We start from the raw sequence: 230686 nt of genomic DNA on the forward strand, positions 1-230686 counted from the left end.
TCCGGTTGGTCGATTAGGCTTGGAGGATGATAACTACTTAGAAGCAAACTTGATCCACAACCGTTATATGGATGATGGTTCGAGTGCTCGATTCCATATCATGTTGGCGGACAGTGTTGAAAGCAGCAATGATTGGACGGCTGACGACAGTAAGTTGAATGTTCGTCAGGTGTATGCAGAGCTGAAAAACTTACCTTCTTTCAGCGGCGCATTTGATAATGCGACAGTTTGGGCGGGTAAGCGATTCGACCGTGATAACTTTGATATTCACTTTTTCGATTCAGATATCGTATTCCTAGCCGGTACTGGTGCAGGTGTTTACGATGTTCAGATCACGGATGAGTGGAAATCGAACTTCTCTATTTATGGTCGTGACTTCGGCGAAATCGACAGCTCAAGTACTGATATCGAGAACTACATTGCGACTACCAATAACCGCATTGGCAATATCCAGGTGATGTTGAGTGGTATGGTGTCGTCTGACAACGAAGATAGAACATCTAGCAACACGTCACCAACTAAACGTGCAGAAAGTGGTGTTCATGCTCTGTTTGCTTACCATGCCGACAGTTTTTACGGTGTGAATGATGGCTTTTCTAAAACAGGCTTTTCGATTGGTCAGGGGTTAGGAGCTGAGCTAAAAGGTATTGGTTCAAATGGTGACTTGAATGACGATGCACAAGCGGTTCGAGCGTTTTCATATGGCGTGACTCGCTTTGCTGATAACTGGAGAATTGCGCCAGCGCTGATGGCGGAGTACAGCCAGGATCGTGTGAAAACTAATGATGAGTTTATGTGGGCTTCGTTGAACGTTCGTTTGGCTCAAGAGTTAACAGAAAACTTTGAAATGGTTTACGAGGGAACCTACCAGTACATGGACCTAGACAACAGTGTTGAACAAGCGAGTGGCGGATTCTACAAAGCGACAGTAGCACCAACGTTGAAGCTGGCAACAGCAGCCGGTTTCTTCGACCGTCCAGAGTTACGCTTTGCGGTGAGCTATGTTGACTGGAGTGATGATCTTAATAATTACTCAGTGAGCGTGGATGACAGTGCAAGCACTATGGGACGTGGTGGTGAAACCGTATTTGCTTTGCAGATGGAAACTTGGTTCTAAGGTTTTGCTAGTTTAAGCGTTAACAACAAAAAGGATGACAGTGTTGGCTGTCATCCTTTTTTATTTTCCAACCTTAGTGCGGCTCATTTCATTACCGTTTGGAGGGCTAACTCGTTGTTGTTACCAATATTCTTTTGCAGTGCCCACATCGCTCCCACTGCCACCATCATTACTATAGCGGCGAAGATAAAGCCGTAGCGTGTCATGTCATAGTGACTCAGCATGGCAATGACGACATAGCTGAGTGATTGCACCGTAGTACTGAACATGCTGATTCCTCCATCTACTCGGCCACGCTGATGAATGGATACCGTGTGATGCATCCAGTTAATTCTCGCAATTCGGTTTAATGCGTTAAATACACCAAATAGGGCTATCAGCATCAATATACCCATTGGATGTAATGAGAAACTCAAGCCAATCAGGGTAAGAGAAAGAATCGTCATTGATGCGAAGATAATATGGGCGTGTGGAAGGCGGTTAAGTACCTTCGCAACAATCAACCCGGTAAACAGGGATCCCAAGCCAAAGCTGATGTTAAAGCCTGCAAACCAATCACCAGTAATGTCCTGCTCTGAGAACCAAATCGGGACTAATTTGCTTAAGTACGTCAACACCGGGTAAGAGAGGCAAGAAAGTAAAATGAACCCGAAAAAGTAAGGCTCACGGCTAAAGATGTGCTTACTCTCTTTTAGTTGGTTCATGAAAGAAACTGAGTGTGATTCACGTAATCGGCGAGTGTAAGGCGTTAGTATATAGAAAATGGCAGCCAACGATGACGCCGTTGCCGCAAACAGTGCGAACTCCATCATTCCCCACTTTTCTAGTAACACCACGCCAAGTGCACCTGCGCCGAGAGTCGTGGACTGCATAACGATTTCCTGCTGACCAGAAATCTTGGCGTATTCATGTTGCTGGTAGTTTTCTTGAGTAAATGCGTTGTTGGTTGCCCAGGCAACATTACTGGAAACCCAGTACACCAACTGCGCAAAAGCTAATAGCCAGTAGGACTCTAGCTCAAGCCCGTATGCGGCGAATACCACCAGAGCCATTCCCGCTTGTACCCATTGATTCACAATCAGCAGTGTTTTACGTGAATGGCGGTCAGTCAAAGTGGAAAAGAACGGTGTGACCAAGAAAGAGACTGCGGTACAGCTAAGCGATACTAACGCGACAAATGTTCCCATTCCTGGCGAAGCCAGCATTACCCAGGGAAGTGCCATCATAAATAAGCCTGACGATATGCTGTCGAAGAACCTTCCGATTAAATAAGGCTGAGTTTTGTTTTTCATATTTGTGCCTCGATAATTGATTTGGTCTCACTCTAAAACCTCAAGTAAACTTGAGGTAAAGTGTTTTTTGAAAAATCATTGGAATGGGAGTCAGGGATGGAAATCAGCGTAGGTGAAGTAGCGAAACGTTCTGGAGTGAAAGTGTCGGCACTGCATTTTTATGAACAAAAAGGATTAATTTCGAGCTGGCGAAATCAGGGAAATCAACGCCGCTATCATCGAAGTGTGTTACGCCGTGTTGCCGTGATTAAGGCTGCGCAGCAGGTGGGCTTGTCTTTAGAAGAAATCAAACAAGCGCTGGATAACCTGCCAAAGCATCAAGCGCCGAACAAAGCGCAATGGGAGAGAATGGCGAGCCAATGGCATGAGCAGTTAGAGCAAAAAATTCAGCAGTTGAAAGCACTACAGAATGATTTGGGTGGTTGTATTGGATGTGGTTGTCTATCGCTTGAAACGTGCGCCTTACGTAACCCAGAAGATGTGTTAGGAAAAGATCATTCAGGCTCTAACCTAACGTTGGATGAGTGAAGTTAGGCTTACTCTTTATCGAAGCTGTCGACGACAATCGCGCCCATAGATGCCGGCATCGTGATGACGATAATACGTTTTATCGCCACCAAAGGCTCTGTCAGGAGCGGAAGTTTATCGAGACAAAGTAATACCAGTGCAACCACAACTGCCGCAATGGTGTAAGCGATGATAACGCGGAAAATAAAGATGGATACGCGATGGCGGATTCGGCTTTGGAATACACTCTGATAGGCGAAAAAACTCAGAAAAATAACTGAGAGGCTTAACAACATGAGCAGGTTTGCCATCGGCAAGCTTTCACCCAAGCGCCATGCTTCTTCGGAAAAAGAAATCGGTACTGCAAGAGCAAAAGCGCCAACCAATACCTGGCTGGCATCTTCTAAGTTAAAGTGACGGCTCATGTCGTTTATTCCGTTACTCGTGATGGAGCTGCAACAGCTTCTCAAATCGTTCGTTGCCGTGTAGCAATTCAAGATCACGCTCTTCAGCTAACAGGTCACGAATCGAAGGGCTGTACTCAATGGCACGCTCTAAATCTTCAATCGCTTGTTCTTCAACACCTAATCGAGAATAGGCACAAGCGCGTTGATAAAGTGCCGGGCCATTCGTGTAGTCCACTTCTAAAACGCGATTACAAATGCTCAGTGCCCAATGGTATTCATTAATTTCCATTGCGGCGTCTGCTTTGTAAGTGAGTGCTTCCAAATCACCAGGGCGAATAACCAGAATTTCATCATAAATTTCAATTCGCTGCTCAGGTGTTTGAGAGCTTTGTGCGCGCAGCCATAAGTTATGGATTTCGTTGATTTTCTCGATTTCTTTGTTGTTCTCACTGATGATGCGAGTCTTGCGTTTTAAGTCTCTTTCCAGTGCAACAAACTTTTTCTCATATTCGCTTGCGATCTTATCCAATCGCTTATCGGCCATCTCTTTGGTGTTGTGTTTAAATTCACGCAGCGACTGCCAACCGACGAAAGCGATCAGCGATGCAACACCTGCGATGATGTAAAAGAAGTACGTCACAGTGACATTGGCGTAGTTTAACGATTTATCAGCGACGCTAAGTTCACGGTCGGTGATTTCAGTAATCGTGCGTTTTTCCAAGTTTTGGAAGTCCTGACGTAGCGATTTAAGCTCGTCTAAAATATAGCGCTCCATAAGCGGTCTATCTAACAAGTCAGATTCTGAATATTTTTCTTCAGATGCCAAGGTTGGCAGTGACAGAATCAGTGTGAAAAAAATACCGATAAATAAGCGCATAAAACGTCCTTTTGCGTTAGGGATACAGATAGACCATGCAACAATAGCAAATAGCACAAACGTTTAGCAAAATTCTCACAAAAGAAATATTTACCTTACTTTCCGTTGCCTTTGCAGTTCAACTGTACTCTTTGACAGCAGAGCACCGCTCATCTTTTAGATTCTAGAATATTGTTCTTTGCTCTATGAGCCATTAAGCTTCTTCCACCTCATTGATTGTTAGGGCATTTGTTATGGACGTCAAAGCTAAAAGTTACCTCGATCAGTACTTAGTATTACTTAATTCTCGGCAACGAGAAGCCATTCCGTCAATGAGTGCGGATTATTACTGTGCTGATGAATACAACGCGAACCTATGCGCGGAGCTGGTTCGAACGGGGCAAAAAACAGCGTCTTGCAGCATGGAACTTTGGTATAGCGAACACGGAGAAGCCATGCCTCAAGTTGGGCACCTTCAGGTTGTGACGAATTGGGATGGTGAACCCGTTTGTGTGATTGAACTTACCGAAGTTTCTATCAGCCCATACAGCGAGGTAGGAGAGGACTTTGCGAGAGCAGAAGGTGAAGGGGATAGAACACTACAATGGTGGCGCGAGGCTCATGCCCGCTTCTTCCAAGCCGAATGTGATGAGTTAGGCATTGAATGGCATGAGCAACGGCTGTTGGTTTTAGAGCGGTTTAAAGTCGTCTATCCTTTGGATTAAATAATAAAACAGCGCCGACTAGGGCGCTGTTTTAAAATCGAAGCAGGTTAAAGTTGATCTTCGATAGGTAAAATACCGGAGAACCAAGAGCCCATTCTTCGCCACATACTTGCTTCAGGTTCTGAGTTATATTCCTGTCCTGTTTTATTGTCAGTCCAGACAATATCACCGTCGCGGAGCGTCACGCGATAAGCGTTGTTATTGAGTATTTCAGGCAAGGTTGCCAGAAAGTCTTGAACATAGTCTGGTTGTTTAATCACAGCGGCCATTTCGGTGTTGAGTTTTGCCGAGCGTGGATCCCAGTTCATTGAGCCGACAAAAAGCGTCTCTTTATCTATTAGCATCGCTTTGGCATGCAAACTCGCGCGGCTACTACCCGTTAAGCTCCATTTGCTCTTAAGTTTGGCACTGGATTTGACTTCCCACAGTTTGATACCTGAAGCGAGCAGATCTTCGCGGTACTTTGAATACCAGCCATGCACTGCAAAGACATCGTTAGAAGCGAGGCTGTTGGTGACGATCGTAATATCCACACCTCGTTTCGCGGCGTTGGTCAGCGCTTTTGTTCCTGTTTCGGTTGGCACAAAATATGGGGAGATGAGCACGAACGAGTGGTCCACACTTTTGAGTAGCTCGGACAAGTTACCAACCAGCTGGCTTTCATGCGTCGCCACTTTATCTGGTAAGTCAAACCAGATGTCTCCTTCACCCCAATAAAGCGTTAGTTGGCCTTTCTTCAACTCTTGATACATGTCGAGCATATTGAAGTTATAACGACCTTTTGTAAATTTATCAGTCAGTTGCAGCTTTTCGACTTGTGTTTGGATAGCAGCCTCGGTGATTTGTTCAGACCCAGGGAAAACCCACTCCATCGGCATGGAATAAACACTGTTCCAGTAGAGATCAAATTGGTCTGCCGTTTGTTGAACTGCTTCTCCGTAAAGCAGCAAGTCGAAGTCACCGAATGAGACTTCAGATTCGAACGAGAAATATTCATTGCCGATATTTCGACCACCTACTACCGCCGCAACACTGTCAGCGACAAGCGATTTATTGTGCATTCGGCGGTTCAGGCGATCGAAGTCTGTCGCAAACCCGAATAGCCTTGCCGAGCGATATTGGTGAGGATTAAACAATCGGATTTCGATGTTTGGATGGGCGTTCATAGCGGCCATCATTTTATCGTTCCGCTTTTGCATGTCATCAAGCAGCAAGCGAATTCGAACCCCTCGTTTTGCTGCTTCGTACAGTCGCCAGGTAATGAAATTACTGGTCTCATCTCCTCGATAGATATAGTACTGAAGATCCAGGCTTTTCTGAGCTGATTCAATCAGCGAGATACGTGCAAGAAGTGCATCGTGACCCTGGTTAAGAGGATAAAAACCAGTCTCCGTTTTCGGATCCTTTTCGTAAGCCTCAAAGTAGTGCGCCAACGCTGAATCCGATTGGTAACCGTACTGAAACGTAGTGGACTTTTCACTAGGGTCTCTGTACTCAATTGCAGAACAGGCCGACAGAAAAGTAAACATGCAGGTGAAAATGAGCTTAGTAAACATATGAGACAATGAACATATCCTTGTAATACAAAACGTTACTTAAGCTGAGTATATACGCAAATGGTTTCAACGTGCAGGGCTGAATACACAATCACGCACATTAGACAGGAGAATTTTAGCTGCTGGCGCTAAATGTCTCGCTTAGGTTGTGACTTGAGTTGATTTTTTCTCTCAGAAGTTTGTGTTGGCTCGCTTTTTTAGACGCACAAAATCATTTATTTAATTAATGTTTTTACTCTAATTGGTTGGATTCACTAATATCTGGTATTTCTCACCTATACATGACTAGGGCTATTGCACGAATATTAGTAACTGATTGATTTTTAATGGTTATATATCTGGCATGCAGCTTGCGTATGGGATGTGTGAGTAAGGGTACACAACTTGCGAAGTGAGTTAAAATTTTGTTAGTTTTATGAGCTTTTAAAGGATAATTTGCCGTGGATTACGGTCTCAAGCCTTTGTGAGTGTTGTTCTCTTATGAAGTCCAGGTTTCGGTGGTTCTTCAGTGCTTACCTTTACTTGGAGATGAACAGAATAGTCTATTTCAGATGCAAAACTAATCCGGATAGCGAGATGATCAAATCGTTATTTAGATTGGTACAACTACCTCACCGTTTACTCATAGGAACTTGAGTTGGCTGGCAGTATGTGACACCTGTAGGTCGTATCAAGCGCTAAACGGTGACAAAAACAATAAAAAAGGATTTTTTGGATGTTATCAAAACCCATGTTGCGTTGGCTTTTACCCTTCGTTGTTGCTGGTGGCTCGTACGCAGGTTATGCCGCAATAGCCGCGACGGCTCCAGAAAAAGAGTCGACGAAAGAAACCATTGCTGAGCCGACGGTTCAGGCATCTTCACTTTTTCCTACCGACCACAAAGTGGTGATTACCAGCCATGGCGAATTGGTGCCGTTTGAGAAAACTCACCTCTCTGCTCAAGTGAGCGGTGAAGTCATCAGTTGGCACCCTAACTTTGTCACTGGCGGTATCGTAAAGCGCGGTGAAATCTTGTTCACGATTGAAAGCGATAACTACGAGGCGGCAGTGCTTCAAGCTGAGGCGGCTCTGGCCAGTGCTCGTGCAACATTGATCGAGGAGAAGGCGAAAGCAGAAGTCGCCAAGCGTCAGGCTAAGCAACTGAGTGATAAACAAGTAACGGACTTATATTTACGTAAACCGCATGTACTAAGCGCAGAGGCGCAGGTGAAATCGGCACAAGCGTCTTTGAAACGTGCTAAGCGTGATCTGGAAAACTGCAAAGTCATTGCACCCTACGATGCGCTAGTGGTTGAGCGAGATATCGGCGTCGGCCAGTTCGTTACATCTGGATCTCGTATTGCTACGCTCAACAATATTGAAGTAGCAGAAATACATGTGCCGATTGCTGGATTTGACAGTGCATTCTTGCCGGAGTCCATCAATGAACTCCGTGCCACTGTCACTCAGCAAGGTATTTTGTCGACGACGCGTGAAGGCAAAGTGGTTCGTGACTTAGGTATGATCGACAGCGCAACCCGAATGATCAATATGGTGATTCAGGTTGAGGACCCATACGGGATTGATAATAAGCAACCACCAATCAAATTTGGTTCTTATGTTGAAGTCAGCTTTACCGGTAAAGAACTCAAACACATTTATCGCTTACCTCAAGAATTGGTTAAAAACCGCACCGTCTGGGTTGTCAATGATGACAGCCAACTCCAGCCTCGAACTGTTACCGTACTGAGAGCGGAAGGCGAGTTTATGTTGGTCGGTGACGGTCTGGAACAGAGCGATAAGCTGGTGTTAACTCTGCCTGAGTACCCGCAAAAAGGCATGGCGGTGCAAATCGCAAAAAAGAATGACGACTCCGAAACCGTCGTACAATAAGTAGGAGTTTGTCATGGAAGAGACCAATCAAAAGGGCATAATTGCCTATTTTGCCAATAACCCTGTGGCCGCGAACCTGCTGATGGTGTTTATCATTATCATGGGCATCGTGAGCTATCTATTCATTCAGAGACAGATGTTCCCTAACATCGAAGTTAACTACATTGACGTGCGAGCAACCTATCCTGGCGCCTCTCCTCAGGAAATAGAGGAGAGCATTCTCGTCAAAGTAGAAGAGTCGATAAAAGACGTTACGGGCATTAAGAAAGTCGTATCCCGAGCGAGTCGAGGCAGTGCTTATGTCTCTATTGAAGTGGATGTAAATGCTGACATCAAACGCGTGCTTGATGATGTGAATCAACGGATTGATACCTTGTCTAATTTACCTGCGGGTATGGAGCCAATTAATGTCTATCAAGTTGAGTGGCGTCAGGACGTGATTGAGATGGGGCTCGTTGGTGATAGGCCACTCGAAGAGTTAAAGCCCATCGCTAAGCAAATTGAAGATGAGCTTCTGCAACTGAAAAACGTCATGTTGGTGTATGTGAGTGCGCCTGAAGAAGAGATCGCGATTGAAGTCGATCCGCTTGTGCTGCGTAAGTACGACCTCACGTTGAGTGATGTGAGTGACGCGATTCGACGTTACTCTGCCAACTTTTCAGCGGGTGAAGTCAAAACCAACTCTGGGATGATCGCAGTACGTATTGAAAACCAGTATTACCACGGTGATGAATTCAGAAATATTCCGGTAAAGTTAGGCGCTAACGGGGCGAAAGTTCTGCTGCAGGATATTGCGACAATCAAAGATGGCTTTACTGAAGAAGAGCGTTACTTTGAATATTCGGGACAAAACGCGATTTACATGTCCGTAGAAGCAACGCGCGACCAGAATATTATTCCCGTCGCTGAGTCGGTTCATAAATACATCGAGGCGAAAAACAAAACACTGCCAAGTGACGTTCAGCTTAAGGTACTGGTCGACATGACTTATTACCTCAATGGGCGTCTCGACATGATGCTGAAAAACTTGCTGCAGGGTGCCGCTTTGGTCGCCATTATGCTGAGTATTTTCTTGCGCTTCCGCTTAGCTATGTGGGTGATGATCGGTTTACCAGTCTGTTTCCTGGGCGCGGTGATGTTAATGCCTGCCTTGGGTATTACAGTGAATATTGTCTCTCTGTTTGCCTTCATCATGGTGTTGGGGATCGTCGTCGATGATGCGATTGTGATGGGGGAAAGCGCCTACAGTGAAATTGAGGAAAAGGGCGGAGGTGTCGAAAACGTAGTCCGTGGTGTTAAACGTGTTGCGACGCCAGCGACATTTGGCGTTCTGACGACCATCGCTGTATTTGCTCCTTTCTTGCTTTCTAGCGGAATCGATAGTGCATTTTTCTACGGCATCGCGGGTGTGGTTATCTTATGTTTAGTCTTCAGCCTGATTGAATCTAAGTTGATCTTACCTGCCCACCTTGCGCACACCAATTTCAAACCTATAAAGGTTGGCGGATGGCGAGATCGCTTTAATACGCGCTTCTTTGGTTTTGTTAATGGCACTTATCGCCGTTTTGTCACCCTTTGTACCCACTGGCGTTGGAGTGTTTTCGCCATATTTTGTGGCTTACTGGCAATCAGTGCAGCGCTAGTAAACTCAAATTACGTACGCGTCATTCCTAACCCTAAAGTACCGACCGATTATCCGGCGATCACGATTGAAATGAATGATACCGTATCAAGTGAGCAAACCATTGATGCACTTAAAACCATTGAGCGTGTTATGCAGCAGGTCGAAACTCAGACCATTGAAGAGCACGGTCAGGGAATGATTCGAGATGTACTTTCTTATAACAGAAGCCGTACCGAAGGCCGAGTTTTGGTTCCGCTTGTTGACGAGGATTTACGACCTTTCAATACGTTCGAACTTGCGCGTCGTTGGCGTGAAGCGATGCCAACCATTCCGGGAATGAAGAGTATCAAGATTCGTGAACAGAGCGCAGGTGGTGGTGATCGAGACGAATTCGGCTATCTGCTGTTTGGCTCGAATATCAATGAGCTAAATGAAGCGGGGCGTTACTTAATTGACCGCTTGCAGCAGCAAGAAGGTCTGTACGATATTTCATCTTCGATTGATTCAGGCAGTAAAGAAGTGCTGCTTTCGCTAGCACCTGTTGCCTACGATCTCGGTTTGGATCTCACCATGATTGCTCAGCAAGTGGGTGGCAGTTTCTATGGTGGTGAAGCACAGCGATTAATCCGTGACGGCGAAGAAATCAAAGTGATGGTTCGTTATCCGCAATTAACGCGTGAAGCTTTCTCATCGCTACGCTATGCCGTGATAACAACGCCCGCAGGCAAAAAGGTCATGCTGGGTGATGTGGTGCAGATTAATGAGCAACCGGGCGTGAGTACTATTCGTCGTGAGGGTGGTTATCAGACGGTTTACGTCTATGGCTCCATTGATGAAGAGTTGATTGAGCCAGAAGAAGTGGTGAAAATCATCGATGAAAGCATCATGCCCGATATGAAAAACCAGTACCCAAGCGTTAAAACTGAGCTAGGTGGGGACATCGAGGAGCAAGCTGCACAGCGTAATGAGCAGATTCTCTTCTTCATTGCCGGGATGATCATCGTCTACATCCTACTAGCGGTGCCACTGAAGAGTTACACGCAGCCGCTGATTGTGATGTCGGTGATCCCTTTCAGTTTGACGGGCGCGATTTGGGGGCATTTCTGGCTCGGGTTAGACATCAGTATGATGTCCACCTTTGGTCTTATTGCCGCAGCAGGTGTGGTCATCAATGACTCTCTCGTCATGACGGACTACGTAAACCAGGTTCGAGAAAAAGGGATGAACATCAAACAAGCCGTTGTTGAGGCTGGGTGTGCACGTTTTCGCGCGATTACTCTAACTTCAATCACGACGTTTGCTGGTGTTCTGCCAATCATGTTCGAGACGAGTTTACAGGCGCGCTTCGTCATTCCTATGGCGGTCGCGTTAGGCTTTGCAGTCCTTTATGCGACGATATTGACGTTAGTATTGGTGCCTTGTTTGTATCTGATGCTTGAAGATATCAAGAATATATTCAGAGCGATTAAGCGTTTTTTCTCGCGTCTGTTCGCTCGTTTCAAAAAGCAGGATGATACGTCAGAAGCTCAGGTTAAAGCTTCTAACTAAAGTACTTATCTCTTCATAATTCAAGGGCAGCTTTCGGGCTGCTCTTTTTATTTGTCTCAAATGCAATCGTGATGAAAGTACGAGATAGCGCCATTTGTGCTATAGCTTTAATGAATAGAATAAAAAGAAAATATAGTCGTGGTTAATTTAACACTCAGTGTGCGAAATTTACCATGAGGGTTTCGGTGATGAAATATGATTTAAAATAAGTTGCTGAAATTTAAGGATTTAAAAGTTGGCATCGTACGTGCAATGTATAGAGCGTACCTAAAATAAACTGCTAATCCTCAAGGAGCTCGCTATGAAAAGCGTATTTTTTTCTACTCTTGGTCTTATTGCTGTAATGTCATCACCAATCGCTGCTGCTAACACTTTAGACAAGGAGGAGTGGAGCTCTGATTTGCGTCAAGACTTCTCTGCAATGAAGTACGAAGCGATAGCGGATGTTCAGCAAATGAATATGGACGATATTGATGCTCGAGATGCACGAATCGTTAAACGTATTAAAGAAGAGCAAGCACAATTGGTAAAGGTTGCGTGCCAAAAATCAGAAGCGAGTAAGTCATAGTTTCTGAATGGCCCTTGTCAAAATAAAGAATGGCTCCTAATACACGTTCAGCGCTAGATAGCAGTAGGCGCTGATCTTGTTGCTCTCTTGCCAGCTTATAAAAGCTGGCTTTTTTATGTCTATTGATAAATCGCAGACAGAAAAAAGCCCGCAAAGAACCGTCTTTGCGGGCGAAAAAGGGCACCAAATTCGGTGTCTATTCATTATGGAGATGGTCGAACATCCTTATCAAACTGACAATAGCTTGGTGAGAGGCTTACCACCAGTGCGACCAACTGCGCTAAAGTTAACATTGTTGTAATGATTGTTAAAATGTTAATTCCTCAATCAATGATTTCATTATCGTTACTTATAATTGCGAATATGTTGTTGTTCTGTGTTTGGTGTGTGCCAAAACTAAGTTTCTGATAACATTTCGATTTATAAACGGTATGTTGTTTGTGTTTTTCATCTATGTGAGCGCAGTTGTGTATGATGATGAGTGGTAATTCTATTGCGCAAAGCCGCATAAATCGCTTGCTTTTGTTAACGACATGTTTTAATTCATGACGCATTCATCCAGTGGATGCTTAGGCTATTTTGCGTGAACAAAAAGAGCAGCTTTTCCTGCTGCTCTTTTTGATTGGGTCAGAAGTGATAGATCGTTCAAATATGCTCACTAATCCCAGCTTAATACCGTCCAGTTTGGCTGATTCGCATGCTCTCGTAGGCGAGGGCATGGGTTGACTAAATAGGCGTAGTCAGCGTGCTGACAAAGCGGTAAATCGTTGATTGAATCCGTATAAAAATGAATTTCTGAGTACAATTCTGGCTGTGCTTCTAGCCATTGTTGCAATCTGGTGACTTTGCCTTCTCGATAGCTAGGTATGCCCGAAATTTCAGCGCTGTAAGTGCCTTTTTGTTCAATCAAGTCTATTCCCAATGATGTTGGGATTCCAAGACGTTGGCCTACCGCTTCGACTAAGAAAGTCACGCTCGCGGAAATAATCACCATATCAATGCCATCTCGGGAGAGTTGTTCGATCAAGGTTTTGGACTGCTTAAACTGCTTGGGCAGAATCTGTTTGTCTACGCACTCTGCAACTAACATTTTTACTTGCTCAATAGGCATGTCGGAAAGTGGTGCCATGCAAAACTCAAGGTAGTCTTCCATGTCCATTTTTCCCTCTGCGTAGAGCTTCATGAGGCGTTGATCTTCTTCGATAAAGTTGGGCTCAGTCGCGATGCCCTTCTCGACCAAAAACGCGTTCCAAATCATTGCACAGTCTGCGTTGATTAAGGTTTCGTCCATATCAAAAACATACAAAGGTTTGGACATCTTAAGCTCTCACTGGTTGAATTTCGTTTAGATTAAAGAGTAGTTCTAACTGGCTGCCATTTGCTAATAGTCGCTCAGATGAACGGTTGAGTAAATCAACGGTGAGTTCGCACTCGTTAACCTCCACCTGATAGCGAATTACATTACCCAGCAACTGGTGATTTTTGATAATACCGCTTTGTGGTGCGGAAATGTGGTTACCATACTGACGACCTTGTTCTCTGACATATATAGATTCAGGGCGAATAGCCACTTTGCTTTGCGTATCGATATTAAAAAGCTGTTTGGCGTGGTCGGCTTCCACCAGGTTGTAGTGTCCCATAAAACCGGCAACAAACTCGTTGGCTGGTTGCGTGTAAATCTCTTCGGGTGTACCAGCCTGAACGATTTCTCCTTTATTCATCAAGAAGATACGATCAGACATGATCATGGCTTCTTCCTGATCATGAGTAACGAAGATCGTGGTCAGGTTCATTTCTTTCTGGATGTCGCGAATTTGCTGACGAAGGTGCTTACGGATTTTGGCATCCAGCGCTGACAAAGGTTCGTCGAGGAGTAAAATTCGCGGCTTCACCACCAAGGCACGTGCTAGTGCGACACGCTGACGTTGCCCGCCGGAAAGTTGATGCGGGTACTGTTTTTCTTTGCCTTTCAGGTCAACCAGCTCAATCACTTTCGCCACTTCACGCTGAATGATGTCAGCGTCTAGTCTTTTCATTTTCAGGCCAAACGCAATGTTACCTTCCACCGTCATATTGGGAAACAGAGCATAAGACTGAAACACCATGCCAATGCCACGCTCCTGCGGTACTTGGTGGGTGATGTCCTCTCCGTTAACCGAAATGGTGCCACCATCAACAGGGTTAAGCCCTGCCAGGCTGCGAAGAAGAGTGGATTTGCCACAACCACTAGGGCCAAGCAGAGTAATAAACTCGCCCTGTTCAATGCTGAATTGGATGTCTTCAAAGACCGTATTGTCACCAAAACGTTTAGTCAGGTTTTTTGCGGTTACGTAGCTCATGATTTAGCGCCTCGACTGAAACGACTTGCCAGCCAAGTCAGTAAGAAAATAAATAGGAAATAGGTCATGACCAGTGCAGATGTAAAGTGTCCGCTTGTCTGACGCATGTTGTACAAATAGATTTGCAGGGTTTCATAGCGTGTGCCAACAAGAATATTGGCAAATACAAACTCACCGAGCAGAAAGGAGAAAGAGAGAAACAGCGACGCCATTAAGCCTTTCTTCAAGTTTGGCAAAATGATCAGCAAAAACGCTTTGGTTGTGCTTGCGCCAAGTAAATGCGCTGCGTCCATCAAGTCATGCAAATTGATGGCCTCAAAGCTGTTTGAAATCGCTCGATACATAAAGGGCAAAGCGATCGTGAAATAAGTGCCAATCAAAATCCACGGAGTGCCAATTAAGGAAATATCGCTGTTGGCATAAAGTTGCAGAAGGCCAACCGACGACACCACCGGCGGTACAGCAAACGGAAGCAAGATTAGAATGTTCATCAGCTTGTCGAGTTTTGGGAAGTAGTAAAACACCACAAAAATCGCAGGCAGAATCAGAACAACGCTCAATACCAGAGCAGAAATACAAATAAACAGAGAACGACCAAAAGCTTGCAGGAAGCGCGGGTCAGTCAACAGTTTGATGTACCAATCCAGCGTAAATCCATCCGGTAGAATGGTCGCTCCCCAGCGGGACGAGAGCGAATAAACGAAGGTCGCAATGATTGGGACCAACATAATACCAACAATGGAGTACACCACCGTTTTGTGGAAGCGAGTATTAATGTTTTGCATTAGCTTCTACCTGCGTAGCTCTTAGTAATCAGCCATTGGTTAATCACAGTGATAAAGGCCAGCATCGCCATCAAAATAACCGAGATTGCGGCGGCGAGATTGGGCTCTAGGAACAAATCGCCCGAGACTAAGCTCGCAATGCGAATAGTAATGAGGTTGTAGTTACCGGAAGTTAACGCATACACACTGGCATAAGCACCAATGGCATTTGCGATCAGGATGATAAACGTGCCCAACAGAGCAGGAGAAAGCACGGGTAAGGCGATGCGTATCCAGTATTGTGATGTCTTTGCCCCAAGTAGTGCGGCGGCCGCTTGCCAATCGTCACTTAAGGCATCGAATGCAGGGTAGAGCAGCAGTACTGCCAACGGGATCTGGAAGTAGATGTAAATTGCCATCAATCCCCATTTACCATAAAGGTCAAAATCGCCGAGCAGGCCGTATTGCTTAAGCAATAAAGTGACCGCACCGTTAGTGCCTAAAATGATGATGAACGCAAACGCCAGAGGGACGCCTGCAAAGTTGCTGCTCATGTTGGTGAAGGCAATCACACCGTCGCGGATTTTTGAATCGACACGACGTAACGAAGAAACCAATACGGTTGCAACCAGTAAACCAGCAATACTCGACCAAAATGAGAGCCAGAGGCTGTTGCCGAAGGCTTGCATCATGAAGGTTGAATCAAACACTTCCAGATAGTTGTCGAACGCGAACTCTTCGTCGTAAATAAAGCTGTTAATCAGCACCCAAACAATTGGTGCAAGCTGAAAAAGGTAGAAAAACAGAGCAAAAGGGGCAAGCCACAATGCAGGCTTACTCCTTTTTAACCAACAACTTATTCGACGCTGTTTCGCGCTGACGTTGTTTGATGTTGATGAGATGGCAGAACTGCTCATAGTGCTAACAATTCCTGAGTGTAATGTTTTGAGTGATCAAGGTTGAGAAGCTGGCAAACCGAGCCACAAATCTCAGTTTGTTTCACGTGGCATTCTTGGTGGGTGAACATATCGCCAATCACAAACAGTGGAACTTCTCTTTCTTCTGGCAGGATGCCGCCATGAGATAAATCGTTGTTCATGCCATGATCACTGGTCACAATGATCTGGTAGCCATCAGCAAGCCACTGATCGATGTAGTTGGAAAGAATGATGTCTGCGCCACGCGCACAATTGCGGTATTGACGAGAATCTAAGCCGAATTTATGGCCTAAATCATCAATGTTCATTGGGTGAATCAGCAAGAAATCCGGCTGATGCGCTCGGCGTAAATGCTCGGCATCCAGAAACAGTGCTTCATCAGGGTACTGGTCCCAGTGATAAAAACAGCCATGTTGGATATTCAGTGTTTCATCATTGGTGAAGCGGTCACGCACAGCGTTATACGGAGCGCGATTATAAAGTTCGCTTACCCAGTGATATGCCGCTGCTGCGGTCACTTTTCCCTGAGACTTTGCCAAACTGAAGATTGAATCCTGATTCGACAAACGAACGATATTATTGTTAACGATGCCGCTATCAACCGGACGGACACCGGTTAGGATGCACTCATAAAGTGGGCGGGACATCGAAGGCAGTTCACATTGAATCGGGTATAGTGTTGCACGTTGTTGCTCTAACAGACCGTTTAGGTAGCCCATACAATCACGGGCTACCTGATAGTTCAGTCCATCTAGAACAACAAGGATAACCTTATTGCTCATGATATTTTCTCGTTACTTCTTAGGAGAGGGTGTTGCTTAGTACTATTGCTGATGAATCAGTACGTTCTCTTGCCATTGACGTGGCAGCTTACGTGCCGATTTTTCCCAAGCAGAGAAGTCCGTAACCGGTTTAGCATTCGAGTACTGGTCGTTCGAGATCAACTTGTCCTGAATGGACTTTGGTAGAGTGATGTTGCTGCGAATCGGACGTGCATAACCTTCTGCAAGGTTGATCTGGCCTTGGTCACTGAAGATGTATTCACGTGCTAGCTTCGCTGCATTTGGGTTTTTCGCGTATTTGTTGATGATGGTTGTGTAGCCCGAAATCACAGAGCCGTCTTGAGGAATGTTGACACTAAACTGGTCGCGGTCAATCTGATCACGGTAGTTCAGTGCGTTGAAATCCCACAGGATAGCCACTTCGACTTCACCTTTTTCAAGGTTTGCGATGCTTGGATCCGTAAACGACAAACGGCCTTGTTTAGCTAATTTTGCAAAATACTCGATAGCTGGTGTTAAGTTTGACTCGTCACCACCATGCGCAAAGGCTGCCGCAAGTATCGCATTGTTAGCTTGCGCTGCCACACCGACATCGCCAACCGTTACTTTGTAGTCGCCTTTTAGCAGATCATCCCAAGTTTTTGGCGCGTTTTTCACCAGATTATTGTTTGAGATGAAAGAGATTGTGCCTGTGTAAGCCAGTGCCCAGTGACCATCTTTATCTTTTGCCCAATCAGGGATGTCGTTCCAAGTGGTTGGCTTATATGGCTGCGTTACCCCTTTTTTCACTGCTACTCGCGCGAAGGCAAAACCCACATCACCAATGTCTGCGGTCGCATTTTTCTTCTCAGCTTCGAATTTAGCGATCTCCTGAGCTGAGCTCATGTCCGTATCCTGGTGCTTCAAACCGTAGTTTGATTGCAAGTCCGTCCATGTGTCTTTCCAGTTTGCCCAACTACCAGGCATACCCACACTGTAAACTGCGCCTTCTTTTTGAGCAGCTTTTACCAATGTGTCTAGGTTGGCGTCTTTTTCTTGTGTTGCGGAAAACGCAGAGGTAGATAGTGTAGCTGCAATCAGAGTGGCTGATGCTACAGCGGAACGGCTAAGCAAAGTTTTCATTGTCTCCATCCTTCTGGACTAGGTCAGTAAGTTCGATTGTTATCCTATGGATGGAATGTGACGTTTTCGCGCAGATAATTTGACAGTTATGCTGAATTTCTGTGGCAGTTATATTTCATCTGAACACAAGTTAACCAGTTGTTAGTTGTCATATTTCTGTTATCCAACTGACCTATCTTGTTCATCAAACAATCTATGGACTAGATCAGAGAATGAACATTTTGGGCTCCGCTTACTCGGGGAAACAGTCAGGTACGCAACTGGGAAAAATCAAAGCGACGCTTCGTGAACAAATTCATTCAGGCGTTATCGTACAAGGGCAAAAGTTACCGTCGGAACGTGAGTTGAGTGAGCTTTTTTCGACGACCAGAATCACCATTAAGGACGCTTTAGTTTCGTTAGAAACGGAGGGCATCATCTATCGGGAGGAGCGACGAGGCTGGTATGTTTCTCCACCGAGAGTCTGTTACAACCCCTTATCTCGTTCTCACTTTCATCAAATGGTACGTGAACAGAATCGGATTGCTGAAACTAAATTAATCAACGTCCGCAGTGAAATGGCGTCTGGTGAATATGCCAAGGTATTAGAAGTCGAGCAGATCACGCCAACTTATATTATCGAGCGACTACGCCATATTGATGGCCGCGCGGTACTGTTTGTAGAAAATGTCCTGAAAGCGGAATTGTTTGAGGGAATCTTATCGGAAAACCTGACCATGTCACTGACGGGCATCTATCGAGAAAAGTATGGATTCGAAACGAAACGCTCCCGATTTGATGTGATTCCGACGTCAGCGCCTGCTCATGTTGCAAAACCACTGAATCTGACGGAAGGGCAGCCTGTTCTTAAGATCTGCCGGGTGAACTACAACCAGAATGGGGAGTTGATGGACTGCGAACTGGAGTACTGGCGACCGGATGCGGTGAGAATCCGCATTGACAGTGTGGAGTGAGTAATAGATTCCCGATAATGTGTAAAGCGTTACCGGGAATCATCACTTAAGCGATTACGTTAAACCTTGCTCTTTCGCCATCTGCTTCGCAATACCTGGTGCTTTCCAAATGCTTGGCAATATGATCAAAGACACTGGCACTGCGGTAATCACGATGAAGGACTGCAACGCCGAGATACCACCGGAGCCCATCGAGATCAGAGCAATGGCGACTAAGCCCATGATCAAGCCCCAGAACGCACGAATGACCGCGTTAGGTTCAGTGGAGCCTGTCATTACAACGCTGATGGTGTACGTCATTGAGTCACCAGTGGTGACAATGAAGGTCGTGGTTAAAATTAGGAACAGCACCGAAATGAGCATCGGGAATGGCAGTTCTGATGTAATTGCCAGCAATACAGCAGGAAGATTGAAACCTTCGAAAGCAGATGAAATTACACCTGGATTATCTAGCTCAAATGCCAGACCACTACCACCAACAATGCTGAACCAGAAGCAGGTAATGAGCGGTGCAGCAATGCTAATTGCCATGATCAACTGACGGATTGTGCGACCGCGAGAGATACGCGCAATAAAGATCGCCATCATTGGGCCATAACCAATAAACCAGCCCCAGAAGAAAACGGTCCACCAGCTTAACCAGTCAGCGTCACCACGGTAGAGTGCCATTGGAAAGAAGTTGTCTACCAAACGGCCCATACCTTGAACATAGCCGTCGACAATAAACGTTGTTGGACCAACGAACAAAATATACCCAATCAAAACAACGGATAAGATGATGTTGTAACGACTAACAATTTGAATGCCTTTACTGACGCCACTTAGCGCGGAAAGGGTGTACATCAGAATGGCAGCAATGATCACCATGCTTTGCGTAAAGAAAGTATCTGGCAATCCAAACAGAGAATTCAGTGCGTAACTGATTTGCAGGCCAAGAAAACCAATAGGACCAATCGTGCCAGCGGCTACCGCGATAATACTGCACGCATCCGCGAGGTTACCAATCCAGCCGTTGATGGCTTTATCACCTAAAACCGGGTACAGCAGAGTACGAGGTTTTAGTGGTAGAACCTTGTCGTAGTGGAGATGCATCAAAACAATAGAGGAAAGGCCACCAAGGATTGCCCACGCTAAGAAACCCCAATGCATAAAGGACTGAGATAACGCATTGATTGCGGCACTTTTGGGAGAGGCATCACCATAGAGTGGTGGAGCAGTAACGAAATGGGCGATAGGCTCAGCCGCTGCCCAAAAAACACCGCCACCAGCGAGTAGGGTGCAGAGTACAATCGATAGCCATTTGAAATTATCGATTTCTGGTTCCGCTAAACTTCCTAAACGTACATCACCAGTACGTCCAAAAGCGAGAGCCAAACCAATTAAGAAATTGAGAAGAAGCAATACTTGCCAGTAAGCTCCGAAATATTTTGTGGCAAAGCCAAAACCACTGTTAACCATTGCGGTTAGATAATCAGTATTCGTCAGAGCGAGCAGAACGAACAGAGTAAGAAAGCTACCACTTAACCAAAATACAGGGTTAGTGAGTTCGAGTCGCTTAACTAGGGAAGGAGGGTGGATCGCGGCATAGTCTGCTTCCTGAACAGGAGCGTGGGAGGCGGTATTCGTCATATTTGACATAAGTACTTCGCTTTTTTGGGCTTGGAAGCCGTGTATTTCCCCTCACATCCAGTCGATGAAAAGTGTGAGGGACTTCAAAAAGCCGCAAATACTAGCACGTCAAGATTATGAATTTAACCGTAGATTTAAGTTCATTGTTGGAGCATCAGCCAAGACACTGATTTTTGGGATGGGAAGAAGCTGAAGTTAACAGGATTCTCTTAGTTTTTGATGAACGCGATAGCCTACGACATAACCGATGTAGAACAGGGCCGCGAGTGTAATTAACGCTGCGCTATAGGCGAGAGCTCGGTTAAGTCCGATGCCAAAAGCAAAGGTAAACGCTATGCCGTTGACCGCTTCCGCAGGAAAGTTATACCAAGCACCATGGACCGAAGACCCAAAAAGCAGCATTGTGCTGATTAAAAAGAGCACGCCGCCCAATAAGCCGAACCATCTGCTGTTGTTCATGTTTATTCTCAAGTGTTACCTAAGTAACGTAACAAAATATTTCAGGGAAAGTATTATATACCCAAATGACCTCAAGATGCGTGGTTATTTGGCTAGTTATCTGAGAGAACATAAATTTGTAGGGATAGATAGAGAGGCCACCGAAGCAGCCTCTTTATGAACGAATGGAGTATGATTCCAGTTAATACCGAGAATCAAGGTTGGCAGATAATCAACCTCCTGAGTTGTTTGGCGGATTGAGTGTCCAGTCCCCGCCAAGTGATTTGTAAAGTGCAATCGTTGCTTGCGCTGTTTGCAGTTTTGCCGCGACACGTTGGTCTTGCATCATTCGTTGCTGACGCTGAGCATCTAACACCGATAGATGGTCAATCAGACCAGCGCGGTAAAGTGACTTCGCCTTGCTCACTGCGTTATCCGTCGCTTTTAGGGCATCATTAACTCGACGCTGGTTCTCCTGGCTTCTGCCATAAGCAAATAGAGTCGATTCCGTTTCTACCAATGCTGCATCCACCGTATGCTGATAAGACAACGTCGCCGAATCAAATCGTGCTTGGTTCATGGCTTCAATTGCCTCCCCACGCCCACCATCAAACAAGTTCCAACTTACGCCTGCAGCACCCATCCAGCCGAAAGAGTCACTACTGAACAGATCATCAAAGCTCGATGCGGATAAGCCCGGAGCGCCCGTTAAGAAAAACTTAGGGTATTGATCGGCAATACTAGCCGCGAGTTCTTCATTCAATGCTGCCATTTCACGCTCAGCCAGACGAATATCGGTGCGGCGCTTCAATAAATCCGAGGGTAAACCGACGGGCACCATATTCTGCATGCTCGGCACACCGTGGCTTTGTGCCAAACGGGTTTCAACCTTTGTCAGAGGTTCTCCAAGGAGCACCGCAATCCGATGTTTATGCGTTTGTTGAGCAATTTCTAGCTGAGGAACAATCGCTTCCATAGCCGCGAGCGTTGCTTTCGCTTGTGCTAAATCAAGGTCAGAGCCATAGCCGCTTTGCACCACTTTCTCGACCAGGTTCATGGTGCGTTTCTGATCGTCCAAGTTTGACTTCGCCAGGTCAAGGCGTTCGCTCGCACCTTGGTACTGAAGGTAGTTATGAATTAAATCTGCCGTAATCACCGTGGTTAAGCCGCTTTGATAAATTTCAGCTTGCTCCAGACGAATTTGCGCCGCATTCGCTTGACGGTCAATTCGTCCAAATAAATCCATCTCCCACGAGATATTCGCTCCGGCAAAGACACCATCGTGTTGATTATCCATCAAGGTGACATTGCCAACTTGTGGCGGTAAGCCGGATACCGAATCACTTAACGGGTTTAAAATCGGGCCCAGTGACGAGTCATTCTTACTGAACTGATAATTCATATAGCCCGCGCTGAGACTGATGGTCGGCACCTTAAACGATTCCACCATCGTCTTATAGCTGTTGGCCATTTTTACACGCTCTGCGGCAACTTTAAGCGGAATACTTTGACTCTGCATATCTTGAACCAGTTGATTTAAGATTGGGTCATTAAACTCCGTCCACCAAAACTCATTAGTTTGTGACTCGGTGCTTAGCCCCGAGTCTTGGCTGTTAAGGTAAGTCTCTGCAATGCTGGTGGTTGGCCCCTGATAATCGGGACCCACCGCACAACCGGTCAAACTCAGTGCCAGAACAATTGGCGCAAGGATGAATTTTTTCATGATGACGCCTCCTGTGGCTTAGTTTTGGTTTGGGTTATTGGCTCTTTGTCCTTGTACGCAAGGCGATAAAGAGCAGGCATTACGAACAAAGACAAGACCGTTGCCGCTGCTAAACCCCCGATGATGGTTGCTGCCATTTGGTCAAACAGCAGATCCGAAAGTAGCGGAATCATGCCTAGCGCCGTTGTTAGTGCGCCCATCGAGATCGCCATGGTTCGGTTCACGGTCGCTTCTTTAATCGCGTCTGACAGGTTCATACCGTTTGCTCGTTCCAGTTCAATTTGATCCATTAATACAATGCCGTTTTTAATGATCATCCCCGTCAGCGTAATCGCGCCGATGATCGCCATAAAACCAAATGGTTTATCAAACCCGAGCAGAGCAAAAGCCGCCCCTGACGCTGCCAATGGCAGAGTCGCCAAGATGATGATTGGCTGCTTGAAGCCGTTAAACATTGCCACCAGAATGATCACCATGATCAGCATGGCTTTCGGTTGCTGTTTCATGATGTCCGTGACGGATTTGTTTTCATCATAATATTCGCCGCCCCATTCCATGCTGTAGCCAGAAGGCAGTTCAATCGCTTCAATTTGATCTTTAATCGCGTTTCTAACGTTGGCTGGTGTTGACTCTCGGCTAACACCGGCCTGAACCGTTATGGTTTTCACGCGATCACGACGCCAAATCATGCTCTCTTCGGTAACGAGCTCAAAACCATCGACGATCTGACCAAGTGGAACGCTGTTGAACCCAATTAGAGAACGTACTGGTAACGTTTCTAGTGAAGCCATCGTCTGCGAAGTACCACGCAATTGGATTGGGATAAGCTCGTCGTTAAGGTTCATCTGACCCAACGGCATACCGTCCGAAGCGCGTTTCAATGCGAATGCTACGTCTGTGCGATTGATGCCAGCATGACGCATCTTGTCCTGATTTAGGATTGGTTTGAGCACTTTGCTCTCTTGGCGCCAATCGTCGCGGATGTATTTTGCATCTGGGTGAGAGGCAAAAATGGTCTTCGCTTTTGCGGCTAATTGATGCAATACGTTCTCATCAGGTCCATAAAAGCGGGCTTCTACAGCAAACTTGTCTTTTGTTGCGAGTTTAAGGGCGCGGAAACGAGGTTCTGCATCCGGAAATTCATTTTTAAGCCATTCATCACCGCGAGCAACTAAGCGGCTGATGCTTGGGTAGTCTTTGGTATTAATCAGTACCTGACCGTATGCCGGGTCAAGTGGCTCTGGCTCTACCGTTACAGAGAAACGTGGAGCACTTGTTCCGATATAGCTTGAGATACTTTCGACTTCTGGCTGTTCGACCAGCCACTTCTCGACCTTGCGCATATCTGCTGAGGTTTGTTCGATCTTCGCACCATTTGGCAACCAGTAATCTAAGAACACAATTGAGCGATCGGATTGCGGAATGAAGTTCACTGCTATATAAGGGACCGCTAATGCCGTCGCAATGATCAGTGGAACTAACGCTGATAACGCTTTTACTGGGTTGTCGACTGTCCAAAAGACCAGTTGCTTGTAACGGCTTGGTTTCGATTCTTCTTTTGCTGCTTTTGGTTTCACGAACATCCAAACCATCAGCACGGTGAAGGTCATCGCCACAATCCATGAAAGCAGCAGTGAAGACGCCATGATGTAAAATACCGAGCTGGCGAATTCCGCAGAATCTGTCTTTGAGAATAGAACCGGACTGGCGCCCATTATCGCAATTACCGTTGCGCCTAATAGTGGTATTGCGGTTTCTTTGACTGAATCAATCGCAGCGCGAGTGCGCTCAATGCCTTTGTTGAGTTTCACGATCATCATATCGGTGATAACAATGGCGTTATCAACCAGCATACCCAGAGCCAGGATAAACGTACCCAGTGAAACTCGGTGTAAGTCAATGCCTGCAATGTTCATGTAGCTTAACGTCAGCAAGATAGTCAGTAGTAAGCTCGCGCCAACAATGGTTGCACTTTTAAAGCCCATAAAGACGAGCAGTACCACAAAAACAATCAGCACACTTTCAAGCAAGTTACCCACGAAGTCATCAATCGATTTTTGTACTTCTTCTGGCTGATAGGCGACCGTTGAAATATCGACTCCCAGTGGAAGTGACGCTTGGTAATTCGCAATGATGTTTTGAATCGCATCGCCAAGAGAGACCACGTTGATGCCCTCAACGGGACTAACTGCCAGTGTCACTGCTGGTTCACCGTTGTAGCGATTCTCTGACAAGGCAGGAGTTTGGTAGCCCATGGTAACATCGGCGATATCGCCTAATCGGATTAAGCCAGAGCCAAGGTCACCGGTGCCGCCATTGATCACCAAATTGCGAATGTCTTCCAGAGACTGAAACTCGCTGGTTTGCGCGATGCGAATACGTTCAGTGCCCGCATCAAATTTGCCCGCTTCAAAGGTGGTGTTTTGCGAGTTAAGCTGATTCCAAACCTGAGCAATAGACAGGCCGTACTGCGCCAGACGTTCGTCAGGCATATCAATGTTAACCACACGTGGCTGTACGCCATGCAGTTCGATTTTTTTGATCCCGTCAACGGCTTTGATTTGACGTTGTAACTCTTCCGCGTAACGACGTATCTCTTCTGGAGCAGCATCTTTACTGTGGATAGAGAAAAGCATGCCATACACTTCCGAGAACTCATCTTGCACGATGCTAATTTGCGCTGAAGATGGCAGTTGGAGTTTCACGTCCTCGACTTTTCGTCTCAGTAAATCCCACTGCTGAGGGAGTGCTTTGGAATTGAGGCTCTCGTTGAGGTCGACAAACACCATCGAAAGCCCCGGACGTGAGAGAGAACGTAACTTATCGAGCTCAGCCATTTCCTGCAATTTGGTTTCGATGGTATCAGTGACTTGTTGCTCAACTTCTTCTGCTGAAGCGCCCGGATAGAGCGTGACAACAACGGCTGTTTTTACGGTAAAGCTCGGATCTTCCAACTTGCCTAAGTCAAAATAGGAATAGATGCCCGCAATCACACTTAATACGATGAAAAAGAGTACGAATTTGCGCTGACGAATAGCGAATTCAGCTAAATTGATCATGGATTCGTACCTATAGAGTCTTGATGGTTAGGGTTGGGGTGATGTCACCCTCGCTCAGGTAGTGGCTGCCGCTAATGACGACGTAGTCACCTTGGGCAAAATTGCCAGTGACACATGCCTGATAGGCATCGATTGATTCCAGGTTTACGGGTTCTTCGTGTACAACTTGGTCGCGCACGACATTAACGTGCAGGCTGGCTTTTTCTCCCAATACGGCAGAGTAAGGGAAACAGTGGCTGGATGCCTGTTGGGTGAAGTGAGTATTTACCGTCACCGCTTTGCCGTTAAACAAGTCGTTAGATGCCGAGTCGACATCTAAAGTTACAGTATAAGTTTGTTTCAGCATGTGCTTCTTAGGGGCAATTTCACTGACAACGGCGCGATAGGATTGCTCTGTGTCATACCAGGTTAACTCTGCATCCTGACCCAAGGAGAAATCCTGAATCATGTTCTCTGGCACATCGATATCGACTTCCCAGTTTCCATCTTGTTGTAGCGTCACAACGGATAATCCCGGGCTGGTTTGCTCAAATTGCTCCACGTTGACTTCGCCAATGATGCCAGAGAACGGAGCGCGCAATTCGGTGTAACCTAGCGCGTCTTTGGCACGTTGAATGTTCTTCTCAACCACTTTCACCGATGACACACTGCGTTCATAACTGCTTACCGCACGGTCAAGGTTCACGCTTGCAATGGCATCTTCTGATGTAGCTTGTCTAACACGCTTTAACTCTGCTTTCGCTAACTTATGAGCCGATTTTGCTTCTAACATACGAGCTTCAAGTTCATCCAGCGACACTTGGTAATCATGAGGGTCAAGGCGAGCGATCACTTGTCCTTTCTCGACATGATCGCCTTTTTTTACCAATACGCTGGATAGCGTGCCCGGAACACGGAAAGAGAGCGCCGCTATTTCTTTGGCTTCGACAATCCCACTGAATGATTTTTCCAGCGTTGCATTGTCGCCAGATACCTCAATCACCTGGATTGGTCGTGATGAAAAGGATTCTTGAAGAGGTTGTTGAGTTTGGTTACAGCCAAACAAAGCAAGAGCAACACTACTCAGTGCTGCTGTTTTGATTACGTGATTCATAAGATAGCTCCATAAGTTCGGCGCCATCTTATCGGTGAAAGGTGGTGAGATAATCACGCGTGAGCATGAATCAATGTCACGAAAATCGTGACAATGAAAACGTGCTACAGATGTTTTGGTATTTTATTGCACAAATGCTCGATAAGTAATCGGCTCGCCTGATTCAATGTCTTAGGTTGAGGGTAAAGAAGCCAGCCGGTCTCTTTAGTGACAGAGTAGTGAGACAATACTTGTACTAAATCCCCTGATTCGAGCTCTTTTTCGACCAATACCTTGGCGATGTAGCTGATGCCTCGATCAAGAAGTGTGGAGCTTTTAATGAAGCCAATATTGTTGGAGATAAGCTTGGGACTAACCATAATATTCTGTTCTTGGAAGTGCCAATTATTATCTACAGCGCCGCTTGGCCAACGAAAACAAATAGATTGGTGTTCACTTAACTCTTCCAGAGTTGTTGGCGTGCCATGTTTCTCGAGGTATTTCGGCGACGCAACCACACAGCGATCTAAGGTCAAAATTTTACGCGCGACGATATCAGAATCAAACAATGCGCCACCATGAACAGCAATGTCCAGCCCCTGTTGGAACATATCGATAAAGCCATTAGTAATGTTGCGCACATCCAACTCGACTTGCGGATATTGATCCTGAAAATCAAACAATATCGGTTGAATCAACTCGTAGGTTTCTGGCAACAGACCTAGTTTCACCTTACCTCGTACTTCTACGCTTTCACTAGTGGCTTGTTCATTGGCGGAGTCGAGTAATGTCAGTGCTTTTTGCAGATCCTGATAATACACATCTCCTTTGTTAGTGAGTGACAAGCTTCGCGTGGTGCGGTGAAACAGTTGAGTACCAAGATGGCGTTCAAGTTCGCCAATGCGTCGACTGACATTGGCGCGTGGAAGATCGAGAGCATGTGCAGCAGCTGTAAAGCTACCGAGTTCAACCACTTTCGTGAACAGTTTTAAATCATCAACTCTCATCAGAGTACTCCAGTTTTTTAAACGTCAATTTAAACATTTATATCCAAACGACTTCAAGATGCCCGTCGTTTGGGCGTTTCCAAAGTGAGGATAATCAATAAATATTTTTGCTTTTAAAGATTAATTTATTTTTCTTTTAATTGGTTAATTATTAACTAATTATGCACCCGAATCCCAGCGCGTCGCTGGACTGGTTGGATTGCATACCATGAAACTTATTATCAAAGGATTGGGGCTGAGCGCACTTGTTCTCAGTATGTTTGCTCATGCAGAAACGAAAACTCTGAACGTTTATGCGTGGGGCGGCTATTTGCCGGAAGCGTCACTAAAAGCATTTGAAAAACAAGAAGGTGTGACGGTTAACTATTCGACCTTTGAGAATAATGAGTCAATGTATACCAAGCTGAAATTACTCAAAGGCACTGGTTATGACGTTGTGTTTGCTTCTGCGTATTTCATTGAAAAAATGGGAAGAGAAGGGCTGTTAGCCAAGATCGACCATGAGCAAGTGCCAAACATGCAAGACACAATGCAAGGTTTGCTAGGACAAGCGCACGATCCTAACAATGATTACTCGCTGCCGTATATTTGGGGCGTCACTGGGATCAGTTACAACGAATCGATGGTAGAGCAACCTGTGACAAAATGGGCAGACTTATGGGATGCGCATTATGAGCAACAAGTGATGCTGATTGATGATATTCGCGACGTGTTCGGTATGGCTTTAAAAATGAACGGCCACAGTGTGAACAGCAAAAATGAAGCGGAAATCAAACAAGCTTATGAATCGCTGGTGGCGTTGAAAAACAATGTGCTGCTTTATAACTCAGATGCACCACAGGTTCCGTATGTGTCGGGAGAAACCTCGATTGGTATGCAATGGAATGGTAACGCTTACCAGGGGCAGGTAGAAATGCCAGAGCTGAAGTTCGTGATGCCAGCAGAAGGCGCGGTGTTGTGGATGGATAATTTCACCATCCCATCAGGTAGCGAAAATAAAGTGTTGGCTCATAAATTCATTAATTTTATGTACCAGCCGCAAAACCAAGCAGAAATCGTTAATAGCTTAGGCTACGCCTCTGCAACGAATGCTGGACGTAATCTGTTGCCGGATGAACTGAAAAATAATGCGACCATTTTCCCTGCGGAAGACGACTTGGAAAAAGGCGAGTTCATTAACGATGTTGGCGCTGAAACTTTAGCGATTTATGAGAAATATTGGCAGAACTTAAGAACTCAATAACGATAACAGGCGCGATAGCGCTATCTTGAAATAACTTAGTTCAATACTCTGAACACCCCTCATCATTGATGTGATGAGGGGTCTTTTTTTATCGGCTAAACCGCTCGCGTCACCAAACAGAAATGCCTCTTGCCGCGCTGAAGTAGCCAGTATTGGTCGAAAAGTGGGAAGCTCAGACTCGGTTTCTCGCTGGAGACTTTTTCGCCATTAACACTAATGGCATTGTTATCTATCAGTTCTCTGGCAATGCGTTTTGAACTTGCTAATCCAGATTCAATAAGCAGCGTCACTAAGTCTTGTTGAGTACTGTTAATGCAAGGCAGACCGTCCAGTTCGAGCTGCTTTAATTCACTCAAACTCAATTGTTGAACATCACCACTGAACAGCGCCTGAGTGATGAGCTCGGCACTCGCTAAGCCCGCTTCACCGTGAACGAAGCGTGTCATTTCTTCAGCAAGAATACGCTGCGCCTGTGGCTTTCCTTTGCTTGAAATATCTTGTGTTTCGATCGCTGTAATCTCTTCACAACTCAAGAACGTGTAGTACCGCAAGAAGTGGTATACATCGGCGTCTTCTGCTGCTAGCCAAAACTGGTAAAACGCGTAAGGTGAGGTTTTGGTTGGATCTAGCCAAACTGCACCGCCTTCCGTTTTACCAAATTTGGTGCCATCGGACTTGGTAATAAGCGGCAATGTTAAGCCAAACACTTGCTCACTATTTTGACGGCGTGTTAAGTCTATCCCACTGACAATGTTACCCCATTGATCATTCCCGCCGATCTGCAATCTACAGCCGTACTGACGGTTGAGTTCGGCAAAATCGTAGGACTGTAAAAGCGCGTAGCTAAATTCGGTAAACGAGATCCCTTGATCAGGTCGTTGCAAGCGCTGTTTCACCGATTCGCGGTTGATCATAGTGTTGATCGAAAAGTGCTTACCGACATCGCGGAAAAAATCGATCACATTGATTTTCTGCATCCAGTCGGCATTGTTAACCAGCTGCATTGGCGTCGCCAGTTGAGGGTTCATCAGTTGCTGGATTTGTTTGGAGAGATCATTCACCCAGCCAGTCACCGTTTCTTGCGAGTTAAGGTTGCGCTCGGTAGCTTTAAAACTTGGGTCGCCAATCATACCTGTTGCTCCGCCAATCAGAGCGATGGCTTGATGACCTGCATCCTGAAAGCGCTTAAGCATAATTAAAGGCACGAGGTGTCCGATATGCAGGCTGCCAGCGGTGGGATCGAAACCGCAGTAGACGGTTTGTGGCTCTGATAAAAGCGTTTGAATCAGCTCTAAATCACTGGCTTGCGCGATGAGTCCTCTTGCTTGTAAATCTTCAATCAATGTCATTGTCTTATCTGCCTGAGTTATTGTTTCATTCAGACTAAAGCGCGACAGTGCTGATCGACATATCCCTAAAGGGACAGTTTGTTATCTCACGCGGGTAATCAGATGATTTAAAAACAGCTGAAATAGCTCGCCAAGTGAAGAGACTTTCAACTGTGAGTATATCCGTTTGCGATGATTTTTGACCGTGCCTTGCACCAGTTCCAGTCGAGTCGCAATTTCTTTGGTATCAAACCCTTGTACTAGCAGTTGGGCGACTTCTTGCTCTCGTCGGGTTAACGTATCGGTGCCAAATGTTGTCAAAGCGTGTTCGATTACTTCTCTCAGATTGCCAGAATATGTCTCGGGATTAAAAACGGGCTCAGACATTGAAAACTCAGCTTGTTTCCAGTGTTGCTGGCACAGCGATTGAAGTATCGAAAAGTAAGGTTGTAATCGGTTTATTTGCTGCTTTGAGAAGCGTTTACCTTCTTCCAGGTAGCCGAAATAGAACATTACCCAGGAATGAGCTTCGACTTGGATCAGCATACTGAGTTCATCTTTCCAGCCAGTCTGGCGATAAAATTGGTCGCAATAGGCTTGGTAATCTACTCCCTTACGAACCACATCTTTTAGCGTAAAAATTCCTTGTTGTTTGCAGTCGTTTAACTTCTGGAAAAAGGGATCATTTTGAAACGAATTGGTGAGATAGCGTTGAAAGAGCAAATCACGCTCATTTTGAATCGAATCATAAAGATAAATAGGGTGTTTGTTTTCACGATATCCCAGTATCACCGCGCAATCAAAATCGAATAAAGCGCTGATCACCCGCATCAATTTCGGCGTGAAATTGGGCGTATTTAAGGCAGAGATGGCCTCTGCGAGAAGCGTATTAAAATGAGTGTCAGACATGCGAAGTTGAATTGAAGTGGTTTCATGTAAGCATAACCAAAACCGACTCAACGAGAAAGGGGAGCGTCACCTTTTGCTTCGGCGGTTCTCCCCTTGGCTTCTATTTGTTCTTGAGTCCTTCACTTACTGAGAGTTGGTGAGCTCCTCGTTGACCCAGTATTTAGAACCAGACACATTGACATCGACTAACAGACCTTTTGAGTTCAACTGGTACACCGCGACACCACTGCTAAAGTGTGTGCTGAGTTCCTCACCTTCATCGCCTGCAAGAGCCGTTGCTTCGCTGGACGCTTCCCAGCCTTCATTAACGAAAGTGTCGAAATCTTTTTGGTTTTCAAACAGCACCACTTGTTGATAAAACTTGCCGCCAGCGCCGAGTGCCAAGCCCATTCCGAACATGTTCATGTAAGTGCGTTTTTCTGTCTCTTTATTTACCGCAACGCCAGAGCCAGAGTTGGTGTGGAACAGTAAAGATAACTTGCGAGAGTCAAACACCGCGTAGCCATATGCTTGGTCGTAGAGTGCCTTCGCTTCCGGTTTTTCATTGAAGAGTTTGAACATGGTGCTGTCAGCCATCAAATCGACCGCTTGTCGTGCTTCTTCTGGCGTATCGCCTTCCATCAGCTCATCAATCTTTTTATCCGCGATATCAATCCACTCTTTGCTTTTTTCAATGCTCGCATCTGTCCATTCACCAGCCGTGTTCATCGCTTCTTCTGACCAGTTCATAAAATCTTGCCAAGCTTGTTTGGAATACGTTTTCGTACTGTCCCATGCCTCTTGTGCACCTTCCGCAACCGCATCACCCAGCTCAGACATCTTTTCGGAAATTTTATCCCAGTCTGCATGGGCCGGAGAGGCAAGTAACATTAGCGTTGTTAAGATAACGATCGGTTTTTTCATCGACTTCAATCTCTTGCGAAATGGGTTTCTTTCATTCTAGGTGAAAATCTGCAGAGGGAAAATTACGCATGACGCTAGGCTGCGAATATTGTCACGAACTCACGCAATATTGACATAAGGTCTTGCTACAGAATGCAAAAAGCCCCCAAACCGAAGTTTGAGGGCTTTAGATTAGAGAATTCTAACGCGAATTACTTGCTAACTTTACCTAGCTGCAACCAAGTATCGATAACCGTATCTGGGTTAAGTGATACAGAGCTGATGCCTTGCTCCATCAACCATTCCGCTAAATCTTCATGGTCAGAAGGACCTTGGCCACAAATACCTACGTACTTACCAGCTTTCGTTGCTGCGTCGATTGCCATTTTCAGCATGACTTTAACCGCAGCGTTACGCTCATCAAATAGGTGAGCGACGTCGCCAGAGTCACGGTCCAGACCAAGTGTTAGCTGAGTCATGTCGTTTGAACCGATAGAGAAGCCGTCGAAGTACTTCAAGAACTCATCTGCCAGTACTGCGTTTGAAGGCAGTTCACACATCATGATAACTTTCAGACCCTGGTCACCACGGCGTAGGTCGAACTTAGCCAACAGGTCGATAACCGACGCTGCTTCGCTTGGAGTACGAACGAACGGGATCATGATCTCGATGTTCTTCAAGCCCATTTCGTTGCGAACGCGTTTGATTGCTTGAGTTTCTAGTTCGAAACAGTCTTCAAACACTGGTGAAATGTAACGAGATGCACCACGGAAGCCCAGCATTGGGTTTTCTTCATGCGGCTCGTAAGATTTACCACCAACCAAGTTGCTGTATTCGTTAGACTTAAAGTCAGACATACGAACGATTACGCGTTTTGGCCAGAATGCAGAAGCGATAGTCGCGATGCCTTCTGTCAGCTTACTTACGTAGAAGTCGATAGGATCTTTGTAACCACGGATACGCTGCGTGATTTCTGCTTTTAGCTCATCGCTTTGAGCATCAAAGTTCAGTAGCGCTTTCGGGTGAATACCGATCATCTTGTTGATGATGAATTCAAGACGCGCAAGACCAACACCTTCGTTTGGAATTTGAGCGAAGTCGAATGCACGATCCGGGTTACCCACGTTCATCATTACTTTAGTCGGTAGCAATGGTAGCTCATCGACAGAAGAACGCTTCACTTCAAAATCAAGATCGCCTTGGTAAACGTAACCTGTTTCGCCTTCTGCACAAGATACTGTCACTTCGATACCGTCAGACAGTTTGCTGGTTGCATCACCACAACCAACGATAGCTGGGATACCAAGCTCACGAGCGATGATCGCTGCGTGACAAGTACGGCCGCCACGGTTGGTTACGATAGCTGACGCTTTCTTCATTACTGGTTCCCAATCTGGGTCAGTCATGTCAGTTACCAGTACGTCGCCGTCTTGAACCAGTGACATTTGGTCTAGTGAATCGACCAAACGTACCGCACCTTTACCGATACGTTGACCGATTGCACGACCTTCAACTAAAACGTCTGCTTTGTTGTTTAGCTCGTAACGCTCGATAACGTTCTTTTCGCTTTGAGAACATACGGTCTCTGGGCGAGCCTGAACGATGTAAAGCTTACCGTCGATGCCGTCTTTCGCCCACTCAATGTCCATTGGACGCTGGTAGTGCTTCTCGATGATCATCGCTTGTTTTGCAAGCTCTTTAATTTCTTCGTCGTTTAGAGAGAAAGTGTTGCGCTCTTCATCCGACGTATCAATGATGTCTACTTGTTTGCCGATTTCTTGGCTGTTTGAGTAGATCATTTTGATCTGTTTAGAACCGAATGTTTTCTTCACGATTGGGTGAGCACCCGCTTCCAACATTGGCTTGTGAACGTAAAACTCATCCGGGTTTACTGCGCCCTGAACCACCATTTCACCCAGACCCCAAGACGAAGTGATGAATACCACTTGGTCGAAGCCTGATTCTGTGTCCAGAGTAAACATTACGCCTGAAGAAGCTTTGTCAGAACGCACCATGCGCTGGATACCTGCTGACAGTGAGATACCACGGTGGTCAAAACCTTGGTGTACACGGTAAGAGATAGCGCGGTCGTTAAATAGAGAAGCGTAAACGTGCTTCGTCGCTTCCATAACAGCGTCAATACCTTTGACGTTTAGGAAGGTCTCTTGCTGACCAGCAAAAGATGCATCAGGTAAGTCTTCCGCTGTTGCAGAAGAGCGAACTGCAACTGAAAGTTCAGGGTTACCTTCAACCAGTTCTTGATAGTTTTCACGGATATCTTGTTCAAGATCTGCTGGGAAAGGGGCGTCTAAAACCCATTGACGGATGGTCGCGCCTGTCTTACGCAGAGCGTCTACATCCTCAACATCCAGTTCATCGAGTAGTTGGTGAATACGATCATCCAAACCTTCATGGTCAAGGAATTTATTGAACGCATATGAGGTTGTCGCAAAACCATTTGGAACAGAAACGCCAACGTTAGCGAGGTTAGAAACCATTTCACCAAGCGAAGCGTTCTTACCGCCGACTTTGTCGACATCATTCATGGATAGGCCATTGAACCAGAGGGTGTTCTTTTGCATGTCTTTCTCCAGAAACATTGCAGCTTTTGTAGGGGGACTTAAGTCAATCTAAACAAATGCTTACTCGTTATTGTCAGTTAAAATCACAGAGGGTGTTTTTATAAATTGTGTAACCAGAGTAATAAGCTACTGAAATTTATAATTCACTATGAGCGACTTTTTCTGAACAATTTTCGACCATTCACTTGTTCAGGTTGATATCAAAGGCAATCGATTACGTTCTAGCTAAAAAAAACTCAACGAATTTTCAAAGCTGTGGGGAACCTAACTGAAAGCCAAACTGATTTATTAATATTATGTTGACCATCCTACTCAAAAGATTTTGAAATATTAAACAAAAATGCAAACAAATACCCAAAGTCGTGATGTATTCTATGTTTCTGACGGTACGGCGATAACATGTGAGACATTAGCCCATGTTGTTCTAGGTCAATTTTCATTCATTCCTAATGAAAAAACCTTTCCTTTTGTGGAAACTCCAGACAAAGGATTGGATGTCGTCAAAGAAATAGAAGCTTCCTACCGCCGAAATGGTGTTAAGCCTCTGGTGTTTTTCTCTATAGTTGTGCCAGAAGTGCGGGAAATGCTGCTTGCGGCTCCCGCTTTCAGCTACGATGTGCTTGAAAGCATCGTGCAAAAAGTTCAGGACGACATTCAGATGGCACCCACGCCAAAGTTGCAGCGCTCCCGAAGTGTGGGTAAAGACTCCGATACTTACTTTGACCGCATTGCTGCAATCGAATATACGCTCGCCCATGATGATGGCATTACGCTAAAAGGCTTGGAGCAGGCAGATATCATTCTTCTGGGTGTATCGCGCAGTGGCAAAACCCCAACCAGCTTATATATGGCAATGCAGTTTGGTCTGCGCGTGGTGAACTACCCGTTTATTGCGGAAGACGTAAAGATGCTGCGCTTGTTGCCTGAGTTTGAGATACATCGTCATAAGTTGTTTGGATTGACCATTACCCCTGAACGATTGAATGAAATTCGCGAGAATCGTTTATCGGGCAGTGATTACGCCAGTGAAGAACAATGTAAATTGGAGTTGAATACGGTTGAAGCTCTGTTCCGAAGAGAAGCGATTCCTTATATCAATACCTCGTCGCTTTCTGTTGAGGAAATTTCGACTCGAATTTTGGAAAAGGCGGGAATGAAGCGCAGATTGTTTTAACGGGAAACCGTTCTAGACCGAAACGGCGTTCAGTCAGGTTTCAAAAATAAAAAAAAGCGGCTTCACCCCGGAACAGATGGAAGCCGCTGCCAAAAGATGTGGTTTACCAACGTTGGTTGGTATCCATCACACCTTAACGCATAATCATTTGTTCACGACCAGGACCCACAGAAACCATTTTTACTGGTACGCCCATAAGTTCTTCAATACGCAGTACGTATTTCTGTGCCGCTACTGGTAGCTCTTCAAACTGACGACATCCTGTGATGTCTTCGCTCCAGCTTTCCATTTTCTCGTAGATTGGTGCTAGTGCTGCTGTTTGAGGCCAGATTGGGTTTTCGCTGTGATCGCCTTCGTAGCCAACACAGATTTTAAGATCGTTAAGACCCGTCAGACAGTCTACTTTGGTTAGCGCGATTTCTGTCGCTGCTTGTAGCTCAACCCCGTTTTTGGTTGCTACTGCATCAAAGTAACCCATGTCGCGTGGACGGCCTGTTGTTGCGCCGAACTCACCTGCAAGTTCACGGAATGCATCTTGCTCTTCCATTGCAGTGATCAGCGTGCCTGTACCTACTGATGAACTGAATGCTTTCGCTACAGCAATTACGCGCTCTGGACGAAGAGCTGGTAGGCCACTACCGATACCTGCATACATAGAGACAACATTTGAAGACGTTGTCCATGGGTATTCACCGTAAACCAGGTCACGACCAGCACCAAGTTGCGCTTCGAATAGCAGGGTCTTGTCTTCTGCTTGCAGCTCTTTAAGAGGAAGCGTTACGTTACAGATAGCATCACGCCAAGGTGCCGATACTTCTAGTAACCAGTTCGCTAACTCTTCTGCCGTCTGTTCAAACTCAAATGTAGGGTAAAGCGCACGTAGTTGAGGTAGTTTCCAATCCATCATAAATTGAAGACGTTCAACTAGCACTTCAGGTTGCTTTAACCAACCAACAAGAATGCCTTTTTTCATCACACGGTCACCGTACGCAGGTGCAATACCTTGACGAGTAGAACCATATGCTTTGTCGCCTAAACGCTGTTCTTCTAGCGTATCTTCAAGTGCATGTAGAGGTAGACACAGTGTTGCGCGATCAGAAATGCGCATATTCACTTTGACGCCCGCTTCTTCGACTTCCGCAATCTCCTGAGACAGCAACGCAGGGCTGATAACCATACCCGGACCTAAAACTGCCAAACAGTCTGGGTTGAATACGCCACTTGGAAGCTGGTGTAGCTTAAACGTGCCCAGGTCGTTAACCACGGTGTGACCCGCGTTGTTACCACCTTGGAAACGAATACTCGCAGAAGCTTGCTCTGCCAAAAAGTCAACGATGCGGCCTTTGCCTTCATCACCCCAGTTTGCACCCACAACAACGATAGACGACATAATTTGTACTCCAATAACAGACCGAAAAATCTTATGTTGTTCGCCTTAATAAGAGAAATTAATTATACTCATCAGCTTGATAAGAATCTCATATCGGAGTGGGCAATGTTGGATTTGAATTGGCTGAGGACATTTGTCACGTTGGCTGAAGTGAAACATTTCGGCAAAACGGCTACAGAGCTGCATATGACTCAGCCGAATGTCAGCTTGCACATTAAGCAGCTTGAGCAAGCAACACGGACGAAATTGATTGAACGAAATCCTGTGCAACTGACTCAGGCTGGAAAGCGCTTGTTGAATACTGCGCAACACATGCTGAACGAGCTGCAGATCTGTCAGTCGGATCTTAATGCAATTAATGATCTCACGCAGGGAACGCTTTCGATTGCTGCCAGCGATATTGTCTCGCGCTTGTTACTTATCAAACCATTTCAAAAATTCAAAAACGAGTATCCGGGCATCGATTTAGCGCTATTCAACACCACGTCATCTCAAGCGGTGGACTTAGTGAAACGTGCCCGAGCAGACATCGGTTTTGTTATCGCTCAGAAAGAGAGTCAACCGCTTCACTTTACCCCTCTGACCCAGATTCACTGGTGTGCTTTTGGCGACAATATCTTTGAGTGGCAGGAAAACAAAAAGGAAAGCCAGACGCTTATTCTGCTTGGGCACGATACTCGTACGCGAGAACTGATCGATGCTTCTTTACCGGAACTGAAGCTGCCAAAGCATAGAGTGATGGAAGTAGGCAGTGTGGAAGCGCAAATCGATTGGGCGGAAGCCGGTTTTGGCACAGCGATTGTTCCGGACTTTTCAATTGACCCAAGGCTGAAGTTAACCAGAGAGGTGATACCATTGCCAAGCTTCCCCAACACAGACTTTGGTTACATCGTTCGCCAGAATCAGGTGTTATCTAAAGCGGCCAAGCAGTTGCTGACTTGGGTTGGAGAGAATGTCTCAGTGGTTAGTTGATCGGGGTTGGAAGGGGACGTTAAACATGACTTTGAAGGTGATGTTAGAAACGCAGATGTTAGAACGCAACAGGTGAATACAGCCTGTTGCGTTTATTGAGTTAATTCAGCTATCAGCTATCGCTGACGGTTTCGCTGTCTTTCTTATTGACCTGAAAACGCAGTATGTGAGTACGCTCGATCAGAACATAAAGGACAACCCCAGTTACTAGCCCCCAGCTTGCGCCATAGACAGCAAGAACCACGCCCATCATCCCGGCAATACCACGCTCAGTGTTATTGTTTAGCTGCTCTAGTCCTACCATCAGGCAGATGTAACCCGTTAATAGCAGAGTTAACGACAGCGCTATCGGCAGCACAGGTTGGAAGAAACTAACCAGTGGAAGCGCGAAAAGAGCAATAAAACCGGTGATCCAAAACGTACCCGCGCCGCTGTAGATAGAGTCCATTGCTTCGCGCCCATGCTTGTAACGCTCTGCCATTGTTGCAGCAACTGCGGTCCATAATGGTCCGGCTAGGCCTGGGTATGGTGCGAAGAAAGCGTGTAAGGCGTTACGAATCGCGGTGACTAAATGAACACGGTCGATATTGTTTTCAATGACTTCATCGGTACGCAGTTCATCCGCTCGTTGCATCAATGATTGACCTACAATGATGTCCCCGAAGGCAATAATGTAAGCAATGACTGCGGTTGGAATGGCCATCAGGAATACGTCTAAATCCGGGAAACCAATATTAAATGGTAAGTACTGCCACATTCCGACAAAGTCTGGTTGAGTAATACCCCATTGGATATCAGGCATTGGGTATTCACCGACCAAAATGCCCACTGAAATGGCAATGAGCATGCCCGGTACCATGCCGTAATTAACGATTTTTTTCGCCAGGGGCACTCTATCTATCAATCCTTTGAAAGAAACTGAGAACATCAAATACAAGCAGACCAAACTACCAATGCTCAGAGAGATTGGAGTGGCAGCCAGGCGTCCGCCGCTGGAGATTTCGCCCATTATGGCGGCGATCCCGGCACCGATGATGATCCCTGCCTTGAGCGAGTTCGGCACCAGTTTAACCATCGCGGAGCCCAAACGAGTCACGCCCAGGACTAAGAAGATGATAAATACCAGTAGTTGAAGAGCGAACAGCGCTTGTATCGCTTCTGGTCCTGGCTTGAAGTCGCCAAGAAAGAGTAAAACCACCGGAATACCCGGAGTGATCCAACCTGGCACAAACGGTACACCTAACATTGCTGGAATCATAAAGCCAATTCCGCATACCACTACGTAGGCCAGAGCGATGTCATAAGGTAGTCCGAGATATTTCTCTAAAAGGGGGATCATCGCTAAGCTCACTACAAACATAATTAACGCTTGCAGCATTTCCGCAAATTCCCAGCGGTAGTGAATGAAAGGCAGTCGAATTTTAAAAGGCCCCAGTGGCCAGTATGGTTGTTCGGTTCCCTGCTGTCGTTTATAAACTTGCATGGCGTCTTCCTTGTTGACGTTATCGGGGTAGTATTACTTTGCTGTGTTGCAGTAAAAGATGGGGAAGCAATGCCTCCCGATCTAATTACTTATTTATTTAGATTTATTATTTACTTAGATTTCTTTTGCCCAGTCGCGAAGAATGTACTTTTGCACTTTCCCTGTGGACGTTTTGGGTAAGTTGGTGAAGACAATGGTCTTTGGAATTTTAAAGCCAGCTAAGTGCTCACGGCAGTAGTTGAGAATGTCATTTTCACTCGTGAATCTGTTTTGCTTAAGAGTGATAAATGCGCATGGCGACTCGCCCCAGCGTTCATCTGGCTTGGCGACGACGGAAACTTCAAGAATATCGGGATGTTTGTAGAGAACGTCTTCCAGCTCAATAGTAGAAATGTTTTCTCCACCTGAGATGATAATGTCTTTAAGGCGGTCTTTGATCTCTATGTAGCCGTTAGGGTGGCATACACCTAAGTCGCCGGTGTGGAACCAACCACCCTCAAAGGCTTCTGCCGTAGCGCTTGGATTTTTCAGGTAGCCTTTCATTACGGTGTTGCCTCGCATGAAAACCTCACCGATCGTTTTACCGTCTTTGGCGACTGGTTTGAGCGTTTGCGTATCGGCCACTATCACACCTTCAAGCGTTGGGTAACGGACGCCCTGACGTGATTTTAGCGTCGCACGTTCTTCAAGGCTGAACTCATCCCAGCTTTCGTGCCACGCGCAGACAGTGACTGGCCCGTAGACTTCGGTTAATCCATAAACATGGGTAATGTTGATGCCCATTTTTTCCACATCACCAATCACTTTTGCTGGTGGCGCTGCGCCGGCAACCATCGCGTTAACCGGGTGATCGATTGCTGCTTTGGCTTCTTCGGGCATGTTAACCAGAGCGTTTAGAACAATTGGTGCCCCACATAAGTGGCTAACTTTATGCTCACGGATCAGAGTGAGAACTTTTTGCGGGTCAACTCGGCGAAGGAACACATGTATCCCAGCCAAAGCCGTAATGGTCCATGGGTAACACCAGCCGTTACAGTGGAACATTGGCAGTGTCCAGAGGTAGACAGGGTGATGGCCCATTGACCAGGTCATTTGGTTGCCGAGTGAATTCAGGTAAGCCCCACGATGATGGTAAACCACGCCTTTCGGGTTACCGGTCGTGCCTGATGTGTAGTTGAGAGAAATCGCCTGCCATTCGTCTTCTGGCCATTGCCAATCATAGTTAGGATCGCCTTCAGCCAGAAAGGCTTCATAATCGAGATCGCTGGTCGCTTCTTCTCCGCCGTATTCTGGATCGTTGACGTCAATAATCACTGGCGGATTATCAATTAAAGTCAGTGCTTCCGTAATCACAGCATGAAATTCGCGGTCACAGACGAGTACTTTGGCTTCGCTATGTTTGAGCATGAAAGCGATGGTTTCGGCATCAAGTCTGACGTTCAGAGTGTTGAGAACCGCCCCTATCATAGGGACACCGAAATGCGCTTCTAGCATTGCTGGTATATTTGGCAGCATCACTGATACGGTATCACCTTTACCAATACCACGGCCGGATAAAGCCGAAGCAAGTTGACGGCAGCGTTGATAGGTTTCTGACCAGTTGCGACGAATACTGCCATGAATGACAGCAGGGTACTCAGGGTAGACGGTTGCAGTGCGCTCCAAAAAACTCAGTGGAGTGAGAGCAATGTGATTCACTGCGCAAGGCGTAAGATCGTTATCATAGATTGACATTTAAGATCCTTTTTTTAGCTATTGGTGATTCCGTTATCAGATACTTTTTGTTAACAAGCGTGTTCTTTAAATTTAATGTTTTATTAACATGTGCTAATTTATAGCATACCCGTATGAGTTATAGTAATAGCCTATAGTCTTATAGTATTTATCCTATATTTCTCTATACTGGGTGTCAGAGTGGAAGGCGTAAGGGAAGAATGTTTTGATAACCACATCTTTGGAAGACGGCATGGAAAGCGAACGTGCACAGCTTTACCTCAATTTATGGCTAAGTTTATTGCGTCAGGGTTCAGCCCCGGAGCAGGCTTCCGCTTTGCGTCGTTATGTCTCGACTTGGCCGGGTGTTCAACAGGTCTTTTGGCTCCCTTGGCAACCGTCTGAGCAGGTTTATACCAATGATGAAGATGGTCCTGCACTTCCGTCTGGACACGGTAATCCGCTGAATGCCAGTGATGATGGAATACGCGAACAACTGCAAAGCCAGATTTGTGTTCCCTTGCCGAATATTCGCCCTGGAGACTCTTGGCTGGCAAGACGTTTACGTCGTGCGGGGTTAGCTCATGGCGGGGTGATTTCTCTGATGCCAAACGGGCAAACATCTGAAGGGGAAGCGTCTGAAGGGGGAGGGATACTGGTTGTCTCAACCGAGCAGCCTAGTCATGTCTCATCTTTGGTCGCCATGGGAACCTTACTAAAAACACTGCTGGCAAATATCTCTGCGCAACCACCTGAAGGCTTACTGCAAAGTGATCCGTTACCCACGGTACGTTTTGATAAGCAAGCCAAGCCCAAGGCGATCAATATTTCCATGCAGAACCTCCTGTCTTGTCGAGATGATCTGTCTCTACAAGATCTGTTGCCAGTTAACTACGTTCAATTAATTGCCTCTTGTCTGAAGCAGGAAAGAGTCATAGCAGAAGTGGAATCTAAATTAGATGAACGCTACTTTCTGTGGCAGTTTTTCCCTGAGCCTTCAGTAGGGTCTGTGATCGTTCGCTGTCGAGATGCAACGCAAGAAATCCTGAATAAAAGAGACGCAGAAACCGCCTCAAGGCTTTATCGCCTGATCACAGAAAACACGACTGACTTGATCTCTCGTCATCGTCCCGATGGTGGTTTTTTGGATGCTTCGGCTGCCTCTTGGACTCTACTGGGATATTGGCCTGAAGAGTTACGTGGCATGCAAGTTAGAGAGATGGTCCACCCTAGCGACCGAGATTTGCTCCTTTTGCAAATGGTTGAACCCTTGGAGCGAGATGGCTACCTGACTTTAACTTATCGTATTCGCCATCGTGATGGACACTACTTGTGGTTCGAAACTGCGTTTCGTGGCATTCGGGAAACGTATACTGGCGATGTGGTGGAAATTGTCGGCATATCGAGGGATATCACTGCCAGAGTAAGGGCAGAAGAGGAAAATAGACGACTGGCGGAAGTCGTCAGAGCCAACACGGACTTGGTACTGTTTACGGATTCGCACTGGCAATTAACCAAGATGAACCCTTCTGCTCGCACCGCGTTGGGGATATGCGAAGAAGGTGAACTGCCGAATCTGGCTGATTTCCTGAGCCCTCAGGATTTTGACAGGCTTCGAGAGGAAGGTTGGGAGGAGGCCATCCGACAAGGAGCGTGGACCACCGAAGTGAAATTAACTCCGCTGAAGCACAAAACAGGTTTTGTCGCATCGTTAGTATTACTCGCTCATAAAGGCGCAGGAGGGCAGTATTACGCCTCGCTGGTTGCACGGGACATGACTGAGCGAGAATTACGTGAGGCAGAACAAAGGCGTCATCAGGATGAGTTAGCGCATACTGCTCGCTTGGTTACGATGGGTGAATTGGCATCCGGTATTGCTCATGAGCTGAATCAGCCTCTGGCTGCCGTGATCAACTATGCGAGCGCCAGCCAGCGTTATTTAGAAACCCTTCCTCAAAATCCTCAAAATGCGGCGCGCGTTGCAGAAGGGCTGCAATTGATTTGTGGTCAGGCTAGCCATGCATCAGCCGTCATTAATCGTCTACGAAATTTTTTGCGCAAGAGCCCGCGAAATATTCAACCGTTAGACATCGATATGGTGGTGTGGGAAGCGGTGGGGCTTTGTGCGAGTGAAGCCAGTCGATATAAAGTCACCATCAATTATTGCAATGCAGAACATGAGAAACGACCGCTTGTATATGGCGATGCTGTTTTGTTGGAGCAGGTACTGATTAATCTGCTGCGAAATGCCATTGATGCCAACTGGAGTGTGCATCCTAATCAAGACTCAATGGTAGATATTAACGTGAGCACTAATGCGCAATGGTTGCTTATTCGTGTCAAGGATCAGGGACCAGGGCTCAAGCCGGACGAAAGTGACAAGCTTTTTACACCGTTTTATACCAGCAAACCGGATGGACTTGGGCTTGGGTTATCGATGAGTCGAACAATCGTGGAAGGTTTTGGCGGCAGTCTTGATGTTGAGCCTTCTGATCGCAGAGGATTAACGTTTTGTTGCTCATTGCCACTGCGTAGCAATAAAGATAGATCAGGGGAGAACAGTGGTCCCCGCAGCAACGCTTGTTAGGAGTATGACATGCAGAGTGAACAGATTGTATATGTGGTTGATGATGATCAGGGAATGCTCGATTCAACGGTTTGGTTGTTTGAATCGGTAGGGCTAAAAGCGGTGCCGTTTTCTTCCGGACAAGATTTCTTGTCATCATGTGATCCCGAGGCCAATGCGTGCGTTTTACTGGATATCCGCATGCCCGGGATGGGGGGGCTGCACATACAGGAAGAAATGCGTCGTCGAGGCATTAAACTGCCCGTCATTTTTGTTAGTGGTCATGCGGATGTACCCATTGTTGTGCGTGCATTTAAATCCGGTGCGGTCGATTTCATCGAAAAACCTTACAACGATCAGTTATTACTAGACAGCGTTCAGGACTCACTTCAAAGCGAGCCGAGTGTGATCAGAAGTAATGCCCAGCAGTTGATAGAGGAAAAACTTGCTTCGCTTACCCCTCGCGAGCAGGATGTTTTTTTGCCTTTAATTCAAGGTTATACAAGCCGAGAGATAGCCGAACAGCTGGAAATTAGCATCAAAACGGTCGATTTATACCGTTCTCGAATTATGAAACGTCTTGAAGCCAACAACTTACCCGAATTAGTCGGTATGGCGATTGTGGCGGGAGTGGTTGATCCTCTCGACTTACGTGCAAATAAAAAATGACTGGCGATGTGATGTCGTTATTTTTATCGCATGCATTTTTAGCCTCATGGTATGACCATGAGGCTAAGTACTCTAAGAAAAGAAATCCTAAAAGTCGGTGTGACTCAGTTGCTCAAGTAACGCAAAACTATTTCAGAGTATCTGCGTTATCACTACACATTCGACGTTAAACTCGCGAAATCAGGCTTCTCTTTTTCCTGATTGTCGATTCTCCCGCTCAGGCAAGTGAGAGCCAAAGCGATGGCCACGATAACTGCACCTATCCATGGCGTGTGCATTAGGCCAGCGTTCGAAACGACCAAACCACCTCCCCAAGAGCCTAGAGCGATACCGACGTTAAACGCCGCAATGTTCAGACCTGAAGCGACATCGACAGCGTCAGGTGTGTATTTTTCTGCCAACTGCACCACATAGACCTGCAAACCAGGGACATTACCGAACGCAAATGCTCCCCAAACTAAAATTGTGGCAACGGCCGCGATAGGGTTGACCGCACTGAAATTAAACACGATTAGAACAGTTGCAAGCCCGAAAAAAATGACTTTGAGTGCTTTAATTGGCCCCATTTTATCCGCCATTTTTCCACCCCAGATGTTTCCCACCGCGACAGAAACACCGTACACCAGCATAATCAAGCCAATCGCACTAGAACCAAAGCCGGATACTTGCTCAAGAATCGGGGCTAAAAACGTAAAGGCGGTAAATGTGCCACCATAGCCTAAAGCAGTAATTGAATAGACCAGTAGCAAGCGAGGCTGTGTCAATACTTTTAGTTGTGAAGTTAGCTTAGTTACAGGTGGTTGTTTGAGGTTACTTGGCACCAAAAGGGCGCTTCCAATTAACGCAACCAAACCTAGTACAGCGACGGTCAAGAAGGTCGCCTGCCAACCAAAAGATTGTCCGATGTAAGTACCTAGCGGCACCCCTGTTACCAGCGCGACTGTTAAGCCTGTAAACATGATTGCGATAGCACTCGCTGCTTTTTCTTTTGAAACCAGTCCTGTAGCAATCGTAGAACCGATTGAGAAGAATACGCCATGAGCGAGCCCTGTAAGGATGCGAGCTAAAATAAGAGTGTTATAACCCGGCGCTTGCCATGCCATTACATTACCTGCGACAAATAATGACATGACGGCGAGCAAAACATGTTTTCTGTTCCACTTACCTGTTAAAGCGGTTAACACTGGTGCGCCAACGGCAACACCAAGGGCATATAAACTCACTAAGAGTCCTGCAGAGGGCAGTGACACTTGTAAGTCAGAGGCCATCGTTGGGATAAGCCCAACAATGACAAATTCGGTCGTTCCAATAGCAAAGGCGCTGAGCGTCAATGCAAGAAGTGCTAAAGGCATATTTATCTCCCTACTCGTTGAGTCATATCTTGTTGTTTAGAGAGTAGGATTATGCGTAAATGGTATGTTGTTAAAAACATTGTTTAAAGCAAATTATATTTGTTATATATGCAATAATTTACTTGGTGTTTTACTAGTGTGGGGAAGGTGATGCTGACACGTTCTGATGACTTGGAAATTTTATTAGCGGTTGTTGATAGTGGTGGATTTTCGGCAGCGGCAGAAGTTTTAGATATCCAATTAGCCAGGGTATCTCGTGCAGTAAGCAAGGTAGAAAGGCAACTCGGAGTATCGATATTAAATCGTACCACTCGTCGTGTAGAACTCACCGATGAAGGTCGGCAGTTTGTGGATTTAGTTCGAGGCGGATTGGCTCAACTCCAAAAGGCTGAGGAAGAGATCATATTACGTGGAGAATTGCCTAGTGGTAATTTACGCGTCGATGCAGCTAGCCCATTCGTGTTTCACCAGCTGGTCCCGCTTGCACAGGCATTTAAGGAATCCTATCCCGATATCCATCTGGAGCTCACATCAAACGAAGGTTTTGTTGATCTGATCGAGAAAAGAACTGATCTTGCTATTCGTATCGGCAAACTAACTGATTCGACATTACATGCCCGTCCGTTGGGAAAGAGTTCGCTCTATATTGTTGCTTCTCCAGACTATATTTCTCGTCGCGGGATTCCAAAGCTCACTGCTGACTTAGCCCAACACGATACTATTGGCTTTTCCACCCCAAAGACGCTAAACAACTGGCCACTAAAAGGGTTTGACGTGTTAAAACCAACTTTTACCTCAAGCAATGGTGAAACGGTTCGGCAACTGGTCTTAGCGGGTAATGGTATCGCGTGTTTATCGGGTTTTATGGTGAAAAAAGATATTGAAGAAGGACGACTCGTGTCACTTTTAGAGTCTGAACGATTTCCTGATATTGGACGAGAGCAAGTTAATGCTGTTTATTACAAGTCGTCTTCTGTTTCTAAGCGAATCTCGGCATTTATAGACTTTATTCAGCCCAAATTGTCACTATAAAATGATTTATTGATTCTCAATCGAAGCGTTTTTTACTTCGCTATCATTTTTCGTTTTCTTCACAAATCAATACTTTACGTAGTAAGCCGGCTAGCTGATCTTGCTCTTTTTTTGTTAATGCATTCAGCATGTTATCCATGTTTTCAACATGCGCGTTTAATGCAGTATCAACCAGCTCAACACCTTTTGAGGTCAAGGTGACTTTGCAGCTTCGTCGGTCTTGTTCGCTAGAAATACGTTCTACCAACCCTTCTTTTACCAACTGCTCCAATCGTGTACTGACAGCACCTGAAGAAAGCATGAGTGTCTTATATAACTCTGTGGGTGTGATACCAGAAGGATCGCTGCGACGCATCGTTGCTAAGATGTCGAACTCGATGCTGCTTAAGCCATGTTCTTTGAACACCTTATCCATTTTAGTTTTCCAAGCATTACTGGTTCGGCGCAAACGTCCAATAACCCCCATAGAAGAACAGTCCAGATCTGGTCTGACGCTTTTCCATTGAGCCAGAATGGAATCGACACTATCCAATGACATTTTTATCTCCTGTGTAAATATCTTTTTAAAAAGATACTTGATCGTAAATTAAACATCTATTACTTTATAAAAAGTATCTTTTGTAAAAGATACTTTTTATAAAGAATGTTGGAGGCGTCAGTATGCAAGGATTACATCAGATTAAGACAATCGGTTTGACTGCAATAGCACCGATCGTGTGGGGAAGTACTTATATTGTGACAACGGAGTTATTGCCACCGGAAAGCCCATTGCTTGCATCGACGATTCGAGCTTTGCCGGCAGGTCTGTTTTTAGTCCTAATTAGCAAGACGTTACCTGATCGCAAATGGCTGCTGCGTCTTGCGGTACTTGGTTTTTTAAATATCGGTTTGTTTTTCTACTGTCTATTCTTCGCTGCTACTTATTTACCAGGGGGGATGGCGGCGATAGTGATGTCTATCCAGCCTATGGTTGTGATCCTACTTAGCTGGAAGTGGCTTGAATCAGAGCTATCATCGCGTCAAATGTTGGCGAGTGCGGTCGGAATATTGGGCATTGTCTTATTAGTCATCAACAGTGCTGTACAGATCAATTTGACGGGGGTGGCGGTGGCTTCTGTCGGCACATTAAGTATGGCTTCTGGCGTTGTATTAACGAAAAAGTGGCAAAGACCCCAAGGCATGACCTTATTGGGCTTTACGGGCTGGCAACTGCTTTTTGGTGGATTCATGTTGCTGCCAGTGGCTTTATGGGTTGAAGGGCTACCTGAATCCTTAAGCTTGCCAAATTACATTGGGTATCTGTATCTGAGTGTGATTGGCGCGATTTTAGGCTACTCCCTATGGTTTCGAGGAATCGAGAAGCTGCCACCGATTACGGTTTCTTTTCTCGGTTTTCTCAGCAGCGTATCTGCATGTGTATTGGGCTATCTCGTGCTCGATCAAACCCTTACTTGGCTTCAGCTGTTAGGGGCGACGTTTGTCCTAATTGCTATCGTTCTGGCGGCTCCTTGCGTGGCTGCGTCATCTAATAAATCTAATGACTTACTTTCTCCAAGCTTTAAAAAGGAATTAATATGAAGATTACCATCGTATCTGGTAGCCAACGTGCAAACTCGCAAAGTCTGCAAGTTGCAGGCTATTTAAAGTCACTTTCTTTAGAGCATTTCGATACCGCGGACATTTTGGATTTGCATCAACTTAACCTTCCATTTTGGAACGAAGGTGTTTGGCAACAAACTGAAGAGTGGCAGCAATGGACACCCATTTCCGAGACACTTAAACACTCGGATGCCGTGATTCTTATTACCCCAGAGTGGCATGGAATGGCGACGCCAACGCTCAAGAACTTTTTGCTGTTGTCTACCGATGAAGAATTGGCACACAAGCCAGTACTTTTAGTCAGCGTGTCAGCTAGTGTAAATGGCGTGTATCCGATAAGTGAACTGCGCATGACGGGAAACAAGAACAACCACGCGTGCTTTTTACCGGATCATTTAATCTTTCGCAATGTAGAGGAATTGATCACGACTGACCACCAATGTACCGACCAAGCGATGCATCAGCGTAATCAGTATACAATGACGTTACTCGCTAATTATGCGCGGGCATTGGCTCCAGTTCAGCGTGATATGGTCGCTCTGGGCAAGGCATTTCGCTACGGTATGTAACAGCAATCTATGCTTTGTTTTAATTGGTTTTATTCTTCTTCTACTTCATCTTGACCAAAGACGCCTCTCTTGTATGGCGTCTTTAGTCTTTGATGTTGTCTGAAATAGGGAGGGTAACCCCAATATTAGGTCCGTTTTTAACGAAAATGCTGGGATCGTTGCATTTCACCGAAGAGGCTGGTCGGTTATTTACCGCGTTTGAGGTAATGTTTGTAAGACATCGTTTCTGGCTTGGAAACAATGCGTGTATATTCAAATACACGTCCATCTTTAAGAATACCAACGGATGAGATACACAATAGGGGCTTGTTCTCATTTACGCCTAATATCTCACACATGTTTTGAGTGGGCATTATGGCCTCAAAGTCTTGAAATGCGCCATCAATTTCAAAACCGAGTTCGTTTTCTAGGTAGGCGTATTTAGAGCCTTCTAGCGACATCACCTTCATTTTGGGATACATCGCCATTGGCATGTATGAGTCTTCGTAAACAGAAGGCACGCCGTTAATTAGCTTGAAACGACGGATAAAGTAGACCTTTTCACCACTTTCAATGTGTAAGATCTTTGCCAGATCTTCGTCGGCATCAATAAAAGCAAACTCAACAATTTTGTACTCAAGACTGCTGCTGGCATCCGTAAAGTATTCACTTGTACTTTTCAATTCTAGCATAGAGCCGACCATGGTTTTTCCAATTACGGTCGTTCCGGCCCCTTGACGCTTTTCCACTAAACCAAGCTGTACTAACTCTTGAATTGCTTTTCGGATGGTAATGCGACTGACAGAGTATTGATCAACCAATGCCTTTTCGGTTGGAAGCGTGTCACCAATCGCGAATTCATCGGAATCAATTCGGTTTTTTAGCTCCTGCATGACTTGTTTATACAGCATAAGTTACCTCTCTAATTTCTGATGAAATTATCACATCGCAAATAATACAAATCAATAACCTTTATTGAGTTGTATCGCAATTATTCGGTTTTAAAGCACACAATATACGTATAAAGATTATCTATAGGTCATGTTTTGTGAGCTTTTTCTCAAAACATATCTTTTATTTGTATTCGATCACGTTTCACTTGTATTTAATTTGTCTCTTTTTGTGTCTGGGAGTAATTTGAATGTGTCGAAAGACGGAACACTGTGAAGATGAATAAATAACAAATTAAGGATCCTGCCATGTTGAGTGCGATACAACGTTTAGGCGGAGCGATGTTTACCCCAGTTTTACTATTTCCGTTTGTCGGGATATTAGTAGGGCTAACCATTGTTCTTAAAAACCCGGTTTTTGTTGGTGATTTAGCCGATAAAAGCGGTCTTTATTATCAAGTGTTACAAGTTATTGAAGAAGGTGGCTGGACCATCTTCCGAAATATGGCGCTATTGTTTGCCGTTGGATTACCAATTGGTTTAGCTAAAACCGCTCATGCCAGAGCTGCCATGGTTGTGATGGTTTCGTACTTATCCTTCAACTACTTTATTGGCGCGATGGGAGGTTTCTGGGGAGAGTTTTTTGGTGTCGACTTTTCTCAACCTATCGGTGGAACTTCAGGATTGACCGAAATTGCGGGCATTAAAACCATCGATACTGGTATTTTTGGCGCCATTATAATCTCCGCTTTGGTTACCTGGATTCATAACCGTACCTTTGAAAAACAGCTACCCGCATATTTAGGCATTTTCCAAGGTGCCTCTTTTGTAGCGATGCTTTCGTTCTTCGCTATGCTTCCTTCTGCTTGGTTAACGTTGTATGTGTGGCCTTCAATTCAACATGGGATTTTAAATTTACAGAACTTTATGGTTGATTCGGGTTCCTTTGGTGTTTGGTTATATACCTTTCTGGAGCGAATCTTAATCCCAACAGGTTTACATCACTTCGTGTATGCCCCATTTGTGTTCGGTAATGTGGCAACGCCAAATGGAATTGCTGTGGACTGGTTTACCAATCTAGAAGTGTTCACTCAATCTAGCCAATCTATGCAAGACCTTTTCCCTGCTGGTGGATTTGCATTACACGGTAACTCCAAGATTTTTGGTTGCACAGGTATCGCACTCGCGATGTACCACACGGCTAAACCAGAAAACCGCAAAAAAGTTGCTGCATTGCTAATCCCTGCCACATTAACTGCCGTGATGGTTGGAATTACAGAGCCACTTGAATTCACTTTCCTCTTTATTGCTCCATGGCTATTTGCCATTCACGCTTTGCTCGCTGGCACTATGGCAATGGTGATGTACAGCTTTGGTGTGGTCGGCAATATGGGTGGCGGCTTAATTGAATTTGCAACGGGTACCTGGATTCCACTGCTAGGTAACCATACCAGTATGGTGGTGACGCAAATCGCGATTGGCTTGTGTTTTACAGTTCTTTACTACTTCGTATTTAAGTACCTGATCGTTAAGTTCGATGTGCTAATTGCAGGTCGAGGTGAAGCCGAGATGAAACTGCATTCCAAAGAGGACTTTAATAAAAAATACGGAATTACGGGCAAAGACAATCAAGGTGCCAGCCCACTGCAAATCCAAGCATTTGAGACCATTCATGGCTTAGGCGGTGTCAAAAACATAGCCGACTTAAGTAACTGTGCGACTCGCTTACGCGTGACGGTGAAAGATGCAGATCAAGTCGAATCCGCTGAATATTTCATGAGTACTGGCGCGGTGAACTTAGTAAAAAGTGGCAATGCCGTGCAAGTAATCATCGGTTTGAATGTGCCCCAGTTACGTGAGGAGTGCGAAAAGATTGTTAATGAATATGAGCCAGAACTACAAGCATCGGAACTAACGCTTAGCTCGGCTCGCTAAGACCAGACGATTAATCAAAGAATTTTAAACCAGTATTGTATGGGCGGCGGAGGCGTCGCCCGAAAAAAGAGAGGCATATTATGAAAAAAGAATTCTCAGTTGTTATTGCAGGCGGCGGTTCAACATTTACTCCTGGCATCGTCATGATGCTGCTAGAAAACCAAGAGCGTTTTCCTATCCGTCAACTGAAGTTCTACGATAACTTTGCATCGCGTCAGGAAACCGTGGCGGAAGCGTGTAAAATTTTGCTGAAAGAGCGTGCACCGCATATTGAATTTTCTTACACAACGGATCCAGAAGAAGCGTTTACCGATATTGATTTCTGTATGGCTCACATTAGAGCGGGTCTATACGCAATGCGTGAGCAAGATGAGAAAATCCCACTGCGTCACGGTTGTGTAGGGCAAGAAACATGTGGCGCAGGTGGTATGGCTTATGGTCTACGATCTATTCCTGCTGTCATCGAATTGATTGATTACATGGAGAAATACTCGCCAAATGCTTGGATGTTGAACTACTCAAACCCAGCTGCAATTGTTGCCGAAGCGTGCCGTGTAATGCGTCCTAACTCAAAAGTACTGAATATCTGTGATATGCCTATCGGTATCGAGACTCGTATTGCAGAGATCCTTGGTTATGACGATCGTAAACAGTTCGACATTATGTACTATGGTCTTAACCATTTTGGTTGGTGGAAAGAATTCAAAGACGCAGCAACAGGTGAAGATCTTATGCCGCGTATCAAAGAATACATCACAGAGTATGGTTATTTGCCACCAAGTGCGATGAATGGCACTCAGCATACCGATGAATCCTGGAAGGAGACTTTTATTAAAGTTCGCGATGTGTATGCGCTTGATCCAGAAACCATTCCAAACACGTACCTGAAATACTATATGTACCCTGATTACGTCGTAGAACACTCGAACAAAGAGCACACCCGTGCGAACGAAGTTATGGAAGGTCGTGAGAAGGAAGTGTTTACCGAGTGTCACCGCATTATCGCTAATGGCACAGCGACAGATACGACCATCGAAGTGGAAGAGCACGCTTCATACATTGTTGACCTAGCGACAGCCATCGCGTTTAACACCAAAGAGCGTATGTTGCTTATTGTGCCGAACAATGGCGCGATTAGTAACTTTGATCCAACTGCGATGGTTGAGATCCCTTGTATTGTTGATAATACAGGGGCGAAGCCTTTACAAATTGGTGAAATCCCAGAGTTCCAAAAAGGCATGATGAACCAACAAGTGTCGGTAGAAAAATTGGTGGTTCAAGCGCACGTAGAAGGCTCTAAACAAAAATTGTGGCAAGCGTTGACACTGTCCGCGACTATTCCAAGTGCAAAAGTCGCGAAAGATATCTTGGAAGATTTACTTGAAGCGAATAAAGAGTACTGGGTGGAAATGCAATAATCACTAGTAACCAAAAATGCCCTGCGAGAGCGGGGCATTTTTTATGGCTAAAAATAGATGATTGGTATCATTATTCTCGGTCATAACGTCGCATTTGCGCGATGTAGTCAGTTATGAAAACGGTGGTTCTTGTGCGACAAAAAGTCTACTGTTTTAGTGACGATTCACTAGAGTCCGCTAAGTTAAATATAATTTTTCTTTGTTTAGAATCGATTTCTTTCACGGTCACTTTGACTTGAGTACCTAACGTGAAGGTTGTGGTTTGGCTGGCAATTTTTTGTTTGATCGCATCAAATTCAAACTCCCCGTTCTGGAAACTTGATAATGGTATGAGGCCTTCAATTCGGTTTTCCTCTAACTCCACAAAAACACCGAAGTGTGTAACACCAGAAACGGTCCCCATGAAGCTTTGTCCAATGAATGGTTTCATATAATGACATTTTAGCGCCGACTCAACCTCACGACTTACTTCATCAGCTTGGCGAGATTGATGTGAACAATGCACGCTGAGCTGCTCAATCGTTTTTGTATCGTAAGGGTAGTTATTCTCTATGCCGGCTAGTTTGCGTATAGGGTTGAACTTCAATAACAGACTACGTAGCTTGCCATTACTTTGTTCTCTTAGTTTGGCTCGAATAGCGCGGTGAACGAGTAAGTCAGGGTAACGACGAATTGGCGAGGTAAAGTGCGCGTAAGCGTCATAAGCTAAACCAAAGTGGCCCATGTTTTTAGGCGAATACTCAGCTTGGCTTTGAGAGCGCAAGAGTAAGGTGCGTATTATGTCGCACTCATCCAATTCTCGAACTTGTTCCAATAACGAGTTGTAATCGTGAGAGGTTGGCTTATCACCGCCTGCTAACGTTAGTCCTCTGTCTGCAAGTAACATTCTCAATGAAGATAGCTTTTTCATTTGAGGGCCGGAGTGCACGCGATATAGACTCGATATTTTATGTCGCTCTAAAAACTGTGCTGTAGCAACATTAGCGCAGAGCATAAACTCTTCGATCATTCGGTGGGCGTCATTTCGAACAACTGGAACGATAGAAGCAATCTTCTTTTTGTTATTTAACGTAAAAGCGAGCTCTTGAGTGTCAAAATCAATGGCTCCACGTATTTTACGCTGACCAGATAAGTTCAGATACAAGCGATGAAGATTCACCAAATGCTGAGAGATATTATTTTTAGGATTGTTGCTTTGGTATTTTGTTCTCGCAGGAGACTGCATAACAATCCGGTTAGCTTCGTTGTACGTCAGCCTGGCATGTGAGTGAATGATCCCTTCAGAAAACTCCGAATCTAGCATGTTCCCTTCGTTATCAAAGGTCATCTCACATACCATCACTAATCTATCTTCATTAGGATTTAGTGAACACAAACCGTTAGATAATGACTCTGGTAGCATTGGCACGACACACCCAGGGAAGTAAACGGATGTTGCACGCGACTGTGCTTCAAGGTCTAAGTGGTCGTTTGGTTGGACATAATGAGATACGTCAGCGATTGCGACGAAAAGCTTCCATTGACCATTGTCCATTTGATACCCATAAACCGCATCATCAAAGTCTTTGGCATCATCACCGTCGATAGTGACGAAAGGTAAATCTCGGTAATCCACGCGAGATGTTTTGTCTTTTTCGTCGACTTGAGAGCCAAATACGGAAGCTGCATGGAGTACTTCCTTATCCCATTTGTCATTGATGCCATGGCGACGCAATGCCAATTTTACTTCGATTCCAGCCTCTCCCGCACGACCCAATACTTCTGCAACTTCAACCGTGGTTGATTGTCTGTGATCCGGGTATGCAGTGACTTTACAATGAACGAGTTTACCGACATTTTTGGCGATGAGTTCATTTGGGGTGACATGGATGGTTTGAGTCAGTTTTGTGCTTTCTGGCACTAAATAGAAGTTAGAGCCTTTTTTCTTTAACAAGCCAACAATATGAGTCGTTTTACGTTCAACGATCTTGATCAAGCGGTGGTTTGAACGACCTTGCTGTTGAGCATTGCCTTTCAGAACCAGCACGATATCGCCATCGAAAACATGAGTCAGTTGATGTTTAGGTAAGAAAAGGTCTTTTTCATTGCTGTCGTATGTAACAAAGCCAAAGCCGTCAGCGTGAGTACTTATTTTCCCTGTAACTAAAAAAGCCTGATCGACTTTTTTGTAACCTCTACGATGAGTAAAAATCAACTGCCCGTCTCGCTCCATTGCACGTAAGCGCTTTTTCAAGGCGTCTTTTTGTGGTTTTTCATCCAAGCCCGCAGAGTGAGAGATCTGTTCATGGCTTAAATAGCTTTTGACTTTGTCGAACAAGCTAAGAATAAAATCTCGGCTAGGAATAATATCGTCATATTTAGTGTGGTTTATTGATTGAGCGGATATATTTATTTTCATTTAATTCTCTTTTATTCGCCAATCGCTTTTTATATAAACCTATTTATATGAGTAAAGCACTAGGCGAAATGATTCAGATATGAATCACATTAGTTATTATAGGGGATTGTTTTTGGCCTTTTGCCAAAGATATATACTGAAATGACTTATTAGAAAGGTTGGTTTGCGTTGCAAACTGAATTTTAACGTTTAAGTTCAAGTTATTTGGGTATATAGACTTGGGTGAAAGACTTGCGATGATATAAAGAGGAGAGAAGAGGCACCGATGAACATCGATGCCATATAACGAATTACATTACAGTAACTTCGCCAGCTTGTAGGCCTTTTTTGCCTTGCTCGACAACATACGAGACTTTTTGGCCTTCAGATAGTGTTTTGAAACCAGTTGAGACAATTGATTGAAAATGAACAAACAAGTCTTCACCACCATTTTCAGGAGAAATAAAACCAAAGCCTTTAGTTTCGTTGAACCACTTTACTGAACCAGTTGATTTATTAGACATAGATACCTCTATATTTGTATAGTTTTAATATTAAGTTTATTAGCTAATAAGTGCTATTAGATGATTTAGAGATAAATACTTTGTCGCAGGAACGTAAACGAGGAAATCGATGAGGAACTGAGAGAAATTTGATCTTAAAATAATTAAATAGCTCTTTTCTTAAGAGCTGACGTGCAGTATACCGATAAAATTGATAAAGGCTAGCTTTTTCATTTTTTAATTTTTCCTTGTTCTTCAAGCATTCGTTTTTTGCAATAGAAAATGCAATACAGTGGTCAAACTATAGTTTGTGCAGGCTTCATTGCAGGAGCAACAGTAAAGTAGTCATAGGCTGTGATTTTAAATTAGATGCGCAATTGTTGTTCTAATTTTATGATTTTTAATGATATTTCTGTGTTGTGTTCTTCTTATAAAACCACAACAGGCATAGAGACAGCCTCTGTTCTACTGAGGAAAATGGAAAATATCTATCTATTTATTGTAATGAGTGTATAGTGAGTACAGCTCCGAAACGTGAGCTATTGATGAAACATATAGTTCGAGTCTCTTCTCAGTTTTCTTTCGAGTCATATCGTTATACAACTCCCATAGCAACTTATTCTTTATCTTCCATTAAATAGTCTCAGTTTTGCTTTCAACTATTAACGAGGGTTAAAAAATAGCGTCAGAATGTTTAAGTATCTATCAGAAGATCACAAATTAGCATTCAGAACTGAACATGACCTGAAAGGTCTTTCAGCCCCAAATGTTATGATCGTTTAGATAACTTTTCATTGCTTGAAATGCTTATTTATCATCGTTAATGAGTACTAAAGTAGTATGTTGAATCAGGCTTATTTAAGCCAATGCAAGCGGATATATAAAATATAGGCTGCATGTTTAATATACTTTTGATAAATATGTTCAAACAGGAACAATAATGCGAAAAAGACAAGATAAATCGCCAAGAAAATATAAGAAAAGCGGCTATGAAGCGAAGTTTGAGCAAATGGTTAAGGAATACCATAGTGCCAAAGAAGTCCTAGAATCAATGGACGCAGGTTCTGATGAGTACAACAAGCAGAAAAACCTCTGCGAATCTCTTTTTGCCAGTGCTGAACGTTTCTTTAAACAGAATCAGTAATATTATAAAGAACTAAATCGAGTTCTTATGGTGATTGTGGTGCGTAAGTATCACCGGCTTCCGCATCATTATCACATCCCTTATATATTCATGTTTATTACCAACCACACTCCCCTACAAAATGGCTGTCTTAATTTGACACTAGCTAGTTTTGGTCACGATTACTTTCGCTTTGCTCCGCCAACCAACTGACCAGTTTGCCTACCATCGAATTGCGTTCGTGTTTTGGATTGAGCAGGTGATAACCATTTCCAGAAGCGACATAGCTGTCGAACGGCTGTATTAAGCGTTTTGATTTTAAGTCTTGCTCTGCCAGAGTAATGTCACCAATCGCCATGCCAAAGCCTTGTTGGGCTGCATTTACCGCCTGATCAAGCGTGGCAAAAGTCTGGTTACCTTTGCCCTGAACATTGCGATATCCTCGCGACGCCAGCCACATCGACCAGTCTGACTGCTCCGTATTCGCATGAAGCCAAGTACAACGTTTGAGCAGGTTTAGCTCATCTATTGTTTCTTCTGAAACAGACAATGCCATCTTTTCCCACAACTGTGGCGCACATACTGGAGCCAGAAGCTCGTCGAACAATAGTACTTGTTCAATGGTTTTATTGCGGATGGGTTTTCCGTATGAGATGACTAAGTCAAAACTATCGAAGTTGGGTATCGCCTGATGCTTGGTGGTTGAGGTCAGTTCGACATTCACATCAGGATAAGCTTGCTGAAAATTGGCGATGTGACCTAACAGCCATGTGGTAATACAGCTTGGTGCGTTCAACTTGATTCGGTTTGCACTATCCACCACTTCACGAATCGACATTTGTAAGCGATGAATGATTTCTTCTGCGAGAGGGATAAACTTCGCGCCTTCTGGAGTCAGAGCCAGTCCTCGTGCCTGACGATAAAACAATGCAACACCCATCAGACTCTCGATTGACTGGATTTGGCGGCTGATCGCGCCTTGAGTCATGTTAAGCGCTTCTGCTGCGTGAGTGAAATTCAGATGTTGCGCTGTGGCTAAAAACGCTTGCAGGTTTTTTGTCGAAGGGAGTCTACTTTGCATGTCATCTATCCATGATTTTTTTGCATGGCTAGTATGCCTTTAATTCGATTTAACCGAAAGCGATTCTTGACTAATTTATTACCAATACAGAAATTAAATTTAATTTAGTCGGTTAAAACTGATTATGTATTCATATTAGGATAATAAATATAATGTCATTAGCTGAGAAGTTAGCTCCTGAGAGCATAAAAAAGTTAATACCATATCAGTCTGCAAGACGCATTGGCGGCGCTGGGAGATTGTGGCTTAATGCGAACGAGTTGGAAGAGCCGCTGCTGTACAAAGAGCACCAGTCTCCACTGCATCGCTATCCGGATTTTTTACCTCATGATATTGCATCTGCATACCAGGCTTACTGCTCAACGTCACAGCCAACATTGGCAGTGCGTGGTGCTGACGAAGCAATTGATTTGCTCATTCGTACCTTCTGTCAGCCAGGTAAAGACAGCATCGCGATATGCAGTCCGACTTATGCGATGTACGAGTTTTGTGCTGAATCATTGGCGATTGATGTTATCGACTCTCCACTGCTTTTGCCGAACTTTGATCTCGACGTTGAGAGTGTGGTTCAAGCAGCAGAGAAGGCGAATCTGGTATTCTTATGCTCCCCAAACAACCCTACGGGTCAGTTGTTGAGCTCCCAAAAGATTGTTGACGTGTTAGAGCAGACACAGCAAAGCGCCATTGTGGTTGTTGATGAGGCTTATATCGAATTTGAACTTGAACAAAGTGTCGTTGAGCTAATTGACCGTTATCCAAACCTGGTTGTGATTCGCACCTTGTCTAAAGCTTTCGGTTTGGCGGCGGTAAGATGCGGGTTTATTATCGCTCAGCAGTCGGTTATGGATTTTGTTTACAAGCTGATTCCCCCGTACCCGATGCCGGACAGCTCAGCAGAAATCGTTCTCCAAGCGTTAAGTGCTAAAGGATTAGAAAAGGTAGCGGCTCATACCCATACCCTGATTGAATCTCGTCAACGTTTTATTGAACGTATTGAAGGTCTTGACTGGATTGAAACAATTTACCCGTCAGCCACTAACTTTGTATTGATTCGCACTAAGCCGGATGTGAATCTTTTTGAATACTTACGAGAGCAAGGCATCGTAACGCGTAACCAGACTCATGAGCCTAGTCTGCAAAACTGTGTTCGCATCACGATCGGTTCGGAAAAGAGCATGCAGGAAGTGGCGGAAACTATTTGTAACTACACCAATCTAGTGACACCATCAATCGAAATATAATAAGGACATTACACATGAAAAAAATGCTGAGCGCGTTAGCTTGCACCGCCGCACTACTATCGACTCCTTTGATGGCAAAGGAAGTTCGTCTGGCTTCTGACTTTACGTATCCACCATTCAATTACAAGGATGCTAGTGGTACGCCGGTTGGTTTTGATATCGAAATCGCAGACGCCTTGTGTGCAGAAGCGAAGCTTGAGTGTACTTGGGTTTCACAAGGATGGGATTCTCTGATCCCGAGCCTGCTTGCGCGAAAATCAGACGTGATCATGGCTTCAATGCGTATTACTGACGATCGTAAAAAACGCGTACTGTTTACCGACAAGTATTACCAAACGCCAGCTCGCTTTGTTGCTAAAGCAGACAACAACATTGAGATCAGTGAAGCTGGTTTAAAAGATAAAGTAATTGGCGTTCAAAGCGGTACGATTCACGATATGTACGTGACGGATAAATTTGGCTCGGTTGCGACCATCAAACGTTATTCAGGTCAGGACGAAGTGTATCTGGATATGGCAAATGGCCGTTTGGATGCGACTTTTGGTAACTCAGACCAACTTGCGCTGGCGTTTTTAGACAAAGACATTGGCAAAGGTCATGAGTTTGTTGGCGAAGCTGTAACGGATAAAGCCTACATTGGTGAAGGTACGGCACTAGCACTGCGTAAGAATGATAAAGAATTGGCTGAGAAGTTTAACCAAGCGATCAAAACCATTCGTGCAAATGGTACTTACGACAAGATCGCTGCGAAATACTTCTCCTTCGACATCTACGGCGAAGAGCTTTAATTACCGATAGATTCGTTCCATTAAATCAACAAGGCCTACTTTGTTTAGCAAGGTAGGCCTTTTTAATAACTCATGCGTTAACGACATTTCATTCTCTGTGTGGCGAAAAGATGAAAAATCAGCAAGCTAAGTTTAAAATGTGTGTCTATTTCTGATGATATGACGCCTTCTATGCATTCAAACAAGCTCACCATTCCATTGCCTTCGCTGATTCACCGTATTGGTGGCGAGCACGCTAAGCGGGCCAAAATGATTGCGATGGAGAAGGGGTGTGAGTTGAAGCGTGTCCGACGTTCCAGAAACTGGCAGGTTTCTGGTGAGGCATTGGATTTGAAAACCTTTCTTGATCATCTCAAAGCAGAAGAGTCAGAGGCGCTATGTTTTGTGATCAACAAGATGGAAGTCGGACTCGTGGCTCATCAGGATAAATTAGAGCCGCTGGAAGCCAAGTTGATTCGTTTAGTGGTGGAGAACCCTAACGTCACCCTGGCTGAATTAATGGCAGAAACCAATTGTACAATCGCTCAAGCTCGCACGGCGCGTTTTGATGCGGAAATGTTGTAATGGTTTATGTTTCAAATAGCCAAATAGCCAAATAGCCAAATAGCTCAGTAAGATCATAAAAAGCCACCCCGTGAGTTATCATCGGAGTGGCCGTTGTGGTTTAGTCTTTGGTTGGCTTGAGCCTTGTTACTTTTCTAATGCTGGTTTAGAAAGCGTTTTTTGCGTTTCTTTTTGGTTTGCTTGCTGCGCACTTTCGCTTGATGTTTCTGGTAACACTAACGTCATTACAATCGCTGCAATACCGCTGGTAGTTACCGGAGAGCCGAAAACGCTCTGCATGATTTTTGGCATACCTTCCAGAATTTCAGGAACGAGCATTACGCCAAAACCAATACCAAATGAAACGGCGAGTATCATTAGGTTTCGGCGATCTAACTCTTCATTCGCAATGATCTTAATACCTGCTGCTGCAACGGTACCAAACATGACTAAGGTTGCGCCGCCGATAACCGGTTTAGGGATGGTAGTCAGAATGGCACCGATGAGAGGAAACAATCCGAGAGCCACCAAAATAAGTGCGACAAAGTAGCCCACATAGCGGCTTGCAATGCCAGTCAGATGAATGACGCTGTTGTTCTGGCTGAATGTGGTGTTCGGAAAAGTATTAAATACCGCAGCAATCAGCGAGTTCACGCCATCGCCAAGTATCCCAGCTTTAATTCGTTTGAGATATTGTGGGCCCGACACGGGTTGTTTGGTGATAATGCAGTTCGCCGTAATATCGCCTGCTGACTCGATGGCAGTGATGGCGTAAATAACAGCGATTGGGACAAATGCAAACCAATCAAAATCAAACCCGAATTTGAATGGAACAGGGACGCTGACTAAAGGCTGATTAAACGCCCCTTCTAAGTTGACCATGCCCATAAAGGCTGCCAGAACATAGCCAATAACCATACCGATCAAGATGGACGACAATCTTACCATTAGGTTTTTAGAGCGATTTAAAACGATGATGGTGGTTAAAACAACCGTCCCCAAAACAAGGTTGTTCCATGAGCCGAAGTCTGGCGCGTTGAACCCGCCCGCAAGGTCGGTCATTCCGACTTTAATCAAAGATATACCTATCGTTGTTACCACGATACCCGCCACGACAGGTGTGATAATACGTTTAAGTTTGCTGATAAACTGAGAAAGGATGATTTCGACGAAGGCACCGACAAAACACACCCCGAAGATCATTGCCAGAATATCTTCTGGACCACCACCTTGTGATTTAACGATGAAGCCTGCCGCCAAGACAGAACTCAGAAACGCAAAACTGGTGCCCTGAACGCAGACTAACCCCGCGCCTATTGGGCCGATACGGCGCGCCTGTATAAAGGTGCCAATCCCTGACACGATTAACGCCATACTGATGAGATAAGGAACGTGTTCGCCGAGTCCAAGCACGCCGCCGATGATGAGGGTTGGAGTAATGATACCGACAAAACTCGCAAGTACATGTTGTAGCCCCGCGTAAAGTGCTGCACCGGCTTTGGGCTTGTCTTCTAACCCATATATGAGGTCGTGGGTTTCCTGTTGAGACATACTGACTTCCTTGTATTCATTATTGTGTACTATTTTATGAATACATCTGAGCAATCTTTGTGCCACAAACTTCCTGACTGGTTAGTCAAGTTATTCCAGTGGGTTAGGAGAAAACCGTGTTGAGTTGACGGAAAATATTGTTTCGTATTGGTGCAATAATGCTCAATTTAGTGCATGTACAACCCGTCACTTTTTTGTTTTACACACACTTAATCGATTGAAATTACCATAAAAAATTTACCATAAAAAAAGCCACCTAGATTTCAGGTGGCTTCAAATAGCGAGTGAGCAGAGAGGTTAATTCAACACTTCTTTCAGGCGTTGTCGCTCTTCATCAGTCATCTTGGTTTTATTCAAAAATGGCATATCAGCACTTTCAACCGAGCGAACCAGAATTCTTGCTTTCCAGCGTTCGATATCTTGCCAGCTATCAAAAACGGCACCGCTTGGCGCGACCTTGAATACATCATCCGTTGGTGTTGAGCTATGACACTGGCTACAGCGCTCACTGATGATCTGTTTTGCGATCTTCTGTTCTTCCGTTAATGAAACTTCAGTCGCTACTGCTGCATGTGGGCTGTCTGCTTTGGCGACGGTAGGTTGTGTCGCGTTGCGAGAAGTCGACTGCCAGCTCACTAACACTGCCAGAACCATCATGGCACAGGCTCCACTTAACAGAACGCTTGGTCTATTTTGCCCGATATGTTTGAGGTTAAAGTAATGGCGAATATACGCGCTGATGATCATAACGAAAAAGCCAATCAGCCAGTTCAGTGGATGTTGATAGATCATTGGATAGTGATTGCTGATCATCAAGAAGATTACTGGCAGAGTGAAGTAGTTGTTGTGAATAGAGCGGCGCTTTCCTTCTAAGCCTGGAGCGGGGTCCACGGTTTCACCTGCGGTAACTTGCGCCACCATTTTACGTTGGCCAGGAATGATTTTGTGGAAGACGTTATTGACCATAATCGAGCCAATGAGCGCACCCATATGAATAAACGCACCTCTTCCGCTGAACAGTTGGGTAAAGCCGTAGAAAAACAGCGCACCAAACGCGAGTAGTGCCGCACTGAACAGCGCAGTGTTACGGCTCAAAGGTGAACGCATTAATGCTTCATAAACCACCACGCCCAGTAGAATGCCACCAACGCCAATACCGACTGCTTGCAGAGACGTTAGCTCCATGACACGAGGGTCAATCAGATATGCTTGGGCGTTGAAGTAGTACATCCAAATCATCAACGCAGAGCCAGTTAACCATGTGGCGTAGGCTTCCCATTTAAACCAGTGCAGCTTTTCCGGGATTTTTTCCGGACCTACCTGATACTTGGCGACTTCGTAAAATCCACCACCATGTACTGCCCATAGGTCGCCTTTGATGCCTTTATCTTTTTTCCATTTTGGCGGTGTCTCTAAGTTATTATCCAGCCATGTGAAGTAAAAGCTTGCTCCAATCCATGCGACGCCACAGATCACATGAAACCATTTGATAAACAGCGCTAGCCATTCATACAGTTGCGGCCACATCGTAATATTCCTTTTTAAATTTTGATTCCTTGAACATGCGTTCGTTAAAGATTGTTCTTTGAGAGGGGGATTTGCCCAACTGCCTCACTGAAGAACAATCATCTCTTCTCTTTGGGGCGTTGCCCTCTAACTTCCTCGGTAGCTCGAATAAGAGAATGGGGATAGGAGAAGAGGAATGTGGTAGTTACCCTCGTCATAGACGTTGAAATTTACGTCTATAAGAGGAAAGAAAGCGCTACCAAACTGCGCATCACAATAAGGTGCGACAAGAAAGCGTAGCGTATAACCCTGTTTTTCCAAGATTAGCTCTGGGAACTTGGCGCGACCATCTTGATCGGTGGTGGCCTCCGCTAGACATATTTGGTCGTTGAGGCTAAATAACTGAACTTGAATACCAGCTGCGGGCTTTCCGTTTGCGGTATCTAACACGTGGCAACTGAGTTGTTTCATAACAAGGCTTCCATTCTGATTTTGCTGATTTTTTGTTGTTCTAGTGCTGCTTGATGTAGCTCTTCATCCCGAGAACGATTGATTCGGCCATTGAGTAGGTTGAGCATCTCTTCTGCAGTCTTGTTGGTGGCACACACGATAAAAATGAATCCAAATTTGTCGTGGTATTTTCGGTTGAGCGTAAGCAGTTCTTGCAACACATCGGTAGAAGCCTGTTTAACGTTCTTTTGCTCTTTTTCACTGAGGTCTTTGCCTTGTGAGTACTTCTTTTTCAGGCTATTGAGATCACCAATCATCGGGTGACCTGCAAATGCTTCCAGCCAGTCGTTTTCTTTTAACTTGGTAAAGGCAATCTCTGCGCTACGAAGTAAAGAATCTATTGAGTCAAACGGCATGCGGATTTTCATTTCTTGCTGCCAACGTTGGCTGGTGCAAATTCTTTCCAGCTGTTCATCACTTAGGCTCAAGGCAAGGTTTACTGTACTCATTGATGATTTTCCCTGATATTTTTGCGTGCGAGATTGGCTTGTTGCCATTGTTCTTCGTTCTGTTGTTTTACATCGGGCTGCATTTCATTATGTTGTTTGTTAGCTTGATGTTGCTTAAACCGTTCCATCAATTGGGCTGATACTGAGACCGCCACTTCCATTGGTAATTTGCCCGTGATGTCTGGATTCCCAATCGGGCAGGTGAGCTGATCGAGCAAGTTGACGTTGCTCAGCTGTTCTTTAAGGCGGAACCTGAAACGTTGGCTTTTACCTTGTGAGCCAATTAAGCCCACATAAGCAAAGCGCTTGCTTTCTAGCGCTTGCTGAGTCAGCTCAAAATCAAGCGCGTGGTCTTGCGTCATGATCAACACAAATGTGTTGTCTTTTAGTGTTTCAATCGCATCGACCGGATTGGCATGTAGCGACGTCTCTATTCCTTTTTGCGATAAAGGCGACAGCCATTCAGGGCGACTGTCGATGACTTTTACATGGCAAGGTAATCCACTGAGGATGCTAGTGAGTGCCTGACAAACATGTCCGGCACCAAATATTGCAACCTGTGGCGTTTGTGTCTGGAAAAACTCGAACATCACTTGCACCGCTCCGCCACAGCATTGTCCAAGATCCGCGGACAGGGCAAAGCGTTCGATAATTGGTTCAGCGTGTTGAAGCGCCAGGTTTTCACGCGCTTTGGCGATCACCTGGTATTCGAGGTTGCCGCCGCCGAGCGTGTCGAACTGGCCTTGAGCAGAGATAACCATCTTCGCGCCACTGGATCGCGGCACTGATCCAACATAAGCCAGAACCGTTGCAATACAGTAAGCCTGACCTTGTTGCTCAAGTTGCTGGCAGGCGGCTAACCAATTCATGCCCGGGTTCGACAGGTAGGCATCATTGTTCGACGACATAGGATTCCTCCTGCATTGATTGCTCTTCAAGCCACTGTTGCTGATGCTCGCAAGCGTTAAGGATTTCTTCACCTGTTGCAGGCGCGTGTAGTGCTGGAGCGCTTTGATGTTGACTGATTGAGGCTACTGCATCGTAAATTGCGCACCAGACACTGTTCGCGTGCATGAATGGCGGCTCACCAACGGCTTTGGAACGGTAAATGCTGTATTCCGGATTGGCCTGATCGTACAGATCAACATGCATTTGTTTCGGGTAGTCACCGATGGTCGGGATCTTGTAATTCATCGGGCTGTTACTTAGCAGGTGACCATTCTCACCCCAAATCAATTCCTCTGTGGTTAGCCAGCCCATGCCCTGAATGAATGCACCTTCAATTTGTCCTTTATCAATCGCCGGATTCAGGCTGTTACCCACATCATGAAGAATGTCGACTTTTTCAACGCGCATTTCGCCAGTTAGAGTGTCGATCGTGACTTCTGAACACGAGGCTCCAAGGGCAAAATAAAAGAACGGACGACCCGTCGCGGTACTTCGGTCATAACCAATTTTTGGTGTTTGGTAGAATCCGCTTGCAGAGAGCGAAATACGGTTCATATACGCCAACTGAACTAACTCCGCCCAACTGACGGGTTGTTGGTATTTCGGTGAGGTTTCAATACCGACAAGCTCACCGTTGACAATGTCAGTCTCTTCGACTTGATAATGTTTACAAGCGAAATCAAGTAAGCGTTGTTTGATTTCCATCGCTGCATTGTGCGCCGCCATACCGTTAAGATCGGCACCAGAAGACGCTGCTGTTGGCGAGGTATTTGGCACTTTATCTGTGCGGGTTGAGGTGACAAGCACCTTGTTAATATCAATACCGAAAGACTGAGCAACAATCTGTTGAATCTTCGTATGCAGGCCTTGGCCCATTTCTGTCCCGCCGTGTGATACCTGAAGTGTCCCATCGGTGTAAACATGGATCAGAGCACCCGCTTGGTTAAGGTGTGTTGCCGTAAACGCAATCCCAAATTTAAGCGGGGTTAAAGCCAGACCTTTTTTCAGCACTGGGTTACTTTGGTTCCACTGATTAATTGCCTCGCGGCGAGCGCGGTAGTCACTTTGCTTCTCAAGCTGTCGCATGATATCCAACATTGCGTCATGCTGTTCGACTTCCATACCATACGGTGTGATTTGTGCTCCATCGCGATATAGATTTTTGTAGCGAACGTCGAGCGCATCCTGGCCGACTTGAAGCGCTAAATCCTGCATCGCTTTTTCAATCACGATCATGCCCTGAGGTCCACCAAAACCACGGAATGCGGTGTGGGAAACCATATCGGTTTTGAGCCTGTTGCCAACCACACATGCCTGGCCGAGTGAGTAAGCGTTATCGGCATGGAACATGGCGCGATCGACAATTGCGTCGGATAGGTCAGGCGAGTGACCACATAAACCGTTTACTTCGATGTTTGCGGCGATGATTTGGCCTTGAGCGTCTGCCGCAAGCTGGTAACGGTTGTAGAAAGGATGACGCTTACCAGTGACCGTCATATCGAGTGAGCGAGGAAGACGCATTTTTACTGCTCGTTTTGTATGGTGTGCCCCAAGCGCTGCCAGACATGCCCATTGAGCCGCCTGACTTTCTTTACCACCAAAACCTCCGCCCATACGTCGCATATCAACCGTGACTCGGTTAAAATCAATGTCTAATACTTCAGCGACCAACTTCTGAACTTCAGACGGGTTTTGGGTAGAAGAACGCAGGAATATGCCACCGTCTTCGGTTAATTCTGCAAGACTTACCTGACCTTCCAAATAGAAGTGTTCCTGACCACCGACATGGATATCGCCGTGAATATAAACCGGCGCTTGGTCAAAAACTTGTTGTTCGACTTTTTTACCCATCTGGTGAGTAGGCAAGAGGGGATCTTGTGATGCGGCTTTTGGATACGTCAGCGCCAGATCGCCCGTTTCGGTGTACTCCACTTTCGCCAGGCTTGCAGCTTTCCATGCTAGCTCATGTGTGGTCGCCAGAATGAGGGCAATAGGCTGTCCGAAGTACTTAATCTCGTTATTTATCGCCAGTAAGGGATCGCCTTTGAAAATGGTACCAATGTCCTTTTCTCCGGGAATCGAGGTCTCTGTCAGTACTTTAACGACACCTTCAGCGCACTCAACCTCCGATAAGTCGAGCTGAGTAATCTGACCTTTAGCGATGGTGCTGGTCACAACGGCGGCGTGTACACATCCAGCGGGAGTAGCGTAATCATCAACATAGAGCGCTTCACCGCTGACCTGCTTATCGGCACTTTCGTGCTTGTAAGATTTCCCTACGACTTGTTGGGATTCAGGGAGTATGGTTTGTCCCGATTCAACCTGAGTTAACTTACGCATCTTGCACCAACCTTGTCTCAATGCTCTGAGACTCCAAATAAAAACGTTTAAGCAGGTTCTGAACCAACTTGACTCGATAAGTATTACTGCCTCGCACATCACTCAGTGGCTGAATCACCTGAGGTACCATTTCCTGAGCTTGCTGAACGACAGAAAGCGACAATGGCTTACCAATAAATAGCGCTTCTAACTGGCTAAGGCGTACAGATTTTGCGGCTACTCCGCCAGCCGAGATGATACAGTTGGTGACACATTGGTTAGAACCAAACGCCATGTTCAGTCCCAATGTGACTGTCGCGATGTCATCTTCGTAGCGTTTACTCACTTTGTAGATAGCGTGGCGCTCGTTTTTCGCCAGCTGTGGTAAGTGAATCGCGCTGATCCACTGATTGGGTTGGAGGGCTGTCTGGCGGTAACCAGTAATGTACTCTTCCGGCGCAAGTAACACTTTGTCTTCGCCATCATCTAATTCAATCAGACCATGCAGGCTGATAAGTAGTGGGGCAATATCGCCAATTGGTGAAGCGTGGCCAAGACTGCCTCCAAGCGTTGCTCTGTGGCGAATAGTCAAACTACCTAAGCGTTCAATCACTTCATCAGCGGTTGGGAAATGTTGTTTAATGAATTCATGAACCTGCGTCATCGGAACTGCCGCACCAATGCGCCAACCTGCCGAAGTTTCTGTGATTGTCAGTAAGTCATCGACGTGAGATAAGTCGATCAGTTGCGCCAGAGGTTTGTGTTGCTGAGTCACCTCTAATGATAAATCCGTCCCGCCTGCGATCATTTTTGCCTCTGGCATCTCTTTGATTGCCTGAGCGAGTTGCTGACGGTTTTTTGGGCGCGCATAGTTCGGCTCATTTGTGTCTGCAACTGAGGCCATCCAAGTTTTTACGGTAGCTTCATGAACGCTAAGCGGATCATCTATATGGCATGAAGCAATCGAGTTTGCGGCTTCAATCAATGGACCGTAGCCCGTGCATCGGCAAAGGTTGCCAGAGAGATAATGGGTTGGGTTGTGAGGCGCGACTTCTTGCTTTGACAGCGCATAGAGAGACATCACAATTCCCGGCGTACAAAAGCCACATTGAGAACCGTGATGATCGACAACCGCTTGCTGCACAGGATGAAGTTGGTTGTTTTGTTTTAGGTGCTCGACGGTAATGATCTGTTTACCGTGCAGAGCATGAATCGGGGTGATGCAGGCGTTGATTTGTCGATAACTCAGTTTATCTGCGTCATCAGTATCAACGACGACTACCGTACAAGCGCCACAATCACCACTGGCACACCCTTCTTTAGAGCCTGTCATGTGTTTTTGTTCACGCAAGTAGTTCAAAAGCATGGTGTCTGCTTTTGCTGATGCCACTTTGACGACATCATTATTAATCATGAGCTCTAACATAACTTCCTCTATTCATTATTGTTAAAAACCTGTCCATGTGGTCAACTCAAGGGCCCCAAATAGCTCGCGCAGTCTTGGCGAAAGCACAAGCTAAGGATGAATCTGTTATTTGTTTCGTCTTTGCATAACTGGCCGACTTGTTGGTATTAGCCAGTTGGTATGAGTACTAAAGCAAAAACCTGACCAATTGGTCGTATTTTTAAAAATAACTTTCCACTTTTAGCTTGAAGGCTTATATATCAAGCATAATATGCGTGCCAGAAAACCCCAATAATTTGGGGGGAACTGATGAGGTAACTGGATTGTGTACAATTTTGGTGCTAACTCTTGTATACATTGCACTCATTTGATGCAGGTCTTGTTTGCTGAGTAACTCGGAACCCCGATATCAGCGGTTCGCTGAGCGCTCTCTGGGTTGGCGCGTATTTTGTAAAGTACTTTGTAGATAGGTTTATGAGTGTAAAGAGGCCAATGAGTATTTTAGCCAGCGATGCTGAAAAGCGATTTACTACGATTGGTGAAGGCAAAAAGTCGAAAGGTAAGGAGTCAACTTGACGGTAGAAGCAGGGCAAACGAAACGAGCGAATGTCGGTGAGATCAGACGGCGTAATGAAGAGCTAATCTTACAAGCTGCGGCAGATGAGTTCGTTAAGCATGGCTACAAAGGCACCTCTGTTCAGGCTATTGCAGACAGAGTGAACCTACCAAAAGCGAACCTGCTGTACTACTTCAAGTCAAAAACTGGCATCTATAAGGCGTTATTGAAAGACATTCTCACGCTATGGAATGACGGTTTTTCGGAACAAGCCGCCATGCTACCGCCAGAGGTAGTGCTAAGAAATTACATCGTCGGTAAGATGCAATACAGCCGCACACACCCAAAAGAATCGAAAATCTTCGCGCAAGAGATCATTCAAGGTGCGCCTATTATTGCGGATTCCATTCAATTCCCAATGGTGAACTGGGCAGCAGGCAAAGCCACCATCATTCAATCCTGGATTGATCAGGGATTGATTCGGCCGGTCGAGCCTTTGCACTTGTTGTTTTTGATCTGGGGAGCGACCCAATTTTACGCCGACTTTGATACCGAAATCAGGCTGATTAAAGGTGGCCCCCTGTCGACAGAAGAATTTGAAAAAGCGCAGGAGTTTGTCGTTGATATGGTGTTAAGGGGCCTCAGAGTGACAGGGTAGTCGTGGTCGCATTCGCGTAAAAATGGCAGCGTACTGAGTTATTTCATAAATAGCATCAGCGCCGCCATTTTTTATTCTACTCTGTGTTAGCTATCCCCAAAGATTGAGTGCAGCTATGTCTTTTACGATTTTCTTGGAAGTACCGTGAGTACACGGACGATGAAGGCATGTAACTCAACCATGTAGTTACTCAGGAATTCGGCTGTACTCTCATCGGTCACCACGCCATCTTCAGTAATGAGTCCCGGCTTAAATTGCACGTAAGCTTCGACCGTATTCATCAGCGGGGAATTACAAAAACACAATACGCTGCGCAGACTTTGTTGCGCTAATGCGGTCCCGATCGAACCGGGAGACGTACCGATTACACCTGAAGGCTTGGCAGTAAATGAGTTGTGTCCCCATGGACGACTCGCCCAGTCTATTGCGTTTTTCAACGCCCCTGGTATTGAACGGTTATACTCTGGAGTCACAAACAGAACACCATCGACATCGGCGATAGCTTGCTTGAAATCTCGTGCTACTTGAGGAAAGTCGGCATCATAATCGGGACTATAAAGGGGCAAATCTTTGATTGGGATCTCTACTAATTCAAGTTCCGGCGGTGCCAAACGCGCCAGTGCTTTGGCTAACATTCTGTTAATTGAGTTTGAAGACAAACTACCAACGAAGTAGCCAACTTTGTATTGTGCCATGTTATTTACCTCCTTCTCCGAACCTTATGCTCAACGTTAAACCATGTGCTTGTGTCGCAATCTATCGACTAGTTTTGTTCCATGAAAAGTGTAGTTCAAACGCATGGCGAATATCTTTTGTTTGTCAGTCTTTGGTTCAACAAAGGGCTATTCAGGAACGTATCAGAGATTGTGGGCTACAGTATAAAGCGATGGTGAAAGGCGGTACACGTGCCATCTAGACAGGTAAAAATAACGGAGGAGATTATGAAAATATCTAAAGTATGTATACCTGTGCTTTTTGCTGGACTCGCAACCCTATTTGCATCGTTTACTTATGCGGGCCCACCGATCCAATCTATGACCATAGAATGCAACTGGGGAACCTTGACCATGGAAATGATCAAAGAGCAAAATTTTGATCAGGGAGGTCACTCAGCGGATCCTTCGGGTGATGGTCATGGTCCAGGCACTGTTGATGAGCCGAGAAAAGGGCTCGCTAATGTCGTTGAGCAAGGAAACTTGCAATATACATGTCAGCTGATTGAAGAGCTTTTATCTCAGTAAACAGTTTGGCATTAGATATTTAGCCCACTTCGGTGGGCTTTTTACTGCCTAGTGTTTCGGATGGTATGAGTCACGCTGTTTTGCTCAAGCTTCACAACAAGTTGATCCCAAACTGCTTTACCAACATATGAGTAAGGCCAAAGCAAACAATGGATACTAAGCAGCTTATTAGCAATGTGACCCAAAAAGAGTATTTAGCCAACAAGTAAGGAAAGAGCAGAAACATGGGTAACGTTGGTAGTACATACCAGAAAGTATAAAACGCATGATTAGAGAGTTTGTGGCTTCCCTGTCCCTCAATGTACATCCAGATCAAAGCTAAGATTGTGACTGTCGGTAAAGCCGCAACTAAAGCACCTAATTTATCGCTTCGTTTTGCGACTTCAGAAATCAAAACGACAACAGCCGCGGTGGTAAGGTACTTTATAACAATCCAAAGCATTCGTGGTCTCCTTGCCCAAAACGAAAGAATTGCATGATTCAGCGTAATGACACTTAGGTTGTATTAACCGTTTATATAAGAAAACACCTTGAAGTCACAATTACTTTTTAACGTTTTATTTACAAGTAAATAAGATCGTCATCATCAAACCATGATAGCTCTTGGGGTGCTTTCTCTCATTGAATGACTGCACCGGTTATTTTAGGGTTTGGAGAGCCTTCAGTTTTAAAGCGACTTTGATACCAAAAGCTTGATGAACGAAGGCGGGCTATTTATCAATCAATAGAAGGCTTTGAAAACGCTTAGGCGTTCTTGGTTGAATTGATTTTAAGGGGCGTGAGACAGAGTCGCTTGTGAGTCGAATATACTGATTTATTCCACTATTCACTCTACCATTTCTTTTAGTTGACTGAGCTGTGGCTGAGGGGCTTTCCAGCTGAGTTCGAACACGATTTTTTTCAAAACCGCTGCTTGTGTATTTTCGTCATGCAAATTTGCTATGTTTTCCTGTAGGAGGTTTTTGATTTCATAGACTTGATGAAAAGAGGGATACACCTCTTCGGCCAAATCGAGGTAGTTTATTGCATTTGCAAAGTCTTCATTCACTAAAGCGTCAAAAGCTTTTGCCTCATATTCAATTGCCGATTGATATTTCGATTTGTTTTCCTGGACGCTTGTGATAGTTGCGATGCCAATTTTACCTACACTACTTACATTCTCTTCTGTTGAACTCGCGAGGCCGTTAAACAGCTGCTCAGTTTCGGATTCATCGAGAACTAAAGCAATCAGATTAGTGGTAAGAACAACATGCTTTTTATCATCAACCAGTAAATCAGGCATGAGTTTATTAATAAACTCATACCGAGATGTATTCTCTTTGGATTTCTCCAGCTCAAAGGTCTTTTGTTTTAAGTCCGCTTCCACCTTTTTGACATAGGCATCAATTTCTTTCATTTCAGCATTTAGATTGAAATTCATGACGCTAAGAATAATGGTGATGATTGACGAGCATACGCCAATCCAAACCGTAATTTTATCTGACATGATAACTAAGAGCTCGCTAACCAAATTGCTTCAATTATAGTAACGGGGCATGAACGTGAGTGGAAGGATTTTATCAGCCCCTCTGAACAGGCTTTTAGCCTTTAAATAGACGCCAATAACAATTAAAAACTTAAAAACCGAAGAGGGCATTAAGCTCATGCTTTTCTTTGAGCTAAAGCGAAATTTACCCGTGCAGTTTTCGGTTTAATCAGGGCATTCCCAAACAAACAAAATGGTCTGCATATGATTGTAAGTAATGTTTCTGATGAGCTCATTAATGATAAAGCGAAGCAAGAGTGGCTTTCATACTGGCAACACTTTAGTTCTCAACATGATAAATATTGCAGTGAGGTTAATTGCGTTGTTGAACACACTCATGGAGTGTTAGTGAAAGCTCAAAATGACGAACAGCAACTGTACGTCATTCCATTGTGCAAAGCGCACAGTGAAAATCTAGACAGCCCACTCGAGATCGCTGAAGGCACGGAAGTGATCCCTGCCAATCTGACGTTGTAATATTTGGCAACACGCAACGAGCTTTCTGTTACGTGTTGCCACCCGTTTCCATTATCTCTTTTTATAAACGCGTTCTGGACGGCCAACGCGGCCGTGTTGGATGACTGCGTGAACAAAGCCTTTCGCAGTGAGAAATTCAAGGTAGCGACGAGCGGTGGTTTTACTGATGCCCACTTCTTTACCCAAAGTGTCAGCGGTATAAAGTTCTTCACTTTCATCAAAAGCCTCGGTGACCTTATCAAGCGTTAATTCATCAATGCCTTTAGGTAATTGCTGTAGATGCGCGGTTTTCGATTGAAAGTTAAACAACTCGTCAACATGGCGCTGGTTAATACTGTCGTTGGAATTCAATGAGCTGGTGTATTTCAGGTAACGCTCCAGAGAATCAGCTAAACGGTCATACGAGATCGGCTTTAATAGGTAGTCAAACACACCACATCTCACCCCTTCACGTACCGTTTCCATATCATTAGCGGCAGTGATAAATATGACATCAGGTGAGCTTTTTGAGGCCGTTATTTCCTTCAGTAAATCAATGCCTTTGCCATCTGGAAGATAGTTATCCAACAAGACCAGTTTCGGTTTAAGCAATTGAATCATCTTTTTAGCTTCTGCCACGCTTTTGGCGATCCCAATCGGACGAAAGCGTTGTGTTTGCTGCAAATAATACGAGTGAAACTCGGCGATGTTGGTTTCGTCTTCGACGATCAATACGTCATAGGTTTCCATCTTCTGTACTCACGTTAGGAATAAATAAAGAAAAAATTGTTCCGGCTGGTTCTGCGTCATCTACCACAATCGTGCCGCCAGCACGTGTGACAAAGTGGTGAACAAGGTAGAGTCCGATGCCGTGGCCTAGTTGTTCTTTGCTTGTCACCCCTTTTTCAAATAGGGATTCTGCGATTTTAGAAGGAATTCCGGTGCCATTATCCGCCACTTCGACAATCAGTTCATTTTCACCATAATCTGAAAGCAAAATGGTGATTTGTTTATCGCTGTCTGGATTTTTAAGCGTGGCTTCATAGGCATTGTCGAGCAGATTACCGATGATCGCGGCAAGTTCGTCTTCGGTAATTCGCGTTGGGGGATGATGTAGCTGGCAAAATGGGTCGAACTCAAGGGTTAACCCCAACTCATGGGCGCGGGTATACTTACCAAGAAGTAGACCAGCAATGACTTTTGAGTTAAAGGTTCGCGAGATGAAATCAATCAGTTGTTGATGAGTCTCCGTTTCCTGGCGAATCGCTTTTAGCGCCTGGTCATAGGCGCCAATTTGTATCAATCCACTGATAGTGGAAAGTTTGTTCGCATACTCATGACTCAGCACACGCAGATTATCGGTTTGTTGACGAATGTTGTTGAGCTGATAATTGAGCGTGCTCTTGTCGTTACGTGGTCGAAAACTTACCACCCAGCCGACATCATTATCGTTTTCCCAGATGCGAACTCGTGTTGCAACTAAGGTCTCGCCGTTACAGGTGATGACTTCATGTTGACGTTCGTGAATGTCTTGCTCACCATTCATTGTCACGCCGTAGAAAAATTCGCATGGGGTAATAAATTCGTTGGCCATACGTCCGCGAAGATAGTCTAAATGGTGCGCAATCCCAAGAATACGTAGGGCTTCTTGGTTGGCGGACAGAAAGCGCCCTTGTTTATCTATGGCAATAATGCCTTCATACACCGCTTCCAGAACTGAGTTTTGCACTCGAAGAGAGAGCGCAATTTCTTCCGGCTCCATGCCGTACATCTGTTTTTTAACGTGACGAGAAAATGCCCACGCGCCTAAGGTTGAGCAGGCCAAAATGATGAGTAGTGCGAAGAAAAAGGGATAGGAATAGAACAGTAACCAGCTACTGACGGTATCTAATAAGTAACCGATGGATACCACGCCGATAATCTCTCCTTGTAACGAGATCACCGGAGATTTACCCCGAATTGCAACGCCAAGACTACCTTTACGAATCGAGTAATAGTGTTCGCCTTGCTCTAATGCTCGTATGTTATCGCCGCCCTGCATCGGATAGCCGATTTTTTCTGTATCAGGATGAGCAAGACGAATGCCTTGATCATCGCCCACCACAATAAAGTCTGCATCGGAGATTTTCTGCAAGCGAGCAATTTGCTTTACCACTTCGGCGTCATTGTGCTCTGCAATAGCAGCGATTAACTGTGGGTCACTGGCAATTTCTCGTGCTTGAATCACCGCTCGGGTGCTGACTTGATGGGTCAAAGTTTCGGATAAAATGTAGTGAAAGTAGCCACCTATCAAGAGTAACTGAATACTTACGACCACAAACAGTAGTGCCCAAACACGCTGGCGAAAAGTCATGTTTCTGCAGAGATGGTGATGAATGGCTTGATTTGGCATGTGATCTTCGTTGCAGCTTAAGAACAATGACTTTATAAAACGAAATGAGGAAGAGAACTGATCTCGATCTAATGGAGTTAGCATTTGTCAGTCTCTTCCTACAATTTGTCTAGCCGATCACATATTTGATCATTACACCCGCTGCTACGGCTGAGCCGATAACCCCCGCAACGTTAGGACCCATGGCGTGCATCAGCAAAAAGTTTTGCGCATTGGCTTCAAGGCCGATTTTGTTTGATACGCGAGCCGCCATTGGCACGGCAGAAACACCAGCTGACCCAATTAAAGGGTTCACTTGATCCGAGGTAAAACGGTTAAGCAGTTTCGCCATGAGAATGCCCGCCGCTGTGCCGATACAAAATGCCACAATGCCCAAGGCCAAAATGCCGATGGTTTCTGCTTGAAGGAACTTATCAGCCATCAGTTTTGAGCCAACAGAAAGGCCAAGGAAGATCGTCACAATGTTGATTAACGCGTTTTGCGCGGTATCAGAAAGACGTTCGACCACGCCACATTGACGCATCAGGTTACCAAAGCAGAACATACCCAGTAGCGGTGTTGCCGAAGGCAAGAGCATAGCGATAAGTACAAGTAGCAACAGTGGGAAACATACTTTCTCTAACTTGCCGACTTTACGTAGCTGCTGCATGGTAATTTGTCGCTCAGATGGTGTGGTGAGCGCGCGCATGATAGGCGGCTGAATCAACGGTACCAATGCCATATAAGAGTATGCAGCAACGGCAATCGCACCCAGAAGCTCTGGCGCTAGCAAACTAGACACGTAGATAGCGGTTGGGCCATCCGCACCGCCGATAATGCCAACTGCGGCCGCTTGGGCAACGCTGAAGTCCATCAGGCCAAAGCTGCTTAGGGCCAGCGCGCCGAGGACGGTAGCGAAGATACCAAACTGCGCGGCTGCACCGAGTAGTAAGGTTTTAGGGTTGGCGAGCAGGGGACCAAAGTCAGTCATCGCGCCAACGCCCATAAAGATCACCAAAGGACCAGCTCCAGAGGCAATGGCTACGCTGTAAAATAGGTACAACATGCCATCAGAGTATTGATACTCTTCAGCCAGCAAATGGATATTGGTAAGCTGAGTAGGTGTGGCACTTGCAAGCGCTGCTTTGATGTCAGCAGCGGAATCTACAGTCAGATTCAGTGCTGATGCAAAGGCAGACATGACTTCCGGCTTGGCAGCATGCAGTGCGTTTTCAACGGCTGACATTGCAAGCCCGGCATCGGGAAGGTTGGCAAGAATACCACCAAAGCCGATCGGTACTAGCAACAATGGTTCAAACTGTTTGACGATTGCCAGATATAGCAACAGCAAGCCGACAATGATCATAATGGCCTGGCCCCACTCAAGGTGGAACAAACCAAAATCATTGACTAGAGCAAAGACTTTTTCCATGGGACAAATTCCTGTTTATGCGATTTGCAGTAGTGGAGCACCGACATCAACGGCGTCACCTTCAGAGACTTCGATGCTAGCAATTTGACCGGTACGTGGAGCACGGATTTCGGTTTCCATTTTCATTGCTTCAAGGATCAGCAGGACTTGGCCTTCTTCTACGGTATCACCTGGTTTAGCGTGAATTTTCCAAATGTTACCGGTCAGCGGAGCATTCATTGGCTCGGAGTTGGCAGCTGGTGCTGGGACGCTTGGTGCAGGTTGTGCAGCAGTTGGTGCCGGAGCTTGTGCAGCAGCTGGTGCGACTTGGGTGATATCGCCGCCTTCATTGACTTCAACCACATACGTTTGGTTGTTGACGGTAATAGTGTACGTGCTTGGTTGTTGTGTCATTTTACTTTTCTCTGTATTTGCTTGATTAGATTGAGATGCTGATGGCTTTGGCTCAAACGCATCTGGGTTGTTGCGGTTTTCGAGGAATTTCCAGCCTACCTGAGGGAAGAGTGCGATGGTCAATACGTCATCGATTAGGTCGTCGGCAAGCGTGAGGCTTTTCTCTTGAGCCTGAGATTTTACGTCGCTAATCAGGGTATCGAGCTCTGGCGGCAATTGGTCTGCTGGACGGCAGGTTATCGGCTGTTCACCGTCGAGTACGCGAGCTTGTAAAGCCACGTTGACTGGTGCCGGAGTGCGGCCGTATTCACCTTTTAAAACGCCCGCCGTTTCTTTGGTGATGGTTTTGTAACGCTCGCCCATCAATACGTTGATCACCGCTTGAGTGCCGACAATTTGTGAGGTTGGGGTTACCAACGGAATAAAGCCAAGCTCTTCACGTACTTTTGGAATCTCAATCAGCACTTGATCAAGTTTGTCTGCCGCGTTTTGTTGCTTGAGCTGACTTTCCATATTGGTGAGCATGCCACCTGGAACTTGCGCGACGATGATGCGCGAATCTGAGCCTTTTAGCTGACCTTCAAAGGCGGCGTATTTTTTACGCACGTCGCGGAAGTAAGCGGCAATAGATTCCAGCTTTTCAATATTAAGCCCGGTATCAAATGGTGTGTCTTTAAGCGTCGCGACTAACGATTCGGTGGCTGGATGGCCGTAAGTGCCGCTCATTGAAGAGATAGCGGTATCAACGCGGTCAACGCCTGCTTCAATGGCTTTAATAACCGTCATATCTGCAAGGCCAGCAGTAGAGTGGCAATGTAGATGCAGCGGTACATCGACTTGTTTTTTCAGGGTCGAGACCAGCTCTTCGGCTTGGTATGGCGTTAAAATGCCGGCCATATCTTTTAGCGCGATGGAATCGACGCCAATTTCGCTCAGTTGCTGAGCCAGATCAACCCAAGTTTGTAAGTTATGCGCTGGGCTGGTGGTGTAGCACAGTGTGCCTTGGGCATGAGCGTTGTTATTCTTTACTGCGGTGATGGCTTGCTGCATATTGCGCGGGTCGTTCATAGCATCAAAGACACGGAATACATCCATTCCGTTGCTCACCGCGCGTTCGACGAATTTATCCACCACATCGTCAGCATAATGACGATAGCCCAACAGGTTTTGACCACGCAGCAGCATTTGCAGAGGCGTTTTAGGCATGGCTTTTTTCAGTTCGCGCAGGCGTACCCATGGGTCTTCACCAAGAAAGCGAATGCAGCTGTCAAAAGTGGCGCCACCCCAACATTCCAGAGACCAGTAACCGATCTCATCAAGTTGCTGAGCGATAGGAAGCATGTCATCTAAGCAAAGACGAGTTGCGAATAACGATTGATGCGCGTCACGTAAGACAACGTCAGTAATGCCAATGGTTTTTTTTGACTCAGACATGAGGATTCCTTCTACAGCGAGTTTTGTTGAATTCTTTTGTGGTGAATGGCCGCCGCTAACACTGCAACTAACTGATTGTCTTGCTGTGCTGAAGGTGGCGGTGTAACACTTTTTGTTGCCGGTTTTGCTTCAGGTTCTGGGAACCAACGTGCAATCAAGTTGGACATGGCGGTTACGGCGAACACCAAAAAGACGAGAAAAATGAACACAAACCCCATGCCTAACGTCATCAGGTTGAGTCCTTCGGAAAATAGATTTGACTGCATAAGCGCTCCCAAAAATAAGTGGGGGAGCAAAGGTCACCCGTTTGCTCCCAGTGAAATAAAATTGCGATTAACCGCCGAGTACGCCAAACACGACACTGGCAATAATCAGTACCAGACCGCCACCAAGACGTGAGGAGATTTGCGCATAAGAAAGCAAAGACATGCGGTTTGAAGCGGCAAGTACTTCCAGGTCACCAGAACCACCGCGGTTTGCCATACAAAGGCCAGCAGTAATAGATGATTCAATAGGGTAGAAGCCCATCACCCAGCCACCAACAGATGCACCAATAATGGCACCCACAACGATAAGTGAAGCGATAACCACGTTAGTGAAATTCAATGCGTTGATGATTTCGCCAAGGTCGGTATACGCGATACCTACGCCGACCATCAGTACCCAAAGCAGCTGTTTTGAGAAGAATGAAGCGAGACGTTTAGCGCCTTCTTTGATCTCGTCAGAACACACACCACAAGCATTAAGGATGGCAACCAAAATCACCATGTAAGCAAAGGTGTGAATTTTCACATCACCAAAGCCTGGCAAAATTTCTTTCGATAGTGCAGCAGAAAACGTGTATACACAGGCAGCAAGCATGAGGCCAATCGCGATTTCACGCGGGGTGATTTTGGCTTCTTTTTGCTCTTCAACGCTGAAGTTAGACTTACGTAGCAACTCGCCATTACCTGTCAGTGATGGCATTTTTTCACCGATACCATTAAGTACCGCTGCTGCCACAATCGCAACGATGTTGGCAATGGTTAGAATCGCGATAGCAATTGAGTAGTACTGCTCTTTAGAGCCACCAGTAACCGATTCATAGATTTCTGACAGAGGAATTGCGCCTGCACCGTTACCGCCGCCCATGATAGGAAGAACGTATAACATCATGATTTCTTTTACAGAAATTCCGAAGATCAAACCACCCAAAATACCAAGAACTGAAGCGCCAGCTACAGCAGCTAAAATCGTTGGAATGTAGCCGACAAGAGATTTGAGCAAAAGTTTACGGTTTACGGCAAGAATCGAACCCGTAATCAATACGGCAATAAACAAGTCGAGGAAGTCAGTACTCTTCATGACTGCGGTGACTGTTGAGATTTCTTTATCCGTTAATAAGCCTGCATGGACAAACCAAGCGGCGACCAAGAAAATCATGACGGGCGCACCGCCAATATATTTGTTAAAGATTGGTAGACGATTCCCTAATTCACCAAATATGGCTCCAACCACGAACATAAAACCAAAACCACCCACAATATTATCTGGGATAGTGTCAGTTACATGTGCGATCAAAATAACCATGAATAAGATGCTGTAGAGAGGTAATGGTAGTCCAAAAATTCTAACTTGCGATAACATCGCTAAGCTAGAGCTTTGTCCTTCATTTATAATTAAAGTTTTTTCGTTCATCTTAAATATTCCATTGTTGATGTTTCGCTTACCAAGTTATTAAGATTTCCTTACATTAACTGTGAGAGTGATCATTTAATGTTATGGCTTAAAAATACACTTATGAATTTAAAGTTTTTAATTGTTGTGTTTTGTTTAATTTCAATAAGTTAGGTAATAAAAAACATTAAAATCATAAAGATTTTTTAGTCGCAAAAAATAGTCGACTGCGATCATCATTTTCTATCGTCTATTCGCTCAATATTTAATTGTCGAGATAAGGGGATGAATAAGATGTTAGATACTTATACATTATGCAGGGTTAGTGTTAGGAATCAGACAAAGTGGTCTGATATAGCCGCGTTTTTACAACGCTTTAACCTTGGCGTCGACACGGATGTAGAGCGCTTTATTGTTGCGTATTCAGGCGAAGAGATTGTGGCCTGCGGCGGGATTGCCGGGAATATTCTTAAATCAATTGCTATCGTTGAACAACTGCATGGCACTGGGTTTTCATTGAAACTCATGACCGAATTAACCTCTATGGCTTATGAGATGGGAAGATATGAATTATTCCTGTTTACTAAACCACAGAATGTTAAATTATTTCGTCAATCTGGTTTCTTTCCTATTGCAAAAGTAGATGGCAACTTAGTCCTTTTAGAAAATAGTCAATATCGCTTAAGAAACTATTGTCGAAAATTGAAAAAATTAAAAGTTGATGGCAATAAAGTTGGTGGCATTGTTATTAATGCGAACCCATTTACTTTAGGTCATCAATATTTAATTGAGCAAGCGGCAAAAGATTGTGACTGGTTACATATCATTGTCGTTAAAGAAGAAGGAAGTGAATTTTCTTATCACGACAGATTTGAAATGATTAAAAATGGCATCAGCCATGTTCGAAATATCACTGTACATCCAGGTTCGAGCTATATTATTTCAAGAGCGACATTTCCTACGTATTTTATTAAGTCTCAGGGGTTGATTAACTATTGTCATACCGCCATCGACTTACAACTATTTCGTCATTTCATCGCGCCCGCTTTGGGCATTACCCACCGTTACGTGGGCAGTGAACCAGAGTGTGTGGTCACCAGTCATTACAACCAACAAATGAAACATTGGCTAACCACGGACGACTTGAAGTGGCCATCGATTGAAGTAGTTGAATTTGAACGTAAAACTGTACAGCAACAGCCTATATCGGCTTCAACGGTACGTTCGTTACTTAAGCAAGGGCAGCTCAAACAGCTTGCTTCACTGCTGCCACAGACATCCATTGATTACATCCAGAGACATCAACTGTTCGCAGCGGTGCGCTCTGGTGAGTTTGCGGCTGCTTAGCTGCCTAATAAATTAACGTGTTAAAGGTTTATTGAATGAAAATTATACAGCCCGCTTTTGCAGGCACACTGGAGTCCAGTGACTTGCAAGTTCGCATTGCGCCTAACCCAGAAGGCGTAATTGATATTGCGCTAGACAGTTCGGTGCAAAAGCAGTTCGGAGCAGCTATTGAAAGTTTGGTTCGTGAAGTCCTAAGTAGTATGGGCGTGGAATCTGCCCAGCTTGAGATTGAAGATAAAGGTGCCTTGGATTGTGTGATCAAAGCTCGAGTCCAAGCCGCAGTTATGCGCGCAGCCGAGAGTAAACAGATTGAATGGGGAGCACTATCATGAGTCAACTACGTCGCAGCATGCTGTTTGTTCCTGGCGCTAACGCCGCCATGTTGAGCAACACTTTTATCTACAAGCCAGATGCCATCATGTTTGACTTGGAAGATTCTGTCTCTATTCGCGAAAAAGACACCGCAAGAATGTTGGTTTTTCATGCGCTGCAACACCCGTTTTATCAAGATGTTGAGACCGTGGTCCGAGTTAATCCTCTCGACTCTGAGCACGGTCTCAATGACCTCAATGCGGTTATTCGCGGCGGCGCTGACGTGGTTCGTCTACCTAAAACCGACAATGCTGAAGATGTGCTGGAGATGGAACGTCATATCACAGAGATTGAGCGCCAATGTGGTCGTGCAGTAGGCAGTACCAAAATGATGGCAGCGATTGAATCGGCTAACGGTGTAAATAATGCCGTCGATATCGCACATTGTTGTCCGCGTTTGATTGGTATTGCACTTGGTGCTGAAGATTATGTGCGTGACTTGCGTACCCAGCGCTCACCAGAAGGTACTGAGCTTTTGTTTGCCCGTTGCTCAATTCTGCAAGCGGCTCGTTCTGCAGGAATCATGGCGTTTGATACGGTTTACTCTGATGCCAATAACGAGGCTGGTTTCTTACGTGAAGCCGAGCACATCAAACAACTTGGCTTTGATGGTAAGTCGTTGATTAACCCTCGCCAAATCGAAATTATCCATAACGTATTCGCTCCAACGCAGAAAGAAGTGGACTACGCCATTCGCGTGATTGAAGCCGCTAAAGAAGCCGAAGAGCAAGGTCTCGGTGTGGTGTCGCTTAACGGCAAAATGGTCGATAGTCCAATCATTGAGCGCGCGCGCTGGACTCTTCAAAAAGCAGAATCAGGAATCAAACAGTAAGGCAGTATCATGGCAGAATTTGAATTTAATCTAGACCTTCCTCAAGCGTCATCACTGACCGCATTTGGTGGTGCCAACCGTACCACGCCTTATCTGGCTGATGCGAACGCAAAAACGGGTCGAAAAATGAAAACGGACCTTGAGCAAGCGATCCGCGACTCAGGTCTACAAGATGGGATGACCATCTCTTTCCACCACTCATTTCGTGGTGGGGATAAAGTCATCAATATGGTGATGGAAACCATCGCCAATATGGGTTTTAAAAACTTAACGTTAGCGCCAAGTTCACTAACCAGCATTCATTCGCCTATCGTTGAGCACATCCGTAATGGTGTGGTAAGCAAACTTTATACCTCAGGCATTCGCGGTGAACTGGGCGAGGCGATTTCGAACGGTTTATTGAAAGAACCTGTGCATATTCATTCCCACGGAGGCCGTGTTCACCTGGTACAAAGTGGTGAGCTGAATATTGATGTCGCCTTTATCGGTGTCCCTTGTTGTGATGAATTTGGCAACGCTAATGGTATTAATGGTCAATCTCGCTGCGGATCGCTAGGCTATGCCAAAGTGGATGCACAGCATGCAAAACATGTGATCATGCTGACTGAAAGTTTAGCGGCTTATCCCAACCATCCTGCGTCCATCACTCAAGACTATGTGGATGCGGTAGTGGAAGTTGCTGAAGTGGGTGACCCAGCTAAAATTGGCGGCGGTGAAACGCGCCTTACCAGCAACCCTCGTGAACTTCTGATAGCGAAGCGAGCGGCGGATGTCATCGTCAACTCACCTTATTTCAAACAAGGTTTTAACATCCAAACCGGGTCTGGTGGCGCATCGCTAGCCGTTACTCGCTTTTTAGAAAATGAAATGGTGAAACAAGGCATTACAGCAGAGTTTGCCTTAGGTGGCATCACCTCAACTATGGTGGCGATGCACGAAAAAGGCTTAATTAAAAACTTACTGGATGTGCAATGTTTTGATGCTGGTGCGGCGGACTCATTAGCGCGCAACCCAAATCACATTGAGATTTCCGCTAACGAATACGCGAACCCATCCTCAAAAGGTGCGGTAGTCGATCGCTTGGATATTGTGATTCTCAGTGCATTAGAAATCGATACTCAATTTAACGTCAACGTAATCACTGGCTCTGATGGGGTTATTCGCGGAGCCTCTGGCGGTCACTGTGATACCGCAGCAGGCGCAAGTTTAGCGATTGTCGTTGCGCCACTTGTTCGCGGACGAATTCCAACCGTGGTAAATCGCGTGCTCAATACGGTAACGCCTGGTGAATCGGTAGATGTGTTGGTAACCGATCACGGCGTGGCGGTGAATCCAAAACGTGCGGATGTGCGTGAGCAGCTAGAAAGCAAAGGCATTGAAGTGGTCGATATTGAAGCGCTTTGCCAGCGCGCCATGACTTTAACAGGTGAACCGGCGCCGATTGAATTTGAAGAGCAAATCGTGGGTTATGTTCGTTACCGTGATGGCTCTGTGATTGATGTGATTAGGAGAGTAAAACAATGACCTTTGATCGCCAAGCACACGCGGTTGGGCTTGACGAAGTATTGGAGAGCAAAGAGGCTCGAATGAAACGACAACATGAGTGGCTTAGCCGCCACTCATCACCTCTCATCTCCTTTACTGTCAATATTCCCGGCCCATACAAGTTAACCCCTAGTTCACACAAAGTGTTTGAACAAGGGGTAGAGGCGATAAGCCTGGCTTGTAAGCAACACGGCTGTGACATAGCAGCGCGCCAACTGCTGACTAAAAATACTGGCCCAGAAGGGGTGTTTGCAGTGAAAGCAGTCAGCGCATCGGTACTCAAAAAGCTGATGATTAACATTGAGTCTTGTCACCCGCTAGGCAGGCTGATGGACCTCGACGTAATAGGCGAAGACGGCAAAATTATATCGCGCCAGGGGAAACAAATGCCGCGTCGTAAATGCCTCATCTGTGAGCAAGATGCCGTTGTCTGTGGACGCAGTCATCGTCACACACTCTCGGAGCTTACTTCCGTAATCGATGAAATGGTAAGAGAACATGAATACAGCGCTTAATCTTCTTGTGGGGGCCGAGCACTTTTGCAGTACGCTAGTTCAAGCCGACCGCTCAGTACGTGTCGACCTGTTCAAATTGGTATCCGAGTTGGCTTATCACTCGATGTTGGTGGAAGTGCACTTGACGCCAAAGCCTGGGTTAGTTGATTTGCTCGATAATGGCGCCCACAACGATATGGATGTGCGTCTTTTTGAACGCAGCGCTGAAGCCATTAAGCCTTTTATTCATGACTTTTTGATTGCCGGTTTTGAACATCGTCAGTTTATGGCTGACAGCTTACTGTCAGTATTAAGGCCTATTGGTGTCCAGGCGGAGCTGGCGATGTTTAAAGCCACCGAAGGGGTCAACACGCATAAAGGTATGATCTTCAGTCTTGGGCTGATATGCGGTGCCATTGGTTGGTTGAAAGGTAAAGGCTTAACGCTTGACTCGATTCATGTTAGCCAGGTAATCAAACGTAGTTGCGAAACGCTCGTGATTGATGAACTGAAACGTTCAAATCGTACCGCCCAAACCCATGGTGAAACGCTTTATCAGCAATATGGTTTGACTGGCGCTCGCGGAGAAGCGGCATCGGGTTTTGCCACCATTACTCAGTTTAGCCTTCCGGCGTACGAGCAGGCGATCGCCAAAGGAAAAACCACCGAACACGCCTTGTGGCAAACTTTGCTGGTCTTAATGGCGAACAACCAAGACACCAACGTGGTATCTCGCGGTGGCATGCATGGACTGCGTTTCGTGCAAAATGCGGCTTGGCATCTTTTGCAAAAAGGCGGCAGTGACCACCCTCAACTCGAACAAGAGCTTATTGAACTAAATAAGCAGTTTACTGAGCGCCGTCTGAGCCCAGGGGGGAGCGCGGATTTGTTAGCGATGACCTGGCTTTTAGCGCAGTTAAACCAGCTCAATAAATATAGCCGTTAAATCGGCAACAGTGGAAAAATAAGGAATTTACCTTCATGGAAATGTATACAGATGTTCTTGTGCTTGGCATCGCCGGCAATTTCGCGGGTCACCTACAGCAAGCTGGAGAGGCGGCGGATTTTGCCCAGATTGAAGGGGCAGACTTAGCTGTGCCGCAAGCGCTGTTTCCTATTTACGTGCCAGCTGAGAGCAACTCTTTTTTAACCAATTTCCCGCTCAGTCATGATGCGATTCAGTTGCCTCTGGATGTCGATAATTTACAAATTGAACCAGAAGTGGGGCTGTTGTGCGACGTCATCTATGATCAGAATAATCACGTCGTTGATTTACTACCTCAAGCATTTGGTGCTTTTAACGATTGCTCCATTCGCCGTCCTAATGCTAATAAGATCAGTGAGAAAAAGAACTGGGGAACGGCGTCAAAGGGCATTGCCCAAACCATGCTACCGATCAGTGGTTTGACTCGTGGCGGTGATATTGATCAATATCGGATTGCAAGTTTTCACCAGCGCGGCGAAGCGTTTGAACTGTATGGTGAAGATTGCGAAATCTCTGGCTACACCTATTTCTACGACACCTTGCTTAATTGGATTGGTGAGCAGATGAACCAGCAGCAAGACATGGGGCCTAAAGAAAATATCAAGCAGATGATTGCTGAAGCAAACTACCCATCTCAGGTGCTGTTGGCGCTAGGCGCGACGCGTTACACTCCATATGGTGAGTCTAACTTCTTAGAACGTGGTGATGTCAGCATGGTCGTGGTTTATGACCAGCGCAGTTACACGCCGCAGAAAATTCGCCAGTTGGCAGCTGCTAATGATCTTCAGCAGCAGGGTATTTCGGCGGTGGTTCAAACCGTGTTCTAACACTTAAGACATAGTATTAGTAGGGCGGTGCTGGCGTTGGCCAGGGCTGTATTTTGCCTAACATCCGTGTTGTTACGACACGAATGTTAGGCTTTTTTTCGGTAAAGAGGAATACGCATTCCTGCTGATTAAAATCACTTTTCAGGTTACGCCACCTGATTATGTATCAGTCACGTGGCAACGTTTAATCTCTTCAATCAGCGCTTTAGCCAATGGTGAAGCCGAGTTGTTTTTTAACGTGATCAGCATGACCGGAATTTGATAGGTGTACTTTTCCGGCAGGATAGGCTTGAACAACCCCTTGTCGACCCAATTGCTGGCGTAGTGCTCGGGCAGGTAACCGATAAACGCGCCGGATAAAATGAGATGAGCAATTCCCTCATCGTGATAGGCGGTAGCGCTATTTTGGTAATTCAGTGCATCGTTGCGAGTTTCCTTATCTCGCATATAGTTACTGGTGATCACTTCTGCTTGTTGTAAAAGAGTCTTGATTTCAGAAGGCTTACAGTCGAACAGCGGGTGGCCTTTACCGCAATACAAATAGTTGGTTTCATTGTGCAGCGGATAGTAATCCAGTCCCCTTAATTGGTGGCGACTGACGCCGATCCCGACCAGCGAGCGGCCATTGGCTACGGACGTTTCAACTTCGCGTGCTTCACAGACGTTAATGTCGAACTGTAAGTTGTTGCTTCGGCTTTTTAATGACGACACTACCTCTGACACGCGGCAGCGCGGATCGTTGACTAAGGTGTCAATCATGGCAATTGTTGCTCGGCCCGAGAGTTCGTTTTTCGAACTTGCGACGGTCGCGGCAAAAGCTTCACACTGCTGAAGTAACTCCAGCGATGCCTGATAAGTCACATGCCCCGCCTCTGTCACCTCAAAACCGCTTCGGCCACGTTTACACAGCTTAAGTCCAAGACGTAACTCCAAATCAGACAAATGTGAGCTAATGGTTGAACGCCCAATGTTTAGGCGGGATTCTGCAGCTGATAAACCACCGCATTCGACGATAGCGACGAATATCCTCAGCATACGTAAATCGACATCTTGAACCTGCATGGTGTGACCTCTTTTTATGTTGGCTTGTTAGTTCGATAAAATCGGAATGAACTACGAACATTATGCTTTTATAAAACATCCAGAGCAAGCTAGCATAGGTCCATAAGTAACGTGATAGCAAAATATCGTATGTTAGGAGAACAAAATGACGTTTAGATATGGTGTAGACCGACTAAACCTAGATATCGTAAATGGAATTGCTGACGGCAGTATCAAAGCGGAACTGTGTGAAGAAGCGCTGGATAAGATCAATGCAAGTCGTCGTAATGTAGACATCATCGCTGCATCTGATAAGGCGGTGTACGGCATCAATACTGGTTTCGGTCCTCTATGTGATACGCAAATCTCACCTGAAGAAACGCATCTACTACAAAAAAACCTCCTGATTACTCATGCGGTTGGTGTTGGTGAGCCAATTGCTAAACCAATCTCAAAACTGATGCTGATTACTAAGGTGCATGCGTTAAGTCAGGGCTACTCGGGCATTCGCCTAGAAGTGGTTCAGCGTATGTTGGCGTTTATCGAACTAGACCTAATCCCTGTTGTACCGGAGCAAGGCTCAGTTGGCGCATCAGGCGACTTAGCGCCTCTTTCTCACCTGTTTTTACCATTGATTGGTGAAGGTGAATTCTGGCAGGGAGACCGCATTGTTCCTGCAGCGCAAGCACTTCGTGAAAACGGCCTAGAGCCTCTTGAGCTGCATGCTAAAGAAGGTTTGGCACTGATCAACGGCACACAATTTATTCTGTCACATGCGATTACCGCGCTTACAAAAATGCGTTACCTTCTGGATCTAGCTGATTTGGCTGGCGCGATGAGTATCGAGGGCATGCAAGGCAGTGGCTCGCCATTCAGAGAAGAGCTTCACCTGACGCGTGCGTTCGCAGGTAACATTGAAGTGGCAGCGCGTATGCGCCGTTTCTTCGAAGGTTCTGAGAACATGGCTTCACACGCAGATTGTGTTCGCGTGCAAGACCCATATTCACTGCGTTGTATTCCGCAGGTACACGGTGCTTCTCGCAACGCTTTTAACCACTTAAAAGAGCTGGCTGAAATCGAAATGAACTCTGTGACTGATAACCCGATCGTTATCAGTTCTGAAGAAGCAATTTCAGGTGGTAGCTTCCATGGTCAACCTTTGGCGATGGTATTGGATTACGCTTCAATCGCAGCTGCGGAGCTGGGCAATATTGCAGACCGTCGTTGTTACCTGCTTCTTGAGGGCTTGCACGGTCTGCCGCGTCTGTTGACCTCATCTGGTGGTCTTAACTCGGGCATGATGATTCCGCAATACGCGACAGCTGCACTGGTTACTGAAAACAAATCACTCTGTTTCCCACCGTCTGCTGACAGCGTGCCGACCTCAATGGGTCAGGAAGATCACGTTTCTATGGGTAGTATTTCGGGTCGAAAACTGAACCAAATCTTAGGTAATTTGGAAAAGATTTTTGGCATTGAGCTGATGTACGCTGCACAGGCGATAGAGTTCAGACGTCCGCACAAATGTTCAGATCTGATTGAAGAAAACTTCCAGATTATTCGTGAGAAAGTTGCCAAGCTAGAAGAAGACCGCCTGCTTAAGCCTGATATCGATGCGATGATCACACTGGTTAAAACACAAGCATTTAACGTGAACTAAGGGAGACTCACAAAATGGAAACAGTATTAAATTTTCAAGACCAGATTAAGCAAGGTATCCCTAGTACACTGCCGGAAGCAAAGCCTTATCCGGAAGGCGTAAACCGCGCGCCAAAGCGTAAAGACATTCTGAGCCCAGAAGAAAAGCAGCTCGCTATTCGTAATGCCTTGCGTTACTTCCCGAAAGAGTGGCACCAGGAATTGGCAGCGGAGTTTGCTCAAGAGCTGAAAGATTTCGGTCGTATTTACATGTACCGATTCAAGCCAAGCTACAACATGAAAGCGCGCTCTATTTCAGATTATCCAGCCAAGTGTGAGCAGGCAGCGGCCATCATGCTGATGATCGACAACAACTTAGATCCTGCAGTAGCACAGCACCCAGAAGAGCTTATCACTTACGGTGGTAACGGCGCGGTATTCCAGAACTGGGCGCAATATCTGCTGACCATGAAATACCTAAGTGAGATGGAAAGCGACCAGACGTTGCACTTGTACTCTGGTCACCCTATGGGGCTGTTCCCGTCGTCTGAAGAGGCACCGCGCGTTGTTGTGACTAACGGCATGATGATCCCGAACTACTCGAAGCCAGATGACTGGGAAAAATTCAACGCATTAGGCGTGACTCAATACGGTCAGATGACGGCTGGCTCGTTCATGTACATCGGTCCACAAGGTATCGTACATGGCACCACAATCACGGTAATGAACGCGTTCCGTAAGGTTTTGGAAAAAGGTCAAAGCCCACAAGGTAAGATCTTCCTGACTGCTGGTCTTGGCGGTATGAGCGGTGCGCAGCCTAAAGCAGGTAACATCGCAAACTGTATTACTGTGTGTGCAGAAGTGAACCCGAAAGCGGCGATTAAGCGTCACGAACAAGGTTGGGTCGATGAGCTAGTTGATAACATGGACGCACTGGTTGAGCGTGTTCGTCAAGCTCAGGCTAATGAAGAAGTGGTGTCGATTGCCTTTATCGGTAACGTGGTTGATGTATGGGAAGCTTTCTACGAGAAGGAAATCTTCGTACACCTGGGTTCAGACCAGACGTCACTGCACAATCCTTGGTCAGGCGGTTACTACCCGGTTGATATCAGCTACGAAGAGTCTAACCGTCTAATCCGTGAAGAGCCTGAAGTGTTCAAGGTAAAAGTACAAGAAACTCTGAAGCGTCATGCTGATGCAGTAAACAAACACACAGCTCGTGGTACTTACTTCTTTGACTACGGTAATGCCTTCTTGCTTGAAGCTTCTCGCGCTGGTGGCGATGTGATGGCTGAAAACGGCATCGACTTTAAATACCCATCATATGTGCAGGACATTCTTGGTCCTATGTGTTTTGACTACGGTTTTGGTCCATTCCGTTGGGTTTGTACTTCAGGTAAACCAGAAGATCTGGACAGAACCGATGAGATTGCTGCGGAAGTGCTAAGCAAGATCATGGAAGAGTCACCAGAAGAAATTCAGCAGCAGATGCAAGACAACATTACTTGGATCAAAGATGCGAAACAGAACAAACTGGTTGTAGGCTCACAAGCCCGTATTCTTTATGCGGATGCGCAAGGTCGTATGGAAATCGCGAAAGCGTTTAACGATGCGATCAATCGCGGCGAAATCGGTCCTGTGGTTCTTGGTCGTGACCACCACGATGTAAGTGGTACAGATTCACCTTTCCGTGAAACGTCGAACATCTACGATGGCAGCCGCTTTACTGCTGACATGGCGATTCACAACGTAATCGGGGATGGTTTCCGTGGCGCGACTTGGGTTTCTATCCACAACGGCGGCGGTGTAGGCTGGGGTGAAGTGATCAACGGCGGCTTTGGTATGTTGCTTGACGGCAGTGACAGCGCTGAGCGCCGATTGAAGTCTATGCTGTTGTTCGATGTTAACAACGGTATCGCACGTCGTAGCTGGGCACGTAACAAAGAAGCTAATTTTGCGATTCAACGTGAAATGGAAAGAACACCGAAGCTTAAGGTGACGTTAGCGAACCAAGTTGATGACGACATTATCGAAAACTTGTCGTTCTAAGTAACTTGAAAGCAAGATAACAATAGAAAGAAACAAAAAAGGCAGCGAATTTCGCTGCCTTTCGTTTTTAGGTGCTGGTGAATTACCACATCAAATCATCAGGAACGACGAACTCTGCATATGGGTCATCCTCTGCAGGAATGTCGGCTTCAGGTTCTTTTTGATCGATAATCACAGACTCGTCACGCTGCGCAATTTTGTTTGCCACGCCACGAGGGATAACCACATAGCTCTCGCCGACAATCGCAATAGCCAGAATACCTTTGATCAACTGTTCACGAATCAGAGAATCAACGTAGAGTGATTTCACCAAAGTGCCGTCGGTAAAGTTGTATTTGATGTCGCCATCTTTCAAATCAACTTTGTTCATTTCGATCAGTTGATTGATTTGCGCTTTGATTTCTTTACTCAAACGTTCAGCATTCTGTTGTTCGCTCAACGCTTTATCTCGTTCTAACTGCTGGCGTTTGCTCTCTTCAACGGCCGCTTTGACTTCGCGTGCCTGAACGCGGGATTTTTTAGAGCCTTTTTTCGCTTTCTTGAGTTTTTTCTCGTTAACCAAGCCAGCTTTTAGCATTTGTTCTTGAAGGGTTAGTTTTGCCATGTTTAATCCAGTTAATACGCAATTTTGGCTATTTTAACCAGTCCTGATCAGCAATAAAAGAGTGAGGAAGGGAAGTGGGGCGAATATCCTAATAAAATGCCGGCTTTTGAGGTAAAAGCCGGCGTGTCATGCTCAGTATGTTTGACGTTTAAGGTGGTTACTTCGCGTTCCACTGCTTAGAGGTGACGAGGTTATCCATCACTTTGTTAACCGCTCGGTGCGCTTTAGCCACGATAGTGTCGACATCGTTACGACTGGTGATAAGCGCTGGCGCAAAGCCCAGAATGTCACCATGAGGCATAGCCCTTGCGATCAGGCCGACTTCCAGGCAGGCGGCCGAGACTTGCGGACCCACTTTTAAATTGGGATCAAAGTGCGCGCGACGCAGTTTGTCTGGCGAGAATTCCAGTGCATGCAGTAAACCGATACCTCGAGAATCGCCGACGAGCGGATGATCTTGGAAGGTTTCCGTCATACGTTGTTGCAAATAAGCGCCCACATCTGCTGCGTTTTGAACTAAGCCTTCTCGCTCAATGATATCTAAGTTGCAGTTCGCCGCCGCTGCCCCCATTGGATGCCCTGAATAGGTATATCCATGGCCGATTGCGCCCCATAGGTCGGTACCGTTTTCCAGAACATTCCAAACTCGTTCGCCGACAATCACGCCTGAAAGAGGCTGGTATGCCGATGTTAAGCCTTTTGCAACTGTAATAAGGTCTGGCTTCATGTCATAGTGGAGTGAGCCAAAATAAGAGCCCAAACGACCAAAGCCACACACTACTTCATCGGCGATCAACAGAACATCGTATTTATCGAGAACTTTACGGATTGCTTGCCAATAGCCTTGTGGCGGAGGGACGATACCACCAGTTCCAAGCACTGGTTCGGCAATCATTGCTGCGACGGTGTCAGGCCCTTCGGCGAGGATCATGGCTTCAAGTTGCTCCGCGCAGTATTGCGAAAATTCTAACTCTGATAGTGAGTCATCTTCACGGCGGTAATAGTAGGGGGCCATGGTGTGCTTGATGCGTTCCAGTGGCAGATCAAAGTGGGCGTGGAACAGTGGTAAACCAGTCATCGAGCCTGAAGCGATACTTGAACCATGGTAAGCGCGATCTCGGGAGATGATTTTTTTCTTCTCAGGGAGGCCACGGACATTATTGTAGTACCAGACTAATTTGAGCTGGGTTTCATTCGCATCACTACCGGACATGCCATAGTAAACTTTGCTCATTCCGTCCGGTGCCATTTTGATAATGCGGTCTGAGAGTTTAACCAAGGCTTCATTGGTGTGCCCTACATAGGTGTGATAATAAGCCAACTCTTTCGCTTGCTCGTATATCGCTTCCGCCATCTCTGTTCTGCCATAACCAATGTTTACGCAATACAAGCCAGCAAATCCGTCGATAAGCTCAGTGCCTTCTGAGTCGGTGATTCGAATGCCTTGTCCGCTTGATATGATTCTGCCCGGAAGCTCACCAGCCGCGTATTGCTTGAGGTGGGTTGAGGCATGAAAAACACGTTGACGATCGATCTCCAGTAGTTGTTGTGTTTTATTGTTCATAGTCCTTCTCCTGTTTATCTCCAACTTTCTTGTCTCAACAGCCACTCACGCTAGGCAGGTTGCCTAAGCAGCAATATTTAATTTCGCTGAATTCTTCAAAGCCATGATGGCTCCCCTCACGTCCCAATCCTGACTGTTTTACGCCGCCAAATGGGATAGGGTGGCCAGTCATCTTGACGGAATTGACGCTCACCATGCCAAATTCCAAACCACGCATACATCGCCAGATCTGGTGGATGTCATGTCCATAAACGTAGGCGGCGAGGCCATATTCGGTGTCGTTACTCATGTCTATCACGGTGTCTAAATCTTTATAGGGCAGCACGCCAGCGACGGGACAAAAGTTTTCTTCGCGGTAGACGGCCATTTCGGGCATCACATCGGCAAGCAGGGTTGGCGCAAAGAAGTTTTCACCCGGTACTGAGTCGTGATAACCCGCAACCAATCGCGCTCCTTTTTCAAGTGCGTCACGAACGAAATCGTGAGCTTTGTCCACCGCGGCACGATTGATCAGAGGTCCCATATTGGTCTTGTCGTCTAAGCCGTTACCCAACACAATCATGCACATGTGTTTAGCAAAGGCTTCTAAGAACGGCTCGTATTTATCCTGCGGAACGAAAATTCGGTTTGCGGCCAAACAGTCTTGTCCGGCGGTTTGGAATTTAGCCTCTACGGCTGCTTTGGCTGCGGCTTCGACTTCCATATCGGGCAGGACGATAAAAGGTGCGTTCCCACCTAATTCCATACTGCATTTCTTTACCGTTTGTGCCGCGTCACGCAGGAGCAATTTTCCTACTCGTGTTGAGCCGGTGAACGACAGGGCTTTAACTTTATCGGAGTGACACAGCGTCTTAGAGATCATGGCAGCGTCACCGGTGACCACATTAAAAACACCCGCCGGAAACCCGGCTCGATCGGCGAGCTCTGCCAGGGCTAACGATGAAAATGGCGTTTCGCTCGCAGGCTTGATTATCACAGGGCAGCCTATAGCTAATGCGGCTGCGGCTTTTCTCGTCACCATCGCATTAGGGAAATTCCATGGCGTGATTAATGCTGCAACCCCAATAGGCTCGCGAATTGTCGAAAGCTGAGCATTAGGTATATGGCTGGGAATGGTTTCACCGTAGCTGCGGCGTGCTTCTTCTGCAAACCAGCGAATAAAAGACGCGCCGTAGTCAATTTCACCAAGTGCGTCGCCTATGGTTTTGCCTTGCTCCATCACCATTAAACGGGCGAGATCTTGTTTGGATTGCAGTATCAGATCGTGCCAACGCATCAAGACTTCAGCACGTTGCTCTGCCTGCATTTTTCGCCACTGACGAAAGGCACGATCAGCATCATCAATCGTTTGGTAGAGTTGCTGCTGGGAAAGTCGGGTGGTATATCCGATGATGCTGCTGTCGGCAGGATTATGAACGGGATGGAAATGATCGCCACTTGTCCACTTGCCATTAATGTAGGCGAGTCCTCTCACCAAGCGTACGTCTTCCATGATTGCCATCATGTCATGCGACGCTTTGACTTCGTCGCCATGAAAGTTATGAAGTGCTGTCACAAGTCCCTCTCGAACATCGTTATCCATAGTTAAACTGTAATCGAGGAGGGGGTTAAATTATTTCTGATGCGAAAGGCAGAACTGCGAGGTTTTTCTTTATAAAGACAGAAAGTAGCGTTTTTTTCTGCTGAGATCAGATTTCACTTTTCCTTTCAGAACAGAACGTTTTGCTTGATCTCTAAGTTACCAGAATCGCGTTTGATGGTTTTAGTGACGATGTAGGTGAAGTAGCGTTCAATGCCGACTTCTGAATCCAGCCAGTTGTCGATCAGCCTCTGGTATTGGTCGATATCTTCGGATTGAACCTTGAGGATATAATCAACGCCACCGCCTGTGGCGTAGCAATCGGTCACTTCAGGAGTATGCTTTACCAATTGCTCAAAACGTCTGAACGCCTGTGCGTTGTGCTCTTTGAGTGAGACTTCCACCATGACGGACGTTCGTTTAAACAGCACATCGGTATTCACTCTGGCACCATAACCTTCGATGATGCCGGCTTCTTCAAGTTTTTTCACACGTTCCCAGCACGGGCTGACGGACAGGTTAATTTCTTCTGCAAGATGAGATTTGGTGATGCGGCCATTGTCATGCAGAATCTGTAGAATTTTGACGTCGTAGCGATCGAGGCGCATGGTTGGTCTCCTCTTGGTTGGGACGAAATGCTGATGCTGTTTAGCTAGCCGTTTAAGTTAATACTCCGCAATCCTTCGTGATGACGGCGAGCGTGTCACCAATATTCACCATAGCAGGAAAACGGCGTGCAGCGAAAATGCCATCTCTCTCGGCGCGATATTCTACTGGCACTTCGCCAGTTCGTTCTGTTGAATAGATTCTTACAATGACATCACCCTGTTTGATGGCATCACCAAGTTCAAACCGGTATTCCGCTATGCCTCTGTGCTGGCTTTGGACGTAACAGTCTGCATCTGGCATATCGAGTAACTGGGTGGGTTGATTTGGCTTTTCATAATCACCAGAAAGGTTGCCAGCAAAACGCAGGAAATTACGGATACCACGATCGGCATATTGAATGGTTTGTGGCGTGCTGGTGCCGCCTCCTCGAAGCTCTGTTGTCACGAATACTTTGCCCTGAGATTCAACCGCGGTGTCATACAAGCTGGTGGCGTCCATTTCGAGCATAATCATGGTGTAAGGTGCACCAAACATTGTCGCTCCCAATATGCAGGCTTCTTCCTGTTCTGGATTATCTAAGCGATGTGCGGCGGCAAAAGGGACGATGTCTAACGTCTTTCCCCCTGAGTGAATATCCAGAGCGAAATCGCACAATGGCACCAGATAGCGGGTGAAGTAGTCGGCGATTTTCTCTGTGACTGTTCCGGACGGGGTGCCGGGAAAGCTGCGGTTTAAGTTACCTTTATCGATAGGGGAAGTGCGAGAAGCATTCTGGACCGCGGGCAAATTCATCATTGGGACAATAATCACGCGCCCTTGTATCTGCTCAGGCTGTAATGAACTCGCCAGCTTTAACAGGCTGGTGATCCCTTCATATTCGTCGCCATGATTTCCCCCGGTTAAAAGTGATGTTGGACCCGGGCCATTTTTTATCACGGTTATCGGGATCATTATGCTTCCCCATGCGGAATCGTCATGGGAGTAAGGCAGGGTCAGAAAACCATGTTGGGTACCTTCTCGGTCAAAGTCTACGGTGGCTGTGATCGAGCTGTTTTGCATGCAAACTCCTTTTTCTTTGCTAAGTTCTTCGTTTCAACCCTTTCTAATCAGTGTTTAACAAACAAGTGGCGGGGGAAATCACACAATGTTTTTGCGCCAAGTCGGGTAATAACAATACTTTCCGTGGTCTCTAGGCCCCAGTCTTTAAACCATAGGCCGGGCATAAAATGGAACGTCATGCCCTCTTTTAGAACGGTTTTGTCGGTGTCGCGAAGACTCATGGTCCGTTCGCCCCAATCGGGTGGATAACTCAGGCCAATGGGATAACCGCAACGAGCGCCTTCACGGGAAAAGCCTGCTTTATCGAGGACTTTATTCAAAGCGTTGGCGATATCAGCACACGTGTTGCCGGGTTTAGCGACTTCTAAACCTGCTTCAAGACCTCTTGTGAGCGCTTCGTCGGCACGTTTAAACTTGTCATCAGGTTCGCCTAAGAAAATAGTGCGGGATAGAGGGCAGTGGTAACGCCGATGTGCACCAGCGATTTCAAAGAAGGTCCCTTCTCCTTTTTTGAACGGCCTGTCGTCCCAGGTTAAGTGAGGCGCGGAAGCATCAGCACCCGAGGGCAATAGCGGAACAATCGCGGTGTAATCACCAAAATGATCCTCATGACCAAGGACCGCCTGACGGTTAATCTCTGCAACCAGATGATGTTTAGGCAAGCCTGGTTCGATCATATCAAACGCGACACGATGCATGTTTTCGACAATACGCGCAGCGCGGTACATGTAGGATAACTCTTGGTCCGACTTTACGGCACGGCACCAGTTAACCAGACCCGTTGCATCGAGCAACTGTGCGTTTGGCAAGTGATCAATCAATGACTCATAGGCGGTTGCACTAAAGTAATAGTTGTCTTTTTCTACGCCGATACGACCTCGATCCCAGCAACGTGGTGTCAATACAGCTTCAACCAGATAATCCATCGGGTGCAGAGGTGGATTCATGACGTAATGGTCGGGGTAGGAGGCGATGTTTTCAGCCGACATATACGCGGTTCTGTAAGCACCATTCGCGTCTTGGCAACGCCCGAACCATATTGGTTCACCTTCAGGTCCTACAATCACACATTGTGGCACATAGAAAGACCAGCCATCATAGCCAGTTAGCCAAGACATATTGGATGGGTCATGGATAATGAGTACATCCAATTCTCGTTCGAGCATCGATTGTCGAACTTTGGATAAACGTTCTTGGAATTCCTCCAACGTAAAATGCATAGTAATGCCTCTCATACACTCTCCTTGTTGAAAATCCGATGCTCTTGGCCCTCGGAAATGAGGTCTCTGTTTTCCTATTCAGATCGCTTGGATCTGTCGCAATCTTTAACCATGGCTTGGAATCGATGGTTAAAAATATCGGTGCATTTATAAATTCCTCGTTATTCTTGATACTTATCAATAAAGACAATTGTGGTTGAGATTTGTACTCAGTGCTGCATTTTTTAATGTAAAAAACACTGTCAAAGGTTTTGAGACAAAGGAGTGTTATCAGAATTGGAACTAATAAGATTCTGTATTTTCGTAAATTTTTGAGGGAAGACTGTGAACTAATCACCTCTGAGTAAACGGGAGATATTGAGCGAGTTGGAGATAGGATTAGGGACGAGTAGGACGTATTTTTGCCTTATCTAGCCCGCGCCGATAAAGGAAAGCTACGCGCGGGTTAGTCAATTTTTAGGTGTCAGAGAGCGATCAATTCAATTTTTGAGTAGATTCTCTTACTTGCAGCGAGCCCTGATATTGGAAGTGTTTTTGAACGGTCTGCTGTTCTTTATTCAGCGTCAGTGCGGTAGTGATAGCATCGCGCGTGAGTTCTAAAATGGGCAGTTCCACGGTTGAAATTCGCGGTACCATAAAACTCGCTGTTGGGTCACCATCGATACCAATGACTGAAACATCTTCAGGAACTTTTAGTCCTTTGTCATGCAGTGCACGAATTGCACCGATGGCCATAGAGTCGGTACACGAAAAAATAGCGCTAAAAGGTACGCCACTATCAATCAGTTTGATTGTTGCATCGTATCCACTTTCAGGATTGCTCTGGCCTTCATAAACCAGTCCGTCATTTACTTCAATGTCATGTTTGATCAAGGTTTCTTTATAAGCTGAAAGACGCTTTTGTCCTGTGCTGCTAGACATTGGAGTAGTGATACAAGCAATCTGTTTATGGCCAAGATCTAAAAGGTATTGAGTTGCGACACTTGCCACTTGCTCTTGATCGAAATAAAAGCTGAATAACTTTTCATCGTCCAGAGCGCGATTGATGACGATAAGTTGGGTTTTCATTTCCTGCTGCAGAGTAGAAAGTTGCTGCTCAGACAAATGACGGCTGTAAATCAGAATAGCATCGCAGTTATGAGCGTTAAGGGAGCGCACTGCTTCCTCTTCGCCCTCTACATTGTCGCTGCTGTTCATCACAAACAATTTCTTGTCAGCTTTTTGCATATCCATCGCAGCTTCTGTCAGCATGGAACCAAAATAGTGACTTTCAAAATGAGGGAGAACTAAACCGAACGTATTGTAGCTGTTTGTTGCCAAAGCACGCGCAAAAGCATTAGGTTGATAGCCTAAAGATTTCATAGCCGCTAGCACAGACTCACGAGTCTGATCTTTCACATATTCGCTTCCATTTATAACTCTGGATACGGTTGCCTTTGAAACACCTGCAGCTTTACATACGTCTTTGATTGTCGCCATTTTTTTATTCCCAAATACTTTGGTTTGACAGTTTACACTATTTGTCTGAGCGAAGGTAAACCGTTGTCTTATTTTAGACGTAAGTCCAATACACACAGATTCATCACGAGGCATAAGAGCAAAAAATTGTCTGGTTTTGCTTGTCCTCACAGTTTTCTGAGAATTATCTTACTCTAACTGTAACCGGTTTCAATTGTTGGTGTATGCTATTTATGAGCAACAGAAGTCTCTTGATAAGTTTAAGTACATTTATGCTTTGCTATTCAGTGATCTGACGGTAATGACTCCTACAGGATTTCCCTGTCAAAACAACCTAGTTCGAATCCTGCATCTTAAAGTCATTTTGATAACACTTTTCATAATTAAGGAACAGGAAACCATTTTGATAGAAACAATTATTTTTGATATGGACGGCGTGCTGGTTGATTCTGAGCCGTTCTGGCGCAAGGCGAAAGTCAACGCGGTTGCACGTTTTGGTGGGCAAATCACCGAGCAACTTGCTTATCAGAGTACCGGTCTTCGCATCGATGAAATCGCCAATTACTGGATACGCTACTGTAATTTAGATCCGAAATGTGCCCCTGATCTTGCAGATGCTATTTTGACGGAAGTGATCGGACAAATTAAGACGCACGGTCAACTTCTTCCGGGCGTGAAAGAATCTCTAGATTTACTGGCCAAAACGGGTTTGAAAATTGGGTTGGCTTCATCTTCACCTTTACGCCTAATCGAAGCGGTTCTGGAAACATTTGAAATCGGTAAGTATTTCTCGGTCTATGTTTCGGCAGAGCATTTGCCGTATGGAAAACCTCACCCTCAGGTGTACATGGATGCGGCAGTGAAGTTGAACACAGAGCCTCATAACTGCTTGGCTATTGAAGACTCAGTTAACGGTTTGATTGCCGCGAAAGCCGCAGGTATGACCGCCATTTGTGTACCTGAACCAGGGCAGGAAATGAATCCACGCTTTGGCATTGCAGATATCAAGCTGACCTCTCTTGAAGACTTTTCTACGTCCAAAGAGGTGGTGAAACTTCTCGGTAAATCAATAGCCTGATCTTGCACGGAATAGAGATTGGCTGACGGCATTCGCTGCAATTTAGGTTAAATAAAAGGGCTTCCCCTGGGATCTGGAGAAGCCCTTTTTTTGTTCCTAAAATATCTGCTTTGACTTAAATCCGTTATCTGCGGTCGTGGTTTATGAGCGATCTTCAGGACAAAAAAATGCACCCTTCGCCGGGGCTTAGGGTGCATTGTTCTATCTATAGTTTCTCGCTGGCGCTTTACAGTTTTTCACCGTTGCTGCTGATGACGTCTTTGTACCAGTAGAAGCTCTTCTTACGGCTACGGCCCATGGTTCCAGTGCCATCGTCGTGACGATCGACATAAATAAAGCCATATCGTTTACGGTATTCACCCGTACCGTAAGACACGCAGTCAATGCAGCCCCAAGGGGTGTAGCCCATTAAATCAACACCGTCGTAGTTAACCGCTTTCTGCATTTCTTCAATATGCGCTTTCAGGTAGTCAATGCGGTAGTCGTCGTTGATTTCGCCGTTTTCTTCAACTTTATCTATTGCGCCAAAACCATTTTCTACAATGAACAGTGGCTTGTTGTAGCGCTCATACAGTTCGCAGAGCGAGTAGCGCAAACCGATAGGGTCAATCTGCCAGCCCCATTCAGAGGCTTGAACGTATGGGTTCTTAACGCTGCCCGTAAAGCCACTCATTGAGCCTTCTGTAGTTTGTTCCGCATCAGCTTTTACCGCTACCGACATGTAGTAACTAAAGCCAATATAGTCGCAAACGCCTTCTTTTAAGATCTCCAGATCGCCGGGTTCCATCTTGATGTTGTAGCCTTTGCGTTCCCAATCTTTCAGTGTGTATGCCGGATATTCGCCGCGCATATGGACATCACTGAAGAAGAAGCGGTTACGCATTGCTTCTTGAGCCAGCATGACGTCATCCGGATTACACGAATATGGATAAATAGGTACCCATGCAACCATACAGCCAATTTGGAAGTCCGGGTTGATCTCATGACCCAACTTGACCACTTTTGCACTGGCTACCATTTCATGGTGAACCACCTGGTACATGCACTCTTCAGGGTTTTCCTCAACTGTGTAATCCACGCCTGAGTTTGAGTAGCCCCACAGAGGTAAATGCAAATCGCGTTGGTTATTGATTTCGTTGAACGTCATCCAGTATTTCACTTTGTTCTTGTAACGACGCATAACGGTTTCTGCGTAGCGAACAAAGAAGTCGACCACACGACGATCTTTAAAGCCCCCGTACTCCTTCGATAAATGCAGCGGCATTTCAAAGTGGGATAGGGTAATGACTGGTTCAATACCGTGTTTCAATAACTCATCGAACAGGTCATCGTAGTACTGTAAGCCCGCTTCGTTTGGTACTAGCTCGTCACCTTTAGGGAAAATACGTGGCCAGTAAATAGAGGTGCGGAAACATTTAAAGCCCATTTCGGCCAGCAGTGCGACGTCACCTTTGTAGTGATCGTAAAATGCCGTAGCCTCGTGGTTAGGGTAGTGGTAACCCTCTAACACACCATCGGTAATTTTACGTTGAGTGTTAACATCACCACCGGACAACACATCTACGATACTCGGGCCTTTACCATCTCGGTCCCATCCGCCTTCAACCTGGTGAGCTGCAACTGCGCCGCCCCATAAAAAGTTTTCCGGAAAAATACTACTCATCTTTACTTACCCTTAAGCCATTTGAATAACAGGCTGTCCAATTTCAATTTGTTTGTCTTCTTGATCTTGCTCGATCAGTTCAAATTCGTACTCATCACTGTTCATTACGATAAACGGTGTGGTGGTGTCATAACCTGCGCTAGCAATGCTTTGCAGATCAAATTTGATCAGTGGGTCACCCGCTTTAACTTGTTGGTCAAGTTCGACCAAACATTCAAAGAATTGACCTTTTAGTTCTACGGTATCGAGTCCGACGTGAATCAGTACTTCAGCACCATTGGTGGATGTCATTCCGACGGCATGCTTAGTCCCAATAACCGATGAAATCACAGCGTCACATGGGGCTCTCACAATTCCTTCTGCTGGTCGGATAGCGACACCATCACCCAATAACTTTTGTGAAAAGCTTTCATCGTTAACGCTTTCTAGAGGAATAATCTCGCCTTTTAATGGGCTAACTAACGTCGCTGTCTTTTTCATTACAGGCGATAATTCTGGCGTTACTTTTAAATCACTCTCTTGCTTGTCTTCTGCTTCTACTGGATCTTCAAAGCCAACAAAATAAACCAGAGCGATGGTAACAACGATGGTGATGCCTGTGCCCAGCAGTGCACCAGTAAATGAACTTGGGTTATCTGGGTTAATCGCGTTAACTACGGTCAGAATGCCCGTCAGCCCTGCATAAGCATAGTAGTACGTGTTGAACAGGCTCGCGACCGCTGCACCTATTGCGCCGCCGATACAGCCGCAGATAAATGGTTTTTTCAGTCTTAATGTCACACCGTAAATTGCAGGTTCGGTAATGCCGAAGAAGCCTGTGATGCCTGCTGAATAGGCGGTCGTTTTCATGCGAGTATTACGAGACTTTAATGCGACAGCGAAAGCGGCAGCCATTTGTGCCACAACGGCGATACCACAGAAGGCCTGAATTGAGTCGTAGCCAAAGTTTTCATAGTTTGCCAAGACGATTGGCGTGGTGCCCCAATGTACGCCAAAGATAACCAATACTTGCCAAATACCACCAATAACAGCCGCGGCGATGACGGGTGCAACGTCGTACAGTGTGTTGTAGCCAGTTGCAATCAGGCTTGCGACGAAGCTGGTTGCAGGGCCAATTAGTACCAGTGTCGCAGGAACCATGATTAACATGCAAAGTAGCGGCGTGAACAGTTCACGAACGACATCAGGTAGGACGCGTTTAATGTATCTTTCTACATAGCTCAATGCCCAAACCATGAAAATAGGTGGCAGCACCGATGCGGTATAAACGGTTTTCGCCAGCGGTAAACCTAAAAAGGTTATTAATTCACCATCAGCGATTCGCGACGCCATGTCTGCCCAAGATGGATTGATGAGTGCACATGAGCAAAGGATCGCAATAAGAGGGTTACAGTTAAAATGTTTGGATGCGGTGATGGCGATAAAAACAGGAAGAAAGACAAACGGTGTCCAGGACATGAAGTTCAGAACTTCAAATGCGCCAGTTCCGGCAACGCTTGGAGCTAGATAGTGGACGAAAATTAAAGCGCCCTGCAAGATACCAGCAGCAGCAAGAATATAAACAAAAGGTGCGAAGATGGATGACATCGACGCAATAATAGCGTCCATGAGTCGCACTTTTTCAGTACTTTCAGACATCAATGACGTATCAACTAACGATGACATTGCGGCATAAACATCTTGTACGTGAGTACCGATAACAACCTGAAACTGCCCGCCACTCATGACAACCGTAATAACGCCTGGCATTTCTTTAATTTTGTCAGCAGCACCATCAGGCGTTTCCTTTAACACCAAGCGCAGACGGGTCGCACAGCGTGAAAATCTCGTGATATTTTCTTGTCCGCCAACTTGCGCAAGAATGTCTTTCGCAAGCTGAGCATAATCTCTTACCGCAGCCATAATATTCACCTTTCCCTTTATTATATTCACTTACAGCTAAGCTTTTGGAACCGGTTTCAGAATAGTTCTAAAGCGCTTTTTACATCAATAGGGATAAAAAGCAATAAAGAATTGGATCACAGAAACAATCGCCAGACGATTTAAAAACGCTATACGGATCTCTTTTTCTGGCGTTAAGAACACATTCAAGCGCGGCATTTAGGGTAAGAAATAACCAAAAATGATGATGCCAAACGTTGGAGTTGGGTTTATTTTCGTCATCAATCAGCCTTAAAAAATATTTTTAAGCATCATTGTAACCGGTTTCATTTTGTGTTGTATTGTATAGAAATACATCTCGGAACTGAAGTGAACTTAGGTTTGAGTTGAGCATTAAATATATTAACTTATTGAATAATGGTGAAATAAATGAGCAATAACGTTTTTCCAGAAGATTTTATGTGGGGTGGTGCAACCGCAGCAAACCAATTTGAAGGGGCATGGAACGTAGACGGTAAAGGACCAAGTACAAGTGATATGTTTAGTGGTGGGACTCATACCGTTGCTCGCCGGATCACTCGCACTATTGAAGAAGGTGTTCACTATCCTTCACATGAAGCCATCGACTTTTATCATCGCTTCAGAGAAGACATTGCCTTGTTCGCTGAAATGGGCTTTAAAACCTTCCGTTTTTCCATTAACTGGACCCGAATTTTTCCAACCGGCATGGAGCTGGAACCCAATGAAGCGGGTTTGAAGTTCTATGAAGACGTTATTGACGAGCTAAAAAAGTACGATATTGAGCCATTAGTTACGATTTCACATTACGAACTGCCATTTGGCCTAACTCAAGAATATAACGGCTGGGTCGGAAGAGAAGTTGTCGATTGCTATACGCGTTACGCGGAAACACTGTTTAAGCGCTTCAATGGCAAAGTGAAATACTGGTTAACTTTCAACGAAATCAACATCGGTACGATGCCTATCGGAAACTACTTAGGCTTGGGCATCCTTAACGAAGGTACCGAAGACTTTATTAGTCAGGTTGACTACCCGCAGCTACGTTTTCAGGCTCTGCATCATCAGTTTGTCGCCAGTGCAAAAGCGGTAAAACTGGCTCATGAGATCAATCCTGAGAATAAGGTTGGTTGTATGATCTGCTTCCTGACCACTTACCCGTTCACGTGTAATCCTGAAGATATTGTGCTTGCTCAAGAACACATGAAAATGCACAACTACTTCTGCGGTGATATTCAGGTGCGCGGTCAATATCCTTACTACGCAAAACGCTACTTTGAAGAAAATAACATCGAAGTGAAAATGGAAGTGGGCGATGCAGAGATTCTTTCTGAAGGAACCGTCGACTACTACACACTAAGCTACTACATGTCGAACTGTGTTTCCGCGGATTCAAGTAAGGAAACGACGTCAGGTAACCTAATGGGCGGCGTGAAGAACCCTTACTTGCAAGCATCAGACTGGGGTTGGCAAATAGACCCAATTGGTCTGCGTTACACACTGAATGAAATCTACGCTCGTTATGAGATTCCTTTGATGGTGGTTGAAAACGGTTTAGGTGCGTTCGATAAAGTCGAAGAAGATGGCTCAATCAACGATAGCTACCGTATTGAATACCTGAAAGCGCATATTGAGCAAATGGGTGAGGCAGTAAAAGATGGCGTTGAGCTATGGGGTTACACACCTTGGGGTTGTATCGACTTGGTGAGCGCATCCACTGGTGAGATGGAAAAACGCTACGGCTTTATTTATGTCGATAAAGACAACAAGGGGGAAGGTACCTTAGATCGTAAAAAGAAAGCCTCTTTCGACTGGTACAAGAAAGTCATCGCTTCAAATGGTACAGAGCTTTAACGTTTACTTAAGTCGTTCAAGTAAATCAACCAACTGAAAGTAAAAGAGTGCTGATATTAGCGCTCTTTTACTTTTTCTAATTTATGATCTTTTCGCCACTGACTCGGTGACTTACCCGTCCATTGACGAAAGTGACGGCTAAAGACCGCCGTTTCGGCATAGCCAAGTTGTAGGGCGATATCGGTAATACTTTGGATATTTTCATTAAGGCGACGTTCCGCCAGGCTCTGCCTCACTTGTCTCAAGAGCAGGCTATAATTCTTCCCGCGCTCTTTTAATCTTATTTGTAGCATTCTCGGGTGCATGTCTAATGCTCTGGCAACTTGTTCGACACTGCACTCACCTGTTGGCAATAACCGCCCAATCATATCTCTGGCTTGATCGCTCAGATTATCCGGATAGCGATTTTGCAGGTATTTAAGATGCTCCTGAAAGTGTCGATCTAACGCGTCTTCATCTTGATGGTTTCGAGTATCAAGCAGGCTCGCCTTGAGCATAATGCCGTTAAATTTCTCACCAAATCGAATCTTGGGTAACGGGGCTGAGTTGCCGATTCGGTTTTGCAAGCTGCCAAATTGAGTCAGGTACAGGGTGAAACTATTCATATCAATATTGAGTAAGTTCGCCATAAACCTAGCCATCTGCATGACACTCATTTGCATCAGTTGCGTTGTCACCTGTTCACTGTAGGTATCGATAGTTAAAGCAAGTTTCATCCAATCATCTTGTGGTGTCATCGAGAATTTAACACCGGAAGATTGCAAATAGAGGTAATCATTAGCACGTAATAATGCCTCTCTGACCGTTTCAGCGCGAGCGACCAGCATAGGTAAGTCACCTAAAGCATTAAAGCTTTGCCGTTGAGCCAATAAGACTCCAAACATCGGTTCCTGACAACGTAACGCTGCGACTTCCAGCAGTTCGGCCAGCCTCGAATTGGCGATGTAAGTATCGGGATCGCGGAACTGGGCAGCAGAAAGCCCTGCCTGTTTCATTATTTCTATCGGATTTTGTCCGTGTTCAGAAACTAAACTATCAAATTTGTCTGCTGCACCGCTTCTAACGATATACATATCTCGATTTTGAAATGTTAATGGTTTGTAAATCGCAATATATCAAATTTTATTCGCAAAAGGTCAAGTGAGTGTCAATGAGTTGATCTAAGTTACATTTTCATAACATATCGTAGAAGGGAAGCTAAATGGAATTGATGAACAAAACTGCGATCGTCACTGGTGCCGCTGGTGGAATTGGTAAAGCCATCGTAGGCAAGCTACGTGAGCAGGGAGCGAACGTACTGGCAGTCGATATTTCAGAGCAGTCGCTTGACGTTTATAAAGACGCTGACCCGAAATCATTAAAAACCTTTTCGGCGGATGTGACGGATTTTCAGCAAGTGGAAGCCATGGTCAACTACGCTGTCGCGGAGTTTGGCAAGCTGGATATCATGATTAATAACGCTGGCATTGGTTTAGCCAAACCGCTGCTAGAGCATGATCCGGTCGCTGATTTTGAGCCCGTTTCTAAGGTAAACCAAAACGGGGTTTACTACGGCATTTTGGCGGCAGGACGTCAGTTCCAGGCACAAGGCACACCTGGAGTCATCCTTAATACCTCTTCTGTTTATGCGCAAATGGCGGCGGAAATGACGTTCACTTACAACGTGAGCAAAGCCGCGGTCGACATGATGACAAAATGTGCAGCTTTGGAGCTGGCACCGTTGGGTGTTCGTGTTTGCGCCATCGCACCGGGTCGCGTGGATACACCAATGTTGCGCCAATATGAAGCGATTGGCCTTTGGGACCACATCCGCAAAGAGCAGATGCGCGATACCTTTACTCAGACAGAAGAAATCGCAAACGTGGTTGCATTTTTGGTCAGCGAAAAAGCGAACTGCATCAACGGTTGCACAGTCAGTGCATCAGACGGTTTCGAGAATTTTAAATACCCACTACTGGGCTAAGACGTGGAAGTCTAATTACAACAAGAGCGAGGAAGCAAATTATGTCATTACCAGAAGTTATTCAGCATCAGGATTTTCTGTTAACTCTAAACACCAATGAAGAGTCAATCATCAAAGATGCACTACCGGGTGTCGATGTTTACCCGCTGTTTCTTGACCCAGAAAACGGCACTTGGGTAATTCGAGCGAAGTTTAAGCCAGGAATTACACTACCTAAGCACTTCCACACAGGCGTGGTGCATTTCTACACGCTAAGCGGTATGTGGCACTACACCGAATACCCAGATCAAAAACAAACGGCTGGCAGCTACCTGTACGAGCCAGGCGGTTCTATCCATACATTCCACTGTCCAGAAGAGTCAGGCGGTGCTGATGGCTTTATGGTCATTCAAGGTGCGAACATCAACTTTGACCAAGATGGCAACTTCATGAACATCATGGACGCGGGTTGGATCGAGCAAGTGGTTATCGCAACGGCTAAAGCTCAGGGCATCACACCGCGTTACATCAAGCCAGGTGCGATTGCAGCTTTAAGCGACGAGCTTGGAGAGTAATTCCATGACAACAATGAACAGTATCGTAATGCAGGATGGCGGCGTTCACCTGCAACAGGTGGATGTGCCTAAACCAGCACCGGGCCAAGTACTTGTTCGTAGCTTAGCGTGTGGTATTTGTGGTTCAGATTTACACATCGCACGTCATACGGATGAAGTATTCGATGTTTACCGCAAACTTGGTGTGATGTCAGAAAGCATGGATGACCATACTCAAGTCATGCTAGGTCACGAGTTTTGTGCGGAAATCGTCGAATATGGTGATGATACACAACAAGCTCTGCCGGTTGGTAGCCGCGTGACTTCTGTGCCTATCCTCATGAGCCAAAATGGCGCTGGTGTTGGTGTGACTCCGGGTATTCATGGTGCTTACTCTGAATATTTCTTGCTTGATGAAGCACTGCTTCTGCCTGTTCCTGAGAATGTACCTTCAGAAGCTGCCGCGCTAACAGAACCTCTGGCGGTTGGTTTGCATGCGGTGAACCGCAGTGACATCCAGAACGATGAAGTGGCATTGGTTGTTGGTTGTGGTCCTATTGGTCTTGCGGCTATCACGGCGCTTAAATTGCGTGGTGTTACCAATATTCTGGCGGTCGATATTCAAGATGAGAAGCTGGAACTGGCGAAAGAGTTTGGTGCAACGCGCACGGTAAATCCGACCAAAGAAGACGAAGTTGTCGTCGGTGCCGAAGTTGCAGCAGGTTCGCGTCTGGTTATCTTTGAGTGTGTGGGCAAACACACCTTGATTGATGACTTTATTCGCCGTGCTCCAGCTGGCGCTCGCATTGTGGTGACTGGTATTCATACCACACCTACGAGTATCAACTATGCTTACGCGACCGTTAAAGAGCTTGATCTACGATTCTCTTACTATTATCAGCCACATGAGTTTGAGCAATGTCTTCAAGCCATTGCGGAAGGCAAAGTTCCATGGAAGAAAATGCTGACGGCGAAAGTGGGTATGGATGGCGTTGAAGGTGCATTTAAGCAACTTATGACACCAAACGACCACATTAAAGTTGTCATTGAACCTTGGCGAAATGGCGAGTTACAAGTCGTTTAATTTAAGTTGATTGCATAAGGGTTTTTACCTTACTCACGCCCCAACATACACTTGTGTTGGGGCTTTTTTATCTGAGTAATTTAGCTCGCTGAGTAATACCTGAGATTAAATCAAGGTGTGGCTCGGATGTTTCGCGCCGATGACGATAAATTCCTACCGTTCCCGGTTTTGGTTCGTTTGCCATTCTTAGACATTGCAATCCAAAGGATTCGAGATAGGGTTGCAAATGACGGGTATATGACATGACCGCGACACTCTCTTTCAACATATCAATACTGGCAAGTAACGAATCCACTTCGTAGGTTGGCCTGTCGTCCAATTGTTGTCTTTCGCGCTCATTCTGCTTTGGAATGGGATTATCGATAACGTGATTAAATTTTTTCGCATCATAAGTGACAGAGAGAGCAGGGTACTCATGCAGCATTTCGTCTGTGACGACTTTTCCTAACAGAGGATGATCGGGAGAAACGAAATACGCATCCACGGTTTGAAATAAAGGAATAAAAGTGACATCACACTTAGAAGACAACCCGACGATTTCATGACCGATAAAAAACTCAATTTGTTCGTTGATCAAAGAATCCATGAGCCCGAGGTGATTACCAAACTCAACATGTGTAGATGCGGATGGCAATTTAGAAAGGTGATCATTAAGCGCTTGTTTTACAAACAACGGCCACCACGCATCGCCCGTTCCCATCTTTATCTTGCCGACTTGATATTGCCTTCTTTCTTCAATGCTCTGCATCATTTGGTTGTATTCGTGTTGCATCGCATTGCTGTGTCGATAAAGGATTCGGCCATATTCAGTTAAAACCATGCCATTGGGACGACGTTCGAACAGTGTTACGCCAAGATTCTCTTCAAGTTTCTTCAAATTACTGGTCACGGTCGGTTGACTAAGCCCCGCCAATTTTGCTGCGGCACTGATGCTTTGACAGCGAGCAACCAGTAAAAATTGCTGCAGAGATTTATCCATTTCTACTTACCCCTTTTTAAGCGCGGGGTATTTTGCACACTTTCATGGACGAATCACAAACTTGGCATTCAAATTTGTAGGAAAAATCTGAGATTCATAGATCTAAATCACCGTTGGAGGGTAGAGGTATAGATGCCATCTATAGCTAAGCGTTTTATACCTATTTTTCTCGTAAGAATGCGTTCCTTAGACTAACGCCCAAAATAACAATCTAAGGAATGAACATGAAACCGAGCTTTATTGCACTTGCTGTCGCGTCTTGTATTGGTCTGGCTGGATGTGGCTCTGATTCGTCAGAGGTCATAGAGCCTGTCGACAAACCTATTATCTCTGCGGACTTGTATTTACGAGGATTAAACGGAGATTGGGGCACGGCTGACCATGCCAAGCTAAACTATCTGGGTAACAATGAGTACGAAACCGTACTGCGCGTCGCTCGAGGTAGTAATCAGTTTAAGATTGCTGATCCGGGGTGGCAGATCCAATACACCTATTTTGAGGAGCCTGCGGCGTTTGATGAAGCTCAGGATTACTTGCCAAAACCCGATAGCAATGAAGCGTGTATGAACGATGATTGTAACTCGGAGATCACGTTTGCAGACAAAGGCTACTACAAGTTTTCTGTAAGCTTTGCTGATGAAAGTCGCGCGACCATGACAGTGACAAAAGCAACCCAAGAAGAAGCAGAAAAATACTACTCTGATGCGATCTTAGATCCCGCAATGGTTCACGAGGGGCATCAGAGTAAAGAGGTGAAACTGTTCGCCAACTATGATGACTCTAGCGACACCGTTACTTTCTCTGTGAAAGACCCTGCTGCAGAGATGCGTGAGTTTGGTATTTCAACCACCACCGAGCTAAGAGATGCTCTGGATCAGGGCGTGGTTGTTAATGAGCAAGCGGGCCCAAGAGTTTTGTCGGGTGATGTGGCGTTCGATGCGCTGTTTGCATTGACGATGAAAGAGCTGGATCAACTTGCGGTCTCACAAATCCAAGACGGCAATTACAACTACAACAACCCAATTGAAGCCGAAGTTTTTGAGACGGGCGCGAAATGGCACTATGTCTGGACGCGAGATCTCGCCTATGCTGCGGATCTTTCTCTTGCTCTTATGAACCCAACTCGCGTTCAAAATGGCTTGAACTTTAAACTGTCTGCTTTCCGCGAAACGACAGAACAACAGTATGATGGTGAGCAAATTGTACAGGATACTGGTACAGGCGGAAGTTGGCCTATCAGTACCGACAGAACCACTTGGGCACTCGGTGCTGAACGATTACTTTCGGCGTTGGATGGAGAAGAATACAGCCAGTTTGCTGAACGCGCTTATAAAGCGATCAGCAACACGTTAGAGGCCGATCGACTTGCTGCTTTTGACGCTAAATCAGGACTTTATACCGGTGAACAGTCCTTCCTTGACTGGCGTGAACAAACTTATTCCACATGGACGCCCGATGATGTGAATGCCATCGGCAGTAGCAAAGCGTTGTCGACTAACGTGGTCCACTACCGCGCGTTAAAACTTGCCGCGAAATTGGCCGAGCAATACGACTCGACTAATGCCGTGAAATACAGTGAATGGGCAGAGCAATTGAAGTCTGACATTAATGCCCAGTTCTGGAATGCTGAGCGTGGCCTGTATGTGAGTTACCTGTTCGACAACGGCAAAGACATCGCCGTCGATAAATACGACATGCTGGGTGAGGCGCTTGCGATCATCAGTGGCATCGCGACAGACACACAAGCTAAGCAAATCATGTCGAATTACCCACACAGCGAGTTCGGCGTACCGGTTTATTTCCCGCAACAACCAGATGTTCCTGTCTATCACAACCGGGCAATCTGGCCTTTTGTGACAGCCTATAGCTTGCGCGCTGCGCATCAAACGCAAAATGTTGCTGCGGCGAACAATGCAATTCAGTCTCTGGTCCGTGGAACAGCAACCAACTTGTCGAACATGGAAAACCTAGAGTGGTTATCGGGTAAATCTTTCATTATTCACAGTGACCACGGTGAAGATCCGAGTCTCGACGGGCCAGTTATTAACTCTCAGCGACAACTTTGGTCTGTCGGTGGCTACCTGAATATGGTGGTGGAAACTATTTTTGGCATCCATACCGAAACGGGTCAGCTTGAGATAAAACCGTTTATTACCAGTTGGGTGCGCAATCACTTACTCGCTCAGTCTGATGAAATCACGCTGGAAAACTTTGCATTCAAAGGGAAAACTTACTCGGTGACGATCGATCTGCCTGAAGTCAGCGAAGATGAAACTGGCTACTATCCGGTAGAAAATGTCACTCTGGATGAAGATGGAAGCTACCGCGTGACATTAGGTGGATTGGTCAATGTTGAGAGTGAAGTAAAACTGGTCTCGGGCGTTGCACCATACGCCAGCGAAGATAGCCGTGTTTACTCGCCGCAAGAACCTACCTTGGTCGCGACATCCGCAGACAATTCAGTCAACATTGCTGTAGAGAGCAAATACAACGTGAACTTGTACCGCAATGGCGATTTAATTCAGTCTAACGTGGCTGCACAGACATACACAGATGTGCCAGAAGGTTTTGCTTGCTACATAGCGGAAAGCATCAATGATCAGGGTTTCCGCTCAAACCCAAGTCAGCCTGTTTGTGTCGGCGAGGAGCTTCGTATCAAACTGGAAGGGAATTACCAGCCTCTGAAAGATGACGTGTCAGTTGTCACTGTAAACAAAGACAGTGGCGCAGTGAATGGGCTGGAGTCCTTCTCCGTACCATCAAGTGGTACTTACCAGTTTGATGCTTGGTACAACAATAATTTGGGCCAGCTTAATACGGGGATCACTAACGCCGTTAAGCTACTAGAAGTGACCAATGAGTCAGGCACCGTCGTTGGCCAAGGTTACTTGCAGATGGGGCATATTGGTGAAAACCAGGGCATGCGCTACTCAACACCCGTTGAAATCGCGCTTGAACAAGGTATGACTTATCAGATTGCGCTGAAGGATCACTTCAATATGAGTTATCTCAAATCGAACGAAACGTACATTTACGCGGGCGGCATTGAAGGTGAGCTGAATGAAGCCCAAATTGCGGATATTCGTATTACCCCTGTGAAATAATTGACTCGCTTGGCATAAAAACAAAGCCGCTCATGTGATGAGCGGCTTTGTGGTTTTCAATCAGGTTAACGTGCTAGAGGCAGAGTTAGTTTGCTGGTTGTGGACGAGCCTTGCGACGCTGACCCGATGGCTTATTGCCGACTGGTTTAGCGCCTTGTGGCTTGCGATTACCTGCTGGCTTCCCGCCATTACCACTTTTATTTCCATTTGGCTTGTTGCCATTTGGTTGGGTGTTTGAGCGCCCTTGGCCTTCACGGTTACCTTTTGGTTTACCCGCTCCGGCTTGGTTAGCGCCATTTTTGTTGCCGGTGTTATTACCCTTGCCGTTACCATTGAAACGGCGTTTAGGTTTACCCGTACCGTTAGAGGCTTTTTTATCGGCAGGTTGCGTGTTGCTGCCTTCCGCTTGAGGTGCTTTTGGCTTTTTAGGTTTCTTTGGTTTTTTCGGCTTAATCGGACGCGTATCCAGTTTTGACTCTGGCACGACATTCGTTGGTGCGAAGCCATCAAGCTCTTTACGTGGCAACACTTCTTGGATCAAACGCTCGATCGCAAATAATTCTGGCGCTTCAATCGCACAAACCAGAGAGATCGCTTTGCCCACTTCGCCCGCACGACCAGTACGACCAATGCGGTGAACGTAATCTTCTGCCACTTTTGGCAATTCAAAGTTCACAACTTGTGGCAACTGAGGAATATCAATACCGCGAGCGGCGATGTCAGTCGCAACCAGCACACGAATTTCACCCGATTTAAAATCAGCCAGTGCTTTGGTACGTGCACCTTGGCTTTTATTACCGTGAATCGCTGCCGCTGGTAGATTTTGCTCTACCAGGAACTTAGCCAAGCGGTTTGCGCCATGTTTTGTACGCATGAATACCAGTACTTGTCGCCAGTCACCATCATTAATCAGCTTCACCAGCATCGGCGCTTTTTTCTTCACGTCTGATGGGTAAATACTTTGTTCAACGGTTCGTGCTGTAGAGTTTGCTGGGTTAACTGAGATCTCGACAGGGTTGTTCACCAAACCTTTCGCAAGGTCGCGTATCTCATTTGAGAACGTCGCAGAGAACAGTAGGTTCTGACGCTGCTTAGGTAGTAAATCGAGAATCTTACGAATATCGCGAATGAAGCCCATATCTAACATACGGTCCGCTTCGTCCAGCACCAGTACTTCCAGTTGGTCGAACTTAATTGCGTTCTGGCTGTAAAGGTCCATTAGACGACCTGGAGTCGCGACCAGTACATCCGCACCTTTACGCAGGCGCAGCATTTGCGGATTGATCTTCACACCGCCAAATACCACGGCGCTCGTAAGCGGCAAGTGACGGCTGTACATGAAGACGTTTTCCTGTACCTGAGCCGCAAGCTCACGGGTAGGGGTCAGGATTAAAGCTCTAATATGATTACTACGAACGCGAGGTCCATTGGACAAACGCTCCAGGATTGGCAGCGTAAAGCCTGCTGTTTTACCTGTACCAGTCTGTGCTGCTGCCATGACGTCTTTCCCTTCCAATATTGCCGGAATTGCCTGAGCCTGAATTGGAGAAGGGGTATCGTAGCCTTTTTCCTGAATAGCTTTAAGGATTGGAGCAGATAGACCTAACGAGGTAAAACCCATATGTATGATTCTCAATTGTCGAGTTAGATAACAACGCGTCGAAATTAGTTTCGCCGCGAAAAGTGCGACATTCTGAGGCTTTTATGCGCGAGCTTCAACTAATTCCGTATTTGATCGCCATCTCATTTTTGTATCCACATTCAAAATCGCCCTTTACCTAAACTTAACTTGAGGTTCTAGAGTGAGTAGTAAGGACATGAAAGCGAGAAGAAAAAAGGAAAACACCAATGAAAAGTTATGTTGAACACGCCAATATCTCCGTAGTCGATGCGCAGAAGACCATTCAATTTTTAATTGCAGCGGTTCCTGAGTGGACAGTACGTGGCGGCGGAAAAATTGATAACTGGTTTGGTCGAACGATTGAATGGTTTCACGTTGGCGACGACCATTCTTATATTGCGATCTCTTCAGGAGGGAAAGGAGAAGCGAACCATTGGACATCGCAATTTACTGGCGTCAAACATGTTGGGATTGTGGTTCCAGATGTAGAGGCGCTCATCGAACGTCTAAGGCTCGCAGGGTACGAACTGGATCATAGAGGTGATGAGCACCCGTTCAGAAAGAACGTCTACTATATGGAAGATCACGGCATGCAGTTTGAATTTATTGAATATTTTTCTGATGTGCATAGTGAGAGAAATGATTACTCTCACTAACTGATTTAAGACGCTTGGAGCAGGATTCACATCTTGCTCCTTTTTAAGCTACGTGCGGTTGGCTTGTTCTAAAAAAGCACTGGTTAGTCGCTGAAATAACGCGTCAACCGTCGGCCTATCTGAGATGTGATCGAATAATGGTGTGTGTACATCACCACGAATATTATCGTTGTGACCGCAGAGTTGGTTACACAGTCGCACTGGCTCAACAATTTTGTCGACATTGGCATCGATCAGGATGCAAGCCTGGGACAAGACGACTTTTCCTCCGCCTTTTTTAAGTAATACACGTTGTGCGGTTCCGACGACTTTTTGCCCTCCAATATTCAAATTGTACTCACCATCACAGTACGAGTATGGCGTCGCGTGCACGTCTACCTTAACGCCAAGTTGTTCAAAAAAGACCTTTAAAATTGAGCACAAATCGAGGTAGGCTTTTTTTATGTCGTAGGGTTGATCTTCTGGCCAATGATAGATGTGAGATAGGTTGATGATCCCCGGAACTTGAGGAACTGGAGCACCACCAGTTTTACGAGAAAATAACTTCCAGCCGGTGTTGTCCAGAGCGTTTTTTAATTCTTCCGATACTGGCCATTTCCTACCTGCTGGTAATACTAATGTCGGGCTTTTGACTTGCCAAAGAAGCAATACTTGCGAAAGCTGATTAGATTGAACCTGGGCGATTAGCTCATCTTCTTTATCAAAAACATCAGAGACTTCCGTTGCGACATAACGGATCAGTTTATTCTTTGCAGCCAAATATTATCCCTCACTTATTACTACCACTCGTTTTATCGCAGATACAAAAAGAATACTAGTTAGCATCTCATTGTTTGGGTTGTTTATCTCATAGAAGAAGTGTCAAAGCAGGCTGGTTAAGCCTGCTTTGTTCGCTTTAGTTTGTTTCATCTCTATCTTCGACTAGTTTATGTCAGCCGTCGCGATAGCGATTAAGTCGGTAAATGACAATGAAAAAGGCTGTTCTGTGTTCAACGCCTTGGCCGGAAACTCTATGCTTAATTGGGCATGTTCGGGAGTTCTTTGCACAAGTTGCGTGACGAACGTGCGAGTTTCTCCAGGTGAAATAGATAAATGTTTACTCCCGTGAGAAGAGAGTTCTGCAATGCCTATAGTTGGTATGCTGTTACCATCATTATCTTCAATACTGAGCAGAGATTCAGGTCTGTATAGAAGGTTTCCGCTTTCATTACGATAAGCGCTAAACGTATTGAATTGAGGCTCTAACTCGCCCTCAGCGCCGATGTTCGTGACGGAGAAAGTTACGTTGGAACCGTCAAAGTCTTCCACTTTCACCATCACGTTATCGTTTTGATAGCTAGCAGCGGCAACAGCGCTAGAACCTTCTTCGTTGTTTTGCTGGTCGTTATTGCGTTCGTTCGATTCGCTCGGTTGTTTATTGCTTTGTTTTTTGAACATAGCGTAAGACTGATCTGCCATCGCGATGAGTGCAGGGATGGAGTAAAGGGTAAGACCTTCTAAATGGTCAAAATCTATTTTCGCATGCTGGGTCAGTTTATTATTTGAAAACTGGCAATAACCATCGATAAGGCTGATCAATGCCAGCTCATAGGTGCCTTTCAATCGCTCTGCTTCCTTCGCGGCCAGATTTAAATTCGATCTCATCTTTTGAATGTCATTGAGAGTACGTTTGGGATAGCGGCCATTGGGCGAAACATCATTAGAAACCGATACCAGTTCTTCCGTTACAAACGGATTTTTTGCTGTCGGAATGACGGTAGTGATGTGGTTAGATTTCGTTATATCCTGACCGAGTAACATTACCATTTTTTGAGAGACTGACGTTCGGTTGGTTGCAAGTATGTTGTTGCAGTTTGGCGATGTTGCCGCGTATGAGTAGTAAACGGGAAAATAGGAAATTAGGACCGCTAAGCCCGTAACGACGAGTACTTTTGTTATTCGAGTTTTCATTCTGATAACCCCTCTGTCTCTTAGCGCGATAGGCTGACGTATTGCCCCCAGTCAACCTAATTGGTTCGCGCTTTCAGAATGGTTGTAATCAACTTTTAGTAGCAGGTTACCTTGTTATATTGCGTCTTCGTCACTTTGAAACTCTTTAAATCCGTACGTTCAAAAGTGCCTGATTTAGAGCGCATTAATGCTACAAAGTTGATGCCTTTTTCTGAAAGATAGACGCTACTTTTCTAACCATCAATATGCGGTTGAGAGCGTGAAGTGTGTCACATATCGATGCGCAAGAAAAAACAGTTACTTACTGTAGAAAGTTGATTTGAAGGAAAAATATATTTTTTGAAGGGAACTTTTTGTGGCACGAAGTTGGTGCTTAACAAATTAAAAAAACATCAACAGTAAGTGTTCTTCGTTGGGTAAGTAAATCTATGCTTATCGTTTGTTTAATGCGTAGCCTAAGCAAGTTAAGGTAAGCGAAAATTCTTGAGTTGGCACGTTGGTAACGTTGAGTTGGAGAGCGGTTTGAGCTGGTTTTTATTGACCCACTCGTTACCTCTGATGAATTATGACCTCAAAATACCTGCGTTGATTAGCGGTATTTTGAGGTTACTTTGGAATTGGTTGTACAACATTCTTAGATGAGGCGCTAGAAGTTCGCCTCGGTATCTGTACCCACTGAAACGCTCAGCCCACTGACGGAATCAAAGATACTGAATGCCTCACCTTCTACAAGTCCATCTTCCGAATCATCGTTCGCAGTACATGTGTAACCGACAGAATAGGTACCAGGCTCGACAAAGCCGAATTCATACGTGTAGTCTGTATTGTTGTCGGCTAGTGAAACGGCTGCTGCTGCGATTGGATCAACTTGTCCTTCAACGCCAGCAAATGGCCCCATGTCTACTTCGGCAACGTTACCTTCATATAAATAAACCGCTTGAACATATCCGTTTCCAGTATCGGTATCGTTCACACAGGCTCCATACGTTGCAGATAATACAACGCCTTGGATATCACCAGTGGTGACCGTGTTAATCAGTGATACTGAAGTTCGTTGAATGCTATAACCTTCGTTTTGACCTGTACCATCTTTCAGGCCTCGACGCAGGTCAAATTCGACAACGTACTCATTGTTGTCGGGATTCACTGCGAATGTGTTATTGAAGAACAGAACCCCGGAGTTCTCTTCTTTACCCACACCTTGTGGGCAGGCTCCGTCTCCTTTTACCGTGAGTGGAATTTTGTTGCCTGTCAATTCATCGATGACATAGGAAGGGTAATCGGGATGGTCTCCATCGTTGGCAAAAACACAAAGCTTATAATTACCGACAGGAAGAAGTTCACCATCTAAAAGATCTTCCACATCACTGCCTTGTACGTCCAACAAGTTCACACTGAGTGGAATAGGATCTTCGCCTTCAAGAAGCAGTTCACCATCTTCGTCAATATAGTTCCCTTCTTCATCCGTTTTGTATACTTCAAAAATTTGGGGTGTTTCATCGTCAATGGATAAGAAAGCTACTTTGCTGAATGTAACGACCACTTCGGAGACATCATCAATGGGAGCATCGGATACAGAAAGTGTTACAGGTGTTGTTGCGCTAACGGAATCGCTGTCTGAATTACAGCCAAATAGTGCCATCGCCACTGCGACACCGACTAAGCTGAATTTTACGGTTTTCATTGGATGTACCTTCTCGCTGGAATTCTATTAAATGTAGTCGAAAAAGTAGTGAACGTTTTAGATGTCCTAACGTTTCAGTTGTTGGCGTTAGTTAAGTAAAAGTGTGGGCAATTCGACGATATATTGCCCGATGTAATGCTATGTTTATTAATGCACTGCTTAAAATATGAGCAAACATATACATCAACCATCCACCAAGAGGTCTATATGTTAGGTGAAAATCACTCATTAACTCATGAATTTCCAGAACATTTGGATACCATCTCCCATCTGTCAGCAAATGATGCATCCTTTGCTGAAAACGTGAGAAACTACAACGCCTTGGATAAAGAAATACGTGTTTTGGAACTGCAAGGTAACCCCATTGATGATCACGAGATGAATGTACTGAAACATAATCGTGCTGAACTGAAAGATTGGTTACATTCCAGGATCATGGGTGCATAGCCAGCTAATGAGTATCGGCTCGTATCTAGGCATACGAGCCTTTTTTATTTTTGAACTGGCAGATGCCCAGTCTTGACCCAAATCACCGTTTCTTCTTCGACAAATGGCGTGTGTGAACTCAAATGTGGATTTCGCATCCAGGTATGCTTGGGATAGATGCCGAACTCATCTTGAAACTCGCCAGATAAAACTAATATTTCTTCGCCACCAGAGTGTTGGTGTGCATGAAACTGTTCTCCTTTCGGCCATTTCACCAGCGCAACACGTTCATGACCAAATTCATGCAAAGACATCACTTGCAGACCGCCAATTCCGGGGAGCCACTCTGCCTTATTGGTATTGATGCGTACTTCCGCAAGATCTTGCGGATCAAACTGGTTCAGTTTTACCAAAATGACACACCCTTCGGTACTGAACGGAGCATGATGGCTACCTGGAGGGTTGCGAATGTAAGTACCAGCAGGGTAATCGCCATTTCCATCAGAAAACACGCCTTCAAGCACTAAAATTTCCTCACCGAACGGGTGATAGTGCGTCGCAAAGCGTGATCCAGCTTCATATTTTACAATACTGGTGGTGTGCCCTGATTCTTTCGCTTCACGCTCTAATGGTTTACGCCAAACGCCTTTGGCCGGGCTGGCAATCCATTCTTGCTGAGTTGTGTTAATCACAACTCTCTGAGTGAAATTCATATTCAACATGCTGAAATTCCGAGACCTATTTTTAGCCGACCGTATTCATTCTATACGTATCACACCCTAAACCGACTTAAAACCTACAGCAAGAGTGTATGAAAACTTGTTGGAAAAGGACGAATCCAAAGCTCCGACTGACGGATGTACTGAAAAAATACTGACCAATTGTATCGGATCGCTCACAACTCGCTCTTAGAATTTATCTATAGTTTTACTAGCGACGCAAAGGCGTGCTAGAACGAGAAGCAAAAGAGGATACAGGAACAAGTGCTTAAGCGCAGGGTGTATTCTCAAAAATATAGGAACACCAAGATGAAACATGACAAAGTAGCCATTGTCACTGGTGCCGCTCGCGGTATTGGACGAGCGATTTGTGAGCAACTATTAGAAGATGGCTTTTATGTCGTCGGGTTAGATATCTCTCCGGTCGAATGGAGCCAGTCATCACAGCTCACCAGCTATCAAGTTAACCTATGTGACTCCAAAGGGGTCAATGAAGTCGTAGAGAGCATCATTCAGCAACATCATCGCATTGATGTATTAGTTAATAATGCAGGTATTACTCGAGACGCTCTACTCCAGGATATGCTGGAGAAAGATTGGGACAGTGTCATTGATGTAAACCTAAAAGCGGTATTTTTATTAACGCAAAGTGTCGCTCCGGTAATGTTAAACCAAGGTACTGGCAGTATTGTGAATATCTCTTCCATCGTGGGTACTGATGGAAATATTGGTCAGAGTAATTATGCTGCCAGCAAAGGCGGTGTCATCTCAATGAGTAAAGGGTGGGCGAAAGAGCTTGCTCGAAAAGGTGCACAAATACGTGTGAATTGTGTGGCTCCCGGATTCATTGTTACTGATATGACCAAAGACCTACCAGAGAAAGTGATCAAAATGATGGAAGGTAAAACTCCATTAGGACGGATGGGGTCCGTTCGAGATATCGCAAATGGTGTTGCCTTCTTAGCATCAGATAAGAGTGAGTTCATTACAGGACAAGTGTTAAAAATCGATGGTGGCTTAGTCTTATAGTCCTTCGCGCCGTCCCTTCATGGGGCGGCTATCTCCTGCCCCTAGCCATATCTGCTTGATTTATCTTATAGCGCTAAAGAAAAAACCATAACCAAAGGTTCTAATCAAACTCGTCTTGAGGGCTTTAAATTTATGGTTGCGACCTAATATTCTGTTTATGACCAAATGAATTCACGACATGGGATTGAGTAACACACTACTGATCCTATCAGCCAAAGGCGCATTCAAACACGATAAGGAATAACAATGTCAAACGAGTACATACCACCAAAAGTTTGGACAAACGACAGTGAAAATGGCGGCCAATGGGCAAGCATCAACCGTCCGGACTCAGGCGCACGTCATGAGCAAGAGTTACCCGTTGGTGAGCATCCATTCCAGCTATATTCCATGGGGACACCAAATGGCCAGAAAGTCACCATTATGTTTGAAGAGCTGTTGGCTGCTGGTGTGAAAGAAGCGGAATACGACGCACATTTGATTAAAATCGGTGATAGTGACCAGTTTGGTTCCGGGTTTGTTGCCGTTAACCCAAATTCAAAAATTCCTGCGTTAGTCGATCGCTCTGGCGAAGAGCAGGTCAATGTTTTTGAATCTGGCAATATTCTTTTCTACTTAGCGGAAAAATTTGGCCTGTTCTTGCCTAAAGAAGGGGCAAAGCGAGCGGAAGTAATGAACTGGTTGTTCTGGCTACAAGGGTCTGCGCCATATCTTGGTGGTGGCTTTGGGCATTTCTACGCCTATGCACCAGAGAAGTTTGAATATCCTATCAACCGATTTACCATGGAAGCGAAACGTCAATTAGATGTTCTGGACAAACGCTTAGCGAACAATGAGTTTTTAGGTGGCGACGAATACAGTATCGCGGATATCGCCACTTGGCCTTGGTATGGCAACCTAGTGTTGGGTCGAGCGTACGATGCGGCTGAATTTTTAGACGTAAATAGCTACGAGCACGTAGTTCGTTGGGCAAAAGCCATCGATCAACGTGAAGCAGTCAAACGCGGTCGTATTGTTAACCGAACTTGGGGTGAAGAAGGTGAGTATCTTGAGGAGCGACATAGTGCACAAGATATTGATGACGTGTTAAAGCTAAAACCTTAGGCTCAATCCTATTATCCTGCGTACCATTCACAAAATTGGTGCGCAGTTTTCTATTCTGATCTACGATCAACTCGCATACTTAAATCCATCAATGATGAATTTATTAGTCAATACTGAAAAGGATTAACGAAGCGTTACGTTTAGCAATATTAGTATCAACACCGGAAAAGACTTTTCTATTTAAATCTAGTTTGAAAACATAAACGTCATTAATATCTGACATAAGTGACATTTATACTTCATTTCTATACTTCTGATTTTGCTTTTTAAATCGATTAATTAGTTGTTTTTCTTGTCTACCCTTATTTATTTTTCCAGCCATATTATTGACCCTTAGCTAACAATATAAAATCAAAGAGACGCAATACTATCGCTATTGAAAGTCATGTTTCGTTGATTTTCATTGCCCCCCTATTTTCCAGTTCGCCAGCATGAACTGTGTTGTTGTTATGTCCGCACACGTGTTTTTTATAACCCGCCTGAGTGCGGACGGTTTTTTATCTTCACTCACTACAGTATTAATGGCTGCTAGTGCAGTTTCGAGCAATTCTCTCTTCATTTTTCTGGTTAACGCTATATTACCCATTAACTAAACATGGTATGAGCTATGTATCATAAATGGGTGTAATCTTTGAAACTAATTCTCATGCTTTAGAATTATGTGGTCCGGATTATGTTTTGCAACTTAAGTTGCAGTTAGTAGTGAACTAAATGCCTATACTTTTATGCATGTAGTTGCCCAAGTATGCAGGTGTGTAATGCACGTTGTCCGTTCATACTCAGTCAACTTTGTTTATCCAAGGAGGGAAGTGTATGAGAAACAAATGGGCACCGCTGTTTGCCTCACTTTTGATCAGTACATCAACGTACGCAATTGTTGTAGATGAAAATACTTATGTTCAGAAAACTCAACAGGATTTTGACGATAACTTTTCTTTTTTAGCTTCTGTTCGAGCCAGTATTTTCGCTGAAGATCACTCATGTGGTGGGACTATAATCAGTGAGCGCTGGGTGTTGACTGCTGCCCACTGTTTAGTTGCTTCTGATGCTAGTTTGGAAGATAGCAACTCGAACCCTGACGTGTTTACACTTTATGATGTGGCCAAACCTAAAGAAATCTCAATAACGGCTGGCAAGGCAGATTTGTCTCAAGTTGAGATATCTGACATCTATAAGGTCACTCACGTTGTGATACATCCAGATTATTATCCAGTGCAATCTGTTACTGTAGAAACAATCGATAGTACAGATAACACTGGTGAGACTGAGGTAATGGTCCTAGAGTCAACCGCATACCAGAATGACCTTGCTTTACTTTATGTTGAACGTGATTTTCCTTCAAACCTCGTCGGCAAGGTGAGCTTAGGTGATGTAAATAGCAATAGTAGATTGTCTGATTTAGGAGAAAGGTGGGACTCTGCTAATCCTGAACCTAATGTAAAAGTCGCAGGTTGGGGGACTGGTGGTGATTCTGATCCTGCAATTGGGGCTAGCACGACTGAATTTAGAGATACAGATGTTTCTTATTACCCTATGTCTCTTTGTTATGAACGCCTAGAGTCTGCTGAAGAAATGCCAATCTACCTTGAATCTCCGGTAGACCCTACGAAGCTATGTACGTTGCCGACACAAAGTTTTCCTATCGGTGACAACATATTTGGTAATGGTGCCTGTGTCGGCGATACGGGTGGTCCTTTATTACTGCCAAGTAGCGATGGCCTGAGCTTTACCCAAGTTGGTATTATCAGTGCTGGTCCAATCATTAATAGCGTCTGTAGCTCTGTTACCTTACCAACTTGGTACACCAACGTTTCTTATTACACAGAGTGGATTGACTCATACTTGGACAGTGAGCAACCTCCCGAAGCTGTTATCACCAAACCTGACTTTCTGATTGTTCCAGAGGAAACCGAAGATGGCGAAGATACGGTGACGGAAGGAGAAGAAGGTGAAACGGTTACAGAAACAGAAGACGAAGAAGTCATAGAAGATGAAGAGTGTAACGCCTCGATTGAAGGTCAGTACGTTGTTTTTTGTGATGACGATGAAGATGATGACAGTAGTGGCGGATCGTTGGGCTACATGTACTTATCGTTGATGTTACTTTTAGCGGCAAGCAGAAGAAAAGTTATTAACCGCTAGAACTAATAAACATAAAAAAACGCCCCGAGTTAAGTCGGGGCGTTCTTTATTTAATTAAAGTGCTGCAAGAATTGTTTCTGCGTTGCTCACTTCAAACTTCTGTGGCTCTTCAACATTAAGTTTGGTCACGACACCATTATCAACAATCATCGCATAACGTTGCGAACGAATACCACCAAAACCGCCAGTATCCATTTCCAGACCAAGTGCTTTGGTGAAGCTTGCATCACCATCACCCAGCATCATAATCTCAGAGGCATTTTGAGCTTCACCCCAAGCGTGCATAACAAATGCGTCATTTGTTGCGATACATGCGATAAGATCAACGCCTTTTGCTTTTAGCTGGTCTGCTAGAACAACATAGCCTGGCAAGTGAGCTTCTGAACAAGTTGGAGTGAACGCGCCCGGGACAGCAAACAACACCACTTTTTTATTCGCAAACAGCTCAGTTACGTCGTGATTTGCCATGCCATCGGCTGTTAGTTCACTGACAGTTGCAGAAGGTAGTGCTTGGCCTTGTTGAATCATAATTGTCTTCCTTTTGATATTCGTTATTTGTCTCAGTCAGTCTAGCGCTTAAGTTGAACATTAACCACTGAGGGTTTGTAAGGGTATACCCAAGTATTATTAACATTCTGAATTAAATCGGAAAGTCATTTGAGTATTCATGTCAATTGATAACGATTTAACGAGTCTCAATTTCTATAAAGAAGAATGACTTTCAACGTAGTTTTTTACTTGAGAACGATAGCTAGCTTTCATTTCGTCATCAATAAAACTCGCTTCTATGGCGTTAAGTGTGAACTGCGCGATCTCATCGTTGCTCATTGGGTGTGCCTGACTCACAGCAAGGAAATTGTCGGTCATGTAGCCACCAAAGTAAGCCGGGTCATCTGAGTTGATCGTGACCGCTACGCCTTGACGGAGCAGATCGACGATGTTGTGCTGCTTCATGTCATCAAAGACACACAGTTTAATGTTCGAGAGTGGGCAGACCGTAAGGGGCATTTTGCTTTCGATAAGTGAGGCAACCAAGGTTTTGTCTTCTACGCAGCGAACGCCGTGGTCAACTCGGCTGACTTCCAACATTTCAATTGCGTCAGAGATATTTTGCGCTGGGCCTTCTTCACCAGCGTGTGCAACCGTTAATAGACCCGCCGCTTTTGCTTGTTGGAATACGCGCTCAAATTTTGCTGGTGGGTGTCCCTTCTCAGATGAATCTAAGCCGACACCAATAATTTTGTCGCGATGTTTAAGAATGGATTGAAGCGTTTCGATAGCGCTTTCTTCAGACAGGTGACGTAGGAAGCAGGCAATGATTTGAGAAGTAATGCCAAGTTGTTCCTGACCATCTTTTAACGCGCGACTGATTCCGTTTATCACGGTATCAAAATCAATACCGCGTTCGGTATGAGTTTGAGGATCAAAAAAGATTTCCGTATGAATGACGTTATCGGCTTTGCAGCGTTCTAAATACTCCCAGGTCAGATCATAAAAGTCTTGCTCTGTACGTAAAGCATTAGCGCCTTGGTAGTAAAGGTCGAGGAAAGACTGTAAATCTTCGAACTGGTATGCTTCGCGTAATTCACTAGGGGTCGAGTACGGGATTTCAATATTGTTGCGTTTAGCAAGCTTGAACAGCAACTCTGGCTCAAGTGAACCTTCGATATGTAAGTGTAACTCTACTTTTGGAAGACCTTGAATAAATGCGTTCATATTCCACCTTTTGTGTATTGTGGATGCAGTTACTCTAAGAATAGGTATTGATAGAAATAAGTCGAACGCTATTACAAAGAGTAAGATACATCGTGATCTCAACTCTTCGTAATCAGCACTTTGCGGGAGCTGGTAGAGACCCCCAAACCATATCATTGGGGTTATACGAAGCAAACGGTTGCGATTATACGCAAAATTATCAATTTGACTAGGGGTTTATTGGTGTCACTGAACGAGTGAAATAATCGGAGGATATTCAGTTAGGCTGTATAGAAGAGGATTTGGATAGAAAAGGCACTGTTCATGTGAGTGAAAGGCAGGCGGCTTTACCTTACACTTAACATGAAGAAAGAAGATGATGTTACTCTGTTAGAGATCAAATAATTTATCAAACTCTCTTTGTTCCATAATGTCTTCAATACGGCGTCGAGTTTTTTGCTTAATCGCTGCATTATTTTGCTCAGATTCTTTCTTTTCTTTTTCTAATTGTTTGTTACTTTTCTTAGCCATAAAAAGGCCTCCAACTTGAACGTGAATACTATCAATGCCTGAAAAATGTTTTATTTGACAATAAAACTTCCTATCTTTGAACCTTCGTCACACAGAATTGCACCTTCACCGTTTTTTTCATTATATTGGAAGTCAATAGAAACACTGTTGGTTTGAAGTTTTGGCAATACATGTCGCATTAATATATCGCTATTAAGTTGATGTATTCTGGCATTCCAAGTGGTTTGTGGTTGTTTTAAATTAAACTCAATTTCTAACATTTATTCTCCTGTTTCTTTACCGTTTTGTCTTTGTTAAGTAGTTGGTACCAATGCCTTTGACGGCTAGTTCTTCTAGAGGACATATTACTTTCCTTTTATTAATAAAATATAAAATCGCACTGCCAAATTTATTTTAGACAGCACTAAGCTAAGCCATTAAATGGCTAAAAATTAAAATGGGATTTTTGAAGGGGAGAAGTTTGGTGCAGCATGAATATGCTACACCAAGAAAAGCAGTCTTATAGAGGAGTAACTTCAGTCGCTTGAGGACCTTTTTTACCTTGCTCTACGTTAAAGCTTACTTTCTGACCTTCAGTCAGTGTTTTGAAACCGTCAGCAACAATCGCGTTGAAGTGTACGAATACATCTTGGCCGCCGTTGTCTTGAGATAGGAAACCAAAGCCTTTAGTTTCGTTAAACCATTTTACTGAACCAGTTACTTTAGACATAAAAACACCTTTGAAATAAACATTTTAATTACGAATTTTCGTGTGGATCTTTTTTAAGCTATTGAATGTTCAATCAAGAGGAAGTTGTACGCAGGTGTCTGAATGGGTGATTCAAGATTTTACTGAGAAGGAACTTAAACTAAATGTTGCATTAACAGCTCTTCTTTAAGAGCCAACGCCCACTATACACCGAGTTTAGAAAATAGCCACATTTATTTTTTGGTTGGTGTTAGCCAATGTTCCAACAGTGAGCGAGCAGATAATTTGCCTCTATTTACACAAAAGCGGGGGGAGGAATTGTTGTCATTCGAAAATATTGAACAATTAGCTCAACTGCATATGGTCATGATTATTTTTCTTCAAACTACAATAACTGCATACCGATAGCCAAGTGATGCGAACTTGACAGAGAAAAGTGAGCGAGGCTTTTGAGGAGAAAGATTATGAGTAAAACAAGAGAAGTCCGTCAGATAATTCCTTCCCAGCCTACTGCTGATGGTGATGGTGTTAAAATTCGCCGAGTAGCTGGTTTCAATAATGCCAGTTTTTCACCATTTTTGATGGTGGATGAGTTGAAATCTGATAACCGCGCTGACTATATCGGCGGTTTTCCTCCGCACCCTCACCGAGGCATAGAAACACTGACCTATATGTTGAAAGGGCACTTTCAGCATCGTGATCACATGGATAATGTCGGTGAACTTCGTTCTGGTGGCGCTCAATGGATGGCTGCTGGCCGTGGTGTTATTCATAGTGAAATGCCAATTATGCAAGATGGCGAACTGCATGGTTTTCAGATTTGGATTAATCAGCCAGCAAAAAATAAAATGCAACCTGCTCAGTATCATGATTTCCAGCCTGAAACCATCACCGAAGTGAATGACAAAAATGTCGGCTTGGTTCGTATTATTGCCGGGGAACTTAATATCAATGGGAACCGAACGAGCGGACCACTAACGAAAACGGGCGTTGATGCAACGGTTGCTGATTGGCGACCACATGCAGGCGCAACGCTCCAGCTTGTCACCGAGTCGAACCACAACATGATGCTTTATGTCTACCAAGGTAACGTTGAAACTCAGCAACGAGTCATAAAACAAGGCGAAATGGCGCTCTTGTCTCAAGGAGAGTGGGTTGAGCTGACGGCAAACGACGCAAGTGGAGTACTAGTTTTCATCGGCGAGCCGATTAACGAGCCCGTGGTTCACTATGGTCCATTTGTTATGAACAGCATTGAAGAAATCGAACAAGCGATTCAAGACTACAATGCGGGACTGTTTGAAACTTATTAGTTTTTGGTGGTTTACCGAGAACAAGAAATAAGAGAATTGGAGCCTGACTGTTGGGCTTACTGAAAAGCAAATACGATAATCCACTGCCATCGAATTTGCATTAGCCACGCCTTAGGGTGTGGCTTTTTTCTTTACGAAACCGATAATTTTAAATCTGCTCCCAGCGCATAATGGCTTCTTTCCCTGCTTCTAAACCGAGATCATACGCTGCACGTAATGGCTCTGGAGAACGGCTCAAGCGCTTCAATTTAAATGTCTCTGGCGGACAAACCTGAATAATCTCTATGCCTTCTGGCGGATTCTCAATAAGTGATAGGGCTTGATTGTAGCGAATGTCACGAGTCAGCATCGGATCAATCAAAGCAGGTGTAGCTTTCAACATACGTTTAGTTGCGGCCCCAAACTTTGATTTTGATTTTCGGTAGCTTGCGGGACGACTGCGCAATACCATGATTTTCGTTGCACCTCGTTTAATGGCTTCTGCAATAGGAATCGCATCAGAGACGCCACCATCAACATATCGTGTACCATTGAGTAATACGCCGTTGCGATAAAGGATAGGCAGTGCACTACTGGCTTTCATTGTTTCTGCCAGTGCATCCACGTCTGGAGTCAGGTATTCCGCTTCACCCGTGTCCTGACGAGTAACCCCTAAGAAGAAAGGACGCGGGTCTGCAGCCAGAACGGCTTTGTCGATGCCAAGTTCTTCGAGTGTGAGATTCCACATCCAGTCGAGATCCATCATATCTCCGCCAAGAACCAGCCGACTCGGGTTAATAAATTCTTTACGTAGGCTGTAATCGAGATAGATTTTCAGATTTCTTCCCGGCATGTTCGCTAGGTAAGCAGCTAAGTTACTTGCTCCCGCTGACACTCCCCAAAAGCTGTCAAATGGTGAGAAATTTTGATCTAAAAAGTGGTCGAGTATGCCGCACGAAAAGACGCCCCGCATAGCGCCTCCCTCCACAATCAATGCGCGAGTACCTACTTGTTCCATCGGTATTTTCCATCACGTTTGGGTCAGATTGGATGACCATTAGCTTAACGTATTGAGTGATATAACCAAAGCCCAACCAGACATGGGGTTGCATTAGTCGTTGACAATGTTTGATTATCAAACTAAATTTATATCAAGTATTTTGATTATCAAACAAATGAGCATTCAGGATGAAAGGTCACGCAATGACAGTCTCGCAGCATTCACATGATTTTGTGTCACATAACCATCAAGGTGAAAGACGAACTTTTTACGTACTGCTTCTTACGCTGGTCACTATGATAGTAGAGATTAGCGCGGGTACGTTGTTTGGCTCCATGGCGTTACTGGCTGATGGCTGGCATATGGGGACTCATGCCGCGGCATTTTGCATTACTTTGTTTGCCTATCGTTACGCAAAGCAGCACGCGAACAGTGAGCGATTTTCTTTTGGTACAGGCAAAGTAAGTGTTTTGGGCGGGTTTACCAGCGCAATAGCACTTGGCATCGTCGCATTGATGATGATGGTTGAGTCTGTACATCGGTTATTCAACCCAGAAACGATTAAGTTTAACGAAGCGATAATGGTCGCGGTCATTGGCTTGGTGGTAAACCTGGCGAGTATGTTGCTTTTAAAGGATCACCACCATCATGGGCATGAGCATCATCATCACGATCACCACCATGAACATCATCATGATCACAATTTAGCGGCGGCGTATTTCCATGTTCTTGCGGACACGTTAACGTCACTACTTGCGATTGTCGCCCTCATCATCGGTAAATTTTATGGTTGGGTTTGGTTAGACGCGACTATGGGTATTGTCGGTGCGCTGGTCATTGGTAAATGGACGCTTGGTTTAATTCGGCAAACGGCCCCGGTTTTATTAGATGAAAGTATTGATGAGCAATATCGACAAGATATTCGTGCAGAGCTTGCCCCTTACGCTGATGTAGTCGATCTTCATGTATGGAAAGTGAGTGGACACCATTATTCAGCGGCTATTGCGATTAAGAATCGCAGTAACAAATCACTCGGTGAATTTAAACAAATGTTGAGTAAGTTTGATAAGATTCATCACCTTACTCTCGAATTGCAAAATGACTAAACGATGAGCGAATTAGAAAGATTGAATCAAATGTTGACTGAGTTCTACGATAAAATGTCGTCGTGGGAGCAGTCAGTTGTGAAAGAAACGGGTTATTCACTGGCTCAGGTCCATACTATTGAAGTACTCGGTGGGCATGGCGCTTTACGCATGAAAGAGCTGGCTGAAAAGCTGGGCATCACAACGGGAACGTTAACCGTTCAGGTTGATAAACTCGTCAATGCAAATTTGATTGAGCGCTGCCCACACCCTGAAGATCGTCGTGCTATTGTGGTCAAGTTGACACCAGAAGGGGAGCTCATCCATCGTCATCATAATCAGTTGCATTTGGATTTAGTCCGAGATTTGACCCGACATATCGAGCCTGAGCAGCAAGCTGTATTTTTGACCTGTCTGGAAAGGATGAACCGCGAGTTCTAACCTGTCTAAACGCCTATTTTATCGATAAAGCAGAGTGCATATCAGCCTCTGCTTTTTTATCTAGCCAGCGAGACACCACTCTGTTGCTGGTTTGAGCCATTGTTTTTGTCTATTCCCCGTGCAAAATTTACTTTTTAAGTTCTTCTCTTCGCTGACTTTAACCGAAACTAACACGTTATATCTCGTAATTGCAGGCAAAATCTCCACGATCTAGGTGGATCTTGACTATGCTTATAGTTCGGCTTGCAGAAAATAAACAGGGAAGGTGGGCGGCGAAACCATAGGGTAGATACGATATATAACAACCGTTTCTTTGATAGTTAGGTTGTAGATATCATTGATTTATATCATAAATAATTAAAAGTCAGTAGTGGTCTAGGTATTAATTTATAATATTAGGCGACGCTATGAACACACAACCAACCATAATCGAGTACGCTTTAGCAATCATCGGCTTACTTTTGACAGGGGTTACCCTCTGAGAACCATCTCCCAGAGGATAACAAGTTTTATCGATTAATATTGAAGCGAGCCATTGCAGCTTCTTCTTTCGATACGACAGTTTTACCAATTGGCGCAAGGGAAATAACCGCCAGTTTGAGGTGCTGAAGTGCAAACGGAATACCGATAATGGTAACAAAGCACGCAACCGCGGAAGCGACATGACCGATTGCCAGCCAGATACCTGCAAACACAAACCACACTATATTACCTATAACGCCAAGTGGACTGGTGCCTATGTCCATCTCGTTGGTCAGCTCATCACGTGAAATGGCTTCTTTTCCAAATGGGAAAAATGAAAAGTTACCCATGACGAAACAGGCGCGCCCCCACGGGATACCGATAATGCTGATGAAGGCTAGGATGCCGAAAAACCACCACAGCAGTCCCATAAATACGCCACCCAAAACAAACCAAATGATGTTGCCAAGAGTTCTCATTCTATTTCCTATATCTAATCGTCGATTTTAAATCGAGTTCATGCCACCGATGTAAAGTGACGTCATTGAATCCAATTTGGACATGATTATAAGTATGTCACAGGAATCTTAACAGAGTATGAATAACATTAATCTGAGCTAAGGATTGGAAGTAACTAGTTGTAAGGTGGGAAGAATATCCACGCCACCATGCTTCTTCACTTAAGCTAAAGCAAACGAACGTGGATACCGTATTGACGGCGCTTAACGTAAAATGGCTTTCTCAATTTGTTGGCATATTGCTTCTGCTAATTGGTGGCTGGCGATATTGCGATCGACAACTGTATCCCCCAGTTTTCCGCTTTCTATGACGCTAAACCAATCTAATAGCATCGCGTGGAAGCCTTTACTGGTTAGCATTGGCGTCCAATCCTTTAAGCTGACTTTTTGCTCTTGGTTTTCTTGCCAACGTTTTCCCTCGACAAAAGAGTCGAACTCGACCGCTTGGTTGGCGTAACACGCCTGTACTCGTTCGGTTGTGATGCCAAAATGGCGATTCATAGAAGCGTGCAGAAGTGTCTCACCATGTTGCCATTGCACATCCAGCCGGGCTAACTCAGCTCCATCAAACTGATGGGTGACGTAAACGTCCTGCAGATTGGCTTTAGCCACAACGTTCACACTGTCTAGCGGATGAATGAAATCGTCAAAAATAAAAGTACGAACGTCACCGGGCAAGTTATGTCGATTCTTTTCCCAGCGAAGCGACTTCAATCCGGTGAGTTCGCCCTTTTGGACACCATGCATGTGTTGATTGTAGAGCGGGATATGGCGGCGATTGAAGCCAACATAAAGAGGCTGATTCGTCTGAGCCGAAATCTCATACAGTTTTTCGACCTCTGCGGCGTTGTCAGCCAGAGGTTTATCTACAAAGGTCGGAATACCCTGTTTTAAAAAGTATTCAGCGATTTGAAAGTGGACACTGGTAGCGGCGTGTATCATGACGGCATCGACGCCGAAGTTCATAAGTTGCTGATAGTCCTGACAGGTTTCTGCGATTCTATACTGTTGAGCCAGAGCGCTTAGAGTTGCGGTATTTCTGGTACAAAATACCAAGTCAATATTGGGGAGCTGAGTGATAACAGGAAGATAAGCTTTTTGCGCAATATCTCCTAAGCCGATGATGCCAATTTTCATCTGGATTCTTCTCTTTGTAGTGACTAGCAGCCGAGTATAGCAAGGGTGAGCGTTAATTTGCTGGAGTGCTATGCCATAAAAAAGCCTGACTCACAATTTGTAGTCAGGCTTAAGGTTCTGGCTTAATTTCCCAGAGGTAATGACTTATCTCTTAGGCATTTGGCGTGCGACATGTTTTGAAAATGTCCAGTGCACCGTCGTACGCGCTGGTTTTAACATCCATAATGCCTAACAACGAGTGGAAGACATTATCCTGAGAGTATTTACCCTCACTTTGCGCTTCTTGGCTCAAACAGTCGGTATTAATCTGTTTTGCCTGCTTAAAGTTTGGTGACATCCACATCATAAAAGGCACTCTTTTTTGGGTGTCTGGTGCGAGGCTATAAGGCATGCCATGCAGGAACATACCGCTTTCCCCCAGAGATTCGCCATGGTCAGAGATGTAGACCAAAGCCGTGTTGTATTTGTCTTCCAATGTCGTGAGTTTATCGATGGTCTGTTCTAGTACATAGTCTGTGTAGCGGATGGTGTTGTCATAGCTGTTGACTATTTGTTCGACACTACAGTTTTCGATATCAGCGCGAGGGCAATCTGGCTGGAAGAACGCTTTGTCTTTCGGATATCGCTGAAAGTAGGTTGGACCATGGCTGCCGATAAGGTGCAGTGTGACGACTCGGTTACCCTCCATACTATCTATTTCTTGCTCAAAGTTGTCGAGAAGCGCCATATCATAGCAAGTCGTGCCATTACACCATTGATCTGTCTTCGTTCTGTCTACCGCGATCTTTTTGACTTTATGGGCAACGTGCTTATCACCGCCATCGTTTTCTTTCCACATCACGTCTATGCCCGCTCGTAGCATAATATCTAACACATTGTCTTGGTTATCTGCTTTGCTGCGGTCGAAGTTATGGTGTGTCAGTTGGGAAAACATACACGGAAGCGATACCGCTGTTGCGGTGCCGCAGGAAGCAAAATCCTGAAAGGAAATCACGTCTAGCTTGCTGGTGTAGGGGTTAGTTTTTCGCTCATACCCATTGAGTTGATAATTTTGAGAGCGAGCAGTCTCACCGACAACAAAGACTAACAGCGTTGGCTTTTTCTGTGCTTGTGTTAAAGCTGCTGCGGACTGTTTGGCCTCGGTACCAATCTCGCGATAAGGCTCTGGTTCGGTAAGGTAAGTTTTTTTCACGTATCCGGCTGCGCTATAGACGAACTGAGTCGGGATGATCATCTTTTTCAGATAACTGTTGTTTCTGCCTACCGATGCATAGTCTTGATAATACAATGCTGCAATGCCCGCAATAACAGCAAGAGAGGCGATCATAGACACTAACTTGGTGATAGAAAAGTGCAAACATTGGCCGCTTAACGGACGCAACTTGGTGTTGGCTACTACCAGCGCAGGTACGATACCCATTAATAGCACCCACAAAGCGGAATATGCACTGAAGTAGGAGCTGGCTTCGCTGGTATCTGTTTCAACAATATTGGCGATCATGCCGTAGTCGAACAGTGTGCCATAGTTGTAACTCGCGTAGCTCACCATGCTCGATAGAATGAGCAGTAGGATAAAAAACGGTTTCCCTATCCACGGCCAGCTGAACAAATTGAAAAGGAAGTTAAGTGCAGCGATAAAGAAAATTGGGATGGTAACAACAAACCCGACTTTAACGTTATCTAGGCTAGATAGAATCCCAATGAGTTCTTTGTAAATCGGGATATTGACAACAAGCGCAAAATAAAACGCTAATAAAAAAGAAAAGGTAACGTAAGAGATCCCTTCTCGTTGTAAATCAACTGTCTTCATAAATAACTGCCTTACAAAAAACTAAAGCAAAAATGACGCCCAGACAAACAGGACGAGTAGTAGTGCAACAAACACGGCCGCAGAGCCAATGTCTTTGGCACGGCCACTTAGTACGTGCCATTCGTCGCTGACACGGTCAACAACCGCTTCTACGGCGGAATTAATTAATTCGACGATTAAGACCAAAAATAAACTGCCGATCATCAGCACTCGTTCTAATGTTGTGACGGGCAAGAAGAATGCGCTGATCGAGAGAATGACGGAAAGGAGTAATTCTTGTCTAAACGCAGCTTCATTAATCCAAGCGGCTTTCAATCCTTGTAATGAATATCCGGTCGCGTCCATGACTCGGCGAATGCCTGTTTTTCCTGGTTTCAAAATAGAGTTCCAATACTGCTTATTGATAAATGCATGCCTGGTTTCGACGTGCCCCAAGCTAGTGGCGAGATTAATAGGTCAGGCGTGAAACATTTGTGAATAGCAAGAACAGGATTGAGAAGGGCGAGTACGATCTATCGTGGAGAGATCCAGTGACAATTGAGTTTCAAATAAAAAAGGCGCAATAAGTGCGCCTGAAAAATGATGATTGATGTTAACGTTAAGCGGTTTGCTCGCTGGTGCAAACGACGCTGTTGTCACTGCCAAAACCATTCGGAACGTAGGCATCGGCTTGAGGGTCGTTTTCCCATTCAGCTTCATTCAGCAGGTAGCGGAATTGAATGTTTTGTTCCTTTGGTAAGCGAGTTTTAAACTTAAACTGGCCGCTGGTTTTAACCAGTTTCATTGGTTCTGGCTGCCAGTTGTTAAAGTCGCCCGCAATTTTTACGGATTCACGCTGCTCTTTATCAAGCTCAAAGGTGACTTCAACTTCATCTTTGGTTTTAAAAAATCTTTTTTTAAGCATTAATTTTTTCCTTGTTTGTACAAAAACTACCCTAACTATTACTAAGGTTTCATACTGAATTCAAGTTTTATCAGCTACAAGACGGTAAAAAAGGAAAAATAATCAGTTGTATAAGTAATGGGTTAGTGTTGACGCTTGTATGAACAGAACGTTTCTGTATGATGAAAATTATCCTACTTTTGAAGATGTTGGTATGCGTACCTTTAACCGTACATTGATGATGACATTAACTTGCTTGGTAGCCATGCTGCTAACGAGCCTTGCGCCTAATGTACAAGCAGAGACCATACCAAGTCAGAATCACAGTAATCAGGTTCCATTGAAAGAGCTTCAGGCTCAGCTTGGGGTTAATACTGACTGTATTGAGTCCTCAGAGAATGAACGAGTGCTCACGTCAGGGAAAGACCAACACACCAGTTGCAGTTCTTCATGTATTGTGAAGGTGCCTGTAACCTTGCCGCACAATAGTCTGATGCGCTTTCCTCACCGGCTTGCGCTTATTGGTAAATCTCCTGCCGTAAAAGCGGTATCGGTGATCTACCAGCCGTATCGACCTCCCATTGTTTGATTTTCTTCTAATCTAAATACAACGACTAATTGATTTAAGTAAGACGGCAGACTGCTGTCTAAAGGAAACAAACAATGAAGAAATTACTTGCGCTATGCAGCACCCTTTTACTTGCGTTTACGGCTCATGCAGCCCAGTTTGAAGAGGGAAAACACTACAAAGTGCTGGATGCAGAGAAGGCGGCGAAACCGACAGTGACAGAGTTTTTCTCTTTTTACTGCCCGCACTGTTATAAATTTGAAAGCTTGGTTGAGAACTTGAAACCAGCCTTACCTGAAGACGCGCGATTTGAGAAAATCCATGTTTCATTTATGGGTGGGAACATGGCAGTTCCTATGGCGAAGTCTTACGCAACGATGGTATCTCTAGGGGTCGAAGATAAGATGATTCCGGTGATGTTTGCTCAGATCCACCAAAAGCGTGCGGCGCCTAAAGACGAAGCTGAACTAAAACAAGTCTTCACTGATTATGGTGTAGACGGTAAAAAGTTTGACGCAGCGTACAACAGCTTTGCTGTGAACTCGATGCAAAAGCGTTTCGACCAAGAGTTTAAAGAAAGTACACTGACAGGGGTGCCGGGTGTGATTGTGAACAACAAGTACATTGTCATTCCGAATGAAATCAGTTCTTACGATGAGTATAACCAGCTAGTTAATTATCTGCTGACTCTTTAAGGATAAAAACTTAGGAAAAATGGCGACAATCATGTCGCCATTTATTTGGTGTCATCATCAAGCAAACAGCACGATGCCATGCATCAACAAGACCCCGCAGGTGAGCTTTCCACGCATTCCCTGATAACCTTTTGGGTCGATTTCCTGTTCTACCTTCCTAATCAATTTTTCAGAGAACCAAACGGCAATGTAGCCTGCGGCCAGGAGAAGAATGGCGGTGACGTAGTGAGTGTGTCCCTGCAGCAGGGCACTCCATGCGAGTAAAACAAACAGGTTACTCAGTACCAAAATATTGCGACTCAATCGGTGGTAGTAATGGTCGATTCCATTACCCCATAACACGCCCGACAAGAAGCTTAAGATAACCGCACTGTAGGCAATAAAGAATTGATGACCACTTAAATTAAATAAAGTGGTGTCAGTAATAATGAGCAGCAAACTAAGTAAGAATGGAATGAGTCCTAAATAGCCCAGCCGTAACATGGTAGAGCGTGTGGTGGTCATGATTGCAGTCCTACAGTTGTTGTTCAATCATATTAGTAAGCGTAGTACTTGTAGGAGATGTCGAACTTGGGAATGTCGCAATGACTTTGCCTTCTTTACTAATCAGAAACTTATAGAAGTTCCATCTTGGCGTGATACCGGCTTGTTGGCTGATTTCGCTGAATACTGGATTTGCATCGCTGCCCATCACTGAGCTTCTAGCCATCATCGGAAAGGTGACCCCATAATCGAGGTAGCAAATTTTTGCGGAATTCTCTTCGCTGCCTTTATCTTGGTTAAAGTCATTGCTTGGAAAGCCTATAACCGCGAAATTTTTATCTTTGTACGTTTGGTAAAGCGATTCTAACTGTTCGAACTGCGGCGTAAATCCGCATTGACTGGCGGTGTTGACGACGAGCAATGTCTTCCCTTTAAATTGCTCACATAAATCAATTTCATCAGTGGAGTTGAGTAACCTTTGTTTGCCCTGAAGAATATCCGGGCAGCTAGCAGCAAAGGCTGTAGAACTCAGACTGAGTAGCCCGAGTAAGACCAAGTTCTTTATTCTTCCTTTCATGCTCCGATATCCTTATTTGTTCACCTTAGTCAGTATAGTGTTACTCTGTAGATTAGATATCGATCAAAAAAGCCGCGCAATTGCACGGCTTTCAAATAAAATGGGGTGGGCGTTATGCCAGCTTCAAATCGAACTGATTACGGTATGCGACCATATCTTCAATGGTAAGAACCGGCATATTGTGAAGACGACCAAAGGCAATAAGTTCCGGTGTTTTCGCCATCGTGCCATCTGGATTGGTCACTTCGCACAATACGCCCGCAGGCTGTAACCCTGCCATTTGCATCAGATCAATCGTACCTTCGGTATGTCCGCGGCGAGTCATCACGCCACCTGGGCGAGCGCGCAAAGGAAAGACGTGGCCAGGACGGGCAAGATCTTCAGGCTTCGCATGTGGATTTGCCGCTGTCTTGATAGTGGTAACACGGTCTGCAGCAGAGACACCTGTCGTTACGCCAACTTTCGCTTCAATCGAAACCGTAAATGCGGTTTGGTTTGCGCTGTTGTTGTTCACAACCATTGGTGGAAGTTCCAGCTTGTCTGCTTGAGTATCCGTCAGACAAAGACACACGATACCACTGCACTCACGGATCATCAGTGCCATTTGTTCATTAGTCAGGTGTTCCACTGAGTAGATGATGTCGCCTTCGTTTTCACGGTCTTCATCATCAAGCAGAAGCACACCACGGCCTTCCTGCAGTGCGGTAAGTGCGTTTTCAACGCGAGTAATTGGGTCGCCGAATTCGGCAAGTAGCGATGACTGATTCATGGTTAACTCCTAAATATGACCAGAATCAGGGCGGTATGAGAGCTCGCTGTAAAATGCGATCAAAAAGAAGTGCACCAGTTCCTCTCAACGAATCGAGCAAGCGTACTGGTGTATTCTTATTCTCTTTCATCCGGACTATAACCGTCGGCTCTGGCATCTCACCAGATCTGCTGACCTCGACGAATCGAGCGCTCGCGGGCTCACTCAAAAGAGTATACCGCCGGTGGGGAATTTCGCCCCGCCCTGAGAACAATTAAAATTTAGCCAAGTCTTTTTTAACTAAGACTGACCAAGGGATAGTACTGATTTAACGATATTTTGGGAAGCAGATTGCGCTTTTATTACATAAAAATGTGCTATCGACGAAAAAAGTCGGTGCGAATAAAGTGATCAATTTGCTCAGGGACAAAGGTGTTGTAGATCAGGCTAGTATGTGTTTGTTTTGCCTCAATATGATCTTGCATGCCTTCCAAGCGGGTTTCGTCCACCGTTACCGTGCCGTCTGACATGGTATTATCACCGCGAATAAGCAGAGGACGAGCCCCGATAGGGACCGTGCCAGCGATACTTCCAAGCTTTTGGGGAAAGTCCCAGACGTCGTCGTGTTTGTTTAAACCGTGATGAGGCGAGTTACCTAAAAGTGCGCCCAAGCCAAGGTCTTGGATACGTGAAACAATCGACGCTCCTTTTAAAGGCGAGCCAATGGCGATAACGTGAGAAATCAAACTGGTGGTAGGTTTTCTATTTGCCAAATATCGCTTAATCATCAAGCCACCCAAGCTGTGCCCAACCAGTATGTTGGTCGTCAGTGGATTGAGTGCATGGTCAATAGTATTAAACAGTGCATCTTCATTAATCGATACCGTGTTGTAACTTAGCACTTGGGTTTCGTAACCCAATTTACGCAGTTTTTGGCTAAGAGGCTGCATCACCAGCCCGTGCATATAAAGACCATGTAGAATGATGATTTTCATAATATCTCCAATGACGACTCCGCATATTGACCGACTAGCGTTAGGACATCGGCAAGGTCAATCTGCTTTAGGTATCCTACTCTAAATTAGGTGTAACTACTTCTGATTTATCAGCAATTCCTGAACTTCTTGCTGTAACTTGTGGCGATCGAGCTGAACAGGGCCCAGTACTTGACCAATTTTGACTTCAATTTTGGACCAGAAACGTTTTGGTCTTTTAGTGAGTGCGTGTCCACCTTTATGGCTGAAAAATGACCCCCACAGTCCTTTCAACGCCATTGGTATCACAGGGACTGGTGAACGCTTGAGGATTTTTTCCACGCCAGGTCGAAACTCGCCGAGTTCACCATCTGAGGTCAAACGGCCTTCGGGGAAAATACAAACGACTTCTTCGTTATGTAATGCCTGCTCGATTTGCTCAAAGGCTTGCTTGTAGGTTTCGGTGCACTTGCGAGGAGAGCAAATTGGAATAACGCCCGCATGACGGAACACGTATTTAAGAACAGGCATTTCACTGATCGATTTATCCATCACAAAACGAACAGGGCGAGTAGAGGTCCCCATCAGAATCAGCGCATCCACATAACTGACATGATTGGCTACGATTAATGCCGCTCCTGTTTCTGGGATATGCTGACGCCCCTCTACAGAAACGCGGTACATACAGTGGCTAAGTAAATAGCTGATAAAACGCTGCGTAAATTCAGGCACTTGGCGATAGACATAAATAGCGACTAAGAAATTACCAACCGCCATGATAGCGAAGAGCTCTACAACGGACAGGGATAACACGCTAAGTACGAATATGGACACTAACGCTGACCCGACCATGAATAAGGCATTCATGATGTTGTTTGCAGCGATTGAACGCGCGCACTCGCCTTGGTTAGAACGAGACTGGATGAACGAGTAGAGCGGAACGATAAACACACCACCACTGACTCCGACGAAGAATAAATCCATCATCACGCGAATGTGTTTAGATTCTGAAATGAAACTTTCGACACTGTAATACTGGGCCGGTGATAGGTTGTATAAGGGTACTGCCCACAATAAATCGAGTCCAAATAACGTTAGTCCCAGAATTCCAAATGGCAGAATTCCGAGCTCAACATGATCAAAAGAGAGCTTTTGACACAACCAAGATCCCGTGGCGATGCCAATAGAAAATAGCGCAAGTAACAAAGATACGACGGTACTATCGGCAAAGAGATGCTCGCGGGCGAAGTTTGGGAATTGTGTAAGATAGGTCGCACCCATAAACCAAAACCAACTTATTGCCAGAATCGACATCCAGATTCCACGCTGTTTTTGTGCGACGTTTAGCGTCTTTTTCAGGCCAGAAATTGGCTTGAACTTTACTTTCTGATTGGAGTGGCTTGGCAACGCAGGAATATTCACGCTACTGATGAAACCCATTATCGAAAGGAACAAAACAAGGCACGAGGCGATAAGTGTGCCGTTTGGCATCGCGAGTAAAAGTCCGGCGGTTAACGTACCAACCAGAATGGATAAAAAGGTCCCCATTTCAACCCAGGCATTACCTTTGACAAGTTCACTGGCTTTTAAGGCTTGAGGCAGTAAAGCGTATTTCACTGGACCGAAGTAGGCGGATTGTGTTCCGGTTAAAAATAACAACACTAACATTAACAGGGCATTTTCAGTCATGATGGCAGTGGCGGCACAGGCCATGATCAGCACTTCGATAAGCTTCAGACGGCGTATCAACTTGGCTTTGTCCATACTATCCGCGACTGCACCAGCATGCGCTGAAAATAAAAAGAAGGGCAGGATAAACAGACCCGCAGCAAGATTGACAAATAGGTTGACGGAAACGGGTAATGAATCAATCAGACTGTAGGTGACCATTAATAAAAGAACATTTTTATAAACGTTGTCATTCGATGCCCCAAGACACTGCGTGACGAAAAATGGGAAAAAGCGTTTAGACAAAAACATGCTGGCTCCATATGCACATCATCAAACTAGATGGATGCACTTTATGTCTTCCCGATAGATAAGCCAGTTGTTTAGATGTAGTAACGTAATGTGTTACCTATAGTGGCTATTTATGTAACTTTACTCACTAAGGTTACCATTTTTATTACTATTGATTCGGAGTGCGTTCCCAGGGTTTAAACAAAGGAAACGTCCAGCGACGCATCGCGATAACCAGAGAGGTACCGTGTTTTTCATCCATCTCTAATGAATTGTCACTCTGACAAGCCTGATAAAATTCATCGATCACTTTTTGTAGCTTCTGCTGAAGCTTCTTGTTGGTCGGTATACTCATCAACCCAGTGGCCATTGCCAGCTTTTCACCTTCTGCAGAAAAGTAACTTTGGAAGAAGGCTTCCTGAACTTGCTGTTGAAAGAAGCGCTGGATTGGGCCACCAATCTGCCAGTTAAACGTCGGGGAGATACGTAAACGGATTTTGTTGCCCGGGAGTAAGTCGATAATCTTAAGCCGATCGAGCTGGGCCAACTTTTGTATTAGCTCTGGTTCATTAAACGTATATTGTTCAATAATTTGCTCAAATTGATAGCCATTCACAACACATATAGCGACCAGCAGTAATGCTTTGTCTTCAACGAGTTGTTTTTCTTGAACCAGAGTGAGTGATTCCAGCCCTTTATTGTGTGAAGCGGCAAGCTTAAACAGCTCGGCCATGTCTAATCCAATCAGTTGGCAGATGCGCTCAAGCCGCTCGAGACTAATGTGATGCCCTTCCGCAAGCAGCCTTTTTACGCTTCCTTCGCTTAACTCTAAATGCTGTGCGACGTCTGCGTAGTGCAAACCAGAGAGTCTCAGTTGACGTTTCAGCTCCTTAATCAGGGCATAACTTTCTGACATTTACTCTGCGACCTCTTCGCGTAATTGACCTAGATAGCTTTGCATAAATGCTTTGCGTCTTTGTGCCTCCTCTTTAGCAGAGTTGGTGTTCATGGTATCGACGATTCTAAATAGCTTGGTCTGAAAATGATCCAGAGTAAATTGTTGATCATCCAGTTCGCGTTCTTCCGCAAACATGTCTTGATGATCATACAGTTTGGCCTCGAACTGAGTACTGACCTGAATGCAGCGTGTTACGCCAATTGCACCTAGAGCATCCAGACGGTCAGCATCCTGCACAATCTTGGCTTCTAATGTGTTGGGACGAATGTTAGCGCTGAAACTGTGTGCTTCTATCGCGTGGGCGATATCGTCGTGGAAATGACGTGGGTAGTCGATACTTTCCAAGAATGCGATGGCCTTTTTAGCCGCAATCGCGGAGCTTTGCTTACGGTTAGGGTGATCTTTTGGGTAAGTAAAGCAGTCATGCAAATAGGCAGCGGGCAATACGACTTCCAATTGAGCTCCCTCTTGCTCAGCGAGCTTTTTAGCTGTTTTGGCGACACGCTTTACGTGGCTGAGATCGTGAGCGGCATCGATTTGCATCTCTTGCTGCATGAATTCTAGAAATAGGGGTTCTACTTGGCTTAATGACGTCATGGGTAATACTTCATACTTGGGGGTGAGGAAAGTATGCCCAACCCAATAACGAATTTCCAAACGCGATGAATTTAATGAGACTTATGACCAAATAACGAAAATGTCATTTTGTCCGTTTTATCGGTGTATGAAACGGTGAAACCAGAGGGTAATTGGATTTAGCGGAGACAGATAAAAAAAGAGCCAACCGCAAACAGTGCGATTGGCTTATATATATGAACAAAGTTGAGTTCACTAACAACGTCAGTTGGCTAGGTGACCCTCGGCTTAAGAAGGGTCACTTTAAACAATGCATCTAGCGTGCCAACTTTTAAATCCACTAAAAAGCGTGGTTTCTGTGAGTGACGTTGCCTAAACTCCGATAATATTCGCAATTTGCAACTGCGATATGCAATTTTTCTTTATTATGCTAATGATTGATTAATAAATTAGTACTAATTTCCTACAATAGTACTAGGCTAGCGGTGCCTAAAAAGGCAAAAAAGCCAACAACGTCAGTTACGGTAGTCAAAATCACCGAGCCCGCAAGTGCTGGGTCTAATTCTAACTTGTCCAAGATTATTGGAATCAATACACCGAACACAGCAGCGGTGATGATATTGACGACGATAGCCAGAGCAATGGTTCCGCCAAGAATCGCGGATTGGAACCATAACCCTGCCAAACCACCAATGATCACTGCCCACGCTATGCCGTTTAGAGAGCCAATACCCAACTCGTTTTTTAGTAGCTTGAAACGGTTTCCGGGCGTGATCTGATTCAGTGCCATCGCGCGAACCATTAGCGTAAGTGTCTGGCTACCTGCAATACCACCCATGGAGGCAACTATCGGCATTAGTACCGCAAGTGCAACCACTTGGGCGATCACGTCTTCAAATAGCCCAATCGTGACGGAGGCTAATATGGCAGTCATTAAGTTAATCCCTAACCACACACCGCGTTTCTGGGAGCTTTTAATCACCGGAGCAAATAAGTCATCGCCTTCATCCATACCGGTACCCGCCATCAAGCGGGCTTCGTAGATTTCACGTTGAGTACTCAGTGCAAATTGCCAGTCCACTTCACCGATCAATGTTTGGTCGGCATCGGTTACTGGTAAAGCGGGAAGGGTACTATGCTCCAGCGCCTCTACCGCTTCAGGTAGCGACATTTTACTGTCGAGGACCGTCACTGCTTCTATCGAAAGGCTTTTCAAGCGTACATCGGAGTCACTACGCAAAATTTCGAAATAGTTAACCGTGCCACGAAACTGCTTATTACGGTTAATCAAATAGACCTGCTGCGGCATGTCGTAGCTGTAACGATCCATCAATTGCTTGGCAGTACCAACCGTGATGTTAAAAGGTAAGGTAACGATTTTTCGATCTGCCCAACGGCCAATCTCTTCATCTTCATAAGCATTGGCTTGATCGTAAAGCTCTAACTCGTCTTTCTCGATTAATGCCAGTGCTTCATTAATGATTTCTTCTGGTAGTGAGTCTGCCCACTCGATCAGAGAAAGGTTGTCTAGCTTGGCGAGCGTCAGTTTTAGTTCGACTTCGGATAGTGCGTTGATGATCGAAAAGCGCACGTCAGCACGCATTTCAGTCAGTACATCAATATGTAGTTCTAGCGGTAGCGCTCTCCATAACCGAACACGATCATTGATGGTGAAAGCTTCCAGAATCAGGGCGATGGAACCGGGGTCTAAACCCTCTTCGATTGACGCATTGAGTGTTGCGACTTGATCCGCTTCTTCAGCTTGCCCAATTTGTTGTATGAGAATGGAGAGATCTTGAAACTTGCTCACCGAGCACCCCGATAGTTTGTTCGTTTAAAGAATAGAGATAGTGTTCGAACCTTCACTAATAACAATAGCGAAGAATGGCGTTAAACGTTCGACAAAACTAAAGTACGCGAAAGTAACAGAAAAACAATAGGCTACTCGACTTTGATATTGAGATAAGGCTGTACTAATTTGCGAATGTTCACTTTGGCACCAATTCGTGCCGCCAGCAGATACATCCCCGCTATTTTTCGGTGAAGGAAAATGGCATCCGCTGGTGGCGTGTGCCAGTAATCCTGCTCCATGCTGAGGATCTTACCTGCGTCACGTAACCTCTGAGCAAGGCCGCTGGCTTTAAAGTCATAGTCTTGATCAACTAACATGGGTTCACATGCCATCTTGACCAGTTCCCAAATTGCTTTTCTCTGTTCTGGCAGGATGTCTTGACTGAAAAAGCCAATCTTCTCCAGAGCTTCGTTCAGGCTTTGTTCGTCATGGTTAATAACCGCGGAGAACGCCTGACGATATCCAGAACTGAATTTTTCACTGTATTCACGAGTGGCACCAAAATCTAACAGACCGATTTGCTTGGTTTCTTCAAGATATAAATAGTTGGCAAAGTTTGGGTCGGTCTGAACCATTTTGAAGTCGAATAGCTCGCGGAAAAGCAGTTCGAGCAGGTTGTGCATGACGGTATCACGGGTATTTTGGTCAGCGTTTACGATGGTATCCACTGGGACCCCTTCGATATATTCCATCGCTAATACTGATTGTGAAGAGCTTTCTGGGTGAATTTTTGGCACAACAAAGTGTGGGTGTGCTTTTAGTGCCTCGTAATAACGTATGGCGAACTGTGCTTCACGTAAATAATTGGCTTCGTCGTGAAGCTGTTTTTTCGCTTCTTCTAACAGCCCTTTATAGTCTACAGATTCTGGTATCAGACCCACGACTTTAAGCAGTGTGCCAACGTTGTCGACGTCACTGTTGATGCTTTTGCGTATACCAGGGTATTGGACTTTCACCGCAAGCTTGTCGCCCGCATCACTGTATGCCTGATGCACTTGTCCTATGGAGGCGCTGGCGATCGGCTTGAAGTTGAAAGCAAGAAACTCTGATTTCCAATTCGGACCGAGCGCGTTTTCCATGACGCCGTTTAACTGCTTGGCTGGCATTGGGTCGGCATTAGAGCGCAACCTTGAGAGAATATCGGCTAACTCGGGTTCGAGGATATCACCCGCATCCATCGACAACATTTGTCCGAGTTTCATCGCGGCACCGCGTAAATGAGCAAGCTGATCGGTCAGTCTGGTGATGTTTTGAGGCGTCAACAGGAGGTCTTTCGCTTTGGGTTTGTTGCCCTTGGCGAGTTGTTTAGTACCTTCAGCAAGCACATTTCCGGCGACTCTTGTAGCAAGAGAAGCAAATTTACCGAATCTGGAAATGCGATGCGTAGGTAAGTTTTTTTCCTTGTCTGACATTGAGAGCCTCCCGTTTTCTACATCCCAACCACTAAAGAATAGCGCTTTCAGTTTTAACCTTTTGTTATACGGGAAAACAGTGTTATTGGATACATTTGCAAACAAAACCGCTGGTGGTGCCAGCGGTTGAGGGGATCTGTTTAGATAAGCAATATGCTTATTGCTTAGTTTTCGGTTTCAGAACAATGCCAACGATTTGAATAAGCACTGCTGTAATCCGGCGTAGCAATTTCCTCGTACAGATCTGGGCTGGCTTCCAGAGGGCCAACGACAGTTCGGTAAGGCAGTACGCCAGCCCAAACCGGAATATCCATATCCTCAGCATCATCATTCACCCCAAAATTACTTATTTTCACAGACGCTTCTTGAAGCGAGATACGCAGCAGCATGGTTGCGCTCAGCTCTTTTTCATTGCTCAGCCTGATCTGTTCGGTTCTACCTGGTGCGATTTGCTCAATGAAATGATTCAACAAGTCATTTTTTTCTTGGTTATCTGGCACGATTTCAAATTGACCAAATACAACGGCACTGCGGTAGTGCGCACTATGGTGAAACGCAGAGCGAGCCAGTACCCATCCATCGAACAGTGTAAAAGTGAGACAGGTTTGATCGCCTTGTTTGAGTGTGCGCAGCAGCCTGCTGTTGTTCGCGCCATGAATATAGACAAACTCTCCCACACGCCAGGCCAGCATCGGAATCACCACCGGCCCAGACTCGTTGGTGATCGCGATATGGGCAATCAAACTCTCATCGATAATCGCATGCAGTTTTTCAACTTCGGAGACCGCCTTATGTGCGCCTTTCTTTATTTGTGTTCTTTTCGTACTTGATAACATTACTGCTCTCCTTGGCGTCATCCCAAAGTTGGGACCTCAATCTTTTTTTATCAGTGTCGAGTTGCAATGTACCGTCTAACTGGTAGTTTAAAGAGAGCCAGTTTTAAACAATGGATGGATCCGGTTTGTCTTTGATTGATGTGGGTGATTTATGTGTAAGTTCAGCCAATGGAACGCTGCAGCAATCGGTGTTTTTTGCGATTCGGGAAAAGATCGTCAAAGGTCTTTGGCCTAAAAATGGAAAGTTGCCTTCCACACGTAAACTATCTCAAGAACTCAGTCTGAGCAGAAATACGGTTATATCGGCATACGAGCAATTAGTTGCGGAAGGGTATCTGATTAGCCAGCAGGGCTCGGGATTTTATGTCGCAGTAGAATTACCCGAACAGTATTTGCCGGAAAAGGTGTCGGTTAAGTCCGCCAAAGCTCCTTTAATAAAATATGACATTAACGCGCCATTTGCCCCTGGAGTTCCGGACTTGGCCGCGTTTCCTAGCGCCCGATGGCAGAAGTATCTGAATCGTCATCTGACGCGGACGTCTTTGCTTGGTAATCAACATATCCAAGGAAGCTGGTCACTTCGTTGTGCTTTATCGGCTTATTTAGCTTCAAGCCGTTCGGTTAATTGTACCCCTGAACGAATCATCATTACTTCTGGAGCTCAACAAGCGCTGAGTATTGCAACAATGGCAACTCTGAATCGAGGCGACAAGGTATTGATGGAGCAACCTGGCTACGCTCAAATGCGCAAGTTAATTCAGTTTCAGCAGTATCAATTCGAACCGCTGTTGGTTAAGGAAAAGTATGGATTCGATATTGATGTGGTAACGAGCAGTAATGCAGATGCTCTCTACATCACACCAAGTAATCAGTACCCAATGGGCACCACTTTGAATACCGAACAGAGAGGGAAGATCATCGATTGGGCTGTTCAGAATTCATCCTGGATTTTAGAAGACGACTACGACAGTGAATTTCAGTTCGCCCATCGTCCGTATACCAGTCTACAAGGGTTAGCCGCACAAATGGGTAGGGATGATCGCGTTCTCTACGTTGGCTCTTTCAGCAAAGTTATGTTTAACGGTTTAAGGCTCGGATATCTTGTGGTTCCAGAAGCACTGGTAGATAAATGTTTGATGGTGAAAGATGCGTTAAGTGGTGATTCTCCCAGCCACGTACAAGAGGCAATGGCTGATTTTATTGCTGAAGGTAGTTTGCTGCGCCATATCCGGAAAATGCGACGGGTTTACAAAGCGAAACATGAGCAGATGTGCCTCTCAATCCAAGCACATTTTGGAAGCAAAGTAAGCGTCATAAGTCAGGCTGCCGGACTGCATATAACATTAAAATGGCGAACGGGCATTGATGAACTGACATGGACGAAACGCGCCGAAAATGACGGCATCGTATTACGTCCATTAAGTTACTACGAGCACCCAAGTTACCAAGATCGTGATTGGAATGGCGTGGTGCTCGGTTATGGCAACGTGGCTTTAAAAGAGATTGAACCGCTTGTAAAACGTTTGTCTGAGCTGTTTTAAGGGGTTATTCAATCACTTTTGATTCGCGTTTTGATCTTAATTGCTTCCATGGCAATGACAGCAGGACAAAAATCGTTAGCGCATACAGCATAGACCAACCTAAGCAGACAAAGACGCCAGTGCAAAGAATCAGAGAAATTCCAGCCAGAGCTTTACCAACGCCTTGCAGCAGTTTGTATGCGGCGAGCATAGCAAGCAGATAAACCAACACAAATATGCTGTTCGCGAGTTTAAGGAAAAACTCTAAATCAAGTTGAGATAGTGTACCTGCCACACAGGACACAAACAGGATGAAGCCAACCAGCAATGTTGCAGAGGAAGGAACACCCCGATGCGAGACTTTTGCCAGTTTGCTGTCTGGACGATATTCTCGAGCTTGACTCCAGACCATTCGGGACAAGCTTTGAGTGTATAAATTGACACTGGCAAAACAAGCAGAAAAGCCGATCACGCTGATGATCCATTTAGCACTGTCTCCCAGTAGCTGCGCACTTAGCCAAGGTATGGAGGCATTATCAAACTGAGGGGTGCCATAAGCGCCAAACTTTAATATCACAACCGAACATGCCCAATAGGTTGCGCCAGCAACGAAACATCCGACAATAATCGCGATAGGAAAGTCACGTTGTGGGTTCTTAAACTCTTCGCCCATGTGTGCAAATGCTTCTATACCGACAAAACACCAAAACATCACAGCAAGCGCTGAAGTAATTGGCCAAATCGAGTCGGTTGTGACGGCAGGCATGGTTAGATCAACACTGCTGATTTCTCCTTTCCATAGAAATGCACCAACCAGCGCAAATACACTCAGTGCGATCACTGTTTGCAAACGCCCTGATGACTTTGTTCCTAGCAAGTTGACCAATATCAGCAGCGCGATGGTGAGTACTTGAGCGAATAAGTCATTGTTTAGTGGCTCGGGCAGAAGTTGTTTGAGAAAACCCGCAGCAAGTGCGATAGCGGCTGGTATACCCACCGGGATCACACTGACAAACAGCCAGGCAACGCTACTTTCTAATTTTGCATTAAACGCTTTTCGGACAAAGAAAGCGGTGCCACCAGCGTTGGGATATCGCTTACCTAATTGAGCAAACGTCAGAGCAATCGGGCAAATCGCCGCGAACAGTAATATCCATGCCCAGAGTGAAAAATGCCCTGCAATACCTGCCGCAATCGCCGGTATCATAAATAGACCTGTGCCCATCAATGTGGTGGAAAGTTGGGCGATGCCGGATATAAGTGAGATGTCTTTTTTGAGCTGTTCCATGCTGGTCTCTGACGGTGTCGAACTAAGGGAAGTCTAAGAATAAATGAGTTCTCAAATACAAAATGCGTTACTGCACCGCCAATATGACGGTTGTTTCAAATAATTCCAACAAAATGTTGGTTTCTTATGCATTTAAAATCGTTATAAAATGAAGAAAATAAGGAAGAAGCGGTAAGTTTATGGACAAGTTTGATCACAAGATCATTGATATCCTCCGGCACAATGCTCGGCTGTCAGTCACTGAAATCGCAGAAAAAGTGAACCTCTCTCGCTCGGCGGTGACGGCTCGAATTCGTAAGCTCGAAAATGACAAAGTTATCTTGGGTTATCATGCAGAAATCGCCTCTAGTGAAGGGGATTCAATCTGCGCCTATTTTGCTCTGAAGTTCGATACCTCCACCTCAACGTACTACTGCGAATCTTACGCAAATGAGTTGTACAAAATTGATGGAGTGAAATGGTGTCATGCCATTAGCGGAGAAACCGATATGATGGTCTTTGTCGAGGTTCCCAACATGAACCGACTGAATGAGGTCAGAGACCAAATTCAACGCTTTCCTGAGCTTCGACATCTCATGACTCATACTGTGTTAACCGAGTTTTTTAATACCACTGGGAATAAGTTCGTTAAGTGATCGGCAAAGCCAGGCGTAAGTACCATTCAATCGGATAAACAATGCTAAACCACATCAATTTAAACTTGCTGAGATCCTTACATGTTTTGCTCGAAGAGTGTCATGTAAGCCGCACTGCGCAGCGACTGAACATCACGCAGTCTGCGGTGAGTCGTCAGCTGGCTCAACTCCGCGAGCTGTGTGGTGATCCACTTCTTATTCGCCAGGGTAATCAGCTGATTCCAACACCAAGAGCGATAGCGCTAAAAGAAAAACTGGATGCGTTACTTGCGGAATTTGACCATCTTTTGGATGACAAGCCATTTGAACCTAAAGACTGGCAGGGAGAACTCGTGATTGCGTCAAGTGATTACGTTGCCCAATATGTTCTACCGGATATAGCGTCGCACCTCAGTGAGTTCGCGCCACAACTTGATATGGCTTATCGGCTTTGGCAGCCAGACTTTCTGGACAAACTGCATGAGCTCGGCATTCACATCGCTTCTTCTATGTACCCCTCCAAACCAGAAGGCGTATCGAGCATCAATATCGGCTCGGATAATTCGGTTTGTCTGATGAAAGATTCTCATCCGCTGGCTAAGTGTAAAAGTATCAGCGCGAAGCAACTCGTCAGCTATTCGCACATTAAGGTGACGGGAGGTGGTGACAAGGACTCCAGTGCTGATCTGGCGTTAAAAGAGATGGGTCTGGAGCGTCATATCGCATTTAAAGTGCCTTTCTTCTCTGCAGCCGTAAACAGACTGGTAACGAGTGACAACCTTATGGTCGTGCCGGAACATATTGCGCTGAACCTTGCCAAGCATTGGCGTTTAGTCAATAAGCCACTGCCTTTTGCAACCCAGACACATGAATATTGGTTGATGTGGCATCCAAAATACGACACCGATCCTGCCCATCGTTGGGTTAGAGAACAAATTCGGACAGTGATGAAGCTATCGGAATACTCTATTCATTAAGTTATGATTTCAAGTCATGACCTTTATGAAAAACTTTGATTTCTATTTATATCCCTTCACTTGATAGATTGATACCAAATGAGGAGAGGATTTTATGACACTAACAGTTTGGCTATCACTTTTTACCGTATGTTTGTTGGGCGCTATGTCTCCAGGGCCTAGTTTGGCGATTGTCGCTAAACACGCTTTGGCTGGTGGCCGTCTTAATGGGTTGGCGACAGCGTGGGCACACGCATTTGGTATCGGGATATATGCATTTATTACTCTGATCGGTTTGGCTGTGGTTTTACAGCAAAGCCCGCTACTGTTTAAAGCGATCAGCTTGGCGGGGGCAGCGTACTTGGCCTATTTGGGGTTTAATGCTCTGCGTTCGAAAGGCGGTGTAGCGGCTAAGCTTGAATCTGGGCAGGAAACCACCGTTGCACAGTCGGCAAGAGAAGGCTTTTTTATCTCTATTCTCAGTCCTAAAATTGCACTGTTCTTTATCGCTTTATTTAGCCAGTTCGTTGCTCTGGGTAATGATCTGAGTAATCAAATGATCATTGTTGCTACGCCGTTTATCGTTGACGGTTTGTGGTACACGTTCATTACTATCGTACTCTCCAGCTCGCGAGTGGTTGATCGTATTCGCTCAAAAGCGGTGTTGATCGATCGCTTGTCTGGCGTCGTGCTTATGTTGTTGGCTCTGCGCGTGGTTGTAACGATATAAATTTGATTTCCAGAACATAAAAAAGCACCCAGCTTGTTCAAGGCTGGGTGTAAGCAAGGAGTTTCTCAGGAGCTTTGTTAGCTTTTGGGGACGAGGGGGTTGAGAAACACTTTAATTCTCTTATCGGCGAACTTCTTCAAATTCGCCTTCTATCGCGTCTGCTTTTCCAGTATTAAATTCATATTCTTGCTGCATCTCTTTCTGCATGTACTTGACGCGCTTCTCAATACGTTTTCCGGTAATCAGTGCCGCGATGGTCAATGGGATCGCCATGATGAGGCTAAATACTAAAGCAAAAAGGCCTGTAATCAGTGCCAGTGCTGTAACGATGATCCGATTCATAAACTTGACCTCTCTATTCGTCTATGTGTTCAGATTACCCCTGTGAATATGAACGAAACATGAACAATAGGCGTAAGTATGTCTGAGGAATGTCAAAGACTGAAGAAAGTTAAATCGTATGAATAAAAAACGCCTGAGGGGAAGCTCAGGCGTATAAATGGGGAGTTAAGATTAGTAGTGCGCTTTCGCGCTTATTATAAAGAACAAATGTTGAGGTATAGTTCGCTACACCATGTGGTTAACGTTGTGGAGCAATGTTCACCTATCGAGGGAATGTTTGGTAACGAACACCCATCATTTGTTCCATACAGTGCACAACTTGGCAGCTGTAACCGAATTCGTTGTCGTACCAGATGTATAGTACACAACGCTTGTCTTGTGCGATAGTCGCTTGACCATCCACTACGCCAGGGTGACGAGAACCAACTAAGTCTGTTGAAACGATTTCAGTTGAGTCTGTGTAATCAATCTGTGCTGATAGCTCAGAATTCAGAGCCATTTCACGTAGGTAGTCGTTCAGTGAATCACGATCCACGTCTTCACCTAGGTTTAGGTTTGCAACTGCCATTGAAACGTTTGGCGTAGGTACGCGAATCGCGTTACCTGTTAGCTTACCAGCTAGCTCTGGCAGTGCTTTTGCTACTGCTTTTGCTGCACCAGTTGAAGTCAGAACCATGTTCAGAGATGCACTACGTCCACGGCGATCGCCTGAGTGGAAGTTATCGATCAGGTTTTGGTCGTTAGTGTAAGAGTGAACCGTTTCGATGTGGCCTGAAAGTACACCGTACTTATCGTTCAACGCTTTCAGTACTGGTGTAATCGCGTTTGTTGTACAGCTTGCTGCTGAGATGATGGTGTCTTCTTCTTGAATCACAGATTCGTTTACACCAAATACAACGTTCTTGATATCGCCTTTACCAGGTGCAGTCAGAAGTACTTTCTGTGCGCCGTTACATGCTAGGTGCTGGCTTAAACCTTCTGCATCACGCCAAACGCCTGTGTTGTCTACAACAAGTGCGTTGTTAATGCCGTAAGCGGTGTAGTCAACTTCGCTTGGGTTGTTTGCGTAGATGATTTGAATGAAGTTACCGTTCACAATCAGTGCTTTGCGCTCTTCATCAATGATGATGCTACCATTGAATTGACCGTGTACCGAGTCACGACGAAGTAGGCTAGCACGCTTCTCTAAGTCGCCTTTTTTACCACCACGTACAACGATTGCGCGAAGTCTTAGTGGGTAACCAGGGCCGCTCTTTTCAATAAGAAGACGAGTTAGTAGACGCCCGATGCGACCAAAACCGTAAAGAACCACATCGCGAGCTTTCAGAGAAGAATCTGCATCACGAGCACCTTGAAGTGCTGTTTGTAGGAAATCATTTAGTGAAGAAGTGTCTTCGTGCTCATTCCAATACTTAGTTGCCAGATGACCAATATCAACGCGGCTAGACGAAATGCTCATTTCACATAGTGCTTCAATGATAGGCATTGTTTGCTCTAGAGAAAGAGGGCTTCCAGTGTATCTTCTTGCTACGCGGTGAGTTTTGAGAATGTCGATAGTTGTGGCGTTGATAAGCGTCTTACCGAACAGAACCACTTCGATTCCTTTTTCACGATACAGCTTACCGATTAGAGGGGAGATAGATTCAGCAATCGTTTGGCTAGTTTGCCAGTCTTGGAGATATTTCTCTGGACTCATTGTTGTATTGGACCTTTCACGTTTTGGGGGCTAACCATACTCGCCGCTAGTACCTCTACGGTAGAGCGTAGGAGTCTGGTGGTAATGTAATCGGGTTGTAATAATTATGGGGCGAATTCTACGGCTGAAGGGCTTATTCTGCTAGGAAAAATAAACCTAGTGGAAATCACTGTTTTATGGCTTATCTGTGGAGGATTAATGTGACTAAGGCGTCGTATTTAAGGTGTTGACATTTTTAAAAATGCAAACTTATTTTGCGATGATAATGCTTACTATCATGGGTTTTGATTGAAATATAAGATCTCATTTACATAAATATGTGATGTGAATCGATAACGCAACTCTGGAGGTAAACATAAAAGTCTTAATTATGTTCTTTATCAACTGAGACTAATGGATGGGATGAAATGTGCTTCTGAGGTTCAGATTTAATATCAAAAATTTGCATCAAATCACAATATGAACTGGGATTTATAGCGCCAAAAATACCATTAACCATATAAGGATTAGGTTTATTGTTCACGGGAAGAGCAAAATCAGAATGATCATTCGAGCTAGCGAGCCACAAAACGGGTTCAAATTACCAGCCCTGGGAGGAGAGGTTGTTGAGGTTTATCAATAAATCGACGATTAGCTGCGATAAATTCTATATCTTAAGTGACGCTGTCACAATTATAAGTCATAAATTGTGGAACACGTAGAGCAGCGATTCTTTCGCTATCAGGCGTTGTTTAATCAGATAAACCTTGTTTAAATCGATTAGATAAGCTGAAGTCACTTGGCGTTTACGATCAAAATTAGAAGGAAATGACATGTTTAATCTCGCGATTATTGGGACGAACTGGATATCTCAACAATTTGTTGAAGCAGCGATACAAACGGGGGAGTTTCGTCTCAAAGCCGTATATTCGAGAGAGTTTGACAAGGCGCGTTCATTTGGTGCGCCATACCATGCGGAGAATTTCTACGACAGTTTAGACGCTTTGGGCAATGATCCGGATATTGATGCGGTTTACATTGCTAGTCCAAACTCGCTTCATGCACCTCAAGCGCTGCAAATGCTAAAAGCGGGTAAGCATGTCATTTGTGAAAAGCCGATGGCCTCAAATTACGCCCTTGCACAAGAAATGTTTAAGTGCGCTGAAGAAAATGAAGTCGTGCTTTTTGAGGCATTCATGTCGCCTTATACTCCCAACTTTACTGTGTTGAAAGAAAGCCTGCCTACCATAGCTCCGTTAAGACACGCTACGATCAGTTATTGCCAGTATTCCTCTCGCTATCAAAAGTATTTAAACGGCGAGAACCCGAATACGTTCAATCCGGATTTTTCCAATGGTTCGATTATGGACATCGGCTATTACTGTCTGGGTTCGGCAATTGAGTTGTTTGGCGAGCCAAATCAGGTTCAGGCCAGTGCGGTTGTCTTACCATCCGGTGTGGATGGATGCGGGAGTGTGACCCTTGCCTACGATGATTTTAACGTCAACCTGCTGCATTCAAAAGTAAGCGACTCGCTTATTCCAAGTGAATTTCAGGGTGAGCAAGGTAGCGTCTTAGTCGATATGATCTCCACGGGTCGTGGCGTCGAACGCATTCTTCGTGGTAAAGAGAAAGAAGTACTGACCCTGCCACAAACCGAAAACCACATGTTTTACGAAGCGAAAGCTTTTGCCAAGCAACTTAAGTTAGGTGTGATTGATGAGAGCACCAAACAACGTTCATTGACGGTAGCAAAAGTCCTGACTGAAGTCAGAAGACAAACTGGCGTTGTTTTTCCAGCGGACAAAACAGCTTGATGTATTAGAAGGTTGTATTTAACTCAACGAATGAAGCCCTCAATATAGAGGGCTTCATTATTGTGATGTCTGATCTTATTGGTTTATCGACTTAGTACGCTTTATGCCTTTTGGACAGAGATGCGATAGTGCGACGATAAGTGAGATAAGCAGCGATGCCTGCGCAGATATTACCCAGACAAGCACCAAGCAGAAGACCTCTGATTCCCCCAAGCTGAGAACCAACCCACAAACACGGCAGGAAAAAGACGAACAGACGTAACGCCGAAACGGTTAGCGCTGTGTATGACTTACCTAATGCATTACAGATAGAAACCATAAGCATACATACGCCCAGAGAGCCTAAGCTAATCGGGACGATCATCAAATGCATTTCTAACACTTGCTCAACCTGAATATCGCTGGTCATTAATAATGCCAGAGGATTCGCGACAGCAAAGGTAATAACGGCAATTAAGAGCTGGAAGATCAGAATAAACTTAACTGCAATACTCACCAGCGATTGAATATCATCATAGTTTTTTGCGCCAAGCAATCGCCCGACCATTGGCGGTAGAGACATAGTTAATGCGAGTACAGAGACAATGGCGAAAAACTCAAAACGCGATCCCAGCGCCCATGCCGCGACGGCAGCCGTACCAAATCCTGCCAGTAGCTTAGTTGCGAGCATGGAAGACAAAGGGGGTAAGAGTTGGCTTATCATCGCAGGCCCCATGATATTGCCGATGGAACGGACACTCTTAACTACGTTTAGATCTTGCCATTGCGTTGTGGCCCAATGGCTCTTTTTGACTCGTGGAGCCACGACCAATATACCAAAACTGAACGCGACAATTGTCGCAAGCGCTGCGCCATTAATGCCGAGATCGAAGGTAAATATGAAGATCGGATCGAGAACTAGGTTTACACCGCTGGTGATCATCATCATGGTGCCTGGCAACATGGTATTTCCGTGGGCTCGACAGATGCTGTAGTAAAAGTAGAGGAGGGCACCAGTCCAGGAGCTCAGTAACCACCATGGCCAGTAACTATCGATGATAGGCATAACCGTATCCGGTGCGCTGAGCATGGATAATATCGGGTAACGAAGCAACCAAATTAACACACTGATTATCGCAACCCCTACCGAGCCTATCATTAGGACTAAACCGCCAAGTTGTTTAGCATAGCGTGTTTCATTGGCTCCTAGTGCTTTAGAGATAACCGCGGTTGTCGCGATGCCTAAGCCAACCTGAATACCGATCACGACCATTTGCAGTGGCAGTGTGAACCCTTGTACCGCCAAAGGTAAGACGCCAAGTTGGCCGATAAAAGCACTGTCCACAAGCTGAAAACTCATCAGTGATAAAACACCAAAGAGCATGGGCCATGTCATCGAGAACAATTGCTTGGCTAATGTAGGTTGAGGACTGATCGTAGTTGAGGACATAGAAAGCTTATTCAGTTATTAGGTTTGGGATAACGTTGGTGCAATTGTACACACCACTTTGATCCGTGACAAAAACAAACCCCGAGCAAGTTGTCTTACTCGGGGTTCAAATTATAACAGAACTATTGGTATTTATTTCTTGCCGCTAGTTTGCTTGTCTTCTTCCGTCAGTTCACGAATGCGACGGCTGATGTCACGACGTGCTTTAGAGATTTCTGCGCTCTTGATGATGTGGTCATCAACACGATCTTCGTAATCTGCTTTCATGTTTTTGATGATCGCTAAGATGTCGTCGTGAGTCATCTCTGGCTTGATGTAGTCTAGAAGGTTTTCTAGCAGGTCTACACGTTTGCGGTTATCACGAACTTTTTTCTCGTTATCAAGAAGCTCTCGTTTCAATTTATTCTTGCGACGAGCTTGGTTAACGATTTCAAATACGCTACTCATAGTTCCCTTTCCTAATTTGTGAATATCTTTCTCGATTAAAGCACAACATCCCGTAGCATAACAGTCTTTAGATCAATCACGACGATGAGTTGAACACTTCTCGACCAATCATTGTGTGACTTGCCTTACAACAAGAAACCATCTCAGTTTTATGCCTGTTGAGCCTGATTTGGCGCACCTCAGAGCAATGGTGATTTCACGCTTGAAATGATTCATGCATTACGATTCTTGTGTTTGAATTGGCAGCCGCCGCGAAACAAAACGTGTCTTTGTGCGACTTAGTTTGGATAAATATGTGTTTGATACGGGGTTTGAGTAAATCGATGCGTTGTCATGATTGAGCCTTCACTATATTATCAGCATCATTAAATACAAAATGATGACACTTGATATGGACTCTCGTAACACTGCGGAGCAAGTCGACAGTCAAGATAGTGAACAAGTCACGAGTTCTTTGGCTGAGAAGTTAAAAACAGCATACATCAATGCACGCGATCAACTTGAACTTACAGAAGTTGAACTCAATCGTTCGAAAATAATGATGATTGATGAAGATGGTAATCTGAGAAAAGTACCTATTCTCTCCGAGCACTAAGTCCTATCCCGATTCACAAAAGGGGTCAGGTCTTAGTCTATGCTTTAGCCTGACTACCTTATATTCAAGCGCTTTCTAACCTGTTCAGGTTTCAGCCTGACCCTCTAGAGCGGCTTGAGTATAAAATTCAAATGCAAAAAATAATAAGGAATGCATTATGAAAGTTGAGCTAACGGCAATAGAAGCACGAGTAATTGGTTGCCTGATCGAGAAAGAAGTGACGACTCCCGATCTTTATCCCCTTAGTCTGAATGCACTTACCAACGCATGTAATCAAAAAAGCAATCGTGAGCCAGTCATGTCGTTGTCCGAGTCTGATGTATTAGATACGGTAGATGCGCTGATTGAACGTCGACTAGTCAGTGACGAAAGTGCTTTTAATAGCCGAGTGAGCAAATATCAGCACCGTTTTTGCAATACAGAGTTTGGCGACCTGAAACTGACTGAGCAAGAAAAAGGCATTATATGCTGCATGCTGTTGCGCGGGGCTCAGACGCCAGGTGAGATTCGCACCCGAACTAACCGCCTGACGACGTTTCGCGATGTTAAAGAGGTGGAAAACGTTCTGGAACACTTAGCGAGCGAAGAAAAAGGTCCATTAGTCGTAAAACTGCCACGAGAGGCTGGTAAGCGTGAATCTCGCTACATGCATTTATTCTGCGGTGAAGTGGATGCCTCTGCTATCGAGACAACAGCGACTATGTCGCCGAGCTCAGATCGTGTTAGTCAGCTTGAACAAGAAGTGGCAATGCTGAGAGAAGAACTCGAAGCTTTGAAAGCTCAGGTAGAATCTCTGCTTTGATGAGTGATTGTGTCGAACAAGTTTGGAGTGTTTATCTGATACGAAATAACCGGAATGCACTCTATTGTGGTGTAACCAACAATATTGAACGCCGGTTTAAACAGCATCAAGATGGCAAAGGCGCTAAGGCACTAAAAGGTAAAGGGCCATTAGTTCTGGAATGGAGCATGAAATTTGATTCCAAGAGTCTGGCGATGAAAGCTGAGTATTTTATTAAGCAGCTAGCTAAAACGAAAAAAGAACTATTAGTTGAGTCAAAAGCGTCTCTTGGCCTAGATGAACACCACAGCTTGATATTTACCGTTCGTCGTTAAACGCCGATAAATGGTCGAATAAACGCATGACACCGACTTACGAAGAGCCGCCGATTCCTATAAGGCGGCTTCTTTTTATCTAAAAGATGCGTTCATAATGTTATGAAATATAATGCAATATTCGTTTGTTATGTAAGACTCATCTGACGCATAATGCATAACGAAGAAAATGTTATTGAAACCAGTACTTAGTGGAAGGTAGATTACAATAGTTCAACGCGCCCAAGTAACGGATGACTCGGCTAGATAATAAATAGAGTGAATTAGACTCGATATAAAACTAATAGAGCAACAGATGAAAAAAGAGTTAATATTCTCCCTTGTATTAGTAGCTGGTATTGCCCCAGCAGCACATCCATCGCAAGTCCTGAATGGATATTGGGAATATCAAGAGTTTCTGAAAGAATTTCCGGAGCAAAAGCAACTAACCAACGCACTGGCTGAAGCTGTCAGAGAAAAACCGATTCCGGTGACTAGCGATAAAAAGCGTGAACTGAAGATTTCTGTCGTTTACCCAGGGCAGCAAATCTCAGATTACTGGATCAGAAACATAGATGCTTTTGAAAAACGGTTAGATAAGCTAAATATTAACTATCAGCTCAATCAGGTTTTTACCCGTCCAAACGCCGATATCAAACAGCAAAGTCTGTCTTTAATGGAGGCTTTGAAAAGCAACTCGGACTATCTCATCTTTACGCTCGATACCACCAGACATCGCAAATTTATTGAGCATGTCTTAGATTCGAAGAAAACCAAACTGATCTTACAAAACATTACGACACCAGTAAGAGATTGGGATAAACATCAGCCGTTTCTTTATGTTGGTTTTGACCATGCTGAAGGCAGCAGAAAACTGGCGAAAGAGTTTAGTCAACGCTTCCCCCAAAACACTCACTACAGTGTGCTTTACTTTTCAGAAGGCTACATTAGTGATGTAAGAGGGAACACATTTATTAACCAGGTAAACCGTGACAGCAACTTTGAGCTACAATCTGCATATTACACCAAGGCGACAAAGCAGTCTGGGTATGAGGCGGCAAAAGCCAGTCTGGACAAGTACCCTGATGTCGATTTTATTTATGCTTGCTCAACCGATGTCGCTCTTGGTGCCGTTGAAGCGCTAGCTGAACTCGGGCGCGATGATATTATGATTAATGGCTGGGGAGGGGGCTCTGCAGAGCTAGACGCCATTTTAAATGGAGAGTTGGATATAACCGTCATGCGTATGAACGACGATACTGGTATTGCGATGGCAGAAGCCATAAAGTGGGATCTGGAAGGGAAGTCAGTACCAACTGTATATTCTGGTGACTATGAAGTCGTCACCACATCAGATTCTCCCGAAAGAATAGAAGCCTTAAGAAAGCGCGCATTTAGATACTCAGATAATTGATGACAAACACATCAACCAGAAAGCGTCGCTCTTTGTCGACGCTCATAACTAAAATTATAATTCTCGTTCTTGCTCCGATAATTTTAGGCATATTCGTTCAGAGTTATTACTTCTCCAAACAGATTATTTGGCAAGAAGTCGACAGGACAAAGCAACAAACATCTGCCCTGATTCTGAATATTTTTGACAGTCATTTCGCTGCGATACAGATCCACCACGACAGCAATTCTAAAAGCGATGTGGTGCTTGATTTCTATACGAAGCGGGATGAAGAAGCCTTAAATTTCTTTTTTCTGAGCATTGACCAGAGTGATCCTGCACACACGCCTGAAATTCGCTTCCTCACTAACCATCAAGGCATTATCTGGGATGATGGAAACGCCCATTTTTATGGCATTAATGACTCGATACTCGATACTATTTCCAATAGCGTCACATTCACCAATAACTGGTACTACATTACGTCACTAACGCCAATGGGCGCTCGTCATTTGCTGGTGAGAAGAGTCCCCGTACTTGAACCCACAACGGGCGAAGTGATGGGTTACTCCTACAATGTTGTCGTTTTGGACAACAACTTTGGCTTGATGGAAAGGCTGAAAAACGAAGGTAACGTCGATAATGTTGTACTCATCTCCAATAACTTACCTCTAGCCAACTCGTTGGCTGGTGATGAGTCTTACAAAATATTTGATGTTCTGAAACGTAGAGAATCTCAAGAGAAGCTCGACCAACTATTGATTATTAAGACACCAATTGAGGTGAATGCGGCTCATACGGATTTATCTCTATTGACGGTTCAGGATAATCAAAGTGTCGTTACCCTGCAGGTTCAGCATCTTTTGGCGATGATGGCTTCGGTTATCGGGATGATCTTGATCGCCTTACTGACCAAAGAGTGGATAGAGAATAAAGTAGCAGAACAACTTGACTCCTTAATGTCGTACACACGCTCAGCTCGCGAAGAAAAAGGGTTTGAGCGATTTGGCGGGTCAGATATCGAAGAGTTTGATGATATCGGGACGACGCTAGAAAACACTTTTGAAGAGCTTGAAGCACAAAAACGTTCATTCCGTGACCTGTTTAACTTTGCTTTATCGCCGATCATGGTGTGGTCTGAAGCTGGGGTTCTGATACAAATAAACCCAGCGGCGAGAAAAGAGCTGGTGCTCGAAAATGATAATAAAACCATGCCTCCCGTGTTTAAGAGCTTTAAGGAAAAATTACTTCCTCACCTGCGTATGGCATCGCAAGGCGCAACTCTTACCGGAGTGAATGTACCGATTGGCGAGAAAGTGTATCGCTGGAACTTGTCTCCCATTCTGGTGGATGGCGATCTCAGCGGTATCATTGTTCAAGGGCAAGATATTACAACGCTTATCGAGGCTGAAAAGCAAAGTAATGTCGCCAGAAAAGAAGCAGAAAAATCCGCTCAAGCTCGCGCTGATTTCCTCGCTAAGATGAGTCACGAAATTCGAACGCCAATTAACGGTATTTTAGGTGTCGCTCAGCTATTGAAAGGTGCGGTTAAATCGCAAGAACAGAGTAACCAGATAGACGTGCTTCGTCATAGTGGTGAGCACTTACTTGCTGTTTTGAATGACATTCTAGATTTCTCGAAAATCGAGCAAGGGAAGTTTAATATTCAAAAGCACTCGTTTTCCTTCACCGATACTGTTCGCACTTTAGAGAATATTTATCGTCCGATTTGTGAAAGTAAAGGCGTGGAACTGGTTATTGAAAACCAGTTGGATCCTCAAGTCGCACTCTTTACCGATCAGGTTCGCCTCAACCAAATTATGTTTAACCTGCTCAGTAATGCAGTCAAATTTACGCCATCAGGAAGTGTTCGGCTAAGCGCGGTATTGGATCAGTTTGAAGGGGTTGAGAACAGTGTGCTGGTGGTTGAAGTGTCCGATACGGGTATCGGTATCGACCCGAACAAACTCGAGCAAATGTTTGAACCGTTTGTGCAGGAAGAGGAAACGACAACGCGTGAATACGGTGGTAGCGGTTTAGGGCTGACAATCGTCAAAAGTTTGGTCGATATGTTAGACGGTAATGTCCAAGTTTACAGTCAAAAAGGGGTTGGAACGACATTTGTTGTAACGTTGCCAGTGAGAGACCGTGAACGTCTTTCAAGTGAAAATAAACCCGATCAACATATCAACCCTGAAGATATGTTTAATCAAACGTTGAAAGTCCTGCTTGTCGAAGACAATCATACTAACGCGTTTATTTTAAAAGCCTTTTGTAATAAGTATGAAATGCAGGTTGAATGGGCAAAAGACGGGCTCGAGGCCATCGAGCGGTTAAAACACCATACCTATGACTTGATCTTAATGGATAACCAACTTCCGCATCTCGGTGGTATAGAAACCACAAAAGAGATTCGCCGAAACCTCAAACTAGGCACGCCGATTTATGCTTGTACGGCAGATACTGCAAAAGAAACAGGTGATGCGTTTATGGAAGCGGGGGCGAACTACATCTTACTTAAACCAATTAAAGAAAACGCATTCCATGAAGCGCTTTTAGATTACAAACAGCGATTCTTAGTCGACTGGGTATAAAAAAACATCAGCTCATATTAGGCACAACGCAAGTTGTGCCTTTTTTATTACCTAAGATCACTCTGCGACAAAACTTCTCCCCTTGAACTTAATGTGATTTTTGTCACAAAGTTATTTACTTAGCATGCTAACTAACTTATATTACTTAGCATGCTAAGTAATTGAGTGTTTGTAATGATTCAAGACATCGACATTTTGAGAGAGCTTTCCGTTGCGGAAAAGTTATCTCGCGTCTCACGTTTATGGAAAATGGTCGCAGACCGAGAGCTTGAGCCACTGAACCTGACGTATCCGCGCTGGACTGCCTTATGGAAGTTACATCGCATGGGGGACAACGTCAGCCAGAAGCATCTCGCGGAAGCACTAGAGATAGAACTGTCGTCATTAATGCGAACCTTAAAATTACTCGAAGAGCAGTCTCTGGTAATACGACGTTGTTGTGAATATGACAAGCGCGCCCGTATTGTCAGCCTGACTGATGACGGTAAAGCTCTTATTACTCAACTAGAGAGCCGAATCTATGAGGTTCGTAGAAAATTACTGTCGGACATTAATGATGATGAGCTTAAGGCCATGGGATTAATCCTAGAGCAAATTGCTCGCAATGCACTCGATACACTTAGCGAATAAGTCAGAAAACCTAAAAAGAGAAGTTGAATCCTATGACTCCAGACCAAAAGTTCGCGCGCTGGATTAAATATTCATGCGTAGCGTTTGTCCTTGTCTTTGCTTACTTTCTAATTGCCGACCTGGCAATGCCTCTTACGCCTCAAGCAATGGCAACTCGTGTGGTAACCAAAGTGGCGCCTCGTGTTAGTGGGCAAATCACAGAAATCTACGTCACAAACAATCAGGAAATCCATAAGGGTGAAGTACTGTTCCAGATCGATCCACAGCCTTACCAACTGGCGGTTGAACGTGCTCAGCTCAATCTGGATCAGGTGATTCAAAACAATGATCAGCTGGATGCATCAATCGCCGCTGCTAAAGCGGATGTGGAAGCAAGCAAGATTGTTGCAGAGCAAAAGGTGAGAGAAGCGGCGCGTTTGAATAAGCTGTTCCACCGAAACGGTACTTCTCAACAGCAACTAGATGATGCGCAGAGTAGCGCTACTGCTGAAAAAGCCAACCTGTTAGCAGCACGTGCTCGCCTGAAGGAGCTTGAAGTAAGCCGTGGTGAAATAGGTGAAGATAATGTCAGCGTGCGTGTTGCGCAGAACCAACTCAAGCAAGCTGAGTTGAATTTATCTTACACAAAAATTATTGCTGAGCATGATGGTATCGTTGCCAACCTTCAGTTGGAAGTGGGTGCTTACGCCTCTGCGGCAAGTCCTCTGGTTGCATTAGTCTCAGATGACGTTGACATCATTGCGGATTTTCGAGAAAAGAGCCTGCGCCACTTTAATCGTGACAGCCGAGCATTGGTTGCTTTTGATAGCTTGCCGGGTGACGTTTTTGAAGCTCGAATCACAAGTATTGATGCTGGCGTAAGTTCTGGTCAGTTCGATGCTGATGGACGACTTGCCACACCGACAGAGACGGACCGTTGGGTTAGGGATGCACAGCGCATGCGTTTGCATTTAGCGATTGACGATCAAGAGCAGCACTCGTTCCCTGCCGGAGCGCGTGCAACCGTCCAACTGTTGCCTGAGAATACGATCTCTGGGTGGTTTAGTAACCTACAGATTCATTTCTTGAGTGCTCTGCATTACATCTATTAATCAGGAGGTGGTATGAAGTTATGGGACCACCCCATGTCTGAGAATGATCTCAGGCAGTGCCTTCGAATCGCCACTGGCGCTACGATAGGCTTTACCGTATGTAAACTTTTCGGCTGGAACTACGGTGTGTTTTACACGGTAACGCCGATGCTGCTGCTCGGCATGGTTCCTGTGATGAGCTTGCATGCGGCTAGGCAGATGATATTTGCCGCCGTAGTTTGTGGCCTGGAAGTTGGTATTCTTGCTGGACTGTTTGGCAGTCATCCATTCATGATGACGATGATTGCTTTTGGATTGTTTCTGTACAAATTTGCTTGTATGTCGAAGGGAAGTTTATTCCTGTTTGGTGCGAGTAGTGTATTGAACCTCAGCATCATGCTGCACTTTTCCAGTTATGTCAGTACTGACCTAAATGATCTTATCTTCAGTAATCTGGAAGCGAATGTTCTTTCAGTTGTTGTTGCGTATTTAGTGACGTTTCTCATCCCAGATGCAGAGCCTCGTCAGCCACCAGCCAGACCTTCGGAACCGAAGAAAAGCCATCGCATGCGTCATGAAGCCTTGATGGGAGCAAGCATCGTAACTATGTCGTTTCTGGTTTTCCAGGTTTTCGACTTAAGTGACTCTCTGTCGGCACAGGCTACGACGATATTGCTGTTGTTTCCGATGCATTGGAATGGTGCCCTAGGTTATGCTCGTAAAAGAGCGATGGGCACGTTACTGGGGGTGACGTTCGGTATTACCAGCCAGCTAGTGCTTTATGACTGGTCAGATACCTTGTTATTCGTCGTACCTCTGCTGTGGATTGGCGCAATGATTTTCAGCTATATGCACGTTAAAGAATCCAGTGGATCCGGAGCGGGCTTTGGTGGACTCACCACGTTAGGCATTTTATTTGGTCAATACTTAAGCCCAGGTGGTGATTTGATCTTTAGTGCGCTGTATCGGGTGAGCAGTATCCTGTTTGCCATTGTTGCAACGCTACTCGTGACCTATCTGATACATCGATTCCTCAACAGCTTCGAAGCAACTCGCTTTGGCGAACAATAGCCGTTCAATTTGCTTTTAGCATTAAACGTTAGTTGCTGGACAGAAAATACTGTTCCAGCAACGCTACTTTCAGCTGGTCAGTCATTGCGATTGGCTTGTCAAACTTAATGCCAATGATCCAGCCTTTGGCTAACTTTTTGATGTTTGCGATTAAGCAATGATTGTCGCTGCCTACATAAGCACTAAGTGCTGAATCAACCCTGACGTTATCACCCACTTGGAATTCCGGTTCAAATAAGGTCGAGATGCCAATCCCAGCTATCGAAAAGTCAATCAGGCTTCCGTCGTAGACATGACCGCCATGGTCAATAGTGCAGTCCATTTTCAATTTGTAACGTTCAAATTCGCGCACGGGTTTTGTGGCAAACGTCGTCGGTATTCGGACGAATAAAAGAGGGGATGGGTGGCTAATGTGCATTAACACACTGGATTTGAATGCAACTACGTGCCCGAGCTCCGTGTCTGATACACCACGAACAACGACGTCTGCATTATTGAGTCTTCTAATCGCATGATCTTCCAGCAGCTTTGTTGGAATATCAATAATCAGATAGGCGTTTTCTTTCAAGCCCAAATAAGTTGTAACGTATGAGCTGCTCTTTTGAGGACCAAGTTCCATCTCTATGGATAGCTTAGTTCCTGGTTTCAAGAAATGACTCAGTTCATCTTTCGTGTGCGTTGCTGGCATGTTGTCAAATAATATAATCCCTTATTGTTTGGGAGGCTATCAGAACACCATTTGTTCAGGCAACATACTTTATGTAAATAACTGCCTATTATAGCTTTTTAATCTCTTCAAACACCACGCTATCCTCGTTTTAACCCAAAAGCGATTACAAAGTGACCACTTATCTAATAATTCCATGTTCGCAAATATCAAACTTGTGGTCACAAAAACCTGTTTAAAAGGCTAACTTATGCTAACGATGAACGGGCGGGCGATAAGCTTGGCTAAGGTCATTTTTCATAAATATCTGGCTCGCGATTATACTGCCACACGTTACTAGCGTTAGGGCAAGCCATGTGAGTGTATCGGGTTGCTCACCAAAGATTGGGATCGCCAGCAACGTAGCAATGACTGGAGTTAAAGAGCCAAACGCTGCACTGGCTTCCGCACCAATGATTCGGATCGCGTATATAAAAGTATAGGAAGCGATTAAGCCAGCGCCTACCCCTTGAAGCATGGCGTGCCCGAACAGTTCTTTCCATGGCCAGTACTTCATTGGTGTGACGGCTAAATAGCTGTCTATCCAGCCGAAACCGACCGCGATGATAAGCAGTGCTAACGAGATTATCGCTACAAAGCCAGCACAGACATGAGCATTCAGGTTAGCGACACGCGCGCTGATGGTAAAGACCGCCCACATCAAACTACCAGTAAGAAATAGTAGATGTCCTTGTAATTGTGACCAGTTGTAATCTGTGCCCGTGTTGGAAAACAAGAAAACAAAGATACCCAATAATACCGTCGTTAGGCCAAATAAACGGTGTTTGCTCAATGCTTGTTGATAAAAGAGAACAGCGATGGCGGAGACAAATAACGGTAATGTGCCGGGTATCAGAGCACTGGCATGAGACACAGGGGCGAGGTGCATCGCGCTACCCACCAGCAGTAAGTAAGGCAGCCCACTCCCCACTACAACGCCTGTTAAATATTTATTGGGAATAACGCTAATGGTTTTTTTGTTCTTTAGGACAAAAGGGAGCAAAACCAAGCTGGGAATCAAGAATCTAACCAATGCGATATCGGCTGGTTGAAGTACTGAGATTGCGCCTGCTTTGAGAGAAATGAAAAAACCGGACCAGAGAAGTAAGGTCACTAATATTGCTGCGTATCCCAGAATCATGCTTAACGTATCCAATTTGTTATCGATTTGTTCATTGTCGAACAAAAAGGACGCTCAGTGGTGGCAAGTTATGACGTGATTTATTTTAATGTTAGTGAAAAAACGCGTATAACGTATAAATATTGATGATATTTGGCAGACAATGAGAAATGGACAAAATAGACAGGCAGTTGCTTAACCTGATTCAAAAAGACGCCACTCTGACGACGGCTGATCTCGCTGATCAAGTGGGGCTTTCACCTTCTCCATGCGCAAGGCGAATAAAGCGTCTTGAGCAAGAAGGGGTTGTGAATGGATACCGGGCGATATTATCCCGCGGTAAGGTTGGCATCGCGATGACGGTATTTGTCGAAGTCAGTTTGAATAACCACCAAGCCTCTTCAATTGATGAATTTGAATATTCGATCGTTGAAATGGACGAGGTCATCTCATGCCATGTGGTGTCGGGTGCGTACGACTACTTGTTGGAAGTGGTCAGTAAGGATCTTGAAGGCTATGAAAACTTCACCAGAAAACTACAGAGGCTGGAGAACGTCAAAGACATTCATACCCATTTAGCAATACGAGAAGTAAAGGGGAATGGGAGCCTTCCGGTTTATGCTTGATCAAAAAAGCGAAGTCCGTTTACTGACTTCGCTTTCGAATTCTTTACGATTTATTGGCTATTTTTGTATTGTGATATTTCACAATTGCCGGTCCGTCTATCTACTTTAAATGAGAAAGCAGCTGAATGGTATTCCCTCCCATCGCTCCAAATTGTTTCTCCGAAGATTTTACATAGGTCCAGATCACTGATTGAACCGAATTGTTTTACGTGCCTAACTACTGACAAAAACTTGGCTTTAGTAGTATTAGGGTCTTGCCTGTTACTTAGTCGATTGATAACCATTTTTGTAGCATCATCCCAGCCAGTTGTGACTATTTGTTAAACTTTATTAACGGCTAAAGTAACCAATTATTAGCCACAAGTAAAGCATTATTGTGACCTATGTCTCTTAAAATTATCCAGATTGAATGCAAATGATTCAAATTGGTGCGGCAGATTATGGTGTGGCCGAATTTATGTTTCTTTGATGTTTCGCAGATGTTAAAGCGCTTGCTTCTATCTCGTAGACTGAGGCTAAACCAAGATAAAGTGAGGATAATTTAGTATAGTCTTCAGCAAGTTGATTCGCATTCGTCTGATACCACTCTGCGGTAATCTGGTTTGACATCTTTTCTGATAACTTACAACTTTGAGCCAATTTCTCCCAACCGTTGGCGGACCACTGAGATTGTGTACTGAGTTTGGTTATTTCACTGGCTTTTTGAGTTAATTCTTTACGGTATTGTATAGATGCGTCCAGCTGAGTCTGGAGCATATCTCGACGAGACTTTACGCGCCAAAGCATCACTAGCTCGTTGGGAGAAAACTCCTTGGATAAGAGTGGTCGTTGTTTATGTTCAATCAGAAGTGCGTTGAAGACTTTGACATGCTGATTGTACTTAGACTCTAGCCTGTTGAATTCATTCAGATTATCATTCCATGAAGACGGGGTGCATGGCACATTTGAATAGCATACCGATGGGAAGACGAAAAGCAAAAGTATCCATTTAAGCTTGTTTATCATTATTATTCACGTTAGTTAAGCGACTCTTTTAACTATAGTTTATTGCTGGCGAAGTATAATCAAGTATCTTTTGGGATATTTGCCCAAAATAGAAGGGAAAAGATATGAAGAAAGCGCTTATCGTGATGATGGCTGTATTACTGCTTGGAGGCGCTGGTTTTGGTTATTATTTCTTCTTTATGCAAAAGGATCAGCCTGAACAGGCAGCCGAAGCGACCTCTCCTAAAGCTCAAGTAAAAGAAGAAGCGTCAAAACCTGTCATGGATTTGGAATCTGTACCGCCTGAAACGACCGAGTATTACGTGATTGAACGTCAGGTTAGCGCGTACAACAAACCAGACCATAACGCGTTAGTTGTTGATACGATCTACAAAGGGGAAAAGGTCGTCGTTTTGGAAAAGTCTAACGGTTGGTATCGCATCTCCGATTATCTCGTTTATGAGGACGGCGGTGAAGAAACGGCGGAATGGTTAGATTCAAAAGGGCTGTCGGATGCTGAGCCCGTGATTAAAGAGCAAGAGCGCTTAGAGATACTCGATGGGTATTTACAGAAGTCAGACGATTTAAAAGACAATCTAGAAATATTTCGCAACAAGACACAACTGCTGTTGGACGACAATACGTGTGAGCCAGAAGATTTCACAGAACTTGGCGGATGGGTTCGTTCTGTGACTTACAAGCAGCGAAATGTGTACTTCATATATTGTGGTGGTTTAGAGCAGGAAAACAAAATCTATCTGGACGTCGATAGTGGCGAAATATTCTATCGTTAGATGCAAAGCGTTTACGTAATGGCAAAGATGGAATCAGAGATTTAGATCTTTTTAGTTGTTCAGCTTGATCAATAGGCATACTATCATCGGGCCGGGTGAGTAAACTCGGCCGTGTTTTGTTTTAGTGAGATTTCATGCCTCTGATTTATCTTAGAAAGCTATTTTTTCTGCTGCTTGCAATGGTATTACTGCCAGTGCATGTTTCGGCTGCCCAGGCAGATCAGAAAGCTCACTTACCGCATTTCAGTAAACTGCAGCCTTTTGTTGCAGCAAGCACATCCCCAATTTCAGACGATGATTTTTCTGAGGCGTCAGAAGAGTCCACGCGCGCGCCGGTATCTGAAGGTCATGCAAATTCAGATTCGTCGGCGATATTTAATTCGCAACGCTGGCTCTCTCATGTCCGAGAAGGGCTTGATGAAGAAGATGTCGATTTTGTTGGCGACCTCAATGCGCCTTTCTATGCGGATGTTGGCTATAGTTACAGCCTGATCAATATCAACTGGCGTCAAAACCAGTCCATTTTTCATCATTTCACAAGCGACTATCGCCTTTCTGGTTGGAAAGAAACCAATGCGATGTATGTTGCTCTCAATAGTCAGTTTTCTGCCTAAACACCATCACTCTGCACATTCTGTGCAATCTCAACACGACGACGGTATTCATCAGAACAGATCTGTGTTCTGAGCATTCTTTATCCTGGATTATTTTCTGGGCGTAGGTTGTCGTGTCTTGACTCTATCAAAGTAAAATCTTCACCTAAGGGTGAGGGGATGATGTTTATATGAAGAAAACACCAAAACCAGCCAAAAGTAGAAAATTACTAAACCACTATTCTGCTTGGAAATATGTCGTGCTTATCGCGACAATCATTATTCTAACGCTGAGTGCCATTCCGACCTGGTTTGGCGAGCAGCCATCGATCCAAGTGACCTTCGCTGACCAAAACCAGACTGAAATGTCACTGGTACAACTCAATCAATTGTTCAAAACGAACCATATTTCTACCGACAGAATCATCGAAAAGGATGGCAAAACAACCATCGTTTTTGGCAGTGAAGACGCACAAAGTAAAGCTCGTACTCTACTCAATAAACAGTTGGATAAAGAGGACAGTATCACCTTCTCGTATGTCTCTGTTGCGCCAGAATGGTTGAGCGAGATGGGCTTTAACCCGATTAAGCTGGGCCTTGATCTACGTGGTGGTGTGCAGTTCCTGTTGAATGTTGATGTAAATAAAGCATTCGAAGAGCAAAGAGACGCACTGATCGATGAGATCAAAGCTGACCTGCGTGACAATCGAACACGTGGTGTTCAGGTTCGCGCTGAAAGTGGAAATCGTATTGCCGTCAACAGTGAGAGTGAAAAGGCACTCGCTGAGGTAACCCAGTTCTTGCAGCAAAATTACCCAGGCTGGGTAGCAAAAAGTTCAGTAAGAGGATTCGTGCTGGAGCCTAGTGAGCAAAATATCCAGGAATTCCAGTCCACGACGCTACAGCAGAACCTGAAGATCATGCGTGGTCGAATTGAAGAGTTGGGTATTACGGAAGCACTTGTTCAGCGTCAGGGTAAAGAGAGCATTCGTATTGAGCTACCTGGTGTTCAAGACCCAGCACAAGCGAAAAATGTGATTGGTGCAACGGCAAGTCTGGCTTTCTATGAAGTGGAAGATGCAAGCAAAGCGCAAAGCAGCCAAGATTTGGTATTGAAAGACAATGATGGTCGCACCGTGACACTGAGCAAGCGTCCGGTCCTGACTGGTGAGCACATTGTGAACGCTCGTGCTGGTGTGGACAAAATGGGCATGTCAGAGGTAAACATCTCGCTTGACCATGCTGGTGGTAAGAAAATGAGTGACTTTTCTGCTACCCATATTGGTAAGCCAATGGCGACGGTTTACCGTGAATACAAGACGAATGAACGCGGTGTAACCGAGCGTAACGAACGTGTCATCAGTGTTGCGACGATTCAATCTCAGCTCGGCAGTCAGTTCCGTATTACTGGCGCAGGAAGCATGGATGAAGCACAGCAACTGGCACTTTTACTGCGAGCTGGCTCTCTGACCGCACCGGTCACCATTGTTGAAGAGCGCACCATTGGTGCTTCTCTTGGTGCCGAAAATATCCAAAATGGTTTTGCGGCACTGGCTTTAGGTCTAGGTCTAACGCTGACGTTTATGGCGCTTTGGTACCGCCGTTTAGGTTGGGTCGCGAATGTGGCTTTGTGTGCCAATATGCTTTGTTTGTTGGGGCTGATCGCTCTGTTACCGGGCGCAGTTCTTACTCTGCCGGGCATCGCAGGTTTAGTGCTTACGGTCGGCATGGCTGTCGATACTAACGTGATTATCTTTGAACGAATTAAGGACAAAATGCGCGAAGGCCGAAGTTTTGCACAGGCTATCGATCTTGGTTTTGACAGCGCGTTTGCCACCATCCTTGATGCCAATATTACTACCATGATTACCGCTGTGATTTTGTACGCGATTGGTAACGGTCCGATCCAAGGCTTTGCTTTAACGCTAGGTTTGGGTCTGTTAACCAGTATGTTTACCGGCGTATTTGCTTCTCGAGCAATGATCAACTTAATTTGGGGCCGCGATGCCCGTCGTGATGTGAGGGTTTAATCATGGTCAAAATATTACAGCAGCATATTCGTAAAATTCGCTACTTTACTACCTTAGTTTCACTAATTTTGACTGTGATTGCGCTAGCCGCGTTGGGAATGAAAGGGTTAAACCTGGGCCTCGATTTTACCGGCGGGATGGTGACAGAAGTTAAAATAGACAAGCAGTTAACCAATCAAGATTTGCTCAGTGCATTACAGCCTGAATTGGGTGAATCGACATCTGTGACACGTTCAGGCGAAGAAGGTCGCTGGGTTATCCGTTATTCAGCGCCAGAACAAGGCCAAAAGCTACCAAGTGTTGCGGATGTATTAAAACCGATTTCGCATCAGGTCGATGTGGTCAGTAACAGTATCGTTGGGGCACAAGTTGGTCAGGATCTGTTTGAGCAAGGTGGTCTCGCGCTGCTCGTTTCGGTCTTAACCATCTTGGCTTACTTATGTTTTCGCTTTGAATGGCGTTTAGCCAGCGGATCATTATTCGCCCTCGCACACGATGTGGTGCTTGTATTAGGTTTCTTTGCGATTACTCAGATGGAATTTAACCTCACCGTTTTTGCCGCAATTTTGGCGATTCTTGGTTACTCTCTGAATGACTCGATCATCATCGCTGACCGAATTCGAGAGCTGCTCATCGCTAAGCAGAGCTGGAAAACAGAAGAGATCAATGGTCAAGCTGTCATTGCGACATTTTCTCGTACCATGGTGACATCCGGAACCACATTAATCACAGTCGGGGCATTGTGGATCATGGGCGGAGCTGCGTTGGCCGGATTTTCTACTGCCATGTTTATTGGTGTTCTATCTGGCACTTGGTCGTCTATTTCAATTGGTACCGTTTTACCAGAGCGATTGAAATTGGAGCCAAAACATTATTTACCAGTAGAGATTGACACTGCGCCTTAATGCATATTTGTGTTTATAGCTAAGAGAAAAACGCCACTCGTTCTGAAGTGGCGTTTTTTATTTCATGGGAATGGAAATACTATTGTGGGAGACAGAGAAACTATTTGGGAACGCTATTAGAGCGCTATCAGAAGTTAGTGCTTTGCCATTAACTCATTAATAGCCAAACTCCAACACCCATCATCAAAGTGCCAGCAACGCGATTCATAAGACGTACATTTTTTGAATGACCTAATACACGCTTTAAGCCTTTTCCTCCCGTTGCATAAAGCGACATGCAAATGAATTCAAACATCAGAATAATGGAAATTAGAACGGCCAATTGAGGCGCAAGTGCAGCATTCTGATCAATAAATGGTGGGAGTAGAGAAATCATAAAAGCCCAGCCTTTTGGGTTCGCAATCGCAGTTACGAAACCTTGAATGACTAAATTCCAGTTGCCCTGAGGCAAGGCGGATTCTGTCTCTAGATTGATTGCTAGTTTGCCTCGGGAGCGCCACATTTCAATGCCTAGGTAAAGCAAATAGGCACCGCCGATAAATTTAAGGACGATAAACAACCACGGATAATTAAGCATAATTGCCGCTATGCCCAGCACTGCTGAGATCGAAACAAGGGCAACCCCTGCGAGCTCACCCATCATCATCCACAATGCGCGGCGATACCCGACACTCATTCCTAACGTGAGTGCAAGTGTCATACACATCCCTGGCGTAATAGAGACGAAAAAGAAGGTAGGGATGAACATACTAAGCAATGTCATATTCATAGGTGGTATCGATTAGCTAATTAAAGGACGACTCACAAAGATAGTGCAAAGTCGTTACAGATGCTACTACTAACTTTTAATCACTTTTATATTTATATTATTGAACTTAATTAATTATATTAAAGTAAAATACATCAATGTTTAATCAGCGCGTCATATTAGTGCGCTTGCACCAGCTCGGAGCGAAGGTTTTAATTTGATTGTTATAGTTATAAATTAATTATTAGTAATAGTTCTCTTTTACAGTTCATATTCCACGTTTAATTACGAAACCAAAGGTGCCGTTTTAAACGTGTTAAACGTTTACATTAATATAATCAATAATTAATTTTGAACTAATACTCTATTTTTTTGTTTATAAAACTCTTGGTAAATATTAAATATGATCTTATTTCACTAAATGGTGTAATTTGTTCTTGTTTTTGTAAATTATTGATTTTTATGGTTTTTTGTGGTTTTCGTTTGAGTTTGCCTACGATTTAATTTCATTTTAAAACAATGACTTATATTTAATTGCTAATTATTTAACAATTATTTAACCTTTCATTGTTTGTGAGATCTAAATCAATAATACGAAAATAGACTATAGTATTATTTGAAATGTAATACTTATGGATTAAATTAAAATAAAAGGCGTTAAAGGATTTCTGCCGAATAAATTATTAAACAATTAGATTTTGTAATTAGTAGTTTGATTTATTTTCCGATAAAGAATGGAGTCGTCAATGAATAAAGTCGCTTTGATCACTGGGTCAAAAGGCGGAATTGGTTCCGCAATTTCCTCTCAACTCGTCAACGATGGCTATCGTGTCATCGCTACTTACAACACTGGCAACTATGAGTGTGCGTTGGAGTGGTTTAACAGCAAAGGGTTTACCAAAGATCAGGTTCGCCTTTTAGAGTTAGATGTTACCGACACTGCTCAGTGTGCAGAAACGCTAGCCCTTTTGCTTCAAGAAGAGGGGACGCTTGATGTTGTTGTCAACAACGCAGGTATCACTCGTGATGGCGTCTTTAAGAAGATGACCGCAGAAGCTTGGAACGATGTAATCAATACCAACCTGAATAGCTTGTTCAACGTTACTCAACCAATTTTCGCAGCAATGTGTGAAAAAGGTAGCGGGCGCATCATCAATATCTCGTCGGTTAACGGTCTGAAAGGGCAGTTTGGCCAAGCAAATTACTCGGCTGCGAAAGCAGGCATGATCGGCTTCTCTAAGGCGTTGGCTTTTGAAGGCGCACGTTCAGGCGTTACCGTTAATGTGATTGCCCCAGGGTACACAGGGACACCAATGGTAGAGCAAATGAAGCCAGAAGTGTTGGAATCGATTACTAATCAAATTCCAATGAAGCGTTTAGCGACACCAGAAGAAATTGCAGCATCTGTTAGCTTCTTAGTGAGTGATGCAGGCGCATACATCACCGGCGAAACACTGTCGGTGAACGGCGGCCTTTACATGCACTAAGGATAGAGATGATGGAAAAAGTTTATATCGTAGCAGCAAAGCGTACACCTATTGGCGCATTTGGTGGAAGTTTAAAAAATACTTCAGCAGGCAATCTGGCAGCAGTCGCTATTAAAGGGGCGCTTGAAGCTGCAAATCTCGGAAGCGACAAGATTGATGAAGTGATTGTTGGTAACGTCGTTAGTGCTGGCCAAGGGATGGGCGTTGGTCGCCAAGCGGCAATATTTGCGGGTGTTCCGGAGTCTGTACCAGCGTATGGCGTCAACATGGTTTGTGGTAGTGGCATGAAAACCGTGATGGATGCGGTTTCTCACATTCGCAGCGGTGATGCTCAAGTGGTTGTTGCTGCAGGCGTTGAGGTGATGTCTCAAATCCCGTTCATCGTTCCTAGTAGCGTCCGCGATGGGAATAAAATGGGCAACATGGAACTGAAAGATCTGTTGATCACCGATGGCCTAACGGACATTTACAATCAGTACCACATGGGTGTGACTGCGGAAAATGTGGCAAAGGAAGTGGGCATTAGCCGCGAGCAGCAAGACGCGTATGCTTTAGCCAGCCAACAGAAAGCGGTTGCCGCGATTGAAGCAGGAAAATTCAAAGATGAAATCGTACCGGTTGAAGTAACTCAGCGCCGTGAAACGATTATTTTCGATACAGATGAATACCCTAAGGCAAACGCGACACTTGAAGGCTTGAGCAAGCTTCGCCCGGCCTTTGACCGTGAAGGTACAGTCACAGCGGGTAACGCATCAGGTATCAACGATGGTGCGAGTGCGATCATCGTGGCATCAGAAAGCGCGGTTCAAGCTCATGGTTTGACACCTCTGGCTGAGGTTGTCAGTTATGCGCAGTCAGGTATCGATCCAAAGATCATGGGGCTAGGGCCAGTCGAGTCAGTGAATAAAGCGCTCAAGAAAGCAGAGCTTAATATTCAGGATATTGATGTATACGAGCTGAATGAAGCCTTTGCCGCTCAGGCTCTTGGGGTGATTCATCAGTTGGCGGAAACAAACCAAGTTCCAGTCAGTTCGATTCAAGATAAAGCAAACTTTAATGGCGGTGCGATTGCATTAGGTCACCCACTTGGTGCCTCTGGCAACCGAATTCTGGTCACTTTAGTTCACGAACTTCATAAGCAGGACGCCCAATACGGTGTAGCTTCACTGTGTGTGGGTGGCGGTATGGGGACAGCTGTCATTCTAAAAGCAATTAAGTAATTTTTTTAAACGGACATTTATATTCATTTATCTAGGAGATACACCATGTACACTGATTTTTTCAAAACATTCAGCGATCAAACAGAAAAAACGCTAGAACCTTACTTGAAGTTTAACAAGCTTGTGACTAAAAACGTTGAAGTACTAACTGAGCTTCAACTTAACGCGATGCGCACGTACAGTGAAATGGGTATTACGCAAATGAAAGCAGCGTCAGAAATCAAAGACGTGACTTCTTTGACTGCGTTCAATAGCCAGCAGCTAAGCGTACTGACTAAGCTTTCTCAACAAATGATGGATGACAGCAACAAGCTGCAAGCTATCGCAAAAGAATTCAAAGAAGACGTTGAGAAAATGACTTCGGAAAATCTTAAGACTGTTACTCCAGCGTAATTTGTCCGATTCTCGCCGCCCCTAGATTTGGGCGGCGTTGTTTTTTCCGAATATAGGAGTAAGACTATGTTTCAACACTTCTTTTCGGACTATCTTGTAAAGCTTCAGGAAACCAATCAACAATGGTGGCATGATTTCGAAGTCAACAAGGCAGTCGTGAATTCTCCTTTGAACAAGGCTATGCAAGAAGTGAACTTTGAGGACACTGCCAAACTGTTTGAACAAGCTGCCAATCAACCTGCTGCTATTCTTAAGCTGCAAGCTGAATGGTGGGAGCAACAACTGCAAATCTGGCAGAACGTTGTTCTGGCAGGCAACAAGACGCAAACAATAGAAGCAGAAAGGGGAGATAAGCGTTTCTCTCATGAGGATTGGCAAAATGAGGCGATGTATAGCTTCATCAAGCAATCTTACCTTTTGTTCAGTAAAACGTACTTGGACACCATCGAGTCATTAGAAGGCTTAGATGAGAAGGCAAAAGAGCGAATTATTTTCTTTTCCCGTCAAGCCATCAATGCCCTCTCCCCATCTAACTTCATTGCGACCAATCCAGAGCTTTTAAAACTGACACTTGAACAAAACGGTCAAAACTTATTAGTAGGTTTAGAGCAGTTTAAGGAAGACGTTGAGTCGAGCGCGGATATTTTAAAAATCCGTATGACCAACAACAATGCTTTCCGTGTTGGTGAAGACGTCGCCACCACGGCAGGTGATGTGGTTTTCAAAAATGAACTGTTTGAGCTGATCCAATACCGTCCGGTGACGGAAAAGGTGAATGCAACGCCATTGCTGATCGTACCGCCGTTCATTAACAAGTACTACATTCTTGATCTCACCGAGAAGAACTCGATGGTTCGCTGGTTGCTGGAGCAAGGACACACTGTATTTATGATGTCCTGGCGTAATCCCGGTAAAGAGCAAGCGAACGTTGAGTTTGGCGATTATGTTACTGAAGGTGTGGTAAAAGCTGTCGCAGCGATTGAAGACATTACTGGTCAAGAGCAAGTCAATGCCGTTGGTTACTGTATCGGCGGGACCGTTCTTGCAAGTACTGTTGCCTACTATGCGGCGAAGCGCATGAAGAAACGCATTAAATCCGCGACCTTCTTTACGACGCTTCTCGACTTTTCTCAGCCGGGAGAAGTGGGGGCCTACATTAATGATGTCATCATCAGTGCGATAGAAGCACAGAACAACGCGAAAGGTTACATGGATGGCCGTTCTTTAAGTGTGACATTCAGTTTGTTGCGTGAGAACAGCTTGTACTGGAACTACTACGTGGACAATTACTTGAAAGGCAATAGTCCGGTAGATTTCGACTTGTTGTACTGGAACAGCGATAGTACCAACGTGAGTGCTGCCGCGCATAACTTCCTGCTTCGAGAGCTCTATTTGGAAAACAAACTGATACAAGATAAAGGCGTGAAAATCGGCGGCGTTTGGATGGATCTGAATAAGATTAAAATCCCAAGCTACTTTGTATCAACCAAAGAAGACCATATCGCACTATGGCAAGGCACGTACCGTGGCGCTCTGAACACGGGTGGTAACAAGACGTTTGTACTAGGTGAATCTGGGCACATAGCAGGTATTGTCAATCCACCGTCTAAGGGCAAGTACGGCTATTGGTTGAACGATACGCTAGAAGACTCTGCCGAGGAATGGCTAAGCAGTGCTGAACGTAAAGATGGGTCCTGGTGGACGCATTGGAACGAATGGCTACTTCAGTTCAATCCAGAAGAGCAGGTTGAACCATTCCCTGTAGGCTCTGAAAACAATCCTGTGATTGATGAAGCGCCGGGAACCTACGTTAAACAGGTATTGCCTGTGAAATGACCTTAAATGGTTATGTTTCCTTCCGCATTATTATTTTGGCGATACTCTTGGCGGCCCTCGTGGTCGCTTTTTTTTATCTGATCCGGCGTAAAATAAAACAGCGCTGAGATTATCCCAGCGCTGTTTAACGATTGATGCATGAACAAGTTTGGAACATGGTTGCTTTCGCGTATCCATGCATTGCGTTGTTTGGATTACAGGTTCTTGTCTTTACCCAGCGACAACACCCATAGAGAAACGGCAGCTACGCCAACAAAGCCAGACAAGATGATTACTGGCATTGCGCTGTATCCTAGGATGTGCCAAATCACAGATTCTAGTGTACTCATGGTCAGTTCTCCTTATTGCCAGCCTTCTACGCCGTGCATATCAGGTAATTTGTGTGCGATACCTTTATGACAATCTACACAGGTTTTATCGCCTGAAGCCAACGCTGTAGAGTGTTGCGCAGAAGCACGAGAGCCTTGTTGTGAATAGTCCATATAGTCGAACTCGTGGCAGTTACGGCATTCTAAAGAGTCGTTTTTCTTCATACGAGCCCATTCACGTTCTGCCAAATGTCCACGACGTTCCTGGAATTTCTCTGGCGTATCGATAGTGCGCAAAACATAGTGAGCAAACAACTCTTTTGAAGCCTGAACTTTACGTACGATCTTATCTGTCCACTCATGCGGAACGTGACAGTCTGAACAAATCGCTCGTACCCCAGAGCGGTTTGAGTAGTGGATAGTCTCTTTGATCTCAGCAACAATTGGCGCGTGGCAACCAGAGCAGAACTCTTCGGTGTTGGTCGCTTCCATTCCCGTGTTAAATGCGCCCCAAAACAGCAGACCGCCAGCAAAACCGAGGAATAAAACCACACCAGCGGCAGCTTTGCTTGGGCTCTTCAGTCTATTCCAAAACGCTTTAAGTATTTTCATAAGTAACCTCTTAGCACTCGCGTTTCATTTACTGAAGCGAATCTACAGCTTGGAATTCGTTTTCCACTAATGGCTTCGCATCGGTTTGCGGAACGTGACACTGCAAACAGAAGAAGCGACGAGGAGAGACATCGGCAAGCACAGCGTCTTGACGGTTAACATAATGGGTTACGCTGATTTTTGTCGCGCCAGAGTCTTTCGCATTTTTCCAGCTATGGCAGGCAAGACATTTATTCGCGTTTAAAGACACCTCATAGTTACGAATACTATGTGGAATCAGCGGTGGCTGATAAACAAAGCTATCCTCAACGATTTGATCTTTTGGGAAGTCTTTAAACTCGTCAGCAGGGCGAGTATCTTCAAGTTGAGACATGCCACGCAAAGATTCTAGTCCACCAGTACCACCTGGGTTGTTTAACTCAGCTTGTGCAATGCCTGTCACCAAAGCACCTACAGATAAAAGTGCGACAAGTAATTTTTTCATCGTTTCTTCTCCGCCTTTAAGGCTTAAGTTCTTTTTTAGGCCGCCGCGTGGGCGGCCGTTTTATTCGATATCTGAAGGGTTAAGCAATCTTAGTGATTTTGACCGGGCACTTTTTGAAGTCTGTCTGTTTTGACAGTGGGTCAGTTGCATCAAGGATTAACTTGTTAATCAAAATACGAGCATCAAAGAACGGTACGAATACCAAACCTTGTGGAGGGCGGTTACGACCACGCGTTTCTACACGTGCACGTACTTCACCACGTTTATTGGCGATCAGTATTTCTTCGCCGCGACGAACATTACGTGCTTTCGCATCTTCAGGATGCATGTAGCACACCGCATCTGGAACCGCTTTGTAAAGCTCAGGAACACGGCGAGTCATGGTACCAGTGTGCCAGTGTTCAAGAACACGGCCTGTACATAACCATAAATCGTATTCGGAATCTGGCATTTCTGGTGGCGCTTCGTATGGCGCGGAGATGATCTTCGCTTTACCATCTGCGTTGCCATAAAAGTCCCAACCAGAGCCTGCTTTCGCGTATGGATCAGAGCCTTCTTTAAAGCGCCATTGCGTTTCTTTACCATCAACCACAGGCCAGCGTAAGCCGCGTACAGTGTGGTAAACATCGTAAGGTGCTAAGTCATGGCCATGACCGCGACCAAATGTTGCATATTCTTCGAACAGGCCTTTTTGAACGTAGTAGCCGAAGTGATGAGAATCGTCGTTTAGTTCACGTGCTTCTTCAACAGGGAACTTGTCGACCTGACCGTTTTTAAACAGCATGTCATACATGGTTTTACCACGGTATTCAGGTGCTTTTGCGAGTAACTCTTCTGGCCATACTTCTTCCATTTTGAAGCGTTTCGCGAACTCCATGACTTGCCATAGGTCCGATTTCGCTTCGCCTACCGTACCAACTTGTTGATACCAGGCTTGAGTACGGCGTTCTGCGTTACCGTAAGCGCCTTCTTTCTCAATCCACATTGCAGTAGGAAGTACCAAGTCGGCCGCTTGCGCTGTCGCGGTTGGGTATGGGTCTGACACCACAATGAAGTTTTCTGGGTTACGGTAACCAGGAAGACGCTCAGTGTTAATGTTCGGACCTGCCTGCATGTTGTTGTTACATTGAACCCAGTAACAGTTCAATACACCGTCATTTAGCATTCGGTCTTGAAGAACCGCGTGGAAGCCTGGTTTTGGAGGAATCGTACCTTCAGGCAGTTTCCAGATCTTCTCTGCGATTTCACGGTGTTTAGGGTTTGCTACCACCATGTCTGCTGGCAGACGGTGAGCAAAGGTACCCACTTCACGCGCAGTACCACAAGCTGATGGTTGACCAGTCAATGAGAACGGGCTGTTACCCGGAGTCGCGATTTTACCCGTTAGCAAGTGGATGTTGTAAACCAGGTTATTCATCCATACGCCGCGAGTATGCTGGTTCATACCCATGGTCCAAAGTGACATCACTTTTGTGTTTGGATCCGCGTATTGTTTCGCAAGCTCGATGAGTTTCTCTTGTTCTACACCAGAGATTTCCGACGCTTTCTCAACGGTGTACGGAGCAACAGACTTTTTGTACTCTTCAAAAGAGATAGCAGTCAGTTTGCCTGAGTTTGGATTTTTGGCGGCTTTTTGTAACGGGTCGTCATCACGTAAGCCGTAACCAATATCGGTGTCTGCTTGAGTGAAGTTGGTGTGCTTGTTAACGAAGTCCCAGTTTACCGCGTCATTTTCGATGATGTAGTTGGCGATGAAGTTAGCGATCGCAAGGTCAGACTGAGGATTGAAAATGTAGCCATGGTCCGCCAGCTCAAATGAACGGTGGTAGTAGGTAGAAAGGACATTGACTCGAACATGAGGGTGGCTCAGGCGACGGTCAGTAATACGTGTCCACAGTACAGGGTGCATTTCTGCCATGTTAGAACCCCAAAGAACGAATGCATCTGCGTTCTCGAAGTCGTCGTAACATCCCATCGGCTCATCAATACCAAAGGCGCGCATGAAGCCAACTACCGCAGAAGCCATACAGTGACGTGCGTTCGGGTCGATGTTATTTGAACGGAAGCCTGCTTTCATCATTTTTGCTGCAGCGTAGCCTTCCATTACGGTCCATTGACCAGAACCGAACATACCGACACTAGTTGGGCCTTTTTTCTCTAGCGATGCTTTCCACTTCTCAGCCATCGTATCGAAAGCGACATCCCAAGAAACTGGCGTAAACTCGCCATCTTTGTGGTATTTGCCATCTTTCATGCGCAGCAATGGCTGTGTCAGACGGTCTTGACCGTACATGATTTTAGACAGGAAATAGCCTTTGATGCAGTTCAGACCTTTGTTTACCGGCGCTTCTGGGTCACCTTGTGTAGCGACCACTTTGCCATTTTGCGTACCAACTAGAACAGAACAACCTGTACCACAAAAACGACAAGGCGCTTTGTCCCATGTGATTTTGCTCTGGTCAGAGCTGGCAATCAGGTTTGCGGCAGAGGCTGGTAATGTAATACCTGCTACAGCAGCAGCCGATGCAGCCGCGTTTGCTTTCACAAACGCACGTCTTGTCATTTTCATACTTCACCCTCAATTTGGGAATGTTGTGTTCCAGTGTCTTGGTTATCTGTTTGTTCAAGTTCAGTCTCAATTTGGTGGTAAACCAAGACGGTACTTAAGACATTCGGTAAATTATTAATCGCATCGATAGTATCGGTAATGAATCCCTGGTTTTCGGTCTCCAGCACCACAACGATTTTGCCTTCTGGACTGTCACCGTATATCTCGGCGTTTTCATACGCTTCGATCTGGGCCTTGATCTCATCCAGATGCTCAGGCAGTACGTGTACTACCAAACTTGAAATATGCACTTCATTTAGAGACATATCGTTCTCTCAGTTATTGCCTTTCTATGTGTACGGCTCAGGCTGTTATATTGCTCACATTGATGGATGAAGTTGGGCACACAGAGACACATGCGCCACATCCGTTACATTCATCAAGGTTTAAATTTGGTTGCGCTACTTTCCCAAGCTCCAATTTGAACTGAATCGCCATTGGGTCGCACATATCACCGCAGCTGCGGCATTCAACGTTTTGTTTTGCTAAACAGTTGTCATTTATTTGTGCTTTTGCCTGCCAAGGTTGCTCTGTTTCTGCTAAAAATAGTGGTTCGGGACAGGCATCTGCGCATTGATAGCAAAACGTACATTCATCAATGCTAAAGTCGACCGAAGGGAAGCCGCCGTCACTTTTAGTTATAATTTTAGTTTCGCAGACATCGATACACTTACCGCATCGAGTACAACCATCTGTAAACTGCTCAGGTTGTGCTAACCAAGGTAAGCGTACTGCATCATTGGTGTGCGTTTTTCTTGCAAAGAGTCTTCTTCTTGAAAGGTTTACCACTTAACCACCTCAATGCGGATGTTCATCTTAAAATTTGGTACTCAAATAAGCTTAGCCCACAATTTTCATTAATAAACTGTCATTAACGCTAACGAAATTGTAGTTTTTGACATATTCGTATAAATACCTCCAAGGGGTTAATTGGGGGGTAATATTGTTTTAGATCAATTAATTCTGTCGCGAGTGATCACATATTGAGGACGCTGAAGCGTCACGGGCTCACTGCATAAGCCAGTCGGACAATAAAGTAAGGAATTCAGATTGTTTAAAAATGTGAAAAAGTCAGTAACTGGGACGATTGCATCTGCAATGCTGATCATTCTGCTGTTATCGATTGCTACCACTGGATTCGCTATTTTCACGCTCGCGTCTAGCCTTAACGATGCTGAAGCGGTGAACGTTGCAGGGTCAATGCGCATGCAGAGTTATCGGTTGGCTAATGATATTCAAATCCAGTCGCTAGATTACTCTGATCATATTGAAACTTTTGAGCGTTCGATTTATTCACCTTCGATGAAAGCGTTGCAAAACTGGTCAGTACCTGAAGACATCACCCAAGACTATTACGGATTAATTGCTCGATGGCATGAACTCAAATTAGTTCTGAAGCGAGAGGATCCGAGCGACTATCAAATGTTGGTTGCGGGGTTCGTTGCGCAGATTGATGCGTTTGTGTTTAAGCTGCAAAGCTTTTCAGAACAAAAGTTGATTAACTTAGCGTGGGTCGGTGGTCTTGGTCTTGGCGGGATTCTGTGCGCAAGTGTCTTTGTTGTTCTCTTTGTCCGCCGCGAAGTGGTTAAACCGTTGCGATCTTTGGTTGTCGCGAGTGAGCGGATTAAAAACCGCACCTTTGATATTTCGCTTGAAGTTCAAAGCAATAATGAAATGGGCATACTAACACGTACTTTTAACCGTATGGCCACTGATCTTGGCAAACTCTACCGGGGGTTAGAAAAAGCGGTTGACGAAAAAACTCGTAAATTGCAGCAGGCAAACCAGTCTCTCGAAGTGCTTTATGATTCATCAAAAGAACTGACGGCTTCACGAATCGGCCAGGATAATTTTCAGGCTATTTTACAGCACCTTGCTAGTCTGGAAGGTATCAAGGCGGTTAAGCTCGAGATCGAGCAGGTGGGGGAGCCAAATTGGATTCTTGCCGAGGGGGAAGAGTGTTGCCATGACTGCGATGAAGCGTGCCACGCAGATCCGCTCGTACTTGATGGAGAGCACTTAGGGTACTTGTATTGGAAGGCAGGGCTGCCTTGTCCAAATGAAACGCTAATTGAAAACTTTGTGCAGATTCTTTCCCGAGCAGTTTATTACAATCGAGCTCAGCGACAAGCGGAACAAATATTGTTGATGGAAGAGCGGGCTACCATCGCGCGTGAACTGCATGACTCACTGGCTCAGGCTCTCTCTTACCTGAAAATTCAAGTCGCTTTGCTGAAGAGAAGCGTGAAAAATTTGCCGGATGAAAAGGCTATATCACAAGCGAATCAGGTGATTGCTGAGCTGGATACGGGGTTATCGGCTGCGTATACTCAGTTAAGAGAGCTACTCACAACCTTCCGCTTAACAATAAAGGAGGGGAGTTTTGGGCAGGCATTACAAGAAATGGTTGCTACATTAAATGAACAAACGGCGACTAAGATATCCTTAAACAACCGTCTTTCTTCAACAGAATTAGATGCGCATCAACAGGTGCACTTACTGCAATTGATCAGAGAAGCGACCCTGAACGCGATAAAGCATGCACAGGCGGATAATATTGTTATTCAGTGCCTCGATTATGACGGCAAGATCACTGTAACAATAGAAGATGACGGAGTAGGCTTTGATCATCAAGACCAAAAAATTAATCATTACGGTATGAGTATCATGCAAGAGCGAGCAACAAGACTGCATGCAGATCTTCATGTAGTCGCGTCGAAAAACAATGGTTGTACCGTAACACTAGAATTCCAACATAGTAAGGAAGTAAACATTGACAGCGTGTAAAGTAATGCTGGTGGATGACCATCCACTAATGCGACGTGGTATTCAACAACTATTAAGTTTCGAGCCAGAGTTTGAAGTTGTTGCAGAAGCGAGTAACGGTGCGGACGCTGTTGCTAAAGCGCATGAATTGGAACTGGATTTAGTGCTTCTTGACCTCAATATGAAGGGAATGTCTGGTTTGGATACGCTGAAAGCCTTGCGAGCTGACGGATGTGAAGCGCGCATTGTTATTTTAACGGTCTCGGATAGCCCGGCGGATATTGATGCGATTGTTCGCACCGGTGCCGATGGGTACTTGCTGAAAGATACTGAGCCAGATGAGCTAGTAGAGCTTTTGAAGCAGGCTCATAGTGGCGACAAAACATACAGTCAGGAAGTAGCAAAGTATCTTAGTGAGCGCGGCGAGCAAGAAGACGTATTTGATGCGTTAACCGAACGTGAAAGCCAAATACTCAAAGAAGTGGCGAAAGGGTTTCGAAACAAACAAATTGCAGACCGTCTATTCATCTCAGAGTCGACAGTCAAAGTGCATATGAAGAGTTTGCTCAAAAAACTAAAAGTCCCTTCTCGCACAGCGGCTACTGTTCTCTATTTAGAACGTTTTGGCGATAGCAAGTAGCAATAACAATGATCAAACCCGCCTCTATTATGCATAGAGGTGGATTTTCAATAATCTGGGCGAATAGAGTACAAGTCGCTAATATGCTTCCCACATCCTAAATAAAATTCATAAGCCGAGTCTTTGTTCTCGGCGTCAACCATCATGCGGAACATTCTTCCCTGTTCAAAATATAGAATTTCATATTCTACACAGTTATCAAGTTGCTCAACGGCAGCCATACTTAGCCTCCATAAACTATCCTAGAATTATTCAAGCAAATTATATGCCGTTTAGGGAGCGCTATTCGATTTGTTTTTTAGCCAACCAATACGCTCTAATTCACTTTTTTGCGGATAGTAGTGATCAAAAAGTTCTTTTCAAACTCTATATTCTATTAGGGTGACAACAAATATTTGTCACATCAAGGTAAGTTTGCCGCAATATTAAGTGATACCACTGATTATAGAGGGTAAACAAAAGAAAAGGGAATTCGGTAAGTGATTAAATTACATGACGTATCTAATAAAGTACTTCGCTACAGCCTTATATTGATTTCCATTTTTGTCCTGGCTGGTTGTACTAAAAAGTTTTTCTATAACAATTTAGATTGGTTTGTCCTCGAATATCTGGATGATTATGTCACGCTCAACCAAGAGCAAGAAAGTTTGCTAGAAGAGCGGTTGTTATTCTTAGCAGAGTGGCACAAGCAAGAAGAGCTGCCTCGTTATGTCGACCATTTAAAGGAAATGGAAACCATGACAGAGGAAGATATTACGTTAAATTACTTACAGCAAAGCCGAGAAAGATTCCGAGAGCATTATAACCGCATTATTAGTAAGGTCGCGCCCGAATTGTTCTCATTGAGCTTGTTATTAACGCCGCAGCAGCAACGTGAGTTTTTACTTAACGTACAAAAGGACTATAAGAAGAGAAACGCTAAATATGCGGATAAGACAGAAAAGGAAGTGAGAAAGATTGTTTTTGAAAATACGGAAGAGTGGGTGACAGAATGGATAGGAGAGCTAAATGATGATCAACAACGCTATGTGACGCAATTTTCTAATCAAGTTATTCTCAATAGCCCTTTATGGCGTAATTATCGAGCATCAATATATCAAGAGCTCGAATATATGTTCGACAATAAATCCAACAGTGTTATTTATCAGAAAGTGTTCATGCAATTAATGTTTGAGCCAGAAAGTTTTTATAGTGACCAACTATCTCAAAATATGGATCACAATCTCGCGCTGGTGGACGAACTCACCCTTTCGCTCTCTAAGTCCATGACGGAAAAGCAGTGGAACCATTTTCGCGGCGAGGTTGCTCAGTGGCGTGAGTTAGCACAGGAGCTTCTCGATTGAACGGTAGGATTAGCTCTGTTTTTAAATAGAAAATGATTCAAAGCAAGTTCTTATTCTACGTTGGGCGTAACATGCTAAGAAGCCTAGAGTAATGAGAATAATTATGAAGCATTTAGTTGAAAGATTTCTTCACTACGTCACGTTCAATACCAAATCAAACCCCAAAGTGACGACTTGTCCAAGTAGTCCGGGGCAGCTCGTTTTTGCACAACATTTACAACAGGAAATGATTAACCTCGGCTTAAGTGATGTTGTTTTAACGGACCATGGTTACCTTATGGCGAGGTTACCTTCTAATGTGAATTACGATGTGCCCGCTATCGGTTTTATCGCGCATATGGATACTGCGCCAGATGCGTCCGGTAAAAATGTTTCGCCTCAGTTTGTGGAAGACTATCAGGGGGGCGATATTGCGCTGGGGCTTGGTGACGAAGTGTTATCACCTGTTCAATACCCTGATTTGCATCAGCTTCATGGTCACAACCTAATCACGACCAATGGCAAGACCCTTTTGGGCGCAGATAATAAAGCAGGCATCGCGGAGATATTATCGGCCATTGCGATGCTGATTGAAAACCCTGATATTCCTCACGGCGATATTTGCATTGGATTCACGCCCGATGAAGAGATCGGTCGGGGCGCTGATAAATTCGATGTTGAAAAGTTTGGTGCACAATGGGCATACACCGTTGATGGTGGTCCTCAAGGTGAACTTGAATATGAGAACTTTAATGCAGCAACCGCTGACGTTGTTTTTCACGGAGTCAGCGTTCACCCCGGAACCGCAAAAGGAAAGATGGTCAACGCGATGAACCTGGCGGCCAAATTTCAGGTTCAGATGCCGGAAGACCAAACGCCCGAAACCACAGAAGGTTATGAAGGCTTCTACCACCTTAAATCAGGCAGCCTTGGCATTGCTCATAGTGAGCTGAGCTATATTATTCGTGATTTTGAGCGAGAAGGTTTAGAAAGTCGTAAAGCTTTTATGCGTCAGCTCGTCGATGAGATGAACGCCGGTCTGAAACATGGCTGTGTAGAAATCAAAATCACAGACAGTTACTACAACATGCGTGAGATGGTCGAGCCTTATCCGCATATTATCGACCTGGCAAAGCAAGCGATGGAAGCATGTGATGTTGAGCCTCTGATTAAACCAATACGAGGCGGAACCGATGGGGCTCGTTTGTCGTTTATGGGGCTACCCTGCCCAAATATCTTTACTGGCGGATTTAACTTTCATGGTATCCATGAATTCGTGTCAGTAGAAATGATGGAAAAATCGGTGTTGGTGATCGCCAAAATTGCAGAGCTGACGGCGAAGAAATACCAAGAGTGATAGTAACTGCCGCGAACAAATAGAAACAGCCCAGACGATATCTGGGCTGTTGTGTTTTTAGTGTTACTTTAAATGAAGGTTAACGAACGTCTGTTCCTTCAATTTCGATTTCTTCTAACGGCAGCCAGTCCACTTCTACGCCAGCTTGATCGAACATATCCTGACTCACCTGTATCTTATCTCCCCAGCGAGACAGAAAATCTTCTGATTGCTCTGGGCAATGTACGCGTGAGATGCCAGTCTGAATAATTTTTGCCGCGCAGTTAGGGCACGGAAAATGCGTGACCCAAATGTCACAGCCGTCTAAATCACGCTTAGAAAACAGAATAGCGTTTTCTTCTGCATGCAGTGTTTTTAAGTATTTAAGTTCTCGCTCATCGGTATCCACGCTGTCGGAAACCCCGTGTGGATAGCCGTTAAAGCCAACAGAAACGATACGGTTTTGCTTAGTAATTACTGCACCAACTTGTGTGGAGGGATCTTTACTCCAAGACGCCACCAATTCGGCCATTTGGTAAAAACGTTTCGCCCATTTAGAAATCATGTACATCCTCTCGATCGAAGGCTTTGAAATATCGAAATGATAACTCATTTTGTTGTAAAAAATAGTCAAAAAACGAGTGCTGACGCTTAATTGCTCACTTTTCATCGTTCTGTCAGGTAAGGGAGTCTGGTCGACAGGCTCTAGATGTTGGTGAAGGGGGAGAGAAAAGTAGTCATACACTGCGTTGATGTTTGATGGGTTTTCATACTTCAGGGTTAATAAAGATCATAAAAAAATTTCCATCGCATCACGTTAATTTTACTTGGTTTCATTTAATTACAATTAGAAACGATTTGCATAATTTATGTAGGAGAATTCGCACTCTACAGACGGTAAGGTTGAAGGGTTTTTTAATAATATCCTGTTCCATAAAAATGGTAAATACATGCAAAAGAAAACACTTGTCGCACTAATAGCGGCCACTACTATCCTTGCAGGATGCGGAGAAGTGAAAAATACCCAGGGAGGGAGTCAGGCTCCTCTCGTTGTGACACAGGATGTCATTGTTATCGACTATCAACCAAGCAAGTCGTATATCGGCCGAATTGAAGCGGTAGAAGATACCAATATTACCGCTCAAGTTTCAGGCTACCTGAAAGCGCGTCATTTTGATGAAGGGCAAATGGTAGAAAAAGGCCAATTGCTTTATACCATCGAGCCTTCTTCTTTTGAAGCTCAGGTAGCAAGTGCGAAAGCAGCATTGGCGCAGGCTAAAGCGGCACTTAAGAAAGCAGAACTTGATCACCAACGCGGGAAAAACTTGCTTCCTCGCGGCAGTATTTCTCAGTCAGAGTTTGACGCTCTGACCGCGGCGCTATTAGGTGCCAGAGCGGAACTTGAAGCAGCTAACGCCCAGTTGAAATTAGCGGAGGTTAACCTCTCTTATACCCAGATTCGTGCACCATTTAGCGGCCGTATAAGTGATACCAAAGTAAGTACTGGTGATTTGGTTTCTCCATCATCAGGGGTGTTGACCACATTAGTTAGCCTTGATCCCGTTCACACCTCATTCAGTGTTAGTGAGCGCGAACGTCTGGCGATGGGTATGGACAAAGTAAAAGGGGATGGCTCCGCGGAATCCAGTAATGTAGAAGTACAGCTAGAGCTGGAAAATGGAGAATTCTTTGAGCACTTGGGGCAACTCGATTTCTTGGGTAACCGCATTAATACCCAAACTGGCACGATTGCGATGCGAGCGATTGTCACCAACCCTGATCATAAGCTATTGCCGGGTCAGCACATCAAAGTGAACTTGCGCGATAAGAACACAAGAGATGTGATTGTCGTGCCACGTCGCGCGGTACAAACGGATCTGGAGGGAGACTTTGTAATGATCACCACCGAAGGTAATGTGGCTGAGCGACGTAACGTTGTGCTGGGGCCGCAAGTAGAGCAAGGGATCATTATTCGTGATGGTCTGGATCTAAACGATTCGGTGATCACACAGGGCTTACAGCGTGTTCGCAATGGCGTAGAAGTGAGTATTCAAACTCCGACTGAAGATAAGCAGTAGGGGGCAGAATGCTAAGTCGTTTCTTTATACAAAGACCTAAGTTCGCTCTGGTCATTTCCATCATTTTGACCTTGGCGGGGGCTATCTCATTAGCCATCCTGCCAGTTGCAGAATACCCACAAATCAGTCCACCTTCAGTTAGTGTGTCGGCGTATTACACCGGAGCAAGTGCTGAAGTTGTCGAACAAGCGATTGCCGACCCGATAGAAACCTCGGTGAACGGTGTAGAAGACATGATTTATATGTCTTCGAAAAGTGCCAACGATGGCTCTTACAGTTTGAACGTCACTTTCGATGTCGGAACCGATCCCGACATGGCGCAAGTTAACGTTCAGAACCGAGTGTCGCAGATTGAGTCCAAATTACCACAAGAAGTACGCATGGTAGGCGTGACGGTTAAAAAGCGTTCGCCTGATCTTCTGATGGTACTGAACTTCTATTCTCCAGACGGCAAGTATGACGACCAGTTCTTGATCAACTACATTAACTTGAATGTAAAAGATCAGCTTGCCCGCGCTAAAGGGATCAGTGAAGTTAACGTGATTGGCGGCGGTGAATACGCGATGCGAGTCTGGTTGGACCCTGAAAAAATGGCCAATCTCAAGCTGACAACATCAGATGTGTATGCTGCGTTGGCCGAGCAAAACGTTCAGGTCGCTGCAGGTCGAGTAGGCGCTGCGCCATATAATAACCCGCAAGAAGTACAGTTTAACCTAGTGACAAAAGGCCGTTTGGAGAGTGTTAGCGAGTTTGAAAATGTCGTACTTCGCGCCAATTCCGATGGTTCAACCGTTTACTTAAAAGATGTCGCACGCGTAGAACTGGGTAAAAAGTTCTACGACGGTAATGGTCAGTTCCGTGGTCAAGACGCGTCTATCGTTGCGTTGTCCCTTCAGTCAGATGCCAATGCGCTGGAAAGTGGCCAAGCGGTAATGGAACTACTTGAGCGTTTGAGTAAAGACTTCCCAGAGGGCATGGCGTACGAAACCAGTTATGACACAACGGTGTTTGTTTCTGAGTCAATTAAAGGGGTCGTCAAAACACTGATAGAAGCGATTTTATTGGTTATCGCGGTTACTTATCTGTTCTTAGGCAGTGCGCGTGCCACGTTGATTCCGGTGGTCGCGATTCCTGTGTCGCTGATCGGTACGTTTGCCATCATGCAAGTAACAGGCTTTACCATTAATACTGTTACTCTGTTTGGTTTGATTCTTGCGATTGGTATCGTGGTGGATGACGCTATCTTGGTTATCGAAAACGTGGATACAACCATGGCGAAGGATCCAACCATTTCACCGCGTAAAGCCACTCTGCTTGCGATGAAAGAGGTAACTGGGCCAATCATTACCTCAACCTTAGTGCTTCTTGCCGTGTTCCTTCCGGTGGCAATGCTTCCGGGCATTACTGGCATCATGTATCGTCAGTTCGCGCTAACTATCTGTATCTCGGTAGTGATTTCATCAATTAATGCGTTAACGCTTTCACCTGCGTTATGTTCATTGGTGCTAAAGCAAGGTGGTGGCAATACGGCAAACTGGTTCCAGGCCTTTAACCGTGGTCTAGAGCGTGTGACCAAAGGCTATGGTCAGGTTGCAGGCTTCCTGGTGAAGAAATCACTGTTGCTCGTGACTTTCTTTATTGTTGCAGTTGCGGCGGTATCTTTCTTTGCCAAGACAACCTCCACTGCATTTGTTCCTCAGGAAGATAAAGGGATCTTGCTGGTGAATGTTCAACTACCAGATTCTGCGTCATTGTCTCGTACTGAAGAGGTAACGCGTGAGCTAATGCAAATGGTAGAGCAGGAACCTGGTGTTGATGGGGTGACTGTCGCAAACGGTTATTCATTCATGACGGGAGCTGCCGCTTCAAATGGCGCTTCGATGTTCATTAAATTGCACGACTGGGAGATGCGAAACGCCTTAGATGGTGACCACTCTGCAAATAGCATTGCTAACCGTATCAACGGTCTTGCTGCGATGAAATTACCACAGGCAGTAGTGTTTGCGATGGGGCCTCCTGCGGTTCCGGGTATGGGAGCTGCGTCGGGCTTTGAATTTGTGTTGGAAGATACCTTGGGACGCAGCCGTACCGACTTGTCCATGGTGATGGGTGAGATGATTCAGGCGGCAAACCAAGCGCCGGAAATTGCTTATACCTTCAGTACATTCCGTGCCAACGTGCCGCATTACTACGTTGATATTGATCGTGAAAAGGCGCAGCAACTCGGTATTTCATTGTTCTCAATCTTCCAGACACTGCAAGGCAACTTAGGCAGTTTGTATGTGAATGACTTCACCATGTTTGGTAAGAACTTCCGAGTGACCATGCAAGCGGACAGCCAGCATCGTAGTAGTATGCAGGACTTAGAACGTTTCCACGTGCGTACGGCTGGTGGAGATATGGTTCCGCTAAGCACACTGGTTAGTTATGAGCAGGTGTTTGAGCCAGATGTTGCATGGCGCTACAACATGTACCGCAGCGCGATTATTCAAGGCCAACCAGCACCGGGTTATTCGAGTGGTGACGCGATCGCAGCCATGGAGCGTGTCGCGGCAGAGGTTCTGCCTCAAGGTTACACCTATGAGTGGACGGGCATGGCTTATCAGGAAGTGCTTGCTGGCAATCAGGCTATCTATGCTTTTGCATTGGCACTGATCTTCATTTACCTGTTCATGGTGGCACAGTATGAGAGCTGGAGTATCCCGCTGGCTATTATTCTCGTCGTGCCAGTTGCGACACTCGGTTCTTTCCTCGCACTGAACTTAACTGGAACGCCGTTGAACTTGTATGCGCAGATTGGTCTGGTGCTGCTGATAGCCTTAGCCGCGAAGAACGCGATCTTGATTGTGGAGTTCGCTAAGCAAGAGCGCGAAGAAAAAGATGCGGACATCGACAGTGCGGCGGTGAAGGGGGGTACATTGCGCTTCAGAGCGGTAAACATGACGTCGTGGTCATTTATCTTGGGTATTTTCCCATTGATTTTTGCTGCTGGTGCCGGGCATGTGAGTCAGAACTCTTTGGGCATTTCCCTGATTGGTGGCCTGTTATGTGTGCTTCTTGCAGGTACATTCCTGATCCCGGGTTTCTATGCTCTGGTTCAGAAACAGCGTGAGAAGGTGCATGGCGGCAATACTAAAATGGTCCCTCTTGATGATGAGTAGTGATGATCAAATGTTGGTCATCGTCCTTTAAATGAAAAAGCCCGAAGTGTTGTGCACTTCGGGCTTTTTTATTTGGAACTATCTTAGCGGATTAGGCGACGCGAGTTTTAAACTCTGCAACGGCATCATCCATATCATGCGCTTGAGCCGAGACGGAATCTACTTCCAGCAAACACTCTTTTGCTGATTGCATATTATTTTCTGAGATCACATTCAGCTCATTGATTGAGTCGCTAACCTGATTCATCACAATACCTTGCTCCTCAATAGCAGAAGCAATACGCTCTGAGTTCCCCTGAATCGTATGCATGTCAGTGATAATTTGTTGGAGGCTAGCGTCCAGCTGCTCAGAAGCACTCAGCGTTTGTTGCCCTTGATCGTTACACTGGTCGATATCGGACACGACGGCCGACATTTGCACCTGAATATCGGTGACCACTCGCGTTATTTCTTCAGTAGATTGATGTGTACGACTGGCCAGTGCTCGAACTTCATCAGCAACCACGGCGAAACCGCGACCTTGCTCACCAGCACGCGCAGCTTCGATAGCTGCATTAAGCGCGAGCAGGTTAGTTTGTTCTGCGATTTCCTGAATGATATTTACCGCGCCGCCAATCTTATCGACATGCTGATTTAAAGAGCTGATAGATTGCTGGCTGTTAGATAAAATGCCACTCAGCTGGCCAATATTCGTCACAGTGGCTTCGACGACTGTACGTCCTTGCTCTGCATTGTTGGCGGCTTGATGAACGCCTTCTACAGCAACAGACGTACTTTCCGATATTTCACCGATGGTCGCGACCATCTGTTGAACTGCTGTCGCCATAGAGGTGGTGTGATCGGTTTGAGTGTGAAATTGCCCCATGACGCCTTCAAGTTCACGGTGCATATTGTCGGTGCTTGCGGTCAGTTGCATCGACTTCTCTTGCGTGTTCTGAATTAAACGCTCAAGTTTTTCCAGCAGATCATTAAGGTGATGGCTGATATCAAACAATTCATCTTTACCCGCTAGATCGGAGCGTATTGATATATCGTTGCTCTCGCTGATGGTCTTTATTGTTGTTAATAGGCTACTTACGCGAACGTTAATTGATCGAGATATTTGCCAGATAAGCACAAATAGAACGATCAGTACCAGAGCCGTAATGACTTGCTTAATGGTGCTCATACTCTCTTCGCGCTGAGTGGCTGCAGAATCAATCATCGACGAGAAAGTATCGAACTGCGTTTCTACCGCATGAGAGAGTGCTCGAGTCTCACCAAGTAATCCTTTGTTGTAAGCGACCCCAATGATTTGTTTCTGATTGGCAAGGTGCTTTGCAACCTTCAGCAGTTCCGGTGCATCAATACCACCTAGCGAGTTAGGTTCGAATTGACCTGCCTTTACCGCGTTATCAAAATGAATAAGTGCCAGAATCTGCTGGTGGTCGGCAAGTTTTTTCGCATCGAGCAATAGCGGTTCATATCGCCCTAAAAGTCCATTTTCACTGTTAAGACCATATTGTTGAGAAGCGGATGCCAGAGTCTGAAATCCTCTTTGGTAAGCCAGCAAGTCTGTTTTTAACTGGTGACTTGATGGGAGGTCATAATGCGTTAGTATTTCAGCAAGTTCCTCTTCAAGTTGGATAAATAGGTCAACATTGTCGTTAAATTTTTCTAAGTATTTTAAATCGCTACGAAGAAGAAAGTCTTTCTCATTACGTCGCAAATTTAATAAGCGAATTTCCAAATCACCCACATGCTTAATGGCGTGGTTAAGTTCATTACTCTGGTTGGCGAAATGAGATGAGGTACCCAAAAGGGTCACAATGCCTAAAATGGCGATAGCTCCTAGGAAGTAGAGTTTTTGCCGAATAGTCATATTGTTTTTTCCTGAAAAATTGCTCGGGCGTATTGAGCTGCCGGTGAGATGAAGATGAAATTTTTACTTTGTTATCTGCTTTTGCTTAATACTGTACTTTCTTACGTTGCTGCTTTTTAGTGCCCTGCTTGTTTTTACTGTCAAGGCGACGACGTTGTGAAGCGCGGGTCGGTTTAGTGTTAATGCGCTTCTTCTTTTGTATAGCAGCAGATTCAATCAGTTCTTGCAGCCGATTCAGAGCGTCTTCTTTATTTTGTTCCTGCGTGCGAAACTGTTGTGCCTTAATAATAATCACGCCATCTTTTGTGATACGGTTGTCTGAAAGCGCGAGTAATCGCTCTTTGTAAAACTCCGGTAAAGTTGAGTGACGTATGTCAAAGCGCAAATGAATTGCAGTCGCTACTTTATTAACGTTCTGCCCACCATTTCCTTGAGCTCTTATTGGGGATAACTGGATTTCCCATTCCTGAAGTGTGACGGAGTTCGAAATTTTGAGCATGATAAGAGAATGCCGATAGGGACGATTGAAAGAGCTGATAAATTAACATTACAGATGTAAGAATAGAAGAAAAGACATGAGCACGATTGATTTCAGGCCATATCAGGGGTTCATCTTCGATATGGATGGTACCTTGCTTGATACCATGCCGGCCCATCTTGCTGCTTGGCAAGCAACCGCCGACCGGTTCGATTTCCCATTTTGTCAGGATTGGTTCCACAGTTTAGGCGGCATGCCGAGCTTTAAGATTGTCATCGAATTAAATAACAAACATGGGTTATCACTTGACCCTAAGCAAGTTTCTAAGTTTAAGATGGAAACCTTCGCGGCGATGGAATTGCACGGTGAGATTATCCCTTGTACTAACGTCGTGTTAGAAGAGTATCGCGGTTTTAAAAAAATCGCAGTAGGGACGGGGAGCCAACGCGACAGTGCGATGCGTTTACTCAGTCATGCGGGTCTGTTAGACAAGCTGGATACAGTCGTTACTGCTACAGATGTTGAAAATCATAAGCCGTTTCCAGACACATTTCTTATGGCGGCAGAACAACTCGGTTTAGATGCGTCAGGTTGCCTAGTTTTTGAAGATACGGAGTTGGGTAAGCGAGCTGCACATGCGGCAGGGATGGATTGTGTCATGGTCGACGGTGATGAGCTGGTATTCTTCGCTAAACCGTAAATAAATGAGAAGTTTAACCGTTAGCCATTTGTATATTGTGTGATTGCCATTAAAAAGGGGTGCGTTTGCACCCCTTTTGTCAGTCAATATACTGATATCACTGAGCTTATGGTTGAACCATTTCGATTACTTCGTACTCGAATTCTGGAACCACAACTTCAACACGACGGTTTAGAGCGCGACCTTCTTTAGTGCTGTTGTCAGCTACTGGGTTTTCTTCACCCATGCCAGACACAGTCAGACGGCCTGCATCAATACCTGCTGCTGTTAGGTAATCAGCAACCGCTTGAGCACGACGCTCAGACAGTTTTTGGTTGTACGCTGCTGGACCTGAGCTATCAGTGTAACCTGTAATCTCTACGTTAGCTTGAGGGTATTCGTTCAAGTGTTCAACGAAGTTGTCAAGACGTCCAGTAGCTTCAGGTGTAAGTTTTGCGCTATCAAACTCAAACGTACCTGAACCGTACTCTTCTTTGTGAGTTTTCATAACTGCAACTGGTTCTGGCTCTGGCTCTGGCTCAACTACGGCCGCGACTACAGGAGCAGCTGCGAATGTGTAGTTAACACCAACAGAGAAGAAGTTTGCGTCCATATCGTCCCATACGTCATCAGACATATCTTGGTAACGTTGGTACTCTGCGCGTAGGCTTAGGTTTCGGTTTAGAGCGTATTCAGCACCTAGCGAGCCTGTTGGAACGAAATCTTTTTCGTCACCAGACATCATGTAAGCACCACCGATCTTCGCAAACAAGTTAAAATCGTCTGAAAGAGGTAGGTTTAACTTAGGTGCAAGAGTCATTGCCCACAGGTCGCCATCGATAGTATCAGCGCCTGCAGCTGTCTTGAAGTTAGCTTCGTAGTTACCTAGGAAGTCTACACCGTATTCAAGATCAAAATATTCATTAAAGCCATAGCCAACGTGCATTCCGGCCGCGAATGCTTCATCATCACAAGGGCTGTTTAGATAGCAAGCATCATCGAGTGTACTCATGCCCACTTTGCCCCCGATATACATTTCAGCTTGCGCAGTGTTCAAAAGAGCGCTACCACCAGCTACCACCGCTGCTACTGCAATTGCTACTTTGTTCATAATGTTTCCTTGTATTGATTGCATATTAATTTATACGTCGTGTTATCAAAATTAAAGAAAAAACCAGTTATTATAGGAAATTAGTTTATTAGTTAATTCATTTCATATCAAGCAACAAAATATAAGAACTAGCTATACTTTTCTGTATTCAATACCTCACAAACTTCTGATATTTCTTACATTGTAGTAAAGATTTTCAAAGGTATAAGAAAATATATGATAATTTTGAACTTTTTTCCGTAAATAAAAATTTACACTGTGTTTGTTATTTAACACTGGTAGATTGTTTGCATTTATTTGCAAAAAGTGATTGAAAGTCTACGGCTAAGCCGATAAGTTACTTGCATCGAAAGTCAAAAATGAACCACAGCCCTTGTTGCTGCTTGCTTTATGAACAATATTGCAATGCTCTTAGTAAGCAAAAAGCTGGGTCATTAACAACAACCAGGATGTAGAAGTAATGTTTCAAACTGATGATGTAAGAATAAATAGAGTAAAAGAACTGTTGCCACCTGTTGCAGTTTTAGAGAAATTTCCAACCACTGAAACCGCTGCTTCAACTACTTTTGATTGTCGTAATGCTATTCATAACATCTTGGAAGGAAAAGACGACAGACTGCTTGTTATCGTGGGCCCATGTTCGATCCATGATCCGCAAGCTGCTGTTGAATACGGTAAAAAGCTGAAAGTACTTCGCGACGAGCTAGGTGAGCAGTTAGAAGTTGTGATGCGAGTCTACTTTGAAAAGCCACGTACGACCGTAGGTTGGAAAGGACTTATTAACGACCCGTACCTAAATGACACATACAAACTGAACGATGGTTTGCGTATCGGACGTAAACTGCTTCTTGACCTCACTGATATGGGATTACCAACAGCCAGTGAGTTCCTTGACATGATCACGCCTCAATACGTTGCTGATCTTATTAGCTGGGGCGCGATAGGTGCACGTACGACAGAATCACAGGTACACCGCGAATTAGCTTCAGGTTTGTCCTGTCCGGTTGGCTTTAAAAACGGTACTGACGGAAACATCAAGATTGCGACTGACGCAATTCGTTCGGCGAGTGCGTCTCACCACTTCTTATCGGTAACCAAATACGGCCACTCTGCGATTGTTGAAACCGCAGGTAACCCAGATTGTCACATTATTCTGCGCGGTGGTAAGGAACCAAACTACAGCGCGGCTCATGTTACCCAAATTAAAGATGAGCTAGATGCAGCAGGTCTGCCTAAGAAAGTGATGATCGACTTCAGCCACGCTAACAGCTCTAAGCAGTTCAAGCGTCAGATGCTGGTATCGGATGATGTATCAGAGCAGATTGCTGGTGGAGAAGATGCTATTTTTGGTGTGATGATTGAATCGCATCTGGTAGAAGGTCGCCAAGATCTTGTTGATGGTAAGGCTGCAACTTATGGTCAGTCTATCACTGATGCATGTATCGGCTGGGAAGATACTGAAGTTGTGTTACGTCAGCTTTCAGATGCAGTGAAAGCGCGTCGTAATAAGTAACACTTCTTAACCATATATACTTATAAAGAGCCAGAGGTCGATGCCTCTGGCTCTTTTTATTTTTTGCTGACAGACATACCGATCTGAATCCACATGCAGTTTGGTTATTCCCGCGTAAAAACTGCTTAGCGCCTGTGTTTTCTTAAAGGCTTGGCCAGTCCTTTGAGTGCATGCAATTGCGTAAATTTCTCTGTGTTTACTCTTAAGAAAAGTGAGGACTTGCCGTTAAAGAGTTACCCGTAGAGGGTCGTGAATCAAATACTTCGTAATAGCTCAACAAATTATTACCGAATGATAACTAAAAATGTGAGAAGCATTGTCTATGTCAGTCAATTCAAATAACAAAACTCAGGAGACTCTGGTCGGAGAGTTTGAGGAACTGGTATCAACTACGAATTTGAAAGGTGTTATCACTTACTGTAACGACGCATTTTGTCGTGTTGCAGAATATACAAATGAAGAGTTGATCGGCCAAAATCATAACATCGTGCGTCATAACGATATGCCAAAAGGGGCGTTTGGTGACATGTGGGCTCGTCTTAAGCAAGGTAAGGCGTGGCGTGGCATGGTCAAAAACAGTACTAAATCTGGTGGATATTATTGGGTTGATGCTTATGTCACGCCAATATATGAACATAATCAGGTCGTAGGCTACCAGTCTGTGCGTGTTAAGCCAAAACGTGAATGGGTTGATATTGCTGCTAAAGCTTATAAGAGTATGAAAGCGGCAGAGAAATCTGGTCGAACTTGGTCTTTAAAGATCACTGAATCGTTACGCTACGCTATTTTGCTTGGTGCTCTGAGCGCCCCAGCCGCTGCTTACGCTCTGTCTGCTGAAGGCCCTTTAGCTTGGATCGCCAGTCTCTTGCCAGCTGGTGTGTTAGCCCTGCTATTTCGTCAAGAATTGATTGATACTCCTCAACAACTTAAAAAATTACAAAAGCAGTACGACAGTGTTAGTAGGCTCATATACTCGGGTGATAGCGCGTTCTCTATAGCGGATTTCCATATCAAAATGCTGTCAGCTCGTATTCGAACAGTGCTGGGGCGTATGACAGACTCCGCTTTACCGTTACAAGAGTGCGCCGAAGATCTCAGCCAGACAACGGCTGAAGTGCATGATGCGCTCAATCAGCAAAATATCGATATCCATAGAGTCCGAGATGCCATGCAAGAAGTTGAAATCTCTGCAAACTCTGCTTCATCCACAACCAATGATGCACATCTATTAATTGATGACACGCTAAAGTCGTGTTTGATGGCAAAAGAGACCATCATTCAGACCCACAGTAATTTGACCCAGCTGAGTTTACAAGCTGAGCAAGCCACTGAAACGACGTATAAATTAAGTGATCAGGCACAAAAAGTGAGTCACTTGATGGAAGAAATTGGTGGCATCGCTGATCAAACCAATTTGCTGGCATTAAATGCGGCAATTGAAGCAGCAAGAGCGGGTGAGCAAGGTCGTGGATTTGCCGTAGTAGCGGATGAAGTAAGAGCACTTTCTGGCCGTACTTCTAATGCAACCGAGCAAATACAGGCGTCCATCTCTACCATGTTGTCGACCATACATAGTTGGCAACAAGACATTTTGGCGAATAAAGAGCAGACGGATACGTGTTCTGAAGTTGCAAAACAAAGTACGGTACGTCTATCGGAAGTCGAACAGATGATGCAGACCATGAGCGGCTTAATGGTTGATGTGGCTCAGACCGCGGATAATCAGTTAAAACTGGCCAGTGACGTGAACTTGCATATCCAGTCTATCGCCTCGACGGCGGAGCAAAACCTGGCGGCGACTCATTCTGTGGAGAAAAACAGCCTGCAGCTAAAAGAGCAGGTCAAAGATTTCTATCAACTGGCGCTTCGATTTGAAGATAAGCCGTCGTAAGAATTCTCTTTTATTCAGACAATAAAAAGCCCCGCTGTATTAGCGGGGCTCTGTTTTTATAGCAATTGCTTGAAAGCTAATCTTTGATTAAGCAAGCAATTCTTTCGCTGTGTTTACTACGTTTTCTGTAGTGAAACCGAACATCTTGAACAGTTCGCCTGCTGGTGCAGATTCACCGAAGGTAGTCATACCGATGATCTTGCCGCCGAAGCCTACATACTTGTACCAGAAGTCTGCGATGCCCGCTTCGATAGCGATACGCGCTGTCACGTCTGATGGCAGTACTGCTTCACGGTAAGCGGCGTCTTGTTTGTCGAATGCATCTGTTGATGGCATTGAAACAACACGTACTTGCTTGCCTTCTGCAGTTAGTTGCGCTGCTGCTTCAACCGCTAGCTCAACTTCTGAACCTGTTGCGATAAGGATAAGCTCTGGCTTGCCTTCGCAATCTTTCAGGATGTAAGCACCTTTCGCGATGTCTGCAACTTGCTCTGCAGTACGCTCTTGTTGTGCTAGGTTCTGACGAGAGAAGATAAGTGCTGTTGGTGCATCTTTACGCTCGATAGCCAGTTTCCAAGCCACTGCTGATTCAACCTGGTCACATGGACGCCATGTGCTCATGTTTGGAGTCAGACGTAGAGAAGCCATTTGCTCAACAGGTTGGTGAGTTGGGCCATCTTCGCCAAGGCCGATAGAATCGTGCGTGTAAACCTGGATGTTCTGAACTTTCATCAGAGCAGCCATGCGCATTGCGTTACGCGCGTATTCCATGAACATTAGGAACGTTGCACCGTAAGGAACGAAACCACCGTGTAGCGCGATACCGTTCATGATCGCTGTCATGCCAAACTCACGCACACCGTAGTGGATGTAGTTACCTGAGAAGTCATTCGCTTCAAGAGACTTAGAGCCAGACCACATAGTCAGGTTAGAAGGTGCAAGGTCAGCAGAGCCGCCCATGAATTCTGGAAGCATTTGACCAAACGCTTCTAGCGCATTTTGAGATGCTTTACGAGACGCAATGTTTGCTGGGTTTGATTGAAGATCAGCAATGATTTGGTTCGCTTTCTCTTCCCACTCTGCAGGCAGTTCACCGTTTACGCGGCGTTTAAATTCAGCTGCCAGCTCAGGGTATGCTGCTTCATAAGCTGCAAATTTCTCGTCCCACGCTGCTTCCTTAGCTGCGCCTGTTTCTTTCGCTGACCATTCTGCGTAGATTTCCTGCGGAATTTCAAAAGGACCGTACTCCCAACCTAGTTCTTTACGTGTTGCTGCGATTTCTTCTGCACCTAGAGGCGCGCCGTGACAGTCGTGTGAGCCTGACTTGTTAGGAGAACCGAAACCGATGATAGTTTTAGTACAGATTAGTGTCGGACGAGGGTCTGCTTTAGCTGCGATAATTGCTGCGTTGATTGCTTCAGGATCGTGACCGTCTACCGCTGGGATTACGTGCCAGCCGTACGCTTCAAAACGCTTAGGTGTATCGTCAGAGAACCAGCCTTCAACGTGACCATCGATAGAGATGCCGTTGTCATCCCAGAATGCGATCAGTTTGCCAAGACCTAGAGTGCCCGCCAAAGAACATGCTTCGTGCGAGATACCTTCCATCAGACAGCCGTCACCCATGAATGCATAAGTGAAGTGGTCAACGATGTCGTGGCCTTCTTTGTTGAACTGTGCAGCAAGTGCTTTTTCAGCCATTGCCATACCAACTGCGTTAGTGATGCCTTGGCCTAGAGGACCTGTTGTTGTCTCGATACCTGGCGCGTAGCCGTACTCTGGGTGACCTGGAGTCTTAGAGTGAAGCTGACGGAAGTTTTTCAGATCGTCGATAGATAGCTCGTAACCGCTCAAGTGCAGTAGAGAGTAGATCAGCATTGAGCCGTGGCCGTTTGAAAGAACGAAACGGTCGCGGTCTGCCCATTCAGGGTTAGATGGGTTGTGGTTTAGGTGAGAGCGCCAAAGAACTTCAGCGATGTCAGCCATACCCATAGGTGCACCTGGGTGGCCAGAGTTAGCTTGTTGAACACCATCCATGCTTAGTGCGCGGATTGCATTGGCAAGATGTTTACGATCCATAATAGTTACCGAATAAATTTAATTCTAGGAAAGGAAAATTAAGAGGGGAACGCAAACGTTCCCCTTTTGTGATTCTGTGTAATTACAGCTTAGCTGCGATCATGTCTTCAAGTTTACCTTGGTCAATCGCGAAGTTACGGATACCTTCCGCAAGCTTCTCTACTGCCATTGGGTCTTGGTTGTGATCCCATAGGAACTCTGAATGAGTCATTGGCGCTGGGCGCTCTTGAGTGCCTTTAGAGTCAACTAGCTTCTCAACCACTTCGCCTTCAGCCGCTTCTAATTCAGCAAGTAGAGCTGGAGCGATAGTTAGACGGTCACAGCCTGCTAGTTCTAGGATTTCACCGATGTTACGGAAGCTTGCGCCCATTACTACTGTGTTGTAGCCGTACTCTTTGTAGTAGTTGTAGATCTTAGATACAGATAGTACGCCTGGATCTTCTGAAGCTTCGAAGTCACGACCTTCCTTCGCTTTGTACCAGTCCATGATACGACCAACGAATGGAGAGATTAGGAATACACCAGCTTCAGCACATGCACGAGCCTGAGCGAATGAGAATAGAAGCGTCAGGTTACAGTTGATGCCTTCTTTCTCTAGGATTTCAGCAGCGCGGATACCTTCCCAAGTAGAAGCCAGTTTGATAAGGATGCGGTCGTTAGCGATGCCAGCATCGTTGTACATTTTAACTAGCTGACGTGCTTTTGCTACGCTGCCTTCCATATCGTAAGAAAGACGTGCGTCAACTTCTGTAGAGATACGGCCAGGGATAGTTTTCAGGATTTCTTTACCGATGTTTACAGCAAGCATGTCACAAGTGTCTTGAACTTGTTGAGCTTTGTCGTCGCTCTGTGATTTTGCATACTCGATTGAAGCATCGATTAGAGGAGCGTACTCAGCAATTTGAGCGGCTTTCAGAATCAGAGAAGGGTTAGTTGTTGCGTCTTCTGGCTGGTATTTTTTGATTGCATCGATTTCACCAGTGTCAGCGACTACAGTCGTCAGTTTACGAAGTTGCTCTAATTTGTTGCTCATTCCGATCATCCTATTTCATTGGGCTCATACTTTGCTGTCAGTATGAAAAGTGCATTTGCAAGCGCGTTAGCCAGCGGAAGTAGAAATCTGTTCTGCTCACTAACTTTTAACTTTTCAGCGTTTGAACATTTGTTGTGAACATTTGCTCTAACTCTGAGTAAATGATGCCTCCATAATTATCTGATCTGTGCGAAAAGTCAATTGTTGATCTGGGGGGAAAGTGACATTCATCAATTATTTTTTCCCGCCTTGGCCCACTATTATCTAGATAAACGTTTGCCCATATAGCACATGGCTTATAAGGGCATTAGCGAAGCCCTATTTTAATCTGAGAATTTGTTTTTGTGATGAGCAAATGTTGAAGTGAAGGGCAGGTGTGACATATGCTACGCTCGTGAGCGCTTGTAATGGCGTTGAGTATTTGCTCGAGTGAAGGGCACAGATAAAATACAAATCAGGTTGAATATGAGTAAATCTATTAACGATGTATCTGATGAAAGTACCGATCTTCTGACTGAGATTTCGGTTGCTTACTACCAAGATGGGGCAACACAAGAAGAGATCTCGAAAAAGTTTGCTGTTTCCCGCGCGAAAGTGGGACGTATGCTAAAGCAAGCAAGAGATGAAGGCATCGTGGAGATCACAGTTAAATATCACCCGGTATTTAGCGCTAAGATTGAGCAAAGGCTGATCGAACGTTTTGGCGTGAAGCGCGCCTTGGTGGCTTTAGATCAGCCAAGCGAAGAGCAGCAAAGGTTACAAGTCGCTGGGCTGGTATCTAAATACATGGCGAGCACGCTACAAAATGGTACTGTAGTGACGGTGGGTCAGGGGCGCAATGTGTCTGCAGTCGCGCATCACGTAGGCGTTATCCCTCAAAGAGACGTTAAGTTTGTTTGTGGTATCGGCGGTATTCATCCACGTGGAGGCATGTTTAACGCTGACCATATTTGCCGTCAGTTCGCCAAAAGCTACGGCGGCACATCAGAAACGCTATATGCACCAGCCTATGCAGAAAACCGGGAGCAGAAACTTGCTTTCATGCAAAACGCGACGGTTAAGCAGACTCTGGACCTCGCACGTAAAGCCGATGTGGCTCTGGTTGGAATCGGCGACATGAGTGAAAACAGCTACATGGTCGATCTTGGTTGGTTTACCGCAGAAGAAGTCGTGCAGTCGCGAATGATGCAAGGTGTCGTTGGAGATTTCGCGGGGTACGATTTTTTTGATATTAATGGCGTATCCGCAAAGACGGTGATGAGCGACCGTATTATCGGTCTTGGCATTGATGAATTTCGCTCCGTTTCTGAAGTGATTGCCATTGCTGCCGAGAACAGTAAACCTTTGGCATTACTCGGAGCTTTAAGAACGGGCGCGATTGACGTTATTGCCACTAGCGTGAGTAATGCATTAACGGTACTCAACCTAGATGAGCAAATGAACGGCAAAACAGTATCGGATATTTAGTACGAATAATGTGCAATTAATGCAATACGGTTGCGAGTGTTTAGAAATCACTCGCAGCCTGATTTCCTTCCTAAGTTTAAAGCATTAGTTTAGAGCATTCCTCGCGGCTCATTGGAACCCGATGAGCTCGGAGGAAGTCATGAATAAGACACTTTTCTATTCGCTGGTGATGATTTTATATTCACTTGTGCTATTTAAATAAACCGGTATTTACGGTTTGTTCTGGTGATCCGCTAAAATAATGATTTAACGATAATCTATTGATTTTAAATATGACTTGTTCAATTTTATCATCCTGGTTATCGTCTTTCTGATCACATAATTCTTGTTGCAGTGTGCATTTTTAATGATTGCAAATTGAAGCAAAGTATATAAATATTAGCCCGCACTCGCAGTTCTCCATGGTTGGAAGAAGAACAATTTTCATTGTTTTGTTGCGAACTCAGTCAGGTTAGTCGTCGTGTTCTCCCACGCATTCTGACTGCGATAAAGTACAGGGAAAGTTTCAATCCGTTTCTGAGTGGCACACAAATAGCGCACAAAGCTCTCATTTCATCTCATTCTCGTTTGCTATTTCTCCCTGAGCACACCATAACTTTATGAAGTATATCCAAATGACTTCAAGAAACAGGGTCAGAGCGTTGCTGTTTCTGCGACTCAAAGATCTCAAGGTTATTTGGCTATAACAATCAATCTAAAAGAACAAGGAGCATTTATGTACCAAGCACTAAGGAATGGGCTAGTGGCACTTGCTGTCGTATTTTCAGCATCAACGATGGCGGAAAATTACACTATTGGTACCGGTAGTCAAAGTGGTACTTATTACCCGCTAGGTGGCATGTTGGCTAAGATTTGGAGCGAGAACTTACCGGATTTTAATATGCGTGCAGAAGTGACTGCGGCCTCTGTTGAAAACACCATTAAAGTCTCTACCAATAAACAGCTTGCTGGTATTGCTCAAGGCAACGTAGTGCTGCAAGCGTATGAAGGCACGAAACCGTTCCCTCGTAAGATGGACGTTGCGGTGTTGTTTGCACTTTATCCAAATGCTGTGCAGTTCATTGTTCCTGCAAACTCAGACATTAAATCGGTTGCCGATCTAAAAGGTAAACGCGTTTCTCTTGGTGCGCCGGGCTCAGGTACTCGCGTTAGTGCAATCAATATCCTAAACACACTGGGTGTGACAGAAGACGACATCAAAGCCCAGTCTCTGAACTACACTGCGACCACTAGTGCTATCGCGAACAACCAGATTGATGCTGGTGTGATCGTTGGTAGTGTCGGTGTTGGTGCAATAACTGAACTGGCTCTTACTCGTGACATTCGTGTACTCAGTTTCAGCGATGAAGAGCTGAAGAAAATTGCCGCAGATCACCCTTCTTATCTAGAGCTTGACGTGCCTGCTGATGCCTACAACAAAGTGCCTGCATTTAAGGTGCCAGCGGTTTGGAACGTTTTGGTTGTGAATAAAAACATGAGCGAAGATATGGCTTATGAACTGACAAAAACGACGTTTGAGCACATCGATGAGATCCGTCAGGTATTGGGCGTAACTAAGTTCACCACCATCGAAAATATGACCAAACTGGATGGTGTTCCTCTACACCCAGGTTCTGAGAAGTACTTTCAGGAACAAACTAAGTAATTCGTATTAAAGAAGTAAAATCAATCCACTGCGGCACTTGTCAGTTTTCAATTTGAACGCATGTTCAAGCGCTTAAGTGGATTGAGATAAAGTTACATGGAGTAAGTGATGAGTAAGATTCATCCGAGTAACCAGAAACTTACCGACGTGATACTTTCGATAGCCGCCGTTGCGGCTATCGCTTTATCTGTCTTTCAAGTTTGGCAGGGGATTGTAGCCAGCCTATCGGCACCCGTATTTCGCCCAGTTCACGTCAGTTGGGTCTTAGCGATTGCTTTCTTGGTTTACCCGACCTTCAAGTCCCGACATTCTGTACCTGTTTACCTGACAGGAAGAGTGATTGATTTTGTTCTCGTTGCCCTAACTTGCTGGGCTTCGACCACTATTGCCATGTTTGACTACGATGACATCAGTTTCCTGCTTGATGGTTTAGGCTCGGTGGAACAAGCGGCGGGCGTTGTTTTAATCGTAATGCTGCTTGAGGCGACAAGGCGTACTGTCGGGCTGGTGATGGTAGTGATAGCAGCACTGTTTTTAGCCTATGCGATGTTTGGTGATGTATTACCCGATAACGTCGCGAGCAAAGGGTTCTCTGTAGAAGAGATTGTTCGCTTCCACATCTATTCGACCAATGGCGTTTATGGTGCGCCGCTAGCGATTGCCGCTGGTGTAGTGTTCATGTTCGTTTTATTTGGCGCGTTTTTGCAGGTGACTGGTGCTGGCCAGTTTTTTATCGATATGGCATTTGCATTGGCAGGTAAATATCGAGGTGGTCCGGCGAAAGCGAGTGTGGTTGCTTCTGCGGCTCTCGGCTCCATTTCTGGGTCAGCAATCGCAAACACCGTAACCACGGGTGCGTTAACCATACCGATGATGAAAAAGCTCGGTTATAAGCCAGAGCAAGCAGCGGGCATCGAAGCGGCTGCATCGACTGGTGGGCAGATCATGCCACCGGTAATGGGGGCGGGGGCGTTTGTCATGGCGCAGTTTACCGGTATCCCATACAGCGATATTTTATTGGTCTCTATCGCTCCGGCTATTTTGTACTTTGCCTGTACCTTGCTTTATGTACACCTGATGGCCTGTAAGCTAGGTCTTCAGGGGATGACGGTAACAGAGCAGATTTCTAAAGTGTTGAAAGATGGCTGGCACTATTTACTGCCACTTGTTCTGATCACCGCACTGCTAATGATGAGTTACTCTCCCGTGCTAGTCGGTGTTTTCGGGTGTGTGGCAATCCTGTTAGCGGCGATGACGCGTAAGCATAGTCGAATCAGTCTCAAACTGTTTATTGAAGGCTTGAGAGAAGGTGCGTTTCTGGCTATTCCTATTTCTGTCGCCTGTGCAACCGCTGGTATCGTGGTGGGTGTCGTTGGTCAGACAGGGATTGGTCTGCAGTTTACGCAGTTCCTGATCGCAATGTCGGGCGGCCACTTATGGTCGGTATTAGCCTTGATTGCGGTAGCTGCCGTGGTTCTCGGAATGGGGTTACCCGTAACGGCGGCCTACATCGTTCTGTCAATTATGGCGGTTCCTGCCCTGATGGACTTTGGCCTAGGGGTACTAACTGCGCACATGATCGTCTTCTGGTTATCGCAAACTTCAAACGTGACGCCACCAATTGCGCTAGCTGCATTTGCGGGAGCGGGGATTGCGAATGCATCACCAATGCGTTCTGCGGTGCAGGCATTTAAACTTGCTCAGGGCTTTTTCCTCATTCCGGCAATGATGGCCTTTTCTGGCCTGATCTGGATTGAAGGTGAACCGATGCACTTTGTGATTGGTGTGATTTCGACAATCAGCCTGTTTGTCGCCTTTGCGGGTGGTATCGAAGGGCGTCTGTTCTCGCCATTACAATACTGGCAACGTGGTGTTTTACTGGCGATGGCTTTAGGTGTGCTGTTTATGTCAGACATTTACCGATTGGTAGCGCTCGCTGTGATCGTCATGATCTGTATGATCAACTATCGTCAGCCGGAAAACCCTGCTTCTCAGGCATCATGATGAGAAAGTAGTGATATTACTTGTATCTAAAAGAAGAAAAACCGCCGTCATTTGAGGGCGGTTTTTGTTTTCACTGTTATGCAGTTTCGTGACTCGTTTGTTTGCTAAATTTCGATTGGCAAGTGAAGGCTTGAACCCCACTCCGTCCACGAACCATCGTACACAGACGCATTTCGCAGGCCTAATTGATGCGCGGCTAACAACAAAATGCAGGCAGTAACGCCTGAACCACAGCTGAATATAAGGCGTTGGTCATCTTGAATCGTAAGATCACTAAAAACTTGCTCTAATTCCGAAACGGGTTTGATGTGGCCATCCGTCATCAGCTCCTGAAATGGTAAACAGATTGAGGTTGGAATGCGTCCGCTGCGAAGGCCAGCACGTGGTTCCGGTACTTCGCCTAAAAAGCGCGCTTTAGAACGTGCATCAATGATATTTGCGCTTTGATTTTTTGAGTGTTCGAGTACGGTTTGCGCGTCTAAGAACGCTTCTTCAAACAGAGTCCCGGCAAATGTACCTAATTCAGAAGGTGCTGAAAGTGAATCTACGACAGGGAAGCCGCTGTCTATCCACGCAGGTAATCCGCCATTGAGGACTTTTACGTTATCGTGTCCCATCGCTTTGAACATCCACCATGCCCTAGGCGATGCAAGCGTTCCAGAGTTATCGTAGACGACGATAAGATCATCTTTATGCAGGCCAAGCTGTTGTGCGCTGGTATTAAATCCATCTTCAGTCGGCATCATATGTGGCAGCGTGGAATCGGGTAGACAAAAGTCGTTGTCATAGTCAAAACGCAGTGAGCCCGGGATCCATTTATCGGTGATCTTCTTTCCCTCAGAAGGGATTTGGAAGCTTATGCTTGCGTCCAATATTTTCACATTGGGTTGGCCTAATAGGGCACTTAATTCCTTCGCGTCAATCAATGTTTGCATCGTTAAATCCTTATTATTAATACCCATATGATCTGGAGACACGCTAATCGCAACGAACAAATGAGAATGACTGTTCAATGGTTGTTTCTGTGGCTTGACTTAATGTTACCGTCGAACCGACAGGGCATACCACTGATGTTGGAACAGAAACGCGTTGTTGGCCAGTCTCGGGTGAGTTGATCGTCAGGTAGCGACGCTGACCATCTAAAGATTGTGTTAGCGTGTTATTTATTACGGTTGCCGTCACGGTTCTCTCTGTGTTTGGAGCGCTTAACCAGAGAAGCAGTAAAACGGCAGTCAAGCTGATTAAAACCAAAATGTATTTTTGGGGATTGTCCAAGATTGAGTTCCGTATGTTCAAGCCTGAGTAATCTTACTGTTTTACATGAAAATAAATGTCTGTTCAAAGTTGGATGCCGCTTTGCGCAAAAATCGCTTTCGTCCCATAGCAAAAAGCTCAACAATAGGTTGAGCTTTTGAATGTTATCTCGCTAATTACAAACCGGGCAGGTTGGCATTTTCATTAAATTCATCTCTCGCCAGGACATACTTAGCGCGTCAAGTATAAGTATTTTGCCTTTTATTGGCCGACCGTAATTGGCGATCACTTTAATCGCTTCCATCGCTTGCACTGCGCCGACAATGCCAACCACTGGTGCCATTACCCCAGCCTCCACACAGCTTAAAGCATCACTGCCAAACAGGGCACTTAAGCACTGATAACAGGGTTGTGCTGGATCATCGTACGTGAATACGCTTACCTGACCTTCCATACGGATCGCTGCACCGGAGATTAACGGCGTTTTCGTTGCGAAGCACAGACGGTTAAGCTGGTTACGCGTCTCTACGTTATCCGATGCATCCACAACAAGCGTATGTTGTTCAATCAGGGATTGCATTTCTGCATCATCAAGACGCTTGGCAATGGCATCAATGGCGATGTGAGGGTTAAGCTCTCGTAGCGCATCGCGGGCTGAATCAACCTTGTTACGACCGATATCGGCATCGTGATGAAGTACCTGACGCTGAAGGTTAGACAGCTCGACAATGTCATCATCAACTAATGTCAGCTTACCAACACCCGCAGTCGCAAGGTACTGACTTGACGCACAGCCCAGCCCGCCAGCACCAAGAATCAGGACTGAGCTCTGCTTAAGTGCTTCCTGCCCGTCAAAATCAAACTGACGCAGAATGATCTGGCGGTTGTAGCGCAGCATTTCTTGATCAGAAAGAATATCCACGGTGCAATCCTAGTAAAGTGTTGAGTTGAATAGTTGAATGTTTACCGTCTCACCGATTTCAACTCGGCCACGTTCGCGCTCAAGTACAACAAAGCAATTGGCTAAACTCATTGAGCGAAATGCACCAGAGCTTTGGTTTCCTGTTGTTTCTACAACGAACTTATCGTTTTCTAACGAATAAATCCCGCGCTGGTAATCCGCACGTCCCGGCACTTTCTTGAACGCCGTCTTAGTGATCGCAGGGATGGATAATGGTTCTTTCCACTCTGTATGCCCCGCCAGTTTAGCCAGCATTGGTTGAACTAAAACATACATCGTCATCATTGAAGACACCGGGTTGCCTGGAAGACCGCAGAACCAAGCTGTGGAAAGTTTGCCAAAAGCAAAAGGTTTACCCGGTTTAATCGCCAGTTTCCAGAAGCCGATTTCGCCCAGCTCTTCAAGAATATCTTTGGTGTAATCGGCTTCACCTACACTCACGCCACCCGATGTGACAACCACATCCGCCAGTGTTTGTGCTTGCTCAAATGTCGCTTTAAGGGTCTCAGGACAATCAGGGACGATGCCTAGGTCTATTGGCTCGCAACCAAAATTTTCGATAAGAGGTTTAATACCGTAACGGTTGCTGTCGTAGATTTGACCCGCTTCAAGCGACTCACCCAATGGTTTTAGCTCGTCACCGGTAGAGAAAAAGGCCACTTTTGGTTTACGCACGACAGTCACATGACTCACACCTAACGAAGCGATCATTGGAATATCGCGAGGTGTCAGGCGTGCGCCTTTGGCGAGTACGATATCACCTTGCTGGATGTCGTCACCAGTAGGACGGATGTTGTTCTGAGGCTCTACATCAGTTTGGTTAAACAGGATCCCAGAATCCGTTACTTCCGTGTTTTCTTGCATGATGACGGCATCACAGCCTTGCGGTATTTGTGCGCCCGTCATGATACGAACACACGTGCCTTGCGGCCATTCACCTTCAAATGGCTGGCCTGCAAATGACTTTCCGGCTAAAGGCAACGTTGATGACGCTTGCAGATCTTGAATACGGATTGCATAACCATCCATTGCGGAGTTGTCGAACGGAGGTACGTGAATTGGAGATAAAATGTCTTCGGCAAGTACATAACCCAATGCTTCAGCGAGTGGCAGAGACAAAGTCGTTTGGATTGGTTTGATTTGCGATAGCATCTTCTCCATCGCTTCTTCAATTGGCATCAAGCCAGGTGCGTCGCAGCAGCCCATTGAGATAGTCCTATATTCTTATGTTTTGAGGCAACTTTATCATAAAGTGACAAAGCCCACCGATAAAATATGGATGTAATTATTCAAAAATCCGAGTATCCTTGTCACCCATCCAAAAGGGGTAAAAAGTCCTCGTGGAGTCGAGAAAACCGCTCAGTCTATTTTTGTTATGTGTTTTGGATATAAATCACTAAACTGAGCGACCGAAGCGCAAACGGAATGAATCAACGAGAAATGTGTTTCAATCTGAGAGCGGCAGTTATGAAAGAGGAAGTGTAATGTCAGGTCTTAGCGAGTCAGCGAAGTTAGTAAAAGAAGCGCTAGAGCAACGTGGATTAGAAACGCCAATGCGTCCTAATAACGTAAGCCGTGAAGAGAAAAAGGAAAAGATCGAGTACCACATGCGTGAGATCTTAGGCCTCCTTCAGCTTGACCTTACGGATGATAGCCTAGAAGAAACACCGCATCGCATTGCAAAAATGTACGTGGACGAAATTTTCTCTGGTCTGGATTATTCGAACTTCCCGAAAATCACTGTTATCGAAAACAAGATGAACGTGAGTGAAATGGTTCGTGTGAAAGACATCACTGTGACCAGCACTTGTGAGCACCACCTTGTGACAATAGATGGTAAAGCCGCTGTAGCGTATATTCCTCGTGGCAAAATCATTGGCCTGTCGAAGATTAACCGAATTGTACGCTTCTTTGCTCAGCGTCCACAGGTTCAGGAACGTATGACACAGCAGATCCTTATCGCGTTACAAACGCTTCTTGAGTCTGACGATGTGGCTGTGACGATTGACGCGACGCACTACTGCGTGAAATCACGTGGTGTTATGGATGCAACCAGTGAAACAACGACCACTGCGTTGGGAGGCATTTTCAAGAGCAACCCAGCGACACGTGCCGAATTTTTGCACGGTTTACGATAAATCGAATTGAAGAAAAAAGGATGGCAGAAGCCATCCTTTTTTTATGCTTGTTTGGAGCGGGATCTGACAATTTCTGGCCAGTACATTTTCACATAGCCTGCCGACACCCAAACGACCAATACCGTAGCAATACTCAGCTCTAAAAAGCCAAAGTCATGCAGCCAGTTCCATTGCGGGTGTGATTCTGCAAAAAATGTGGTTAATCGGTGCATGGCAATTGCACTGATAACCGACGGGAATGTGACCGCTGCTATAGACGGTTGGAACTTCAATCGCAGTAGTCGGAAATAACACAGGTAAATCAGCAAGGTCATTGTGATGGCGATACCCGCTAATGCTCCTGTGAGGATTGGGTCTGGCTCAGGGAAGTTCACTAAATAGGCTGCTAGTGACAAGTTCACAGGAGCCGCCATGATCGCCAGAGTAGGGCGCGCCTTTCTGGGTAACGACCCAAAGAAAACTAAGCGGTATAAAACCAAAGGCAACATAAAGAAATAAATGCCAATGCACATTAGCGCAACGGTTTCTGAGAACACGTTATGCCCGAATTGAGAGCCAGCGAGCGAGCTACTTATTATCCCCACAGGGTACAGAAACCAACTGGGAACAATATTCGACATTTTAAAGTTAGTGAGCTGAAAGCCGAAAAAGAGCACCATCATAGAAAAGTGGAGCAAAAGTGCCAAAAACCACAATGGGTAAGCGATAATAGGTGACACAGAAGCAAGGTAATCTGTCAGGATCAGAAGTGCCATGCTCATCGGTGCCATTAAACTGCCGCTCAATGGATTACGAATATCGACGATGAATAAGCGAGGGCTAGTCGCATATTTGATCAGCACCGGAGCAAGTAATAGAGCGCCAAGTGACGAGAGAAATGGTCGAATCGGTTCACCGATAGCTGGAACGTACAGCGCCCAGGCTTGACCTAAACCAATAATACCAAGTGCCAATGCTGCCTGAGAGGGAGGGACACTATAAAACTGTACAAGTCTTCTCCAGTTCAAATCTACTCCGAAATGATTCTATTCGTATAAAACGTTAATACCGACCTAGCTTTCTGAAAAGGGTTTACCTGAAAAAATATCTCAGTGTCTATTTTATGCTCAGGTTAAACAAAGCCAAATGTCATGGAACAATTGCTCTATCAGGCGCGAATACTAGCAAGTTTTATTGGTAGTTACTCATAAAGGTATAGGGGAACGATCATAGAATGGCAATTTTGTGAGTTTGGTATCGAATATTTGGTAAAAGATGCAAAAGTAGCAGGTAATCGGCTCCAAACAACCCTTCCGGATAAAAGATTATTTGGAGCGAAATGGGGACTAAACGCTTAAGACGCTTGATTTTCTGGTAGATCTTGTTGACGTAGCTTGTCATTTTTAAGCGTACGACGAAGTAACTGACTGTATATCGGTTGTCCGCCTAGTAACTGGGCAATAATTACTGCGCCCAGACAGGTAATGATGAGCGGTAAAATAAGGTAGTAGTTATTGGTCATCTCGATAACCAGCAGAATGCCTGTGATTGGAGCACGTACGGTTGCAGCAAATAAGGCGCCCATGCCTGCGATCGCAAACATGCCCGGTTCAATATCTAGGGCTGGTAGCAGCACTTCTGCACTGGCACCAAATGCATAACCAAATAAGGTACCCAAAGCGAGCATTGGCGCGAAAATACCGCCAGGCGCACCAGAGCCAAAACAAAGTAATGTTGTTACAACACGGCCAACAAACAGCAGCACTAACAGTGTGATGGAGTAGTTCCCGTTTGTTACGTCGGGGATGAGTGCGATGCCGCCACCCGTCAATTGTGGCACGTATAAAAGCAGTAAACCGAATACACCACCTAGAATCGATCCTGTAATAAGGTAACGCTTACGATCGTTTTTGTGGATAGCCACAAAGCTATCTTGAGCGATGGTGATAAGTTTATTGAAGATAACGCCGAATACACCAAACAAAGCCCCTAGTAGTAGGAACAGCCAAAGAGATTGTAAGGCTGGTGGCTGATACTGAGGCATGGTGATCACTGCATCTTGGCCATTAATCGCCCGAAACACAATGTTAGCCATGATGGCGGAGATGATCACCGCACGAATGGAAATCAATGAATAGCGAAATTGAGGGCGCATCTCTTCAACGACAAACATGATGCCTGCTAACGGCGCGTTAAACGCCGCGGCCAAGCCACCTGCCGCGCCTGAAGCGAGCAGAGAGTGCCTTGTGTCGTCATCTTTTACGCGGAAAATATCTGTCACCATTCGACCGACAGCACCACCCATTTGTACCGTTGGACCTTCACGGCCTAATACCATGCCTGACCCTAGCGCACCCATACCACCGAAAAACTTCACTGGTAGCACGCGCCACCAACGGACTGGACGAATATTGTCCATCGCGCCTTCTATTTCAGGGATGCCGGAACCTGCAGCCTCGGGAGCAAAACGGTGAACAAGGAAGTAGCCGACAAAAGCCAACATGGCGCTAATAAGTACGGCTGCCAGCCAAAGTGGCAACATGCTACCAATTTCACTTTTTAGCCATTCGGTACGAGTTTCAGAAACGAGGTGGACGGCATGTTCAAAGTAAGTTCCGACAACGCCAGCAAGTATGCCTACGATAGCGGCCATTAACAAAACCGATATTGGTGTCGACCCTCGAGAGATAAACTGGTTAATCGCATCTTTCGGTACGTGCGCTAACACAGACTTCACAATTCTCTCTCTCTTGGTCATTAACGGTTTCTCCTGCTTCTATTTGATGGGACGGAGGAAATTATACGCCCGGAAGAGTCTAGACCTAATCGGCAAAGTTGCAATTTAGCTTTCCACTATTGGTAGCTCAAAGATTCTGACTCGATAGTATTCGCAAATATTGTGCTATTGATCTCATATCTCACGTTGTTTTTTTACAGAGAAAGCTTGTTTTCTGAGAAAAATGAACCATGCTTTAAGTGTAAAGCAACATGACTGCTTCAGAAGGAGGGATGTGACGTTTTACTCACAATTTGGATGGATTCAAACCCTACGGTAATTCCTCGTTTTAAGTTTGGGATGCATCTGTAGACTTCCCGATTCGCACACTCACGATTGAGTAACGAGGTAGAGGCGCACTTGAAATGTGCGCCTTCTTAATGTCTGTCATCTTGAATTGTTAGAGTTTATTTGTTGCACCCTGCTTGATAATTTTTCATTCCACGTTAATGTTTTGCCAACTGTTGCTGCCTTGATAAAACCCAATGCGTTTCTTATCCCTTTTCTTAATTTCCTTTTGTAGTGCTTTATTGCCGCAGTCCACCTTGGCGATGGATAATCATTGGTGGCACAGCGTATTGTCTGATCAACCCTTGATTCAGGTAAAAAGCACCGTTCAAAAAGGTGGCCTTTGGTATCGGTGTGATAGCGAATGGAACGATTCGGAACCGTCTGTTGATACGCTTTGTTTAGACGAATTTAGCTACTATCACCAGCATTTGTACGGTGAAGTTATTTTACGTCAGGAAACTGCTGAATTTGTTTTTTTGGCGCAATTCCAATGGCAGAGCTGGAATGACCTAATTCTTAACTTAAGAAAAGATGGCTTGGTAATAAAAAGTATCCATTTTGATGATCAAGAAATGGATGTGCTTAGCTCGCTGAAAAATAAGTCAGCAGACGATGTAGATAAAGAAGTCATCTTAATGATGAATCGTTACCCACCAGAAGCCAATCGGAGAATTCAGTGGGTAAGATCAAGTGAGTTTCAATCAGCGTCTCCAAGTTTGGCGGTGTCGCTGATTAGTGATGGTGAAATGATCACGCTTCGAGTTACGCGCTTTTAGGCTCGTGCTGATTTTTGTTCTCATGATGCAATGAGAGAAACGTTGCCATCGCAGACTCATCTAAAAAGCCATCTGCTTTTTTATGTGAGCGCAGATATTGGTAACCAGCGATAAGTTTACGATGTATCTCTTGCTCATCTTCTGGCAGTGTTTCGTTCATCACGTGTTGAAAAGCGAGTTTATACGCCTCCAAATCCACCACTTCAGCGCGGCGATAAAGGTACCCGCACCCTGTAGCCAACCATTCAAGAGAGCAGTTTGCTCGCATCGCAATTTGGTTCGCTTTTGTTAGGCTCGGTTCACTACCTTTTAAATATTTTCTAATCAAGGCTTCTGACACTTCAACACGGCGTGCAAACCCGCTGATGCTTTCTTCGCCAATTAAAGTCGATAATCGTTGGGCAAAAGACATATTTCGTACTCCAGTTCGAATTGCGAAAGTTTACCCGTTGAGACAGCGCGAAAACAAGACTAGGATGAAAGCAGATTAAATAAAGGAGAGAACCAATGGTTGCAAAAGTAGTGACTGCACCAAGTGGCCCAGAATTTTCAGAACTGGTTCAAGGATACTGGCGCGCTGTAGATTGGGGAATGACGGCTCAAGAGCGTTTGACCTTCCTTAAGCAACATGTGGAACTAGGTATTACAACGGTTGATCACGCCGATATTTATGGTAACTACGAGTGTGAAGCGCTGTTTGGCGAAGCGTTAACGTTGGACAAAAGCGTTCGTGAACACATTCAGATCGTAACCAAGTGTGATATCAACTTATGTGGAGATAAAACACCAGAGCGTAAAATCAACCATTACGACACGAGTTCTGCGCACATTTACCAATCGGTGAACAACTCACTTGAGCGTTTAAATGTAGATGAAATCGACGTTCTGCTTATTCACCGCCCAGACGTTTTGATGGACGCTGACGAAGTGGCAGAAGCATTTTCAGAGCTGCATAAAGTGGGTAAAGTGAAACACTTTGGTGTCTCAAACTTTACGCCGCGTCAGTTTGAGTTGTTGCAATCGCGTCTGGGCAAACCACTCGTGACAAACCAAGTGGAAATCAACCCACTAAACTTTGAGGTTGCGCACGATGGTACGTTGGATCAGATGCAAATGTTGCGCACTCGTCCAATGGCTTGGTCTTGCTTAGGTGGTGGCTCTATTTTCAGCGGCGATAGTGAACAGGCGGTTCGTGTACGTAATGAGCTAGAAGCCATTCGTGAGGAAGTCGGTGCGGCCAGTATTGATCAGGTGATTTACGCTTGGGTTCGTCGCCTGCCTTCTAATCCAATCCCAATTATTGGCTCTGGTAAGATTGAGCGCGTTCAAACGGCTGTTGATGCATTAAACATCGAGTTGACTCGTGAACAGTGGTATCGCGTTTGGGTTGCATCTAAAGGACACGGTGTGCCATAGAGCGCCCTCACAGCATCAATAATTGTATTAGGCATCCACATTGGGTGCCTTTTTTGTATACTTATTTTGTGTGCTTGTGACGAAGAATGTGGTTATGGACTTTAATCTTGCTTTAAAACTTTATACAGCAGAACAAGTCAAAAATGGTGAAGTGATTGCAGCGCAGATGGCTGGCGTTTCAATGTATAGCTTGATGCAACGAGCTGGGATGGCTGTTTACGAGCAATTTCTGCATCTTTACCCCAGAGCAAAGAATGTATTGGTCGTTTGCGGTAAAGGCAATAATGGTGGAGATGGTTATGTTTTTGCTTCTCTCGCTAAGCAAGCCCAACTCAATGTGAAGGTATTTCAGCTTGGAGATACTTCTTCACTTACTGGCGATGCCCGCTGTGCTTACGAAGATTGGCAAACCGTTGATGGCCAAAACAGCAGTTGGGATGACTGGAACACCGCATTACTTGAAGCGGATGTCATCATTGACGCAATATTGGGGACAGGATTGAGCGGTGAAGTGAGAAAAGAGTATCGACGCTATATTGAGCAAATTAACCAAATTCGGTGTCCGGTTATTTCGGTCGACATCCCCTCAGGATTATGCGCCAACACGGGCTCTGTGTTAGGTGATGCAATATACGCAAACCACACGCTTACTTTTATCGGTGTCAAACAAGGTTTAGTGACGGCCCAGGCGAGAAGTCATGTGGGTGAATTGCACTTTCGTGGCTTGGGCGTCAATGTAGAGTTTGACTCTATAGAAGAGGAGAGTGCACTAGGTATCGATCACCAGGTCATCCCTCGACTTTTACCTCCACAAAAACCAACCGCTCACAAAGGCGATAACGGTAAATTGCTTTGCGTCGGTGGCAATCTCGGAATGTCCGGCGCGATTCGCTTCTGCGCTTCGGCTGCTGTGCGCAGTGGATCGGGACTGACTGCAGGGATAACCCATCCAACGAGCCTAGTGCCACTGCAAATCGCTTGCCCAGAAGTGATGAGCCAAAGTATTACCGCTGATGAGTTGCGGAATACCGAAAATGAACTGACTAAGCGAATTAGATGGGCTGATGCGTTAGTTTTTGGCCCTGGATTTGGCGATGATGAGTGGGCATACCAAGCTTATCAATATTTGTCTCAGCCACATAAACCGAAAGTCGTCGATGCCGACGGATTGAATATACTGGCGATGCTCAGTCAGCGTTATGATGGAACGTTAGTATGCGATAACCAACGAGTGATGACCCCACATCCGGGAGAAGCCGCGCGTTTGTTAAATGTGACCACGCAAGACGTTGAACGTGACCGGTATTCAGCCGCTAGGCAGTTGCACGAACGTTTTGGTGGTGTGGTGGTGCTGAAAGGCGCTGGGACGCTCATTTATGATGGCATACGAATGTATGTTTGTCTGGCTGGTAATCCGGGTATGGCAAGCGGAGGAATGGGAGATGTGCTCTCCGGTGTTATTGGTGCGTTGCTGGCGAAAGGTATACCAATCTCTATCGCTGCCAGATTAGGCGTCATGATCCATAGCCACGCGGCGGATATCAATGTGAACCAATATGGAGAGCGAGGATTGTTAGCCAGTGATGTCGTAGAAACGCTTCGCTTTGCCATGAATCCATGAAATTTTGGTCCGATTTTGTGAAAATCTTTGTATTTCAAGTTGCCGATTAGGGCATTACTTGCGTGGAATTTGATGGATTTGAGATATGAAACGTCTGAACCTGGTCACTGAGACGCAACGGTTTGCGCAATCGTTTGAGAGTTATGACATTTTAACTTGTTGAATTTGTTAAATAAGAAAAAGATTTGATGGTTTTAGCGGTGTTTTTGATATGCGATTTTCAAGATGGTAACACAAAAAAATTTCAAATATCAGACTTGTAGGAAATAAATCACAGCCTATAATGCTGAAAACCGGAGCGTCTGCCAACGCTCCGGTTTTTTTGTGTCCGAAGAACAGTGAACTCGTCTGCCAACGACTTCACTACGCACTCTGAGATGACACATAGACATATGAATCAAGGAATTACACAATGCGTATCGAACAAGAACTTAAGTTAGGTTTCAAAGATGTACTGTTTCGCCCGAAACGTTCTACCCTTAAAAGCCGTTCTCAAGTAAATTTAACCCGCGATTTTACATTCAAGCATAGTGGTCGTCAATGGTCTGGTGTGCCTGTAATTGCAGCGAACATGGACTCGGTTGGTAGCTTTGAAATGGCTACTGCGTTAGCTGAGCATGGTGTAATGACAGCAGTGCACAAGCACTACACAGTGGAAGATTGGGCGGAGTTTGCGAAATCAGCAGATAAAGCAACGCTGAACAACGTGATGGTGTCTACCGGTACGTCGGATGCAGACTTCCAAAAAACCAAAGACATCATGGCACTTTCTGATGAGTTCATTTTCATCTGCGTTGATATCGCCAATGGTTACTCAGAGCACCTTGTTGAGTATGTAGAACGCGTACGCGCAGAATTCCCAGACAAAGTTATCTCTGCTGGTAACGTTGTCACTGGTGACATGTGTGAAGAGCTAATTCTTGCTGGCGCAGACATCGTTAAAGTAGGTATTGGCCCAGGTTCAGTTTGTACGACACGCGTTAAAACCGGTGTTGGTTACCCGCAGCTTTCTGCAATCATCGAATGTGGTGATGCGGCGCACGGCCTTGGCGGTATGATCATCGGTGATGGTGGTTGTTCTTGCGCTGGTGACGTTTCTAAAGCGTTTGGTGGCGGTGCAGACTTCGTTATGCTTGGCGGAATGCTGGCTGGTCACGAAGAGTCAGGCGGTGAAGTTATCGAGAAAGATGGCAAAACCTTCATGAAATTCTACGGCATGTCTTCTCAGTCGGCTATGGACAAGCACTCAGGTGGTGTGGCTAAGTACCGCGCAGCTGAAGGAAAAACCGTACTATTGCCTTACCGCGGCAGTGTTCACGGCACTATCCAGGACATCCTTGGTGGCGTGCGTTCAACCTGTACATACGTAGGCGCAGCAAAGCTTAAAGAGCTAACCAAGCGTACGACATTTATCCGCGTACAAGAGCAAGAGAACAACGTATTCGGTAAAGAGTAAATCGACTAAATATCGGAAAATTATTGTAAAAACAACCATAAGTTGATTTTACTAAACCATACGTTGAAATAGAAACAGCCGTACCTTGGAAAAACTTTTAAAGTGTACAACACTTAGGCAAGTTTACTACAGGTATGGCTGTTTTATTATGAAAAACAGATTCTTAGAAAATCGTCAGTAAAAAATATATCTCGTATCGTAAGCCTAAAAAATGACCCCATTGAAAAGGTAGAATCTGGTCTTGAATTTGATGCTTGTTTTCATTTCGAATTTAATCCTCAACTTGGTATATTTTGATGCTCAGCCTGGCTTTGTTTCTTAATCTGAGTTGAGGATAAAGTTGCCAGAAAAAGATAGAGTTTTAAACAATAAACTGAGTTTTAGGTATACCTAGCCCATAGGCTTGTTCAGAACTTTGATCATGGCGTAAGTTTTACCAACCTGAGTATTGTAATTTCTCAGACTTGATTTCCCACCTAACAACTGTTTCACTCGATAGATTTCCGTGTCAGATAGGGAGCGCTTATGATTGCCATCCCGCTTATTCCACTTCTTTTTGGATACATAGAGTTTCTGATCGCCTACCGTTAAATAACGGGGGTGTTCTCGCTTACAGAAGGCTGCCCCTTCTCTTGCCCATATGAGCGAACCCTTACAGCACTATGGAGCGGATCAGATCGTAACTTCTTGATTTAGATATTATATATAGTCACCTGTCATACTTTAAATATTAAACTTCTCTATTGCATCTATATGATTAATCGGAGGTAAAAAATAGTAACCTTGCATTAGAGAAACTGTATTTTTAAATTCATTATATTGGTGTGAGGTTTCAATACCTTGCAGGGCAACCATTGAACAATGGGAAGACACGACTTTGATTAAAAAATCCAGCTCATCATCTAAGTGGTAGTTAAATAATGATTCCCTATTAATTTTTACTATATCCCAATTAAAAATGTATAGTAAATTAATACTATATCTTTTATTGATTCTAAAGTTATCAAAAAATAATAAGAAATTATTTTCCCTAAGTATGTCTAATCCTTTTTTAAGTTTTTTATTTTTAATAATATTACTGTAATGACCATCCAAGTTAACCTCAAAAGCAATTACATTCCTGCCATCATATGATGAGACTTTACTTAAGAACTCCTTATCTTCTATGCATTTAAATGAGATATTTATTGAGAATTTTAATATTTTCTTGTTTTTGTTAAATGTTTTCCTTACCCACTGAATCTTAGTTGTGGCTAAAAATTTTATAAAATCATCATCTAAATAATTTAAAAAATCATTACTTTTTATGAACTCACTGCTCGTTCGGACTACTTTACTTAAAACTTCGAATGCGTACAATTTTGCCGACTTTGGATTTAAAATAGGTTGTAGTAGAAATTGAAAGTCTGCGTATAACATCTTTTTATCTATTTCAATAAAAACTCTAACACAATCATCCTCTATAAACTCAGATTTAAAATTCATATTATCCATATTTTTCTCTAAATAATACTAAAATATTTGTATATGTGTATAATAAGTTACCCTTCTCAAGGGTATAATTAATTTTTCATGTTGTTATTTACATTGATGGCTTCGTATTTGTTGAATTTTAAAAACAGAAATTAGTACTTATTTTCCATGATTTTTAATACATAAAAACCATCCGTTAGAATCCCAGTCTGATTGTGAAGCCAAATAGTTTCTTACTTTAAACTTATTCAGGTAGGTGGTTGCTTCCTGTTTTTGTTCTTTGATGAGGTTTAGATTTTAGGCTCGACGGCTAATGATAGTAGCTAATCAGATCGTCACTTCTTTATTTCAATAAAACGAATCAAGCATCAAAGGGCAATAGCCCAGAGATGCCTATGTGATGCAATTGGTAGACTCGACTGACCTAGAGTGCCACTAATTTTCCAGATCTTACTACCAATCCTGGTAAATAGGCCAACTTATCAGCAGACATTTTCGTACCATTCGGAAGTGTTATGTGATTTACCATCCAAACGACACAACCTTGTTCTAAATTAAACAAGCAGCGTACTTGCGAGTACAAAGTGCCATCATCGAATGGTTCCGAGACAGGGTTAGCAACTCCGTTCCATGTTTGTTGCAGTTCTTCCAGTTTTACATTGAGGCTTAAAGTTATTACTTCAGGTTCGACATCCTTAACAACCGTCATGGTTATACGCGACTGCTGACCGTTTACGTCGAGATGAATTTGATGAGGAATTTGTTCATCGTTCCATTGAAGTTTTTTCATTATTGGGTCTCCAGCCATATTCTAGAAATCTTGATTACCGCTTTGCGCACTGACATTGGTCGGTTGACTGAAATAAGCGGTCGGTGAGGTTGCTCTGTATTAAAAATTACATAATCATCTTTCTTCAAATCTATATATTGTTCGTTGATGATTTCTTCACCGAATGCAATGTCGCGCTCTTCCAGATAATTTTCATTAATACTGAGAAATGGGTGTACGCTGAAGCCAAAGCGTTCTTCACCTTCTAACAAAATTTGAACATCAATGTATTTTTTGTGCATTTCTGCTTTTCGTGCTTGTAGGGCTTCAGTGTTGTCATCAACGACAAAGAAAAATACATCTTCGCCTTTTATCAAATATCGTCCATTTTCAATAGATTGCTCTAGTTGGTATTTTACCTGTTTTATTATGTTGCGTAGAGCTGGAGAGAGCATCTGATCCCCGTCTAGGCTTGCTAAGTTTCCCTTGTACATATATTCCTCGGCACAATTGAAAATAAGTAGAAAGGCGTCAGGAGAATTAGTCCAGCGCCTTTCGGTTCTTAAGTTCTAGTTAACATTACTTTTATTTGGTCTATCAGTATCCGTCTTTTCCGTAACCAAACTCGTATAACGTATCTCCTTCAGAGTAACCAGGAGCATCGGATGCCTGATCAACGATCGCTTGAGCTTTGTTTGCTAGAGCAAACGGCAGTTTACCTTTCGGTGAGAATTGGCCTGTAAGAACGTCGAATAGAGCTTCATCGTTAGAGCCAAAGGTCGCGAGAATTGCACCCGCGTTCTTAAGACCACTTGCATCATCCATGACGAACGGTTGTCGGAAGTAAACTGAAAGTACGGTATTTTCCGCTCCAACAGCGCTCATAACTTGCTGGATTTCTGAGAGGGAAGGACTGATATTCCATGTTTCAGCTGTTGCCATATTGGTGAAGTCAAGTACGTCAACTTCATCAAATTTGGCTCCACCAAAGACTAGTAAGCCAGTGTTTTTGTTTGTAACACGAACACGTATTACGGCCTTATCAGCTGTATTCATGTCTGTCACTTCCGTAAATCCGTAATCCTCAGCAACGCCTTCGTTCACACCCAGTGTGTACAGCTTCACGCTAGATGCATCTGCACCAGATGGTAGTGGAAGAAGTGAGTTTTGGTTTTCTAGCAGTATGATTGACTTACGTTGCGCAAGATCGGCTTTAGCCTGATGTTCTGCACTGCCGACAATGCTGTTTGCCAGACTAGCGTCGACGTATGGATTTTCAAATAACCCTAGCTCGAATTGTACTGTCAACAGGCGCGTTACAGATTCATCAATACGGGATTCAGGAATTTCTCCCTCTTGCACTGCACTCAGGATGTCAGCATTCAGGTGGAAACCAGAGAACACATCGGTTCCAGCATCAATTGCGATTTTAAACAGTTCGTTTTTGGATTTGTCTTGAAGTCCCCAGGCACGGTTATTTTGCACAGTTTCGTCGTCTGGTAGACCAATGTTAGGCTCATTAATGATACCGGTATCCGAGTTTATTACCCCAGTGAAGCCCAATTGTTGACGTAATAGACCATCAAGAATACCAGCCGAAAATGCGACACCTACGTTACCTGTCGGTGTACCGGCAGTAGCTTCTGTGTTGTAATCGTTACTAGGAACCCTAATGGTATCTTGTACGCGGGTTGAAACTACATCAGCTAATGACAGATCTTTCCCATCAGACGTGCGAGTACCAACATAGAGATTAGTGCCATCATCAGCGACTGTCTGGCCTGCTGCTAGATCACTTAATTTCCATTCACCACCACCAACGACACCGTAGTAAGGCATGATTGATGCCACACCTGCCTTAATGGCTGCGCTAAACGGTTTTACATGATAGTCGAAATTATTGGTTGGGTAGCTTTGATGTTGACCGGCTAAATAATGTGGATCTAAACCTAGAAATTGTGGGCCGCCTCCAGGGAAGTGTTTCATAGTCAAAACAATACTTTCATTACTGACTTCTTTACCTTGTAGCTTGGTAACTAGAGCTGTCATGATATCTGCGGTTAGATCTGAATCCTCAGAGAAAGTTTCATGTACACGATACCAACGAGGCTCTGTAGACAGATCGGCCATATAACCGTACATACCGCGTAGACCAATGGCATGCCATTCTTTTCTCATGATTTCCGCAAACTCTTCGATTCCCTGCATGTTGCCATCACTTAAAGCCATGGAAGCCAGACCTGCTTCTTTAGGCCACTCCGAGAATGCGCCAGCAGATACGTTGATACCTGGTTTGGCATTTGGGTCTAAGTGATTACGCGCGTTAGACTTAAACAGAGAAGGGATACCTAAACGAGTTGCTTCGCTAAGCTCTTGTACAGAGTTCATGTACTGAGCCGCTTCTTTTGGTGAAATCGGAGCACTGCTGCGGCCTGTAATTACATCTCCACT

204 protein-coding genes, 1 pseudogene and 2 riboswitches (2 of these 207 cut by a window edge) are annotated in these 230686 nt (G+C 45.1%); of the genes and pseudogenes, 88 read left to right on the top strand and 117 right to left on the bottom strand.

Translation table 11 applies throughout. The annotated features are described in order from the left end of the window. Window positions 1-1117: the 3' portion of a carbohydrate porin gene (locus V1U08_RS13335; RefSeq protein WP_065297879.1), read on the top strand. The gene continues 272 nt to the left of window position 1, outside the view; 1117 of the gene's 1389 nt are visible here — the last part of the coding sequence; the start codon falls outside the window, past its left edge; its stop codon occupies window positions 1115-1117. Between the two features lie 83 nt (window positions 1118-1200). Here V1U08_RS13335 and V1U08_RS13340 read toward each other — a convergent pair whose 3' ends face one another. Further along, a complete protein-coding gene (locus V1U08_RS13340) occupies window positions 1201-2409 on the bottom strand; it encodes an MFS transporter (protein ID WP_330470778.1) in 1209 nt (402 codons plus the stop codon). A 96-nt stretch (window positions 2410-2505) separates the two neighbouring features. Between V1U08_RS13340 and soxR the strand changes: the two genes are divergently transcribed. Further along, entirely contained in the window at window positions 2506-2937 is a 432-nt protein-coding gene (gene soxR, locus V1U08_RS13345) for a redox-sensitive transcriptional activator SoxR (RefSeq protein WP_014233628.1), read from the top strand. Between the two features lie 8 nt (window positions 2938-2945). Here the strand turns inward: soxR and V1U08_RS13350 are convergent, their stop codons facing one another. Next, entirely contained in the window at window positions 2946-3341 is a 396-nt protein-coding gene (locus V1U08_RS13350) for a DUF2391 family protein (RefSeq protein WP_014233629.1), read from the bottom strand. A 13-nt stretch (window positions 3342-3354) separates the two neighbouring features. Further along, complete coding sequence (locus V1U08_RS13355; protein ID WP_014233630.1) at window positions 3355-4200, bottom strand: tetratricopeptide repeat protein; 846 nt, start codon at window positions 4198-4200, stop codon at window positions 3355-3357. A gap of 233 nt (window positions 4201-4433) precedes the next feature. Here V1U08_RS13355 and V1U08_RS13360 point away from each other — a divergent pair, with 233 nt between their 5' ends. Beyond that, window positions 4434-4904 carry an ASCH domain-containing protein gene (locus tag V1U08_RS13360; protein ID WP_330470779.1) on the top strand — a complete coding sequence of 157 codons (471 nt, stop codon included), beginning with the start codon at window positions 4434-4436 and terminating at the stop codon, window positions 4902-4904. Between the two features lie 47 nt (window positions 4905-4951). On the opposite strand, the gene V1U08_RS13365 is transcribed toward V1U08_RS13360, so the two are convergent. Then, on the bottom strand, window positions 4952-6460 hold the full coding sequence (locus tag V1U08_RS13365; protein WP_330470916.1) for a phospholipase D family protein: 1509 nt from the start codon (window positions 6458-6460) through the stop codon (window positions 4952-4954). Between the two features lie 715 nt (window positions 6461-7175). On the opposite strand from V1U08_RS13365, the gene V1U08_RS13370 reads away from it, so the two are divergent. The 3 genes from V1U08_RS13370 to V1U08_RS13380 all read left to right on the top strand — a co-directional run bounded on the left by V1U08_RS13370 (window position 7176) and on the right by V1U08_RS13380 (window position 12073). After that, a complete protein-coding gene (locus V1U08_RS13370) occupies window positions 7176-8333 on the top strand; it encodes an efflux RND transporter periplasmic adaptor subunit (protein ID WP_014233633.1) in 1158 nt (385 codons plus the stop codon). Between the two features lie 13 nt (window positions 8334-8346). After that, complete coding sequence (locus V1U08_RS13375; RefSeq protein ID WP_330470780.1) at window positions 8347-11505, top strand: efflux RND transporter permease subunit; 3159 nt, start codon at window positions 8347-8349, stop codon at window positions 11503-11505. Window positions 11506-11806: 301 nt separating this feature from the next. Next, a complete protein-coding gene (locus tag V1U08_RS13380; protein WP_330470781.1) occupies window positions 11807-12073 on the top strand; it encodes a hypothetical protein in 267 nt (88 codons plus the stop codon). A 658-nt stretch (window positions 12074-12731) separates the two neighbouring features. On the opposite strand, the gene V1U08_RS13385 is transcribed toward V1U08_RS13380, so the two are convergent. Genes V1U08_RS13385 through V1U08_RS13410 form a run of 6 tightly spaced genes read right to left on the bottom strand, consistent with a single transcriptional unit; the run spans window position 12732 to window position 18018 of the window. Further along, window positions 12732-13391, bottom strand: coding sequence for an HAD family hydrolase (locus tag V1U08_RS13385; protein WP_014233636.1), 660 nt, complete (start codon window positions 13389-13391; stop codon window positions 12732-12734). 1 nt (window position 13392) lies between these two features. Next, window positions 13393-14412, bottom strand: coding sequence for an ABC transporter ATP-binding protein (locus tag V1U08_RS13390; RefSeq protein WP_330470782.1), 1020 nt, complete (start codon window positions 14410-14412; stop codon window positions 13393-13395). After that, window positions 14409-15197 (bottom strand): ABC transporter permease, encoded by a 789-nt coding sequence (locus tag V1U08_RS13395; RefSeq protein ID WP_330470783.1) that lies wholly within the window; start codon window positions 15195-15197, stop codon window positions 14409-14411. The genes V1U08_RS13390 and V1U08_RS13395 overlap by 4 nt, the downstream gene beginning before the upstream one ends. Continuing rightward, a complete protein-coding gene (locus V1U08_RS13400) occupies window positions 15197-16093 on the bottom strand; it encodes an ABC transporter permease (protein WP_330470784.1) in 897 nt (298 codons plus the stop codon). Before V1U08_RS13400 ends, V1U08_RS13395 begins: the two co-directional genes overlap by 1 nt. Beyond that, window positions 16090-16896, bottom strand: a complete 807-nt coding sequence (locus tag V1U08_RS13405; RefSeq protein ID WP_243977627.1) for an alkaline phosphatase family protein — start codon at window positions 16894-16896, stop codon at window positions 16090-16092. The genes V1U08_RS13400 and V1U08_RS13405 overlap by 4 nt, the downstream gene beginning before the upstream one ends. A gap of 42 nt (window positions 16897-16938) precedes the next feature. Then, entirely contained in the window at window positions 16939-18018 is a 1080-nt protein-coding gene (locus V1U08_RS13410) for an ABC transporter substrate-binding protein (protein WP_118120697.1), read from the bottom strand. Window positions 18019-18230: 212 nt separating this feature from the next. Here V1U08_RS13410 and V1U08_RS13415 point away from each other — a divergent pair, with 212 nt between their 5' ends. Further along, on the top strand, window positions 18231-18971 hold the full coding sequence (locus V1U08_RS13415) for a UTRA domain-containing protein (protein ID WP_330470785.1): 741 nt from the start codon (window positions 18231-18233) through the stop codon (window positions 18969-18971). A gap of 54 nt (window positions 18972-19025) precedes the next feature. Here V1U08_RS13415 and V1U08_RS13420 read toward each other — a convergent pair whose 3' ends face one another. The 6 genes from V1U08_RS13420 to V1U08_RS13445 all read right to left on the bottom strand — a co-directional run bounded on the left by V1U08_RS13420 (window position 19026) and on the right by V1U08_RS13445 (window position 27899). Beyond that, window positions 19026-20609, bottom strand: a complete 1584-nt coding sequence (locus V1U08_RS13420; protein ID WP_330470786.1) for a BCCT family transporter — start codon at window positions 20607-20609, stop codon at window positions 19026-19028. Between the two features lie 186 nt (window positions 20610-20795). Further along, on the bottom strand, window positions 20796-21059 hold the full coding sequence (locus V1U08_RS13425; protein ID WP_076633450.1) for a hypothetical protein: 264 nt from the start codon (window positions 21057-21059) through the stop codon (window positions 20796-20798). A 211-nt stretch (window positions 21060-21270) separates the two neighbouring features. Continuing rightward, complete coding sequence (locus tag V1U08_RS13430) at window positions 21271-22761, bottom strand: efflux transporter outer membrane subunit (RefSeq protein ID WP_330470787.1); 1491 nt, start codon at window positions 22759-22761, stop codon at window positions 21271-21273. Further along, the gene (locus V1U08_RS13435; protein ID WP_330470788.1) at window positions 22758-25820 is read right to left on the bottom strand and encodes an efflux RND transporter permease subunit; all 3063 of its coding nucleotides are present in this window, start codon (window positions 25818-25820) and stop codon (window positions 22758-22760) included. Before V1U08_RS13435 ends, V1U08_RS13430 begins: the two co-directional genes overlap by 4 nt. A gap of 10 nt (window positions 25821-25830) precedes the next feature. Further along, entirely contained in the window at window positions 25831-26913 is a 1083-nt protein-coding gene (locus tag V1U08_RS13440; protein ID WP_330470789.1) for an efflux RND transporter periplasmic adaptor subunit, read from the bottom strand. Window positions 26914-27017: 104 nt separating this feature from the next. Further along, complete coding sequence (locus tag V1U08_RS13445; protein ID WP_014233649.1) at window positions 27018-27899, bottom strand: LysR family transcriptional regulator; 882 nt, start codon at window positions 27897-27899, stop codon at window positions 27018-27020. A gap of 208 nt (window positions 27900-28107) precedes the next feature. Here V1U08_RS13445 and V1U08_RS13450 point away from each other — a divergent pair, with 208 nt between their 5' ends. Beyond that, on the top strand, window positions 28108-29142 hold the full coding sequence (locus V1U08_RS13450) for an ABC transporter substrate-binding protein (RefSeq protein WP_330470790.1): 1035 nt from the start codon (window positions 28108-28110) through the stop codon (window positions 29140-29142). A 95-nt stretch (window positions 29143-29237) separates the two neighbouring features. Here the strand turns inward: V1U08_RS13450 and tyrS are convergent, their stop codons facing one another. The 4 genes from tyrS to ppsA form a co-directional block, all read right to left on the bottom strand. Continuing rightward, entirely contained in the window at window positions 29238-30491 is a 1254-nt protein-coding gene (tyrS, locus tag V1U08_RS13455; RefSeq protein ID WP_330470791.1) for a tyrosine--tRNA ligase, read from the bottom strand. Window positions 30492-30572: 81 nt separating this feature from the next. Next, window positions 30573-31379, bottom strand: coding sequence for a LuxR C-terminal-related transcriptional regulator (locus tag V1U08_RS13460; RefSeq protein ID WP_330470792.1), 807 nt, complete (start codon window positions 31377-31379; stop codon window positions 30573-30575). Window positions 31380-31502: 123 nt separating this feature from the next. Continuing rightward, entirely contained in the window at window positions 31503-32282 is a 780-nt protein-coding gene (locus V1U08_RS13465) for a YSC84-related protein (protein ID WP_330470793.1), read from the bottom strand. Window positions 32283-32473: 191 nt separating this feature from the next. Then, on the bottom strand, window positions 32474-34843 hold the full coding sequence (ppsA, locus tag V1U08_RS13470; RefSeq protein ID WP_020334436.1) for a phosphoenolpyruvate synthase: 2370 nt from the start codon (window positions 34841-34843) through the stop codon (window positions 32474-32476). Between the two features lie 340 nt (window positions 34844-35183). Between ppsA and ppsR the strand changes: the two genes are divergently transcribed. Continuing rightward, entirely contained in the window at window positions 35184-36017 is an 834-nt protein-coding gene (gene ppsR, locus V1U08_RS13475) for a posphoenolpyruvate synthetase regulatory kinase/phosphorylase PpsR (protein ID WP_014233655.1), read from the top strand. A 133-nt stretch (window positions 36018-36150) separates the two neighbouring features. On the opposite strand, the gene V1U08_RS13480 is transcribed toward ppsR, so the two are convergent. Beyond that, the gene (locus V1U08_RS13480) at window positions 36151-37407 is read right to left on the bottom strand and encodes an adenylosuccinate synthase (protein WP_029825740.1); all 1257 of its coding nucleotides are present in this window, start codon (window positions 37405-37407) and stop codon (window positions 36151-36153) included. A gap of 105 nt (window positions 37408-37512) precedes the next feature. Between V1U08_RS13480 and V1U08_RS13485 the strand changes: the two genes are divergently transcribed. Beyond that, entirely contained in the window at window positions 37513-38379 is an 867-nt protein-coding gene (locus V1U08_RS13485) for a LysR family transcriptional regulator (RefSeq protein WP_020334440.1), read from the top strand. Between the two features lie 112 nt (window positions 38380-38491). Here V1U08_RS13485 and V1U08_RS13490 read toward each other — a convergent pair whose 3' ends face one another. Continuing rightward, window positions 38492-39862 (bottom strand): hypothetical protein, encoded by a 1371-nt coding sequence (locus tag V1U08_RS13490; protein WP_014233658.1) that lies wholly within the window; start codon window positions 39860-39862, stop codon window positions 38492-38494. Window positions 39863-39976: 114 nt separating this feature from the next. Beyond that, window positions 39977-41596, bottom strand: coding sequence for an acyl-CoA synthetase (locus V1U08_RS13495; RefSeq protein WP_330470794.1), 1620 nt, complete (start codon window positions 41594-41596; stop codon window positions 39977-39979). Between the two features lie 205 nt (window positions 41597-41801). On the opposite strand from V1U08_RS13495, the gene V1U08_RS13500 reads away from it, so the two are divergent. Both V1U08_RS13500 and V1U08_RS13505 read left to right on the top strand, forming a co-directional pair. Beyond that, entirely contained in the window at window positions 41802-44162 is a 2361-nt protein-coding gene (locus V1U08_RS13500; protein ID WP_330470795.1) for a PAS domain-containing sensor histidine kinase, read from the top strand. Window positions 44163-44171: 9 nt separating this feature from the next. Beyond that, window positions 44172-44810: a response regulator transcription factor gene (locus V1U08_RS13505; RefSeq protein WP_014233661.1), complete on the top strand. Its 639-nt coding sequence runs from the start codon at window positions 44172-44174 to the stop codon at window positions 44808-44810. A 152-nt stretch (window positions 44811-44962) separates the two neighbouring features. Here the strand turns inward: V1U08_RS13505 and V1U08_RS13510 are convergent, their stop codons facing one another. Further along, window positions 44963-46162, bottom strand: a complete 1200-nt coding sequence (locus V1U08_RS13510; RefSeq protein ID WP_330470796.1) for an MFS transporter — start codon at window positions 46160-46162, stop codon at window positions 44963-44965. A gap of 150 nt (window positions 46163-46312) precedes the next feature. Between V1U08_RS13510 and V1U08_RS13515 the strand changes: the two genes are divergently transcribed. After that, window positions 46313-47194 (top strand): LysR family transcriptional regulator, encoded by an 882-nt coding sequence (locus tag V1U08_RS13515; protein WP_330470797.1) that lies wholly within the window; start codon window positions 46313-46315, stop codon window positions 47192-47194. Between the two features lie 43 nt (window positions 47195-47237). On the opposite strand, the gene V1U08_RS13520 is transcribed toward V1U08_RS13515, so the two are convergent. Then, window positions 47238-47732 carry a MarR family winged helix-turn-helix transcriptional regulator gene (locus V1U08_RS13520; protein WP_118120683.1) on the bottom strand — a complete coding sequence of 165 codons (495 nt, stop codon included), beginning with the start codon at window positions 47730-47732 and terminating at the stop codon, window positions 47238-47240. Between the two features lie 122 nt (window positions 47733-47854). On the opposite strand from V1U08_RS13520, the gene V1U08_RS13525 reads away from it, so the two are divergent. Both V1U08_RS13525 and V1U08_RS13530 read left to right on the top strand, forming a co-directional pair. Next, window positions 47855-48772 carry a DMT family transporter gene (locus tag V1U08_RS13525; RefSeq protein WP_330470798.1) on the top strand — a complete coding sequence of 306 codons (918 nt, stop codon included), beginning with the start codon at window positions 47855-47857 and terminating at the stop codon, window positions 48770-48772. Further along, on the top strand, window positions 48769-49362 hold the full coding sequence (locus V1U08_RS13530; RefSeq protein WP_330470799.1) for an NADPH-dependent FMN reductase: 594 nt from the start codon (window positions 48769-48771) through the stop codon (window positions 49360-49362). The genes V1U08_RS13525 and V1U08_RS13530 overlap by 4 nt, the downstream gene beginning before the upstream one ends. Before the next feature lie 185 nt (window positions 49363-49547). Here V1U08_RS13530 and V1U08_RS13535 read toward each other — a convergent pair whose 3' ends face one another. Continuing rightward, window positions 49548-50252, bottom strand: coding sequence for a GntR family transcriptional regulator (locus tag V1U08_RS13535; RefSeq protein ID WP_014233667.1), 705 nt, complete (start codon window positions 50250-50252; stop codon window positions 49548-49550). Between the two features lie 288 nt (window positions 50253-50540). Here V1U08_RS13535 and V1U08_RS13540 point away from each other — a divergent pair, with 288 nt between their 5' ends. Together V1U08_RS13540 and V1U08_RS13545 are read left to right on the top strand one after the other, a co-directional pair. Further along, window positions 50541-52166 (top strand): alpha-glucoside-specific PTS transporter subunit IIBC, encoded by a 1626-nt coding sequence (locus tag V1U08_RS13540; protein WP_330470800.1) that lies wholly within the window; start codon window positions 50541-50543, stop codon window positions 52164-52166. Window positions 52167-52246: 80 nt separating this feature from the next. Then, a complete protein-coding gene (locus tag V1U08_RS13545; protein ID WP_065303297.1) occupies window positions 52247-53584 on the top strand; it encodes a 6-phospho-alpha-glucosidase in 1338 nt (445 codons plus the stop codon). Window positions 53585-53729: 145 nt separating this feature from the next. Here the strand turns inward: V1U08_RS13545 and rnr are convergent, their stop codons facing one another. Both rnr and V1U08_RS13555 read right to left on the bottom strand, forming a co-directional pair. Next, window positions 53730-55982, bottom strand: coding sequence for a ribonuclease R (gene rnr, locus V1U08_RS13550; protein ID WP_330470801.1), 2253 nt, complete (start codon window positions 55980-55982; stop codon window positions 53730-53732). 290 nt (window positions 55983-56272) lie between these two features. Beyond that, window positions 56273-56485, bottom strand: a complete 213-nt coding sequence (locus tag V1U08_RS13555; protein ID WP_005483265.1) for a cold-shock protein — start codon at window positions 56483-56485, stop codon at window positions 56273-56275. A gap of 919 nt (window positions 56486-57404) precedes the next feature. On the opposite strand from V1U08_RS13555, the gene V1U08_RS13560 reads away from it, so the two are divergent. After that, window positions 57405-57608, top strand: a complete 204-nt coding sequence (locus V1U08_RS13560) for a hypothetical protein (RefSeq protein ID WP_014233671.1) — start codon at window positions 57405-57407, stop codon at window positions 57606-57608. A 145-nt stretch (window positions 57609-57753) separates the two neighbouring features. On the opposite strand, the gene V1U08_RS13565 is transcribed toward V1U08_RS13560, so the two are convergent. Next, window positions 57754-58668 carry a LysR family transcriptional regulator gene (locus V1U08_RS13565; RefSeq protein WP_330470802.1) on the bottom strand — a complete coding sequence of 305 codons (915 nt, stop codon included), beginning with the start codon at window positions 58666-58668 and terminating at the stop codon, window positions 57754-57756. 149 nt (window positions 58669-58817) lie between these two features. On the opposite strand from V1U08_RS13565, the gene hisC reads away from it, so the two are divergent. The 3 genes from hisC (at window position 58818) to V1U08_RS13580 (ending at window position 61261) form a co-directional block, all read left to right on the top strand. Next, window positions 58818-59909 (top strand): histidinol-phosphate transaminase, encoded by a 1092-nt coding sequence (gene hisC / locus V1U08_RS13570; RefSeq protein ID WP_330470917.1) that lies wholly within the window; start codon window positions 58818-58820, stop codon window positions 59907-59909. A gap of 14 nt (window positions 59910-59923) precedes the next feature. Continuing rightward, a complete protein-coding gene (locus V1U08_RS13575) occupies window positions 59924-60697 on the top strand; it encodes an ABC transporter substrate-binding protein (RefSeq protein ID WP_065297847.1) in 774 nt (257 codons plus the stop codon). Window positions 60698-60868: 171 nt separating this feature from the next. Then, window positions 60869-61261, top strand: a complete 393-nt coding sequence (locus V1U08_RS13580; RefSeq protein WP_014233675.1) for a ribosome recycling factor family protein — start codon at window positions 60869-60871, stop codon at window positions 61259-61261. A gap of 126 nt (window positions 61262-61387) precedes the next feature. Here the strand turns inward: V1U08_RS13580 and V1U08_RS13585 are convergent, their stop codons facing one another. The 7 genes from V1U08_RS13585 to xdhA all read right to left on the bottom strand — a co-directional run bounded on the left by V1U08_RS13585 (window position 61388) and on the right by xdhA (window position 69949). Beyond that, entirely contained in the window at window positions 61388-62791 is a 1404-nt protein-coding gene (locus V1U08_RS13585) for a uracil-xanthine permease family protein (protein WP_065303302.1), read from the bottom strand. A gap of 297 nt (window positions 62792-63088) precedes the next feature. Beyond that, a complete protein-coding gene (locus V1U08_RS13590) occupies window positions 63089-64318 on the bottom strand; it encodes a urate hydroxylase PuuD (RefSeq protein WP_330470803.1) in 1230 nt (409 codons plus the stop codon). A gap of 126 nt (window positions 64319-64444) precedes the next feature. Then, a complete protein-coding gene (gene uraH / locus V1U08_RS13595; protein WP_176293057.1) occupies window positions 64445-64768 on the bottom strand; it encodes a hydroxyisourate hydrolase in 324 nt (107 codons plus the stop codon). After that, window positions 64765-65256: a 2-oxo-4-hydroxy-4-carboxy-5-ureidoimidazoline decarboxylase gene (locus V1U08_RS13600; RefSeq protein ID WP_330470804.1), complete on the bottom strand. Its 492-nt coding sequence runs from the start codon at window positions 65254-65256 to the stop codon at window positions 64765-64767. The genes uraH and V1U08_RS13600 overlap by 4 nt, the downstream gene beginning before the upstream one ends. Then, window positions 65253-66164, bottom strand: a complete 912-nt coding sequence (gene xdhC, locus V1U08_RS13605; protein WP_330470805.1) for a xanthine dehydrogenase accessory protein XdhC — start codon at window positions 66162-66164, stop codon at window positions 65253-65255. The genes V1U08_RS13600 and xdhC overlap by 4 nt, the downstream gene beginning before the upstream one ends. Then, entirely contained in the window at window positions 66148-68544 is a 2397-nt protein-coding gene (gene xdhB / locus V1U08_RS13610; protein WP_330470806.1) for a xanthine dehydrogenase molybdopterin binding subunit, read from the bottom strand. The genes xdhC and xdhB overlap by 17 nt, the downstream gene beginning before the upstream one ends. Next, window positions 68537-69949: a xanthine dehydrogenase small subunit gene (gene xdhA, locus V1U08_RS13615; RefSeq protein WP_330470807.1), complete on the bottom strand. Its 1413-nt coding sequence runs from the start codon at window positions 69947-69949 to the stop codon at window positions 68537-68539. Before xdhA ends, xdhB begins: the two co-directional genes overlap by 8 nt. A gap of 551 nt (window positions 69950-70500) precedes the next feature. Between xdhA and V1U08_RS13620 the strand changes: the two genes are divergently transcribed. After that, window positions 70501-71142 (top strand): TetR/AcrR family transcriptional regulator, encoded by a 642-nt coding sequence (locus tag V1U08_RS13620; RefSeq protein WP_065297841.1) that lies wholly within the window; start codon window positions 70501-70503, stop codon window positions 71140-71142. 122 nt (window positions 71143-71264) lie between these two features. Here the strand turns inward: V1U08_RS13620 and V1U08_RS13625 are convergent, their stop codons facing one another. Next, the gene (locus V1U08_RS13625) at window positions 71265-71837 is read right to left on the bottom strand and encodes an NADPH-dependent FMN reductase (protein WP_014233684.1); all 573 of its coding nucleotides are present in this window, start codon (window positions 71835-71837) and stop codon (window positions 71265-71267) included. Between the two features lie 246 nt (window positions 71838-72083). Between V1U08_RS13625 and V1U08_RS13630 the strand changes: the two genes are divergently transcribed. Then, complete coding sequence (locus tag V1U08_RS13630) at window positions 72084-72383, top strand: hypothetical protein (RefSeq protein WP_020334086.1); 300 nt, start codon at window positions 72084-72086, stop codon at window positions 72381-72383. A 91-nt stretch (window positions 72384-72474) separates the two neighbouring features. Here V1U08_RS13630 and V1U08_RS13635 read toward each other — a convergent pair whose 3' ends face one another. Together V1U08_RS13635 and V1U08_RS13640 are read right to left on the bottom strand one after the other, a co-directional pair. After that, window positions 72475-72825, bottom strand: coding sequence for a DUF3147 family protein (locus tag V1U08_RS13635; protein WP_014233686.1), 351 nt, complete (start codon window positions 72823-72825; stop codon window positions 72475-72477). Between the two features lie 384 nt (window positions 72826-73209). Further along, entirely contained in the window at window positions 73210-73869 is a 660-nt protein-coding gene (locus tag V1U08_RS13640) for a hypothetical protein (protein WP_330470808.1), read from the bottom strand. Between the two features lie 243 nt (window positions 73870-74112). Here V1U08_RS13640 and V1U08_RS13645 point away from each other — a divergent pair, with 243 nt between their 5' ends. Continuing rightward, window positions 74113-74385, top strand: a complete 273-nt coding sequence (locus tag V1U08_RS13645; RefSeq protein ID WP_014233688.1) for a hypothetical protein — start codon at window positions 74113-74115, stop codon at window positions 74383-74385. A gap of 51 nt (window positions 74386-74436) precedes the next feature. Here V1U08_RS13645 and V1U08_RS13650 read toward each other — a convergent pair whose 3' ends face one another. The 6 genes from V1U08_RS13650 to citS all read right to left on the bottom strand — a co-directional run bounded on the left by V1U08_RS13650 (window position 74437) and on the right by citS (window position 81671). Then, window positions 74437-75114 (bottom strand): response regulator, encoded by a 678-nt coding sequence (locus V1U08_RS13650; RefSeq protein WP_014233689.1) that lies wholly within the window; start codon window positions 75112-75114, stop codon window positions 74437-74439. Continuing rightward, window positions 75101-76756, bottom strand: coding sequence for a sensor histidine kinase (locus V1U08_RS13655; RefSeq protein ID WP_330470809.1), 1656 nt, complete (start codon window positions 76754-76756; stop codon window positions 75101-75103). The genes V1U08_RS13650 and V1U08_RS13655 overlap by 14 nt, the downstream gene beginning before the upstream one ends. A gap of 109 nt (window positions 76757-76865) precedes the next feature. Next, window positions 76866-78167, bottom strand: a complete 1302-nt coding sequence (locus V1U08_RS13660; RefSeq protein ID WP_014233691.1) for a sodium ion-translocating decarboxylase subunit beta — start codon at window positions 78165-78167, stop codon at window positions 76866-76868. A gap of 15 nt (window positions 78168-78182) precedes the next feature. Continuing rightward, entirely contained in the window at window positions 78183-79994 is a 1812-nt protein-coding gene (gene oadA, locus V1U08_RS13665) for a sodium-extruding oxaloacetate decarboxylase subunit alpha (RefSeq protein WP_330470810.1), read from the bottom strand. 11 nt (window positions 79995-80005) lie between these two features. Further along, window positions 80006-80260, bottom strand: coding sequence for an OadG family protein (locus V1U08_RS13670; protein WP_014233693.1), 255 nt, complete (start codon window positions 80258-80260; stop codon window positions 80006-80008). A gap of 67 nt (window positions 80261-80327) precedes the next feature. Next, the gene (citS, locus tag V1U08_RS13675; RefSeq protein ID WP_014233694.1) at window positions 80328-81671 is read right to left on the bottom strand and encodes a citrate/sodium symporter CitS; all 1344 of its coding nucleotides are present in this window, start codon (window positions 81669-81671) and stop codon (window positions 80328-80330) included. A gap of 273 nt (window positions 81672-81944) precedes the next feature. On the opposite strand from citS, the gene citC reads away from it, so the two are divergent. Genes citC through V1U08_RS13710 form a run of 7 tightly spaced genes read left to right on the top strand, consistent with a single transcriptional unit; the run spans window position 81945 to window position 88052 of the window. Beyond that, window positions 81945-82997 (top strand): [citrate (pro-3S)-lyase] ligase, encoded by a 1053-nt coding sequence (gene citC, locus V1U08_RS13680; RefSeq protein ID WP_014233695.1) that lies wholly within the window; start codon window positions 81945-81947, stop codon window positions 82995-82997. A gap of 35 nt (window positions 82998-83032) precedes the next feature. After that, complete coding sequence (gene citD, locus V1U08_RS13685) at window positions 83033-83329, top strand: citrate lyase acyl carrier protein (protein WP_014233696.1); 297 nt, start codon at window positions 83033-83035, stop codon at window positions 83327-83329. Further along, the gene (citE, locus tag V1U08_RS13690; protein WP_014233697.1) at window positions 83326-84201 is read left to right on the top strand and encodes a citrate (pro-3S)-lyase subunit beta; all 876 of its coding nucleotides are present in this window, start codon (window positions 83326-83328) and stop codon (window positions 84199-84201) included. Before citD ends, citE begins: the two co-directional genes overlap by 4 nt. Before the next feature lie 54 nt (window positions 84202-84255). After that, window positions 84256-85725, top strand: coding sequence for a citrate lyase subunit alpha (gene citF, locus V1U08_RS13695; protein ID WP_330470918.1), 1470 nt, complete (start codon window positions 84256-84258; stop codon window positions 85723-85725). Beyond that, on the top strand, window positions 85722-86261 hold the full coding sequence (gene citX, locus V1U08_RS13700) for a citrate lyase holo-[acyl-carrier protein] synthase (protein WP_330470811.1): 540 nt from the start codon (window positions 85722-85724) through the stop codon (window positions 86259-86261). Before citF ends, citX begins: the two co-directional genes overlap by 4 nt. Continuing rightward, complete coding sequence (citG, locus tag V1U08_RS13705) at window positions 86245-87186, top strand: triphosphoribosyl-dephospho-CoA synthase CitG (RefSeq protein ID WP_330470812.1); 942 nt, start codon at window positions 86245-86247, stop codon at window positions 87184-87186. The genes citX and citG overlap by 17 nt, the downstream gene beginning before the upstream one ends. Before the next feature lie 35 nt (window positions 87187-87221). Next, window positions 87222-88052, top strand: a complete 831-nt coding sequence (locus V1U08_RS13710) for a DUF5718 family protein (protein ID WP_014233701.1) — start codon at window positions 87222-87224, stop codon at window positions 88050-88052. A gap of 159 nt (window positions 88053-88211) precedes the next feature. Here the strand turns inward: V1U08_RS13710 and V1U08_RS13715 are convergent, their stop codons facing one another. Next, a complete protein-coding gene (locus V1U08_RS13715) occupies window positions 88212-89114 on the bottom strand; it encodes a LysR family transcriptional regulator (protein WP_330470813.1) in 903 nt (300 codons plus the stop codon). Between the two features lie 145 nt (window positions 89115-89259). Between V1U08_RS13715 and hutH the strand changes: the two genes are divergently transcribed. Together hutH and V1U08_RS13725 are read left to right on the top strand one after the other, a co-directional pair. Then, entirely contained in the window at window positions 89260-90753 is a 1494-nt protein-coding gene (gene hutH, locus V1U08_RS13720) for a histidine ammonia-lyase (RefSeq protein WP_329354811.1), read from the top strand. A 14-nt stretch (window positions 90754-90767) separates the two neighbouring features. Further along, window positions 90768-92780, top strand: a complete 2013-nt coding sequence (locus V1U08_RS13725) for a urocanate hydratase (protein WP_065303309.1) — start codon at window positions 90768-90770, stop codon at window positions 92778-92780. Between the two features lie 82 nt (window positions 92781-92862). On the opposite strand, the gene V1U08_RS13730 is transcribed toward V1U08_RS13725, so the two are convergent. The 7 genes from V1U08_RS13730 to V1U08_RS13760 all read right to left on the bottom strand — a co-directional run bounded on the left by V1U08_RS13730 (window position 92863) and on the right by V1U08_RS13760 (window position 100894). Next, a complete protein-coding gene (locus V1U08_RS13730) occupies window positions 92863-93384 on the bottom strand; it encodes a DUF2058 domain-containing protein (RefSeq protein WP_014233705.1) in 522 nt (173 codons plus the stop codon). Between the two features lie 157 nt (window positions 93385-93541). Next, window positions 93542-94948 carry an aspartate aminotransferase family protein gene (locus V1U08_RS13735; RefSeq protein ID WP_330470814.1) on the bottom strand — a complete coding sequence of 469 codons (1407 nt, stop codon included), beginning with the start codon at window positions 94946-94948 and terminating at the stop codon, window positions 93542-93544. Window positions 94949-94982: 34 nt separating this feature from the next. After that, complete coding sequence (locus tag V1U08_RS13740; protein WP_330470815.1) at window positions 94983-96503, bottom strand: NAD-dependent succinate-semialdehyde dehydrogenase; 1521 nt, start codon at window positions 96501-96503, stop codon at window positions 94983-94985. Between the two features lie 152 nt (window positions 96504-96655). Beyond that, a complete protein-coding gene (locus tag V1U08_RS13745; RefSeq protein WP_014233708.1) occupies window positions 96656-97135 on the bottom strand; it encodes an Lrp/AsnC family transcriptional regulator in 480 nt (159 codons plus the stop codon). 52 nt (window positions 97136-97187) lie between these two features. Further along, on the bottom strand, window positions 97188-98195 hold the full coding sequence (doeB, locus tag V1U08_RS13750) for a N(2)-acetyl-L-2,4-diaminobutanoate deacetylase DoeB (protein ID WP_330470816.1): 1008 nt from the start codon (window positions 98193-98195) through the stop codon (window positions 97188-97190). 47 nt (window positions 98196-98242) lie between these two features. Then, window positions 98243-99430 (bottom strand): ectoine hydrolase DoeA, encoded by a 1188-nt coding sequence (gene doeA, locus V1U08_RS13755; RefSeq protein WP_014233710.1) that lies wholly within the window; start codon window positions 99428-99430, stop codon window positions 98243-98245. 459 nt (window positions 99431-99889) lie between these two features. Beyond that, complete coding sequence (locus V1U08_RS13760) at window positions 99890-100894, bottom strand: LacI family DNA-binding transcriptional regulator (RefSeq protein ID WP_330470817.1); 1005 nt, start codon at window positions 100892-100894, stop codon at window positions 99890-99892. A gap of 382 nt (window positions 100895-101276) precedes the next feature. On the opposite strand from V1U08_RS13760, the gene hxpB reads away from it, so the two are divergent. Beyond that, the gene (gene hxpB / locus V1U08_RS13765; RefSeq protein WP_081281046.1) at window positions 101277-101951 is read left to right on the top strand and encodes a hexitol phosphatase HxpB; all 675 of its coding nucleotides are present in this window, start codon (window positions 101277-101279) and stop codon (window positions 101949-101951) included. Between the two features lie 226 nt (window positions 101952-102177). Here the strand turns inward: hxpB and V1U08_RS13770 are convergent, their stop codons facing one another. Both V1U08_RS13770 and V1U08_RS13775 read right to left on the bottom strand, forming a co-directional pair. Next, a complete protein-coding gene (locus V1U08_RS13770) occupies window positions 102178-103614 on the bottom strand; it encodes a 6-phospho-beta-glucosidase (RefSeq protein ID WP_330470818.1) in 1437 nt (478 codons plus the stop codon). A 12-nt stretch (window positions 103615-103626) separates the two neighbouring features. Next, window positions 103627-105516, bottom strand: a complete 1890-nt coding sequence (locus tag V1U08_RS13775; protein WP_330470819.1) for a beta-glucoside-specific PTS transporter subunit IIABC — start codon at window positions 105514-105516, stop codon at window positions 103627-103629. Between the two features lie 408 nt (window positions 105517-105924). Between V1U08_RS13775 and V1U08_RS13780 the strand changes: the two genes are divergently transcribed. Next, entirely contained in the window at window positions 105925-107367 is a 1443-nt protein-coding gene (locus tag V1U08_RS13780) for a glycoside hydrolase family 1 protein (protein ID WP_330470820.1), read from the top strand. 56 nt (window positions 107368-107423) lie between these two features. Here the strand turns inward: V1U08_RS13780 and V1U08_RS13785 are convergent, their stop codons facing one another. Then, window positions 107424-108440 carry an AraC family transcriptional regulator gene (locus V1U08_RS13785; protein WP_330470821.1) on the bottom strand — a complete coding sequence of 339 codons (1017 nt, stop codon included), beginning with the start codon at window positions 108438-108440 and terminating at the stop codon, window positions 107424-107426. 128 nt (window positions 108441-108568) lie between these two features. On the opposite strand from V1U08_RS13785, the gene V1U08_RS13790 reads away from it, so the two are divergent. Genes V1U08_RS13790 through V1U08_RS13800 form a run of 3 tightly spaced genes read left to right on the top strand, consistent with a single transcriptional unit; the run spans window position 108569 to window position 110947 of the window. Continuing rightward, the gene (locus V1U08_RS13790) at window positions 108569-109330 is read left to right on the top strand and encodes an SDR family NAD(P)-dependent oxidoreductase (protein WP_330470822.1); all 762 of its coding nucleotides are present in this window, start codon (window positions 108569-108571) and stop codon (window positions 109328-109330) included. A gap of 41 nt (window positions 109331-109371) precedes the next feature. Next, window positions 109372-109884, top strand: a complete 513-nt coding sequence (locus V1U08_RS13795; protein ID WP_014233718.1) for a 2,4'-dihydroxyacetophenone dioxygenase family protein — start codon at window positions 109372-109374, stop codon at window positions 109882-109884. A gap of 4 nt (window positions 109885-109888) precedes the next feature. After that, on the top strand, window positions 109889-110947 hold the full coding sequence (locus V1U08_RS13800; RefSeq protein WP_330470823.1) for a zinc-binding dehydrogenase: 1059 nt from the start codon (window positions 109889-109891) through the stop codon (window positions 110945-110947). Window positions 110948-111014: 67 nt separating this feature from the next. Here V1U08_RS13800 and V1U08_RS13805 read toward each other — a convergent pair whose 3' ends face one another. Next, window positions 111015-111926, bottom strand: coding sequence for a LysR family transcriptional regulator (locus V1U08_RS13805; RefSeq protein WP_065303317.1), 912 nt, complete (start codon window positions 111924-111926; stop codon window positions 111015-111017). Window positions 111927-112150: 224 nt separating this feature from the next. Here V1U08_RS13805 and V1U08_RS13810 point away from each other — a divergent pair, with 224 nt between their 5' ends. After that, a complete protein-coding gene (locus V1U08_RS13810; protein WP_330470824.1) occupies window positions 112151-115030 on the top strand; it encodes an amylo-alpha-1,6-glucosidase in 2880 nt (959 codons plus the stop codon). An 85-nt stretch (window positions 115031-115115) separates the two neighbouring features. Here the strand turns inward: V1U08_RS13810 and V1U08_RS13815 are convergent, their stop codons facing one another. Further along, window positions 115116-116651, bottom strand: coding sequence for a DEAD/DEAH box helicase (locus V1U08_RS13815; protein ID WP_330470825.1), 1536 nt, complete (start codon window positions 116649-116651; stop codon window positions 115116-115118). Between the two features lie 227 nt (window positions 116652-116878). On the opposite strand from V1U08_RS13815, the gene V1U08_RS13820 reads away from it, so the two are divergent. After that, window positions 116879-117307, top strand: a complete 429-nt coding sequence (locus V1U08_RS13820; protein ID WP_118120659.1) for a VOC family protein — start codon at window positions 116879-116881, stop codon at window positions 117305-117307. 48 nt (window positions 117308-117355) lie between these two features. On the opposite strand, the gene V1U08_RS13825 is transcribed toward V1U08_RS13820, so the two are convergent. The 3 genes from V1U08_RS13825 to V1U08_RS13835 form a co-directional block, all read right to left on the bottom strand. After that, window positions 117356-118066, bottom strand: coding sequence for a lipoate--protein ligase family protein (locus tag V1U08_RS13825; protein WP_330470826.1), 711 nt, complete (start codon window positions 118064-118066; stop codon window positions 117356-117358). A gap of 162 nt (window positions 118067-118228) precedes the next feature. Next, on the bottom strand, window positions 118229-119257 hold the full coding sequence (locus V1U08_RS13830) for a hypothetical protein (protein WP_330470827.1): 1029 nt from the start codon (window positions 119255-119257) through the stop codon (window positions 118229-118231). A gap of 646 nt (window positions 119258-119903) precedes the next feature. Next, window positions 119904-120941, bottom strand: coding sequence for a DUF4382 domain-containing protein (locus V1U08_RS13835; protein ID WP_330470828.1), 1038 nt, complete (start codon window positions 120939-120941; stop codon window positions 119904-119906). A gap of 207 nt (window positions 120942-121148) precedes the next feature. Between V1U08_RS13835 and V1U08_RS13840 the strand changes: the two genes are divergently transcribed. Continuing rightward, entirely contained in the window at window positions 121149-121388 is a 240-nt protein-coding gene (locus V1U08_RS13840; RefSeq protein WP_330470829.1) for a YdcH family protein, read from the top strand. A gap of 44 nt (window positions 121389-121432) precedes the next feature. Here the strand turns inward: V1U08_RS13840 and V1U08_RS13845 are convergent, their stop codons facing one another. Further along, window positions 121433-122089 carry a cupin domain-containing protein gene (locus tag V1U08_RS13845; RefSeq protein WP_330470830.1) on the bottom strand — a complete coding sequence of 219 codons (657 nt, stop codon included), beginning with the start codon at window positions 122087-122089 and terminating at the stop codon, window positions 121433-121435. 306 nt (window positions 122090-122395) lie between these two features. Here V1U08_RS13845 and V1U08_RS13850 point away from each other — a divergent pair, with 306 nt between their 5' ends. The 3 genes from V1U08_RS13850 (at window position 122396) to V1U08_RS13860 (ending at window position 126361) form a co-directional block, all read left to right on the top strand. Then, entirely contained in the window at window positions 122396-123115 is a 720-nt protein-coding gene (locus V1U08_RS13850; RefSeq protein WP_243977740.1) for a beta-ketoacyl-ACP reductase, read from the top strand. A 246-nt stretch (window positions 123116-123361) separates the two neighbouring features. Further along, window positions 123362-124219 carry a glutathione-dependent disulfide-bond oxidoreductase gene (gene yghU, locus V1U08_RS13855; RefSeq protein WP_330470831.1) on the top strand — a complete coding sequence of 286 codons (858 nt, stop codon included), beginning with the start codon at window positions 123362-123364 and terminating at the stop codon, window positions 124217-124219. An 813-nt stretch (window positions 124220-125032) separates the two neighbouring features. Continuing rightward, a complete protein-coding gene (locus V1U08_RS13860) occupies window positions 125033-126361 on the top strand; it encodes a S1 family peptidase (RefSeq protein ID WP_330470832.1) in 1329 nt (442 codons plus the stop codon). Between the two features lie 54 nt (window positions 126362-126415). Here the strand turns inward: V1U08_RS13860 and V1U08_RS13865 are convergent, their stop codons facing one another. The 5 genes from V1U08_RS13865 to cspE form a co-directional block, all read right to left on the bottom strand. Beyond that, entirely contained in the window at window positions 126416-126889 is a 474-nt protein-coding gene (locus tag V1U08_RS13865) for a peroxiredoxin (RefSeq protein ID WP_014233732.1), read from the bottom strand. Between the two features lie 174 nt (window positions 126890-127063). Beyond that, the gene (locus V1U08_RS13870) at window positions 127064-128077 is read right to left on the bottom strand and encodes an adenosine deaminase (RefSeq protein WP_330470833.1); all 1014 of its coding nucleotides are present in this window, start codon (window positions 128075-128077) and stop codon (window positions 127064-127066) included. 89 nt (window positions 128078-128166) lie between these two features. Further along, window positions 128167-128266: riboswitch (purine riboswitch) on the bottom strand. A 180-nt stretch (window positions 128267-128446) separates the two neighbouring features. Continuing rightward, window positions 128447-128587 (bottom strand): PA3496 family putative envelope integrity protein, encoded by a 141-nt coding sequence (locus V1U08_RS13875; protein ID WP_014233734.1) that lies wholly within the window; start codon window positions 128585-128587, stop codon window positions 128447-128449. A gap of 50 nt (window positions 128588-128637) precedes the next feature. Then, window positions 128638-128847, bottom strand: a complete 210-nt coding sequence (locus V1U08_RS13880; RefSeq protein WP_020334121.1) for a hypothetical protein — start codon at window positions 128845-128847, stop codon at window positions 128638-128640. 239 nt (window positions 128848-129086) lie between these two features. Next, window positions 129087-129296, bottom strand: coding sequence for a transcription antiterminator/RNA stability regulator CspE (cspE, locus tag V1U08_RS13885; protein ID WP_014233736.1), 210 nt, complete (start codon window positions 129294-129296; stop codon window positions 129087-129089). Window positions 129297-129739: 443 nt separating this feature from the next. Here cspE and V1U08_RS13890 point away from each other — a divergent pair, with 443 nt between their 5' ends. After that, a complete protein-coding gene (locus V1U08_RS13890; RefSeq protein WP_118120650.1) occupies window positions 129740-130588 on the top strand; it encodes a pirin family protein in 849 nt (282 codons plus the stop codon). Between the two features lie 148 nt (window positions 130589-130736). On the opposite strand, the gene V1U08_RS13895 is transcribed toward V1U08_RS13890, so the two are convergent. Next, window positions 130737-131585 carry a patatin-like phospholipase family protein gene (locus V1U08_RS13895; protein ID WP_330470834.1) on the bottom strand — a complete coding sequence of 283 codons (849 nt, stop codon included), beginning with the start codon at window positions 131583-131585 and terminating at the stop codon, window positions 130737-130739. Between the two features lie 185 nt (window positions 131586-131770). Here V1U08_RS13895 and dmeF point away from each other — a divergent pair, with 185 nt between their 5' ends. Both dmeF and V1U08_RS13905 read left to right on the top strand, forming a co-directional pair. Beyond that, window positions 131771-132673 (top strand): CDF family Co(II)/Ni(II) efflux transporter DmeF, encoded by a 903-nt coding sequence (dmeF, locus tag V1U08_RS13900; RefSeq protein ID WP_330470919.1) that lies wholly within the window; start codon window positions 131771-131773, stop codon window positions 132671-132673. Window positions 132674-132676: 3 nt separating this feature from the next. Then, the gene (locus V1U08_RS13905) at window positions 132677-133093 is read left to right on the top strand and encodes a MarR family winged helix-turn-helix transcriptional regulator (protein WP_020334125.1); all 417 of its coding nucleotides are present in this window, start codon (window positions 132677-132679) and stop codon (window positions 133091-133093) included. Window positions 133094-133602: 509 nt separating this feature from the next. Here V1U08_RS13905 and V1U08_RS13910 read toward each other — a convergent pair. From V1U08_RS13910 to V1U08_RS13930, 5 genes are all read right to left on the bottom strand, one after another. Beyond that, window positions 133603-134034, bottom strand: a complete 432-nt coding sequence (locus V1U08_RS13910; RefSeq protein WP_014233741.1) for a YccF domain-containing protein — start codon at window positions 134032-134034, stop codon at window positions 133603-133605. Between the two features lie 243 nt (window positions 134035-134277). Beyond that, the gene (locus tag V1U08_RS13915) at window positions 134278-135210 is read right to left on the bottom strand and encodes a Gfo/Idh/MocA family protein (RefSeq protein ID WP_330470835.1); all 933 of its coding nucleotides are present in this window, start codon (window positions 135208-135210) and stop codon (window positions 134278-134280) included. Window positions 135211-135361: 151 nt separating this feature from the next. After that, window positions 135362-137020, bottom strand: a complete 1659-nt coding sequence (locus V1U08_RS13920; protein WP_330470836.1) for a phosphoethanolamine transferase — start codon at window positions 137018-137020, stop codon at window positions 135362-135364. Window positions 137021-137041: 21 nt separating this feature from the next. Further along, entirely contained in the window at window positions 137042-137398 is a 357-nt protein-coding gene (locus V1U08_RS13925; protein ID WP_014233744.1) for a diacylglycerol kinase, read from the bottom strand. Window positions 137399-137618: 220 nt separating this feature from the next. Beyond that, a complete protein-coding gene (locus tag V1U08_RS13930) occupies window positions 137619-137924 on the bottom strand; it encodes an isoamylase early set domain-containing protein (protein WP_014233745.1) in 306 nt (101 codons plus the stop codon). Between the two features lie 139 nt (window positions 137925-138063). Here V1U08_RS13930 and V1U08_RS13935 point away from each other — a divergent pair, with 139 nt between their 5' ends. Continuing rightward, window positions 138064-138492 (top strand): hypothetical protein, encoded by a 429-nt coding sequence (locus tag V1U08_RS13935; RefSeq protein WP_020334129.1) that lies wholly within the window; start codon window positions 138064-138066, stop codon window positions 138490-138492. Between the two features lie 74 nt (window positions 138493-138566). Beyond that, entirely contained in the window at window positions 138567-139166 is a 600-nt protein-coding gene (locus tag V1U08_RS13940) for a thiol:disulfide interchange protein DsbA/DsbL (protein WP_065300800.1), read from the top strand. 57 nt (window positions 139167-139223) lie between these two features. On the opposite strand, the gene V1U08_RS13945 is transcribed toward V1U08_RS13940, so the two are convergent. The 10 genes from V1U08_RS13945 to V1U08_RS13990 form a co-directional block, all read right to left on the bottom strand. Next, window positions 139224-139670: a DUF3429 domain-containing protein gene (locus V1U08_RS13945; protein ID WP_330470837.1), complete on the bottom strand. Its 447-nt coding sequence runs from the start codon at window positions 139668-139670 to the stop codon at window positions 139224-139226. A 10-nt stretch (window positions 139671-139680) separates the two neighbouring features. Further along, window positions 139681-140226: a glutathione peroxidase gene (locus V1U08_RS13950; RefSeq protein ID WP_065297805.1), complete on the bottom strand. Its 546-nt coding sequence runs from the start codon at window positions 140224-140226 to the stop codon at window positions 139681-139683. Between the two features lie 112 nt (window positions 140227-140338). After that, the gene (gene ribB, locus V1U08_RS13955; protein WP_330470838.1) at window positions 140339-140995 is read right to left on the bottom strand and encodes a 3,4-dihydroxy-2-butanone-4-phosphate synthase; all 657 of its coding nucleotides are present in this window, start codon (window positions 140993-140995) and stop codon (window positions 140339-140341) included. A 114-nt stretch (window positions 140996-141109) separates the two neighbouring features. Then, a riboswitch (FMN riboswitch) is annotated at window positions 141110-141250 on the bottom strand. Between the two features lie 101 nt (window positions 141251-141351). Next, a complete protein-coding gene (locus tag V1U08_RS13960; protein WP_065297804.1) occupies window positions 141352-141969 on the bottom strand; it encodes a cobinamide adenolsyltransferase in 618 nt (205 codons plus the stop codon). A gap of 96 nt (window positions 141970-142065) precedes the next feature. Then, window positions 142066-143928 (bottom strand): MFS transporter, encoded by a 1863-nt coding sequence (locus tag V1U08_RS13965; protein ID WP_330470839.1) that lies wholly within the window; start codon window positions 143926-143928, stop codon window positions 142066-142068. 148 nt (window positions 143929-144076) lie between these two features. Beyond that, window positions 144077-144823 carry a helix-turn-helix domain-containing protein gene (locus tag V1U08_RS13970; protein ID WP_014233753.1) on the bottom strand — a complete coding sequence of 249 codons (747 nt, stop codon included), beginning with the start codon at window positions 144821-144823 and terminating at the stop codon, window positions 144077-144079. Then, window positions 144824-145462 (bottom strand): HD domain-containing protein, encoded by a 639-nt coding sequence (locus V1U08_RS13975; RefSeq protein ID WP_065300804.1) that lies wholly within the window; start codon window positions 145460-145462, stop codon window positions 144824-144826. It lies immediately after the preceding gene. Between the two features lie 442 nt (window positions 145463-145904). Next, window positions 145905-147251: a magnesium transporter gene (locus V1U08_RS13980; RefSeq protein ID WP_065303336.1), complete on the bottom strand. Its 1347-nt coding sequence runs from the start codon at window positions 147249-147251 to the stop codon at window positions 145905-145907. 131 nt (window positions 147252-147382) lie between these two features. Then, a complete protein-coding gene (locus V1U08_RS13985) occupies window positions 147383-148705 on the bottom strand; it encodes an ABC1 kinase family protein (RefSeq protein ID WP_268668446.1) in 1323 nt (440 codons plus the stop codon). Window positions 148706-148869: 164 nt separating this feature from the next. Then, window positions 148870-149541 carry a pyridoxamine 5'-phosphate oxidase family protein gene (locus tag V1U08_RS13990; RefSeq protein ID WP_330470840.1) on the bottom strand — a complete coding sequence of 224 codons (672 nt, stop codon included), beginning with the start codon at window positions 149539-149541 and terminating at the stop codon, window positions 148870-148872. Window positions 149542-149651: 110 nt separating this feature from the next. Here V1U08_RS13990 and pdxR point away from each other — a divergent pair, with 110 nt between their 5' ends. Beyond that, window positions 149652-151082 carry a MocR-like pyridoxine biosynthesis transcription factor PdxR gene (gene pdxR / locus V1U08_RS13995; RefSeq protein WP_330470841.1) on the top strand — a complete coding sequence of 477 codons (1431 nt, stop codon included), beginning with the start codon at window positions 149652-149654 and terminating at the stop codon, window positions 151080-151082. A 4-nt stretch (window positions 151083-151086) separates the two neighbouring features. On the opposite strand, the gene yjeH is transcribed toward pdxR, so the two are convergent. Next, on the bottom strand, window positions 151087-152349 hold the full coding sequence (yjeH, locus tag V1U08_RS14000) for an L-methionine/branched-chain amino acid transporter (RefSeq protein WP_118120639.1): 1263 nt from the start codon (window positions 152347-152349) through the stop codon (window positions 151087-151089). Between the two features lie 179 nt (window positions 152350-152528). On the opposite strand from yjeH, the gene V1U08_RS14005 reads away from it, so the two are divergent. From V1U08_RS14005 to V1U08_RS14015, 3 genes are all read left to right on the top strand, one after another. Continuing rightward, complete coding sequence (locus tag V1U08_RS14005; protein ID WP_065297797.1) at window positions 152529-152984, top strand: Lrp/AsnC family transcriptional regulator; 456 nt, start codon at window positions 152529-152531, stop codon at window positions 152982-152984. A gap of 41 nt (window positions 152985-153025) precedes the next feature. Next, window positions 153026-153940, top strand: a complete 915-nt coding sequence (locus tag V1U08_RS14010) for a LysR family transcriptional regulator (RefSeq protein ID WP_014233761.1) — start codon at window positions 153026-153028, stop codon at window positions 153938-153940. A gap of 94 nt (window positions 153941-154034) precedes the next feature. Continuing rightward, complete coding sequence (locus V1U08_RS14015; protein ID WP_020334140.1) at window positions 154035-154649, top strand: LysE family translocator; 615 nt, start codon at window positions 154035-154037, stop codon at window positions 154647-154649. A gap of 120 nt (window positions 154650-154769) precedes the next feature. Here the strand turns inward: V1U08_RS14015 and V1U08_RS14020 are convergent, their stop codons facing one another. Then, the gene (locus V1U08_RS14020; RefSeq protein ID WP_014233763.1) at window positions 154770-154991 is read right to left on the bottom strand and encodes a hypothetical protein; all 222 of its coding nucleotides are present in this window, start codon (window positions 154989-154991) and stop codon (window positions 154770-154772) included. Window positions 154992-155253: 262 nt separating this feature from the next. Further along, the gene (locus V1U08_RS14025) at window positions 155254-156687 is read right to left on the bottom strand and encodes a glyceraldehyde-3-phosphate dehydrogenase (protein ID WP_020334141.1); all 1434 of its coding nucleotides are present in this window, start codon (window positions 156685-156687) and stop codon (window positions 155254-155256) included. 812 nt (window positions 156688-157499) lie between these two features. Here V1U08_RS14025 and V1U08_RS14030 point away from each other — a divergent pair. After that, window positions 157500-158483: a Gfo/Idh/MocA family protein gene (locus V1U08_RS14030; RefSeq protein WP_330470842.1), complete on the top strand. Its 984-nt coding sequence runs from the start codon at window positions 157500-157502 to the stop codon at window positions 158481-158483. Between the two features lie 91 nt (window positions 158484-158574). Here V1U08_RS14030 and V1U08_RS14035 read toward each other — a convergent pair whose 3' ends face one another. Both V1U08_RS14035 and V1U08_RS14040 read right to left on the bottom strand, forming a co-directional pair. Continuing rightward, window positions 158575-159912, bottom strand: coding sequence for an MATE family efflux transporter (locus tag V1U08_RS14035; RefSeq protein ID WP_065300810.1), 1338 nt, complete (start codon window positions 159910-159912; stop codon window positions 158575-158577). Between the two features lie 132 nt (window positions 159913-160044). Then, window positions 160045-160359: a DUF496 family protein gene (locus V1U08_RS14040; protein ID WP_014233767.1), complete on the bottom strand. Its 315-nt coding sequence runs from the start codon at window positions 160357-160359 to the stop codon at window positions 160045-160047. A 391-nt stretch (window positions 160360-160750) separates the two neighbouring features. Between V1U08_RS14040 and V1U08_RS14045 the strand changes: the two genes are divergently transcribed. The 8 genes from V1U08_RS14045 (at window position 160751) to V1U08_RS14080 (ending at window position 168807) form a co-directional block, all read left to right on the top strand. Then, a complete protein-coding gene (locus V1U08_RS14045; RefSeq protein WP_014233768.1) occupies window positions 160751-160954 on the top strand; it encodes a hypothetical protein in 204 nt (67 codons plus the stop codon). Between the two features lie 157 nt (window positions 160955-161111). Next, window positions 161112-161756, top strand: coding sequence for a YceH family protein (locus tag V1U08_RS14050; protein ID WP_330470843.1), 645 nt, complete (start codon window positions 161112-161114; stop codon window positions 161754-161756). Next, the gene (locus V1U08_RS14055) at window positions 161756-162070 is read left to right on the top strand and encodes a GIY-YIG nuclease family protein (RefSeq protein WP_330470844.1); all 315 of its coding nucleotides are present in this window, start codon (window positions 161756-161758) and stop codon (window positions 162068-162070) included. Before V1U08_RS14050 ends, V1U08_RS14055 begins: the two co-directional genes overlap by 1 nt. Before the next feature lie 295 nt (window positions 162071-162365). Next, a complete protein-coding gene (locus V1U08_RS14060; RefSeq protein ID WP_065297791.1) occupies window positions 162366-163463 on the top strand; it encodes an autoinducer 2-binding periplasmic protein LuxP in 1098 nt (365 codons plus the stop codon). Beyond that, on the top strand, window positions 163463-166036 hold the full coding sequence (gene luxQ / locus V1U08_RS14065; RefSeq protein ID WP_239948303.1) for a quorum-sensing autoinducer 2 sensor kinase/phosphatase LuxQ: 2574 nt from the start codon (window positions 163463-163465) through the stop codon (window positions 166034-166036). The genes V1U08_RS14060 and luxQ overlap by 1 nt, the downstream gene beginning before the upstream one ends. 174 nt (window positions 166037-166210) lie before the next feature. Beyond that, window positions 166211-166666 (top strand): MarR family transcriptional regulator, encoded by a 456-nt coding sequence (locus V1U08_RS14070; protein ID WP_014233773.1) that lies wholly within the window; start codon window positions 166211-166213, stop codon window positions 166664-166666. 32 nt (window positions 166667-166698) lie between these two features. Further along, window positions 166699-167757, top strand: coding sequence for an HlyD family secretion protein (locus tag V1U08_RS14075; RefSeq protein WP_065297789.1), 1059 nt, complete (start codon window positions 166699-166701; stop codon window positions 167755-167757). Between the two features lie 12 nt (window positions 167758-167769). Beyond that, window positions 167770-168807 (top strand): DUF2955 domain-containing protein, encoded by a 1038-nt coding sequence (locus V1U08_RS14080; RefSeq protein WP_014233775.1) that lies wholly within the window; start codon window positions 167770-167772, stop codon window positions 168805-168807. Window positions 168808-168835: 28 nt separating this feature from the next. On the opposite strand, the gene V1U08_RS14085 is transcribed toward V1U08_RS14080, so the two are convergent. Together V1U08_RS14085 and V1U08_RS14090 are read right to left on the bottom strand one after the other, a co-directional pair. Further along, window positions 168836-169495, bottom strand: coding sequence for a PilZ domain-containing protein (locus V1U08_RS14085; protein ID WP_014233776.1), 660 nt, complete (start codon window positions 169493-169495; stop codon window positions 168836-168838). Between the two features lie 232 nt (window positions 169496-169727). Then, window positions 169728-170654, bottom strand: a complete 927-nt coding sequence (locus V1U08_RS14090; RefSeq protein ID WP_330470845.1) for a DMT family transporter — start codon at window positions 170652-170654, stop codon at window positions 169728-169730. A 149-nt stretch (window positions 170655-170803) separates the two neighbouring features. Here V1U08_RS14090 and V1U08_RS14095 point away from each other — a divergent pair, with 149 nt between their 5' ends. Continuing rightward, complete coding sequence (locus V1U08_RS14095; protein WP_014233778.1) at window positions 170804-171259, top strand: Lrp/AsnC family transcriptional regulator; 456 nt, start codon at window positions 170804-170806, stop codon at window positions 171257-171259. Window positions 171260-171697: 438 nt separating this feature from the next. On the opposite strand, the gene V1U08_RS14105 is transcribed toward V1U08_RS14095, so the two are convergent. After that, window positions 171698-172264 (bottom strand): ATPase, encoded by a 567-nt coding sequence (locus V1U08_RS14105; protein ID WP_065297786.1) that lies wholly within the window; start codon window positions 172262-172264, stop codon window positions 171698-171700. Window positions 172265-172368: 104 nt separating this feature from the next. Here V1U08_RS14105 and V1U08_RS14110 point away from each other — a divergent pair, with 104 nt between their 5' ends. The 4 genes from V1U08_RS14110 (at window position 172369) to secF (ending at window position 176565) form a co-directional block, all read left to right on the top strand. Then, on the top strand, window positions 172369-173037 hold the full coding sequence (locus V1U08_RS14110; protein ID WP_330470846.1) for an SH3 domain-containing protein: 669 nt from the start codon (window positions 172369-172371) through the stop codon (window positions 173035-173037). Between the two features lie 134 nt (window positions 173038-173171). Beyond that, window positions 173172-173651 carry a hypothetical protein gene (locus tag V1U08_RS14115; protein ID WP_020334158.1) on the top strand — a complete coding sequence of 160 codons (480 nt, stop codon included), beginning with the start codon at window positions 173172-173174 and terminating at the stop codon, window positions 173649-173651. A gap of 170 nt (window positions 173652-173821) precedes the next feature. After that, window positions 173822-175660, top strand: a complete 1839-nt coding sequence (gene secD / locus V1U08_RS14120) for a protein translocase subunit SecD (protein ID WP_330470847.1) — start codon at window positions 173822-173824, stop codon at window positions 175658-175660. A gap of 2 nt (window positions 175661-175662) precedes the next feature. Beyond that, window positions 175663-176565, top strand: coding sequence for a protein translocase subunit SecF (secF, locus tag V1U08_RS14125; RefSeq protein ID WP_330470848.1), 903 nt, complete (start codon window positions 175663-175665; stop codon window positions 176563-176565). A gap of 148 nt (window positions 176566-176713) precedes the next feature. Here the strand turns inward: secF and V1U08_RS14130 are convergent, their stop codons facing one another. Further along, window positions 176714-177334, bottom strand: coding sequence for a LysE family translocator (locus tag V1U08_RS14130; RefSeq protein ID WP_024372999.1), 621 nt, complete (start codon window positions 177332-177334; stop codon window positions 176714-176716). A 725-nt stretch (window positions 177335-178059) separates the two neighbouring features. On the opposite strand from V1U08_RS14130, the gene V1U08_RS14135 reads away from it, so the two are divergent. From V1U08_RS14135 to phaC, 4 genes are all read left to right on the top strand, one after another. Further along, complete coding sequence (locus tag V1U08_RS14135) at window positions 178060-178800, top strand: SDR family oxidoreductase (RefSeq protein ID WP_014233785.1); 741 nt, start codon at window positions 178060-178062, stop codon at window positions 178798-178800. Window positions 178801-178811: 11 nt separating this feature from the next. Continuing rightward, window positions 178812-180020 (top strand): acetyl-CoA C-acetyltransferase, encoded by a 1209-nt coding sequence (locus V1U08_RS14140; protein WP_330470849.1) that lies wholly within the window; start codon window positions 178812-178814, stop codon window positions 180018-180020. A gap of 45 nt (window positions 180021-180065) precedes the next feature. Beyond that, the gene (locus V1U08_RS14145) at window positions 180066-180413 is read left to right on the top strand and encodes a phasin family protein (protein ID WP_014233787.1); all 348 of its coding nucleotides are present in this window, start codon (window positions 180066-180068) and stop codon (window positions 180411-180413) included. A gap of 66 nt (window positions 180414-180479) precedes the next feature. Beyond that, window positions 180480-182249 (top strand): class I poly(R)-hydroxyalkanoic acid synthase, encoded by a 1770-nt coding sequence (gene phaC / locus V1U08_RS14150; protein ID WP_014233788.1) that lies wholly within the window; start codon window positions 180480-180482, stop codon window positions 182247-182249. Window positions 182250-182443: 194 nt separating this feature from the next. Here phaC and V1U08_RS14155 read toward each other — a convergent pair whose 3' ends face one another. From V1U08_RS14155 to napF, 6 genes are all read right to left on the bottom strand, one after another. Beyond that, window positions 182444-182578: a TIGR02808 family protein gene (locus tag V1U08_RS14155; RefSeq protein ID WP_014233789.1), complete on the bottom strand. Its 135-nt coding sequence runs from the start codon at window positions 182576-182578 to the stop codon at window positions 182444-182446. A gap of 12 nt (window positions 182579-182590) precedes the next feature. Then, window positions 182591-183169, bottom strand: a complete 579-nt coding sequence (locus V1U08_RS14160) for a NapC/NirT family cytochrome c (protein WP_014233790.1) — start codon at window positions 183167-183169, stop codon at window positions 182591-182593. Between the two features lie 28 nt (window positions 183170-183197). Beyond that, window positions 183198-183653 carry a nitrate reductase cytochrome c-type subunit gene (locus V1U08_RS14165; RefSeq protein WP_014233791.1) on the bottom strand — a complete coding sequence of 152 codons (456 nt, stop codon included), beginning with the start codon at window positions 183651-183653 and terminating at the stop codon, window positions 183198-183200. A 79-nt stretch (window positions 183654-183732) separates the two neighbouring features. Beyond that, window positions 183733-186222: a periplasmic nitrate reductase subunit alpha gene (gene napA / locus V1U08_RS14170; protein WP_014233792.1), complete on the bottom strand. Its 2490-nt coding sequence runs from the start codon at window positions 186220-186222 to the stop codon at window positions 183733-183735. Beyond that, window positions 186219-186527 (bottom strand): chaperone NapD, encoded by a 309-nt coding sequence (locus tag V1U08_RS14175; protein ID WP_014233793.1) that lies wholly within the window; start codon window positions 186525-186527, stop codon window positions 186219-186221. Before V1U08_RS14175 ends, napA begins: the two co-directional genes overlap by 4 nt. A 37-nt stretch (window positions 186528-186564) precedes the next feature. Next, window positions 186565-187050, bottom strand: coding sequence for a ferredoxin-type protein NapF (gene napF, locus V1U08_RS14180; RefSeq protein WP_014233794.1), 486 nt, complete (start codon window positions 187048-187050; stop codon window positions 186565-186567). Window positions 187051-187311: 261 nt separating this feature from the next. Here napF and narQ point away from each other — a divergent pair, with 261 nt between their 5' ends. Both narQ and V1U08_RS14190 read left to right on the top strand, forming a co-directional pair. Further along, the gene (narQ, locus tag V1U08_RS14185) at window positions 187312-189048 is read left to right on the top strand and encodes a nitrate/nitrite two-component system sensor histidine kinase NarQ (protein WP_243977774.1); all 1737 of its coding nucleotides are present in this window, start codon (window positions 187312-187314) and stop codon (window positions 189046-189048) included. A 4-nt stretch (window positions 189049-189052) separates the two neighbouring features. Continuing rightward, a complete protein-coding gene (locus V1U08_RS14190; RefSeq protein ID WP_020334165.1) occupies window positions 189053-189667 on the top strand; it encodes a response regulator in 615 nt (204 codons plus the stop codon). A 47-nt stretch (window positions 189668-189714) separates the two neighbouring features. On the opposite strand, the gene V1U08_RS14195 is transcribed toward V1U08_RS14190, so the two are convergent. After that, entirely contained in the window at window positions 189715-189888 is a 174-nt protein-coding gene (locus V1U08_RS14195) for a hypothetical protein (RefSeq protein WP_014233797.1), read from the bottom strand. A gap of 258 nt (window positions 189889-190146) precedes the next feature. Between V1U08_RS14195 and V1U08_RS14200 the strand changes: the two genes are divergently transcribed. Beyond that, the gene (locus tag V1U08_RS14200) at window positions 190147-191010 is read left to right on the top strand and encodes a DUF6279 family lipoprotein (RefSeq protein WP_330470850.1); all 864 of its coding nucleotides are present in this window, start codon (window positions 190147-190149) and stop codon (window positions 191008-191010) included. Window positions 191011-191113: 103 nt separating this feature from the next. Further along, window positions 191114-192346, top strand: a complete 1233-nt coding sequence (pepT, locus tag V1U08_RS14205; protein ID WP_330470851.1) for a peptidase T — start codon at window positions 191114-191116, stop codon at window positions 192344-192346. A gap of 79 nt (window positions 192347-192425) precedes the next feature. On the opposite strand, the gene V1U08_RS14210 is transcribed toward pepT, so the two are convergent. Beyond that, on the bottom strand, window positions 192426-192890 hold the full coding sequence (locus V1U08_RS14210) for a dCMP deaminase family protein (RefSeq protein ID WP_014233800.1): 465 nt from the start codon (window positions 192888-192890) through the stop codon (window positions 192426-192428). A gap of 385 nt (window positions 192891-193275) precedes the next feature. On the opposite strand from V1U08_RS14210, the gene vmeY reads away from it, so the two are divergent. Both vmeY and vmeZ read left to right on the top strand, forming a co-directional pair. Next, entirely contained in the window at window positions 193276-194403 is a 1128-nt protein-coding gene (vmeY, locus tag V1U08_RS14215) for a multidrug efflux RND transporter periplasmic adaptor subunit VmeY (RefSeq protein WP_330470852.1), read from the top strand. An 8-nt stretch (window positions 194404-194411) separates the two neighbouring features. Further along, window positions 194412-197564 carry a multidrug efflux RND transporter permease subunit VmeZ gene (vmeZ, locus tag V1U08_RS14220; RefSeq protein WP_330470853.1) on the top strand — a complete coding sequence of 1051 codons (3153 nt, stop codon included), beginning with the start codon at window positions 194412-194414 and terminating at the stop codon, window positions 197562-197564. Between the two features lie 91 nt (window positions 197565-197655). On the opposite strand, the gene V1U08_RS14225 is transcribed toward vmeZ, so the two are convergent. Together V1U08_RS14225 and arfB are read right to left on the bottom strand one after the other, a co-directional pair. Beyond that, window positions 197656-199425 carry a methyl-accepting chemotaxis protein gene (locus tag V1U08_RS14225; protein ID WP_330470854.1) on the bottom strand — a complete coding sequence of 590 codons (1770 nt, stop codon included), beginning with the start codon at window positions 199423-199425 and terminating at the stop codon, window positions 197656-197658. A gap of 85 nt (window positions 199426-199510) precedes the next feature. Further along, a complete protein-coding gene (gene arfB, locus V1U08_RS14230; protein ID WP_065300825.1) occupies window positions 199511-199924 on the bottom strand; it encodes an alternative ribosome rescue aminoacyl-tRNA hydrolase ArfB in 414 nt (137 codons plus the stop codon). Window positions 199925-200000: 76 nt separating this feature from the next. On the opposite strand from arfB, the gene V1U08_RS14235 reads away from it, so the two are divergent. Continuing rightward, the gene (locus tag V1U08_RS14235) at window positions 200001-200603 is read left to right on the top strand and encodes a beta-phosphoglucomutase family hydrolase (protein WP_243977783.1); all 603 of its coding nucleotides are present in this window, start codon (window positions 200001-200003) and stop codon (window positions 200601-200603) included. Window positions 200604-200709: 106 nt separating this feature from the next. On the opposite strand, the gene V1U08_RS14240 is transcribed toward V1U08_RS14235, so the two are convergent. Then, the gene (locus V1U08_RS14240) at window positions 200710-201693 is read right to left on the bottom strand and encodes an OmpA family protein (RefSeq protein ID WP_014233806.1); all 984 of its coding nucleotides are present in this window, start codon (window positions 201691-201693) and stop codon (window positions 200710-200712) included. 460 nt (window positions 201694-202153) lie between these two features. Here V1U08_RS14240 and aroG point away from each other — a divergent pair, with 460 nt between their 5' ends. Beyond that, window positions 202154-203206 (top strand): 3-deoxy-7-phosphoheptulonate synthase AroG, encoded by a 1053-nt coding sequence (aroG, locus tag V1U08_RS14245; protein ID WP_014233807.1) that lies wholly within the window; start codon window positions 202154-202156, stop codon window positions 203204-203206. 322 nt (window positions 203207-203528) lie between these two features. After that, window positions 203529-205097 carry a methyl-accepting chemotaxis protein gene (locus V1U08_RS14250; RefSeq protein ID WP_330470855.1) on the top strand — a complete coding sequence of 523 codons (1569 nt, stop codon included), beginning with the start codon at window positions 203529-203531 and terminating at the stop codon, window positions 205095-205097. A gap of 87 nt (window positions 205098-205184) precedes the next feature. Here the strand turns inward: V1U08_RS14250 and tkt are convergent, their stop codons facing one another. Both tkt and tal read right to left on the bottom strand, forming a co-directional pair. Beyond that, window positions 205185-207176, bottom strand: coding sequence for a transketolase (gene tkt, locus V1U08_RS14255; protein WP_330470856.1), 1992 nt, complete (start codon window positions 207174-207176; stop codon window positions 205185-205187). Between the two features lie 82 nt (window positions 207177-207258). After that, window positions 207259-208209 (bottom strand): transaldolase, encoded by a 951-nt coding sequence (gene tal / locus V1U08_RS14260; protein WP_014233810.1) that lies wholly within the window; start codon window positions 208207-208209, stop codon window positions 207259-207261. Window positions 208210-208674: 465 nt separating this feature from the next. Here tal and V1U08_RS14265 point away from each other — a divergent pair, with 465 nt between their 5' ends. The 3 genes from V1U08_RS14265 (at window position 208675) to V1U08_RS14275 (ending at window position 213325) form a co-directional block, all read left to right on the top strand. Further along, entirely contained in the window at window positions 208675-209676 is a 1002-nt protein-coding gene (locus V1U08_RS14265; RefSeq protein ID WP_014233811.1) for a sugar-binding transcriptional regulator, read from the top strand. A gap of 715 nt (window positions 209677-210391) precedes the next feature. Continuing rightward, the gene (locus V1U08_RS14270; RefSeq protein ID WP_329354937.1) at window positions 210392-211321 is read left to right on the top strand and encodes a TAXI family TRAP transporter solute-binding subunit; all 930 of its coding nucleotides are present in this window, start codon (window positions 210392-210394) and stop codon (window positions 211319-211321) included. 108 nt (window positions 211322-211429) lie between these two features. Further along, window positions 211430-213325, top strand: a complete 1896-nt coding sequence (locus tag V1U08_RS14275; protein WP_330470857.1) for a TRAP transporter permease — start codon at window positions 211430-211432, stop codon at window positions 213323-213325. A gap of 104 nt (window positions 213326-213429) precedes the next feature. On the opposite strand, the gene V1U08_RS14280 is transcribed toward V1U08_RS14275, so the two are convergent. The 4 genes from V1U08_RS14280 to moeA all read right to left on the bottom strand — a co-directional run bounded on the left by V1U08_RS14280 (window position 213430) and on the right by moeA (window position 216746). Then, window positions 213430-214260, bottom strand: coding sequence for a sulfurtransferase (locus V1U08_RS14280; RefSeq protein WP_330470858.1), 831 nt, complete (start codon window positions 214258-214260; stop codon window positions 213430-213432). Between the two features lie 43 nt (window positions 214261-214303). Continuing rightward, window positions 214304-214507 (bottom strand): hypothetical protein, encoded by a 204-nt coding sequence (locus tag V1U08_RS14285; protein ID WP_239950622.1) that lies wholly within the window; start codon window positions 214505-214507, stop codon window positions 214304-214306. Window positions 214508-214751: 244 nt separating this feature from the next. After that, window positions 214752-215501 (bottom strand): molybdopterin-synthase adenylyltransferase MoeB, encoded by a 750-nt coding sequence (gene moeB, locus V1U08_RS14290; protein WP_065297771.1) that lies wholly within the window; start codon window positions 215499-215501, stop codon window positions 214752-214754. A 9-nt stretch (window positions 215502-215510) separates the two neighbouring features. Continuing rightward, window positions 215511-216746: a molybdopterin molybdotransferase MoeA gene (moeA, locus tag V1U08_RS14295; RefSeq protein ID WP_330470859.1), complete on the bottom strand. Its 1236-nt coding sequence runs from the start codon at window positions 216744-216746 to the stop codon at window positions 215511-215513. 278 nt (window positions 216747-217024) lie between these two features. On the opposite strand from moeA, the gene folE reads away from it, so the two are divergent. After that, on the top strand, window positions 217025-217678 hold the full coding sequence (gene folE, locus V1U08_RS14300) for a GTP cyclohydrolase I FolE (RefSeq protein WP_014233818.1): 654 nt from the start codon (window positions 217025-217027) through the stop codon (window positions 217676-217678). A 41-nt stretch (window positions 217679-217719) separates the two neighbouring features. Here folE and V1U08_RS14305 read toward each other — a convergent pair whose 3' ends face one another. Both V1U08_RS14305 and clcA read right to left on the bottom strand, forming a co-directional pair. After that, entirely contained in the window at window positions 217720-218685 is a 966-nt protein-coding gene (locus tag V1U08_RS14305; protein ID WP_020334184.1) for a TDT family transporter, read from the bottom strand. Window positions 218686-219011: 326 nt separating this feature from the next. Beyond that, on the bottom strand, window positions 219012-220415 hold the full coding sequence (gene clcA, locus V1U08_RS14310; RefSeq protein WP_014233820.1) for a H(+)/Cl(-) exchange transporter ClcA: 1404 nt from the start codon (window positions 220413-220415) through the stop codon (window positions 219012-219014). 596 nt (window positions 220416-221011) lie between these two features. On the opposite strand from clcA, the gene V1U08_RS14315 reads away from it, so the two are divergent. Then, on the top strand, window positions 221012-221500 hold the full coding sequence (locus V1U08_RS14315; RefSeq protein ID WP_330470860.1) for a hypothetical protein: 489 nt from the start codon (window positions 221012-221014) through the stop codon (window positions 221498-221500). Here the strand turns inward: V1U08_RS14315 and V1U08_RS14320 are convergent. Continuing rightward, on the bottom strand, window positions 221487-221912 hold the full coding sequence (locus V1U08_RS14320; RefSeq protein WP_330470861.1) for an XRE family transcriptional regulator: 426 nt from the start codon (window positions 221910-221912) through the stop codon (window positions 221487-221489). The two genes, V1U08_RS14315 and V1U08_RS14320, sit on opposite strands and share 14 nt — an antisense overlap. Before the next feature lie 95 nt (window positions 221913-222007). Between V1U08_RS14320 and V1U08_RS14325 the strand changes: the two genes are divergently transcribed. From V1U08_RS14325 to V1U08_RS14335, 3 genes are all read left to right on the top strand, one after another. Then, a complete protein-coding gene (locus tag V1U08_RS14325; RefSeq protein ID WP_020334187.1) occupies window positions 222008-222916 on the top strand; it encodes an aldo/keto reductase in 909 nt (302 codons plus the stop codon). Window positions 222917-223010: 94 nt separating this feature from the next. Beyond that, window positions 223011-224537, top strand: a complete 1527-nt coding sequence (locus V1U08_RS14330; RefSeq protein WP_330470862.1) for an NAD(P)H-hydrate dehydratase — start codon at window positions 223011-223013, stop codon at window positions 224535-224537. 412 nt (window positions 224538-224949) lie between these two features. Continuing rightward, window positions 224950-225993: a GMP reductase gene (locus V1U08_RS14335; protein WP_014233825.1), complete on the top strand. Its 1044-nt coding sequence runs from the start codon at window positions 224950-224952 to the stop codon at window positions 225991-225993. 361 nt (window positions 225994-226354) lie between these two features. On the opposite strand, the pseudogene V1U08_RS14340 reads toward V1U08_RS14335, so the two are convergent. The 5 genes and pseudogenes from V1U08_RS14340 to V1U08_RS14360 all read right to left on the bottom strand — a co-directional run. Next, window positions 226355-226641: pseudogene (locus V1U08_RS14340) on the bottom strand (IS5/IS1182 family transposase); the annotation flags it as partial. A 75-nt stretch (window positions 226642-226716) separates the two neighbouring features. Then, window positions 226717-227487, bottom strand: coding sequence for an EAL domain-containing protein (locus V1U08_RS14345; protein WP_065297766.1), 771 nt, complete (start codon window positions 227485-227487; stop codon window positions 226717-226719). Window positions 227488-227890: 403 nt separating this feature from the next. Next, entirely contained in the window at window positions 227891-228256 is a 366-nt protein-coding gene (locus tag V1U08_RS14350) for a hypothetical protein (protein WP_065297765.1), read from the bottom strand. Further along, window positions 228256-228729 (bottom strand): YhcH/YjgK/YiaL family protein, encoded by a 474-nt coding sequence (locus V1U08_RS14355; protein ID WP_330470863.1) that lies wholly within the window; start codon window positions 228727-228729, stop codon window positions 228256-228258. Before V1U08_RS14355 ends, V1U08_RS14350 begins: the two co-directional genes overlap by 1 nt. Before the next feature lie 103 nt (window positions 228730-228832). Further along, a protein-coding gene (locus V1U08_RS14360; protein WP_330470864.1) for a glycoside hydrolase family 3 protein crosses the window boundary here: on the bottom strand, window positions 228833-230686 show its 3' portion. 408 nt of this gene lie beyond the right edge of the window; the window shows 1854 of its 2262 coding nt (coding positions 409-2262); its start codon lies off the right edge, out of view; the stop codon is at window positions 228833-228835.

Origin of the sequence: Vibrio sp. YYF0003, from assembly GCF_036350715.1 — a bacterium.
Classification (GTDB): Bacteria; Pseudomonadota; Gammaproteobacteria; order Enterobacterales; family Vibrionaceae; genus Vibrio; species Vibrio natriegens.

Excerpts from the sequence above, each read along its gene's own strand:
- V1U08_RS13555 (WP_005483265.1), bottom strand. The coding sequence starts at position 56,485 with ATGTCTAATAAATCAACTGGTTCAGTAAAGTGGTTCAACGAAACTAAA.
- V1U08_RS13405 (WP_243977627.1), bottom strand. The coding sequence starts at position 16,896 with ATGAGCAATAAGGTTATCCTTGTTGTTCTAGATGGACTGAACTATCAG.
- V1U08_RS13640 (WP_330470808.1), bottom strand. The coding sequence starts at position 73,869 with ATGTCAGATAAAATTACGGTTTGGATTGGCGTATGCTCGTCAATCATC.
- V1U08_RS13930 (WP_014233745.1), bottom strand. The coding sequence starts at position 137,924 with ATGCTTAAAAAAAGATTTTTTAAAACCAAAGATGAAGTTGAAGTCACC.
- pepT (WP_330470851.1), top strand. The coding sequence starts at position 191,114 with ATGAAGCATTTAGTTGAAAGATTTCTTCACTACGTCACGTTCAATACC.
- V1U08_RS13445 (WP_014233649.1), bottom strand. The coding sequence starts at position 27,899 with ATGAGAGTTGATGATTTAAAACTGTTCACGAAAGTGGTTGAACTCGGT.
- V1U08_RS13970 (WP_014233753.1), bottom strand. The coding sequence starts at position 144,823 with ATGTCAGAAAGTTATGCCCTGATTAAGGAGCTGAAACGTCAACTGAGA.
- V1U08_RS13435 (WP_330470788.1), bottom strand. The coding sequence starts at position 25,820 with ATGATCAATTTAGCTGAATTCGCTATTCGTCAGCGCAAATTCGTACTC.
- V1U08_RS13865 (WP_014233732.1), bottom strand. The coding sequence starts at position 126,889 with ATGATTCAACAAGGCCAAGCACTACCTTCTGCAACTGTCAGTGAACTA.
- V1U08_RS13805 (WP_065303317.1), bottom strand. The coding sequence starts at position 111,926 with ATGGATAAATCTCTGCAGCAATTTTTACTGGTTGCTCGCTGTCAAAGC.
- V1U08_RS13380 (WP_330470781.1), top strand. The coding sequence starts at position 11,807 with ATGAAAAGCGTATTTTTTTCTACTCTTGGTCTTATTGCTGTAATGTCA.
- V1U08_RS14355 (WP_330470863.1), bottom strand. The coding sequence starts at position 228,729 with ATGTACAAGGGAAACTTAGCAAGCCTAGACGGGGATCAGATGCTCTCT.
- V1U08_RS14095 (WP_014233778.1), top strand. The coding sequence starts at position 170,804 with ATGGACAAAATAGACAGGCAGTTGCTTAACCTGATTCAAAAAGACGCC.
- V1U08_RS13830 (WP_330470827.1), bottom strand. The coding sequence starts at position 119,257 with ATGAAAACTCGAATAACAAAAGTACTCGTCGTTACGGGCTTAGCGGTC.
- V1U08_RS14105 (WP_065297786.1), bottom strand. The coding sequence starts at position 172,264 with ATGATAAACAAGCTTAAATGGATACTTTTGCTTTTCGTCTTCCCATCG.
- V1U08_RS13960 (WP_065297804.1), bottom strand. The coding sequence starts at position 141,969 with ATGAAAATCATCATTCTACATGGTCTTTATATGCACGGGCTGGTGATG.
- V1U08_RS13950 (WP_065297805.1), bottom strand. The coding sequence starts at position 140,226 with ATGAAAGGAAGAATAAAGAACTTGGTCTTACTCGGGCTACTCAGTCTG.
- V1U08_RS13420 (WP_330470786.1), bottom strand. The coding sequence starts at position 20,609 with ATGTCAAATATGACGAATACCGCCTCCCACGCTCCTGTTCAGGAAGCA.
- V1U08_RS14250 (WP_330470855.1), top strand. The coding sequence starts at position 203,529 with ATGTCAGTCAATTCAAATAACAAAACTCAGGAGACTCTGGTCGGAGAG.
- V1U08_RS14070 (WP_014233773.1), top strand. The coding sequence starts at position 166,211 with ATGATTCAAGACATCGACATTTTGAGAGAGCTTTCCGTTGCGGAAAAG.
- V1U08_RS13760 (WP_330470817.1), bottom strand. The coding sequence starts at position 100,894 with ATGGCGACAATCAAAGACGTATGTAAAGCTGCAGGTGTTTCAAAGGCA.
- V1U08_RS14135 (WP_014233785.1), top strand. The coding sequence starts at position 178,060 with ATGAATAAAGTCGCTTTGATCACTGGGTCAAAAGGCGGAATTGGTTCC.
- V1U08_RS13845 (WP_330470830.1), bottom strand. The coding sequence starts at position 122,089 with ATGTTGAATATGAATTTCACTCAGAGAGTTGTGATTAACACAACTCAG.
- V1U08_RS13920 (WP_330470836.1), bottom strand. The coding sequence starts at position 137,020 with ATGAAGACAGTTGATTTACAACGAGAAGGGATCTCTTACGTTACCTTT.
- V1U08_RS13850 (WP_243977740.1), top strand. The coding sequence starts at position 122,396 with ATGAAACATGACAAAGTAGCCATTGTCACTGGTGCCGCTCGCGGTATT.
- V1U08_RS14225 (WP_330470854.1), bottom strand. The coding sequence starts at position 199,425 with ATGACTATTCGGCAAAAACTCTACTTCCTAGGAGCTATCGCCATTTTA.
- xdhB (WP_330470806.1), bottom strand. The coding sequence starts at position 68,544 with ATGCGTAAGTTAACTCAGGTTGAATCGGGACAAACCATACTCCCTGAA.
- V1U08_RS13785 (WP_330470821.1), bottom strand. The coding sequence starts at position 108,440 with ATGTATATCGTTAGAAGCGGTGCAGCAGACAAATTTGATAGTTTAGTT.
- V1U08_RS13465 (WP_330470793.1), bottom strand. The coding sequence starts at position 32,282 with ATGAAAAAACCGATCGTTATCTTAACAACGCTAATGTTACTTGCCTCT.
- V1U08_RS14005 (WP_065297797.1), top strand. The coding sequence starts at position 152,529 with ATGGACAAGTTTGATCACAAGATCATTGATATCCTCCGGCACAATGCT.
- citX (WP_330470811.1), top strand. The coding sequence starts at position 85,722 with ATGACCTTTGATCGCCAAGCACACGCGGTTGGGCTTGACGAAGTATTG.
- V1U08_RS13835 (WP_330470828.1), bottom strand. The coding sequence starts at position 120,941 with ATGAAAACCGTAAAATTCAGCTTAGTCGGTGTCGCAGTGGCGATGGCA.
- V1U08_RS13880 (WP_020334121.1), bottom strand. The coding sequence starts at position 128,847 with ATGTTAGAAATTGAGTTTAATTTAAAACAACCACAAACCACTTGGAAT.
- V1U08_RS14335 (WP_014233825.1), top strand. The coding sequence starts at position 224,950 with ATGCGTATCGAACAAGAACTTAAGTTAGGTTTCAAAGATGTACTGTTT.
- V1U08_RS13515 (WP_330470797.1), top strand. The coding sequence starts at position 46,313 with ATGCTGACACGTTCTGATGACTTGGAAATTTTATTAGCGGTTGTTGAT.
- citG (WP_330470812.1), top strand. The coding sequence starts at position 86,245 with ATGAATACAGCGCTTAATCTTCTTGTGGGGGCCGAGCACTTTTGCAGT.
- yjeH (WP_118120639.1), bottom strand. The coding sequence starts at position 152,349 with ATGGAACAGCTCAAAAAAGACATCTCACTTATATCCGGCATCGCCCAA.
- V1U08_RS13535 (WP_014233667.1), bottom strand. The coding sequence starts at position 50,252 with ATGCTGTATAAACAAGTCATGCAGGAGCTAAAAAACCGAATTGATTCC.
- V1U08_RS13905 (WP_020334125.1), top strand. The coding sequence starts at position 132,677 with ATGAGCGAATTAGAAAGATTGAATCAAATGTTGACTGAGTTCTACGAT.
- V1U08_RS13670 (WP_014233693.1), bottom strand. The coding sequence starts at position 80,260 with ATGCAGTCAAATCTATTTTCCGAAGGACTCAACCTGATGACGTTAGGC.
- V1U08_RS13635 (WP_014233686.1), bottom strand. The coding sequence starts at position 72,825 with ATGCTTTGGATTGTTATAAAGTACCTTACCACCGCGGCTGTTGTCGTT.
- V1U08_RS14080 (WP_014233775.1), top strand. The coding sequence starts at position 167,770 with ATGAAGTTATGGGACCACCCCATGTCTGAGAATGATCTCAGGCAGTGC.
- V1U08_RS14275 (WP_330470857.1), top strand. The coding sequence starts at position 211,430 with ATGAGTAAGATTCATCCGAGTAACCAGAAACTTACCGACGTGATACTT.
- V1U08_RS14235 (WP_243977783.1), top strand. The coding sequence starts at position 200,001 with ATGAGCACGATTGATTTCAGGCCATATCAGGGGTTCATCTTCGATATG.
- V1U08_RS13575 (WP_065297847.1), top strand. The coding sequence starts at position 59,924 with ATGAAAAAAATGCTGAGCGCGTTAGCTTGCACCGCCGCACTACTATCG.
- ribB (WP_330470838.1), bottom strand. The coding sequence starts at position 140,995 with ATGAATCAGTCATCGCTACTTGCCGAATTCGGCGACCCAATTACTCGC.
- V1U08_RS13730 (WP_014233705.1), bottom strand. The coding sequence starts at position 93,384 with ATGGCAAAACTAACCCTTCAAGAACAAATGCTAAAAGCTGGCTTGGTT.
- V1U08_RS13915 (WP_330470835.1), bottom strand. The coding sequence starts at position 135,210 with ATGAAAATTGGCATCATCGGCTTAGGAGATATTGCGCAAAAAGCTTAT.
- V1U08_RS14195 (WP_014233797.1), bottom strand. The coding sequence starts at position 189,888 with ATGGCTGCCGTTGAGCAACTTGATAACTGTGTAGAATATGAAATTCTA.
- V1U08_RS13565 (WP_330470802.1), bottom strand. The coding sequence starts at position 58,668 with ATGCAAAGTAGACTCCCTTCGACAAAAAACCTGCAAGCGTTTTTAGCC.
- V1U08_RS13585 (WP_065303302.1), bottom strand. The coding sequence starts at position 62,791 with ATGTCTCAACAGGAAACCCACGACCTCATATATGGGTTAGAAGACAAG.
- V1U08_RS14160 (WP_014233790.1), bottom strand. The coding sequence starts at position 183,169 with ATGAAAATACTTAAAGCGTTTTGGAATAGACTGAAGAGCCCAAGCAAA.
- V1U08_RS13715 (WP_330470813.1), bottom strand. The coding sequence starts at position 89,114 with ATGCAGGTTCAAGATGTCGATTTACGTATGCTGAGGATATTCGTCGCT.
- V1U08_RS13650 (WP_014233689.1), bottom strand. The coding sequence starts at position 75,114 with ATGGAAACCTATGACGTATTGATCGTCGAAGACGAAACCAACATCGCC.
- V1U08_RS13395 (WP_330470783.1), bottom strand. The coding sequence starts at position 15,197 with ATGCAAAACATTAATACTCGCTTCCACAAAACGGTGGTGTACTCCATT.
- tal (WP_014233810.1), bottom strand. The coding sequence starts at position 208,209 with ATGAGCAACAAATTAGAGCAACTTCGTAAACTGACGACTGTAGTCGCT.
- V1U08_RS13875 (WP_014233734.1), bottom strand. The coding sequence starts at position 128,587 with ATGGCTAAGAAAAGTAACAAACAATTAGAAAAAGAAAAGAAAGAATCT.
- secD (WP_330470847.1), top strand. The coding sequence starts at position 173,822 with ATGAAGAAAACACCAAAACCAGCCAAAAGTAGAAAATTACTAAACCAC.
- V1U08_RS13385 (WP_014233636.1), bottom strand. The coding sequence starts at position 13,391 with ATGTCCAAACCTTTGTATGTTTTTGATATGGACGAAACCTTAATCAAC.
- V1U08_RS13910 (WP_014233741.1), bottom strand. The coding sequence starts at position 134,034 with ATGAGAACTCTTGGCAACATCATTTGGTTTGTTTTGGGTGGCGTATTT.
- V1U08_RS13630 (WP_020334086.1), top strand. The coding sequence starts at position 72,084 with ATGAAAATATCTAAAGTATGTATACCTGTGCTTTTTGCTGGACTCGCA.
- ppsR (WP_014233655.1), top strand. The coding sequence starts at position 35,184 with ATGCAAACAAATACCCAAAGTCGTGATGTATTCTATGTTTCTGACGGT.
- V1U08_RS13840 (WP_330470829.1), top strand. The coding sequence starts at position 121,149 with ATGTTAGGTGAAAATCACTCATTAACTCATGAATTTCCAGAACATTTG.
- aroG (WP_014233807.1), top strand. The coding sequence starts at position 202,154 with ATGTTTCAAACTGATGATGTAAGAATAAATAGAGTAAAAGAACTGTTG.
- citS (WP_014233694.1), bottom strand. The coding sequence starts at position 81,671 with ATGAACGAAAAAACTTTAATTATAAATGAAGGACAAAGCTCTAGCTTA.
- V1U08_RS14190 (WP_020334165.1), top strand. The coding sequence starts at position 189,053 with ATGCTGGTGGATGACCATCCACTAATGCGACGTGGTATTCAACAACTA.
- V1U08_RS13895 (WP_330470834.1), bottom strand. The coding sequence starts at position 131,585 with ATGGAACAAGTAGGTACTCGCGCATTGATTGTGGAGGGAGGCGCTATG.
- V1U08_RS13390 (WP_330470782.1), bottom strand. The coding sequence starts at position 14,412 with ATGAGCTACGTAACCGCAAAAAACCTGACTAAACGTTTTGGTGACAAT.
- V1U08_RS13400 (WP_330470784.1), bottom strand. The coding sequence starts at position 16,093 with ATGAGCAGTTCTGCCATCTCATCAACATCAAACAACGTCAGCGCGAAA.
- vmeZ (WP_330470853.1), top strand. The coding sequence starts at position 194,412 with ATGCTAAGTCGTTTCTTTATACAAAGACCTAAGTTCGCTCTGGTCATT.
- V1U08_RS14045 (WP_014233768.1), top strand. The coding sequence starts at position 160,751 with ATGGACTCTCGTAACACTGCGGAGCAAGTCGACAGTCAAGATAGTGAA.
- V1U08_RS13430 (WP_330470787.1), bottom strand. The coding sequence starts at position 22,761 with ATGAAAAAATTCATCCTTGCGCCAATTGTTCTGGCACTGAGTTTGACC.
- luxQ (WP_239948303.1), top strand. The coding sequence starts at position 163,463 with ATGACAAACACATCAACCAGAAAGCGTCGCTCTTTGTCGACGCTCATA.
- secF (WP_330470848.1), top strand. The coding sequence starts at position 175,663 with ATGGTCAAAATATTACAGCAGCATATTCGTAAAATTCGCTACTTTACT.
- V1U08_RS14030 (WP_330470842.1), top strand. The coding sequence starts at position 157,500 with ATGTTTAATCTCGCGATTATTGGGACGAACTGGATATCTCAACAATTT.
- napA (WP_014233792.1), bottom strand. The coding sequence starts at position 186,222 with ATGAAAATGACAAGACGTGCGTTTGTGAAAGCAAACGCGGCTGCATCG.
- V1U08_RS13800 (WP_330470823.1), top strand. The coding sequence starts at position 109,889 with ATGACAACAATGAACAGTATCGTAATGCAGGATGGCGGCGTTCACCTG.
- V1U08_RS14145 (WP_014233787.1), top strand. The coding sequence starts at position 180,066 with ATGTACACTGATTTTTTCAAAACATTCAGCGATCAAACAGAAAAAACG.
- V1U08_RS14010 (WP_014233761.1), top strand. The coding sequence starts at position 153,026 with ATGCTAAACCACATCAATTTAAACTTGCTGAGATCCTTACATGTTTTG.
- V1U08_RS13655 (WP_330470809.1), bottom strand. The coding sequence starts at position 76,756 with ATGCCAAATCAAGCCATTCATCACCATCTCTGCAGAAACATGACTTTT.
- V1U08_RS14175 (WP_014233793.1), bottom strand. The coding sequence starts at position 186,527 with ATGTCTCTAAATGAAGTGCATATTTCAAGTTTGGTAGTACACGTACTG.
- uraH (WP_176293057.1), bottom strand. The coding sequence starts at position 64,768 with ATGAAACAACTCAGTTGCCACGTGTTAGATACCGCAAACGGAAAGCCC.
- V1U08_RS13820 (WP_118120659.1), top strand. The coding sequence starts at position 116,879 with ATGAAAAGTTATGTTGAACACGCCAATATCTCCGTAGTCGATGCGCAG.
- V1U08_RS14155 (WP_014233789.1), bottom strand. The coding sequence starts at position 182,578 with ATGAGTACACTAGAATCTGTGATTTGGCACATCCTAGGATACAGCGCA.
- xdhA (WP_330470807.1), bottom strand. The coding sequence starts at position 69,949 with ATGTTAGAGCTCATGATTAATAATGATGTCGTCAAAGTGGCATCAGCA.
- V1U08_RS13725 (WP_065303309.1), top strand. The coding sequence starts at position 90,768 with ATGGAAACAGTATTAAATTTTCAAGACCAGATTAAGCAAGGTATCCCT.
- V1U08_RS14320 (WP_330470861.1), bottom strand. The coding sequence starts at position 221,912 with ATGTCTTTTGCCCAACGATTATCGACTTTAATTGGCGAAGAAAGCATC.
- V1U08_RS13340 (WP_330470778.1), bottom strand. The coding sequence starts at position 2,409 with ATGAAAAACAAAACTCAGCCTTATTTAATCGGAAGGTTCTTCGACAGC.
- V1U08_RS14110 (WP_330470846.1), top strand. The coding sequence starts at position 172,369 with ATGAAGAAAGCGCTTATCGTGATGATGGCTGTATTACTGCTTGGAGGC.
- V1U08_RS14265 (WP_014233811.1), top strand. The coding sequence starts at position 208,675 with ATGAGTAAATCTATTAACGATGTATCTGATGAAAGTACCGATCTTCTG.
- V1U08_RS13415 (WP_330470785.1), top strand. The coding sequence starts at position 18,231 with ATGAACATTTTGGGCTCCGCTTACTCGGGGAAACAGTCAGGTACGCAA.
- V1U08_RS14085 (WP_014233776.1), bottom strand. The coding sequence starts at position 169,495 with ATGCCAGCAACGCACACGAAAGATGAACTGAGTCATTTCTTGAAACCA.
- oadA (WP_330470810.1), bottom strand. The coding sequence starts at position 79,994 with ATGTCTGAGTCAAAAAAAACCATTGGCATTACTGACGTTGTCTTACGT.
- V1U08_RS14075 (WP_065297789.1), top strand. The coding sequence starts at position 166,699 with ATGACTCCAGACCAAAAGTTCGCGCGCTGGATTAAATATTCATGCGTA.
- vmeY (WP_330470852.1), top strand. The coding sequence starts at position 193,276 with ATGCAAAAGAAAACACTTGTCGCACTAATAGCGGCCACTACTATCCTT.
- V1U08_RS13520 (WP_118120683.1), bottom strand. The coding sequence starts at position 47,732 with ATGTCATTGGATAGTGTCGATTCCATTCTGGCTCAATGGAAAAGCGTC.
- V1U08_RS14280 (WP_330470858.1), bottom strand. The coding sequence starts at position 214,260 with ATGCAAACATTGATTGACGCGAAGGAATTAAGTGCCCTATTAGGCCAA.
- V1U08_RS14040 (WP_014233767.1), bottom strand. The coding sequence starts at position 160,359 with ATGAGTAGCGTATTTGAAATCGTTAACCAAGCTCGTCGCAAGAATAAA.
- V1U08_RS14240 (WP_014233806.1), bottom strand. The coding sequence starts at position 201,693 with ATGAACAAAGTAGCAATTGCAGTAGCAGCGGTGGTAGCTGGTGGTAGC.
- V1U08_RS13540 (WP_330470800.1), top strand. The coding sequence starts at position 50,541 with ATGTTGAGTGCGATACAACGTTTAGGCGGAGCGATGTTTACCCCAGTT.
- V1U08_RS13985 (WP_268668446.1), bottom strand. The coding sequence starts at position 148,705 with ATGTCAGACAAGGAAAAAAACTTACCTACGCATCGCATTTCCAGATTC.
- V1U08_RS13365 (WP_330470916.1), bottom strand. The coding sequence starts at position 6,460 with ATGTTTACTAAGCTCATTTTCACCTGCATGTTTACTTTTCTGTCGGCC.
- V1U08_RS13560 (WP_014233671.1), top strand. The coding sequence starts at position 57,405 with ATGCGAAAAAGACAAGATAAATCGCCAAGAAAATATAAGAAAAGCGGC.
- V1U08_RS14325 (WP_020334187.1), top strand. The coding sequence starts at position 222,008 with ATGGTTGCAAAAGTAGTGACTGCACCAAGTGGCCCAGAATTTTCAGAA.
- V1U08_RS13350 (WP_014233629.1), bottom strand. The coding sequence starts at position 3,341 with ATGAGCCGTCACTTTAACTTAGAAGATGCCAGCCAGGTATTGGTTGGC.
- V1U08_RS14130 (WP_024372999.1), bottom strand. The coding sequence starts at position 177,334 with ATGAATATGACATTGCTTAGTATGTTCATCCCTACCTTCTTTTTCGTC.
- V1U08_RS13425 (WP_076633450.1), bottom strand. The coding sequence starts at position 21,059 with ATGAACAACAGCAGATGGTTCGGCTTATTGGGCGGCGTGCTCTTTTTA.
- V1U08_RS13360 (WP_330470779.1), top strand. The coding sequence starts at position 4,434 with ATGGACGTCAAAGCTAAAAGTTACCTCGATCAGTACTTAGTATTACTT.
- citD (WP_014233696.1), top strand. The coding sequence starts at position 83,033 with ATGAAAATTATACAGCCCGCTTTTGCAGGCACACTGGAGTCCAGTGAC.
- V1U08_RS13935 (WP_020334129.1), top strand. The coding sequence starts at position 138,064 with ATGAACAGAACGTTTCTGTATGATGAAAATTATCCTACTTTTGAAGAT.
- V1U08_RS13770 (WP_330470818.1), bottom strand. The coding sequence starts at position 103,614 with ATGAGTAGTATTTTTCCGGAAAACTTTTTATGGGGCGGCGCAGTTGCA.
- doeA (WP_014233710.1), bottom strand. The coding sequence starts at position 99,430 with ATGAGAGGCATTACTATGCATTTTACGTTGGAGGAATTCCAAGAACGT.
- V1U08_RS14115 (WP_020334158.1), top strand. The coding sequence starts at position 173,172 with ATGCCTCTGATTTATCTTAGAAAGCTATTTTTTCTGCTGCTTGCAATG.
- V1U08_RS13545 (WP_065303297.1), top strand. The coding sequence starts at position 52,247 with ATGAAAAAAGAATTCTCAGTTGTTATTGCAGGCGGCGGTTCAACATTT.
- V1U08_RS13645 (WP_014233688.1), top strand. The coding sequence starts at position 74,113 with ATGATTGTAAGTAATGTTTCTGATGAGCTCATTAATGATAAAGCGAAG.
- V1U08_RS13860 (WP_330470832.1), top strand. The coding sequence starts at position 125,033 with ATGAGAAACAAATGGGCACCGCTGTTTGCCTCACTTTTGATCAGTACA.
- V1U08_RS13780 (WP_330470820.1), top strand. The coding sequence starts at position 105,925 with ATGAGCAATAACGTTTTTCCAGAAGATTTTATGTGGGGTGGTGCAACC.
- V1U08_RS14165 (WP_014233791.1), bottom strand. The coding sequence starts at position 183,653 with ATGAAAAAATTACTTGTCGCACTTTTATCTGTAGGTGCTTTGGTGACA.
- V1U08_RS13745 (WP_014233708.1), bottom strand. The coding sequence starts at position 97,135 with ATGCGCCTCGATCGCTACGACGTCAAAATTCTACAGATTCTGCATGAC.
- V1U08_RS14060 (WP_065297791.1), top strand. The coding sequence starts at position 162,366 with ATGAAAAAAGAGTTAATATTCTCCCTTGTATTAGTAGCTGGTATTGCC.
- V1U08_RS13965 (WP_330470839.1), bottom strand. The coding sequence starts at position 143,928 with ATGTTTTTGTCTAAACGCTTTTTCCCATTTTTCGTCACGCAGTGTCTT.
- V1U08_RS13600 (WP_330470804.1), bottom strand. The coding sequence starts at position 65,256 with ATGAGTACAGTAAACCTTGCCTTGAGCCTAAGTGATGAACAGCTGGAA.
- V1U08_RS13355 (WP_014233630.1), bottom strand. The coding sequence starts at position 4,200 with ATGCGCTTATTTATCGGTATTTTTTTCACACTGATTCTGTCACTGCCA.
- V1U08_RS13460 (WP_330470792.1), bottom strand. The coding sequence starts at position 31,379 with ATGTCTGACACTCATTTTAATACGCTTCTCGCAGAGGCCATCTCTGCC.
- V1U08_RS13735 (WP_330470814.1), bottom strand. The coding sequence starts at position 94,948 with ATGAACAATAAAACACAACAACTACTGGAGATCGATCGTCAACGTGTT.
- V1U08_RS14055 (WP_330470844.1), top strand. The coding sequence starts at position 161,756 with ATGAGTGATTGTGTCGAACAAGTTTGGAGTGTTTATCTGATACGAAAT.
- V1U08_RS13490 (WP_014233658.1), bottom strand. The coding sequence starts at position 39,862 with ATGCAAGTTTATAAACGACAGCAGGGAACCGAACAACCATACTGGCCA.
- V1U08_RS13975 (WP_065300804.1), bottom strand. The coding sequence starts at position 145,462 with ATGACGTCATTAAGCCAAGTAGAACCCCTATTTCTAGAATTCATGCAG.
- V1U08_RS13940 (WP_065300800.1), top strand. The coding sequence starts at position 138,567 with ATGAAGAAATTACTTGCGCTATGCAGCACCCTTTTACTTGCGTTTACG.
- moeA (WP_330470859.1), bottom strand. The coding sequence starts at position 216,746 with ATGGGCTGCTGCGACGCACCTGGCTTGATGCCAATTGAAGAAGCGATG.
- V1U08_RS14140 (WP_330470849.1), top strand. The coding sequence starts at position 178,812 with ATGGAAAAAGTTTATATCGTAGCAGCAAAGCGTACACCTATTGGCGCA.
- V1U08_RS13815 (WP_330470825.1), bottom strand. The coding sequence starts at position 116,651 with ATGGGTTTTACCTCGTTAGGTCTATCTGCTCCAATCCTTAAAGCTATT.
- V1U08_RS13625 (WP_014233684.1), bottom strand. The coding sequence starts at position 71,837 with ATGGCACAATACAAAGTTGGCTACTTCGTTGGTAGTTTGTCTTCAAAC.
- V1U08_RS13660 (WP_014233691.1), bottom strand. The coding sequence starts at position 78,167 with ATGGAAAAAGTCTTTGCTCTAGTCAATGATTTTGGTTTGTTCCACCTT.
- V1U08_RS14015 (WP_020334140.1), top strand. The coding sequence starts at position 154,035 with ATGACACTAACAGTTTGGCTATCACTTTTTACCGTATGTTTGTTGGGC.
- V1U08_RS14210 (WP_014233800.1), bottom strand. The coding sequence starts at position 192,890 with ATGATTTCTAAATGGGCGAAACGTTTTTACCAAATGGCCGAATTGGTG.
- phaC (WP_014233788.1), top strand. The coding sequence starts at position 180,480 with ATGTTTCAACACTTCTTTTCGGACTATCTTGTAAAGCTTCAGGAAACC.
- V1U08_RS13810 (WP_330470824.1), top strand. The coding sequence starts at position 112,151 with ATGAAACCGAGCTTTATTGCACTTGCTGTCGCGTCTTGTATTGGTCTG.
- V1U08_RS13525 (WP_330470798.1), top strand. The coding sequence starts at position 47,855 with ATGCAAGGATTACATCAGATTAAGACAATCGGTTTGACTGCAATAGCA.
- V1U08_RS13710 (WP_014233701.1), top strand. The coding sequence starts at position 87,222 with ATGGAAATGTATACAGATGTTCTTGTGCTTGGCATCGCCGGCAATTTC.
- V1U08_RS13450 (WP_330470790.1), top strand. The coding sequence starts at position 28,108 with ATGAAACTTATTATCAAAGGATTGGGGCTGAGCGCACTTGTTCTCAGT.
- V1U08_RS13480 (WP_029825740.1), bottom strand. The coding sequence starts at position 37,407 with ATGTCGTCTATCGTTGTTGTGGGTGCAAACTGGGGTGATGAAGGCAAA.
- V1U08_RS14025 (WP_020334141.1), bottom strand. The coding sequence starts at position 156,687 with ATGAGTCCAGAGAAATATCTCCAAGACTGGCAAACTAGCCAAACGATT.
- pdxR (WP_330470841.1), top strand. The coding sequence starts at position 149,652 with ATGGATGGATCCGGTTTGTCTTTGATTGATGTGGGTGATTTATGTGTA.
- V1U08_RS13945 (WP_330470837.1), bottom strand. The coding sequence starts at position 139,670 with ATGACCACCACACGCTCTACCATGTTACGGCTGGGCTATTTAGGACTC.
- hutH (WP_329354811.1), top strand. The coding sequence starts at position 89,260 with ATGACGTTTAGATATGGTGTAGACCGACTAAACCTAGATATCGTAAAT.
- V1U08_RS13530 (WP_330470799.1), top strand. The coding sequence starts at position 48,769 with ATGAAGATTACCATCGTATCTGGTAGCCAACGTGCAAACTCGCAAAGT.
- V1U08_RS13370 (WP_014233633.1), top strand. The coding sequence starts at position 7,176 with ATGTTATCAAAACCCATGTTGCGTTGGCTTTTACCCTTCGTTGTTGCT.
- V1U08_RS13870 (WP_330470833.1), bottom strand. The coding sequence starts at position 128,077 with ATGAACGCATTTATTCAAGGTCTTCCAAAAGTAGAGTTACACTTACAT.
- V1U08_RS13590 (WP_330470803.1), bottom strand. The coding sequence starts at position 64,318 with ATGTGGCCGCAACTGTATGAATGGCTAGCGCTGTTTATCAAATGGTTT.
- V1U08_RS13890 (WP_118120650.1), top strand. The coding sequence starts at position 129,740 with ATGAGTAAAACAAGAGAAGTCCGTCAGATAATTCCTTCCCAGCCTACT.
- clcA (WP_014233820.1), bottom strand. The coding sequence starts at position 220,415 with ATGACCAAGAGAGAGAGAATTGTGAAGTCTGTGTTAGCGCACGTACCG.
- V1U08_RS14270 (WP_329354937.1), top strand. The coding sequence starts at position 210,392 with ATGTACCAAGCACTAAGGAATGGGCTAGTGGCACTTGCTGTCGTATTT.
- cspE (WP_014233736.1), bottom strand. The coding sequence starts at position 129,296 with ATGTCTAAAGTAACTGGTTCAGTAAAATGGTTTAACGAAACTAAAGGC.
- V1U08_RS13410 (WP_118120697.1), bottom strand. The coding sequence starts at position 18,018 with ATGAAAACTTTGCTTAGCCGTTCCGCTGTAGCATCAGCCACTCTGATT.
- tyrS (WP_330470791.1), bottom strand. The coding sequence starts at position 30,491 with ATGACATTGATTGAAGATTTACAAGCAAGAGGACTCATCGCGCAAGCC.
- V1U08_RS14345 (WP_065297766.1), bottom strand. The coding sequence starts at position 227,487 with ATGGATAATATGAATTTTAAATCTGAGTTTATAGAGGATGATTGTGTT.
- V1U08_RS13775 (WP_330470819.1), bottom strand. The coding sequence starts at position 105,516 with ATGGCTGCGGTAAGAGATTATGCTCAGCTTGCGAAAGACATTCTTGCG.
- arfB (WP_065300825.1), bottom strand. The coding sequence starts at position 199,924 with ATGCTCAAAATTTCGAACTCCGTCACACTTCAGGAATGGGAAATCCAG.
- soxR (WP_014233628.1), top strand. The coding sequence starts at position 2,506 with ATGGAAATCAGCGTAGGTGAAGTAGCGAAACGTTCTGGAGTGAAAGTG.
- dmeF (WP_330470919.1), top strand. The coding sequence starts at position 131,771 with ATGACAGTCTCGCAGCATTCACATGATTTTGTGTCACATAACCATCAA.
- V1U08_RS14350 (WP_065297765.1), bottom strand. The coding sequence starts at position 228,256 with ATGAAAAAACTTCAATGGAACGATGAACAAATTCCTCATCAAATTCAT.
- V1U08_RS14330 (WP_330470862.1), top strand. The coding sequence starts at position 223,011 with ATGGACTTTAATCTTGCTTTAAAACTTTATACAGCAGAACAAGTCAAA.
- rnr (WP_330470801.1), bottom strand. The coding sequence starts at position 55,982 with ATGAAAATAAATATATCCGCTCAATCAATAAACCACACTAAATATGAC.
- V1U08_RS13485 (WP_020334440.1), top strand. The coding sequence starts at position 37,513 with ATGTTGGATTTGAATTGGCTGAGGACATTTGTCACGTTGGCTGAAGTG.
- citC (WP_014233695.1), top strand. The coding sequence starts at position 81,945 with ATGTTAGATACTTATACATTATGCAGGGTTAGTGTTAGGAATCAGACA.
- citE (WP_014233697.1), top strand. The coding sequence starts at position 83,326 with ATGAGTCAACTACGTCGCAGCATGCTGTTTGTTCCTGGCGCTAACGCC.
- V1U08_RS14020 (WP_014233763.1), bottom strand. The coding sequence starts at position 154,991 with ATGAATCGGATCATCGTTACAGCACTGGCACTGATTACAGGCCTTTTT.
- V1U08_RS13505 (WP_014233661.1), top strand. The coding sequence starts at position 44,172 with ATGCAGAGTGAACAGATTGTATATGTGGTTGATGATGATCAGGGAATG.
- V1U08_RS13495 (WP_330470794.1), bottom strand. The coding sequence starts at position 41,596 with ATGTCAATCTATGATAACGATCTTACGCCTTGCGCAGTGAATCACATT.
- ppsA (WP_020334436.1), bottom strand. The coding sequence starts at position 34,843 with ATGCAAAAGAACACCCTCTGGTTCAATGGCCTATCCATGAATGATGTC.
- tkt (WP_330470856.1), bottom strand. The coding sequence starts at position 207,176 with ATGGATCGTAAACATCTTGCCAATGCAATCCGCGCACTAAGCATGGAT.
- folE (WP_014233818.1), top strand. The coding sequence starts at position 217,025 with ATGTCAGGTCTTAGCGAGTCAGCGAAGTTAGTAAAAGAAGCGCTAGAG.
- xdhC (WP_330470805.1), bottom strand. The coding sequence starts at position 66,164 with ATGTCGTCGAACAATGATGCCTACCTGTCGAACCCGGGCATGAATTGG.
- doeB (WP_330470816.1), bottom strand. The coding sequence starts at position 98,195 with ATGCAAAACAGCTCGATCACAGCCACCGTAGACTTTGACCGAGAAGGT.
- V1U08_RS14050 (WP_330470843.1), top strand. The coding sequence starts at position 161,112 with ATGAAAGTTGAGCTAACGGCAATAGAAGCACGAGTAATTGGTTGCCTG.
- V1U08_RS13440 (WP_330470789.1), bottom strand. The coding sequence starts at position 26,913 with ATGAATCACGTAATCAAAACAGCAGCACTGAGTAGTGTTGCTCTTGCT.
- V1U08_RS13790 (WP_330470822.1), top strand. The coding sequence starts at position 108,569 with ATGGAATTGATGAACAAAACTGCGATCGTCACTGGTGCCGCTGGTGGA.
- yghU (WP_330470831.1), top strand. The coding sequence starts at position 123,362 with ATGTCAAACGAGTACATACCACCAAAAGTTTGGACAAACGACAGTGAA.
- V1U08_RS14090 (WP_330470845.1), bottom strand. The coding sequence starts at position 170,654 with ATGATTCTGGGATACGCAGCAATATTAGTGACCTTACTTCTCTGGTCC.
- V1U08_RS14035 (WP_065300810.1), bottom strand. The coding sequence starts at position 159,912 with ATGTCCTCAACTACGATCAGTCCTCAACCTACATTAGCCAAGCAATTG.
- V1U08_RS13990 (WP_330470840.1), bottom strand. The coding sequence starts at position 149,541 with ATGTTATCAAGTACGAAAAGAACACAAATAAAGAAAGGCGCACATAAG.
- V1U08_RS13510 (WP_330470796.1), bottom strand. The coding sequence starts at position 46,162 with ATGCCTTTAGCACTTCTTGCATTGACGCTCAGCGCCTTTGCTATTGGA.
- V1U08_RS13580 (WP_014233675.1), top strand. The coding sequence starts at position 60,869 with ATGCATTCAAACAAGCTCACCATTCCATTGCCTTCGCTGATTCACCGT.
- V1U08_RS13375 (WP_330470780.1), top strand. The coding sequence starts at position 8,347 with ATGGAAGAGACCAATCAAAAGGGCATAATTGCCTATTTTGCCAATAAC.
- V1U08_RS13795 (WP_014233718.1), top strand. The coding sequence starts at position 109,372 with ATGTCATTACCAGAAGTTATTCAGCATCAGGATTTTCTGTTAACTCTA.